General features: G+C 52.3%; 216 protein-coding genes, 1 tRNA gene, 1 pseudogene and 1 riboswitch (2 of these 219 cut by a window edge). Of the genes and pseudogenes, 89 read left to right on the top strand and 129 right to left on the bottom strand.

Annotated features, from left to right (window positions below):
* Window positions 1-2,243: the 5' portion of an aminopeptidase N gene (gene pepN, locus OGY37_RS14640; RefSeq protein ID WP_286621098.1), read on the bottom strand. 370 nt of this gene lie to the left of the window's left edge; only the first 2,243 of its 2,613 coding nucleotides appear in the window; it begins with the start codon at window positions 2,241-2,243; the stop codon falls past the left edge of the window.
* 426 nt (window positions 2,244-2,669) lie between these two features.
* Between pepN and OGY37_RS14635 the strand changes: the two genes are divergently transcribed.
* Window positions 2,670-2,909, top strand: coding sequence for a DinI family protein (locus OGY37_RS14635; protein ID WP_000497460.1), 240 nt, complete (start codon window positions 2,670-2,672; stop codon window positions 2,907-2,909).
* A gap of 85 nt (window positions 2,910-2,994) precedes the next feature.
* Here OGY37_RS14635 and OGY37_RS14630 read toward each other — a convergent pair whose 3' ends face one another.
* The 36 genes and pseudogenes from OGY37_RS14630 to OGY37_RS23415 form a co-directional block, all read right to left on the bottom strand.
* Window positions 2,995-3,405 (bottom strand): hemerythrin domain-containing protein, encoded by a 411-nt coding sequence (locus tag OGY37_RS14630; RefSeq protein WP_071701222.1) that lies wholly within the window; start codon window positions 3,403-3,405, stop codon window positions 2,995-2,997.
* 191 nt (window positions 3,406-3,596) lie between these two features.
* Complete coding sequence (locus OGY37_RS14625; RefSeq protein ID WP_286621096.1) at window positions 3,597-3,932, bottom strand: hypothetical protein; 336 nt, start codon at window positions 3,930-3,932, stop codon at window positions 3,597-3,599.
* Window positions 3,932-4,171 (bottom strand): annotated as a pseudogene (locus tag OGY37_RS14620) (hypothetical protein). Before OGY37_RS14620 ends, OGY37_RS14625 begins: the two are co-directional and overlap by 1 nt.
* A 91-nt stretch (window positions 4,172-4,262) precedes the next feature.
* Complete coding sequence (locus OGY37_RS14615; protein WP_502873541.1) at window positions 4,263-4,556, bottom strand: hypothetical protein; 294 nt, start codon at window positions 4,554-4,556, stop codon at window positions 4,263-4,265.
* Window positions 4,549-7,050 carry a tail fiber domain-containing protein gene (locus OGY37_RS14610; RefSeq protein ID WP_286621094.1) on the bottom strand — a complete coding sequence of 834 codons (2,502 nt, stop codon included), beginning with the start codon at window positions 7,048-7,050 and terminating at the stop codon, window positions 4,549-4,551. Before OGY37_RS14610 ends, OGY37_RS14615 begins: the two co-directional genes overlap by 8 nt.
* Before the next feature lie 57 nt (window positions 7,051-7,107).
* On the bottom strand, window positions 7,108-10,191 hold the full coding sequence (locus tag OGY37_RS14605; RefSeq protein ID WP_286621092.1) for a host specificity factor TipJ family phage tail protein: 3,084 nt from the start codon (window positions 10,189-10,191) through the stop codon (window positions 7,108-7,110).
* The gene (locus tag OGY37_RS14600) at window positions 10,188-10,568 is read right to left on the bottom strand and encodes a nitrite transporter (RefSeq protein WP_286621090.1); all 381 of its coding nucleotides are present in this window, start codon (window positions 10,566-10,568) and stop codon (window positions 10,188-10,190) included. Before OGY37_RS14600 ends, OGY37_RS14605 begins: the two co-directional genes overlap by 4 nt.
* 9 nt (window positions 10,569-10,577) lie before the next feature.
* The gene (locus tag OGY37_RS14595) at window positions 10,578-11,066 is read right to left on the bottom strand and encodes a DUF1833 family protein (protein WP_220419282.1); all 489 of its coding nucleotides are present in this window, start codon (window positions 11,064-11,066) and stop codon (window positions 10,578-10,580) included.
* Window positions 11,063-11,533 carry a hypothetical protein gene (locus tag OGY37_RS14590; protein ID WP_286621085.1) on the bottom strand — a complete coding sequence of 157 codons (471 nt, stop codon included), beginning with the start codon at window positions 11,531-11,533 and terminating at the stop codon, window positions 11,063-11,065. Before OGY37_RS14590 ends, OGY37_RS14595 begins: the two co-directional genes overlap by 4 nt.
* Window positions 11,533-14,814: a phage tail tape measure protein gene (locus tag OGY37_RS14585; RefSeq protein WP_286621083.1), complete on the bottom strand. Its 3,282-nt coding sequence runs from the start codon at window positions 14,812-14,814 to the stop codon at window positions 11,533-11,535. Before OGY37_RS14585 ends, OGY37_RS14590 begins: the two co-directional genes overlap by 1 nt.
* A 59-nt stretch (window positions 14,815-14,873) precedes the next feature.
* Window positions 14,874-15,476 (bottom strand): hypothetical protein, encoded by a 603-nt coding sequence (locus OGY37_RS14580; protein WP_286621081.1) that lies wholly within the window; start codon window positions 15,474-15,476, stop codon window positions 14,874-14,876.
* A gap of 55 nt (window positions 15,477-15,531) precedes the next feature.
* Entirely contained in the window at window positions 15,532-15,810 is a 279-nt protein-coding gene (locus OGY37_RS14575) for a phage tail assembly protein T (protein ID WP_286621079.1), read from the bottom strand.
* A 23-nt stretch (window positions 15,811-15,833) separates the two neighbouring features.
* Complete coding sequence (locus OGY37_RS14570; RefSeq protein ID WP_286621077.1) at window positions 15,834-16,199, bottom strand: phage tail assembly chaperone; 366 nt, start codon at window positions 16,197-16,199, stop codon at window positions 15,834-15,836.
* A gap of 32 nt (window positions 16,200-16,231) precedes the next feature.
* Window positions 16,232-16,945: a phage tail tube protein gene (locus OGY37_RS14565; protein WP_286621075.1), complete on the bottom strand. Its 714-nt coding sequence runs from the start codon at window positions 16,943-16,945 to the stop codon at window positions 16,232-16,234.
* Between the two features lie 61 nt (window positions 16,946-17,006).
* A complete protein-coding gene (locus OGY37_RS14560) occupies window positions 17,007-17,354 on the bottom strand; it encodes a hypothetical protein (protein WP_195319647.1) in 348 nt (115 codons plus the stop codon).
* A complete protein-coding gene (locus OGY37_RS14555; RefSeq protein ID WP_286621073.1) occupies window positions 17,351-17,797 on the bottom strand; it encodes an HK97-gp10 family putative phage morphogenesis protein in 447 nt (148 codons plus the stop codon). Before OGY37_RS14555 ends, OGY37_RS14560 begins: the two co-directional genes overlap by 4 nt.
* Window positions 17,794-18,132, bottom strand: coding sequence for a phage head closure protein (locus tag OGY37_RS14550; RefSeq protein WP_195319645.1), 339 nt, complete (start codon window positions 18,130-18,132; stop codon window positions 17,794-17,796). Before OGY37_RS14550 ends, OGY37_RS14555 begins: the two co-directional genes overlap by 4 nt.
* 8 nt (window positions 18,133-18,140) lie before the next feature.
* Window positions 18,141-18,461 (bottom strand): head-tail connector protein, encoded by a 321-nt coding sequence (locus tag OGY37_RS14545; protein WP_195319644.1) that lies wholly within the window; start codon window positions 18,459-18,461, stop codon window positions 18,141-18,143.
* Between the two features lie 81 nt (window positions 18,462-18,542).
* On the bottom strand, window positions 18,543-19,769 hold the full coding sequence (locus OGY37_RS14540; protein ID WP_286621069.1) for a phage major capsid protein: 1,227 nt from the start codon (window positions 19,767-19,769) through the stop codon (window positions 18,543-18,545).
* A 9-nt stretch (window positions 19,770-19,778) separates the two neighbouring features.
* Window positions 19,779-20,378 (bottom strand): HK97 family phage prohead protease, encoded by a 600-nt coding sequence (locus tag OGY37_RS14535; RefSeq protein ID WP_286621067.1) that lies wholly within the window; start codon window positions 20,376-20,378, stop codon window positions 19,779-19,781.
* Entirely contained in the window at window positions 20,371-21,597 is a 1,227-nt protein-coding gene (locus tag OGY37_RS14530; RefSeq protein ID WP_286621065.1) for a phage portal protein, read from the bottom strand. The genes OGY37_RS14535 and OGY37_RS14530 overlap by 8 nt, the downstream gene beginning before the upstream one ends.
* Window positions 21,587-21,748 (bottom strand): hypothetical protein, encoded by a 162-nt coding sequence (locus OGY37_RS14525; protein WP_286621062.1) that lies wholly within the window; start codon window positions 21,746-21,748, stop codon window positions 21,587-21,589. The genes OGY37_RS14530 and OGY37_RS14525 overlap by 11 nt, the downstream gene beginning before the upstream one ends.
* A complete protein-coding gene (locus OGY37_RS14520; RefSeq protein WP_286621060.1) occupies window positions 21,745-23,478 on the bottom strand; it encodes a terminase large subunit in 1,734 nt (577 codons plus the stop codon). Before OGY37_RS14520 ends, OGY37_RS14525 begins: the two co-directional genes overlap by 4 nt.
* Window positions 23,475-23,969, bottom strand: coding sequence for a phage terminase small subunit P27 family (locus OGY37_RS14515; protein ID WP_139157095.1), 495 nt, complete (start codon window positions 23,967-23,969; stop codon window positions 23,475-23,477). Before OGY37_RS14515 ends, OGY37_RS14520 begins: the two co-directional genes overlap by 4 nt.
* A 126-nt stretch (window positions 23,970-24,095) precedes the next feature.
* Complete coding sequence (locus OGY37_RS14510; RefSeq protein ID WP_286621058.1) at window positions 24,096-24,446, bottom strand: HNH endonuclease; 351 nt, start codon at window positions 24,444-24,446, stop codon at window positions 24,096-24,098.
* A gap of 61 nt (window positions 24,447-24,507) precedes the next feature.
* On the bottom strand, window positions 24,508-25,071 hold the full coding sequence (locus OGY37_RS14505; RefSeq protein ID WP_228553192.1) for a hypothetical protein: 564 nt from the start codon (window positions 25,069-25,071) through the stop codon (window positions 24,508-24,510).
* Complete coding sequence (locus tag OGY37_RS14500) at window positions 25,068-25,556, bottom strand: TIGR02594 family protein (protein ID WP_048240885.1); 489 nt, start codon at window positions 25,554-25,556, stop codon at window positions 25,068-25,070. Before OGY37_RS14500 ends, OGY37_RS14505 begins: the two co-directional genes overlap by 4 nt.
* The gene (locus OGY37_RS14495; protein ID WP_094542926.1) at window positions 25,540-25,872 is read right to left on the bottom strand and encodes a phage holin, lambda family; all 333 of its coding nucleotides are present in this window, start codon (window positions 25,870-25,872) and stop codon (window positions 25,540-25,542) included. Before OGY37_RS14495 ends, OGY37_RS14500 begins: the two co-directional genes overlap by 17 nt.
* 157 nt (window positions 25,873-26,029) lie before the next feature.
* Window positions 26,030-26,602 (bottom strand): hypothetical protein, encoded by a 573-nt coding sequence (locus OGY37_RS14490; RefSeq protein WP_048236548.1) that lies wholly within the window; start codon window positions 26,600-26,602, stop codon window positions 26,030-26,032.
* A 12-nt stretch (window positions 26,603-26,614) separates the two neighbouring features.
* Complete coding sequence (locus OGY37_RS14485) at window positions 26,615-27,535, bottom strand: hypothetical protein (RefSeq protein ID WP_275222593.1); 921 nt, start codon at window positions 27,533-27,535, stop codon at window positions 26,615-26,617.
* 210 nt (window positions 27,536-27,745) lie between these two features.
* Window positions 27,746-28,528: an antitermination protein gene (locus tag OGY37_RS14480; protein ID WP_286621056.1), complete on the bottom strand. Its 783-nt coding sequence runs from the start codon at window positions 28,526-28,528 to the stop codon at window positions 27,746-27,748.
* A complete protein-coding gene (locus OGY37_RS14475) occupies window positions 28,525-28,848 on the bottom strand; it encodes a hypothetical protein (RefSeq protein ID WP_286621055.1) in 324 nt (107 codons plus the stop codon). The genes OGY37_RS14480 and OGY37_RS14475 overlap by 4 nt, the downstream gene beginning before the upstream one ends.
* Before the next feature lie 2 nt (window positions 28,849-28,850).
* On the bottom strand, window positions 28,851-30,722 hold the full coding sequence (locus OGY37_RS14470) for a toprim domain-containing protein (RefSeq protein ID WP_071684501.1): 1,872 nt from the start codon (window positions 30,720-30,722) through the stop codon (window positions 28,851-28,853).
* 106 nt (window positions 30,723-30,828) lie between these two features.
* A complete protein-coding gene (locus tag OGY37_RS14465) occupies window positions 30,829-31,752 on the bottom strand; it encodes a helix-turn-helix domain-containing protein (RefSeq protein WP_080100504.1) in 924 nt (307 codons plus the stop codon).
* Window positions 31,749-31,946, bottom strand: a complete 198-nt coding sequence (locus OGY37_RS14460) for a DUF4222 domain-containing protein (RefSeq protein WP_286621053.1) — start codon at window positions 31,944-31,946, stop codon at window positions 31,749-31,751. The genes OGY37_RS14465 and OGY37_RS14460 overlap by 4 nt, the downstream gene beginning before the upstream one ends.
* Window position 31,947: 1 nt before the next feature.
* Window positions 31,948-32,166 (bottom strand): transcriptional regulator, encoded by a 219-nt coding sequence (locus OGY37_RS23415; protein WP_032948000.1) that lies wholly within the window; start codon window positions 32,164-32,166, stop codon window positions 31,948-31,950.
* Window positions 32,167-32,280: 114 nt separating this feature from the next.
* Here OGY37_RS23415 and OGY37_RS14455 point away from each other — a divergent pair, with 114 nt between their 5' ends.
* The 18 genes from OGY37_RS14455 to aspC all read left to right on the top strand — a co-directional run bounded on the left by OGY37_RS14455 (window position 32,281) and on the right by aspC (window position 44,871).
* The gene (locus OGY37_RS14455; protein WP_016150506.1) at window positions 32,281-32,988 is read left to right on the top strand and encodes an XRE family transcriptional regulator; all 708 of its coding nucleotides are present in this window, start codon (window positions 32,281-32,283) and stop codon (window positions 32,986-32,988) included.
* A gap of 280 nt (window positions 32,989-33,268) precedes the next feature.
* Window positions 33,269-33,472, top strand: coding sequence for a hypothetical protein (locus OGY37_RS14450; protein WP_016150507.1), 204 nt, complete (start codon window positions 33,269-33,271; stop codon window positions 33,470-33,472).
* A complete protein-coding gene (locus OGY37_RS14445; protein ID WP_286621051.1) occupies window positions 33,469-33,660 on the top strand; it encodes a hypothetical protein in 192 nt (63 codons plus the stop codon). The genes OGY37_RS14450 and OGY37_RS14445 overlap by 4 nt, the downstream gene beginning before the upstream one ends.
* The gene (locus OGY37_RS14440; protein WP_181636713.1) at window positions 33,657-34,082 is read left to right on the top strand and encodes a hypothetical protein; all 426 of its coding nucleotides are present in this window, start codon (window positions 33,657-33,659) and stop codon (window positions 34,080-34,082) included. The genes OGY37_RS14445 and OGY37_RS14440 overlap by 4 nt, the downstream gene beginning before the upstream one ends.
* Window positions 34,083-34,143: 61 nt before the next feature.
* A complete protein-coding gene (locus OGY37_RS14435; RefSeq protein WP_286621048.1) occupies window positions 34,144-34,413 on the top strand; it encodes a hypothetical protein in 270 nt (89 codons plus the stop codon).
* Between the two features lie 118 nt (window positions 34,414-34,531).
* Window positions 34,532-34,888, top strand: coding sequence for a hypothetical protein (locus OGY37_RS14430; protein WP_115642640.1), 357 nt, complete (start codon window positions 34,532-34,534; stop codon window positions 34,886-34,888).
* Window positions 34,888-35,121: a hypothetical protein gene (locus tag OGY37_RS14425; RefSeq protein WP_286621046.1), complete on the top strand. Its 234-nt coding sequence runs from the start codon at window positions 34,888-34,890 to the stop codon at window positions 35,119-35,121. Before OGY37_RS14430 ends, OGY37_RS14425 begins: the two co-directional genes overlap by 1 nt.
* The gene (locus OGY37_RS14420) at window positions 35,111-35,617 is read left to right on the top strand and encodes a hypothetical protein (RefSeq protein WP_286594218.1); all 507 of its coding nucleotides are present in this window, start codon (window positions 35,111-35,113) and stop codon (window positions 35,615-35,617) included. The genes OGY37_RS14425 and OGY37_RS14420 overlap by 11 nt, the downstream gene beginning before the upstream one ends.
* A 12-nt stretch (window positions 35,618-35,629) precedes the next feature.
* Window positions 35,630-36,487: an ORF6N domain-containing protein gene (locus OGY37_RS14415; protein WP_177712324.1), complete on the top strand. Its 858-nt coding sequence runs from the start codon at window positions 35,630-35,632 to the stop codon at window positions 36,485-36,487.
* Window positions 36,480-36,902, top strand: a complete 423-nt coding sequence (locus OGY37_RS14410) for a hypothetical protein (protein WP_177712326.1) — start codon at window positions 36,480-36,482, stop codon at window positions 36,900-36,902. Before OGY37_RS14415 ends, OGY37_RS14410 begins: the two co-directional genes overlap by 8 nt.
* Entirely contained in the window at window positions 36,899-37,123 is a 225-nt protein-coding gene (locus OGY37_RS14405) for a hypothetical protein (RefSeq protein ID WP_032103970.1), read from the top strand. Before OGY37_RS14410 ends, OGY37_RS14405 begins: the two co-directional genes overlap by 4 nt.
* Entirely contained in the window at window positions 37,120-37,266 is a 147-nt protein-coding gene (locus tag OGY37_RS14400; protein WP_086523924.1) for a hypothetical protein, read from the top strand. Before OGY37_RS14405 ends, OGY37_RS14400 begins: the two co-directional genes overlap by 4 nt.
* A 7-nt stretch (window positions 37,267-37,273) precedes the next feature.
* Window positions 37,274-37,522 carry an excisionase family protein gene (locus OGY37_RS14395; RefSeq protein ID WP_015570952.1) on the top strand — a complete coding sequence of 83 codons (249 nt, stop codon included), beginning with the start codon at window positions 37,274-37,276 and terminating at the stop codon, window positions 37,520-37,522.
* Between the two features lie 44 nt (window positions 37,523-37,566).
* Complete coding sequence (locus OGY37_RS14390) at window positions 37,567-38,859, top strand: tyrosine-type recombinase/integrase (RefSeq protein ID WP_032665345.1); 1,293 nt, start codon at window positions 37,567-37,569, stop codon at window positions 38,857-38,859.
* A gap of 194 nt (window positions 38,860-39,053) precedes the next feature.
* Window positions 39,054-40,256 (top strand): nicotinate phosphoribosyltransferase, encoded by a 1,203-nt coding sequence (gene pncB, locus OGY37_RS14385; RefSeq protein WP_003836860.1) that lies wholly within the window; start codon window positions 39,054-39,056, stop codon window positions 40,254-40,256.
* A gap of 166 nt (window positions 40,257-40,422) precedes the next feature.
* Window positions 40,423-41,823: an asparagine--tRNA ligase gene (gene asnS / locus OGY37_RS14380; protein ID WP_020996514.1), complete on the top strand. Its 1,401-nt coding sequence runs from the start codon at window positions 40,423-40,425 to the stop codon at window positions 41,821-41,823.
* Window positions 41,824-42,423: 600 nt separating this feature from the next.
* Window positions 42,424-43,497, top strand: a complete 1,074-nt coding sequence (ompF, locus tag OGY37_RS14375) for a porin OmpF (RefSeq protein ID WP_148362166.1) — start codon at window positions 42,424-42,426, stop codon at window positions 43,495-43,497.
* 183 nt (window positions 43,498-43,680) lie between these two features.
* Complete coding sequence (gene aspC, locus OGY37_RS14370) at window positions 43,681-44,871, top strand: aspartate transaminase (protein WP_003831950.1); 1,191 nt, start codon at window positions 43,681-43,683, stop codon at window positions 44,869-44,871.
* 53 nt (window positions 44,872-44,924) lie between these two features.
* Here aspC and OGY37_RS14365 read toward each other — a convergent pair whose 3' ends face one another.
* The 7 genes from OGY37_RS14365 to cmoM all read right to left on the bottom strand — a co-directional run bounded on the left by OGY37_RS14365 (window position 44,925) and on the right by cmoM (window position 55,609).
* Window positions 44,925-45,572 (bottom strand): MBL fold metallo-hydrolase, encoded by a 648-nt coding sequence (locus OGY37_RS14365; RefSeq protein WP_063940614.1) that lies wholly within the window; start codon window positions 45,570-45,572, stop codon window positions 44,925-44,927.
* A gap of 28 nt (window positions 45,573-45,600) precedes the next feature.
* Complete coding sequence (gene mepK, locus OGY37_RS14360; RefSeq protein ID WP_003831948.1) at window positions 45,601-46,149, bottom strand: peptidoglycan L,D-endopeptidase MepK; 549 nt, start codon at window positions 46,147-46,149, stop codon at window positions 45,601-45,603.
* Window positions 46,150-46,326: 177 nt separating this feature from the next.
* Window positions 46,327-48,078 (bottom strand): L,D-transpeptidase, encoded by a 1,752-nt coding sequence (ldtD, locus tag OGY37_RS14355; RefSeq protein ID WP_063940615.1) that lies wholly within the window; start codon window positions 48,076-48,078, stop codon window positions 46,327-46,329.
* A 267-nt stretch (window positions 48,079-48,345) separates the two neighbouring features.
* The gene (gene mukB, locus OGY37_RS14350) at window positions 48,346-52,806 is read right to left on the bottom strand and encodes a chromosome partition protein MukB (protein WP_003831942.1); all 4,461 of its coding nucleotides are present in this window, start codon (window positions 52,804-52,806) and stop codon (window positions 48,346-48,348) included.
* The gene (gene mukE / locus OGY37_RS14345) at window positions 52,806-53,510 is read right to left on the bottom strand and encodes a chromosome partition protein MukE (protein ID WP_003035809.1); all 705 of its coding nucleotides are present in this window, start codon (window positions 53,508-53,510) and stop codon (window positions 52,806-52,808) included. Before mukE ends, mukB begins: the two co-directional genes overlap by 1 nt.
* On the bottom strand, window positions 53,491-54,813 hold the full coding sequence (mukF, locus tag OGY37_RS14340) for a chromosome partition protein MukF (protein WP_003831939.1): 1,323 nt from the start codon (window positions 54,811-54,813) through the stop codon (window positions 53,491-53,493). Before mukF ends, mukE begins: the two co-directional genes overlap by 20 nt.
* Window positions 54,806-55,609: a tRNA uridine 5-oxyacetic acid(34) methyltransferase CmoM gene (cmoM, locus tag OGY37_RS14335; RefSeq protein ID WP_003035803.1), complete on the bottom strand. Its 804-nt coding sequence runs from the start codon at window positions 55,607-55,609 to the stop codon at window positions 54,806-54,808. Before cmoM ends, mukF begins: the two co-directional genes overlap by 8 nt.
* A gap of 135 nt (window positions 55,610-55,744) precedes the next feature.
* Between cmoM and elyC the strand changes: the two genes are divergently transcribed.
* The gene (gene elyC / locus OGY37_RS14330) at window positions 55,745-56,509 is read left to right on the top strand and encodes an envelope biogenesis factor ElyC (RefSeq protein WP_063940617.1); all 765 of its coding nucleotides are present in this window, start codon (window positions 55,745-55,747) and stop codon (window positions 56,507-56,509) included.
* A gap of 93 nt (window positions 56,510-56,602) precedes the next feature.
* Here the strand turns inward: elyC and OGY37_RS14325 are convergent, their stop codons facing one another.
* The 13 genes from OGY37_RS14325 to OGY37_RS14265 form a co-directional block, all read right to left on the bottom strand.
* Complete coding sequence (locus OGY37_RS14325) at window positions 56,603-57,496, bottom strand: YcbJ family phosphotransferase (protein WP_003831934.1); 894 nt, start codon at window positions 57,494-57,496, stop codon at window positions 56,603-56,605.
* 165 nt (window positions 57,497-57,661) lie between these two features.
* Window positions 57,662-58,408, bottom strand: a complete 747-nt coding sequence (gene kdsB, locus OGY37_RS14320) for a 3-deoxy-manno-octulosonate cytidylyltransferase (protein ID WP_003831932.1) — start codon at window positions 58,406-58,408, stop codon at window positions 57,662-57,664.
* Entirely contained in the window at window positions 58,405-58,587 is a 183-nt protein-coding gene (ycaR, locus tag OGY37_RS14315; protein ID WP_003035793.1) for a protein YcaR, read from the bottom strand. Before ycaR ends, kdsB begins: the two co-directional genes overlap by 4 nt.
* 51 nt (window positions 58,588-58,638) lie before the next feature.
* Complete coding sequence (locus tag OGY37_RS14310; RefSeq protein ID WP_126318669.1) at window positions 58,639-59,871, bottom strand: winged helix-turn-helix domain-containing protein; 1,233 nt, start codon at window positions 59,869-59,871, stop codon at window positions 58,639-58,641.
* Between the two features lie 41 nt (window positions 59,872-59,912).
* On the bottom strand, window positions 59,913-60,890 hold the full coding sequence (gene lpxK / locus OGY37_RS14305; RefSeq protein ID WP_191221639.1) for a tetraacyldisaccharide 4'-kinase: 978 nt from the start codon (window positions 60,888-60,890) through the stop codon (window positions 59,913-59,915).
* On the bottom strand, window positions 60,887-62,635 hold the full coding sequence (msbA, locus tag OGY37_RS14300; RefSeq protein ID WP_003831926.1) for a lipid A ABC transporter ATP-binding protein/permease MsbA: 1,749 nt from the start codon (window positions 62,633-62,635) through the stop codon (window positions 60,887-60,889). Before msbA ends, lpxK begins: the two co-directional genes overlap by 4 nt.
* 36 nt (window positions 62,636-62,671) lie before the next feature.
* Window positions 62,672-64,936, bottom strand: a complete 2,265-nt coding sequence (locus OGY37_RS14295; protein ID WP_191235636.1) for a ComEC family protein — start codon at window positions 64,934-64,936, stop codon at window positions 62,672-62,674.
* 206 nt (window positions 64,937-65,142) lie between these two features.
* Window positions 65,143-65,427: an integration host factor subunit beta gene (gene ihfB, locus OGY37_RS14290; RefSeq protein ID WP_003035780.1), complete on the bottom strand. Its 285-nt coding sequence runs from the start codon at window positions 65,425-65,427 to the stop codon at window positions 65,143-65,145.
* A 159-nt stretch (window positions 65,428-65,586) separates the two neighbouring features.
* Window positions 65,587-67,260, bottom strand: coding sequence for a 30S ribosomal protein S1 (gene rpsA / locus OGY37_RS14285; protein ID WP_003035776.1), 1,674 nt, complete (start codon window positions 67,258-67,260; stop codon window positions 65,587-65,589).
* A gap of 113 nt (window positions 67,261-67,373) precedes the next feature.
* Window positions 67,374-68,057 carry a (d)CMP kinase gene (gene cmk, locus OGY37_RS14280; protein ID WP_003831921.1) on the bottom strand — a complete coding sequence of 228 codons (684 nt, stop codon included), beginning with the start codon at window positions 68,055-68,057 and terminating at the stop codon, window positions 67,374-67,376.
* Window positions 68,058-68,228: 171 nt separating this feature from the next.
* Window positions 68,229-69,512 carry a 3-phosphoshikimate 1-carboxyvinyltransferase gene (aroA, locus tag OGY37_RS14275; protein WP_126318672.1) on the bottom strand — a complete coding sequence of 428 codons (1,284 nt, stop codon included), beginning with the start codon at window positions 69,510-69,512 and terminating at the stop codon, window positions 68,229-68,231.
* A gap of 69 nt (window positions 69,513-69,581) precedes the next feature.
* Complete coding sequence (serC, locus tag OGY37_RS14270; RefSeq protein ID WP_032942886.1) at window positions 69,582-70,670, bottom strand: 3-phosphoserine/phosphohydroxythreonine transaminase; 1,089 nt, start codon at window positions 70,668-70,670, stop codon at window positions 69,582-69,584.
* A 212-nt stretch (window positions 70,671-70,882) separates the two neighbouring features.
* Window positions 70,883-71,575, bottom strand: coding sequence for a DUF421 domain-containing protein (locus tag OGY37_RS14265; RefSeq protein ID WP_003831913.1), 693 nt, complete (start codon window positions 71,573-71,575; stop codon window positions 70,883-70,885).
* A 136-nt stretch (window positions 71,576-71,711) separates the two neighbouring features.
* On the opposite strand from OGY37_RS14265, the gene ycaO reads away from it, so the two are divergent.
* From ycaO to pflA, 4 genes are all read left to right on the top strand, one after another.
* Complete coding sequence (gene ycaO / locus OGY37_RS14260) at window positions 71,712-73,472, top strand: 30S ribosomal protein S12 methylthiotransferase accessory factor YcaO (RefSeq protein WP_270422847.1); 1,761 nt, start codon at window positions 71,712-71,714, stop codon at window positions 73,470-73,472.
* Between the two features lie 404 nt (window positions 73,473-73,876).
* Window positions 73,877-74,734 (top strand): formate transporter FocA, encoded by an 858-nt coding sequence (gene focA / locus OGY37_RS14255; protein ID WP_003831909.1) that lies wholly within the window; start codon window positions 73,877-73,879, stop codon window positions 74,732-74,734.
* A 59-nt stretch (window positions 74,735-74,793) separates the two neighbouring features.
* Complete coding sequence (pflB, locus tag OGY37_RS14250; protein WP_003035753.1) at window positions 74,794-77,076, top strand: formate C-acetyltransferase; 2,283 nt, start codon at window positions 74,794-74,796, stop codon at window positions 77,074-77,076.
* Window positions 77,077-77,386: 310 nt separating this feature from the next.
* On the top strand, window positions 77,387-78,127 hold the full coding sequence (gene pflA, locus OGY37_RS14245) for a pyruvate formate lyase 1-activating protein (protein ID WP_003035751.1): 741 nt from the start codon (window positions 77,387-77,389) through the stop codon (window positions 78,125-78,127).
* Window positions 78,128-78,245: 118 nt separating this feature from the next.
* On the opposite strand, the gene OGY37_RS14240 is transcribed toward pflA, so the two are convergent.
* A complete protein-coding gene (locus OGY37_RS14240; protein ID WP_003035749.1) occupies window positions 78,246-79,667 on the bottom strand; it encodes an amino acid permease in 1,422 nt (473 codons plus the stop codon).
* Between the two features lie 213 nt (window positions 79,668-79,880).
* Window positions 79,881-81,029, bottom strand: coding sequence for an MFS transporter (locus OGY37_RS14235; RefSeq protein ID WP_003831907.1), 1,149 nt, complete (start codon window positions 81,027-81,029; stop codon window positions 79,881-79,883).
* 385 nt (window positions 81,030-81,414) lie between these two features.
* Between OGY37_RS14235 and ycaC the strand changes: the two genes are divergently transcribed.
* Window positions 81,415-82,041: an isochorismate family cysteine hydrolase YcaC gene (gene ycaC / locus OGY37_RS14230; protein ID WP_257661536.1), complete on the top strand. Its 627-nt coding sequence runs from the start codon at window positions 81,415-81,417 to the stop codon at window positions 82,039-82,041.
* Between the two features lie 110 nt (window positions 82,042-82,151).
* Here the strand turns inward: ycaC and OGY37_RS14225 are convergent, their stop codons facing one another.
* The 8 genes from OGY37_RS14225 to lrp all read right to left on the bottom strand — a co-directional run bounded on the left by OGY37_RS14225 (window position 82,152) and on the right by lrp (window position 94,439).
* Entirely contained in the window at window positions 82,152-83,015 is an 864-nt protein-coding gene (locus OGY37_RS14225; RefSeq protein WP_003831906.1) for a dimethyl sulfoxide reductase anchor subunit family protein, read from the bottom strand.
* A 1-nt stretch (window position 83,016) separates the two neighbouring features.
* Window positions 83,017-83,634, bottom strand: coding sequence for a dimethylsulfoxide reductase iron-sulfur subunit DmsB (gene dmsB, locus OGY37_RS14220; RefSeq protein ID WP_003831905.1), 618 nt, complete (start codon window positions 83,632-83,634; stop codon window positions 83,017-83,019).
* A 10-nt stretch (window positions 83,635-83,644) separates the two neighbouring features.
* Window positions 83,645-86,089, bottom strand: coding sequence for a dimethylsulfoxide reductase subunit A (gene dmsA, locus OGY37_RS14215; protein ID WP_149281410.1), 2,445 nt, complete (start codon window positions 86,087-86,089; stop codon window positions 83,645-83,647).
* Window positions 86,090-86,325: 236 nt separating this feature from the next.
* The gene (gene serS, locus OGY37_RS14210; RefSeq protein WP_003831902.1) at window positions 86,326-87,618 is read right to left on the bottom strand and encodes a serine--tRNA ligase; all 1,293 of its coding nucleotides are present in this window, start codon (window positions 87,616-87,618) and stop codon (window positions 86,326-86,328) included.
* Window positions 87,619-87,710: 92 nt separating this feature from the next.
* Window positions 87,711-89,054 carry a replication-associated recombination protein RarA gene (gene rarA / locus OGY37_RS14205; protein WP_063940625.1) on the bottom strand — a complete coding sequence of 448 codons (1,344 nt, stop codon included), beginning with the start codon at window positions 89,052-89,054 and terminating at the stop codon, window positions 87,711-87,713.
* A 10-nt stretch (window positions 89,055-89,064) separates the two neighbouring features.
* Window positions 89,065-89,676, bottom strand: a complete 612-nt coding sequence (lolA, locus tag OGY37_RS14200) for an outer membrane lipoprotein periplasmic chaperone LolA (protein WP_003831898.1) — start codon at window positions 89,674-89,676, stop codon at window positions 89,065-89,067.
* A 111-nt stretch (window positions 89,677-89,787) separates the two neighbouring features.
* Entirely contained in the window at window positions 89,788-93,810 is a 4,023-nt protein-coding gene (gene ftsK, locus OGY37_RS14195; RefSeq protein WP_286621042.1) for a DNA translocase FtsK, read from the bottom strand.
* A gap of 134 nt (window positions 93,811-93,944) precedes the next feature.
* A complete protein-coding gene (lrp, locus tag OGY37_RS14190) occupies window positions 93,945-94,439 on the bottom strand; it encodes a leucine-responsive transcriptional regulator Lrp (protein WP_002439523.1) in 495 nt (164 codons plus the stop codon).
* Between the two features lie 547 nt (window positions 94,440-94,986).
* Here lrp and trxB point away from each other — a divergent pair.
* From trxB to infA, 5 genes are all read left to right on the top strand, one after another.
* Window positions 94,987-95,955, top strand: coding sequence for a thioredoxin-disulfide reductase (gene trxB / locus OGY37_RS14185; protein WP_003831889.1), 969 nt, complete (start codon window positions 94,987-94,989; stop codon window positions 95,953-95,955).
* A 114-nt stretch (window positions 95,956-96,069) separates the two neighbouring features.
* Window positions 96,070-97,836 (top strand): heme ABC transporter permease/ATP-binding protein CydD, encoded by a 1,767-nt coding sequence (cydD, locus tag OGY37_RS14180; protein WP_003831887.1) that lies wholly within the window; start codon window positions 96,070-96,072, stop codon window positions 97,834-97,836.
* Complete coding sequence (gene cydC / locus OGY37_RS14175) at window positions 97,837-99,558, top strand: heme ABC transporter ATP-binding protein/permease CydC (RefSeq protein WP_126318686.1); 1,722 nt, start codon at window positions 97,837-97,839, stop codon at window positions 99,556-99,558.
* A gap of 44 nt (window positions 99,559-99,602) precedes the next feature.
* Window positions 99,603-100,307 carry a leucyl/phenylalanyl-tRNA--protein transferase gene (aat, locus tag OGY37_RS14170; protein WP_286621040.1) on the top strand — a complete coding sequence of 235 codons (705 nt, stop codon included), beginning with the start codon at window positions 99,603-99,605 and terminating at the stop codon, window positions 100,305-100,307.
* 285 nt (window positions 100,308-100,592) lie between these two features.
* Window positions 100,593-100,811, top strand: a complete 219-nt coding sequence (infA, locus tag OGY37_RS14160) for a translation initiation factor IF-1 (protein WP_002211347.1) — start codon at window positions 100,593-100,595, stop codon at window positions 100,809-100,811.
* A gap of 79 nt (window positions 100,812-100,890) precedes the next feature.
* Here the strand turns inward: infA and OGY37_RS14155 are convergent, their stop codons facing one another.
* The gene (locus OGY37_RS14155) at window positions 100,891-101,802 is read right to left on the bottom strand and encodes a LysR family transcriptional regulator (RefSeq protein ID WP_003831675.1); all 912 of its coding nucleotides are present in this window, start codon (window positions 101,800-101,802) and stop codon (window positions 100,891-100,893) included.
* 108 nt (window positions 101,803-101,910) lie between these two features.
* Here OGY37_RS14155 and OGY37_RS14150 point away from each other — a divergent pair, with 108 nt between their 5' ends.
* The 3 genes from OGY37_RS14150 to OGY37_RS14140 all read left to right on the top strand — a co-directional run bounded on the left by OGY37_RS14150 (window position 101,911) and on the right by OGY37_RS14140 (window position 103,702).
* Window positions 101,911-102,771 (top strand): pirin family protein, encoded by an 861-nt coding sequence (locus OGY37_RS14150; protein WP_003831674.1) that lies wholly within the window; start codon window positions 101,911-101,913, stop codon window positions 102,769-102,771.
* Window positions 102,772-102,787: 16 nt separating this feature from the next.
* Window positions 102,788-103,465 (top strand): isochorismatase family protein, encoded by a 678-nt coding sequence (locus OGY37_RS14145; protein WP_032939929.1) that lies wholly within the window; start codon window positions 102,788-102,790, stop codon window positions 103,463-103,465.
* Between the two features lie 149 nt (window positions 103,466-103,614).
* Window positions 103,615-103,702, top strand: a tRNA-Ser gene (locus OGY37_RS14140).
* Window positions 103,703-103,852: 150 nt separating this feature from the next.
* On the opposite strand, the gene rlmC is transcribed toward OGY37_RS14140, so the two are convergent.
* From rlmC to OGY37_RS14090, 10 genes are all read right to left on the bottom strand, one after another.
* On the bottom strand, window positions 103,853-104,980 hold the full coding sequence (gene rlmC / locus OGY37_RS14135; protein WP_148362181.1) for a 23S rRNA (uracil(747)-C(5))-methyltransferase RlmC: 1,128 nt from the start codon (window positions 104,978-104,980) through the stop codon (window positions 103,853-103,855).
* 41 nt (window positions 104,981-105,021) lie between these two features.
* Entirely contained in the window at window positions 105,022-105,510 is a 489-nt protein-coding gene (locus OGY37_RS14130) for a YbjO family protein (protein ID WP_148362182.1), read from the bottom strand.
* Between the two features lie 59 nt (window positions 105,511-105,569).
* Entirely contained in the window at window positions 105,570-106,415 is an 846-nt protein-coding gene (gene potI / locus OGY37_RS14125) for a putrescine ABC transporter permease PotI (protein ID WP_286621038.1), read from the bottom strand.
* On the bottom strand, window positions 106,412-107,365 hold the full coding sequence (gene potH, locus OGY37_RS14120; protein ID WP_103848614.1) for a putrescine ABC transporter permease PotH: 954 nt from the start codon (window positions 107,363-107,365) through the stop codon (window positions 106,412-106,414). Before potH ends, potI begins: the two co-directional genes overlap by 4 nt.
* Before the next feature lie 9 nt (window positions 107,366-107,374).
* Window positions 107,375-108,508, bottom strand: coding sequence for a putrescine ABC transporter ATP-binding subunit PotG (potG, locus tag OGY37_RS14115; protein WP_003831665.1), 1,134 nt, complete (start codon window positions 108,506-108,508; stop codon window positions 107,375-107,377).
* A 138-nt stretch (window positions 108,509-108,646) separates the two neighbouring features.
* Window positions 108,647-109,759 (bottom strand): spermidine/putrescine ABC transporter substrate-binding protein PotF, encoded by a 1,113-nt coding sequence (potF, locus tag OGY37_RS14110; protein ID WP_003831664.1) that lies wholly within the window; start codon window positions 109,757-109,759, stop codon window positions 108,647-108,649.
* A gap of 433 nt (window positions 109,760-110,192) precedes the next feature.
* The gene (locus OGY37_RS14105; protein ID WP_003831662.1) at window positions 110,193-110,669 is read right to left on the bottom strand and encodes a type III secretion system chaperone family protein; all 477 of its coding nucleotides are present in this window, start codon (window positions 110,667-110,669) and stop codon (window positions 110,193-110,195) included.
* Window positions 110,670-110,759: 90 nt separating this feature from the next.
* Window positions 110,760-111,662 carry a 30S ribosomal protein S6--L-glutamate ligase gene (rimK, locus tag OGY37_RS14100; RefSeq protein WP_003831660.1) on the bottom strand — a complete coding sequence of 301 codons (903 nt, stop codon included), beginning with the start codon at window positions 111,660-111,662 and terminating at the stop codon, window positions 110,760-110,762.
* Window positions 111,663-111,721: 59 nt separating this feature from the next.
* Window positions 111,722-112,444, bottom strand: coding sequence for a nitroreductase NfsA (gene nfsA, locus OGY37_RS14095; protein ID WP_048235739.1), 723 nt, complete (start codon window positions 112,442-112,444; stop codon window positions 111,722-111,724).
* Complete coding sequence (locus OGY37_RS14090; RefSeq protein ID WP_003831656.1) at window positions 112,428-112,718, bottom strand: DUF1418 family protein; 291 nt, start codon at window positions 112,716-112,718, stop codon at window positions 112,428-112,430. Before OGY37_RS14090 ends, nfsA begins: the two co-directional genes overlap by 17 nt.
* Before the next feature lie 172 nt (window positions 112,719-112,890).
* Here OGY37_RS14090 and OGY37_RS14085 point away from each other — a divergent pair, with 172 nt between their 5' ends.
* Complete coding sequence (locus OGY37_RS14085) at window positions 112,891-113,154, top strand: GrxA family glutaredoxin (RefSeq protein ID WP_003035358.1); 264 nt, start codon at window positions 112,891-112,893, stop codon at window positions 113,152-113,154.
* Window positions 113,155-113,188: 34 nt separating this feature from the next.
* Here the strand turns inward: OGY37_RS14085 and OGY37_RS14080 are convergent, their stop codons facing one another.
* Window positions 113,189-113,569 carry an inner membrane protein YbjM gene (locus OGY37_RS14080; protein WP_003035356.1) on the bottom strand — a complete coding sequence of 127 codons (381 nt, stop codon included), beginning with the start codon at window positions 113,567-113,569 and terminating at the stop codon, window positions 113,189-113,191.
* 269 nt (window positions 113,570-113,838) lie between these two features.
* On the opposite strand from OGY37_RS14080, the gene OGY37_RS14075 reads away from it, so the two are divergent.
* Window positions 113,839-115,524: an aspartate:alanine antiporter gene (locus OGY37_RS14075; RefSeq protein WP_003831652.1), complete on the top strand. Its 1,686-nt coding sequence runs from the start codon at window positions 113,839-113,841 to the stop codon at window positions 115,522-115,524.
* A gap of 271 nt (window positions 115,525-115,795) precedes the next feature.
* Window positions 115,796-116,593: an SDR family NAD(P)-dependent oxidoreductase gene (locus OGY37_RS14070; protein WP_286621036.1), complete on the top strand. Its 798-nt coding sequence runs from the start codon at window positions 115,796-115,798 to the stop codon at window positions 116,591-116,593.
* On the opposite strand, the gene OGY37_RS14065 is transcribed toward OGY37_RS14070, so the two are convergent.
* Window positions 116,580-117,140: a TetR/AcrR family transcriptional regulator gene (locus OGY37_RS14065; protein WP_126318696.1), complete on the bottom strand. Its 561-nt coding sequence runs from the start codon at window positions 117,138-117,140 to the stop codon at window positions 116,580-116,582. The genes OGY37_RS14070 and OGY37_RS14065 overlap by 14 nt on opposite strands.
* Before the next feature lie 85 nt (window positions 117,141-117,225).
* Here OGY37_RS14065 and OGY37_RS14060 point away from each other — a divergent pair, with 85 nt between their 5' ends.
* From OGY37_RS14060 to OGY37_RS14050, 3 genes are all read left to right on the top strand, one after another.
* Window positions 117,226-118,434: an MFS transporter gene (locus tag OGY37_RS14060; protein ID WP_286621034.1), complete on the top strand. Its 1,209-nt coding sequence runs from the start codon at window positions 117,226-117,228 to the stop codon at window positions 118,432-118,434.
* Window positions 118,434-119,249 carry a Cof-type HAD-IIB family hydrolase gene (locus OGY37_RS14055; RefSeq protein WP_003831644.1) on the top strand — a complete coding sequence of 272 codons (816 nt, stop codon included), beginning with the start codon at window positions 118,434-118,436 and terminating at the stop codon, window positions 119,247-119,249. The genes OGY37_RS14060 and OGY37_RS14055 overlap by 1 nt, the downstream gene beginning before the upstream one ends.
* A gap of 107 nt (window positions 119,250-119,356) precedes the next feature.
* The gene (locus OGY37_RS14050; protein ID WP_003831642.1) at window positions 119,357-119,638 is read left to right on the top strand and encodes a hypothetical protein; all 282 of its coding nucleotides are present in this window, start codon (window positions 119,357-119,359) and stop codon (window positions 119,636-119,638) included.
* A gap of 217 nt (window positions 119,639-119,855) precedes the next feature.
* On the opposite strand, the gene OGY37_RS14045 is transcribed toward OGY37_RS14050, so the two are convergent.
* Window positions 119,856-121,088 carry an MFS transporter gene (locus OGY37_RS14045; protein ID WP_008784235.1) on the bottom strand — a complete coding sequence of 411 codons (1,233 nt, stop codon included), beginning with the start codon at window positions 121,086-121,088 and terminating at the stop codon, window positions 119,856-119,858.
* Window positions 121,089-121,386: 298 nt separating this feature from the next.
* Between OGY37_RS14045 and ybjG the strand changes: the two genes are divergently transcribed.
* Both ybjG and deoR read left to right on the top strand, forming a co-directional pair.
* Entirely contained in the window at window positions 121,387-121,995 is a 609-nt protein-coding gene (gene ybjG, locus OGY37_RS14040; RefSeq protein ID WP_003831635.1) for an undecaprenyl-diphosphate phosphatase, read from the top strand.
* 64 nt (window positions 121,996-122,059) lie between these two features.
* Entirely contained in the window at window positions 122,060-122,818 is a 759-nt protein-coding gene (gene deoR / locus OGY37_RS14035) for a DNA-binding transcriptional repressor DeoR (RefSeq protein ID WP_003831632.1), read from the top strand.
* A gap of 45 nt (window positions 122,819-122,863) precedes the next feature.
* Here the strand turns inward: deoR and dacC are convergent, their stop codons facing one another.
* Entirely contained in the window at window positions 122,864-124,066 is a 1,203-nt protein-coding gene (dacC, locus tag OGY37_RS14030; protein ID WP_003831630.1) for a serine-type D-Ala-D-Ala carboxypeptidase, read from the bottom strand.
* Window positions 124,067-124,394: 328 nt separating this feature from the next.
* Between dacC and OGY37_RS14025 the strand changes: the two genes are divergently transcribed.
* Window positions 124,395-125,021 (top strand): glutathione S-transferase family protein, encoded by a 627-nt coding sequence (locus OGY37_RS14025; protein ID WP_003831628.1) that lies wholly within the window; start codon window positions 124,395-124,397, stop codon window positions 125,019-125,021.
* 5 nt (window positions 125,022-125,026) lie between these two features.
* On the opposite strand, the gene OGY37_RS14020 is transcribed toward OGY37_RS14025, so the two are convergent.
* Entirely contained in the window at window positions 125,027-126,124 is a 1,098-nt protein-coding gene (locus tag OGY37_RS14020; RefSeq protein ID WP_286621032.1) for a PQQ-dependent sugar dehydrogenase, read from the bottom strand.
* Window positions 126,125-126,226: 102 nt separating this feature from the next.
* Complete coding sequence (gene bssR, locus OGY37_RS14015; RefSeq protein ID WP_008784229.1) at window positions 126,227-126,610, bottom strand: biofilm formation regulator BssR; 384 nt, start codon at window positions 126,608-126,610, stop codon at window positions 126,227-126,229.
* A 220-nt stretch (window positions 126,611-126,830) separates the two neighbouring features.
* Here bssR and OGY37_RS14010 point away from each other — a divergent pair, with 220 nt between their 5' ends.
* Window positions 126,831-127,754, top strand: coding sequence for a LysR family transcriptional regulator (locus OGY37_RS14010; protein WP_063940643.1), 924 nt, complete (start codon window positions 126,831-126,833; stop codon window positions 127,752-127,754).
* A 35-nt stretch (window positions 127,755-127,789) separates the two neighbouring features.
* Here the strand turns inward: OGY37_RS14010 and glgP are convergent, their stop codons facing one another.
* Window positions 127,790-130,240, bottom strand: a complete 2,451-nt coding sequence (gene glgP / locus OGY37_RS14005; RefSeq protein WP_126318708.1) for a glycogen phosphorylase — start codon at window positions 130,238-130,240, stop codon at window positions 127,790-127,792.
* Window positions 130,241-130,708: 468 nt separating this feature from the next.
* Between glgP and rimO the strand changes: the two genes are divergently transcribed.
* Window positions 130,709-132,016, top strand: coding sequence for a 30S ribosomal protein S12 methylthiotransferase RimO (gene rimO / locus OGY37_RS14000; protein ID WP_003831616.1), 1,308 nt, complete (start codon window positions 130,709-130,711; stop codon window positions 132,014-132,016).
* A 71-nt stretch (window positions 132,017-132,087) separates the two neighbouring features.
* On the opposite strand, the gene gsiD is transcribed toward rimO, so the two are convergent.
* From gsiD to OGY37_RS13970, 6 genes are all read right to left on the bottom strand, one after another.
* Window positions 132,088-132,999: a glutathione ABC transporter permease GsiD gene (gene gsiD, locus OGY37_RS13995; RefSeq protein ID WP_003831612.1), complete on the bottom strand. Its 912-nt coding sequence runs from the start codon at window positions 132,997-132,999 to the stop codon at window positions 132,088-132,090.
* Between the two features lie 2 nt (window positions 133,000-133,001).
* Window positions 133,002-133,922, bottom strand: a complete 921-nt coding sequence (gene gsiC / locus OGY37_RS13990; protein ID WP_048235754.1) for a glutathione ABC transporter permease GsiC — start codon at window positions 133,920-133,922, stop codon at window positions 133,002-133,004.
* Window positions 133,923-133,968: 46 nt separating this feature from the next.
* Entirely contained in the window at window positions 133,969-135,507 is a 1,539-nt protein-coding gene (gsiB, locus tag OGY37_RS13985) for a glutathione ABC transporter substrate-binding protein GsiB (RefSeq protein ID WP_126318710.1), read from the bottom strand.
* Between the two features lie 28 nt (window positions 135,508-135,535).
* On the bottom strand, window positions 135,536-137,407 hold the full coding sequence (gsiA, locus tag OGY37_RS13980; RefSeq protein WP_286546902.1) for a glutathione ABC transporter ATP-binding protein GsiA: 1,872 nt from the start codon (window positions 137,405-137,407) through the stop codon (window positions 135,536-135,538).
* On the bottom strand, window positions 137,394-138,359 hold the full coding sequence (iaaA, locus tag OGY37_RS13975; RefSeq protein ID WP_003836974.1) for a beta-aspartyl-peptidase: 966 nt from the start codon (window positions 138,357-138,359) through the stop codon (window positions 137,394-137,396). Before iaaA ends, gsiA begins: the two co-directional genes overlap by 14 nt.
* Window positions 138,360-138,550: 191 nt before the next feature.
* Complete coding sequence (locus OGY37_RS13970; RefSeq protein ID WP_286614754.1) at window positions 138,551-139,339, bottom strand: aminoglycoside adenylyltransferase family protein; 789 nt, start codon at window positions 139,337-139,339, stop codon at window positions 138,551-138,553.
* Between the two features lie 174 nt (window positions 139,340-139,513).
* On the opposite strand from OGY37_RS13970, the gene moeA reads away from it, so the two are divergent.
* Window positions 139,514-140,749, top strand: coding sequence for a molybdopterin molybdotransferase MoeA (gene moeA, locus OGY37_RS13965; protein ID WP_008784221.1), 1,236 nt, complete (start codon window positions 139,514-139,516; stop codon window positions 140,747-140,749).
* Entirely contained in the window at window positions 140,749-141,498 is a 750-nt protein-coding gene (gene moeB / locus OGY37_RS13960; RefSeq protein ID WP_003831603.1) for a molybdopterin-synthase adenylyltransferase MoeB, read from the top strand. The genes moeA and moeB overlap by 1 nt, the downstream gene beginning before the upstream one ends.
* Before the next feature lie 86 nt (window positions 141,499-141,584).
* Here moeB and fsa read toward each other — a convergent pair whose 3' ends face one another.
* Complete coding sequence (fsa, locus tag OGY37_RS13955; protein ID WP_191235644.1) at window positions 141,585-142,247, bottom strand: fructose-6-phosphate aldolase; 663 nt, start codon at window positions 142,245-142,247, stop codon at window positions 141,585-141,587.
* A 132-nt stretch (window positions 142,248-142,379) separates the two neighbouring features.
* Between fsa and OGY37_RS13950 the strand changes: the two genes are divergently transcribed.
* The 4 genes from OGY37_RS13950 (at window position 142,380) to OGY37_RS13935 (ending at window position 148,172) form a co-directional block, all read left to right on the top strand.
* Entirely contained in the window at window positions 142,380-143,279 is a 900-nt protein-coding gene (locus OGY37_RS13950) for a glycyl-radical enzyme activating protein (protein WP_126318715.1), read from the top strand.
* A 5-nt stretch (window positions 143,280-143,284) separates the two neighbouring features.
* Window positions 143,285-145,717 (top strand): glycyl radical protein, encoded by a 2,433-nt coding sequence (locus OGY37_RS13945; RefSeq protein WP_286621029.1) that lies wholly within the window; start codon window positions 143,285-143,287, stop codon window positions 145,715-145,717.
* Between the two features lie 224 nt (window positions 145,718-145,941).
* On the top strand, window positions 145,942-146,757 hold the full coding sequence (locus OGY37_RS13940) for a Cof-type HAD-IIB family hydrolase (RefSeq protein ID WP_126318719.1): 816 nt from the start codon (window positions 145,942-145,944) through the stop codon (window positions 146,755-146,757).
* A gap of 152 nt (window positions 146,758-146,909) precedes the next feature.
* Window positions 146,910-148,172: a DUF1479 domain-containing protein gene (locus OGY37_RS13935; RefSeq protein ID WP_286621027.1), complete on the top strand. Its 1,263-nt coding sequence runs from the start codon at window positions 146,910-146,912 to the stop codon at window positions 148,170-148,172.
* Window positions 148,173-148,250: 78 nt separating this feature from the next.
* Here OGY37_RS13935 and OGY37_RS13930 read toward each other — a convergent pair whose 3' ends face one another.
* Complete coding sequence (locus OGY37_RS13930) at window positions 148,251-149,843, bottom strand: ABC-F family ATPase (protein WP_032934551.1); 1,593 nt, start codon at window positions 149,841-149,843, stop codon at window positions 148,251-148,253.
* Window positions 149,844-150,071: 228 nt separating this feature from the next.
* Here OGY37_RS13930 and ldtB point away from each other — a divergent pair, with 228 nt between their 5' ends.
* Complete coding sequence (ldtB, locus tag OGY37_RS13925; RefSeq protein WP_063940654.1) at window positions 150,072-150,992, top strand: L,D-transpeptidase; 921 nt, start codon at window positions 150,072-150,074, stop codon at window positions 150,990-150,992.
* A gap of 94 nt (window positions 150,993-151,086) precedes the next feature.
* Here the strand turns inward: ldtB and OGY37_RS13920 are convergent, their stop codons facing one another.
* Together OGY37_RS13920 and mntR are read right to left on the bottom strand one after the other, a co-directional pair.
* Window positions 151,087-152,196 carry an anion transporter gene (locus OGY37_RS13920; protein ID WP_003831588.1) on the bottom strand — a complete coding sequence of 370 codons (1,110 nt, stop codon included), beginning with the start codon at window positions 152,194-152,196 and terminating at the stop codon, window positions 151,087-151,089.
* Window positions 152,193-152,666 (bottom strand): manganese-binding transcriptional regulator MntR, encoded by a 474-nt coding sequence (gene mntR, locus OGY37_RS13915; protein ID WP_003831586.1) that lies wholly within the window; start codon window positions 152,664-152,666, stop codon window positions 152,193-152,195. The genes OGY37_RS13920 and mntR overlap by 4 nt, the downstream gene beginning before the upstream one ends.
* A gap of 186 nt (window positions 152,667-152,852) precedes the next feature.
* Here mntR and mntS point away from each other — a divergent pair, with 186 nt between their 5' ends.
* On the top strand, window positions 152,853-152,981 hold the full coding sequence (mntS, locus tag OGY37_RS13910; RefSeq protein ID WP_003831584.1) for a manganase accumulation protein MntS: 129 nt from the start codon (window positions 152,853-152,855) through the stop codon (window positions 152,979-152,981).
* 276 nt (window positions 152,982-153,257) lie between these two features.
* Window positions 153,258-154,838 carry a phosphoethanolamine transferase gene (locus OGY37_RS13905; RefSeq protein WP_126318725.1) on the top strand — a complete coding sequence of 527 codons (1,581 nt, stop codon included), beginning with the start codon at window positions 153,258-153,260 and terminating at the stop codon, window positions 154,836-154,838.
* A 120-nt stretch (window positions 154,839-154,958) separates the two neighbouring features.
* Here OGY37_RS13905 and ompX read toward each other — a convergent pair whose 3' ends face one another.
* Window positions 154,959-155,474, bottom strand: a complete 516-nt coding sequence (gene ompX / locus OGY37_RS13900) for an outer membrane protein OmpX (protein WP_003831579.1) — start codon at window positions 155,472-155,474, stop codon at window positions 154,959-154,961.
* Window positions 155,475-155,885: 411 nt separating this feature from the next.
* Between ompX and rhtA the strand changes: the two genes are divergently transcribed.
* The 6 genes from rhtA (at window position 155,886) to ybiO (ending at window position 162,564) form a co-directional block, all read left to right on the top strand.
* Entirely contained in the window at window positions 155,886-156,773 is an 888-nt protein-coding gene (gene rhtA / locus OGY37_RS13895; protein ID WP_148362222.1) for a threonine/homoserine exporter RhtA, read from the top strand.
* Between the two features lie 303 nt (window positions 156,774-157,076).
* A complete protein-coding gene (dps, locus tag OGY37_RS13890) occupies window positions 157,077-157,580 on the top strand; it encodes a DNA starvation/stationary phase protection protein Dps (protein ID WP_003035253.1) in 504 nt (167 codons plus the stop codon).
* A 365-nt stretch (window positions 157,581-157,945) separates the two neighbouring features.
* On the top strand, window positions 157,946-158,692 hold the full coding sequence (glnH, locus tag OGY37_RS13885; protein WP_003035251.1) for a glutamine ABC transporter substrate-binding protein GlnH: 747 nt from the start codon (window positions 157,946-157,948) through the stop codon (window positions 158,690-158,692).
* A gap of 137 nt (window positions 158,693-158,829) precedes the next feature.
* A complete protein-coding gene (gene glnP / locus OGY37_RS13880; protein WP_003035248.1) occupies window positions 158,830-159,489 on the top strand; it encodes a glutamine ABC transporter permease GlnP in 660 nt (219 codons plus the stop codon).
* A complete protein-coding gene (glnQ, locus tag OGY37_RS13875) occupies window positions 159,486-160,208 on the top strand; it encodes a glutamine ABC transporter ATP-binding protein GlnQ (protein ID WP_003035246.1) in 723 nt (240 codons plus the stop codon). The genes glnP and glnQ overlap by 4 nt, the downstream gene beginning before the upstream one ends.
* A 118-nt stretch (window positions 160,209-160,326) precedes the next feature.
* On the top strand, window positions 160,327-162,564 hold the full coding sequence (gene ybiO, locus OGY37_RS13870) for a mechanosensitive channel protein (protein WP_149384170.1): 2,238 nt from the start codon (window positions 160,327-160,329) through the stop codon (window positions 162,562-162,564).
* On the opposite strand, the gene rlmF is transcribed toward ybiO, so the two are convergent.
* Window positions 162,561-163,487 (bottom strand): 23S rRNA (adenine(1618)-N(6))-methyltransferase RlmF, encoded by a 927-nt coding sequence (gene rlmF / locus OGY37_RS13865; protein ID WP_063940657.1) that lies wholly within the window; start codon window positions 163,485-163,487, stop codon window positions 162,561-162,563. The two genes, ybiO and rlmF, sit on opposite strands and share 4 nt — an antisense overlap.
* Before the next feature lie 210 nt (window positions 163,488-163,697).
* On the opposite strand from rlmF, the gene mcbA reads away from it, so the two are divergent.
* The 5 genes from mcbA to ybiJ all read left to right on the top strand — a co-directional run bounded on the left by mcbA (window position 163,698) and on the right by ybiJ (window position 168,160).
* A complete protein-coding gene (gene mcbA, locus OGY37_RS13860; RefSeq protein WP_003831565.1) occupies window positions 163,698-163,958 on the top strand; it encodes a DUF1471 family periplasmic protein McbA in 261 nt (86 codons plus the stop codon).
* Between the two features lie 292 nt (window positions 163,959-164,250).
* Window positions 164,251-166,536 carry a catecholate siderophore receptor Fiu gene (locus tag OGY37_RS13855; RefSeq protein WP_148362224.1) on the top strand — a complete coding sequence of 762 codons (2,286 nt, stop codon included), beginning with the start codon at window positions 164,251-164,253 and terminating at the stop codon, window positions 166,534-166,536.
* 43 nt (window positions 166,537-166,579) lie between these two features.
* Window positions 166,580-167,257 (top strand): PKHD-type hydroxylase YbiX, encoded by a 678-nt coding sequence (ybiX, locus tag OGY37_RS13850; RefSeq protein WP_148362225.1) that lies wholly within the window; start codon window positions 166,580-166,582, stop codon window positions 167,255-167,257.
* A 75-nt stretch (window positions 167,258-167,332) separates the two neighbouring features.
* Entirely contained in the window at window positions 167,333-167,599 is a 267-nt protein-coding gene (locus OGY37_RS13845) for a DksA/TraR family C4-type zinc finger protein (RefSeq protein WP_003831562.1), read from the top strand.
* A gap of 300 nt (window positions 167,600-167,899) precedes the next feature.
* The gene (gene ybiJ, locus OGY37_RS13840) at window positions 167,900-168,160 is read left to right on the top strand and encodes a DUF1471 family protein YbiJ (protein ID WP_003831561.1); all 261 of its coding nucleotides are present in this window, start codon (window positions 167,900-167,902) and stop codon (window positions 168,158-168,160) included.
* Window positions 168,161-168,257: 97 nt separating this feature from the next.
* Here the strand turns inward: ybiJ and OGY37_RS13835 are convergent, their stop codons facing one another.
* From OGY37_RS13835 to OGY37_RS13815, 5 genes are all read right to left on the bottom strand, one after another.
* Entirely contained in the window at window positions 168,258-169,343 is a 1,086-nt protein-coding gene (locus OGY37_RS13835) for a malate/lactate/ureidoglycolate dehydrogenase (protein WP_003831560.1), read from the bottom strand.
* A gap of 161 nt (window positions 169,344-169,504) precedes the next feature.
* A complete protein-coding gene (gene ybiB, locus OGY37_RS13830) occupies window positions 169,505-170,473 on the bottom strand; it encodes a DNA-binding protein YbiB (RefSeq protein ID WP_286621024.1) in 969 nt (322 codons plus the stop codon).
* A 29-nt stretch (window positions 170,474-170,502) separates the two neighbouring features.
* Window positions 170,503-172,653 carry an ATP-dependent DNA helicase DinG gene (dinG, locus tag OGY37_RS13825; RefSeq protein WP_286621022.1) on the bottom strand — a complete coding sequence of 717 codons (2,151 nt, stop codon included), beginning with the start codon at window positions 172,651-172,653 and terminating at the stop codon, window positions 170,503-170,505.
* A 177-nt stretch (window positions 172,654-172,830) separates the two neighbouring features.
* A complete protein-coding gene (locus OGY37_RS13820; protein ID WP_003831557.1) occupies window positions 172,831-174,252 on the bottom strand; it encodes a DASS family sodium-coupled anion symporter in 1,422 nt (473 codons plus the stop codon).
* A 33-nt stretch (window positions 174,253-174,285) separates the two neighbouring features.
* Window positions 174,286-175,638, bottom strand: coding sequence for a class-II fumarase/aspartase family protein (locus tag OGY37_RS13815; protein WP_003831555.1), 1,353 nt, complete (start codon window positions 175,636-175,638; stop codon window positions 174,286-174,288).
* Between the two features lie 202 nt (window positions 175,639-175,840).
* Here OGY37_RS13815 and OGY37_RS13810 point away from each other — a divergent pair, with 202 nt between their 5' ends.
* Window positions 175,841-176,575 (top strand): GntR family transcriptional regulator, encoded by a 735-nt coding sequence (locus OGY37_RS13810; protein WP_003831553.1) that lies wholly within the window; start codon window positions 175,841-175,843, stop codon window positions 176,573-176,575.
* A 68-nt stretch (window positions 176,576-176,643) separates the two neighbouring features.
* Here the strand turns inward: OGY37_RS13810 and rhlE are convergent, their stop codons facing one another.
* Entirely contained in the window at window positions 176,644-177,990 is a 1,347-nt protein-coding gene (gene rhlE / locus OGY37_RS13805; protein ID WP_003831551.1) for an ATP-dependent RNA helicase RhlE, read from the bottom strand.
* Window positions 177,991-178,211: 221 nt separating this feature from the next.
* Between rhlE and cecR the strand changes: the two genes are divergently transcribed.
* From cecR to OGY37_RS13780, 5 genes are all read left to right on the top strand, one after another.
* On the top strand, window positions 178,212-178,889 hold the full coding sequence (cecR, locus tag OGY37_RS13800) for a transcriptional regulator CecR (protein WP_003831550.1): 678 nt from the start codon (window positions 178,212-178,214) through the stop codon (window positions 178,887-178,889).
* Complete coding sequence (hlyD, locus tag OGY37_RS13795; RefSeq protein WP_003831548.1) at window positions 178,886-179,881, top strand: secretion protein HlyD; 996 nt, start codon at window positions 178,886-178,888, stop codon at window positions 179,879-179,881. The genes cecR and hlyD overlap by 4 nt, the downstream gene beginning before the upstream one ends.
* Window positions 179,874-181,610 carry an ATP-binding cassette domain-containing protein gene (locus OGY37_RS13790; RefSeq protein WP_003831546.1) on the top strand — a complete coding sequence of 579 codons (1,737 nt, stop codon included), beginning with the start codon at window positions 179,874-179,876 and terminating at the stop codon, window positions 181,608-181,610. The genes hlyD and OGY37_RS13790 overlap by 8 nt, the downstream gene beginning before the upstream one ends.
* A complete protein-coding gene (locus OGY37_RS13785) occupies window positions 181,603-182,736 on the top strand; it encodes an ABC transporter permease (protein ID WP_003831545.1) in 1,134 nt (377 codons plus the stop codon). The genes OGY37_RS13790 and OGY37_RS13785 overlap by 8 nt, the downstream gene beginning before the upstream one ends.
* Before the next feature lie 115 nt (window positions 182,737-182,851).
* On the top strand, window positions 182,852-183,958 hold the full coding sequence (locus OGY37_RS13780) for an ABC transporter permease (RefSeq protein WP_003831543.1): 1,107 nt from the start codon (window positions 182,852-182,854) through the stop codon (window positions 183,956-183,958).
* On the opposite strand, the gene OGY37_RS13775 is transcribed toward OGY37_RS13780, so the two are convergent.
* Entirely contained in the window at window positions 183,920-184,330 is a 411-nt protein-coding gene (locus OGY37_RS13775; RefSeq protein WP_003831542.1) for a YbhQ family protein, read from the bottom strand. The genes OGY37_RS13780 and OGY37_RS13775 overlap by 39 nt on opposite strands.
* A 131-nt stretch (window positions 184,331-184,461) precedes the next feature.
* Here OGY37_RS13775 and OGY37_RS13770 point away from each other — a divergent pair, with 131 nt between their 5' ends.
* From OGY37_RS13770 to OGY37_RS13760, 3 genes are read left to right on the top strand one after another with little or no spacing between them, the layout of a single operon-like run.
* A complete protein-coding gene (locus tag OGY37_RS13770) occupies window positions 184,462-185,223 on the top strand; it encodes an endonuclease/exonuclease/phosphatase family protein (protein ID WP_126318751.1) in 762 nt (253 codons plus the stop codon).
* Window positions 185,220-186,461 (top strand): cardiolipin synthase ClsB, encoded by a 1,242-nt coding sequence (gene clsB, locus OGY37_RS13765; RefSeq protein ID WP_003831540.1) that lies wholly within the window; start codon window positions 185,220-185,222, stop codon window positions 186,459-186,461. Before OGY37_RS13770 ends, clsB begins: the two co-directional genes overlap by 4 nt.
* Window positions 186,461-187,423 carry a lysylphosphatidylglycerol synthase domain-containing protein gene (locus OGY37_RS13760; RefSeq protein ID WP_126318755.1) on the top strand — a complete coding sequence of 321 codons (963 nt, stop codon included), beginning with the start codon at window positions 186,461-186,463 and terminating at the stop codon, window positions 187,421-187,423. The genes clsB and OGY37_RS13760 overlap by 1 nt, the downstream gene beginning before the upstream one ends.
* Window positions 187,424-187,509: 86 nt before the next feature.
* Here the strand turns inward: OGY37_RS13760 and OGY37_RS13755 are convergent, their stop codons facing one another.
* From OGY37_RS13755 to moaA, 6 genes are all read right to left on the bottom strand, one after another.
* Window positions 187,510-188,214, bottom strand: a complete 705-nt coding sequence (locus OGY37_RS13755; RefSeq protein ID WP_003831536.1) for a Bax inhibitor-1/YccA family protein — start codon at window positions 188,212-188,214, stop codon at window positions 187,510-187,512.
* Window positions 188,215-188,255: 41 nt separating this feature from the next.
* The gene (moaE, locus tag OGY37_RS13750) at window positions 188,256-188,708 is read right to left on the bottom strand and encodes a molybdopterin synthase catalytic subunit MoaE (RefSeq protein WP_126318757.1); all 453 of its coding nucleotides are present in this window, start codon (window positions 188,706-188,708) and stop codon (window positions 188,256-188,258) included.
* Between the two features lies 1 nt (window position 188,709).
* Window positions 188,710-188,955 carry a molybdopterin synthase sulfur carrier subunit gene (gene moaD / locus OGY37_RS13745; RefSeq protein WP_003831530.1) on the bottom strand — a complete coding sequence of 82 codons (246 nt, stop codon included), beginning with the start codon at window positions 188,953-188,955 and terminating at the stop codon, window positions 188,710-188,712.
* Window positions 188,948-189,433, bottom strand: a complete 486-nt coding sequence (gene moaC / locus OGY37_RS13740; RefSeq protein ID WP_286621020.1) for a cyclic pyranopterin monophosphate synthase MoaC — start codon at window positions 189,431-189,433, stop codon at window positions 188,948-188,950. Before moaC ends, moaD begins: the two co-directional genes overlap by 8 nt.
* Window positions 189,434-189,435: 2 nt before the next feature.
* Window positions 189,436-189,948, bottom strand: a complete 513-nt coding sequence (gene moaB, locus OGY37_RS13735) for a molybdenum cofactor biosynthesis protein B (protein ID WP_003035187.1) — start codon at window positions 189,946-189,948, stop codon at window positions 189,436-189,438.
* Between the two features lie 19 nt (window positions 189,949-189,967).
* Window positions 189,968-190,957 carry a GTP 3',8-cyclase MoaA gene (gene moaA / locus OGY37_RS13730; protein WP_032934386.1) on the bottom strand — a complete coding sequence of 330 codons (990 nt, stop codon included), beginning with the start codon at window positions 190,955-190,957 and terminating at the stop codon, window positions 189,968-189,970.
* Window positions 190,945-191,090: riboswitch (molybdenum cofactor riboswitch) on the bottom strand. It overlaps the preceding gene by 13 nt.
* Window positions 191,091-191,419: 329 nt before the next feature.
* Here moaA and yvcK point away from each other — a divergent pair.
* Window positions 191,420-192,328, top strand: coding sequence for a uridine diphosphate-N-acetylglucosamine-binding protein YvcK (yvcK, locus tag OGY37_RS13725; protein WP_003831525.1), 909 nt, complete (start codon window positions 191,420-191,422; stop codon window positions 192,326-192,328).
* Window positions 192,329-192,484: 156 nt separating this feature from the next.
* On the opposite strand, the gene uvrB is transcribed toward yvcK, so the two are convergent.
* On the bottom strand, window positions 192,485-194,506 hold the full coding sequence (uvrB, locus tag OGY37_RS13720; protein ID WP_008784186.1) for an excinuclease ABC subunit UvrB: 2,022 nt from the start codon (window positions 194,504-194,506) through the stop codon (window positions 192,485-192,487).
* Window positions 194,507-195,274: 768 nt separating this feature from the next.
* Here uvrB and OGY37_RS13715 point away from each other — a divergent pair.
* Window positions 195,275-195,997: an ATP-binding cassette domain-containing protein gene (locus tag OGY37_RS13715; protein ID WP_286621018.1), complete on the top strand. Its 723-nt coding sequence runs from the start codon at window positions 195,275-195,277 to the stop codon at window positions 195,995-195,997.
* Here OGY37_RS13715 and bioD read toward each other — a convergent pair.
* Genes bioD through bioB form a run of 4 tightly spaced genes read right to left on the bottom strand, consistent with a single transcriptional unit; the run spans window position 195,963 to window position 199,587 of the window.
* Window positions 195,963-196,661: a dethiobiotin synthase gene (gene bioD / locus OGY37_RS13710; protein WP_063940666.1), complete on the bottom strand. Its 699-nt coding sequence runs from the start codon at window positions 196,659-196,661 to the stop codon at window positions 195,963-195,965. The genes OGY37_RS13715 and bioD overlap by 35 nt on opposite strands.
* Window positions 196,654-197,409 (bottom strand): malonyl-ACP O-methyltransferase BioC, encoded by a 756-nt coding sequence (gene bioC / locus OGY37_RS13705; RefSeq protein ID WP_284968923.1) that lies wholly within the window; start codon window positions 197,407-197,409, stop codon window positions 196,654-196,656. The genes bioD and bioC overlap by 8 nt, the downstream gene beginning before the upstream one ends.
* The gene (gene bioF / locus OGY37_RS13700; protein WP_003831517.1) at window positions 197,393-198,550 is read right to left on the bottom strand and encodes an 8-amino-7-oxononanoate synthase; all 1,158 of its coding nucleotides are present in this window, start codon (window positions 198,548-198,550) and stop codon (window positions 197,393-197,395) included. The genes bioC and bioF overlap by 17 nt, the downstream gene beginning before the upstream one ends.
* Window positions 198,547-199,587, bottom strand: coding sequence for a biotin synthase BioB (gene bioB, locus OGY37_RS13695; RefSeq protein ID WP_123268302.1), 1,041 nt, complete (start codon window positions 199,585-199,587; stop codon window positions 198,547-198,549). The genes bioF and bioB overlap by 4 nt, the downstream gene beginning before the upstream one ends.
* A gap of 76 nt (window positions 199,588-199,663) precedes the next feature.
* Here bioB and bioA point away from each other — a divergent pair, with 76 nt between their 5' ends.
* The gene (gene bioA / locus OGY37_RS13690) at window positions 199,664-200,953 is read left to right on the top strand and encodes an adenosylmethionine--8-amino-7-oxononanoate transaminase (RefSeq protein WP_286621015.1); all 1,290 of its coding nucleotides are present in this window, start codon (window positions 199,664-199,666) and stop codon (window positions 200,951-200,953) included.
* Between the two features lie 57 nt (window positions 200,954-201,010).
* Entirely contained in the window at window positions 201,011-201,487 is a 477-nt protein-coding gene (locus OGY37_RS13685) for a kinase inhibitor (RefSeq protein WP_048214637.1), read from the top strand.
* 95 nt (window positions 201,488-201,582) lie between these two features.
* Here OGY37_RS13685 and hutH read toward each other — a convergent pair whose 3' ends face one another.
* The 5 genes from hutH to hutI form a co-directional block, all read right to left on the bottom strand.
* Window positions 201,583-203,103, bottom strand: coding sequence for a histidine ammonia-lyase (hutH, locus tag OGY37_RS13680; protein WP_286621013.1), 1,521 nt, complete (start codon window positions 203,101-203,103; stop codon window positions 201,583-201,585).
* A gap of 1 nt (window position 203,104) precedes the next feature.
* Complete coding sequence (gene hutU, locus OGY37_RS13675; protein ID WP_133086076.1) at window positions 203,105-204,790, bottom strand: urocanate hydratase; 1,686 nt, start codon at window positions 204,788-204,790, stop codon at window positions 203,105-203,107.
* A gap of 136 nt (window positions 204,791-204,926) precedes the next feature.
* A complete protein-coding gene (locus OGY37_RS13670; protein ID WP_181509070.1) occupies window positions 204,927-205,646 on the bottom strand; it encodes a histidine utilization repressor in 720 nt (239 codons plus the stop codon).
* Window positions 205,647-205,733: 87 nt separating this feature from the next.
* Window positions 205,734-206,675 (bottom strand): formimidoylglutamase, encoded by a 942-nt coding sequence (gene hutG / locus OGY37_RS13665; protein ID WP_286621008.1) that lies wholly within the window; start codon window positions 206,673-206,675, stop codon window positions 205,734-205,736.
* Window positions 206,672-207,895, bottom strand: a complete 1,224-nt coding sequence (gene hutI / locus OGY37_RS13660; protein WP_286621006.1) for an imidazolonepropionase — start codon at window positions 207,893-207,895, stop codon at window positions 206,672-206,674. The genes hutG and hutI overlap by 4 nt, the downstream gene beginning before the upstream one ends.
* A 224-nt stretch (window positions 207,896-208,119) precedes the next feature.
* Between hutI and OGY37_RS13655 the strand changes: the two genes are divergently transcribed.
* The gene (locus tag OGY37_RS13655) at window positions 208,120-209,403 is read left to right on the top strand and encodes a putative acyl-CoA thioester hydrolase (RefSeq protein WP_286621004.1); all 1,284 of its coding nucleotides are present in this window, start codon (window positions 208,120-208,122) and stop codon (window positions 209,401-209,403) included.
* A gap of 95 nt (window positions 209,404-209,498) precedes the next feature.
* On the opposite strand, the gene OGY37_RS13650 is transcribed toward OGY37_RS13655, so the two are convergent.
* From OGY37_RS13650 to OGY37_RS13640, 3 genes are all read right to left on the bottom strand, one after another.
* Complete coding sequence (locus OGY37_RS13650; protein ID WP_286621002.1) at window positions 209,499-211,763, bottom strand: hydratase; 2,265 nt, start codon at window positions 211,761-211,763, stop codon at window positions 209,499-209,501.
* Between the two features lie 69 nt (window positions 211,764-211,832).
* Window positions 211,833-213,266, bottom strand: coding sequence for an anion permease (locus OGY37_RS13645; RefSeq protein ID WP_149384153.1), 1,434 nt, complete (start codon window positions 213,264-213,266; stop codon window positions 211,833-211,835).
* Between the two features lie 80 nt (window positions 213,267-213,346).
* Window positions 213,347-214,399 carry a 4-oxalomesaconate tautomerase gene (locus tag OGY37_RS13640; RefSeq protein ID WP_286621129.1) on the bottom strand — a complete coding sequence of 351 codons (1,053 nt, stop codon included), beginning with the start codon at window positions 214,397-214,399 and terminating at the stop codon, window positions 213,347-213,349.
* A gap of 181 nt (window positions 214,400-214,580) precedes the next feature.
* Here OGY37_RS13640 and OGY37_RS13635 point away from each other — a divergent pair, with 181 nt between their 5' ends.
* Window positions 214,581-215,531 (top strand): LysR family transcriptional regulator, encoded by a 951-nt coding sequence (locus tag OGY37_RS13635; RefSeq protein ID WP_286620999.1) that lies wholly within the window; start codon window positions 214,581-214,583, stop codon window positions 215,529-215,531.
* A 56-nt stretch (window positions 215,532-215,587) separates the two neighbouring features.
* On the opposite strand, the gene pgl is transcribed toward OGY37_RS13635, so the two are convergent.
* Window positions 215,588-216,583, bottom strand: coding sequence for a 6-phosphogluconolactonase (pgl, locus tag OGY37_RS13630; RefSeq protein ID WP_149281370.1), 996 nt, complete (start codon window positions 216,581-216,583; stop codon window positions 215,588-215,590).
* Between the two features lie 165 nt (window positions 216,584-216,748).
* Between pgl and OGY37_RS13625 the strand changes: the two genes are divergently transcribed.
* Window positions 216,749-217,567 (top strand): pyridoxal phosphatase, encoded by an 819-nt coding sequence (locus tag OGY37_RS13625; protein ID WP_286553582.1) that lies wholly within the window; start codon window positions 216,749-216,751, stop codon window positions 217,565-217,567.
* On the opposite strand, the gene modC is transcribed toward OGY37_RS13625, so the two are convergent.
* The 4 genes from modC to OGY37_RS13605 form a co-directional block, all read right to left on the bottom strand.
* Window positions 217,568-218,626, bottom strand: a complete 1,059-nt coding sequence (gene modC, locus OGY37_RS13620) for a molybdenum ABC transporter ATP-binding protein ModC (RefSeq protein ID WP_003831474.1) — start codon at window positions 218,624-218,626, stop codon at window positions 217,568-217,570.
* Window positions 218,627-218,628: 2 nt separating this feature from the next.
* Entirely contained in the window at window positions 218,629-219,318 is a 690-nt protein-coding gene (gene modB, locus OGY37_RS13615) for a molybdate ABC transporter permease subunit (protein WP_008784169.1), read from the bottom strand.
* The gene (gene modA / locus OGY37_RS13610) at window positions 219,318-220,091 is read right to left on the bottom strand and encodes a molybdate ABC transporter substrate-binding protein (protein ID WP_286620997.1); all 774 of its coding nucleotides are present in this window, start codon (window positions 220,089-220,091) and stop codon (window positions 219,318-219,320) included. The genes modB and modA overlap by 1 nt, the downstream gene beginning before the upstream one ends.
* A gap of 184 nt (window positions 220,092-220,275) precedes the next feature.
* On the bottom strand, window positions 220,276-220,425 hold the full coding sequence (locus OGY37_RS13605) for an AcrZ family multidrug efflux pump-associated protein (RefSeq protein ID WP_003023026.1): 150 nt from the start codon (window positions 220,423-220,425) through the stop codon (window positions 220,276-220,278).
* A gap of 129 nt (window positions 220,426-220,554) precedes the next feature.
* On the opposite strand from OGY37_RS13605, the gene modE reads away from it, so the two are divergent.
* The 7 genes from modE (at window position 220,555) to gpmA (ending at window position 228,344) form a co-directional block, all read left to right on the top strand.
* Complete coding sequence (modE, locus tag OGY37_RS13600; protein ID WP_003831465.1) at window positions 220,555-221,343, top strand: molybdenum-dependent transcriptional regulator; 789 nt, start codon at window positions 220,555-220,557, stop codon at window positions 221,341-221,343.
* A gap of 67 nt (window positions 221,344-221,410) precedes the next feature.
* Window positions 221,411-222,883: a molybdate ABC transporter ATP-binding protein ModF gene (gene modF, locus OGY37_RS13595; protein ID WP_148362245.1), complete on the top strand. Its 1,473-nt coding sequence runs from the start codon at window positions 221,411-221,413 to the stop codon at window positions 222,881-222,883.
* Window positions 222,884-223,100: 217 nt separating this feature from the next.
* Window positions 223,101-224,117 (top strand): UDP-glucose 4-epimerase GalE, encoded by a 1,017-nt coding sequence (gene galE / locus OGY37_RS13590; protein ID WP_286620995.1) that lies wholly within the window; start codon window positions 223,101-223,103, stop codon window positions 224,115-224,117.
* Between the two features lie 9 nt (window positions 224,118-224,126).
* Window positions 224,127-225,173: a galactose-1-phosphate uridylyltransferase gene (gene galT / locus OGY37_RS13585; protein WP_286620993.1), complete on the top strand. Its 1,047-nt coding sequence runs from the start codon at window positions 224,127-224,129 to the stop codon at window positions 225,171-225,173.
* Window positions 225,174-225,176: 3 nt separating this feature from the next.
* Window positions 225,177-226,325: a galactokinase gene (gene galK, locus OGY37_RS13580; protein WP_126318789.1), complete on the top strand. Its 1,149-nt coding sequence runs from the start codon at window positions 225,177-225,179 to the stop codon at window positions 226,323-226,325.
* Window positions 226,319-227,359: a galactose-1-epimerase gene (galM, locus tag OGY37_RS13575; protein WP_126318791.1), complete on the top strand. Its 1,041-nt coding sequence runs from the start codon at window positions 226,319-226,321 to the stop codon at window positions 227,357-227,359. Before galK ends, galM begins: the two co-directional genes overlap by 7 nt.
* A 232-nt stretch (window positions 227,360-227,591) precedes the next feature.
* Window positions 227,592-228,344, top strand: coding sequence for a 2,3-diphosphoglycerate-dependent phosphoglycerate mutase (gene gpmA / locus OGY37_RS13570; protein WP_003022999.1), 753 nt, complete (start codon window positions 227,592-227,594; stop codon window positions 228,342-228,344).
* Window positions 228,345-228,452: 108 nt separating this feature from the next.
* Here gpmA and aroG read toward each other — a convergent pair whose 3' ends face one another.
* A complete protein-coding gene (aroG, locus tag OGY37_RS13565; protein WP_003831449.1) occupies window positions 228,453-229,505 on the bottom strand; it encodes a 3-deoxy-7-phosphoheptulonate synthase AroG in 1,053 nt (350 codons plus the stop codon).
* Between the two features lie 317 nt (window positions 229,506-229,822).
* On the opposite strand from aroG, the gene OGY37_RS13560 reads away from it, so the two are divergent.
* Together OGY37_RS13560 and zitB are read left to right on the top strand one after the other, a co-directional pair.
* On the top strand, window positions 229,823-230,197 hold the full coding sequence (locus OGY37_RS13560; protein ID WP_003022994.1) for a YbgS-like family protein: 375 nt from the start codon (window positions 229,823-229,825) through the stop codon (window positions 230,195-230,197).
* 113 nt (window positions 230,198-230,310) lie between these two features.
* A protein-coding gene (gene zitB, locus OGY37_RS13555; protein WP_063940679.1) for a CDF family zinc transporter ZitB crosses the window boundary here: on the top strand, window positions 230,311-230,686 show its 5' portion. Its footprint extends 566 nt past the window's final position; the window shows 376 of its 942 coding nt (coding positions 1-376); the start codon lies at window positions 230,311-230,313; its stop codon lies off the right edge, out of view.

The raw sequence follows: 230,686 nt of genomic DNA, 5'->3' as shown, positions 1-230,686 counted from the left end.
TTGTCCATCACCAGACCGTCATGATGCCACTTATCATCATACTCTTGCATTAGCGCGTCGCGACATGGCAGCTGCGCCGCTACTGCCGCGGATAGCGCCGCCAGCGCATCGGTCATATTGTTCGCTTCACGATACTGCTTGCTTACCAGCGTGTCAGCCAGATGGGTTTCGCCAAAGGCCAGGAAACGCAGGCAGGCGTTACGCAGCGTACGCTTGCCAATATCGGCATGCTCAACGCGGTACTCATCAAGATGATTAGCGTTATAGATGGCGAGGAATTCATCTGCCAGTTCGGCGGCCAGCGTGCGGGTTAATGCTTCGCGTACTTCGGTTATCGCCACCGGATCGATGATGTCGAACAGTTCAGCTATTTCATTTACTGAAGGCAGCGTCAGGATCTCTGCCGCCAGCGCCGGATCGATTTTCTCATCCAGTAAAATTGCGCGGAATGCATCAGCCACGTGTACCGGCAGCGACAGCGGTTGTCCCTGCTGATGACGGGCAACGTTAAGCTTAATATAGGTCGCCAGCAGGCTTTGCGCCGCGTCCCAACGAGAGAAATCGTTACGCGCATGACGCATCAGGAAGGTCAGCTGCTGATCGCTCCATTTGTATTCCAGTTTTACCGGCGCGGAGAATTCGCACAGCAGCGCCGGAACCGGCTGGAAGTAGACGTTATCAAAGACAAACGTCTGCTCTGCCTGGGTGACGTTGAGTACAGAATTCACCGGGTGCCCGCCTTTTTGTAGCGGGATCACTTTCCCTTCGTTGTCATACAACTCGAGGGCGAAAGGAATATGCAGCGGCTGTTTTTCGGCCTGATCCGGCGTGGCCGGCGTGCGCTGGCTGATCGTCAGCGTGTACTGCTCAGTTGACGGATTGTAGTCATCACGCACGGTCAGAATCGGCGTACCGGACTGACTGTACCAGCGGCGGAAATGGGAGAGATCAACGTTAGAAGCATCTTCCATCGCCTGCACGAAATCATCACAGGTTGCAGCACTGCCGTCATGACGCTCAAAGTACAGTTGCATCCCTTTCTGGAAGTTAGCCTCACCGAGCAGGGTGTGGATCATACGAATCACTTCAGCGCCCTTTTCATACACGGTCAGGGTATAGAAGTTGTTCATTTCAATGACCATATCCGGACGGATAGGATGTGCCATCGGGCTGGCATCTTCAGCAAACTGCAGACCACGCATGGTGCGCACATTGCTGATGCGGTTTACCGCGCGTGAGCCGAGATCGGAACTGAACTCTTGATCGCGGAACACGGTTAAGCCTTCTTTCAGGCTCAACTGGAACCAGTCACGGCAGGTCACACGGTTGCCGGTCCAGTTGTGAAAATACTCATGACCGATAACGCGCTCAATATCGAGGTAGTCTTTGTCGGTGGCGGTATCGGTACGTGCCAGCACATATTTGGAGTTAAAGATGTTCAGACCTTTATTCTCCATCGCGCCCATATTGAAGAAATCCACGGCGACAATCATATAGATGTCGAGGTCATACTCGAGGCCAAAGCGCTCTTCATCCCATTTCATGGAGTTTTTCAGCGAGGTCATCGCCCACGGCGCGCGATCCAGATTACCGCGATCGACGTAAAGTTCCAGCGCCACTTCACGCCCGGAACGGGTAGTAAAAGTGTCGCGCAGGACGTCAAAATCACCGGCCACCAGCGCAAACAAATAGCACGGTTTCGGGAACGGATCCTGCCACTGTACCCAGTGACGACCATTTTCCAGTTCGCCCTGCGCCACACGGTTACCGTTGGAGAGCAGGAACGGATATTGGGTTTTATCGGCGATAATTTTGGTGGTAAAACGCGCCAGGACATCAGGCCTGTCGAGATACCAGGTAATATGGCGGAAACCTTCCGCTTCACACTGGGTGCACAGCGCGTCGCCAGACTTGTACAGCCCTTCCAGCGCGGTATTGGCCGCCGGGCTAATTTCATTCACGATACGCAGCGTAAAACGTTCCGGCAACTGACTAATGACCAGAGCGCCCTCTTCTTCTTTATACTCTGTCCACGGCTCGTCGTTCACGTGGATCGACACCAGGGTCAGATCTTCGCCATTCAGGCGCAGGGGCACATCGGACGCGCCATGACGGACAGCCTGGCTCACTGCGGTGACCACGGTTTTTTCAGCATCCAGGTCAAAGGTCAAGTCAATATCAGTAATCTGGTAATCCGGCGCACGATAGTCGTGACGGTATTTGGCTTGTGGCTGTTGTGTCATAAAAAAACCTTTAGCATCTTTAATAGAGTCTCGGCTTCAGTCTATTCCTGTTGCGTAAATCGCGCTACGCAGAATGTTCATCTTTTCAGGCACAAACACCCTTTTTGCTACATTTTCATAATATGAACTCATAATTTTTAATATCGATAAAGATCGTCCAGGAGCGCATGAAACAAGGGATGAGCGAGATCGAGATAAAGCTTGATTAACGAACTTTAACGAACTTCACAGACCACTTTTGCCCCATCCATGCCCCACACATAATTTTAGTCAACGCCAGCCCCCATCAGCCCTGCAGGGCAAATCGATAACAAACACGCCAGCAGCATGTTCCCCAAAATTTAAAAACAAGTGGTTCATGCCTTGACAGACAAAACCGCCAAAGCAAAAATACTGTATATCTAAACAGTAATTAGTGGAGCACGTATGTTCGTAGAACTGGTTTATGACAAGCGTAATGTTGAAGGATTAACAGGTGCCAGAGAAATAATTCTGAATGAGTTAACAAAGCGAGTGCACCGGATCTTTCCGGATGCAGAAGTGAAGGTTAAGCCGATGCAGGCGAACGGCTTAAACAGCGATGCCAGCAAAAGCGATCGGGAGAAGCTGAACCGCATGCTGGAGGAAATGTTTGAAGAATCCGATATGTGGTTAGTTTCGGAGTAGTGCCAGCTTTTACCAAGTCCTTTTCATACCTTTCTGGATACGGGAAACCAAATTCCCGTATTGGATGAACCATTGCCGCCCTTTTTTAAAGCTGCTCTACCAGCGGATAAAAATTATTATCCTCGCGCTGCATTCGTTCATGCACCTTGCGCAACACTACATTCGCGTCGCGGCGAAATGCCTCGTCACAATTGATAAGCTTATTTGCCGTATTCCAGCGACGGGAAAACTTTTCATACTCGGCAACAATATCAGCCATCTCGCGCTGAAAATTTACGCCCATTGTTTTTAGCTTTTGATCGTTCACCTTTTCCAGATAAGGATATAAAAACTGATCTTCGGCAGAAAGGTGTACTTTAATCACAGAACTCATACTGATAACGGTTTGAGCGATTTCTTGCGCATGAGCCGTCACACCCGCCCGGCTAAGCTCCCTGAGGCGGCTAATTTTATGGATAATCTCGGCATGCTGGATCTTCATTTTATCAATATTCACTGGGGAATCCCTTAATGAGCTTTGCAATTTATAACATATATATTAAATGCATCTTTAAAAATAAGCAATCTGAGTTGTTTTTATTAAATTTTATAAATTTACGTTATGTAAATACATAATAAACAAAATTTGAATGCAAATATAAAGAGATCTATTGCCAATCTTCGGAATTTTTCTATCGGACATATGTCTCAAAACTGCGCCAATGCCGCCTCAAGAGATATCGCAGCATCAGTGCTGTTGATAAAGTGCGTTACCCGCCTCATAACCTCAGCCTCTTCAGCTGCATCACCTTCTATCGCTTCGCCATCATCCGTGATTAATGCCCTTCCCCTGAGTTTCGCAAATTGTGTTCGACCGCCGGACAAGATCAATAGCACCTGCCCCTGCACTAACCGGGTGACCGGTTCGATAACGGCAAACCCGCAAGACGTTTCGAGGATGCGGCTGTCTATGCCGATCCCGCAGATACGTTCCGGTGTTAACCGCTGCTCTACGTAGTCGCCTGCCGGTGAAGGAAAGCCCATTACAGAACCCTCCACATGTTGCGGAGCATCCACAACCTGTTCTCGCTGTCATCAGGCGTCTTGTCGACGAAGCACTCCTGGTATCGCTGGATCCAGTCGTTGGCGTCGGCCTGGCTGAAATGCCAATGGACCTTTGCCAGTTAACGGATGAAGTCGTCAGTGCGTAACCACTGATAACCCTTGGGGTTTTGCTGTATTGCAGCGACAAATGCGGCGTGAATGTCGTGACGGCGGGGCATGATCTGCACTCCCTTTACTGTTTTTATATACAGTAGTTTCAAAGGGGATGCAGATCAATGCGGCGGCACCTATCAATGCCGCCACCAGGAGTTAAAGGGTGGATACGAAATAAACGACAGCGCACGCCAGCACCGGTACAAACCAGTCGAGCAGGCTGGGCAGGTTCCATGCGCGCCAGGAGAATCCGCCCCACCACGGCATATTGGCGCGCTTCCCTGCGCCGAACTGCGCGATCCAGCGGTACTCCGCCTGGGTGTGCTCGCGGGCGATAAACCACATGCAGCCTATCGCACCGCCAGCACCCCACGCTCCTGATAACAGGCCGATGACACATTGCACGGCAACAGCGACAGCTGCATGTGCCAGCGGAGAAAGGTCAAGCATGATTAGCACCTTCCAGCGCTTCGATGCGTGATGCTAGATCCGCGTATTTCACTAACAGGCGCCTGTAGTTTCGCCGCTGCAATGCCGCTTCAAGAGCAAGAGCCTCTTCGTAGCGAATTCCCCACTTATCCCCGGCCTTTACCTCTGGCGATACCATGACCTTTGTTTGTATTGATGAATATTCACCACTGTCTATCTCTTCCTGAGTAAGATCCCGATACTGTGCAGGAGAATCTTCCCACCGGTCATAGCAAATGAGTCCGTATTCGAAGCCGTTCAAACCGTGTCGTTCAAACGCCTCATGCACTCGTTGAGCGATTACACCGAAGTGCCATCGGGCACCGTCTTCTCCCTTTTCTTCTACTCTGTCGAGATACTTAAACTGGACGAAATCAACCTCGGCCCAGGCGTCGAGAATTGCATCTGAGTGAGGCATTTCCATCTTATTTGCATCTGACGTAACGTGGCCATCAAGTACGCCGCGAGCAAGCATCAGCGGCTCGGTTTTATGACGCTCATCGGATGTTACAGTAAATGCAGTCTGAGTAAATCCACCAGACCAAGCGTGGGATGACAAGCCTAGAGTGACTGTGTTTGGTGTGGCCGGCCTGAGGACATTGCTGATAATGTTTTCAGCAGCTAGTGAATGGAATGTATTTCCGTTAAAACGACACGTCCCCCGACCCGAAGTCTCTGTGCCGCCTGAGTATTCCCAACGACAATCGTATGCCGCTCCAAGCCCGCCGGTCTTGGCCTGATGCAGGAACGTAGTTGTTCTATAAGAGTCACCAAAGGAAACGTTTTTTGGAAACTGTGTATACCCAGTCGCGCCATCTTTTGACGAGTGGTAAGCGCCACACATAGTGTTTGAGCCTTCATCCAGCAGGTATCTGGCTGTGGATGTTCCGGGTGCATATTCCTTACCACTTAGGATGGAGTTATAGAATGCTCCTGAGACTATGTGGTGCATTGTGCCAATCTGATAACCATAGTTACCGGAGCACACGTTATTAATACCGGCTAAAACGATACCTTTGTCACCAAGAGCCACGTAATCGACATTGTTCTGGTTACATTGTATTCGGTTATCTCGGATGATATTGTTAGAACCCCCCATATAAATGTAGGTGCAAGGTAGTCCACCCGATGCCTCTGTCCCTGGGGGCGTATTCTTCAGGAAGAAGTTGTCTCCGACTATGTTATGCCCTCCACCTGTGATGTAAACGCCGTACTTGGTTGGATTAATATGACAGTTCAGGATAACATGATGGTTGGCTATTGCTGAATCCGAGATGTAACCTGTCTCACATGCAACAATATCATTTCCGTCTACCTTAACACCTTCTGATTGTCCAGTTACACGAATTCCTATTTTCAGGAAATTTAAGTTACAACCGTTAATAACGTTCAGGAATGTAGTATTGGAGATATCCAGACCAATCGGATTGCCAGGGAAGCCGTTGTTGGCGTTTTTTGATGCTGCGCGAATATAAACGTCACTGACAGTGCAGCTATCCAGTTCGTTTCCTTTTACTGCGGTACCCCATTCCAGTGTGTAACCTGCGGCCTGGCCGGGCCACCGGTTGCTGGGTACGTCACGGTAAATATCTGCACCAGCAAAACAGCAGCTCTCGAACAGGACAGCGCGTGGCTTATTAGTTGTTGAGTAACGGGTAATGTTAATCGCTGTTCTGGTGCTTTGTACCGTGGTTAGGAAACTGATATCTTTGAAGAAAACCTGATCGTTAGCGTCCACGGTGGCACTATTCGCCAGGTTGTACTCAAATCCATCACAATCAAAGAAATACATGCGGCTTTGAAAGCTGGTAACACCAAACCATGAAATGCAGTGATCAGAGACCAATTTGGAGGTTATTTTAAAGTTACCTTTTGGTAATTTAAATGTCTTCCTGCCTGATGCAATGGCGCTCAAAAATGCAGCCGTATCATCATCCCCAGACTGAGTGGTAGGGTTAAAGTTACCTTTTGCCCCCCAGCCCCGTATATCCCCCTCATCACGCCAGCGAGCCAGCTGCAGTTCCGGGTACTTTTCAGCTCCATCAGGATCAGATATCTGCTGCCTTAATGCGCCATCTCCTACACTGACAAAGTGTGCGGAATCGTTCGCCCACGATGCCGAATCGTTGCCTGTCGTAGTGAAGGGGATATTGGTTGCAGCAGTCAGTTTCCAGAGTTCGTTCTGGTAGCGAATTAGCTGGTTATATTCATCAATGGTCAGCGGGCCAGATGTATACTCACCAATAACCTCATAGCCAGAGCTCTGGATGAAATTATCGAAACGCTGCTTCTGACTTAGCAACTGTGCGGAAAACGCCTGCTCCATCCCCCAGTAGCTTTTCCTGCTTCTGCCGAACCGGTCAGTCCAGATCGCTCGGGTAATGTCGTTCAGCGCGTAATCAAGGTTCTGGGAGTTATCGAAAAGGTCCTTCGGATCCATCGACCCTGGTGGGTTATTCGTGGCGTATGTGGTCATGCTCGCTCCGGGCATAAAAAAACCCGCCGAAGCGGGTCAGATAATTTTGATTTGCTGTTAAGCGGCGTCGCCGGGATAGGTGGCGTCGTCGTAGGCGTACTTCCTTGGGTGGTACTGGATGGCTGTTACCTGACTGATCCCGTCATTTCCCGGAGATATCTCCCCTACCAGTGCGTCATATGGCACACGAACTGATGAGCAGAACAGCAGACGCGGCGGCTCAATGTACGGGTCGTTCATCGCCCACAATTCCGGCTCCAGCGCGGCGCTGTAAGGCACCGAAATGGTGAAGTCGTCAATGCGTGTCGGCACAACCATTGCCGATGCCAGACCGTCCTGGTGACGGATAATCACTCGTGGGTTTTCAAACGACCAGTCCGGTGCCTCACTGAGTGTCATGGTGATTTTGCTGCTGTCATACGTCATATCGGTAATCAGGCAACTCAGCGTCTGGCTACCGGGGATGTCGTCGGCCAGCACAATGCGATCCATGAACTCGTAGCAGAGCGCATCCATTTCCGTTGAGGTGGTGTGCTGCAGGCGCTGCAGTTGGTAGCCCAGCAGCCGGCGCATGCCGATGCGGTAGGCGCGGTCCTCATTAAGAACGCCGTCCAGTTTGTAATCCTCCACCTTCACTGGCGTCGGATTCCCGGGCAACCGGCACTGAACAGTTTCTTCCGCCCATGTCGTACCGTTGATATAGGTGACATCGACCCCGTCGTAATCATCCTGACTCGGTGCCTTAAACGCGGTCTGCAGATCCTCGGTGGTTTCCTGTGGGGTGATCATGCCGACCCAGGGTTTAATCCCCTCCCTGCCGGCAGACGCCAGCCCGTCAGACAGCAGGAAATATCCCATCCCCGCGTTGGTGATTTTCTGCAGCACCTCGAGCGCTGATTTGCTCTCGCCGCTCGCCCAGTCGAACTTCTCTCCGCGGGGCGTCCAGTAGGTTTGTTCCAGCGCGTCAATTGCCGCCGTGTCAATCTGGCTGGCCGTGAACCCCAGCGATTCAAGCACGTGGTAAAGTGCCCCGCTGATGCTCCGCGCCGTTCTGCCACCGCTGTAAATCCGGGTAGGTGTGACGCTAATCCGGCGATCGGACATGGCCGCCAGGCGGTTCCCTGTCCGCACGGTCAGCGCCATGGTGGTGACGCCGTCGTACTTCGTGGGGCGCTTGCTCAGCCTGGAGCGCAGCGCCTGCCAGAACACCTGGTCGCGTGTGCTGCCACCCTTAACCGGTTCGGTTCGGCGCATCCGTATCTCGTACTGCCCGGGAGAGACGCTGTAGCGATGCGTAAACCCGATCTGGTTCTCGGTACTGCGTGAATAAAACGGGGACTGCTGCTGCCAGGTGGTGGTGCCAACCTTGCGATACTGGATCACCAGGCGTACCGGCATTGAGCGCTTATTCCCCTGGTCTGTATAACGCACCAGGCCGCTCTGGAAGTTGATGTTCACCTCGAATGCGTCCAGGGTTTCACCGTCAGGGCAGGCAAGGAACGGGCCTACCCATTCGTAATCGTCGCTGACCCCCGTCACGGTCGCATCCAACAGCGTGCGCTCAGTGAATCCAGGCCACGATGGATCCGGCGTGGTGATGGTCTCACCGCCCGGCCCAATGGTGACTGTAAGCCGCTCAACTGTGACCGTCTGGCTGTCCACATCGGTGATCCGGAACTGATTACCAGCCAACCCCAGAGAGAAGCGCTGAATACCATCCGGCAGTCCGGTGAATGGCGTACCAGTGGCGCTGTTATATGCCAGGGTGATGTGCGCCCTGACCTCAGCCGTGCCGCCCGTAGATTTCACGCCAGCCGTATTGACCGGAGCATCACCGAACACAGCAACTGGCAACGGGCTGTTGGTGATGGATCCGCCAGCAAACGGGCTGCTGGTCTCACCGATTTCAAGCCGCCCACTATTATCGCGCGCGACCAGGCCGGAACCGGAGAGCTGTGAGGTGATCGAGGAAATCAGGCCCGACATGGTGACGTAGTTGGTCACCAGCGATACCGGGTAAGTAGTGCCCTGCCAGCTGATGCTGAATGTCACAGGCGTGCTGCTGAAATCGTAAGTCGTCGGCGCGGCGTTAGCGGTGATGCTGGCGGCGCTGCCACCCACCCCTGGTACTGGCGGGATGCCAGGGGCGTAACTGGCGATCACCAGGTCGTAGTCGTTGCCGTTATAGTTCAGGGATACCGGCAACCCTACCGAGGGGGCCAGTTCCTCCACCCCGCCATAAATCACGCTGTAACCGCCAGAGGACACGACCGTGTAAGAGTTTGGCGCCAGCACGGTGATGACCGTTCCGACAGTCCACGACGGCGGGATCTCCTCATCGCCAGACGACGATACGTCAACCAGCGTGATGGAGTTCCCGGACACGACCAGCGCATCAGCGATAATACTGACCGTCTCCGGTCCGCTTGAGCCCAGGTCCAGCCCGGCGGTACCGGAGCCGGTATTGCCGACCTCTGGTGAGTTGAACCAGTTTTCAGTGCGCGTGTCGCCGGAAACCGTGGCGCCAGGCGGATAGAGGGTGTAGCGCACGTCGGTACCGAACGCGGAGATTGGCGTATTGCCAATCCGGATATCGGACTGGTTAATCACCATGTCACCGACGCCCACGCACAGGAACATGCTGGTTTCCATGCTGGTCTCGTTGACGAACCGACTTACCGGCTGCACGACGTAATCAGGCCAGACGCGATATTTGCCGAAGATTTCCCGGATGGGATCACCCAGTTTTGCCGCGTTGGCTTTGGCCGGGTTGAGGTCAATCTGGTCACCGCTGGCCGCCTGGGCACCTCCGCCGCCTGCCTGAGACATTGTGCTCATCATGTAGATGCTGTACGCAGCAGAGGCGACGGCTACGCTGACGGCAACCCAGATCGCGATTTCTGCGCCGGTACCGTACGGCACCGGATACATCCTGACGTCGGTTTCACGTTTGATGACGCACAGTGGCCACTCTGAAGACGGAACGGGAACGTCGTCGATTTCAACCGCAACCGGGTGCTGCTGATCCGGTGCCCAGTCCTTCACGTTCTGCGCAAACCAGGCGCTGAGGGGCATCGTTTCGTGTTCGTGCGTTTCCAGCGGTTCGCCTGGCAAGCGGGAGGGGTAGATTCGAATCGTCACTGGTAATACTCCACGCGGACAAAGCGGCGCGCAAACCGCGACAGCGGCAGAAAGGTTACGTTAGTGCGGGGATTGCACTCTGCGGCGTGCAGCTGGCCGTCAATCTCAACCACGATGGCGACGTGCGTTACCACGGAGCCGGAATAACAAGCGACACCCGCGCCCGGGGCCGGGTCACAACGCGACAGGCCAGTCATCAACCCGCGCGCCTCCCGGTCAAGGCCGTTATCATCCTTCGTGACTCCGGCGAAATCCGGCCACGGCGCCAGGCCAAGATCTCGCCTAATTTCATTGACGATGCCAAAGCAGTCCAGCGCGGGATAAGCGCGCCCGCCCTTCTGCCACTCGACAGAACGGTATTTATCAGGATTGAACATGATGATTGCCTATTGCAGATAACGTAGTCCGGGGAATAGTGGAAGCGTATAGCGAAATCTGGGCCACGCCGTATCGAGGATGTTCATGTAACCGGCGGTGATTTGCACTTCCGTTGCGGTCCATGATCCCTCTTTCACCGCCAGGGTGAATGGCGGAGAGGCAGGTGCCGACAAGTCGTTGGAAATATAACGTCGAAAGGTCAAAGAGGCATTACTGAGGTTGTCAAGTGCATTCCGGATTGCAGTCGATACTACGCCGTCGATATTGCTGATGGCGAATTTGAGATCCTGAGTTCCATCGGAATTGCGTGCCGGCAGCGCTACATCAATGGCAGAGCCGGTGAAAGTGGCCTGCGCTCCGGTTTCAAGGGTAACAGTAATATCATCCCATCCGCGGGTCAGCCAGTAGCTCTGGCCGCCAACGTTAATCTGCAGGGTATCAAGTATGACCTCTTCGCCAGAGGAGGCATAAAGTCGGTTCAGCACAGAACTGGTCATGCTTCTGGCCACTCCTCATTTAACGCAAAATCGATTATGTCAGATCCGGCAACCAAGTCAGGGAAGAATCCCCAACCAGGCGGTAGCAAAGGACGCTCCCACAATTCAAGCTGCGCGCTGTAGCGCCAGTATTTAGGCGAAACTAACGTCGGGCCTTCATAGATATCAGTGAATCGACATTTGTAGGTTTGCTGGCAGCCAAGCGGCGTTTGCAACTTCATCAAAAACCATGCGGCACCATCGGTTAGCACGTCTCGGTACCAAGATTCAAATAGCTGCGCTTGGTTATGTTTTGGAAAAATCCAGTTCACAGTCGCTATCGTTGGCGTTGAAGTGTATTTCCTACGCTGTCGCGCGCGGCCTGCCGTTGCTTGTGTACGCTGTAGCGGGCTTACAGGTTTAAACCCATATCCGTCCTGTAGTGGCATCGGCAGGTAACCATGTGGATATGAGGCCAAATCAGACATTATCCTTGCCTCCTGTTCGGGTAGACGGACTTCAGGGCCCGACCGAAATCATTGTCGGGTTTAACTACTTGGGCTGCCATTTCTTTACGGATCGATATAACCAGCTGGCGATTTCGCTGGTCGATGGCTGCCAGCGTTGCGTCGTCAGGTTTGCCCGTGAAAGAGTTTTGAATACTGATGGTGCCACCAGCAGAAGCCTGCCGGGACTGCTGCACCCTTTCGAGGGTTGCATCGAGCTTGGCCGAGGTGCTGGCAGTAACTACTCGCTCCCCTTTTTGCAGCAACCAGGTTCCAGTTTCCGGCACCCGGTCAATCCCATCATGAGCCATGCCAGCGAGCGATTGCCCGGCGATCATCGCTACTGATGCGTAGCCGACAGCGCGGATTGCTGTGGCCGCCGGTATCCCCATAATCAGGCCGCCTTCCGCCATAGCTTTCGTTGCCGCAAGTTCGGTGTTGATAACGGCCTGCGCCATAGCGGCCGCCTTGCTGGCGATGAATAGCGTTTTATAGGCGATACTGCCTTCCTGTCCGATGCTCTGCAGCAGCTGCGCTGACTGACCCGCGAGATCAGAGAACATGGCCAGGCTGGCAGATGTGTATCCCGCCTGAATGCTCTCTAATTGTGAAGCATTCGTCTTATTGATTTCAGCGACACGGTCTGCATAGGTTTGCTCGTTGATTTCTTTCTCATCGAGCAATTTTTTCTGCATTTCCAATTGAGTGTCATACCATTTTGCCAGTTCCTTCTGCGCATCAGCGACGCGTATAAGTTCGCCGCTGGCACCGCCGACAGAAGAATCGATACCGCCAAACTTTGGGGCTTCCTGAACTGAAGCTTTCGAGATGCGCTCCATGGTCTTACGATATTCTTCAGTCGCTGGCGCCGCCTCCCGCAGCAACTTTATACGTTCCCGGGTGGTATTTAGCAGCGCCTCCTCTGGTTTCAGCAGATCTTCATTCAGGGATTTCAGGCGCTCAACCGCGTTGAGATGATCAAGCGCAGCGGAGTTACGCAATAGTTCTGCCTTTTGGCTTTCAGTTAAAGCGGCTAACTCCCCTCGGGTAACCTGATATTTGGTTTTGGCGAGATCGGTGCTTTGCCCGGAAAGAGCGATCTGCTCCTGCTGCTGGCTAATGAGACGCTTGTAAGTTTCCTCCAGCTTCTCCGACGCCTTTTGCTCTTCGGATTTTGGCGTCTTTTTCTCTGGCTTGCTGGCTTCGTTATTGCGCCAGGCCTCCAGACTTGTGCCTATATAATTCTGGCGCGCCGTCTGAAACTCCGGGGAAGAAGTTAGGCCAAGCGCATCGGCTGAAAACCCGAGTCTCGCTCGCTCGCGCGCTTCGCCTTTTAACTTAGATAGCACCAGATCCTGCCGAGCCTTCTCCAATGCATCGGACTGCTTGTCGGTTACTTCCGCCTGCGGCAAACGCATCGGTGAGTTAGCCAGGCCCTGACGCGCTACCAGCAGGCTATTACCTAGACCCAGAAGGCGGTTAAATTCAGTATGCTGGCCATTCATCATCAGCAGCGACTGATAGGCTGCATTCTGTTCTGCGGCCTGCTGGCGAATTAATGCGACCCTGCGGTTCTCCAGCCCCTCCAGTACATTTTGAATATCCTGGGATTTGGCCTGCATTTGCGATAAACGCTCTTGCTCAACCGCCAGAGCCGCGGTGGCATTTTCTAACCCCCGTGTAGCCGTTTCTACAGAAGTTAAGTGGTTGATCATGAAGCCACCGCTGGTTGTCGGCCCAGGGTTGGCTAGCACGTACTGATAACCAGCAATTTCTTCTTTAAGACGCTTTACCTTCGATGACTGAACATCCACTAACCGGTTTTGCTCATCAAGAGCCTGCCGGGTTTTAGCCTGATTGTCCGTGGTTTCAGAAAGGCTGAGGTTTTTTGTGCTGGAGCGAACCTCTTCGATAGTGGAGGCGTATTCCTGCGCGGATCGCCGAGCCTGCTCCTGATTTTGGTACATGGTGTACCATGCACCAGCGCCAAGCATGACCAGACCGGGCACTCCACCGATCAGCCCCAGCGCGCCCCCCATCAGTCGAGACCCAACGGCCGTCACGTTATTCAAAGCTCCTTGGGCGGCCGTCCTGGCGGCAATATTACGCCCCAAAGATTGCTGGGCCGCTGAAAGACGCTTTTCCGCTGCAGCTTGAGCATCGGTGCCGCGCGCAGCAGCCACAGCCTGTTGTGCGCGATAGACCGCGGCACGAGCACGTGCTGTAGAAATCTGCGTGCCGCGTACCTGGGCTTCGGCCAAAGCCACTTCGCTTTTTGCCGCGTTCAACACTCCAGCTGTCGCTGACGCGGTACCGGATACTATGCCGCCAAGGTATCTCGCCAGACCAACGGCAACCAGAGCCCCAGCCGCCGATGCGACAGAATCAATATTTTCAGCCAATGAGTCGAGCCCGCCGGCAAGAGAACTGGTCGCACCGCTCGCCTGGTTGGCACCACCGATCCAGGCCATGAAGGCGTTTTCCACACGCTGCGCGGAAGCCGCGACAGTAGCGCCCATTTGGGCACCTTCAGCTCGGACTTTGGATAGCTGACCGAGCAAAGCAGGCATAACAGTGTTTGCCGTAAGCTGTCCGGCCTCCGCCATTGCGCGCAACTGCCCGACGTTAACGCCAAGGCCATCAGCCAGCGCCTGGGCGAACCGCCCGCCGTTCTCCATGATGGAGTTGAACTCATCCCCGCGCAGCACACCTGACGCCATAGACTGGCCAAACTGGGTGATCACCGCCGAGGCCTCGCTCGCACCAGCACCAGAAAGCCGGAGTGTAGTGGCTACCAGCTCCGTAACCTTTGCGGTATCGGAGGCTGTGTAACCCAGTTGCTTAAGCGACGATGACATGCGTGAGAACATGTTGGTGTTTGCCTCAACACTCGTTCCCGTGCGCTGGCTAATATCCATCAGCACACGCTGGTTCTGAGTGAATTCTTCGGCGCTGCCCGAGGCAAGTTTCAGGCGGCTATTAAGCTGTGTCCAGGTATCGGCATAGTTGATCAGCTGTTGGGTTGCGAACGCACCAGCAAAAGCCCCACCCAGACCCATCGCTGCAGATTTTGTTTCATTGAGCTGGGCTGATACTTCTGCCAGCGCACGACGGGTATCTCTCGAAGCTGACGCGGCCTGTCGCCCGCCATTTTGCATGGTTTTGTAGTAATCAGCCCCCACGCGCGAGGCGCGCGCAATCTCCGACTGGAATGACTGAGAGTTAGCAGAGATTTTAATTATTAGCTCACGCAGGGTTGCCATGGGGCCCTCCAATAAAAAAGCCACCTAATGAGGTGGCTTGATTTGCTATGTTGAGTAATTTATTTGATGCACTCGGAGATAGAGCTAACAATATTATCCAATGACATAATTGCTTGATATGGCCCCGCCCCCTCCCAAGTGCCTATATCAAAGAATCCTGTGTTGGGAAAATCCCCTGTTTCAGTTTGTGCCTGCTGGATATTGCTGAATGTCAAATCAATCTGCTCTGATCGAGGTATTGCATCAAGAGTAAATCGAACAACTCTTTTTATTTGAACAATTCCTGAATCGAATGAGTAGGAAGTATTTCCTTGAACAATAATAGCGCCAGCATCACCTACAGATTCAACAACACCACCGCCATTAACAACTGTCTTGCTACCAATATTGTAATAATTACCTGTATATGCGCCAACAAAACTTTTGGATGCATCAGATAAAATTACATCTCGATTAGATACATTTCGAAGAACACATATTTTTATTTTATCCATTGAGGCTTTATTGGTGCTTATTTTAGTGGTGTATTCCTTCAAAAATTCACGTTGCCCATTGTGTTGAGTTTTTAAACCAGTGACGCTGTTTAGCTTAGCATCTCTTTGCTGACCCGCAGAGCAGCCCGCCAAAAACAAAACGGCTATGATACATATGCACTTTTTCATTTAAAAATCCCTATCAATAAAAATGCAATAATAATTGGAGCGTGAATTATTGTCACTAAGTAGCGCTTAGAAGTGCCTTTTCCAAAGCCTCAAATGGATCTTGTTTGTCATTTTCGTCCACCGAGACTGACCACTGGATGACCGCTTCGTCTATCGGAACTTTAACGCCCTGCGCCCCGTAGATTGCTGATACAAGCTGAGCGTTGTGAATGTCGCCCCGGACATCCCCGACCGGGCTGATACGATCGTATTCAGCCCACATCAGTAATTCACTGGGAGTCATGGTCTGGCGCAACTCCGCCAGGGTGCGCCCCATTCGCAGAGCCAGCGCCATCAGAAACTTCATGCCCGGCGTTGCTACTTTTTTTTGGCGTCGTCACTGCTGGCTATCAGATCCAGAGCCTGCTTCAGCAGTCGGGAATGCACCGGACCGTAAACACCCTGCACCTCTTCAGCATCCTCAGGTGAAAAAACAGGATCCTTATTCTCGTCACAGACCACATCGATAAAGAGCGTTACGTCGGCGCGCAGGTTGCGCATGGCCCTTTCAGAAACAGAAAGCTCCTCGTCGCCATCTTTAACGATCTCCTGCCAGCGCAGCCAGGCCTCGGCTGATGGTTCGCGCAAGATCACTTTAGCGCCGCCCCACTCTTTAACAGTTTCAGGTTTATTACGGAAACCTGCCATCCTGGCCAGCGCCAGTTCGCGAATGTTTTGACCCATGTAATTTATCGCCGGTTTACCCGGCGCTCCGGTTAACTAATTTCGACGTCACAAGCAGTGGAGACAATGGTTGCACCCACCGCATCAGTTACGATTACCTGCCGACGGCCACTTTCGCTTGCTGCGGCATTATTAAAACCAATAGTTGTTGTGGTATTACCCAACCCGGAATGCGATCCATTTTTGTACCAGTCATACTTGTACGGCGGCACACCACCGGTTACCACTACGCCAATAGAAAAGTTGTCACCGACCGTGGCGGTTTCTGTTGCTGGGAGATCGGTGGTGAATGCAAGGGCAACTGCCGGCGGCGCGGTAATGCGGGTCGGCTTGCCTTTCAGGCGTAGCGCGAACGTAGCGGCGACAACACCGTTTGTACCTGTAGACCAGGTGTGCTGGCGAACTTCGGCAAAAAACTGGAAACCAATACCGGAAGGAAAAGTGATGCGGAAACCATAGACGGTGTCATTGTCGTAGGCGTCACGCAACGCTGCTTGTCCAGGGTTTTCTTTGAAGTTCCCTGACAGAGACATCTCGGAAGCTGCCGCCAGTCCATTGATGTTCTCCTGCTCATCAGAGCAAAGGGTTGTAACATCAATATCTTGTTTCTGCCCTGCCGTGAACTGCGCCTCCTTAAGCGTGCAGTTGAGCGGGAGGAATGTTGCGGCATCTACCGTAGTGGGGGTGGCAGGTAACGAAGTGATCTCAATCTTCGTGCCCTGCGATTTCTCGAACTGAGAGCTCATTGGCTGTCTCCTGAAAATAAGAAACCCGCCGTAGCGGGTGATTGTAAAGCTGTGGGGGGGATCACCAGGTTATGCTGGCCTCAAACGTGGAGCGATAAAGCCGGGAGTCCGGTTCGTAATCCTGGTATTTACGGATCTCGGTGATGCCGAGAGGCGTAAGCGCGTCAATGGCGAGGCGGCGGAGTTCCCGCGCGTCGTCCACAGTTAACGCATAAACATCGATCTGAATGGTGGTCATTGACTCTGCGGCGCCACAGAACACATCAGCAGAATTTTCCTGCGGCAGTGAGAAGACCAGCCAGGGAGGTGAGATCGAGACATTTCCATCCGGCGATAAAGGTGCGACGTACGGGTAAACCTGTCCGCCAGCCAGGCCGGAGAGCGGAAGATAAATATCTGCTTCAGTCATTTGCTCAGCACCTTATCGATCGCCTGATTCATGCGCTGAACCGCAGCTGCGTACGCTTCATCTTCCCGGGCATCATAAGCGGGCCGGACGAATGGATGAGGTGCCAGTTTGGACGTGCCAAGCTCCACAAAGCGCCAGTAAAAAGCGTTGCGTGGGTTGGACGCCTTCATTGTGTTGTCACTGCCACCCGTGCGAGGGTTAACGCCTCTGATATGAACGCCAGAAGTAATCTCGCCATTTCGACCGCGTTGAGTTATCACCACCACATTTCGCCGAAGTTTCCCGGTATCCACCGGAGCCCGGTCAATAACCTCCTCACGCAATATGCCAGCGCCAGCCCGGGTGGCATCACGCAGCACTTTGTTGTTCTCAGCTCTGCTCAGCCGGGTAAGGTCGCGAGCGATGTCCTCAAGCCCCGAGAAGTCCAGATTCAGATCGATCACTTTTCAGTACCTCTCTTGCAAAGAATTTCCAGGCGAGCGCCCTTCCTGTCAGGGATTGGCTGGCCAACAACGTTAAGCAGCGCGCCGGCAAGCGGTCCCGTTAGTATCTTCAACCGTGAAGCTGCTGATATGTCCTTGCGAAAACGCATCCATACCCTGACTGTTGCCTCAGGCGATTCCGCGCCGGAGGAAAGCTGTTCGCGGCCACTGACCGCGAGAACTTCACCCCACACCGTTTCACCATCAGACCATTGCTCGACGGGCTGGCCGGAGGGGGACCTGGTGGTGACATAATTTTGAATGGTGACCCGGTGCCGTAGCCTACCTGCCTGCATATCACCTCCTACAGTGCAATGAACCGGTAAGGCTCAAGAAGGGATTCAAAACCAAAGGGGAGAGCCGATACGATGTTGCCGATGTTCACCGGCTCCCTGTTTTCATACCAGTGTCCGACCAGCAGCATCAGCGCCAGCTTGACGTCATCTTTGATAACCAGCCCATCCGGATCGTTTGCAGGAAGCACGTCATCATAGAGCTGGCGATTTGTATAGCTCTCCGCCTTACGACGCGCCGCACCGATGTAGATCTCCAGAAGCTGTTTATCCCCCGGGTCATCACCATCGATTCGGCACTGCACTTTGCACTCGTCAATCGTTAGCGCCATGGCCTTTCTCCAGCCCGCAACCATCAGATTGCGGGCATAAAAAAACCGCTTACGCGGCATCCGTTATCGCAGTGCTATGGATTACGGCGTAGCTGGTTTGCCCTGCAGTGCCTTGATGGCGGCAGTATCTTCCAGCACGCAGTCGAAGCGGTGGAATGCCAGGAACGCCGTCTGATCGTATTCGGCGTAACGCTCAACCAGGCGCTTCAGGGTCATATAGGAAACGCGGCGAACGATGAAGCGGTTAAAATCCCCCAGGAAAATGAATTTCTTACTGGCTGCTGCCGCATCAATTGCCTGATCGATCACATACGGAATACCCAGAACGGTCGCCGGGGAACCGCCAACAACATCAGGCAGCCACAGCGGGCGTTTCTGATCATCAACCATCTCTTCAATTACCTGAAGCGTACCGTCATTAAACGCCCAGCGGAATTTAGGTCCGCCGCGATATGCCGGATCAATGGCATGCTTCAGGCTGTTCATTTCCTGCCAGGTGAATGTTGCCGCTGCTGCCGCAGAGACGGTCCCGGTTACTGAAGCCGCCAGACCCTTTGGCTGCAGCGGTGTGCCAGCTCCCGTGCCCTGCACCAGATATTTAGCCTCGCCGCGGCCAATACGCTGTGCGATACGCCCTGCCAGGTAGGCCTCGATATCAACGCCGCTGTCCTGCAGCAGTTCGTTGGAGACGCGGATGATTTTGGATGACAGCTTTTTGGCACCCAGGATCGCCGTGCCGAACGTCACATCACCTTCACTGGCCGCAGAGTTTTCTGCGAGCAGTTCGCCTTCTTCAGAGGTACCGTCGGAAGTGGACCAGGTAATATCCTGACCGTTCGAGGTATTGAGAATCTGTGCAACGCTCGCGATCCCGCCGTAAGCCTTCATCGCATCGATGATGGTGTTACGCATCTGGGTGGGTACGGTATAGCCGCCCTTATCGTCAGGGGTAGTGCCCTGAGCGCGAAGCTCTTTAACGGCCTGTCGCTCTTCGGCAGTCAGCTCACCGAAGCCGTGGCGCAGAAGGCGATCAAATGCTGCGGCGCGGCGCTCATCTGCCTGCTTCTCCGGGTTAATCTGGCGCTGACGCTGCTCCGGCTCCTGCTCGTCAACGTAGCTCTGATCGTGACGGCGCAGCTCTTCTTCGCGGCCGATTTGTTCGTCGAGCGCATCCAGCTCGTGTTTTGCTTTATTCCACTGAGTGCGCTGCTCCTCAGTCCAGGTGGTGTTTTCAGGGATCCCCTCATGCAGCGCACGCATTTCACGGGCGATGGTGTTACGTTTCTGCTTCAGTTCATGCAATTTCATGGTTTTTCCTTACGCGTTAAGAAGAGTCAGCATGCGCTCGCGCGCCGTTCGTTGATTAATGGCTTGCGCCAGCGCGCCGCTGTCGCGCGCCTCCTGCCAGGCTTTCATGGAGCGAACTCCGGAATCGGCATCCTGATAGGCCGGGTAGGTCACCGGGCTTACATCAAAGAGCCGGGAAAAGCGGTTAATCTCGCGAATGACGATACCCTCATCGTCCTGATACCAGTGCTCGCCATCGTGGGCGATCCTGAATGCGAAAGACGACTGAGTGATATCGCCGCGCATCATCGGCGCCAGCACCAGATCACGAATAGTCTGGGTGTCAGGGGCCGCGATATCGTAACGAAGCCCTTTATCATCGACGCTCACGCTTAACGTACCGGAAGCGCTGCGGCCAAGGATAAAGTTCGGGTCATGGTTAAACAGCCCGCGTATATCGTCGCCCAGCACGCCATCGAAAGCGCCAGGCTTAATAATCTCGCGGAATCCCCAGAGGGGTTCGGAGCGGCTGTTAAACACCGATCCGTAACCGATAATGCGCGTGGGCTGTTCCCCCAGCTGTTCGGCACGGACCTCACCGCTGTAACAGCGAGTCTCGCGATCACTCATCGGTTTTTTCCTTTTCGGTTTTGGTGGTTTTGAAATCGTCCGCCGGGTTGGCGGCGTTGACGCTGACGAGCATTTCGTCCAGGCCATCGACCGGGTTCATATCCTCGAAAGCGCGGGCTTCATTGCGGCTCATCCAGCCGTCAGTGATCGCGAAGTGATAGAACTGCGCGCGTTCCTGCGGGGTGCCGCGTAACAGGCCAGTAAGGTTAAACCGGACGTAATACCCTGCGGCCAGCTCGGCGCGGGTAAACAGGCGGCGGTTAAGCTCCTGCTCCCAGTTCGTCACCCAGGGCATCATCGAGTAGCGGACAAACTGAATGGCCTGCTGCGTGATGTTGCTGAAGGTGGCTTTTTCCAGGTCGTTGATCATATGCGCCGGCACGTTAAAGATCCCGGCAATCATCGAGCGGTTGAGCTTTGACATGTCAATGATCTGCGCGTCAATCGGCGACACAGTCAGCGCCTTGTAATCCAGATCCGCAGGCAAGAGCATCGTTTTATTTTCCTGGCTGCGTAACGCCTGCGACGCCTTCTGCCACTGTTCTTTAAGCCAGCCCCAGCTGTCTCTGTTGAGTGCGCTTTTAACGGACACAATCCCGGCCGGGCGGGCATTTCCGCTGAAGAAGCTTTCCGTATACTTCTGCCCACTCATGCCCATGCCGATTGTTTCGGCGTGCTGCATCACCGGACTGAGTCCCATTTTCTGGTTATTCCCCAGCGCCCGGATGTGGATCATGTCGTCGGGGCTGATGGCGAAAGCGCCCTCTTCGTTGTAGAGCCCATAGGTGTAACGCCCGCCGGTATTAATTAGGGTCGTTTCCCACGGCATGCAGCAATCCAGAGATGTCACTTCACCTCGGCGGCTGCGCTTAACCCAGGTGTACCCATTGCCCCAGCCGAGGATGTGACGTTGCTTCAGTTCGCGCCACTTATAGCTGGTCTGCCAGGTGTTCGGCTCATCGTGAACCAGATAGAACGCCGGGTGATCCCGCGCGGGCTCAACCTTGCCGTTGTGCTTTCGCATGACATGCAGCGGCATCTGGGCGAGATTTGATGACAGGACGTATATGCAGGCATACACCGCCGCCAGCTTCATCGCCGTTTCAGGGCTTACGTACACATCCGCCCCGAATAGCCCCTCCATATCAACTGCATCACCGGTTATTGGCGTGCCGGGATTTTCGAGCGATTCACTTCTGAACAGAGAATCAAGCAGCACGCTTCCCCCTTCTGGCCATAACCAGTCCTGCCACCAGCAGGAGTCCGCCGGAGAACATCAGTGCCGGAGCCAACCCGAACTGCAGGTAAAATCCGGACGTGAGCAGGCCGTAACCGACCAGCCCGATTACATCGGTGATAAGTGATTTCATAGAATTAAGAACTCTTCGTCTGAATCGAGAGATGAAAGGAAATCACCAGGCTCTTTGAGCATTGCCCGCCCGATCGCCATAATCAGCGCAACCGCGCCGTCGATTTTGTTTTCATTCTGCTCTTTGATGGGTTTAACCACATCGTCGTTACCAGGCAGATACTTCCCGACGACGTTACTGATACACCAACTCATGATCGGGTTGCCGTCGTGATGAAAGCGGCCCGACTCAATGGCGGCTTCCAGCTCCTTCATCGGGTCAGACATGTTGGTGTAGTTCTGGACAATCGTGATGGGGTTAAGCCCTTCATCAGCCAAATCATGCGAAAGGCCAGTTGCGCCGAACGGGTCAATAGGTGACTCGCTAACCGGGTTAAGTTTGTTCGCAGCCTTGGCCTCTTCAAGGATGTAGCGGTAATCCACCTCAGCACCATCGGTAACGGTTAGTAGCCCCATCTCAACCCATTTCTGAAAACGTTCGGCAGTCCGGCGATCCTCGTTCTTTTCGACGCTATAAACCGTGTCATACGGCACCCAGAACCGCGGCGCCACGGAGTAATAATGTGTTTTCCCGTCAATCTCCCGGCTAAACAACCGCGGCATGCTGTTCATATCCAGTTTGCGCGCCAGGTCAAACGCCAGTATGCAGGGCTGGCCCTCGAACTGCTCCAGCGTCAGCGTCTTGTCTTCGCAGTTCTGCCAGGACACCAGGTTAAAGAACGCGGCCCGGGCAGCGACCCAGATATTGAGGTGTTTCGTTTTGAACACGCCCGCCTGGCGGGCATTGTTGATAGCGCGCTGTTGCTGGCTCAACAGGTAGTCGCGGTAGACCGATACCCCCATATTCGGGTTAGCCTTCTCCAGCACCTTCGGGTCGGTCCAGTCGTCACCTTCATCGACCGTATAAACCACGCCGAACAGCTCCTCGTTAGGCACCGAGCCATTCAGCATTTCAATCACTTCACGGCGTTTGTCGTAGCAAGGCCCCTCGATGTTGTAGCCCGCTGTGGTGATCGCCCACATCAGCGGCTGCCGGCGGGCACCCATGCCCGTCAGCATCGTGGTGTAGAGCGCATCAGTCGGGTGTTCATGATATTCGTCGACGATCGCGCAGTGTGGCGAGGCACCGTCGCCGGGATTGCCGATCAGTGGTTCGAAACGGGAGCCGTCTTCCGGCCGGTTCATGTTTGAAGCATTAACCTCGATGCCGAACGCCTCCACCAGCAGCGGAGTGCGTTTGCACATCAGGCGAGCAGGCCGGAATACTTCCCACGCCTGCTTTTCTGTCGTGGCGCCAGAGTAGACCTCGGCACCGAACTCGTTATCACAGGTGAAGCAGTAGAGCGCCACGCCGGCAGAGATCGCCGACTTGCCATTCTTGCGGGGGATCTCGGTATAAACCTCCCGGAAACGTCGAAGCCTTGTACCCTTCTGCACCCAGCCAAAGGCACAGCAGATGATAAAGAGTTGCCAGGGCTCCAGGGTGATCGGCATCCGCTTGAATGCCCACTCCCCTTTAGTGTGCGGCAGCAGCTGGATAAACTTCGCGGCCTTCTCCGCAATGTCTTTGTCAAAACGGTACCGGAATTTACGGCTTTTCTCCTGAGCCATATCGTCGATATGGCGCTGGCAGGCCTGAATGACATACTGGCACGCCGGGATCTTCCCGCGCACAACGTTGCGGGCATACTGATTCGCGGCGTTAACGTTGGGATACGACTTCCGGCTCATGAGCTGATCATCTTCAGGAAAGGGTTGGAGGTTTTCTTCTGGCCGGCGAGCCCGACCAGACGCTGGCGACTGCTGGGGTCGAGGCCCAGCATTGAACCGGTAGAGCTCATCTCCGATTCCTGCTCTTTCTTCGCGGTCAGCTCAGGGTTCTTAATCTTGCCGCCCATTGCGCCCGTTATGGACAGACCTTCCACAGCGATATTCTTTACCGCCCGGCGCCAGAACTCATAAGCGACACACCAGCGCTCGAGCACGGCGAGATCGGTAACGCAGATCAGGCCCTGGCCGCATAACTCTTTTGTGGTCAGTTCCCACATGATTGCCGCGAGCGGCAGATTCTCTTCTTCAAACCAGTCCGGCGGCGCCACGCCCTTGATGGGGGTGAACACCGGCTCTTCTTTATTCAGGGCTCGCTTACCGGGGTTCCCGGCCAGCTCCTTGCGCGCCGTTGGCTTTGGGCGGCGCCCGGAACGCCCCGCCGTTCCAGCCATAAGCGACACTCCTGGTTAAATTTGATTTTTCGCGGGTATAAAAAAACGAGGAGGCGGGCAGTCCGGAAGGCGCGCGGTCGCAGAGATTAGACCACCCCCTACCCCGACAGATGATGACATAAATTCTCATTTGAGCCGCTCACGCGCTGTCTTCGCTGCGTGACACGACCAACAGAGGCTTTCAAGGTTGCTGTCTTCATCAGTGCCGCCGTGGGCCTTCGCTTTGATGTGGTCCACGCAGGATGCCTGCTTCACGACTCCCTGCCGAAGATGGTTCTGACACAGCCCTTTGTCGCGCTTAAGTATCCGCTCCCGTATGACTTCCCACTTTGTTCCGTATCCACGCTGCTGCCGTGATTGACCTGGCTTATAGGACTTCCAGCCTTCACCTTTGTGATTTTCACAGTAGCCAGACGGGTCTGTTGTGGTGTTCCGACAGCCGCGAACGCGACAAGCCTTCGGTATGCGCGGTGGCATATTCACTCCCCAAAAAACGCATAGCATTATCGCAGGCACTCAGTGAATGCCTGCTGTAATGCTATTGCCGTTCCTGTTCGATCCGGCGTATTCCTGCCAGTTGGTTATTCGCTTTTTCAATAGCAGCCAGCAACGGCTTAATCCATAGAACAGCCTGGCAATATGTCAGGGTGCTGGCGGTAGTGGCGTTATCACTGGCTGCGTCAGCGCTCCCGGAATCGGTGTGCATTGCCCCGGTACGTAAACGGTTCGCGTAGTCGAGCAACCCACCAGCGACATCAGCAGGAACAGGCAGGTCACAAGTTTTTTCACGTCGAAGAATCTCCCGGTATTCGATGACAGTCTTTTCGGTACCTGCATCGATCAACGAATTAAGGCGGCTGGCATTCTCAGCCACCTGATTGAAGCGGTTGAAGTTGAAAGCCTGCACCGCGATAACCCGTCCCTGTAGCGCGTTATCATGCTCCAGAACTCGCTTATCGCTTTGCGCTGTGCTCAGGTCAGCCTGGCTGTTTGCCAGCAGAACACCGAGAATAGCGACAGCGCCAACGACAATAACCACCGCGATAATTACCAGCCACCAGCGCCATGACGTTTTCAGTGATGCCAGTAGAGCTTCAATCATGATTCTTTCACCGAACTGGTGCCATTCATCAACGGTAACATGCGGCTATCCCTCGGCTCGTTAACCGGCCAACGATAACCCGTCACGCGGGAACGTGAGAATGCACGAATATTGATAGCGTCGGACTGATTACCACCGAGGACCATCAGGTCACCATTCTGGTGCTGCCCGACCACAAATCCGACATGGCCGCCGCCGTCGCGACTGAATACCACCACACATCCATAGGCTGGCTCGCGAAGTTCGACGCCCCAGTTGAGATAGGATTTTGCAGACTCGAAACGGGTGGATTTGATTCCGACGCGCTCAAGCATCGACCCGACGTAAGCGGCACACCAGGGCGTTTCATCATCTTTAATTCCACCTCGTTTAATGTCCTTCCAGAACTGGAGGATTAACGGATTGTGTCGCGGGCCTTTAATTTCCATCTGCCCCATGTATTTACGGGCTTCCACCAGCCAGCGCGGTTCATTGCTGATTGTCATCGTTCACTCCTGCCCGTTTTTTAAGTGCGCTGATAGCGATTTCGCGCAGCTTGTCTACGCCAACGAATCCAATCACACCACCGACGAACGGTGATATCGATACCGGAAGGCCAACCACATCAAGCGCGCTGGTGATGCATAAAGAAAGGGCGCCACAAAGGACGCCCTCAAGCCATTTATTTTTTCGTGTTGCACCGTCATATATCAGACGACCATAGGCAATGAGTCCGGCCATTGACGCCCCCAGAATCTGGGGCCACGCATTTTTGAGTCCGGTCAAAACCGCAGCCCAGAATTCAGGGTTCTTGTCATTCATTTTCATAGCCTCACCTCGCATAGTTAGCGGGTGCTGTTTGTAGTAAGGGAGCAGGCTTCACGGGCTGGATTTATCAACAAAGCACGTAGCGGATGATTCCCGTGAGCCTGAAATAAAAAAGGCCGCCCGAAGGCAGCCTCAAAATATTTAGATTTTTTTACAGCGATGATTGGTGGAACCGAACTGCAAGGAAGTAAAGTCCCAGCAAAGTAGTTGTTATGATATTCATTAAGATGAATATATAAACGCCAACAAACACCGTTTTAAGCCACAAGATTGCATCAGGAGACCAGAATGTGAGCAGCCACAAATGGAAAGGCTTCCCAATCAGAATAGAAATCATCCCCAAGCAAAATAACATAAAGCTCACAAGAGCTAGATAACCAAAAAGGTAACAAACAAAGCGCCTGCGCGTCAGTTCGACAGTAAGCTTTTGCCCTCGGAATTTCTCTACTAGAGTCGGAGGTACGCCCGCCATTACTTCGTCGATCGAAGAGCTAGAAAAAGTAGAAACCGCAGCCAGTGCTGCGATATAAAAACCAATCAAGACTTGAAGTAATCCATTAACCTGAAGCAGGAGTCCATTAGTCTCGATTAAAGAGATTTTGCTAGCATGGAAATAATAAACAATAGTGACGATAAGAGACACTGCAGCTGGTATTTTGTAATCATACCAGTCCTTTTCCTCATGCTTGATGCGGAGATAACTCAGCGGCGAAAAAAGTTTCATATGAAACTCCCGTTAGAGCAACCCTATCATTTTCGTTTCAAGCTGCAGATGTACTGTGCTTTCACATTGGTTGATGAGGTTACCTAATATTACCCTCTCACTTTTAGTGAACAGTTTTGTGGCAGCATCTTCGTTACGGTCAAGATCCAAACTGGCTTGCTTGCCATCTTTTGAGTAACTAATTGAAACCTTGGTATATCCAGACTGCTGCCCTTTCTTTCTTAAAATCTCTAACAACCTTTCTTTATCTTTCAATGGCGGCTGTCTAATGATTTTATACCTTACGGACCTTTCTGAAAGCTCAGTGTACGCCGTTTGGTCCAATCCACCTTTTCTTCTTGTGCTCACAAGCTTAACGTTATGAAGTTTTGCACCTTTTAGGGCATCCATAAGCGTCTGAGAACCATGGGAGAAGATATCAAGTTTTGGTCTATGTTGACACATGGCCTTTGTTGCTGGATTTTTAAACTCACACCCTACGAATGCTTCTCGCAGCATTGCGTTCAAAAAAGGCTCGAGAACCGACTTGCTTATTCCCGGAACAGATTCAACGAGTGTTTTGTAATGATCTGCTGTGTGCGGTACAACTTCAGTAGAAATCACAATATGACAAGAAACTGCGATACCTTCCCCTGCAAGCTTAGGCTCTACCCGTAGATTTCCTGTAGTAAGCTCACCAAAAACGGGATCCGAGCCGTTCTTATCGCTCAGTTGAATAAGCAACGTGGCTTGTGGCCCCCCGACTGCATATTTCATTTCTGAAATTCTGACCGCTCTAGAACCATTGTTGTAAAGCTTAACAGCATTGCCTGCATTCACCAGCAGGTTAAGCTTTGTAAGAATATCAGCGATCGGAATGCTTGGCGCTGCTGGATGTGTAGGACTCAAAGCAAAATCAAAAAAAGAAACCCAACGCTCGTTGTTAGAAAGCACAATGCCACCACTTAAATTTTGTTCACGAACATACAGTAACTTAGCAGCGAAAAAAATAAAGTGATCACAAATAAAAAACCCGCAACGTGGCGGGCTTTTCGAGGTTAATTATCTACAGGCGTTATACTCCATAATCAGAAGCATACAGGACAGTTTTATGCAAAGTCAACATTAACGTGCAAAAAAATGTCGCTATTTGCTCCGATCATATTAATAAGTTGTTGCCTTCTCGAATTCTACAGCTGCGTGACGCTCCCCCTGCCGCAGTGTATCCACCAGCATTTCATAGAAGGGTTTCCAGTTGCGTGACCATGAGGATTGATGGAGGTCAGGGAGACGCTTCAGAATGGCACGGTGTACCGTCGCCGAGGAGATAGCAGAAAATCCATTACCAGAGCATCGCTCACAGGTTTTAAACACCGGTGCGCCTCGCTCGCTAGTGGCTTTGCGGTCGAGTACCTCGCCCTTTCCACCGCAACGGCAGCGTGCTTTTATTTCGCCTTTTCCATCGCAAACAATACAGAGCCGTTTCACAAGTTCGCGTTTAATGTCAGTGGCGACAATTTCATCACCATCATGATTGAATAATCCAGGGTACTTAACCACGTCCTCATACTGAGAAATAAGACCACTACCGTTGCAGGTGTGACACATCACGCTGGTCACCGCCGAACGGGAATACTCTGCAAAGGCAAACTGCGCCAGCACCTGCATACACCATCCAAGCTCACCCCCTGCGGCCTTTCTGACATTCTTTTGTGCTGATTTCATCGCATAACGCGCCAGCGCCTGAACTGCGAGCTGTTCATCCGTTTTGCTGATTCCCGCTTTACCGAAGAACGCTGCCAGGCCGAACCGCGCACGGCTGCTGGTGGTACCAATAGCAGCCATTACATCTGTACCGGTGAGACGATCCGGCGAAGTTCCTTTCACGTCGTCGCTGATGTGCATTCCCTGAGGACTGAAATGTTTAAGTGCCGCTTCCAGTTTCATGCTTTCCCCTCAACGTCCACATTGCCCAAAAAATCAGGATCGCCGCCTAACCTAGCTACCTCATTTTTAAGAATGATATTTTCTAGTATCAGCGCCCCGATCTCGCTGTTAAGGTGCGACACCTTATCCTTCATCGCAAAATAATCATCGGGGTTAATCAGCTCCTGAAGCTGACTTTTGGCAAACATGAACCGTTCAAATAAATCCGTATCAACCCCACCGAAATACTCAATGCCATCGTCTTCTTCTTCCTGCTGGCGAACCTGCGATTTCAGGTGCTGATAGTTTTCAATGGCTTCTTTTAAAATTTCGTTTGTCATGCTCAGTACCTCGTAACGTTGCCTGCTTCCCATTCAAGATCCACCTCGCTCTGAGGCTTACCGACCAGATAGTTAAATGGTTGTTTTTCTCCTTCCAGAAACTGGTGTGAACGGGTATCAAAATTTGCGCCAATATCACCAACCCACCCCTCACCTTCGCGTTGTTTGAGCAGGCGAATCATTGAAGCTGGCATCTGGAGCGCTGCCTGCTCATCCTTATCCAGGCTTTCGTATCCCATTTTTTCAGCCTTACGTTGTGCCAGTTCGCGGGGAATGTTGCGCCAGACGGACATAACGTTATCAGGCATATCGGTTAATGCGCCGGTGCCTTTGACGTCCATTTTCCCGGTCGGTGCCGCTTCGTTTGTTTTGCGGGCGTGCGTCACCAGAAGGACGTGACAGTTATGTTCGTTTTTGAAGTCACACAGGGTGTCGATAAATTCTTTCTGTCCGCCGTAGTCCTCCTCATCGAGCCCGCATTTCGCCAGGTTGTCGATAACGAACAGATCGATTCCATACCGACGCCGGGCATAGGCGAAGATTTCCAGCAGACGGCCAGCTTTCGCGGTGCCGGTGAGTTTGAACACCCACAGACGATCGGAGAACCATTCGTTCGTCATAACGATTTCTTCGCGTTTCGGTGATGCGGTACAGATAGTCTGCCGCGTCAGGCGGGCCAACATTTTCCCTGGCTTCAGTTCCAGAGAGGCGATGCACGTCCGAATCCCCTGATTCATAGCAGCAACTGCGATATGGCCAACCAGTTCGGTCTTGCCGTGACCATTCACGCCATTTACCAGCGTCAGTTCTCCGGCGCGAAATTTGAAATTGTAATTCAGCGAGGTCCATGGGCTGGTGAACAAGCCAACATCGCGATGCTCAAACGCTTCAATGGTTTCCTGAAGTAAATCACCTGCCGAGCACAGTTCATCTGGATCGAAAAATTTAGCGCGTTCCATATGCTCTAGGATGGACTCACTGTCCATGCCGCTCATCAGGCAATCGTTGATATCCTTGTGCGGGAGTTCAACTAGGCGGCAGCGATGCTCGCCAAGTCGTCTGGCAATTTCCTTTGCAGCTTCACGGCCGACATCGTCGTTATCCAGGCAAAGCCAGATCTCCTGAAAGCGATCCAGATTGTGGTACTCATATTCAATCCACTGCTGTTTGGCACCCTTGCCGCCGCCAAAGGGAACAGAAAGCGCGTCGTAACCAAGCTGCGTGAAAGTCATACAGTCAATCTCGCCTTCGCACAGAACAACCAGACGCGTGGATTTGTCCAGGGCCTGCCAACCAAAGAGACATGGCTCGCAATCCGCCTCAGCCATAATTATCTTTTTGCCGTTTGGTCTTTCAGTACCTATGCGTTTTACTTGCAGCAGTTCGCCATTCCGGATGTACGGGAATGCCACGGCGGGTACTTCTCGATTTTCTTCGTGATACCAGACCACCGCATCAGACACACGGAACAGATCCGCCGTCTCGCGGGTGATTCCTCGCGTAGCCAGGTAGTCGTAACAATTGCTCGCTTTTTTGACGCCCTTCTTCGTCGGCCTGGAGAATGTTTTTTTCTTTGCCTCGAAATGGTGATCGTCGTCTTTCAGGCCGAGAAATTCTTTTGCCTCACGCATCGCATCATGCAACTGGCAGTTGCGCACCAGTACCCACAAATCCAGAAGATCACCACTATCACCGCTGGCGAAGTCTGCCCACGTTTTTTTGCCACCAATGTTAATTTTGAGGCTCTTTCCGGCGTCACCGTTGGTATTACCAACACACCACTCTTTGCCTTCCAGATGACCTTTTGGCAGCAGGTACTTTGCAACCCTTTCGGCGTTGTCCCATAATTTTTCTGAAAGTTCGGCGGGCGTCATGCTCACTCACTCCGTAAATCAAATTTAACAAAACACCATGTCACGAATTCCTCGCTCAGAACGCCGTGGTTATAACCTGCAATCAGCACGCTCTTGAGGAATGGTTTCATTGGCGATACCCACCGCGCTTCATGCGCTCGATAGCGGCCTGGTTGATAAATACCTCCGCTGTTCCATCTCCAGATGGTGTGCACCATGACCCAGCTGGCGGTTGACTTGCGGTCAGCGTTTCGTTTTCAGCTAGTGACATTGCGGGCTTGTTGGGCACACGATCCGGGAACAATCCCTGCCAGCCTCCAGCAATTGAGCGTCGGATCACTTCATCGGCATTCTGATGGCCTGCAAGCTGCTTAGCCTGGTATGCGCAGGTTGTTTCCGTCAGCGGTTGACGCTTCTCCCGGCGAAATTTAATCCAGTCCAGCCAGATTTCAGCGCTGACGTTTTCAGGTTTTAGCCATGCAGGGTCGAAAGAAGATTTTTTCTGGCGCTTTGCGCGCACTTCTTGTGGTTCATGATCTTTTACTTGTGGATCATGTTTTAAACCTTGTGGATCATGTCCCCCAGAATCTGACGGGTCAAAATGGTTGTTTTTGCCAGAATCTGACGGGTCAAGTGCACTTGAGTCACTCATTTCTGACGCGTCAAAATCTGACTTGTCAGAATCCGATACGTCAGAATCTGACGGGTCAAAATGGTTGTTTTTGCGTCGTTCCAGACGAAGAGCAGATCTCTCCCGAAGTGCAATTTCTTCAAGTTTTTCGACATTCAGAAAGTACATATTTGATGTATTGCGGTTACCATTCCGGCGATTCTCACGTCGAAGCCATTTCTCTGATTCAAGTTCAGCAATGGCTGTTCGTATGGTGCTCTCCCCCGCGCCAAGTTGGCGGGCAATGGTTTTTATGCCAGGATAGCTTTTCCCATCATCACTGGAATAATCAGCCAGGCGTACCATAACCATTAGCCGCGTCCCCTTGACACCAGAAACAGCGCAGGCATCCCAGACATAGCCCTGTAGTTTGCTGCTCATGATGTTAACCTCTTGAAATACTGTTGAAACTTCCAGACCGGTTGCATGCACTCATGCGGGTATCCGGGCCGAGTGAAATAAACCTGCTGCTTTTCCCGGTTCCATCCGGTGACATGCACAACAACACCTCGCGGATCGCGATAATCGATATCGAGTGACTTAATCGGATCTTGTGATGTTTTCGCGTGTGACATGTCACACCTCTGAGGAGGGATGTGGGAATAATTTAGGTTTATCCGGCCTTAACTCATACGCTGGGATTCCAGTCAAAGCTGAAACATCAGGCACATGATCCACCCCAACAACACCAACCTTCCTCCAGCGAGAAACGGATGGCTGCTTAACACCTATCGCGCGGGCTAAAGCATTAACCCCGCCAGCAGCGTCAATAGCTCTCTCAATTGCTGATTTCATTTTCTTTACCCACTCCATATGATTGCTATCGATTGATAATAGCAATTGCTATTGGAATGAGCAATAGACTTGTTTATCATGCGAGACTAGAATGCAATAGCGGAGGCTATAAAAATGCAAGAGAGTAAACTTAAGACACTGGCTGACAGACTTAATTACGCAATGAATGAGATGGGCATGAGCCAAGGGCAATTAGCCAAAGCAGCAGATATGGCTCAGCCAACCATATGGCGCATAACATCTGGCAATGCCAGAGGAACAACAAAAATCGTTGAAATAGCGAATGCTTTAGGTGTTCGCTCGGAGTGGTTGTCAAACGGGACTGGTCCAATGAGAGTTGATGCCAAACGAGCAACCTCCGAAATTACCAACAAAACAGACCCAAACATCTTCAGAGTTGACGTACTAGACCTCACGGTTAGTGCAGGCCCAGGAATAATTAACAGCGAATTCGTGGAGGTGTTGCGCTCCGTGGAATACTCAGTTGAAGATGCACGTCAAATGTTTAACGGACGAAAACAGGAACAGATACGCATCATCAACGTTCGCGGCGATAGCATGTCCGGAACAATTGAGCCTGGTGATCTGCTTTTCGTCGATATCAGCGTTCAACACTTTGACGGCGACGGTATTTACGCATTCATATACGACGATACGTCGCACGTTAAGCGTTTGCAGAAGATGAAAGACAAGCTCTTGGTTATCTCTGACAACCATACCTATCGACCATGGGACCCAATCGAGAAAGAAGAGATGAACAAAATATTCATATTCGGAAAGGTGATCGGCAGCATGCCACAGACGTACAGAAAGCATGGTTAAACCAGGGAAAAGACAATGACACTCCCAGCAACAGAAAGTGAATAGAGTCCAACCCGGCCGCCGTGCCGGGTTTTTATTTACCTCACTCGCTACCTATTCAGCTCCCCATAATTTCACAACGTTGGACGCTATCCGCAATTCAACAAATGCCAATACCTGTTTTTTATTTTTGATATCAATCACATAAAAAATAATAGCAATACATATAGCAATACCTATTGCAATAAGTAATAGCAAGTTCTATCATTCACCCATCAAGTTAACGTAGAGGTGATAGGAAATGACAGAAGCGATAAAAACATTTAAGGGGCTATCCACTCGCCCACGCGATGCTTTCAAGAATATGTCCTTAATCATTGAAGCTGCTAGTTTGTTATCTGCAACTAACGATGACAAGTATCGTGAAATCAGCGACACCCTCCTTGCATTTGTTTGTAATTATGCAAATGAGGCCCACCAGAACGAATCTGAGAAACGCCAATGAAAACCTTCAAAGGGCTCACTCTAGAGCCGGAAACCGCTTTTCGTCAGATAGCCGCGATGATTGAAACTGGATTAATTATTTCGGTTATCGATATAGAAGAAAAATCGGATCTTGGTGATTATATTTTTTACTTAGCAAAGCAATACGCTGAGGCTGCTCATGATTACGCAATGGAGAATAGAAAATGAAAACTCCCATCGAAATACTCGAAAGTGTCGCAGCTGATATTGTGGAAAACACCTCGTTACTTGAGGTTATTTATCGTAACTACGAGCTTCAGCCAGAAGCCGATAACGCAATTGCATGCCTGATTCGTTCGATGCAGAAAACGCTGGACGGTGTTAATGAATACGTCACTATGCTGCCCACGGAAAGCATTACCCGGAACGCTTGCGCCAATAATTCATCCGCAGAGGCAAGTAAGAGATTAACATCTGGCGTGCTTAACAACTGGGCTACAGAAGCCGGAAACTGCAAAATGGCGGTTTGTAATGCGATGGACTGCATTCCGCAGGAATTATCTGCAATAGGAACTCTGACTATCGTTTTTGAAAAGCTCGACGAGCTACAAGAAGTAATCAGCAAGAAAGCTGAAAAAATAAACTCGTAATTAACAAATAAATAATCAACGCCTTAATCGGTGGGACATCACTCACCCTGAGGAAATGCAAATGAATATTATCGTCAGAAATGAAGTCGTGAATAACAAAGCCCATCCAGCCAATCAGGATGACGACATTCTTTACATAAACAAAGCCCACAAAACAGCAGAGTGTGCCAATAAATATGCACATGAACTCCGTGCTGAATTTACCCAGTTGCTTATGCCAGCAATCACACGCACTGATGTGAAGGTAGCGGGAAGATTCACCTCATTACTTAATGAGCTTTGCTTCATGACAAAAATGACGATGGAGAACACCTCAAAGGGGGGGCAATAATGACGTTTCTGAAAGATAAAGCAGCACACAAGACAGCAAAACTTTTCGCCTCTTATGGAAATAGTTATCTGCATATTGCAAACCTTTTTCTGCGCAAGGCTTACGGGCGGTAGTGACAATGAAAAACAACACCATTGAAATTTATCGCCGCCGCATTGCTATTGCGACATTAAACCGAATGAAGCGCAAGACAGGAGGTTATTGTCTCTCCGTAAATATGCCCGATGACAATATTCAGGTTATCGAGATTAACGAAGAATCAATGCTGAAACTTTTGCTGCGCTTCGAAAAACAGGCTCGGACTGAATTCAACACAGAAGCGGAAACATTTCTTCGCCAGACGTATATGAAAAGCGTCGATATCAATGGACACACCGAATATCTGACCGAAACCGGAAAGATGATTGTTGACGAGATTTTTGTGGAGTTAATTAAACACGCGAAAGAGAAATACGTATGTGGAGGAATTAACTGATGGCCTCACAACAAACAATTATGCACGGAATGCAGATCCCCCCCCCAGTCCTCAACGTCGATCTGCATGTGCTTCCGGATTTCACCGGGCGCGTTGTTCTTTACATCGAAAAAGGTCGTGTCACATGCGACCGCCGACTGCTCGATGACGAGCACATTTGCTCACTGGACACTTTTATCGAAATGGCCCGCGAAGTTGGGCTGCGCATTGAGGAGATATCGAATGACTGTTAGCAAAAATGACAACGTAAAGCAGCTAGTTGCCAGACTGAAAGAAATACAGGAGCAGTCCGGTACGCACATCCCCGCGTGGATGCTCGATGAAAATCGTTACGGCAAAGGTAGGCTGACAACTGAAGAGCAGCATGAATGGGCTGAAACCGTTTGTCACTCCATGCGCGGAACTGTCGCCCTTACCTACCTGATTGAATGTGAAAAACGCTGGGGCCTCCGTGACGGTGAGTATCAGTTTAAAACCGGTGAGTTTGTTTTCGGCTTAACGCGGGAGCTTATCGAAAACCTGCTGGTTGAACACGTTGAAGGCGCACTGATCGAGCAAAAACCACAGGAAAGATATCTGTCTGTATTCCAGTTCTACTACGCCAACGATCAGCGCCTGAAAGAAGACGGTCATTCGTGGTTTGCAGGTTTTTTAGACGACATATTTGTGGATCTCGCAGCGCGGTTATGTGCTGGCGAAAATCTGTCAGTGAAACCAGTTTTGCATTAAGGAGTAGCGAAGATGGTAACGAAAACTGAATTAGCGCCGGTATCGGCTCGTGACTTACAGATTATCGAGTATCGCGGACAGCGCGTCGTAACCACGGAGCAACTGGCCGACGGGTATGGTACAGACGTGAACAATATCACGGTCAACTATCACCGCAACCAAGGCCGATTCACTGAGGGTAAGCATTACTTTGACGTCCATGGTGAAGAGCTTCGCAAAATGAAGAACTGGGTATCTTTAAGTAATGCAGTTGGTAAGCGAGCCCGTAACCTGCGTCTTTGGACCGAACGCGGCGCAGCAAACCACGCGAAGATGTTGGAAACTGATCAGGCATGGGGATACCACGAAGACCTGGTGGAATTTTACTTCACACAGCGTGACGCAATTGCCCTGCCGGTCAGCCGTAAAGAGCTGGCGCTGATGGTGATTGAGGCCGAAGAACGCGCCGAAGCTGCTGCACTGGAAAATAAAACCCTCAGCGCCACCGTAGAAAGCCTGGAGAAGCACTTCACCAAAGGCATGACGATCCCTGCCTTCTGTAAGGGTCTGAACGGTGTCAACGTCAGCAAAATGTCTTGGTGGGCCTATGAGCGCAACTGGCTCTACAACGCCCAGCGGGATCCGGAGAAAAACCCAAAGTGGCGGGTGGCATCCTATGCCCGCGACAAATACCTGACCGAAGATGAAACGCAAATCACCCCGCACGGATCAGACGAATTTACCCGGTTTACGCCCGTGCTTCTGGAAAATGGCTGTCACCGCCTGTACCAACTGTACATGAAAGGTGAGTTGCCAATGAAAAAGACCTGGAATGGCGAGTACAGTCACGATAAAGCGATTTATACGCCGGAGGGCCGGGGAAATGAATAAGCAATTCTGGTATCCCGCGGGATCATTACAGATAGCCCACCAGCAGGCTCTGACATGGGTTTGCGACGCATATCTGTTTTATCTGGTCAGCCTGCATCGCCGACCGGTTTATCGCCACCAGTACGGTGATATTTCTCTTAATCAGCCAGCATTGCATGGATTCATCGATTCGTATTTGGAAGACAAAGGCTGGGATATGGAAAAACGCCGGGCCCATTACATCAACATTCTGGACCTCATTAAATATATGCACCGCAGTAATTCGGACTTCATCGACTGGGGGACTGTACCAACACTAACCCCAAGGGGAATCCGATGGATGAATGCCTGTTTCTCAAGACTTGGGGAAATGGTGAACAGTTATGGGGGATGGGAAAACTACACAAAAGAAACTGCGGGAGATTCAATTTCATGAAAATCCAATACCAGGACTATGGCGCTGTAGCAAATATCGTTATCTCCAGCACCGTATTCGAGTACCGGAAGCATAACAGGGTAGTTGAAAACACTCTGTTTCTGGTGCCAGCCGTAGTGAGTTCACGGCACGGAACTTTCATCCTGAAAACGGTTATTTCAGGTAAAAGCCGTGATGCATTACGCGCTTACAGAACTGCAATCAGGGAGGCGGCACGATGAATACAGCGTTTGAAATATGGGTTCGTATGCGATACGGAAATCGTTACGACCTGACACGGGATATTCAGGGGCTTTATTGCCGGGAAGTGGTTAAGCGGATGTTTGAAGTGTGGTGCCACTGCCGTGGCCTGGATGTAGTGTGAGGTGATTATGAGCAACGTTGTTCTTCTGGTACCGAATGACTGGGTTAGCGAAAAGGTTCTGATTGCGGTTACCGGGCTCAAGCCCGGAACCATCACCCGCGCCAGAAAAGAATCCTGGATGCTCGGCCGCGAGTACCTGCACATTTCACCAGATGGCAATCCCAAGCCTTCGAGCGAATGCATGTACAACAGGAAAGCCGTTGATCAGTGGATCGAGGCGCAGAAAAAAAATCAACCAGGTGCGAAGACAGCATGAAAAGCAGTACACTCGTCCACGCTCCTGGACGTCAGGAGGGATCAATGGCTAATGCATCATACCCGACAGGCGTCGAAAACCATGGCGGTTCGCTCCGCATCTGGTTTCTATATAAAGGTAAACGTGTCAGGGAAAACCTCGGTGTCCCTGACACTGCAAAAAATCGCAAGATAGCTGGTGAGCTGCGTTCTTCGGTTTGTTTTGCGATAAGAATGGGGAATTTTAACTATGCAGAAAAATTCCCAAACTCACCGAACCTTGCCCGGTTCGGTCAGGATAGAAAGGAAGTTACTGTGCTGGAGCTTACCGAAAGATGGTCGGAGCTGAAGAGAATGGAGATCAGCTCTAATACCATGAGTAGGTACGAGTCCATCATAAAAAATATGCTTCCGCGCATCGGCGAAAATAAAATGGTTTCTGCGGTGACCACTGAAGATTTGCTGTATGTCAGAAAGGAGTTGCTGACGGGTTTCCATGTAATGAAGAAGGATCACCGGACACAGGTAAAAGGCCGGAAATCGTCCACGGTGAATAATTACATGATGCTGATGGCCGAGATCTTCCAGTTTGCAGCTGATAACGGCTACGCAAAGGAAAACCCGTTTAGCGGAATTAACCGTCTCAGGAAGGCAAAAGACGAACCAGATCCACTCACGACAGACGAGTTCATCAGGTTCATTCAGGCATGCGGACACCAGCAGATGCGAAACCTCTGGACTGTTGCCGTCTATACCGGAATGAGGCATGGGGAATTATGTGGTCTTGCATGGGAAGATATCGATCTCACTGCGGGCACCATTACGGTTAAGCGTAACCTGACCCAAACGTATGAGTTCACCCTGCCAAAAACCGAGGCGGGCACTGACAGGGTGATTTATCTCATACAACCAGCTATTGATGCCCTGAGGAATCAGGCCCAGTTGACACGCCTTGGCCGGCAGTTTGAGGTTGAAGTGAAGCTGCGGGAGTACGGACAATCTGTCATTCAACCCTGCACTTTCGTGTTCAGCCCTCAATGCGTCAAACGTGGACCTCGCACAGGATATCACTACGCGGTTAATTCGATTAATAAAATTTGGGCCCCGATAATCAAGCGAGCCGGTATTCGTTACCGCAACGCGTATCAGTCACGACATACCTATGCGTGCTGGTCATTATCAGCTGGTGCTAACCCAAACTTTATAGCAACTCAGATGGGGCATACCGATGCACAGATGGTTTACAAGGTGTATGGAAAGTGGATGTCAGAGAAGAGCGCCGATCAGGTTTCTCTGCTCAACCAGACGCTTTCACGCTTTGCCCCATCACTGCCCCAAAGCATGGTAATAGCGCAGTAGAAAACCTGAAATTCAAGTGGTTAGCAGTCGTATCGCTACATTTTCATAACACGTGGCACGAATTGCCCTCGACCAGAAAGAGAGCTTATGGTGTGATCGGGGTTCAATAAATCGCTAAACAGGGTATACTCCAGCGGTTTTCTTAGTTGTTTATTGTACTAAACGCTCCCGTGAGAGGATGCTACTGCGCACCTATGACACAATTCGCTTCTCCTGTTCTGCACTCGCTGCTGGATACAGACGCTTATAAGTTGCATATGCAGCAAGCCGTTTTTCACCACTACTACGATGTACAAGTAGCGGCTGAATTTCGTTGCCGTGGCGATGACCTGCTCGGTATTTATGCCGATTCTATTCGTGAGCAGGTGAATGCTATGCAGCACCTGCGACTGCAGGAGGATGAGTACCAGTGGCTCTCCGGCCTGCCTTTCTTTAAAGCTGATTACCTTACCTGGTTACGTGATTTCCGCTATAACCCGGAACAGGTTTGCGTCACCAATGATAACGGCAAGCTAAACATCCGCTTAACCGGTCCGTGGCGTGAAGTGATCATGTGGGAAGTCCCGCTGTTAGCGGTGATTAGCGAACTGGTACACCGTTACCGTTCACCTGAATCAGGCGTCCCGCAGGCACTCGATGAGCTGGAAAGCAAACTAGTAGAATTCTCTGCTTTAACGAAAGATGTCGATATGTCCCGCTTCCATTTGATGGATTTCGGTACGCGTCGTCGTTTTTCGCGCGAAGTACAGCAGGCTATCGTTAAACGCCTGCAGCAAGAGCCCTGGTTTGTTGGCACCAGTAACTACGATCTGGCCCGCCGCCTGTCATTAACCCCAATGGGTACGCAGGCGCATGAGTGGTTCCAGGCTCATCAGCAAATCAGTCCAGAACTTGCCACCAGCCAGCGCGTAGCCCTGGCAGCCTGGTTAAATGAATACCCTGATCAACTCGGCATTGCATTAACCGATTGCATCACCATGGACGCATTTTTACGCGACTTTGGCGTTGAGTTTGCTACCCGCTATCAGGGTCTACGCCATGACTCAGGCGATCCGGTGGAATGGGGTGAAAAAGCCATCGCCCATTATGAAAAACTGGGGATTGATCCGCTGAGCAAAACGCTGGTCTTCTCAGATAATCTCGATCTGAAAAAAGCGATTGAACTCTACCGCCACTTCTCTTCCCGCGTACAGTTGAGTTTTGGTATTGGGACACGGCTAACATGCGACATTCCGCAGGTTAAGCCACTCAATATTGTGATCAAGCTGGTGGAATGTAACGGCAAACCGGTGGCGAAGTTATCTGACAGCCCGGGTAAAACCATCTGCCACGATAAAGCATTTGTTCGTGCACTGCGCAAAGCCTTCGATCTCCCGCATATCAAAAAAGCCAGTTAAGCCTTCCAGGGAGCCATTTTGGCTCCCTTTTTCGCGTTTATTTCCGAAATCTTTCACTCCAGCTACGAATTCTGCTTGTCTGATTGCAGATGCCAGGTAACATAGGTATCCCCCCATTACGGGTGGACATGTGTTTATATATCCGACTATTAACAGAGAGAATATTATGAGCGTTGTGCCTGTAGCCGACGTACTCCAGGGCCGCGTAGCCGTTGACAGCGAAGTCACCGTGCGCGGATGGGTGCGTACCCGCCGAGATTCAAAAGCTGGCATCTCCTTCCTCGCCGTTTATGACGGTTCCTGCTTTGATCCTGTACAGGCCGTCATCAATAATTCTCTGCCCAATTACAATCAGGACGTACTGCGCCTGACGACGGGTTGTTCAGTTATCGTAACGGGTAAAGTCGTTGCGTCTCCTGGACAAGGACAGAGCTTTGAAATTCAGGCCACTGAGGTTGAAGTAACGGGCTGGGTTGAAGATCCTGACACTTACCCAATGGCAGCTAAGCGTCACAGCATTGAGTATCTGCGTGAAGTGGCGCACATGCGTCCGCGTACCAACATGATTGGTGCGGTAGCGCGTGTACGTCATACGCTGGCGCAGGCTCTGCATCGTTTCTTCCACGAGCAGGGTTTCTTTTGGGTATCGACTCCGTTGATCACCGCTTCCGATACGGAAGGTGCCGGTGAAATGTTCCGTGTTTCTACGCTGGATCTGGAAAACCTGCCGCGTAACGATCAGGGTAAAGTCGATTTCGACAAAGACTTCTTTGGTAAAGAGGCCTTCCTGACCGTTTCCGGTCAGCTGAACGGTGAAACCTACGCCTGCGCCCTGTCTAAAATTTATACTTTTGGCCCGACGTTCCGTGCAGAAAACTCTAACACCAGTCGTCACCTGGCAGAGTTCTGGATGCTGGAACCAGAAGTGGCTTTTGCTGACCTGAACGATGTTGCAGGCCTGGCTGAAGCGATGCTGAAGTACGCGTTTAAAGCCGTACTCGCAGAGCGTGCGGATGATATGAAATTCTTCGCTGAACGTGTCGACAAGGACGCGATTTCACGCCTGGAACGTTTCATTGACGCTGACTTCGCGCAGGTGGATTACACCGACGCGGTAAGCATTCTGGAAAAATGCGGTAAACAGTTCGAAAACCCAGTTTACTGGGGTGTGGATCTGTCTTCTGAGCATGAACGTTACCTTGCTGAAGAGCACTTTAAAGCGCCGGTGGTAGTGAAAAACTACCCGAAAGATATCAAAGCGTTTTATATGCGCCTTAACGAAGACGGTAAAACCGTTGCTGCAATGGACGTACTGGCCCCGGGAATCGGTGAAATCATCGGTGGTTCTCAGCGTGAAGAGCGCCTGGACGTGCTGGATGCCCGTATGCTGGAAATGGGTCTGAACAAAGAGGATTACTGGTGGTATCGCGACCTGCGTCGCTACGGTACCGTTCCGCATTCCGGCTTCGGATTGGGCTTCGAGCGTCTGATCGCTTACGTCACCGGCGTACAGAACGTCCGTGATGTTATTCCGTTCCCGCGTACTCCACGTAACGCCACCTTCTAAACGTGCGTTATTGTTTTGAAGGCCAGCATTGCTGGCCTTTTTTATACCCTTTTCGTGTTATCTGGATACCCATCTCACGTTAAACACAACCTTTCAATCTCCCCCACCTGTTACGTAATATTTCATCGCAATACATTTGCACAAAAAATAATCAGTAATTTTATTGTGGATTAGCATTTTCTGATTAAATAGTACATTTTTCAGCCTCTCGCACAGCACTCCAGACGTCCAAAAATCGCTACCTGTAAAATACGAACTTTCCGGCATAACGGAGAAAAAATGACCTTAGCAAAATTAAACATAAGAAAATCATATAAATAGAAATAAAAACGAGAATTTTAAGCGCAGGAGCATCCGAAGTTTGACGCTGTTCACAAAGTTGCACAAAAATAACATTTTGTTACACATTTTTTCTTTTTGAAACTAAATCTTTATATTTGTAGCACTTTGACGGTAGCGAAACGGTAGTTTGAATGGAAAGATGCCTGTCAGACACATAAAGACACCAAACTCTCATCAATAGTTCCGTAAATTTTGATTGACGGAATTTATTGGCGGCAGTGGCAGGTGTCATATAAAAACCGATGAGGGTAATAAATAATGATGAAGCGCAATATTCTGGCAGTGGTTATCCCTGCTCTGCTGGTAGCCGGGGCAGCTAACGCTGCAGAAGTTTATAACAAAGATGGCAACAAAGTAGACGTATACGGTAAAGCCGTTGGTCTGCATTATTTTTCCAAGCACAACGGTGATAACGCCTACGCTGCTAACGGCGATCAGACATATGCCCGTCTTGGTTTCAAAGGGGAAACTCAGATTAACGACCAACTGACCGGTTACGGCCAGTGGGAATACCAGTTCAGCGGCAATAACTCCGAAGGCGGTAGTGACGCTCAGAACGGTAACAAAACTCGTCTGGCATTTGCCGGCCTGAAATTCGGCGACGCGGGCTCCTTCGACTACGGTCGTAACTACGGCGTCGTATACGATGCACTGGGTTACACCGATATGCTGCCAGAATTCGGTGGTGATACCGCTGCTTCTGACCAGTTCTTCTCCCAGCGTAACGGCGGTCTCGCAACCTACCGTAACTCTAACTTCTTCGGCATGGTTGAAGGCCTGAACTTCGCCGTTCAGTACCTGGGCAAAAATGAGCGTGATGACGCGCGTCGCTCTAACGGTGATGGTGTTGGCGGCTCAGTAAGCTACGAAATGGATGGCTTCGGTATCGTGGGTGCTTACGGCGCAGCTGACCGTACCAACGCGCAAGAAACGCTGACCTACGGTCGCGGTGCAAAAGCTGAGCAGTGGGCTGCTGGTGTGAAATACGATGCGAACAACATCTACCTGGCGGCGAACTACAGCGAAACCCGTAACGCAACCCGTATCTCTAACGGTTACGCTAACAAAACTGAAGACGTACTGTTGGTTGCTCAGTACCAGTTCGACTTCGGCCTGCGTCCGTCCCTCGCCTATACCAAATCTAAAGGTAAGGACATCGAAGGAATCGGCGACGTAGATCTGGTGAACTACTTCGAAGTGGGTGCGACTTACTACTTCAACAAAAACATGTCCACCTATGTTGATTACATCATCAACCAGATCGATTCTGACAACAAACTGGGCGTAGGCTCTGACGACACCGTTGCAGTGGGTATCGTTTACCAGTTCTAATAGCAGACCTCTTTGTTAAATGCCTAAAAAACAGGACTTCGGTCCTGTTTTTTTATATCTGCTAGCGGATTCTTGCGTCTTAAAAAAACACCTCAGCTTTTCGTCAGTAACGGTTGGCATTTTGTAAATCTACCGTTAACCTGATAGCGGACTTCCCTTCTGTAATCACTATGGAACCTCGTCATGTTTGAGAACATTACTGCCGCTCCTGCCGACCCCATTTTGGGTCTGGCTGATTTGTTTCGTGCCGATGACCGCCCTGGAAAAATAAACCTGGGGATCGGTGTATATAAAGATGAGACAGGCAAAACGCCGGTACTGACCAGCGTTAAAAAAGCCGAGCAATATATACTGGAAAATGAAACCACCAAAAATTACCTTGGCATTGACGGTATTCCAGAGTTTGGTCGCTGCACTCAGGAATTACTGTTTGGTAAAGAAAGTTCGCTGATCAACGATAAGCGTGCACGTACCGCACAAACCCCTGGCGGCACTGGTGCACTGCGTGTGGCAGCTGATTTCCTGGCAAAAAATACGTCGGCTAAACGCGTATGGGTGAGCAATCCAAGCTGGCCGAACCATAAGAGCGTCTTTAACTCTGCAGGCCTGGAAGTTTGTGAATACAACTATTACGATGCAGCAAACCACTCGTTAGATTTTGATGCGCTGCTGGCAAGCCTCAGTGAAGCGCAGGCTGGCGACGTGGTGCTATTCCACGGTTGCTGCCATAACCCTACCGGTATCGATCCTACGCTGGAACAGTGGCAAACGCTGGCTCAGATGTCTGTCGAAAAAGGTTGGTTACCGCTGTTTGACTTCGCATACCAGGGCTTTGCCCGTGGCCTGGAAGAAGATGCAGAAGGTCTGCGCGCATTTGCGGCTCTGCACAAAGAGCTGATCGTTGCCAGCTCCTACTCCAAGAACTTTGGACTGTACAATGAGCGTGTAGGCGCCTGTACGCTGGTTGCTGCGGATGCTGAAACCGTTGACCGTGCGTTCAGCCAGATGAAATCAGCCATTCGCGCTAACTATTCCAACCCACCAGCACACGGTGCATCCGTAGTGGCCACGATTCTGAGCAACGACGCGCTGCGTGCCATCTGGGAACAGGAACTGACTGATATGCGCCAGCGCATTCAGCGCATGCGTTTACTGTTTGTGAATACGTTGCAAGAGAAAGGTGCAAACCGCGATTTCAGCTTTATCATCAAACAGAACGGCATGTTCTCGTTTAGCGGCCTGACCAAAGAGCAGGTTCTGCGTCTGCGTGAAGAGTTTGGTGTCTACGCTGTCGCTTCCGGACGCGTAAACGTGGCAGGAATGACGCCAGACAACATGGCGCCACTGTGCGAAGCGATTGTCGCAGTACTGTAATCTATCGCGCACAAAAAAGGCCGCAATAGCGGCCTTTTTATTTATTAAACGAATTACCAGACAGGCATTTCATCTTGCAGGAACGGGTTATGTAAGCGTTCATTACCCAGCGTAGAGAGTGGGCCGTGACCCGGAATAAACGTTACGTCATCGCCTAACGGCAATAGTTTACGTTTAATCGAATCGATTAGTTGGCTGTGATCACCGCGCGGGAAATCGCTGCGCCCTACGCCACCTTTGAAAATCACGTCACCAGAAATCAGTAACTTTGATTGCTCATCAAAGAAGACCACATGTCCCGGTGTATGACCCGGACAATGCAGAACCTGTAACGTCACGTTGCCAACGCTTATCCGGTCACCTTCATTCAACCAGCGATCGGGCGTCAGCGGCTCACAATCTCCCAGGCCAAACATGCGGCTCTGAGCAGGGAGTCCCTGTAACCAGAACTCATCTTCTTTATCCGGACCAATAACCGGTACACCATAATGTTGTGCCAGTTCAGCCGCCGCTCCAACATGGTCAAGATGACCGTGAGTAAGCAGGATCTGCATTAGCGTCAGACCGCTGGCATCCACTTCCTGTTTGATTTTCTCGGCATCGCCGCCGGGATCGACCAGCGCGGCCAGACGAGTCTGCTCACACCAGATTAGCGAGCAGTTCTGGGCGAATGCAGTGACCGGAATAATACGATAGTTCATACAGCTCCTGTTTCATTAAGCTTATGGATCACCAGTGCCGTGCAGGGCCGGTGTCAATATGCACAAAGTTACTGCTGGGGTAGTATCCTACACCACCTGCGCGCATAGATAACGCAGCTTTGCGAATATTACTTAATGCGATGCCTTCAATATGGAAATCCATGGCCTGACCTTTAGTGTGGTAGCTTTTCTTGGCCACACCGCGGCTACGTGCACGGAGTTCATTATTGGTATCGATAGAGCGATAGCCTGAAATCAGCTGTACGGGTTTACGCGTGCCCAGCAGGCCCTGCAGACGGAAGAGTTGATCAAACAGTCCCGGGTCAATGGATTTCACTTTATTGGCCCGAAAATCACGGAAAAAGTGGTTAAGTTTTGCTAATTCGTCCTGAATATAGCCCCTGCCATCAAAAAACTCTGCTTTTATTGACTCACCGGTATGCAGGTTATTCAGAGTCAATATACGCGGACGTGGGGTAGAGAGTGTTGCAAACGCAGGCGTAGGCAAGATGGCAGCGCCGAGGGCAATACCACCAAGCGCCAGCAGTTTGCGGCGATTAGCGTCAAATTTGTCCATGGTATTAAGGTCTACAAGGTCAATGTTATCGTATGTATGCTCTAGCGCACGCGGGAAACCTTATCTGGCTAAGTAGTCCACGTCAAGGCTCCCAACCCCAGGGAATACGGGGCTCACAGCCATTTTGCCCCGTTTCCAGCATAACTTACGACAATCATTTTCCTCGAACTGCTTCATTTATCTGATTAATTGCTCGGCTTTTGACACAATTTGTGCGCTGGATCGCGCTGTCAGATCGTAATTGTAAATATCTGTACGATACTGCGTGCGCCCATCAGGGCCGACAAATGCGGTCAGATAGTAGAGGTTGACCGGAATATTCTGACGAATATTCACATACCGCGTATCCCCTTGCTTCAGGGCATCCGAGATGCGTGAATCATTCCAACCCGCATCCTGTAGCAGCATATTCGCCAGCTCAGATGCCTTGTTCACACGCACGCATCCGGAGCTTAACGCCCGCGTATCTTTCTGGAACAGATTATGGTTCGGCGTATCGTGCAGATAAATAGCGTCCGAACTCGGCATATTGAATTTATAGCGTCCGAGCGAGTTACGTGCACCCGGAGCCTGCTGAAAGCGGAATGGCAGATTGGACGCTGTGATGGTCGCCCAGTCAACCTGCCACGGATCTATCGTCTCTTTACTGTTCCAGCCGCGCATTACGGTATAGCCGTGACGTTCAAGATATCCCGGATCATTCCATAACTTAGGCAGAATATCTTTACGTGCCAGCGTCGGCGGAACGTTCCACGGTGGGTTAACGACCACGTTATTCAGCGCACTGCTCATCATCGGCGTTTTACGATCGGGACGCCCGACAATAACTCGCGAGGCCAGCACCTGATTGCCATTCTGATAATAAACCAGCGAATAGGCAGGAATGTTCACCATGATACCGGTAGACAACTCACTCGGCAGCAGGCGCAAGCGCTGAATATTTAACGCTAGCACGCCCGCACGCTGAGCAGGCGTCACGTTCAGCCAGTCACGTGTGGCTGGGCCAATCGCGCCATCTGCGCCAAGTCCCTGCCACGTCTGAAAACGCTTTACCGCATCAACCAATTCACGATCGTAGGTACCACGCCCTTCTTTGCCAGACGTACTGACGGCAGGCTCCAGCATCCCGGTTCGACGCAAAATTTCACGCAGCGCGGGGATGTCATTACTCCACTCCCCCGGACGCAGCGTTGCTGTACTGGTGAGTTGCGGCCAGGGACGTGAATCGCCCACCAGCTTGAGCAGTGATTCATGCATGGCTGCATACTGCGGATGTTGAGGCGAAAGGCTGGCCACAAATGAAGTCAGTTGACCGTTATCCAGTGCGACCTGCCACTGGTTGATGACGGAAATCGGCGGCGTCGTTAGCGCATAGGGCTTATCGCTGTAAAGCCAGCGATTACCTTTGACAGGGATGTTAGCGATAAAGTGCAAATACCCCATCATCGCATCAGAGAGCACGATGTCTCTCGCCTGACCGGTTACTGCCGGGTCAGTCAGAAGTGCAACCCAGGTAGTGAACTGCGGCTGAAAGCCGGCAATTGCGATCTCGGCTAACTGTTGCTGAAATGCCTTTACCGCATCACGATTTTCCCACATCGGCTTCATTTCGCGTGCGGCATACAGCAGTTCCAACTGGCTCATGTAAACCGGCGTATAACCTGCTGGCAGTTGAGAGTGTATTTCGGCGCGGGCTTTATCGACAGACACGCCTTCTGGCAGCGGTTGAATACCCGCCATGATAGCCGTCGCAGAAGATTGAACCTGCGGCTGCGATAACGCTGTTGGCTGTTCACTGACGGTCGCAGAGCTATCGCCAGGGATCATTTCAGGCTCATCGGCCTGCGCATTGAACAGTGGAGCGAATGTTACGGCCAGGCACAAACTGATTGCCGACAGCCGACGACCACACATTTTATTAAGCAACATCCCTTGCCCCCTGTTTTCTTTATCATACTCTGAATAGCCAGGCCGTCTGTATTCCCCTTTATTTTGACGAGGGTCGGACCTGTAAAACGCCAATACAAACTGAAGTATGACGAGCAAGCCTGTGACGCGTTAGGCTCACCTTTAGTATATAAACATCAAAAACTTTTTGCCTAACCTAATGTAAAGAAGTCTAAAGAAATTACACCAGGCATGAAGTCTTTTCGGAAAAAGATAAGGCGGCCATGTAGCCGCCTTTTTACTTATTACTTAGCTTGCCTGCGAGGAGGCATCTTCAGTCCCCGGCAGCGGTTCCGGTAACTGAGGCGCAAATCCGCGCAGCCCCACCACGTGAACGTGTTCAGTGTTCTGGAAGACTTTACGCACCAGTTTGTAGGTGGTGCCTTTCTCTGGGCTGATGTTTTCCGGCGCAGCGATAATCAGCTGCATCTGCAAACGCTCACACAGCTCAAACAAGGTCGCAATAGAACGCGCATCGAGTCGTGCAGCTTCATCAAGGAACAGCAGGCGGCAAGGAGAGATATCTTTCCCGCGCAATCTGCGGCCTTCATCTTCCCAGCTTTGCACCACCATCACCAGAATAGACATCCCGGTCCCGATCGCTTCCCCCGTTGACAACGCACCAGACTCAGCACGCAGCCAGCCGTCAGAGCCACGGTTAACCTCAACTTCCATTTCCAGATAGTTACGATAATCCAGCAGCTCTTCACCAATGGTTTGCGGCGTGCGTTGCCCCATGTCTATCTGCGGATTCAGACGCTGATACAGCTTCGCCAGCGCTTCTGAGAAGGTCAGGCGATTGCTGTTAAACAGATCCTGATGCTGTTCATGCTGCTCTGAAAGTACGTCCAGCAAGGTAGCATGTGTTTCACGCACATTGACGTTCAGGCGAACGCTGTTGACCTGGCCAAACGACACGCTTTGCAGCCCCTGGTTCAGCATGCGAATACGGTTCTGTTCACGCTGAATAGTCTTACGAATAATGTTCGCCACGCTGCGTGAGCTGATCGCCAGCTTCTGTTCGCGTGAGGTTAACTCTTCCGTCAGACGGCTCAGCTCGATCTCCATCTGTTCAATGGCTTCAACCGGATCGTCGGTACGAATAATATCCTGGCGAATACGTTCGCGCAGATGCTGGTAAACCGCGACGAAGAACTGAATTTTACGCTCTGGACGTTTTGGATCTTCAGACAGACGCAACACATCGCGCAGGTGCTCGTTATCTGCAACCGCCAGACGTAGCGCACCGAGCGCCTTATCCGACATCGAACGCAGTTCGTCACCGGAAAGATAGGCCAACTCGCGACGGTGCAGACGACGTTCCACACCGTTATCTTTCACCATCCGCATGACTGCACACCAGCCGGCTTTAGCGGTGACTACTTGCTCGCGCATTTCATGATAATCACGTTCCAGCTTGCGCAGTCTGCGGGTCAGGTTTTCCATCTCCGCTTCGCAGAAGGTCAGCGCTTTCTCAAGTTGGTTGCGGCGTGCACGGTTGTTGCTGAGCTGCGCATGCAGTTCGTCACGACGGATACGCGCGCGCTCTTCGGCACCGCTGTCCGCACGAACGCCGATATCCTGCAGTTCACGTTGTAAATCGTTAAGCAGCTCTTTTTTGGTGTCATAAGAGCTTTTTAGCGATGCCATCACCTGGTTGTACTGGCTTAACTGTGCGGCGTGGCTGCGCAGCGCTTCACGAGCGCGGGTACGTTCGGCTTCCGCCTGTTCCAGGCGTTCACGCAATTTTTCGTTCAGATCGCTATTGCCGCTCAGCATTTCGGCTGAGTCGGAATAACTAAAGTGCGCCCGACGCTGTACGACTTCGGTCAGCGCAAAAGCCTGCTGACGCGCATCGCGCTGCATCTGCTGGGAATACGCATAGTCTTCCTTCAGCTGTTCAAACTGCTCAGGGTCATTTTGCAGAACCGAAACGATAGGTTCCAGTTTCGCCAACTGATTGCCATGTTGCTGTACAAAACGCGCGGCTTCCTGAGCTTCATCCAGACGCTCGCGAATTTCGTCAACGCGATCGGCCAGCGTATCATCTGCCAGCAGATTCAAGCGCGGCAGCAGGCGGTTCAGCGCAGAGACGCCCTCTTTCGCCTGTTCAAACTGCATACGGCTTTGCTGGTTATCATTTTCATGATTGGTCAGCGCACGTTCCAGTTCAACGCGACGGCTATTCAGCTGGCGAATTTCCGCTTCTGGATCGGCTTCAAACGCCACCGACAGATGGCTGCCGATAAAGCGACTGAACGCCTGATGCAGACGTTGGGTTTTCTGGACGTCAAAGGAGAGCGTGGCGAAACGTTCAGACAGCCCTTCACGCTCGGCATGCAGGGTTTCGATACGACTTTCACGTGCTGCACGCCCAAAAATAGGCACCGTCGGGAAGCGAGAATAACGCCACTGACGCTCGGCAGTTTTCACCACCACCGCATTTTCCAGTTCATCAACGCTGAAGACGCTGTCATCAAACGACTGCGGATCCCCTTCGATGAAATAGAGATCTTCCGGGCAATCCGTCAGCCCTTCAAGCTGTTCGGTAATCAGCGACAGATCCGGTACCACGATGGCATGGCGCGAAGGACCGTACAGCGCAGAGAAGTACGGTGCATCTTCAAGGCTAACGTCATCATAAATTTCTGACAGCAGCACGCCGCCAAAGCGCTCCGCTAGCGCGTTCAGACGCTGATCTTCCGCCCCGCCCGGCTGACTTAAACGTTCAATCTCTTCATCAACCGCATTTTTACGTGCACCGACTTCATCACGCTCAACAATGGCCTCACGCTCGCGCTCCAGCAATTGTTGCAGATACTCGGTCACATCCTGGCTGGAGGTAAACTCTTCCCCACACTGCTCGCTAAGCTGGTTCAGGCTATTTTGCGCAGCCAGCCAGACGGGTGCCCGTTTCATCAAATGCTGAATACGGGATTGTAGCTGTTCCTGCTCCTGACGCAGCGTCATACGCTGTTCGCTGGCAGACGAGACGCTGTCCGACAAGGCGGCGATGCGCGCTTCCAGCTCCTGGTGCAGTGCTTCCAGCTCCTCGATATCGAACTGTTTACCCTGTCGCTTGCAGAATTCGGCCAGCAGACGCTCGGCGTCCTGCTGTTCGCGCAGACGCTGCTCCAGTTCGCTCAGTCGCATACGCAACGGCTGAACCTGTTCTGCCAGGTGGCGCTGTTCCACGCCTTCGCGCAGCAGTTCACGCGCCACGCTCCAGGCTTCACCGCGCGCCAGCGGGCCGTTGATAGCCGCCACCAGCTGATAAGCCTGTTCGAACTGGCTATGCGCGGTTTGCGCCACGCTCATTTTTTGTTCTAGCGTCAGCAGCTTTTCAGTGGCTTCCTGCTCTTTGGCCTGGAAAGTCTCCAGCCATTCGGCGGCGCTGTCGGCTGTCAGATCCGGTAGGTGGCAGAGCTCTTTCGCCCGATTTAGGGCCTGGATCGCCTGAGTATACTGGATGGCTCGCGTCTGCTGGACGTCCAGCGCTTGCTGGTAATCGGCAAGCTGGCTTTTCAGCTCATCCACTTCCAGCTCAGCGGCTTCCGCACGGGCTTCGTTTTCATCCTGGCGGTCAACGGCTTCCGCGACCACCTCGTTTTGTTCTTCCAGACGGACCTGCAGTTCTTCGAGATCCGCCTCGTAGCGTTCAATTTTTTCCTGCTGACGCAGCGCGGTTTGCACCAGATTCAGGTGATCGCTCGCGGCCTGGTAATCAGCTTCCAGATCGCCTTCCGCACCGTTGTGCTCACCCAATTCACGTGCCATATCCACGTGTTTGTACTGCTCTGCCGCCAGCTGCTTGCGCGAGGTATACAGTTCACGACGATATTCCAGTGCTTTATCCAGATGGATACGGCGTTCGTTGGCGTGGCGCATATAATCCGCGGCCACATAGTTGGTCGCTTCGCTGATTAAATGCTTAAACAGGTCGCGGTCAGACTGGGTTACGCGAATCGCTTCCAGCGTCATACGGTTTTCACGCAGCGCGGCTTCCATATCCTGGAACGCTTTACGTACGCCGCTGTTTTCCGGCAGCAGGTAGTCACGAAGTGAACGGGTAATGGCGCTGGAGATCCCGCCGTACAGCGAGGCTTCAATCAGACGGTAGAATTTACTACGATCGGACGCGGAGCGCAGACGACGGGCAATGATGCCCAGATCGAACATCAACGAGTGATAATCGGTTATTGAGTTGAACTGCTTAAACTGCACGCCTTCCATCTCATCAAGCTTCTCTTTCAGCTCAGGTAGAGACAGTACGCGCGCCTGGCGTTCGTTCAGCGTTTCCGTCACCAGTTGGGTTGGCTGTACCGACATCGGCAGCCCCTGAATGGCAAACGGTTTGATATCCACTTTGCGATCGCGACCAGCAACCTGTTGCAGACGCACACCCACGACCACGCGCTGATGACGCGAGTTGAGGACGTCGAGCATTGAATAACAAACCCCTGCTTTCAGCTTACCGTGCAGGCCTTTATCACGTGAACCGCTGGTTGCACCGGCTTCGGTGGTGTTACGGAAATGCAGCAGGGTTAAGTCCGGAATGAGCGCCGTAACAAATGCCGCCATGGTGGTGGATTTACCCGCACCGTTACCACCGGACAGCGTGGTGACCAGCTCATCGAGATCAAACGTACGGGCAAAAAAACCATTCCAGTTAATCAGCGTAAGTGAGCGAAATTTACCGCGTTCAATCATTATTCTTCTTCTCCACTGTCCGGCTGATTCTCTTCGGGCTCATCGTTAAGCTGCAGACGGTTCTCGACCGCCATCGCTTCACCATCACGAATTAAGCGACGCTGTGCTTCACGCGGATCGTCGCCGCTACGCACATCCGCGCCAAAGCGGAAGACAGATTCCGTAATACGGAATTTGCTGCTGTCGTGGCCCAGAAACCACACCATGCCTAAGCGGCGCAAGCGGTTGAGCGAAGAACGCACTTTTTCCTGTAGCTTCTGGCGGTCAACGTCAGAACCGGTTGAACGGTTGTTCACCAGCTTCAGAAGTTTCGCTTCATCAGCCAGCGTTAGCAGCTCGTCGTACAGCTCTTGCTGGGTAAAAATCCCTTCGTTCGCCAGGCGTTCCGGACTGAGATAGAGATAGCAAAGAATTTTACCCACCATCATGTCCAGTTCAGACAGGACCGAACGCGGAATGAGCGTCGTTGAACGCGGACGAAGGTAGAAGAACCCTTCCGGCGCACGGATCAATTCCACGTTATAGCGGCTGTAAAACTCTTCAAAATATTCCTGAAAATCCATCAGGAAGGCATGATTATCCAGTTCATCCAGACCGATATGGCGGCCCGAACGTAAGGCGCTATCCAGCGCCGGAAATAACGGATTCGCCAGCGCCTGCGCCAGCTTTACCGGCATCACTTGTTCAATATTTGTCAATGACATGCGCCTGTACCTTGGCTCCGTAATCATTAATCGGCTGCCATTTGGCTGGCAGTCCGGTGAAGTCTGCTTGCGCTACGCCAAGGCGTACCGCCTGATCGATAACAATACGCGCGACGTCGAAATGACGCGCACGTGGGTATTGCGCCAGATACTCGCGCACTACCAAACCGAGATCCAGTGGTGTTTGTCTGGATTTGTAGATAGCCAGCTGTTCTTCGATGATCGCCGCCAGCTGCTCACGGATCTCGTTAAATTCTTCATATTCCAGATCTTCCGGAAGTTCACCGGTGACCTCTTCATCACGCAGCACCATCTCCTCGTCACGCATATCCAGCAGACGATCGGCGTTGGCATAGGTCAGCGCCCATGGGTCGTCAAAGTAGGTCTGCACGGACTGACGCAGACGCTGGGCGAAGACGCGGTTTTTATCCATATCGATCGCGGTACGGATAAATTTATGAACGTGACGATCGTAGCCGATCCACAAGTCAATGGACTGCTGGCCCCAGCTAATAATGCGGTCGAGCTTGCTTTGTAAATCAAACACCAGCCGATCGACAAAATGCAAATCGTCATGCGTCATCGTGGCGTCCTGGATGCGTAACAGGTTAGCCTGCAGCTTATCCCCTGCCGCTTCCAGCGTATCTTGCAGCTCACGCAGCGTACCAGATGTTTCTGACAGCAGCATTTCACAGCTGGAAATCGCCGCCCGCCAGTCTTTGTTTAGCAACTGTGCGATGTCGTCTTTTACCTGCTGCTGCTGTTCATCCATTATGCGCTGGGTCAGATCGATACTGTCGAAAATCTCCGCCACCGAGTATTTCAATGGCGCATAGACGTTGCGATGCCAGTGGAACTCATCACCACCTTCCGCTGCCGCATCCGCCGCGCGCTTCAGTTCGCCTGCCACAATTGACAGCTGCATAGAAAGACGCAGCGTAGAGAATTCGCGCTGACGAATATAGTAATCTGTGATACCAATCCCGAGCGGCGTTAAACGGTAAATGGCGTTGCCTTCAGCCTGCTCGCTGGTAAAGCGGTTCAGCAGACGTTGACGCACCATATCGTTGATCGCGTTGTTGGCGCGGACGCCGATGGTTTCGCTGGTTTGCTCAAACGCATCACTAACATGGCGGAACGCATCCACCAGTTCACCTTCACTCATCTCACCGTCAAGTCGCTCACCGTTCAATGTGGCGACCGCCAGCAGGAACGAAAGTCTGTCTACCGGCAGAGAGATGGAGAAGTCATTTTTTCTGGCCCAGGCAACCAGTTCGGGGACTGTCTGGGAAAATTCACTCATAGGTTATCCTTGCATCTGCGGCTCGGGCCGGACGTTTAATCGCGGTGACATGAATATAGCGCCCAAGGCTGATATACGGTTCCTGGCGGCAATAACGTGTTTCTATTTCTGTTAAAGCATCAAAACAGTCATGCTGTTTTTGTTTATCACGCAGATAATCATGAAACACCCTCACGCCCGTTTTTCCGGTTATCTCCCAGCCAATCTCCTCCAGCCAGCCATAGACCTGCTGAGGGTCGCGCGGAAAATCGGGAGACAACGTGCGCCGTTTCTTTTTATACATTCCCTGCTGTACATAGCCGAAATTACCGACCAACACATTACGCATCAACAGACCGTTTGCATTGTAGAACATCAGCGATAAAGCACCGCCCGGGCGTAACATCGACCACAATGTTTTTAAGACGGCTTGCGGATCGGCCACCCATTCCAGCACAGCATGAAACAATATCAGATCAACCTGAGAATCCAAATGCTGTGGGATGTCCTGAGCGGCACAATGTATAAAATGCATGTTGTCGCTCACACCTTGCTCTTCTGCCGCCCGTTGCGCTCGCGCCACCATCTCAGCAGAAAGATCGCACAAGGTGACGTGATGGCCCCGCTGCGCCATCAGAATGGCTGTCTGCCCTTCTCCGCCACCCGCATCAAGCACACGCAAAGTTTGGCCCGCATAGTCGGCAAGAAGTTTGTCCAGATCCTGCCAGAGGATCGTCTGACGAAGCTGACCTTTGGTGGTGCCGTAAATGTTACGGGAAAACTTCTCTGCAATGTCATCAAAATTGCGATCCCGCATCGGGCTCTCCACATGCTGGCTTTAGGGTGACTAAGTAAAACCGCTATTTTGTCACACCCACGCCGAGAATGAACCTTCCTGGTGTAATATCCCTGCTGATCCCCTGCTGTATGGTTAAAAAAGGAACCAAAAAGGATGCTTTTTACGCTGAAGAAAGTGATTGGCGGTATGATGCTGCCACTTCCGCTAATGCTCATTATCATGGGTATAGGCCTGGCGCTGCTCTGGTTTAGCCGCTTTCAAAAAACAGGGAAAATGTGCATTAGCCTGAGTTGGCTGGCACTGTTACTTCTAAGCTTGCAGCCCGTCGCCGACAGTCTGCTGAAACCGATTGAGGATAGCTATCCAACCTGGCAGGATACACAAAAAGTGGAATACATTGTGGTGCTGGGCGGAGGGTATACCTGGAATCCTCAGTGGGCGCCAAGTTCAAACCTGATCAGCAACAGTCTTCCGCGTCTGAATGAAGGTATTCGCCTTTGGCGTGCTAACCCGGGATCGAAGCTTATCTTTACCGGTGCTGCGGCAAAGAGCAATAACGTCAGTACTGCAGAAGCGGGCGCCCGCGTAGCACAGTCACTGGGTGTGCCGCCCGGTGATATCATCACGCTGGATAAACCCAAAGACACCGAAGAAGAAGCCGCAGCGGTGAAGCAGGCCATCGGCAGCGCGCCGTTCCTGCTGGTGACCTCCGCATCGCACTTACCACGAGCAATGATTTTCTTCCAACAGGCCGGACTACATCCGTTGCCCGCACCAGCCAACCAGTTAGCGATTGACTCACCGCTTAATCCGTGGGAGCGCGCGATCCCCTCTCCCGTCTGGTTGATGCATAGCGATCGTGTTGGTTACGAAACGTTGGGGCGAATCTGGCAGTGGCTAAAGGGATCGGAACATTGACAGTAATGTTGCCTGATGGCGACACTAACGCGTCTTATCAGGCCTACGTGTTCAGCGCAGAATTGTAGGCCGGATAAGGCGTTCACATGTTCATCAGGCGAGCCACGGCAGCAGTGATTTCGTGGCCAGGTCAAAGTTAGATCGATTAAAACGTCCGGTGTTGACCAGTTGCGCCACCTCATCCCATAACACATACAGCCAGCGCCGCCAGATGAAGGACTCAGCCACTGGCGCGCGTTGCAGGTATTGCCAAAGCAGGCTTTCCGCCAGCGCGTTATCCATTAAACGGAACAATTCATACTCTCTGGGTGCCCACAGCATCAAACCCGGTCCGACCATCGCCAGAAGCTGATCGCTACGGGCGTCTTTGAGCATGCTACGTAAACTAAAATTACCGTGGATTAGCACGCAGTTATCATTGAATCCTTCAAATAAAGCGGGCAAACACTCACGGGTGCGAAACAGGATCCGCTTATCCTGCATCGTCAGCCCGGTATTGTTGAACTGATTTAACGTGGTCCACAACACTTCAACACGTTGGCGATACCAGGATGGCCAGATATTCTCTTGCGTGTTATCCACCATTCCCACACAGCCACGGCTATCCTGTCGATGCCATGACAGCAGACCTTCTACGATCTGATCTTTTAAATGTTCCCAGCGTTCGGGCGTTCGGGCTGGCGCTTCCACCGGCACGCCACGTAAACGCTCAAGCAGTAACACATCAGGACCGGGATGCTCTTCGTGGGTTAAGACCCCGTAAATGACGGGCATACGCACCGTACCGCTGCGCGCCAACATGGAGGTTTTCCAAGCCAGCTGCTGCGCCATACCTGGCGTGGTGAAACTTCTCGCCATCAGCGGCATCGGATTTCCCTGGCTGTCGTACAGTGACCACAGGGCCGTATCCACTTTTTCATTCACGCATTCTATGCGACTGAGTTTTTCGCCCAGCAGGTGGCTGAGTTCGGCACGCAACTGTTCCATTTCAGATTGCCCTCATAAATGCTACTGCTTTCATAATGAGCGTCGTGCAGACAGATGTCACCCGGATGAGATCAATTGATGAAAAGAAAAGTGGAGGGAAAGCGCAACGATACGACACTCCTCCCAAAAATACGCCTCAATATGGGGGGAGTGCCGTGAGAAAAACTAATGCATTTCGGCGCGAACGCGCTCAAGATCTTCGGCAGTGTCTACGCCGGTACCCGGGACTTCTTTTGCGACGGCAACGTGAATTTTTTCGCCGTACCACAGCACTCGCAGCTGCTCCAGCATTTCGATATGCTCAAGCGGGCTTGGCTGCCAGTTAACATAGCGGCGAATAAAACCAGCGCGATAGCCGTAAATGCCCAGATGGCGCAGGAAGGTGTCCCCCACCGTTTCCAGACTTTTGGCGAAACGATCGCGATCCCATGGGATGGTCGCGCGTGAAAAATAGAGAGCATATCCTTCTGCGTCCAACACGACTTTTACCGCATTCGGATTAAATGCCTCTTCGGCACTGTGAATCGGAGCCGCAAGAGTCGCCATACCGACCTGACGTTGCGCCAGATTCTCAGCCACCTGGCGAATAATGACCGCCGGAATCATCGGCTCATCACCCTGTACGTTCACAATAACGGTATCATCGCTAAAACCACATTTCTCGACGACTTCCGCCAGGCGCTCCGTACCAGACTGGTGATCGGCGCGAGTCATGCACACTTCGCCACCCACCGCTTCTACCGCGCGAGCGACATCCTCGTGATCGGTGGCAACGATGATACGTTCAGCGCCAGATTCACGCGCACGCTCCAGTACATGCACGATCATCGGCTTGCCGTTGATATCCAACAGCGGCTTACCCGGCAGACGTGTGGACGCATAACGCGCAGGAATAATGACCACAAAACTCATGATTTACTCTCATCAGCAGTCAGAACGCGGGCTTCGGTTTCCAGTAACACGGGAATGCCATCACGCAGTGGGAAAGCAAGGTTATCCAGTTTACAAATCAGTTCCTGTTTTTCCTGGTTAAACCAGAGTTTGCCATTGCATACCGGGCAGGCAATGATTTCAAGCAGACGATGATCCATAGTTCCTCCAGATGGACCGGATTGTGAATCCGTAAATATTAACATAATCGCTTAAAGGGCTGGGTCTATTTCCCAACCATGGCGTGCATCAGCAAATAAACCTTCAGGATAACGTCCCAGCGTCACGCGTGTTGCCTGTTGCCAGCGGGCAAAATCGTCAATCGCCTGAAACAATCCTTTTTGCAACGTTACTCCAGGCTTAACCCCATCCTGTAACCACAGCGAAATAACGTCCAGCACACCCGTTTTACGGTGCATTTTGGCATCCATCCTCCCAACCAACTGTCCACGATGCAGCAACGGCAAGACAAAATAACCATACTGACGTTTCGGTGCTGGCGTATAACACTCCAGCCGGTAGCTAAAATCGAATAGCTGCTCTGCCCGTTTACGATCCCAGACCACCGGATCAAAAGGTGATAATACTGCACTGTGGGTCGCCGTTAATTTGCCTGCCAGCGCCTGTTCAAGCAGCGGCTGAAGGTGGCTATGCAGCCACAAGGCTCCTAGCCCCTCAACGTCGACAGGAATAATCTGCCGCTGTTCCGCCCGTTCGTTGCACCAGTTTTTTAGCGCTGGGCGCTTCAGGCGGTAGTAGTCTGCCAGCCATTGTTCGCGGAAAATCCCCAGACTGCGGGCACTGTTATCCAGCATGACACTTTCAGCATCTTCCTGCGAAAGTGGGTCGCGTTCATCGTCCCAGTGCGGCATGACGCGATGGGTTAGATCATACACTCGCTGGAAATTACGCCGTTCAACGACCATCACTTTCCCGGCAGTGAACAACCCTTCAAGATGACGCTTCTGCGGTTTCCATTCCCACCAGCCGCTGGTCCCTTTGCGTGGATGCTCAAAATCAGCTGAGCGTACCGGCCCATTATGCTGGATGTGCTGGAGCAGTTGCTCAATCTCATGCGCATGTTCTTTCATCCACGCCACTTTATATTTCCAGCCCATATTCTCCGGGGCCAGCATGCGGTGACGTATCAGCATAAAATCGCTGCGCGGCAAAAAACAGGCCTCGTGCGCCCAGTATTCCATCAGTTCGCCCTGCTGTAACGAGTCGTCCAGCCATTGGGGGGAATAATCGCCTAAACGACTAAACAGCACCAGGTAAGGGCTGCGCGCCACAATATTGATGGTGTCGATTTGCAGTAACGACATGCGCGAAATGGTCGCGAGAATATCTGCCGGGGTTGCCCGGCGGCGTGTTTTTTTCAGCAGACCTTGAGCAGCAAGGTGAAGATGACGGGCATCCATCAGAGAAAGGCGCGGCAACGACATTTATGGCCTCATAAATGATTCGCTGCCGCAGCGTGAATCAGTTAGCGAGTCAGCGAGATTAAGCTATTCAGCAATACATCAGGCCGATCGCCTGACAAATGTGCATCAACAGGTAAATACCACCAGTTTTCATCGGCAAATGCCCGGCACTTAACCGCATCTTTTTCCGTCATTACCAGCGTTTGCCCGGCGTCTACAAACGCACTGACGTCACTGTAGGTCAGAGACTGATGGTCTGCCAGCGCTATAGTTTTTTGCACGCTGGCACCACATGCTTTCAGCGTGGCAAAAAAACGCGGTGGATGACCAATGCCCGCCATGGCGACAATATTGGACAATTGCGCCACATCACGGCGTTCACCGGTACGTAAATTAACGGCCAGCCCCGGTTCAAGTCGCATAGGGATTTCCCCTGGCTGCGCAACGCCACCGTTAACAATAGTCGCATCCACCGATTTAAGGCGACCTGCACGTTCCCGCATTGGACCAGCGGGAAGCCACCAACCGTTGCCAAACCGACGTTCGCCGTCAATGACCACGATTTCAACATCTCGCGCCAGACGATAGTGCTGTAGTCCATCGTCCGTCACAATAATCTGCACATCGTGTTGGGCCAAAATGGCTTTTACCGCATCCGATCTTACCGGGGATACCGCTACCGGCACGCCGGTACGTTGGGCGATCAGCACAGGTTCATCGCCCGCTTCTGCGGTAGTAGTATCAGCGGTTAGCAACAGCGGGTAAGCAGTCGCTTTCCCACCATAACCACGCGACACCACACCCACGCGGATCCCGCGTTGTCGCAGTTGTTCAACCAACCAAATCACCACCGGCGTTTTACCGTTTCCGCCCGCGGTAAGGTTTCCGACCACCACAACCGGGACTGGCGCGCGCCATGCGCGTTTAAGCCCCAACTTGTAGCATAAGCGGATCGCGCCACTCACCAGGCCATACAGCCAGGAGAGTGGAAGTAACAATCGCCACAGCGGCGATTCACCAGACCAGATACGTGCGATCATTGACCAAATTGCATTTTGTGTAATTGTGCATACACCCCGCGCTGCTCAATCAGCTCGCTATGGGTCCCGCGTTCGACAATCAGACCATCCTCCACCACGATGATTTCGTCGGCTTGTTCAATGGTTGAAAGACGGTGAGCAATGACCAGAGAAGTACGGTTTTTCTGTAGCTCATCCAGCGCAGACTGAATCGCGCGTTCAGATTCAGTATCAAGAGCCGATGTTGCTTCATCAAGGATCAGTATTGGGCTGTCACGCAACAAGGCACGGGCAATAGCGATACGCTGACGTTGTCCGCCGGAAAGCAGGACGCCGTTTTCACCAATCACCGTATCCAGGCCATTGTCCATCTTGTTGATGAAATCCATAGCGTAGGCCATCTGTGCCGCTTTTTCGATCTGCTCACGGCTGTACATATCGGTACGCGCGTAGGCGATATTGTTGGCAACCGTATCGTTAAACAAGTGCACATTCTGCGAAACCAACGCAACCTGATCGCGCAGTGATGCCAGGGTATATTCGCGCAGATCGTGTCCGTCCATCAGAATCTGCCCTTCATCAACATCGTAGAAGCGCGTAATCAGGCTGGCGAGAGTGGATTTCCCTGAGCCCGAACGGCCAACCAGAGCAACGGTTTTACCCGCTGGAATATTCAGGTTGATGTTACGCAGAGCCGGTACTTCACGTCCCGGATAAGTGAAAGTCACGTTGCGGAACTCGAGATCGCCGGTAGCACGATCGATCACACGTTTACCTTCATCTTTCTCCTGTTCGCTATCCAGAATCGTAAATAAGGTCTGGCATGCCGCCATACCGCGCTGGAACTGCGCGTTGACGTTGGTCAGAGATTTCAACGGACGCATTAATGCGATCATTGAGGAGAAGACAACCGTAATTGTACCTGCTGTCAGGTTTTCCATTACGCTTGGGAAGCTGGCCGCATACAACACGAAGGCCAGTGCCAAAGACGCAATCAGCTGGATGATAGGGTCGGAGATAGAAGAAGCAGAAACCATCTTCATGCCCTGCAAACGCATCTTGTTGCTGACATTATCAAAGCGCTTGGTTTCAACTTCCTGACCACCAAAAATCAGAACTTCTTTATGGCCTTTCAGCATCTGCTCCGCACTGGTCGTAACCTGCCCCATAGTGTTTTGCATGTTTTTACTGATGCTACGAAAGCGCTTGGAAACCACACGGATTGCCACTGACACAATTGGCGCCAGTACAATCAGGATCAGCGACAGCTGCCAGCTGTAATAGAACATCATGATAAACAGGCCAATGATTGAGGCCCCTTCACGTACCACGGTGATCAGCGCGCCGGAAGACGATGACGCAACCTGTTCTGAATCATAGGTAATACGTGATAACAATGTCCCTGTAGACTGTTTATCAAAAAAGGAGACGGGCATGCCCATCATATGACCAAACAGGCGGCGGCGCATGGTCATGACCACTTTGCCTGACACCCATGAGATACAGTAGCTGGAGACATAGCTGGTTAAGCCACGAACTATCATCAGCCCAATGACCACCAGCGGCATCCACAGCAGCACCGAGCGATCCGTTTTACCAAAACCATCATCCAGTAATGGTTTAAGGAGCGATAACATGAAGGTATCGCTGGCCGCGTTAAGGACTAACGCTATACCCGCCACGATCAGACCCGATTTAAAAGGCGCTATGGTTGGCCATAGTCGGCGAAACGTCTGCCACGTAGAGAGATCTTTATCGTTATGCATTCAAAAAACCAGCATTTGTTAGAATAGCCGCATATTCTACCCGTTATCCTCCGACACGCCAAACCACTGATGATACCAACGAGGTAAAATCTGATCCCGCATGCTGCGTATGCGCCAGTTTTTTTGATAAAAATCCAGCGTAATCTGTCCCTGATGGGGGGTATCCAGCCATTGATAATTTTGTTGCCGATAACGTTGCTTCACTTTCCAGGACGGCAGACGCCAGGCGTTGTAACGGGATGCAGAGGCGAGTGCGACCTGCCCGTCAACCCGCTGAATGAGTGCCAGTGATGATGAAGTATTGCTGCCATGATGTGGAACCTGCATCACCGTCGACTGAAGGTGCTGCCAATAGTGACTTAGCATTTTTTGTTCAGCAGGAGATTCGATATCGCCGGTCAGCAGAATACTCTGATATCCGTCATCGACCTTAACCACACAGGAGTGGTTATTCCCCTGGTCTGTATTTCCACGCACAGGCCAGTGCGCACTGAAGGTTAACCCTTGCCATTGCCAATGCTCTCCGCGAAAACACGGGAGATGACCTTTCCAGCTCAGCGGACTTCTTACCCATAGCGACGGCCAGGCTTGTTGTAAGGAGTGCAACCCGCCGCGGTGATCCATGTGCTCATGGCTTAAAATAATTCCTTCTGGCTCCAGATTATGCCAACGCAACCAGGGAATAATCAGATGTTGTGCGCTATCGCCTTCAGGCCATGCCAGACCGGTATCGTAAAGCAGCGCTTTCCCATTTCGCGCAATCACCATCGCCAGCCCCTGCCCGACATCCAGCATATGCACTTGCCACACATCAGTACGCGGTGCACGCCAAAGCGGCCCACTCAGCAAAAGGAGCACAGAGAAACAGACCACCGGTAGCGTACGCAAGATTTTTAGTCGCCATGCGATAATCATCATTCCGGGTAAAAATGCGAGCCATTGCCAGCGTGCATCAATATTGATCCACCCTTCAGGCAGACTTCTGAGCCCCCAAAATAGCAGCGCCAGAGAACGATCCGCCAGATACCACAGGCTTGATTCAACCATCACCGTCCCGGCTAAATGCATGATCATGCCTGCTAATATCAAGGGTACGGAAACAAACGTGACCAAAGGGACGGCAAACAAATTAGCCAGAAACGAGGTCAGACTAAAACCGTGAAACATTGCGATTTGCACGGGAAGAAGCAGAAGCGTAATACCCAATTGCAGATGAGTCAGCGCCAGAAATTGACGTCCAGCACGCGACAGCGGCCAGTCCGGGAGCGGTACCCATTGGTACCAGAACAGCAGTGCCGCAACGGCGGATGCAGACAACCATAGGCTTTGCGAAAGAACGGCAACCGGATCCACCACCAGAATGGCTGCCAGACAGCAGATCCAGACCGACCATCCACTCCACTGCCTGCCGCTAAGTCTTAGCGCCCCCCAGACTAGCAGCGCAACAACCGTTCGTAATGCAGGGGGTTGCAGCCCCGTCAGCCAGGCATAAAATGTGGCGCAGACAATCCCACCCACTAATGGAACCTGCCAGTAAATCCATCTGGCAGGCATAAAAAATTGTCCCGCACGAATTATTCCGGCAGCCAGAAGTGCAGCAAACGCAATATGCAGCCCGGAGATAGCCATCAAATGAGCCGTGCCGGTATCACGCATAATCGTTTTCACCTCTTGTGACACGGACAAGCGCTCCCCCATTCCCAGACCCAGTATGACCTGCTGCCAGGGATAGTCACCGAGTGCCGTTTTAAGCGAGGCGAGATACCGCGAACGCAAACTGCATTGTGGTGTGATAACCGAAGCCTGCAAGAATCGTCCCGTCAGCGGTTGATGCTGCGCCAATGCGTAACGCTGGCTATCAAATCCGCCTTCGTTTAATTGACCGTGTACAGCGCGGACTTTCAACGTCATCGCCCATGTCTGACCCGCACAAACATCACCGGGTAAATACTGCCCGTACAAGACGATTCCTTGCGCAGGAAAGATTCGTTTCCCCTGAAGGTGAGTGATCTGGCCGTAGTGCGTTGTCATATTGTCAGTTCCGGTTATCCGCACAATGGCTTGCTGGGTTTTCGCAGGCAGCGTATTACCTGCCCACATAGCCTCTTCCGCGGCCAGGATTCCCCAAAGAAAAAACAGCAGGGTTAGTCCGGCGGAACGCATATATTTGTAGGGGAGAAAACAGAGCAGACATGCCAGACAAAATACAATGCCGATACACAACATGCCTGGCAGCATGGGTAATAGCATGAGCGGGAGGATACCGAGTAATGCGCAGGTACTCACCGTTGTTATTTTCATCAATCACCTCCCTGTTACAGGGAGTGTGCAGTACTCTTCGACGGTTGTCTGGCATCAATTTATCGTTATACGGCCTGAGTTCCGCAGACATTTAGTGATGGTTGTAACGTACAAATTAACTGGGATGAGGATTCCAGGATAGGTGGACAGAAATGAAAAAAGCACCCATTTGGGTGCTTTTCTCGGCGTTAAGTCTCGCTAAAAACTTAACCGTAAATATTGGCGCGATCGCGCAATTCTTTACCTGGTTTAAAGTGCGGAACGTATTTCCCTTCCAGATCCACTTTATCGCCGGTCTTCGGATTACGTCCGGTACGTGGTGCGCGGTAATGCAAAGAGAAGCTGCCGAAACCGCGGATTTCAATACGCTCGCCCTGCGCAAGAGTCGAGGCCATATGTTCCAGCATCTCTTTAACTGCATCTTCAACCGCTTTCGCGGGAATATGAGGTTGCTGGGTTGCAAGTCTTTCAATCAATTCTGACTTGGTCATGATTCCTCCGGTTCCTTAAAGGCATAATTAGCTGCTGCATTGATTAAGGGCGGCCGTAGCCGCCCTTTGTCATTGATTACAGGACGAATCCTGTAATCTGTCAAGCTACTCGTCACCCTTTGTGCCGTTAACAGCACAAAGGATTTAGAGCACTCGATATTACTCGCCTTTAGCTGCTTTGAAAGCTTCAGCCATTGCGTTGTTAGAGAAGTTAGCATCTTCCTGTTTGTTAACAGTTGCGATTGCATCTTTCTCATCAGCTTCGTCTTTAGCACGAACAGACAGGCTGATTGCACGGTTCTTACGATCAACGCCGGTGAATTTAGCTTCAACGTCGTCGCCTACGCTCAGAACCAGAGTTGCATCTTCAACGCGGTCACGTGAAGCTTCAGAAGCGCGCAGGTAACCTTCAACGCCGTCAGCCAGTTCTACGGTTGCGCCTTTAGCGTCAACTGCAGTGACTTTACCGTTTACGATTGCGCCTTTCTTGTTCAGTGCAACCCAGTTGTTGAACGGATCTTCTGCGAGCTGTTTAACGCCCAGAGAGATACGCTCACGCTCTGCGTCAACCTGCAGAACAACTGCTGCGATTTCGTCGCCTTTTTTGTATTCACGAACTGCTTCTTCGCCTGCAACGTTCCAGGAGATGTCAGACAGGTGAACCAGGCCGTCGATGCCGCCGTCCAGGCCGATGAAGATACCGAAGTCAGTGATAGACTTGATTTTACCTTCAACACGGTCGCCCTTGTTGTGGGTTTCCGCGAACTGCTGCCATGGGTTGTTTTTGCACTGCTTCAGACCCAGGGAGATACGACGACGTTCTTCGTCGATATCCAGAACCATAACTTCCACTACATCGCCAACGTTAACAACTTTGGACGGGTGGATGTTTTTGTTGGTCCAATCCATTTCGGAAACGTGAACCAGGCCTTCAACGCCTTCTTCGATTTCAACGAAGCAGCCGTAGTCGGTCAGGTTGGTCACGCGACCAGTCAGTTTGGTACCTTCCGGATAACGCTTAGCGATAGCTACCCATGGATCTTCGCCCAGCTGTTTCAGGCCCAGAGATACACGAGTACGCTCGCGGTCGAACTTCAGCACTTTAACAGTGATTTCGTCGCCAACGTTTACGATTTCGCTCGGATGCTTAACGCGTTTCCATGCCATGTCAGTGATGTGCAGCAGGCCGTCAACGCCACCCAGATCAACGAATGCACCGTAGTCAGTGAGGTTCTTAACGATACCTTTAACTTCCATGCCTTCCTGCAGGTTTTCCAGCAGCTGATCGCGTTCTGCGCTGTTTTCGGATTCGATAACGGCACGACGGGAAACAACAACGTTGTTACGCTTCTGATCCAGCTTGATTACTTTGAATTCAAGCTCTTTGCCTTCCAGGTGCAGCGTGTCGCGGACCGGACGAACGTCTACCAGGGAACCCGGCAGGAACGCGCGAATACCATTCAGCTCAACAGTGAAGCCACCCTTGACTTTGCCATTGATAACACCAGTAACGGTTGCAGCTTCTTCGTAAGCTTTTTCCAGCGTGATCCAAGCTTCGTGACGTTTAGCTTTTTCACGGGACAGCAGGGTTTCACCGAAGCCGTCTTCTACTGCATCCAGAGCAACGTCAACTTCGTCACCAACCTGGATTTCCAGCTCGCCCTGGGCGTTTTTGAACTGCTCTGCCGGAATGGCGGACTCAGATTTCAGACCAGCGTCAACCAGTACTACGTCTTTGTCGATAGCAACAACAACACCACGAACGATGGAACCCGGACGGGTTTCGATTTCTTTTAAGGATTCTTCAAACAGTTGAGCAAAAGATTCAGTCATGTTTAATCTTCAGGTTTCATATTTAACGTCCACCTGGCTCCATGCCGGATGGGGTTGTTTAACATACCCGCTGTCAATCCATTGCAACGGGGGTACTGCAAATTCGGTCGCACTTAAGCGAGAGCCAGTTTTTGGCGCGCGTATTGTAACGCTTTTTCAATCACTTGCTCAATGCTTAATCGGGTTGAATCCAAAACTAAAGCATCAGCAGCGGGAACCAGCGGCGCTACAGCACGATTACGATCGCGATAATCGCGTTCTTCGATCTCGGCCAAAAGGCGTTCAAAGTTAACACTAAAGCCCTTCTCCTGCAACTGTAGCATACGTCTATGCGCACGTTCTTGCGAGGAGGCGTCCAGAAAAATTTTCACCGGCGCATCCGGGAACACCACGGTGCCCATATCACGTCCATCAGCAATCAGACCAGGGGATTCGCGAAATGCGCGTTGACGACGTAATAACGCTTCACGCACGCGGGGAAACGCCGCGACCTGAGAGGCGGCATTCGCTACTTCCTGAGTACGTATTTCACCGCTGACATCTTCACCTTCAAGAATGACTTCCAGGTTGCCGTCTGTTGAGATAAAACGCACATCAAGGTGTGAGGCAAGCGGTACCAGAGCATCTTCAGATGTGACATCAACATGGTGATGTAACGCTGCGAGCGCCAGTACGCGGTAGATCGCGCCTGAATCTAACAGATGCCACTGCAATGCTTCCGCCATTGCCTTGCACAAGGTGCCTTTACCTGCACCACTTGGGCCATCAATGGTAATAACCGGGGCAATTGCCGTCATCTTTTTCTCCTTAAAAGGGCGTACATTAACGTGAACGCCGCGCATTATACGCGCCAACGCCAACGATCGTTATCTTTGTGTGAAAAATGCAGAATCATTGAAGCTGAGTGTAGAATAAATAGGCAACCGGAGATGTCAGAATGTGCCGCACCCGAAAGTGCGGCAATAAAATCAGGCAGATGTACTAATACGAGCCAGCTGTTCGAAATAATCCGGGAAGGTTTTGGCGGTACATTTTGGGTCAAGAATGGTCACCGGCGTGTCAGACAGCGCCACCAGCGAGAAACACATCGCCATGCGGTGATCGTTGTAGGTCGCGATGTCCGCAAATTGCAATGTTGCAGGCGGGGTGATGCGGATAAAGTCATGCCCCTCTTCCACTTCCGCGCCCACTTTGCGTAACTCCGTCGCCATCGCGAACAGGCGATCGGTCTCTTTGACACGCCAGTTATAGATGTTACGTAAAGTCGTGGTGCCTTTCGCAAACAGCGCCGCCGTTGCAATGGTCATCGCCGCGTCAGGAATATGGTTCATATCCATATCCACTGCGTTCAACTCGCCGTGAGTACAGGCAATAAAATCGTCGCCCCATGTAATGGTCGCACCCATTTTTTCCAGTACATCGGCAAAACGAATATCACCCTGCATGCTGTTGCGGCCAATCCCGGTAACTTTTACTGTACCGCCTTTAATAGCACCCGCCGCGAGGAAATAGGAAGCGGAAGAAGCATCGCCTTCAACCAGGTATGCACCCGGTGACTGATACTGCTGCTGCCCCTTCACAACAAAGCGCTGGTAGTTTTGATTTTCAATTTCAACACCAAACGTTTTCATCAGGTTCAGTGTGATATCAATGTAGGGTTTGGATACCAGGTCACCTTTAATTGCGATCGTCGTATCCTGCGGCGCCAGCGGCGCAGTCATCAGCAGCGCAGTGAGGAACTGGCTGGAAACGCTACCGTCTACCTCAACCTGGCCTCCGGTAAAGCCACCGCGCAGACGTAAAGGTGGGTAGTTTTCCTGCTCCAGATAGTCAATTTGGGCTCCGCCCTGGCGCAGCGCATCAACCAGATGGCCGATCGGGCGCTCTTTCATGCGCGGTTCGCCCGTCAGCACGATGTCATTGCTACCCAGACATAGCGCTGCAGCCAGCGGGCGCATTGCGGTTCCGGCATTGCCAAGGAACAGCTCAACTGCACCTTCTGCGTGCAACGCACCGCCATTGCCAATAATCTCGCAGCGGGTGCGATCGGCAGAAAGGGTATAGCTAATCCCTAACGCATTCAGAGCATTGAGCATATGGCGAACATCATCGCTGTCCAGCAGATTGGTCAGGACAGTGGTGCCATTGGCTAATGCAGCCAGCAGCAAAGCGCGGTTAGAAACACTTTTGGATCCAGGCAGATTGATGGTGCCATCCACCCGCGCAATGGGTTGTAACGTCAGGGATTCCATGAAACTCGACTCTCAAAAACAGACATAAAAACCCCACAGACGAGCTGTGGGGATGAAAAGTACAGCAGATTAGCCGCGGCGGCGTTCGAAATCGACCATGAAATCGGTCAGTGCTTTAACACCTTCAAGCGGCATGGCATTGTAGATGGACGCACGCATACCGCCGACTACACGATGCCCTTTCAGCGCGTGCAGGCCCGCAGCAAAAGACTCTTCCAGGAACAGTTTATCCAATGCGCTGTCAGCCAGCTGGAACGGTACGTTCATGCGTGAACGGTTGGATTTCGCCACATCGTTACGGTAGAAATCGCTGTTATCGATTACGCCGTAGAGCAATTCCGCTTTTTGCTGGTTAATTTTATCCATCGCATTAACACCGCCCTGCTTTTTCAGCCATTTAAAGACCAGGCCAGACAGATACCAGGCAAAGGTTGGCGGCGTATTGAACATGGAATCGTTGTCATTCAGCACGGTATAGTCGAGGATTGACGGGCATGAGACATGAGCTTTACCCAGCAAATCTTCACGGACGATGACAATCGTCAGGCCGGCCGGGCCGATATTTTTCTGTGCCCCAGCATAAATTACGCCATAACGGCTAACGTCAAGCGGTGCGGAAAGAATGGTAGAGGACAGATCCGCCGTGACCACAACGTTGCTGGCAAAATTCGGCGTTTCATCGATCGCAATGCCATCGATGGTTTCGTTCGGGCAATAGTGCAGGTATGCCGCGTTATCAGAAAGTTGCCATTCACTCATCGGCTTAACAGCACGCAGGCCGTCCACGGTGACTTTGGCATCAATAACGTTTGGCGTGCAGTATTTTTTCGCTTCTTTAATTGCGCTGGCGGCCCAATAACCGGCATCGACGTAATCCGCGGTGGTTTTATCGCCCAGAATATTTAACGGGATACCCGCGAATTGCCCACGACCACCACCATGGCAGAACAACACTTTATAGTTGGAGGGGATGCTGAGAAGATCGCGAAAATCCTGCTCCGCTTCCTCTGCGACCTGGATGAACTCTTTGCCACGGTGGCTAATTTCCATCACTGACGTGCCAAGACCGTTCCAGTCACAAAGATCCTGTTGAGCCAGTTTAAGTACTTCTGCCGGTAACATTGCCGGACCTGAACTAAAATTGAAGACCTGAGCCATTTCCCCTCACCACGTTGTGTTGTTGTCCAATCAACATCCTGTCATTGACGATAATCCGGTGACAGACATTGGTATAAGTTATTCCTGTGGATATCGGTTTTATCATTCAGTGACACGCGCCGCAATGGGTAAAACTGGCAAGGGTAAAAATGTGTCATCGGTCACACAACAGAATCTATCGGATTGACGGGTAAAAACCGAGATTTTTGCTGTCAGGTAACCCGTTTTGCCCGACTGGCCTTCGACCATTCTGGATTTGCACAGCGCGGACATAATTGATGATCTCCGGCGCTCATTTGCACCACTTCGCTGCAACGTATGCAGGCATAGTCCCCTGCTTCAGGTATTACTTTAAATCGTTGCGTACAACGTTTAGGCAGAATACTGAGCCCCGGCTTTACGTCTTCATCAGCAAAGAAGTAGACGCTGATTTGCCCATTCGTCTCCAGAATAGCCAGTTTCACTTGTCCCAATTGCTCCACGCCGTTCAAACGCAGTTCCATAAAGAATTCAAATTCCGTCATATTGGCGCTATTGAGCTTTGACCATGCCAGCTCGCCGTCTTCAATGATCACGACGGGTTTGCCCTCCAGCAGGTCCTCCATTTTTTCACTATGTGCCATTAGCCACATTACCAGCCGATACAGCACAGCAAGAGTAATAAAGACCACCAGCACCGGCAGCATCGGAACATCGTCATAAAACGCCACGTCTCCCGCGGCGGAACCCAGCGTAAGGATGATAAGGACTTCAAAAAGCGACATCTGGCGTACGCCACGACGTCCGGTGATTTTTAAAAACAGAAAAACCAATATAAAGGTGTAAAGGCTGCGTAGCGCAACTTCCCCCAGAAAATCCATGGGCACCTTATCAAGCGCCATACGGTGTAAATCGAAAGCTTTCATTAATATGCTCTAAACGTGATTGGCTGTAAGAAAGCATAGCCAATGCTTTTATTTACGCATGGGCTCCGGCGACGATAGCGCCGTTCATTGAAAACCCGTATCATTGCGCGCTTTCCGTACGACAAAAGTGATTTTCATGACGCAAACATTTATCCCTGGCAAAGATGCCGCTCTGGAAGACTCCATCGCTCGCTTCCAGCAAAAATTGCTCGACCTCGGTTTTCAAATTGAAGAAGCTTCGTGGCTGAATCCCGTCCCTAACGTCTGGTCTGTACATATTCGCGACAAAGAATGCGCGCTGTGCTTCACCAACGGTAAAGGCGCGACAAAAAAAGCGGCGCTGGCTTCTGCGCTGGGTGAATACTTTGAGCGTCTGTCGACTAACTACTTCTTTGCAGATTTCTGGCTGGGCGAAACTATCGCCAATGGCCCGTTCGTGCATTATCCGAACGAAAAATGGTTCCCGCTGACTGAAGAAGACGATGTTCCAGAAGGTTTACTGGATGCGCGTCTGCGTGCGTTTTACGATCCAGATAACGAACTGACCGGCAGCATGCTTATCGATCTACAGTCTGGTAATGAAGAACGTGGCGTCTGCGGCCTGCCGTTTACCCGCCAATCTGATAACCAGACCGTCTACATTCCGATGAATATTATCGGCAACCTGTATGTTTCTAACGGCATGTCTGCGGGTAACACACCTAACGAAGCTCGCGTTCAGGGCCTGTCTGAAGTCTTTGAGCGCCATGTGAAGAACCGTATTATCGCCGAAAGCATCAGCCTGCCGGAAATCCCGGCCGAGGTGATGGCGCGCTATCCGGCAGTGGTGGAGTCCATCGCCACACTGGAAGCGGAAGGTTTCCCAATTTTTGCCTACGATGGCTCGCTGGGCGGCAAGTATCCGGTGATTTGCGTTGTCCTGTTCAACCCGGCCAACGGTACCTGCTTTGCCTCCTTCGGCGCACACCCGGATTTCGGCGTTGCGCTGGAGCGTACCGTGACTGAACTGCTGCAGGGCCGTGGTCTGAAGGATCTTGATGTCTTCACCCCACCGACCTTCGACGATGAGGAAGTGGCAGAACATACCAACCTTGAAACTCACTTCATCGATTCCAGCGGTCTGATCTCCTGGGATCTGTTCAAGCAGGATGCCGACTATCCGTTCGTTGACTGGAATTTCTCTGGCACCACGGAAGAAGAGTTCGCCACCCTGATGGCCATCTTCAATGCTGAAGATAAAGAAGTGTATATCGCTGACTATGAGCACCTGGGCGTTTACGCGTGCCGCATTATTGTTCCGGGAATGTCTGACATCTATCCGGCAGAAGATCTGTGGTTAGCCAACAACGCTATGGGCACCCATCTGCGTGACACCATTCTCTCGCTGCCAGGCTGTGAGTGGGATAAAGAAGACTACCTCAATCTGATTGAACAGTTGGATGAAGAAGGTTTTGACGACTTCACCCGCGTGCGCGAGCTGCTCGGTCTGGCGACCGGTGCGGATAACGGTTGGTACACCCTGCGTATTGGCGAGCTTAAAGTGATGCTGGCGCTGGCCGGTGGCGATCTGGAGCAAGCCCTGGTGTGGACCGAATGGACGATGGAATTTAACGCCTCCGTCTTTAGCGCGGAACGTGCAAACTACTATCGCTGCCTGCAAACATTGTTGCTGCTGTCTCAGGAAGAAGACCGTCAGCCGCTGCAGTATCTGAACGCATTCGTCCGCATGTACGGCGCTGAGGCGGTTGAAGCGGCAAGTGCGGCACTGAGTGGTGAAGCGCCGTTTTATGGACTTCAGCCAGTAGACAGCGATCTGCACGCATTCCCGGCACATCAGTCTCTGCTGAAAGCCTATGAGAAATTGCAACGCGCGAAAGCGGCACACTGGTCAAAATAGTGACAAACAACCTGCCTCGAGTAGGCTAAATGTATTGTCTGAGCTATATTACGGGGCGCTTAAAGCGCCCCGTTTTTTATTTTGGTCAAACCAAAAAATAAATGTAAAGGCAAGGTTAAATATTAGTAGTTGATATTAAAAAATTTAGCTTATTAATGTGGTTTTTTATCTCAATTACTCCATTTTAATTAACCGTCCCATAGGAGGCTGAAAGAAAAAATTCAACTCACTTTATAATTTTTAAAATTTATTTTTATATGGATAATCAACATGTTACACCGTAATCGCATAAAAACCATGCGTCTTACGGGCCTATAAGCCAGGCGAGATATGATCTATATCAAATTCTCATCTATAATGCTTTGTTAGTATCTCGTCGCCGACTTAATAAAGAGAGAGTTAGTGTGAAAGCTGACAACCCTTTTGATCTTATTCTACCTGCTGCAATGGCCAAAGTTGCCGAAGAAGCAGGCGTCTATAAAGCAACGAAACATCCGCTTAAGACGTTCTATCTGGCAATTACTGCCGGTGTATTCATTTCAATTGCCTTTGTTTTCTATATCACCGCCACAACCGGCACTGGTACTATGCCTTTCGGCATGGCGAAATTAGTAGGTGGTATCTGCTTTTCCCTGGGGCTGATCCTTTGTGTTGTCTGCGGTGCAGACCTCTTCACTTCAACCGTACTGATCGTCGTTGCTAAAGCCAGTGGTCGTATTACCTGGGGTCAGTTAGCGAAAAACTGGCTTAACGTTTATGTCGGCAACCTGATTGGCGCCCTGATCTTTGTGTTACTCATGTGGCTTTCTGGCGAGTATATGACCGCCAACGGCGCATGGGGGCTCAACGTTCTGCAAACAGCCGACCACAAAGTGCACCATACTTTTGTTGAGGCAGTGAGCCTTGGTATCTTGGCTAACCTGATGGTGTGTCTGGCCGTATGGATGAGCTACTCGGGCCGCAGCCTGATGGACAAAGCGTTTATCATGGTATTACCGGTCGCAATGTTTGTTGCCAGCGGTTTTGAGCACAGTATCGCAAACATGTTTATGATCCCTATGGGTATTGTAATACGCGATTTCGCCACCCCGGAATTCTGGACCGCAGTTGGGTCTTCTCCGGAGAATTTTTCTCACCTGACCGTGATGAATTTCATCACCGATAACCTGATTCCGGTTACGATCGGTAACATTATCGGCGGCGGTTTGTTGGTCGGGTTGACATACTGGGTCATTTATCTGCGTGGTAACGATCATCATTAATCTGTTGATGCCCATTACACGCAGTAAATAAAAAATCCACTTAAGAAGGTAGGTGTTACATGTCCGAGCTTAATGAAAAGTTAGCCACAGCCTGGGAAGGTTTTACCAAAGGTGATTGGCAGAATGAAGTAAACGTACGTGACTTCATTCAGAAAAACTACACTCCGTATGAGGGTGACGAGTCCTTCCTGGCTGGCGCAACTGATGCGACCACTGCACTGTGGGACAGCGTGATGGAAGGCGTTAAACAGGAAAACCGCACTCACGCGCCTGTTGACTTTGACACCTCCGTTGCTTCTACCATCACTTCTCACGACGCTGGCTACATCAACAAAGCGCTCGAGAAGATTGTTGGTCTGCAGACTGAAGCTCCGCTGAAACGTGCGATCATTCCGTTTGGCGGCATCAAAATGGTTGAAGGTTCCTGCAAAGCGTACAATCGCGAACTGGACCCGATGCTGAAAAAAATCTTCACCGAATACCGCAAAACCCACAACCAGGGCGTATTCGATGTTTACACCAAAGACATTCTGAACTGCCGTAAATCCGGTGTTCTGACTGGTCTGCCAGATGCGTATGGCCGTGGCCGTATCATCGGTGACTACCGTCGCGTTGCGCTGTACGGTATCGACTACCTGATGAAAGACAAATACGCTCAGTTCGTCTCTCTGCAGTCCGATCTGGAAAACGGCGTAAACCTGGAAGCAACTATCCGTCTGCGTGAAGAAATCGCTGAACAGCACCGCGCTCTGGGTCAGATCAAAGAAATGGCTGCTAAATATGGCTGCGATATCTCTGGTCCGGCTACCAACGCTCAGGAAGCTATCCAGTGGACTTACTTCGGCTACCTGGCCGCAGTTAAATCTCAGAACGGTGCAGCAATGTCCTTCGGTCGCGTATCCACCTTCCTGGATGCTTACATCGAACGTGACCTGAAAGCAGGCAAAATCACCGAGCAAGACGCACAGGAAATGATCGACCACCTGGTCATGAAACTGCGTATGGTTCGCTTCCTGCGTACTCCTGAATATGATGAACTGTTCTCCGGTGACCCGATTTGGGCAACTGAATCAATCGGTGGTATGGGCGTTGATGGCCGTACTCTGGTTACCAAAAACAGCTTCCGCTTCCTGAACACCCTGTACACCATGGGTCCTTCTCCGGAGCCGAACATCACTGTTCTGTGGTCTGAAAAACTGCCTCTGAACTTCAAGAAATTCGCCGCTAAAGTGTCCATCGACACCTCTTCTCTGCAGTACGAGAACGATGACCTGATGCGTCCGGACTTCAACAACGACGACTACGCTATCGCTTGCTGCGTAAGCCCGATGGTTGTTGGTAAACAAATGCAGTTCTTCGGTGCGCGTGCAAACCTGGCGAAAACCATGCTGTACGCAATCAACGGTGGCGTTGATGAAAAACTGAAAATGCAGGTTGGTCCTAAATCTGAACCGATCAAAGGCGACGTTCTGAACTTCGACGAAGTTATGGACCGCATGGATCACTTCATGGATTGGCTGGCTAAACAGTACGTCACCGCGCTGAACGTTATCCACTACATGCACGACAAGTACAGCTACGAAGCCTCTCTGATGGCGCTGCACGACCGTGACGTTATCCGCACCATGGCATGTGGTATCGCTGGTCTGTCCGTTGCTGCTGACTCCCTGTCTGCAATCAAATATGCGAAAGTTAAACCGATTCGTGACGAAGACGGTCTGGCTATCGACTTCGAAATCGAAGGCGAATACCCGCAGTTTGGTAACAACGACTCTCGCGTTGATGACATGGCGGTTGACCTGGTAGAACGTTTCATGAAGAAAATTCAGAAACTGACTACTTATCGTAACGCTATCCCGACTCAGTCTGTTCTGACCATCACCTCTAACGTGGTTTATGGTAAGAAAACTGGTAATACCCCAGATGGTCGTCGTGCTGGCGCGCCGTTCGGACCGGGTGCTAACCCAATGCACGGTCGTGACCAGAAAGGTGCTGTTGCCTCTCTGACCTCCGTTGCTAAACTGCCGTTTGCTTACGCTAAAGATGGTATTTCTTACACCTTCTCTATCGTTCCGAACGCTCTGGGTAAAGACGACGAAGTTCGTAAGACCAACCTGGCTGGTCTGATGGATGGTTACTTCCATCACGAAGCGTCCATCGAAGGTGGTCAGCACCTGAACGTGAACGTCATGAACCGCGAAATGCTGCTGGATGCGATGGAACATCCGGAAAAATATCCGCAGCTGACCATCCGTGTTTCTGGCTACGCAGTACGTTTTAACTCCCTGACTAAAGAACAGCAGCAGGACGTTATTACTCGTACCTTCACTCAGACCATGTAATTGGTTTTGACTGAAATCGTACTTTAAAAAGCGTACAATAAAGGCTCCACGTAAGTGGGGCCTTTTTAATAGCCTGCTTTGTCAGCTATCTATACTTATATACTCGATGGATTTCGAGGTGCATTGAGGCAGCAACGGAGTGAATCCCCTGGAGCGTACAGAAGTACGTGGCTGGGGTGAGCGAAGGAAGCTAACAAAGATGCAGCTTGAAAGACGAAAAGAATGGATAACAGCCAAAACAGACTCGACACAGTTAATAACTGTGCACTAACACTGGCCCCGGATGGGCCACACCTGGAGAAACACCGCAATGTCAGTTATTGGTCGCATTCACTCCTTTGAATCCTGTGGCACTGTTGATGGCCCGGGCATCCGCTTTATTACCTTCTTTCAGGGCTGCCTGATGCGCTGCCTGTATTGCCATAACCGTGACACGTGGGATACACACGGCGGTAAAGAAGTCACCGTCGACGAATTAATGAAAGAGGTGGTGACCTATCGCCACTTTATGAACGCATCCGGCGGCGGCGTGACGGCGTCTGGCGGCGAAGCTATCCTGCAAGCTGAATTCGTACGTGACTGGTTCCGCGCTTGTAAAAAAGAAGGTATTCATACCTGTCTGGATACCAACGGTTTTGTTCGCCGCTACGATCCGGTGATCGATGAGTTGCTGGAAGTCACCGACCTGGTCATGCTCGATCTCAAACAGATGAACGATGAAATCCATCAGAATCTGGTCGGCGTATCTAACCATCGCACGCTGGAGTTCGCGCGTTACCTGTCAAACAAAGACATCAAAGTGTGGATCCGCTATGTTGTCGTACCTGGCTGGTCTGATGACGATGACTCCGCACACCGCCTCGGCGAATTTACCCGCGATATGGGTAACGTTGAAAAAATCGAGCTGCTGCCTTACCACGAGCTGGGCAAACACAAATGGGTGGCAATGGGCGAAGAGTACAAACTGGATGGCGTCAAACCACCGAAGAAAGAGACCATGGAGCGCGTGAAGGGCATTCTCGAGCAATATGGACATAAAGTGATGTATTGAGTTTTAGCCACCACGAAACGGCTGCCCTGAACGGCAGCCGTTTTGCTATATAAGCGACAATATTTGAGTCGAAGGCGCGGTTAACAGGAGAAAGCGACGCTATCTCCTGCCCTCGTCTTTAGCGCCCTCTTCTCGCCAGTAGCGGGAAAATCAATCCCAGTCCAACCAGCACAAATGGCGTCACGATATTCAGCGTGAGCTGGAATGTCCACTCAGGGGTAAAGGCTTCCATTTTCGGGAAGATCCCGGTCAGACAGGCAAATGCGGTAAAGGCAAAGCACCAGATCCCCACGGTCATCGCAAGCGAGCGGTTGCGAATAAAGACATATTCCGATTTATATTTTTGCGCCAGGCGAATAACGGCAATGAACGCCACAAATACCCATAAATAACGCAATGGCATCACGACAGAGTTAAGATTCAATAGCCATTTATACAGGTTGTTCATGTCGCCAATTCCCAGTGTTGGCAACATAATCAGAATCGCTACCAGCACCAGCGTCAGAATATAACCATTGACCGGCGTACCGGAAGCGTTGGTTTTACACAGGCTCTCGGGAATATATTTACGATCAGCATCACCCAGAAGAACTTTAAGCGGTGCATCAATAGAAAATACCAATGCCGCAATCTGTCCCAGCGTATTGGCAATCGCGTAAATAACCATCAGCGAATTACCCATACCATAATACTCACCCAATTTCTGGAAGGCGTAATATTGACCATTCGTCATCAGGTCATCTGGAATATGCCGGGAGTCAAACATCATTCCCATAGCCAGCGACCCGAGAATCGCGCATACCGCTACCATAACAGCCAGAACGAGCATCCCTTTTGGAAATTCTTTGCCCGGATTACGTGTCTGATTAACGTATGGCGAAATTTTCTCCGCACCGCCCACGGCAAAGACCAGCATGGAGATCGTAGTAATGTAGGTAAAATCGATGTGCGGGATAAACGATTCCCAGGTGATATTGGTTGTCGCTATTTGCACATCCGTAATTGCAGGCGCGGTTACCGCCATCACGACATACAAAATGGACATCACAAACATCGCGATGCCAGCAACTGACCCAACAATTTTCAGTGACTTCATGCCACGGGACGCAACCCACATGAAAAAGACAAACAGCGCCAGCGTCAGTCCTTGCAACGCCACGACGGTGTACTCTTTAATCAACGAACCATCGCCCTTCAGCGCCCATCCCAGCGCAATCAGAATAGCCTGCGGTTTTTGCGCCAGATAAGGTATATGCACAACCCAATAGGTCCAGGCAGCAAGATAGGCCAACCCTGGCCCCATGGTATGTTTAATCCAGGTACTGACGCCGCCTTTACCCTCTTTAAAGGTTGAGCCAAGCTGCCCGACGATCAACGCATAAGGAATAAAATAGAGCGCGAAAATAAATATCCAGGAGGAGACAACAACCAATCCCTGATTAGCATAGTTGTTGACGACGTTACCAAAACCCCAGACGGTAATAAATGACATCAATGCAATGTTGTACCATCGCAATTGTTTTTCCTGCACACCAGCCATACGCAATCCTTTGTGGAAGCTTTTTGATTATCAATATATGAGGCGTGGGATTATGCGCGGTAAAATGAGCGAGCGGAAACGGCAGGATGTAAAACTATAACCTTCTGCACACTTTATTTTCAGGACAGACGTGTGCAATTAAATAATGCAGGTTCCCATAAAGTATACATAAACAGTATGTATGGGAACCTGTTCATATTCTGTTAAATCAGGTCAAATGTGCGCAATAGAATTAGGCGTATGGCCCGTCTTACGCAACAGCATCAGTAAATAAATAAACGATACGCTGGCGATCATGATAAACAGCAAGCTATCTGAATAATTCTGCATCAGCATCGCAGTAAATGAAGGTCCCAGCAGGCTGCCCACGGTATAGCTCAATAACAATGCCTGATTCATGGCGACCAGCTGATGATGTTCCACCTTTTCACAGGCCCAGGCCATCGCGACCGGGTAGAGGGTAAAGCCTGCCGCACCCAACATAAACAACGCGGGCGCCATCGCCGCCTGGTTCAGCATGGCGATACTCCCGACGATCACCACGAAGACCTGGACGCGTAAAACCAGCAGACGTCCCAGCTTGTCCGCCAGACGGCCAATCGGCCATTGACCCAGAATACCGGCACTTACCAGGACCGCCATCCAGAAACCAATGCTGGCGTTGCTCACCCCCTGATGGTTGAGATACAGCGGCATCAGGCCATACAAAGACCCCAGCACGATCCCGGAAATAATGCAGCCATTAACGCCCAAGCGCGCCTGACGCAACCTCAGCATGGAGACAATAGGCGTAGACTGCTGTTCATCGCCCTGCTGATTAGCAATGCGCGTAAAGAGCAGTGGCAAAACACCCGCCAGGATAGTACCCGTCACCCACGGCAGGACGTTCATCAATTCTGTTGATACTTTACTAACCAGCAGTTGGCCTAAAAACGTTCCCACATAATAAATCATCATATAGGCGGCAAGTAACCGTCCGCGATTACGTGACGTCCCGCTGCACATCAGCGCGCTTTCCACGACCACCCAGATCATGGCGCAGCCAACACCGGCGATAAAACGCCATGTCATCCAGCTCCAGAATCCCACCATAATCCCCAGCCCGACACAGCCCGCGGCGAAAATAAGCGAGGCGATGTAATAGCTGCGATTAAAACCAAGGTGTTTTATTAAATAACCTGTCAGCAACGTCCCTACCAGATTACCGGTAAAGTAAGACGAGCTCACCACGCCTACCTGCCAGGTGGGCAGATTTTCATGGGCGAGCCAAAGCGGGACGAGCGTGTTTAACACGGCGATCGCCAGGGTCAACAGAAGTAGCCCGCACAGCAATAGCATGACGGGACGGGTATACGTGGACATGAATAAAAACCGTGAGGAAGTTCAAATTTCATGCGCATCATGCCACTGCTAAAAACATTGTCAATCGGCGGAATCAGAGGGCTGAGGCGCTTTCTGGTCGTTCGATTTGCATTACTGATTCTTAATGTGAATAGATAAAAAATACAAAAACACATCTGCTTGTTTTTATTGATCTAAAACAAAAATCTCGCGTTACGTTCAGTCGAAAAATTTCATGGACTCCCCTTACTTTTATTTCTTACTAAACTCTATGCGGGATGCTGAGCTGCATTGTCTTCAAAATAGAACAGTGAGTTCCTATTTATCTATCTAATCCAAATATCGTTCTTTTCGTAGACTTAAACTCATCAAATTTCCCCCACTGATACTGAACAGGAGAAATACCATGACTAAACCTTACGTAAGACTTGATAAAGACAATGCGGCAGTACTGCTGGTCGACCATCAGGCTGGCCTGCTCTCTCTGGTTCGGGATATCGATCCCGATAAATTTAAAAACAACGTGCTTGCGCTCGGTGACTTAGCAAAATACTTCAACCTCCCAACCATTCTGACAACCAGTTTTGAGACAGGACCAAACGGACCGCTGGTACCGGAACTGAAAGCTCAATTTCCCGATGCGCCCTACATTGCTCGCCCAGGAAACATTAACGCATGGGATAACGAAGATTTCGTGAAAGCAGTAAAAGCGACCGGCAAAAAGCAGCTGATTATCGCTGGTGTCGTGACGGAAGTTTGCGTCGCTTTCCCAGCGCTCTCGGCTATTGAAGAAGGTTTTGACGTCTTTGTTGTCACCGATGCTTCAGGCACGTTTAATGAAATTACCCGCAATTCAGCATGGGATCGGATGTCTCAAGCAGGCGCTCAATTGATGACATGGTTCGGAGTAGCATGCGAACTGCACCGCGACTGGCGCAACGATATCGAAGGTCTGGCGACGTTGTTCTCTAATCACATTCCGGATTATCGCAATCTGATGACCAGCTATGACACGTTAACTAAGCAGAAGTAAAGACTGGGGCAAAACCCTAGCCTGACATGTAGCCGGATAGCGCGCAGCTTTAAGGCCTACGGATATTGTAGGCTTGATAAAGCACGAGCCGCCATCCGGCATATTATGGATTAACTCGCCACCGCCATACCGACGGTCATATGCAGCCCGTAGAACACGCCACGACCAATCAGCTCGCCGACTAACAGCAGAATAAACGCGACAGAAAGCAACGGAACGGCAGGCTGGTAACCCTTCACTTGCGGTACTATCCAGCAGCATAGCGCTAAGGCCAGTGCCACAATCCGCCACGCCATCAGCGAACCGTAATCCGGAACCAGCGCAGAGGCCTGTTGAATCGAACTGTGGATTGTCGCCAGTTCAGTCCCCTGCATTACCGACATGATGGCGCTCACGACCAGAGCAAGCACTGATATAGCCGGCAGCAGACGCATCGCCCAACCATCCACGCCAGCAATTCTCAGTAACAGATATCCCAGCAGCGGACCGCCCATAAACATCGTCAGGAAGAAGCCCAGCGGTGTCCAGACGCTGTACCAGGTCGGTACGGTATCGATGGTGTTATACACGCGCACCATCATCCAGACAAAAACCACACCCAGCACCATGGTGACAACTAACCACAGATTGCGTAATGCGGGCGACATTTTCTTCAACATAGCCAGCAGCCAGCCGATACCGCCAACGGCAAAGAAGAGTGAGCCGCTGGCAATTTCGTTACTCAACGCAGATGACCCAACGCGATTGAGTGAGTTAAAGGCGCGCATCGGTGAGCCCAAATGGAGCATGGAAGCAATAAATCCAATGCCCATTAATACCCACAGCCCAAACATGCAGGTAATTACGCGTTGCTGCGATTCTGGGCGTAAGCCCCCTTTCATCAACGCCAGCGCCAGAACGATAAAACCGCCAACCACACACTGCCCGAAGACCGTGAAGATCATCAGCGGCCATTCATGCCATCCACTTCCCATCTTACACCTCCTTCGGATTAGCCAGATAACCTGTGGTATCGCCGGTCGGGCGGCTATTGGCGTTAGGTTTGATAACAATGCTCGGTTTGGTAAAGTGCGCGCCCGGCAATGGCGCAACCGCAGCCAAAGTACCGTGTTTTTTGCGCAGTTCATCAATTGGGCCAAAATCCAGCGCACGCAGTGGACAGGACTCGACGCAAATAGGTTTCTTACCTTCAGCGACGCGCTCATGGCAACCATCGCATTTGGTCATATGTCCTTTGTCAGCATTATACTGTGGTGCGCCGTAAGGACAGGCCATGTGGCAATAGCGACAGCCGATGCACACATCTTCATCGACAACGACAAAGCCATCTTCACGTTTGTGCATCGCACCGCTCGGACACACTTTGGTACAGGCCGGGTCTTCACAGTGGTTACACGCAATGGAGAGGTAATAGGCAAAGACGTTCTGATGCCAGACGCCGTTGTCTTCCTGCCAGTCACCGCCCGCGTACTCATAAATGCGGCGAAAGCTGACTTCAGGGGTTAAATTTTTGAAATCTTTGCACGCCAGTTCGCAGGTTTTGCAACCGGTGCAACGGCTGGAATCAATAAAAAATCCATACTGGGTTGTCATCGGTTACTCCTTACACCTTTTCAACCTGAACAAGGTTCGTGTGTGATGGGTTCCCCTTCGCGAGAGGAGACGGACGCTGGGTCGTCAGGACGTTAATACAACCGCCCTGGTCCACGCGTTTTGCGTCCGGGTCATACCACGCCCCTTCGCCCAATGCCACCACGCCAGGCATCATACGCGGCGTTACTTTCGCCTCGATGTGCACTTCACCACGATCGTTAAAGATGCGCACCTTGTCGCCGTTGTTAATGCCGCGTCGCTGTGCATCCATCGGGTTGATCCACATTTCCTGACGGCAGGATGCTTTCAGAACATCCACGTTGCCATAGGTCGAGTGGACGCGAGACTTATAGTGGAAGCCGGTCAACTGCAGAGGGAATTTCTCCACCAACGGATCGTTTAAGCTCTCAAAGCCTGGGGTATAAATCGGCAGTGGATCAATCACATCACCTTCCGGCAGTTCCCAGGTTGACGCGATCTCGGCAAGCTGCTGCGAATAAATTTCGATCTTACCTGACGGCGTGGTCAGCGGATTGGCGTTAGGATCCTCACGGAACGCCTTGTAGGCCACGTGATGTCCCTGTGGGTCGCGCTGTTTAAAGATCCCCTGCTTGCGGAATTCTTCAAACGTTGGCAGTTCAGGAATGGCTTTTCGCGACTGCTCGTACAGATGACGCATCCACTCTTCCTGAGTACGACCTTCTGTAAACTGCTGCTCAACACCAAGGCGTTTCGCCAGCTCACTGGTCATCTGGTAGATAGTCTTGCATTCGAAGCGTGGTTTGATCGCCTGATCGGTGAAAATCACATACGACATATTTCCGCAGGAGGCATCCAGTGCGAAGTCCATCTGCTCCGAAGCGGTGCAGTCCGGCAGCAAAATATCCGCGTATTTCGCCGAGGAGGTCATATGACAGTCGATGACAACGATCATCTCGCACTTCTTATCATCCTGTAGGATTTCATGTGTGCGGTTGATATCAGAGTGCTGGTTAATCAGACAGTTACCGGCATAGTTCCAGATCATCTTAATCGGAACATCGAGTTTATCTTTACCACGAACACCGTCACGCAGCGCCGTCATCTCCGGACCTCGCTCAATGGCGTCCGTCCACATAAACATAGAGATGCTGGTTTCGACTGGATTTTCCAGCGTAGGCATACGTTCAAACGGCAAACTGTATGAGCCCTCACGCGCCCCACTGTTGCCGCCGTTAATCCCAACGTTACCGGTAAGGATTGCCAGCATAGAAATGGCACGGGTCGCTATTTCACCGTTAGCATGGCGCTGCGGTCCCCACCCCTGACTGATATATGCCGGTTTAGCGCTACCGATTTCACGGGCCAGTTTGACGATTCGTTCAGCAGGAATACCGGTAATTTGCGCTGCCCATTCCGGGGTCTTGGCGATACCGTCTTTGCCCTGCCCAAGAATATACGCCTTATAGTGACCGTTTTTCGGTGCGTCGGCCGGTAAGGTTTTCTCGTCGTAACCCACGCAGTATTTATCAAGGAACGGTTGATCAACCATGTTTTCGGTGATCAGCACATACGCCAGACCATTCACCAATGCCGCATCGGTACCTGGGCGGATCGGGATCCACTCATCTTCACGACCCGCGCCGGTATCCGTGTAGCGAGGATCGATAATGATCATGCGGGCATTGGATTTCTGTCGCGCCTGTTCAAGGTAATAGGTTACCCCACCCCCGCTCATACGGGTTTCACCTGGGTTATTCCCGAACAGAACCACCAGCTTGCTGTTTTCAATGTCGGACGGGCTGTTACCGTCTGCCCAGCCGCCGTAGGTGTAGTTCAACCCGGCAGCGATTTGCGCTGAAGAGTAGTCACCGTAGTGGTTCAGGTAGCCGCCACAGCAGTTCATCAGACGTGCTACCAGCGTTTTGCCTGGCGGCCAGGAGCGTGTCAGGGTGCCGCCCAGCGTACCTGTGCCGTAGTTCAGGTAGATAGACTCGTTGCCGTAGTCTTTGATAAGACGCTGCATATTGCTGGCAATGATGTCGTAGGCTTCATCCCAGCTGATGCGCTCAAATTTCCCTTCACCACGTTTACCGACGCGTTTCATCGGGTATTTCAGACGGTCGGGATTATAAACGCGACGACGCATGGAGCGACCACGCAGACAGGCGCGTACCTGGTGCAAGCCGTCATAGTTGTCATCACCGGTGTTGTCGGTTTCAACATACTTTATTTCACCGTCTACCACGTGCATACGCAGAGGACAGCGGCTACCACAGTTCACCGTACACGCGCTCCATATGACTTTCTCATTGGCCTGTGTCGGATTAAGGGCTTCTGCAGCATTTGCAATACGGGTAAATGGCAGGGTAAACGCGCTACTGGCCGCCGCCAGTCCGCCTATCGCCGTCGTTTTCACCAAACCTCGGCGACTAACCTCAGCTGCCAGCATGGCATCGGGGATCTTAGTTTTCATAGTGGCTCACTCTGCTGCTCACAATAAACAAAAGAGAAATACTCGTTATGTAGATTTTTATATAGCGTATATGTCGATATACAGACTGGTAGATACCGAATTTGCGAAAAGACAGAGATAAATACTGACTTTCATTCGAAGGCAGTATTACTCCTATGGAGGTAGGCGTTATTGTCCGACGTCAAACGGGCATAAAAAAAGCGCCCTAAGGCGCTTTTTTAGCAAAGAAAGGTAGCTTAGCCGATAAATTCCAGGCCATTCATGTACGGGCGTAACACTTCCGGAACCTGAATACGGCCATCAGCCTGCTGATAGTTTTCCATCACCGCAACCAGCGTACGTCCAACCGCCAGACCGGAACCGTTCAGCGTATGTACTAAACGGGTCTTTTTGTCGGATTTGCTGCGGCAACGCGCCTGCATACGGCGAGCCTGGAAATCCCACACGTTGGAGCAAGAGGAGATTTCGCGATAGGTGTTCTGCGCCGGGATCCACACTTCCAGATCGTACGTTTTGCATGCGCCGAAGCCCATGTCGCCTGTGCACAGGATGATCTTACGGTACGGCAGGCCCAGCAGCTGAAGAACCTTCTCGGCATGGCCGGTCATCTCTTCCAGCGCGTCCATAGAGTCTTCCGGGCGAACGATCTGCACCATTTCAACTTTATCGAACTGGTGCATACGGATCAGACCACGGGTATCACGACCGTAAGAACCTGCTTCAGAACGGAAGCACGGCGTATGCGCGGTCATTTTGATCGGCAGCGCATCTTCGTCAATGATTTCGTCGCGAACCAGGTTGGTCAGCGGAACTTCTGCCGTTGGGATCAGCGCATAGTTGCTGCTGTCAGCTTCTTCATCCAGCGGACGGGTGTGGAACAGATCGCCAGCAAATTTCGGCAGTTGCCCTGTTCCGTACAACGTGTCATGGTTAACCAGATACGGAACGTAGTTTTCGCTGTAACCATGCTGCTCGGTATGCAGATCCAGCATGAACTGAGACAGCGCACGGTGCATGCGCGCGATCTGCCCTTTCATCACGACGAAACGAGAGCCGGTCAGCTTAACCGCAGCGGCAAAATCAAGACCCGTGTGCATTTCACCCAAGGTAACGTGATCGCGCACTTCGAAATCAAACTCACGCGGAGTACCCCAACGGCTGACTTCAACGTTGTCATTTTCATCTTTACCCACCGGAACGTCGTCCGCTGGCAGGTTAGGAATGGTCAGCGCAATGTCGCGGATCTCGGCCTGTAAGGTATCAAGTTCAGCTTTCGCGGCATCCAGCTCTTCGCCCAGTTTGTTCACTTCCAGACGTAAAGACTCGATATCTTCCCCGCGCGCTTTTGCCTGGCCGATGGATTTCGATCGAGAGTTACGCTCTGCCTGCAGGTTTTCAGTTTGTACCTGCAGAACTTTACGACGCTCTTCAAGAGCACGCAGCTTATCTACATCCAGCTTAAAGCCCCGGCTTGCCAGTTTTTCTGCGACTGCGTCTGGCTCATTACGCAGCAGATTGGGATCGAGCATGCTTATCCTGTGCTTATCGAATTAAAATAGGAGAAAGTGACCACAGCCTGCGGTCACAGGGATACAGGGACAACATTACCGCAACGATAACACTAACGGTAGCGTTTTATAGGGCTATTTTGATCCTGTCCGGCGAGCCAGGCGAGCTTTTCGCCAATCTTGCCTTCAAGACCTCTGTTTGTGGGGTGATAATAGCGCGTTTGTGCCATTTCCTGCGGGAAGTACTCTTCTCCGGCGGCATAGGCATTTGGTTCATCATGGGCGTAACGATACTCCTGACCATAGCCCATTTCTTTCATCAGCTTAGTTGGCGCATTGCGCAGATGGACCGGCACGTCGTAATCCGGACGTTCGCGGGCATCAGCCAGCGCGGCTTTGAAGGCGGTGTAAACCGCATTACTTTTCGGCGCGCAGGCCAGATAAACAATCGCCTGAGCAATCGCTCGTTCACCTTCCGCGGGTCCCACTCGGGTAAAGCAGTCCCATGCGGAAATTGCCACCTGCATGGCGCGAGGATCGGCATTGCCCACATCTTCAGAGGCAATTGCCAGACAGCGACGAGCAACATACAGCGGATCACCACCTGCACTAATGATGCGCGCATACCAATAAAGTGCCGCATCCGGGGCGCTGCCGCGAACCGATTTGTGTAATGCGGAGATGAGATCGTAAAAGCGATCGCCTTTATTATCGAAACGCGCGCTGCGTTCACCGGCAATTTCAGTGAGCAACTTGGCCTTCAATACGCGCTTGCCAGAATCATCAACTTCGGCCATATCGGCCATCATTTCCAGCGTATTCAGCGCTCGCCGCGCGTCGCCATTCACCAGTTCAGCAATCGCCCGACGCGTCTCTGGAGGCAGTACGATATCCTGGGCGCCGTAACCCCGCGCTTTGTCTGACATCGCCTGGTCCAGCACCTGTTCAATATCGTCGGTGGTTAACGATTTCAGTAAGTAAACGCGCGCACGCGACAGCAGCGCCGAGTTCAGCTCAAACGAGGGGTTTTCAGTGGTTGCGCCAATAAACGTGATGGTACCGTCTTCAATATGCGGTAAAAACGCATCCTGTTGGCTTTTATTAAAACGGTGAACTTCATCCACAAACAGGATCGTACGCCGGCCCGCGTTACGATTCTGACGCGCACGCTCAATCGCTTCACGAATTTCTTTTACACCAGAGGTAACTGCCGAAATTCGTTCAACATCGGCGTTAGCGTAACGGGCAATAACTTCGGCAAGCGTGGTTTTCCCCGTCCCCGGAGGACCCCATAAAATCATAGAGTGCAGGTGCCCGGCCTCGATGGCGCGCGGCAAGGGTTTACCCGCAGCCAGCAGATGCTGCTGGCCGATGTACTGCGCTAAATTTTCTGGCCGCATACGCGCGGCCAGTGGCTGAAAGGTATTATCAGAAAAGTCGAGCGACAGATTGCTCACTCACACGCCTCTACTTACGTTGATCGTCAACCGTTACACCTTGCGGCGGGGTAAAGGTGAATTTCGAAGGTTCAATCGCACCATTCTGCTGAGATTTCAGCTGATAGCTGCTGCGCTGATCGTCTTGCTCAACGGCGCTAAACTGGTGGATCGTCCCGTCCCGCCCAACATTGATAGTAAACTGCTTCAGGTTACCGCTGCTGGTTTTTGGCGTCAGCACGAAATCGTCGCCGTTTTGCTTAATGTTGTACTGCTGCCAGTCGCTGGCCTGGTTACGCGCAATCAGCATAAACGGCGTGTTACCCGTGGCGTCTTTCAACCAGGTCGCAGTCGCCTGCTCAACAAACGGGTTAAAGAACCACAGCGTTTTACCATCGGAAACCAGGATGCTCTCGTCAGGCTGCGTCATATGCCAGTTAAACAGATTAGGGCGTTTAACCCATAAGTCGCCCTGACCTTCCTGCACCGCCGCGCCGCTACCGTCCGTGACCTTCTGAGTAAAGCTGGCATGGAAGCTACTGACTTTATCCAGACGGCTTTTCAGGTCGCTGGCAGCGTCAGCCCAGACGCTGCTCACCACAAAGCTAGACAGTAATGCACAGGTGATTGCGATTCTTTTCATCGTTATTCCTCAAAATACGTCACTCCCAACGGGGAGATCCCTCTGCTATCCATTTCAGGCCAAAAATCAGCATGAGGAAAGTAGAAAATACTGAATTACTTAACTTTGCAATCATTCGAAGGGCGGCGGAGCCAGCACTTCACGATTACCATTATGCCCTTGTTCGCTGACTATTCCCTGCGCTTCCATCTGTTCGATGATGCGCGCCGCTCGGTTGTAACCGATACGGAACTGACGCTGGACGCCGGAGATTGAGGCTTTGCGTTTCTGAGTAACAAAGTTCACCGCCTGATCGAACAGCGGATCCAGTTCTTCGCCACCATCAAAGCCGCCACCGCCGCCTTCGCTTTCGCTGTCAGAGGTAATGCCATCAACGTATTGTGGACGGCCGCGCGCTTTCCAGTCCTGCACCACCGCGTGAACTTCTTCATCGCGTACAAAGGCGCCGTGTACACGTACAGGGATCGTCGAGTTTGGTGCAGAATAAAGCATGTCACCCATACCCAACAGCGATTCCGCGCCGCCCTGGTCAAGGATGGTACGCGAGTCAATTTTACTGGACACTGTAAAGGCGATACGCGTCGGGATGTTCGCTTTAATCAGACCGGTGATAACGTCAACTGATGGTCGCTGGGTTGCCAGCACCAGATGGATCCCCGCCGCACGCGCTTTTTGCGCCAGACGAGCGATCAGTTCTTCCACCTTTTTGCCAACGGTCATCATCAGGTCAGCGAATTCATCCACCAACACCACGATATACGGCAGTTTTTCCAGCACCGGATGCTGAACATCCATGCTGTCGCCCGGCTTCCAGTATGGGTCCGGAATCGGACGTCCCATACGGGCGGCTTCAGCAATCTTATCGTTATAACCGGCAAGGTTACGCACGCCAAGCGCCGACATCAGTTTGTAGCGACGTTCCATTTCATTGACGCTCCAACGCAAGGCATTGGCGGCATCTTTCATGTCGGTCACAACTTCAGTCAGCAGATGTGGAATACCTTCATAAACAGAAAGTTCCAGCATTTTCGGATCAATCATGATAAAGCGAACGTCTTCCGGCTGCGCTTTGTACAGCATGCTGAGGATCATGGCGTTCACCCCAACAGACTTACCGGAACCGGTTGTCCCTGCCACCAGCAGGTGCGGCATTTTAGCCAGATCGGCCACCACCGGTTCGCCTGCAATATCTTTGCCCAGCACCACAGTCAGCGGAGATGAGTTATCACGGAATTTAGCGTTATCCAGCACTTCACGCAGATAAACGGTTTGACGTTTTTTGTTCGGTAACTCCAGTCCGACATACGGTTTGCCTGGAATAACCTCGACCACACGTACCGCCGCGGTCGACAATGAACGCGCCAGATCTCGTGACAGGTTAGAAATACGCGCCGCTTTAACCCCTGGAGCCAGATTAAGCTCAAAGCGGGTAATCACCGGGCCAGGAGAGTAGTTCACCACATCGGCTTTAATGCGGAAATCCGCCAGACGCGCTTCCACCAGACGTGCCATTTGTTCTAGTGCGAACGTATCTATCGGCTCAACTTCGCTCGGCGGCGGCGTGAGCAGATCTAACGATGGCAGCGGCGTGCTTGGACGGTGCGCCGGACGACTATCCCCATTACGCATCAGCAGCGGATGGATCAGACTATCCTGCGGCGGTGTAACAGGCTGCGCTGGTTGCTGATAATGCTGCTGTGGTGCAACTGGCTGTGCCGGTTGCTGATAATGCTGCTGTGGTGCAACTGGCTGTGCCGGTTGCTGATAGTGCTGCTGTGGTGCAACTGGCTGTGCCGGTTGCTGATAGTGCTGCTGCGGTGCAACTGGCTGCGCTGGCTGCTGATAATGCTGCTGCGGCGCAACTGGTTCCTGGTACTGCGGCGCGGGCTCCGGCATTATGCCAGGCGTAAACAGCGGCTCATGCGGACCCTCATCCACTAGCGTTTTCATTGGCGAAAATTCAAAGTCATTGAGGGAGAACGGATTCGCTCCGGCAGGCTGTTCACCGGAATAACGCTGCTGCTGAGAAGAAGCAAACTGGCGAGCAAGCTCCGCTTCTGCGGCTGAATCTTCGTCATCAGTCTGGTGGGTATCGTCCTGATACTCTTCGCCATAACGATGCTGCTGCGACTGAGCGAACTGACGTGCCAGCTCGTCCTGCTGCATTGCATCCATTTCATCGTCACTGTACGCATCTGTATCAAGCTGCTCTTCGCGCGCTTTCTCTTCAGCCATACGCTGTGACGGCAGTTTTATGCCATATGACGCCAGCTCACGACGAGTAGGCACGCGCACACGATTCGGCCGCGGCAACTGCGGGCCAATGCCCTCTTTCACCTGCGGACGCGGCGTACCACTGCCTGCAAGGCTAAAGACAGGAGCTGCGGCAGCGGCACCTGCCCCTAACGCGGCGCTTTTTACGCCAGCGGCCAGCGGTGCAACGGCAGCAACAGACTCAACGGGTGGTATGGATGTAGTCGTCGGCATTGATGGCGTAGACGGCTTAACACGCTCAGGCTCCTGAGCAGGTTCTGGAATCGGCTGATACCATGCGGCCAGTTGCTCACGCTCACGCGCACGTTTCTCTTCGACTTCTTCAAAGTAATAAAGCGGCGGACGAGTCGGTTTAACTTCTTCAACCACGGGCTCAGGTTCCACCACCGGCGGTTGTTCAACCACAGGCTGCTGGAACGGGTTGCTCTGTTGAAAAGTTGGATCCTGCTGATAAACAGGTTGCTGCACAGGCTCCGGCTGATAAGCAGGCTGCTGGAATACGGCGTTCTGTTGAGAGGTCGGATCCTGTTGATAGACAGGTTGCAGCACGGGCTCCGGCTGATAAACAGGTTCCGGCTGCGGCGCGACAGGCTGCGTATAAACAGGTTCAACGGGCTGCTGTGCGTAATATTGCGGCTGCGGACTCTGCTCCACAACCGGCTGTTGCCATGGCTCATACGGCTGCTGCACCGGAGGTTGCGCGTACTGGGCTGGCTGCGGATAACCTTCAGGCGCTGGTGCAATCGCGGCATCACCGGTTTGCGGGCCAGGCACGGGTTGCCAGGCCACAGTTGGGACCGGTTGCTCCATAACAGTGTTGGTCACGGGAGACGTTTGCAGCAACGGATCAACCGGTGCGCTCCAGGCCTGAGCGGCCGTTGTAGCTGCAGCTGCTGCAGCTACAGGCTCGGTCACCGAGTGGCCGTTAAGGAGCGGATCAAGTTCGTCATATTCAGGCAGCGTCGCGCGATTACCGGAAAACAGCACATCATTAGGATCGGCAACCACGCCACGGGCGCTGTATTCAATTTCGTCTTCATCATCCATGCGTTTGCCGGAGAACAGCGCCGCATCGGTATGACGACCAAGCGGGTTGGTAAATTTCTCAGCCAGACGTTTACGGCGCGCTAACGCACCGCGCAGGATACGAGCTCGGCGCGATTCATGGGGTTTGCCATCAGCGGCGTCGACAGACTCTTCTTCGTCTTCATATTCTTCGTCATCGACCCAGGTATCGTCGCGGCGGGTACGATTGCTGGCAAACGTCAGGATATTGAGTAACCAGCCGCCCAGTTTTTCCGCAATGCTCACCCATGACCAACCGGTGAACAGCGTTAATCCCGCAGCCCAAATGCACAACAACGTCAGCGTGCCGCCGCTGCTGTGCAGCAATGGTTGTAGCGTGGTGCTGAGCAGACTGCCGATCACGCCGCCAGAGGCGAAATACCAGATGTCATCGGCGTTAATTGCGGCCAGCCCGCAGGAAGTGAGAATCAGCGCCAGAACGCCAATAATGCGCAGCGAGACGGCAAAATAATCGACGTATTCGTCGCTGGCCTGATGTCGCCAGGCAAACCAGCAGCCACCGACAATGATGACGGGGATAGTGTAGGCCATGACGCCAAAAATAAAGAACAGCGTGTCCGCCAGCCATGCTCCAGGTATTCCGCCCAGATTATGGATAGGCTCATGCCACGCGGTTTGCGACCAACTGGGATCCGAAGGGTTAAAGCTGAGTAAGGCAGCCATCAACCAGACGGCAAAAAGGGCAATAAGGATCAGTAGCGCTTCCAGAAGTCGGCGCCCGCTGCTTAACTTCGTCAATGTGACGTCTTTGTCTTCGGTGTATTCCTGGCTCAAAAACGGCTCTCCAGGTTTCGGGCTTTTCCTGCCCGATGCTAAAACGGACAACAGCACCGGGTTGCCCCGGCACTGTTGCTGTATGGATTAACAGGAGTGTAATCAAACTGCGTCGATTTTGCACCTGTTCCGTGTTAGCGCGTCTTAATTACCAGACGATTGCTCTGTTTGACTTCTTCCATTACTACATAAGTACGTGTGTCATTCACGCCAGGCAGACGCAGCAGGGTTTCCCCCAACAGCTTACGGTATGCTGACATATCCGGTACGCGTGTTTTCAGCAAATAGTCGAAATCACCGGAAACCAAATGACACTCTTGAATTTCTTCAAGTTTTTGTACTGCAGAGTTAAATTGTTCAAACACATCCGGGGCGCCACGATTCAGAGTAATCTCAACAAAAACCAGAAGTGATGCATCCAGATAATGCGGGTTTAACAGCGCTGTATAGCCCTGAATAAAACCCTGTCTTTCCAACCGACGCACACGCTCAAGGCAGGGCGTTGGTGAAAGTCCCACACGTTTAGAAAGCTCGACGTTAGAAATACGCCCATCCTTTTGCAGCTCATTAAGAATGTTACGATCGATACGGTCGAGATCTTTGCCAGGGCGCTTCTTACTATCTACCATTATTATTGTCTCTCTGTATTCCTTCCCTACTCCTGCCTGACTCTACCAACATCACTGTTCAGAGTCGCTACCCATCAAGATAAACCGCAACCCAGAGGGATTTTCGGTTCGCAATGTCTGGGTTTATGGTGAGAAGACCGTTGCCTGTCGGCGGCTATCGACATCACGAATGGCATCTGTCCACACCATGCGTAGATTTCGCTAACACGGTAAACATGGTATCTACATGCATGATTATGCAGCACATACATGACACAGTTTTTTTCTTCCTTGAATGTTTTCGCAAAACAGCAGGGGATTGTCAAAGCAAAACATCGATTTTTAGTACAACATGCCAGTTATTCATTCGCAGTGATGGAAAATCGTCATTTTATCACCTTATAACTGACCGATTTTAAGTAGAAATCGTTATAGTATTACGACTAATTCTGCCGTTCATCGGTTCCCGCTATTACACATATTGTTAACAAAATCGCCATACTCTTTTTTTACGCCTGTAAATTCCCTACAATCCTGCTCATTGCCTGCTAACAACTATGGGGATCTCATGGGCGCAACCAAACACAGTAAACTTCTTATTCTGGGCTCTGGCCCTGCGGGGTATACCGCTGCGGTCTACGCTGCACGCGCGAACCTGCAACCGGTACTGATTACCGGTATGGAAAAAGGTGGTCAGTTGACCACAACAACAGAAGTGGAGAACTGGCCTGGCGATCCGCACGATCTCACAGGCCCATTGCTGATGGAACGCATGCACGAACATGCGACCAAATTTGAAACTGAAATTATTTTTGATCATATCAGCAAAGTTGATCTGCAAAACCGCCCTTTCCGTCTGACCGGCGACAGCGGTGAATACACCTGTGACGCACTGATCATCGCCACCGGTGCGTCAGCACGCTACCTGGGTCTGCCTTCAGAAGAAGCCTTCAAAGGCCGTGGCGTTTCCGCCTGCGCGACCTGCGACGGTTTCTTCTACCGTAATCAAAAAGTTGCGGTGATCGGCGGCGGCAACACTGCTGTTGAAGAAGCGCTGTACCTGGCGAATATCGCATCTGAAGTGCATTTGATTCACCGTCGCGACAGCTTCCGCGCCGAGAAAATCCTGATCAAGCGTTTGATGGATAAAGTCGAAAACGGCAACATCGTGCTGCATACCCACCGCACACTGGAAGAAGTGACCGGCGATCAAATGGGCGTAACCGGACTGCGCCTGCGCGATACGCAAAACACTGACAACGTCGAGTCACTTGACGTTGCAGGGCTGTTTGTCGCTATCGGTCACAGCCCGAATACCGCCATTTTCGACGGTCAGCTTGAACTGGAAAATGGCTACATCAAAGTTCAGTCCGGTATTCATGGTAACGCCACCCAAACCAGCATTCCGGGTGTATTCGCCGCCGGTGACGTGATGGACCATATTTATCGCCAGGCGATCACTTCAGCAGGCACCGGTTGCATGGCTGCGCTTGACGCAGAGCGTTATCTCGACGGTCTGGCAGACGCTTGCAAATAAGTTTTACAAATCAGTAACAAAAGTAAAAAAGGCGACTATAAGTCGCCTTTATTTTTGCCTCGTTGTAACATTGTCCTGCCCAAAAATTCCAATAACTCACCTGCTAAGCGTGCAATGAATAAAACCCGTCAAAAAGAGCTGACCCGCTGGTTAAAACAGCAAAGTGTAATTTCCCAACGATGGCTGAACATTTCACGCCTGTTGGGGTTCGTGAGCGGCCTGTTAATTGTCGCTCAGGCCTGGCTCATGGCCCGAATTCTCGACCATATGATCATGGACAATATCCCCAGAGAGGCGCTTCTGCTCCCTTTCATTGTGCTGGTATTGATTTTCATCCTGCGAGCATGGGTCGTCTGGTTACGCGAACGCGTCGGGTTTCATGCTGGCCAACATATCCGCTTTGAGATTCGCCGCCAGGTGCTTGACCGTCTGCAACAAGCAGGTCCCGCCTGGATACAAGGCAAACCAGCCGGGAGCTGGGCTACGCTAATCCTGGAACAGATTGATGACATGCATGATTACTATGCACGTTATCTGCCGCAAATGGCGCTGGCCGTATGCGTCCCCTTATTGATTGTGGCAGCGGTATTCCCGTCAAACTGGGTAGCCGCCCTTATTCTGCTTGGAACTGCCCCGCTGATCCCGTTGTTTATGGCGATGGTTGGTATGGGTGCAGCCGACGCTAACCGCCGCAATTTTCAGGCTCTTGCTCGCCTCAGTGGCCATTTTCTCGATCGCCTGCGGGGTATGGAGACGCTAAGAATCTTTGGTCGCGGTGAAGCTGAAACAGAAAGCATCCGCGCAGCGTCACAAGATTTCCGCCAGCGCACCATGGAAGTCCTGCGCCTGGCGTTTCTGTCATCCGGTGTCCTTGAGTTCTTTACCTCCCTGTCCATCGCACTGGTCGCGGTTTACTTCGGTTTCTCCTACCTCGGTGAACTCGATTTTGGTCACTACGGGACAGGCGTCACATTGGCTGCTGGCTTCCTCGCGCTCATTCTGGCGCCGGAATTTTTCCAGCCCCTGCGCGATCTGGGCACGTTTTATCACGCCAAAGCGCAAGCCGTTGGTGCCGCGGATAGTCTGAAAACCTTCATGGAAACCCCGCTTGCACATCCTGAGCGTGGCGATATTGAGCTGACAACAAAAGACGCAGTTTCAATTGAAGCAGAAGATCTGGTCATCACCTCGCCGGAAGGTAAAGTGCTTGCAGGTCCGCTCAACTTTACCCTGCCAGCGGGCCAACGCGCGGTGCTGGTTGGCCGCAGCGGTTCCGGCAAAAGTTCGTTGCTCAATGTCCTGTCCGGTTTTCTCTCTTATCAGGGTTCGCTGCGGATTAACGGCTTTGAGCTGCGCGACCTGTCGCCTGATTGCTGGCGCAAACAGCTGTCCTGGGTTGGACAAAATCCGCAGCTCCCTGCCGCCACGTTACGCGATAACGTGCTGCTCGCTCGCCCCGATGCCAGCGAAGAACAGCTGCAGGCCGCACTCGACAGCGCCTGGGTCAGTGAGTTTTTACCACTTCTGCCACAGGGTGTGGATACACCAGTAGGCGATCAGGCTGCTCGACTTTCTGTCGGACAAGCGCAGCGCGTTGCCGTGGCTCGCGCCTTACTCAATCCATGTCAGTTGTTGCTGCTTGACGAGCCCGCCGCCAGCCTTGATGCACACAGCGAACAACGCGTGATGCAGGCGTTGAAAGCAGCGTCACGCCGCCAGACCACGCTGATGGTGACACACCAACTTGAAGATCTTGCCGACTGGGACGTTATCTGGGTGATGCAGGACGGACAGATCGTTGAACAAGGCACTTATGCCGAACTTAGCGCAGCCAACGGGGCGTTTGCGACATTACTGGCTCATCGTCAGGAGGACATCTAAATGCGCGCTTTGCTACCTTATCTGACGCTGTATAAACGTCACAAATGGATGTTAACCCTGGGGATCGTTCTGGCGATCGTCACACTGCTGGCAAGTATTGGTTTGCTGACGCTTTCCGGCTGGTTCCTGTCGGCTTCTGCTGTGGTGGGTGTCACCGGAATTTACAGTTTTAACTATATGCTCCCTGCTGCCGGGGTACGCGGTGCGGCAATCACCCGAACCGCGGGCCGCTATTTCGAGCGGCTGGTCAGCCACGATGCGACGTTCCGCGTGCTGCAACATTTGCGTATTTATACCTTCAGCAAACTGCTGCCGCTCTCCCCTGCTGGCCTGTCCCGTTATGGACAAGGTGAATTGCTTAACCGCGTAGTGGCAGATGTCGACACGCTCGATCATCTCTATTTGCGCGTGCTCTCCCCGCTTGTGGGCGCTTTTGTCGTCATCATGGTGGTCACGCTGGGGCTAAGCGTTCTCGATTTCACGCTGGCAATCACTCTCGGCGGTATTATGCTGCTGACCTTATTTATCCTGCCCCCACTCTTTTATCAGGCAGGTAAAAGCACCGGGCAAAGCTTGACGCATTTACGTGGGCAGTATCGTCAGCAGTTAACATCCTGGCTGCAGGGCCAGGCTGAACTGACCATCTTTGGCGCCAGTGAACGTTACCGCGCCCAAATGGAAGCCACCGAGTTGCAGTGGCATGAAGCCCAACGACGTCAGTCTGAATTAACGGCGCTATCACAGGCGGTCATGCTGTTAGTCGGCGCACTGGCAGTGGTTGTGATGTTATGGATGGCCTCCGGCGGCGTGGGTGGCAATACCCAGCCTGGCGCGCTGATCGCGCTGTTTGTCTTCTGTGCGCTGGCCGCGTTTGAAGCATTAGCACCCGTCACCGGCGCGTTTCAGCATCTCGGACAGGTTATTGCCTCTGCGCTACGCATCACCGAACTGACCGAACAGCAGCCAGAAGTCACCTTCCCGGATGCCAGTTCTCCAGTTTCTGAGCAGGTCACTCTCACGCTACGCGATGTTTCATTCAGCTATCCGGGGCAAGCACAAAAAGCGCTCGACACCCTTTCGCTGCAGGCTCAGCCCGGTGAACACATTGCGATTCTCGGTCGCACCGGCTGCGGTAAGTCAACGTTACTACAATTGCTGACCCGCGCATGGGATCCGCAGCACGGCGAAATTCTGATTAATGAGCAGCCGATTTCAGCCCTCAGTGAAGCCATGCTGCGCCAGAGCATCAGCGTCGTGCCACAGCGCGTGCACCTGTTCAGCGCGACGCTGCGTGATAACCTGCTGCTGGCAGCACCGCACGCCAGTGATGACACATTATCCGCAATGCTGTGCCGCGTCGGTCTGGACAAACTGCTAGAGGGTGATGGACTCAATGCCTGGTTAGGCGAAGGCGGTCGTCAGCTTTCTGGCGGCGAACTCCGTCGTCTGGCTATCGCCCGCGCCTTATTGCACGATGCCCCACTGATGCTGCTGGATGAACCGACCGAAGGGCTTGATGCCACAACAGAAAGCCAAATGCTTGAATTAATTGGCGATGTCATGCGCGATAAAACCGTACTGATGGTGACACATCGTCTGCGCGGCTTGTCACGTTTTGATCAAATAATAGTGATGGACAACGGACACATTATTGAGCAAGGTAATCACGCAGATTTGTTAGCCCGGCAGGGGCGTTATTACCAGTTTAAGCAACGTCTGTAAGCTATTATTGAACGATCAAACTCGCGTAGTGGAGTTTCGCTGTCATGCGCCTGGTGCAATTGTCCCGCCATTCTATAGCCTTCCCTTCACCGGAAGGCGCTTTACGCGAGCCTAACGGTTTGTTGGCGCTTGGCGGCGATCTCAGTCCAGCCCGGCTGTTAATGGCCTACCAGCGCGGAATTTTCCCGTGGTTTTCACCTGGCGACCCCATTCTTTGGTGGTCGCCCGATCCACGCGCCATTCTTTGGCCCGAGAAATTTCATCTCAGCCGCAGCATGAAACGTTTTCATAAAAACTCGCCTTATCGCGTGACGCTCAATTACGCGTTCGGTCAGGTGATTGAAGGCTGCGCGAACAACCGGGAAGAAGGCACCTGGATAACGCATGATGTAGTCGACGCCTACCATCGCCTGCACGAGCTGGGCCATGCGCACTCCATTGAAGTATGGCGAAAAAATGAGTTAGTGGGCGGTATGTATGGTGTGGCGCAAGGCACGTTGTTTTGTGGCGAATCGATGTTCAGCCGTCAGGAAAATGCGTCCAAAACCGCACTGCTTGTTTTTTGCGCTGAATTTATCCGTCAGGGCGGAAAATTAATCGACTGCCAGGTATTAAATAGCCACACAGCTTCGCTGGGGGCGGTCGAAACACCGCGTCGGGAGTACCTTGAACACCTGAGCAGACTGCGCCAGCAGCGGCTACCGAGCCATTTCTGGGTTCCCAGGACGTTATTTTCGCCTCAGGGGTGAATGTTTTCGGCACATTTTTTGTCGGGGTGTTATAATTGTCGCGCAGAGTTGGTTTAGCCCATTACCCCGCCGCCGTTAAGGAACAGTTCGCGTCAGGCAACGCCTATCGTTTATCTCCTCGTTCCCTTACACGTTGCGCTTTAAGTGCGGCTTTGCCGTGTGTGGTTAGAGTAATGCGCCAAACCCGATTTGCTGTGTTTTAAACGCACAAATCTTTACTTATTAAAAGAACTTCGGCATTATCTTGCCGGTTCAAATTACGGTAGTGATACCCCAGAGGATTAGATGGCCAAAGAAGACAATATTGAAATGCAGGGTACCGTTCTCGATACGTTACCTAATACCATGTTCCGCGTAGAGTTAGAAAACGGTCACGTGGTTACTGCACACATCTCCGGTAAAATGCGTAAAAACTATATCCGCATCCTGACGGGCGACAAAGTGACTGTTGAGCTGACCCCGTACGACCTGAGCAAAGGCCGCATTGTCTTCCGTAGTCGCTGATTGTTTTTAACGCCCGAATGGCGTCCAGATAATAAAAGGTCGGTTTAACCGGCCTTTTTTGTGGGCCAAGGTCAGGTATTTAATCCTCAATCATCCGCGCATATTCTTCCGTTAAGAAATCCACTAATGTGCGTACTGACGGCAATAATCCCCTGCGTGATGGAAAGACTGCGTGAATTATTTCTCGCTTCGGTTCCCAGCCGTCGAGCAATGCCACCAGTTCACCCGCAGCTACTTGATCTTTTACCATCAGCTGTGGAAGTTGAACTACCCCCACACCGGCAACTGCGGCTTCACGTAACGCCAGCATATCGGTGGTGATCATACGCGGCGTGAAATGCACCTCCGCACGTGCGCCCTGCGGCCCGAATAACTCCCAACGATGCACATGTTTACCTGTCGCCAGACTCAGGCCCGGCCAACGCGTCAGCTCCGCCGGAGAATGTAGCGTTCCCATTTGCTCGATTAACTGCGGGCTGGCATACAAACGATGCCCCCTGTCCGCCAGCACACGCATCACCAGGTCGCTATCCTCAAATGGTCGGGGCCTGACGCGAATCGCCACGTCCAAGCCCTCTCCAACAACGTCCACGCGGCGGTTAGTAGCCTCCAGTTGCACTGATACGTCAGGATAACGCGCCATAAAACGGGCAAGCATCGGCCCGATATGCACATGCAGCAGCGTGACCGGACACGTCAACTTCACCACGCCACGCGGTTCAACCTGTAACGCGGCAATCGCATCCTGCGCTGCCTGCGCTTCCACCAGCATCGCCTTACAGTGTTCGTAAAAGGTTTGCCCAACTTCCGTCACGTTAAACTGGCGGGTGGTTCGCTGAATCAGTCGAACTCCCAGCGTCTCTTCCAGTTGCGCTATCCGTCGGCTTAGTTTTGATTTCGGTTCATCAAGCGCCCGACCCGCCGCCGCGAATCCCCCTTCCTCTACAACATGCACAAACCATGCAAAATCATTGAGATCTGGCTTCGTCATCTAATTGTCCTATTTATGAGACAGTGAGGACTATTTTAGCTACTACTCAGCTCGCTGTCATGAATATAAGCTTATTCACATCAAGATAACGCCACAGAGGAGACACATATGAAACAAGTAACAGGCGTCTACACCGCACCTCGCCCGCACTGGGTTGGCGATGGATTTCCGGTTCGCTCGATGTTTTCTTACCAGTCTCATGCTGAACAGCTAAGTCCGTTCCTGCTGCTGGATTACGCCGGTCCACATACGTTTACGCCGGGTAACGAAAAACGCGGCGTAGGCGAACACCCTCACCGTGGTTTTGAGACGGTGACCATCGTGTACAGCGGCGAAGTTGAACACCGTGATTCAACCGGTCGCGGCGGCATTATCGGCCCCGGCGACGTGCAGTGGATGACCGCAGGAGCAGGAATATTACACGAAGAGTTCCATTCACCTGAATTTACCCGTCAGGGTGGCGAATTGGAAATGGTACAGCTGTGGGTCAATCTGCCAGCAAAAGACAAAATGGCCGTTCCGGGTTACCAGGGCATCAGCAGCGATGTGATCCCCACTGTCGCCCTGCCTGATGAAGCAGGGAGCGTTCGTGTGATTGCGGGCAGCTATCAGGATACAAAAGGCCCGGCACATACCTTCTCGCCGCTGAACGTCTGGGATATGCGTTTGCAACGTAATCATCAGCTCACGTTGTCCCAGCCGGAAGGATGGAGCACTGCCCTGGTGGTATTGAAAGGGAATATCACCGTAAACGGCACTACGTCTGCCAGCGAAGCACAACTGGTGGTGCTGAGCCAGCAGGGGAAAACGCTGCATATTGAAGCCTCCAGCGACGCCAGCGTGCTGCTGCTTTCTGGAGAACCGTTGAACGAGCCGATTGTAGGTTACGGTCCGTTTGTAATGAACACGAAACAAGAAATCGCTGAAGCCGTACGCGATTTTAACTCCGGCCGCTTTGGCCAAATCTGAATCGAAGGAGAAGAATATGTCCAGTCCTGCAAACTTTAATGGTTCACGTCCAGTCATCGATGTGAATGATTCCGTCATGCTGCTTATCGATCATCAGAGCGGGCTGTTCCAGACCGTCGGCGACATGCCAATGCCAGAACTGCGTGCGCGTGCCGCCGCGCTGGCTAAAATGGCGACTCTGGCGAAGATGCCGGTGATTACCACGGCATCCGTACCGCAGGGACCTAACGGCCCGCTGATCCCTGAGATCCACGCCAATGCGCCGCATGCCCAATACGTGGCGCGTAAAGGCGAAATCAACGCCTGGGATAACGAAGATTTCGTGAAAGCGGTCAAAGCAACTGGTCGTAAAACGCTGATTATCGCCGGTACGATTACCAGCGTGTGCATGGCTTTCCCGGCTATCAGCGCGGTTGCGGAAGGCTATAAGGTTTTCGCTGTGATCGACGCTTCCGGTACTTACAGCAAAATGGCGCAGGAAATCACCCTGGCTCGAGTTGTTCAGGCTGGCGTTGTGCCGATGGATACCGCCGCCGTCGCTTCTGAAATTCAGGGCACATGGAACCGTGAAGACGCCGCCGAATGGGCTGAAGTGTATACCAAAGTCTTCCCGGCTTATCAGTTGCTGATCGAAAGCTACAGCAAAGCTCAGGAAGTCGTGACCAACGGCGAAAAACTGGACTCTCAGCGCTAATCCAATCCTCTGCGCCTGCCTGGGCGGAGGAATATGTATAATGCGTAACCAAACGAGAGTTAACACGTAAATTCTGCTTGACCGTTTTAGCGCAACTCCCTATAGTAGCGCCCCGTTGCCCCCCAAGCGGTCAGGCAGCAATACAATATGGTGAGGTGTCCGAGTGGCTGAAGGAGCACGCCTGGAAAGTGTGTATACGGCAACGTATCCGGGGTTCGAATCCCCGCCTCACCGCCATATTTTAAGAAGAGCTCGTACGAAAGTACGGGCTTTTTTTTCGCATGTTGCATTTGCCGGATGCGGCGCAAGCACCTTATCCGGCCTACATTGCTACAGCCCTGAATATCTCCGTAGGCCTGATAAGCGAAGCGCCATCAGGCATGGCAGTTATTGTCGGCTGAGCAGCGTTAACACTTCATAGTGCGAGGTGTGTGGGAACATATCGAAAAGTTGGACGCGTTCAATGCGATACCCGGGCAACTCACAAATATCCTTCGCCATGGTTTGCGCATTACAGCTGGAATAAATGATAAAACGCGGTGCCATGCGGGAGAGAAAATCGCACAGCGGCTTTCCAATCCCGCGACGCGGCGGGTTCACCAGCACCAGGTCAGGTACTTCGCCCTGAGCGGTAGCAAACTGGGTTGAATCCAGCGCCTGAAAATGCAGATTCTGCAATCCAAGCTCCTGCGCTGACTGCTTCGCGCAGGTAATCGCTTCTGGCGCGATTTCAATCCCCGTCAGTTTCATCTGCGGTGTGGCGCAGTGCAGACCAAAGCCCCCGACGCCGCAAAACAGATCCCACATATGATTAACCGGAAGCTGACGCACCCAGTCGCGCGCCGTGGCATATAACTGCCCCGCCACCACCGGGTTGGTCTGGAAGAAGCTCTGCGGGCGGATCCACAACGGCACATCGTTAAAGCGTTCCGCCAGCGCCTGTTGTTCCGTCAGGAAGATTTCTGTCTCCCCTTCCATAATCGCCATATGCACCGGCTGAATATTGGCAGTAATTACTTTTAACTGTGGGAGTTGTGCCTGCAACCAGGGTAGCGCCGCGCGCAGTTGTGCCAGTTTTGCGTCAGAACGCAGGACAAAACGCAGCATCATACCGCCGTCGTACCGGCTTTCCGTTAACAGCAGATATTTCAGTTCCCCGCGTTTGCGCGCCACGTTATAGGGCGTCAGCCCCGCCCGAGCGATAAACGGCTTAAGCGCGGAAAATACAGGCGCAAAAGACTCAGGATAGAGCGGACAGTCGCACAAATCCTCAGGCGTACCGTCACGATGCAGCATCCCCAGCAGCGGTTTTTCCACGCTGCCGCTGACCACCATTTTGGCTTTATTACGAAACGCGCTTTCCGGACCACTGATCGGCGCGCACCATTCTCCGACCGGATGCTCGGCCAGCAGATTCTGTAGATCGGCTGTTTTAGCGAAGAGTTGATCGGCGACAGGCTGTGTTATCCACTGACAGGAGCGGCAGCGCTCGGCGTCATATAGTGCGCACTGCATACAAAAACCTATAAATTAACAGGGGGCCAATATTATACACGTTATTGCAAACGGAAGAACCGCCTGCTGGACGCAGGAACAAACAGTAACAGCAATACCAACATATCCGGCAGTTTTTGCATTACCAGCGTATGCAGGATTTCGCGTCTGGACTCCCCCGCAATACTGAACAGTTCCGGATATCCGTAGCCCAGCGAAGCCGCCCACAGATAGACGCTGGCGATAATCTGGGTCAACAGATAGATCCAGCGTGCCCAGTTCCGTCCTTTTACCAGCGAAAATGCGCAGTAAATTTCGATAAATAGCAGCACCAGGCTGCCCAGAAACACCAGCGTCAAATTCCAGGTCTGCACACTGCGATGAATAAACTCACTGGTTCCACGAAACCCAAGCGTATTAAAAATCATCAACAGATCGAGACAGCGGATCATGATAATAGCCAGCGCCGCCACCTGCACCAAAGCAGGGACGTTTAAGCGAGCATGTGATGAGGATGATTTCTTAAAAAATCCCAACGCGTCGTCTTCCATGAAAACGGCGCAACCACCACAGCTGCGCCGTATAGACAGGTTGGCAGATTTTAGTTTTTTCAGCCGCGTCTTGCACGTTGGATATCGCGGATCCGTTGTTTTTCTGTTCGCGCCATCAGATACCACGCGATAAATCCGATAATTCCTACCACACCAAGGATCAGCGCCGCCAGCGCGTTGATCTCCGGGTTCACCCCCATACGTACGCTGGAGAACACCAGCATCGGCAACGTTGTGGCGCCAGGACCAGAGACAAAGCTGGCAATAACCAAATCATCGAGTGACAGCGTGAAGGCTAATAGCCAACCGGAGATCACCGCAGGCATAATCATCGGCAGCGTGATGACGAAAAAGACCTTCAGCGGCGTGGCGCCAAGATCCATCGCCGCTTCCTCAATGGAATGATCCAGTTCGCGCAAACGTGAAGAAATCACCACCGCTACATACGCCGTACAGAAGGTGACGTGCGCCAGCCAGATGGTCAGCATACCGCGATCCGCCGGCCAGCCGATGGCGTGAGCCAACGCTACAAACAGCAGCAGCAGCGACAAACCGGTAATGACATCCGGCATAACCAGCGGCGCGGTGATCATAAAGGCGAAACCATTCGAACCACGAAAACGACCAAAACGCACCATAACCACGGCCGCTATAGTGCCGAGGATTGCCGCCATCGTCGCAGCACCCGCGGCAATCGTTAAGCTCATGCCGACAGCGCTAATCATCGCGCTATCGTGAAAAAGCTCGCCATACCAACGTGTTGACCACCCCGCCCAGACCGTCACCAGCTTGGAACTGTTAAACGAATAGATAACCAACATCAGCATCGGTGCGTACAGGAAGGTAAAGCCCACTACCAGGATAAAAATACGCCACGGCGAGCGAACGACCGGTAAGTTATTCATCCGTGTTCCCCCACGCTTTTTTGCTGATATTTGTGGAACCACATGATCGGCACAATCAGTAACAGCAGCATAATAATGGCGACAGCAGAAGCCACCGGCCAGTCGCGGTTATTGAAAAACTCCTGCCAAAGCACACGGCCAATCATGATGCTGTCCGGGCCGCCCAGCAACTCAGGGATCACAAACTCGCCAACAGCCGGAATAAACACCAGCATTGACCCGGCGATAATCCCGCCCTTGGTCAACGGTACAATCACACTAAAGAAGGTCTTCAGCGGTCGGGCACCTAAATCCAGTGCCGCTTCCACCAGCGAGTAATCGATACGGGTCAGCGCGGTATAAATCGGCAGCACCATAAAGGGCAAATAGGCGTAAACAATACCGATGTAGACCGCCAGATTGGTGTGCAAAATCGTCAACGGTTGGTCGATGACGCCCAGCCACATCAGGAAGTTGTTCAGCACGCCGTTGTTTTTCAGGATCCCCATCCAGGCATATACGCGAATTAAAAACGAGGTCCAGGACGGCAGGATCACCAGCAACAGCAGAATATTGCGCGTCGAGGGCTTGCTGTGCGCGACGGCCCATGCCAGCGGGTATCCCAACAGCAGGCAACAGATTGTCGAAATTCCCGCCACCTGTAACGATTGCAGATAGGCATCGAAATAGAGCGGATCGTCCGTTAACTGCAGGAAGTTGCCTAAGTTGAGCGTGATGGATAACTGATCGTCAGCCCATGAAACGAGGTCGGTATAGGGTGGAATAGCGCGCGCCATTTCAGCCAAACTGATTTTGAAGACGATCAGAAAAGGCAGCAGAAACAGGAGCAGCAGCCACACATACGGCAGCGCGATCACCAGCTTGCGCCCGTGCTTCATTTGCAGCCGCGACATAAACAGCGTGAATCGCCCTGCTTTATCCACGCGTGCCGGAGGTTCAAGTGTACTCATCTTCGCTCCTTAAACCGTCAACACCACACAGCTGTCCGCATCCCAACATAAACGGACTTCGTCACCCCAGGTTGGTAATCCCTTGCGATAACGATGCTCATTTTGTAGCTGGGCGCTCAACATCTGGCCGCTTTTCAAACGTACGTGGTACACCGACAAATCGCCCAAATAGGCAATGTGTACCACTTCGCCTACCGCGAAGTTATAACCCTCTGGCGGAGGGGCTTCGCAGAGCATGATTTTCTCCGGGCGCAGCGCAACGTATACCGGGACGTTATCGACAACAGAAGCATCGGCGTCCACTTTCAGCGGATGCACCAGACCAGGAGACTCAATCACCAGACCATCTTCCTGGCGTTCTTTTAGCAGTCCCTCAAAAACGTTTACCGAACCGATAAACTCTGCGCTGTAACGCGTAGTCGGATGCTCATAGATCTCTTCCGGCTCGCCAATCTGGACAAATTTGCCACGGTTCATGATCGCAATACGGCCCGCCATCGTCATGGCTTCTTCCTGATCGTGTGTCACCATCACGCAGGTCACGCCGACGCGTTCAAGGATATCCACCACTTCCAGTTGCATGCGGTCTCGGAGTTTTTTATCCAGCGCCCCCATTGGCTCATCCAGCAGCAGCAGTTTTGGACGTTTTGCCAGGCTGCGCGCCAATGCCACGCGCTGACGCTGGCCGCCAGAAAGCTGATGTGGCTTGCGTTTGGCGAACTCCTGCATATGCACGAGTCCCAGCATCTCATTCACCCGACTGGCGATTTCAGCCTTCGGCAGTTTGTCCTGCTTGAGGCCAAAGGCAATGTTCTGCTCCACCGTCATGTGCGGAAACAGGGCATAGGACTGAAACATCATATTAATCGGACGCAGATAAGGCGGGACATGCGCTAAATCGACGCCATCAAGCATGATTTGCCCGGTAGTCGGCAGTTCAAATCCCGCTAACATGCGCAGCAGAGTCGATTTGCCACAGCCGGAAGCGCCGAGCAATGCAAATATTTCACCTTTGTAGATAGTAAGATTGACGTCATCAACGGCGTGCTGACCGTCAAATGACTTGGTCAGATTGCGAATTTCAAGCAGCGGGGTCAGCGCCTTGCGGATTTTCGCTTGTGGGCGTGGGGTTGCATCATTCACTCAGGTGCTCTCCGGCATAAAACAAAGAAACGGTGCAAATAACGCACCATAACGGTGCGTATTGCCGGGTTATATGTGTCCGGGCTCAACACTGCCCGGCAGGCACAAATCCTGCCGGGTCATGTCCCAAACATCGGTTTATTTCCCGCTTTTTACCTTCGTCCATGCGCGGGTACGTACACGATCGATCTTCGGATCCTGTACTTTCAGTGTGAACAGCTTGGCGCGAACATCCGCAGGCGGGTAGATACCCGGGTTGTCACGAACCTCAGGGCTGACCAGAGCCGTCGCTTCTTTGTTGGCATTGGCATAAAACACGTGGTCGGAGATATGCGCAATCACATCAGGGCGCAGCAGGTAATTGAGGAACTGATAGGCTTCATCTTTGTTTTTCGCATCGGCAGGCATCGCGAATACGTCAAAGAACGCCATTGCACCTTCTTTAGGAATTGAGAAGGAGATATTGACGCCATTTTTCGCTTCTTTCGCACGGTTTGCCGCCTGCCATACGTCCCCTGCCCAGCCAATCGCGACGCAGGTATCACCGTTTGCCAGGTCGTTAATATATTGCGAGGAGTGGAAGTAGCGAATATTTGGACGCAGCTTCAACAGCAGATCGGTTGCTGGCCCGGTGTAATCATCCGCTTTGGTACTGTTTGGGTCTTTACCCAAATAGTTCAGCACCGTGGCAAATACCTCTTCTGGCGCATCGAGGAAAGAGACGCCGCAGCTTTTGAGTTTTTCCAGATTTTCCGGTTTGAGGATCAAATCCCAGCTGTTAACCGGCGCATCCGGCCCAAGCACCGCTTTGACTTTATCCACGTTATAGCCAATACCGGTCGTAGCCCACATATACGGCATCGCGAACTTGTTGTCCGGATCGTGTTTACCCACCAGCTTCAGCAGTTCAGGATCAAGATTTTTCCAGCCCGGCAATTTGCTCTTATCCAGCGGCTGGAATACGCCCGCAGTCAGTTGACGCTCAAGGAAGCTGGCAGAAGGAACGACAAGGTCAAAGCCGGTACTGCCAGCCATGAGCTTACCTTCCAGCACTTCATTGGAATCAAATACGTCATAGATAACTTTAATTCCGGTCTCTTTTTCAAAATTAGCCACCGTATCCGGGGCAATATAATCAGACCAGTTATAAATATGCAGCGTTTTTTGTTCAGCAGCGAGCGTGCCGGCAGAGATGGCCATCAGAGCACCCGCAACCAGGCCTGATAACCATTTTTTATTTAAGGCGGTCATAATCTCTTTCCTTCTGAAAGTTCGTTAACAAACGAACAAAAATGTCACACTCTAATGATATGCAAGAAACGTGCATATTCTTTCATGCAGCACCGATGAAAAGAGAGACCTCTCCTCATGCCGCTGTTGCTCGCTGGCATCCGCCTATGCATTCAACACACATTGTGGCCACAGGTCAGGTCACAAGGGGCTGTTTAAATGATGACGTTGGTAAGCTTCGCAAGAATAACTTTAGCCAGGAATTGTGGATATAGCCCAGATTAAAAAACGTCTTTTATCAATTTTTTATGCAGGAATTGTCTATGACATAAAGCGGAAGGCGCTGAATCGAGGTGAATAATTCTTTAATGAAAGGTTAAACACAGAATAAAAACGGGCAATACGCAACCGCTCTGGCAGCGGCTGCGCAATATATGTCCAGATTCAGGAAGAATTAATGGAGGAAATGAATTTCAGCGGTGCTGTTTTGCGCATCTTCTTCAGCATTAAATAACAGCTGATGCGCACCGGCTTCAAGGATCACCATCGATATCTGCTCTTCGCTCTGGCGAACAAAACATTCAAACTGCTCAAACGTCACGCCCGGCGTAACGGATAAAGACTGGCAAACCACCAGTTTTGGCAGATTATCATCCTGCATATCCAGAAAAGCTTTCACCGTCAGTGAACTGGCATTTATCGCGGACAAATCGGCTGCCAGTGGCAGCAGTGCAGAAGGTCTGACTTCCGCCATCGCGGAAAACAGAATGACGTTATCGACCAAATCAACTTTTGCATCAAAGATGCCGTCAAAATTCTGCATGTGCGGCAAATGCAGCGCCTGACAGGTATCGCATTCAAAAAAACTCATGCCCAGGTCGTCGAGCCATTGACGCAACGTATCCAGAGTGGGAACGACCAGTGATGTCATAATAATGTGCGACCTCTATTGATGAAAAAAATACCGGCACAGCTTACGCAAAAAGAGCGTGTCATACCACGATCGCAATCGATATTGCGCTTAGCCGCCGATTTTAAGACAAAATTCAGGAGTAGCATGGCGCTCGATCCACTGGATCATTTTCGCGGCAATGTCTATCCCGGTAGTTTTCTCTACGCCTTCCAGCCCCGGAGACGCGTTGACCTCCATGACCAGTGGCCCTCGATCAGCGCGCAGAATATCAACGCCTGCAACGTCCAGGCCCATAGTCCGGGCGGCTTTGAGCGCAATTTCTCTTTCGCGCGGCGTGATACTCGCAATAGTCGCCACACCACCGCGATGGAGATTAGAACGAAAATCGCCCTCTTTAGCCCGTCGTTCAATGGCGGCCACTACTTCATCGCCCACCACGAAACAGCGAATATCGCGCCCCTTCGCTTCTTTGATATATTCCTGAACCAGAATATGGGCATTCACCCCACGAAACGCATCTACCACACTTTCTGCAGCCTGCCGCGTTTCCGCCAGCACCACGCCAATGCCCTGGGTGCCTTCAACCAGTTTCACCACCAACGGCGCACCGCCAACCATGTCAATCATGTCGCTGGTATCGTCCGGAGAGTGAGCAATTCCGGTGATGGGTAAATCAATTCCCTGACGCGCCAGCAGCTGTAGAGAACGCAGCTTATCGCGCGCTCGCGTAATCGCTACCGATTCATTCAACGGATAGCTACCCAGCATCTCAAACTGGCGCAGCGCCGCCGTCCCATAAAAGGTAATCGCGGAACCAATCCGCGGGATCACCGCATCGAAATGAGGAAGCTGACGGCCCTTGTAATGAATAGAGGATGCCGCTGGGCTGATGTTCATATAGCAAGAAAGGGGATCGATAACTTCAACCAGGTGACCGCGCTGCATCGCCGCTTCACGCAGGCGTTTACAAGAATAGAGCGTTCCGTCCCGGGACAAAATGGCAATTTTCACCCTGCACCTCTCTGAATGACCTGGTAAAAGCTGGCGTATCATACACTGGGTTAAAATCTTTAGCGCGTGGCCCATCCCTGTTTATGCAAATATTCCAGGATAAAGGGGCGACTTTCTTTAATGATGGTACGGCGAATATGATCGCTCCAGGTGTCGCGGCGGGTATTGCTGCCTCGGGTCAGATAGTACTGCGCGAGCTGCTCATCATATTGCGCCAACACATCGCTGTTGAGTGGCTGATATTGATTTTCGTGCACCACAAGCGACGCGGGCAGCCGCGGCTTGATATCCGGGTTATCCGCAGGCCAGCCGAGGCACAAACCAAAGAGCGGAAGAACATGTTGCGGAAGCTTCAGCAGTTCGGTGACCGGCTCAATATTGTTACGCAGGCCACCAATAAACACGCCGCCAAGTCCCAGCGACTCTGCCGCCGTCAACGCATTTTGCGCCATCATTGCGGTATCAACCACACCCAGCAGCAGCTGTTCCGCCAGCCCAAGTTGCGCGTCAGGGCAAATCTGCAAATGACGATTAAAATCAGCGCAAAACACCCAGAACTCAGCGGCCTGTGCCACATGCTTTTGGCCGCCAGATAAGGTAGCCAGCGATTCGCGCAGAGATTTATCCGTTATGCGAATGATCGTCGTGCACTGTAGAAAACTGGAGCTTGACGTTCCCTGAGCGGCGGCAATAATCGCCTCACGCTGTGCATCCGAAATGGCATCATCAGTAAAATGGCGAATGGAACGGTGGCTGCGGAGTAAATCAATGGTTGGAGTCATCTCTTTTGTCTCTGTCTGAATCAGTTGAATCACCGGGTGTGCGAGACATCAGTTGCGGTGCCAGCAGTTGAGCAACACGCCACATCAACGCCACCGCAGCAGGGAGCATCAGCAGTACGCCCAGAAATATCATCACCACGCAGGCTAACGGGCTGTTAAGCGGTGCGGGCAAGGTGAGGTAATCGTTAAGCGATAGCAGTGCCAGCGATAACAAAACCATCCCAATTATTTCCAGCATCAATACGCTTTTGGGTAATACACCAATTGTGCGCATACGCGGCCTCCCGGCGAAATGGCTTCCATTATAAAACGTTCCGGCTTGCCGTGTTTAACAGATATAGCTTGAGGATATCAAAGCAACAGGCTGAACCTGCTTTCCATCCGTCACAAATCGCGGCATCATAACCAGTATTGCCATCCGGCCTGATAAGTTCGAGGAGAAAGAGATGTTTGCCGTTATTTTTGGTCGCCCAGGGTGCCCGTATTGCGTGCGCGCAAAAGAATTAGCAGAAAAATTAAGCAGTGAGCATGACGATTTTAACTTCCGCTACATTGATATCCATGCTGAAGGAATTACCAAAGCAGATCTGGAAAAGACGGTAGGTAAGCCAGTTGAAACCGTTCCGCAGATTTTTGTCGATCAAAAACACATCGGCGGCTGCACGGATTTTGAAGCTTGGGCAAAAGAGAACATGAATCTGTTCGCCTGATAGCGGTTTCTACGCCCTCACCTTGAGGGCGTCATCAGTTCTTTTTCCGCCGTTGATGTTGATTGAATAAGCTACTGATAAATAAAAAACATAATGCGCCAAGCGCGCACCAAAACACCGCACTAAACAACCACGCCAGCTCTTGCCACAATGAACGCGTCGGCATAAAAACGAACCGCATCAGTAACAGGCAGCACGGCGCCGCCAACATTGCACCAAGCAGGGGTTTGAGCACTTCCCGACGATGGGAAAAAAAGCTTGCTGCAGCACCAGGTAAGATAAAAAACAACAATCCGACCTCAGGATGCCCTGCCGCTCTGAATGCCCCTTTCACGTTCAGCGTTAATGAAAGACACACCACAATAAAGAGCACAAAGCAGCAGACCGCACTCGCCCAACTTTGCTTATGTTTCAATCGTTCCTCCTGACACATTCTCTATCGAACACTCTTTTCGCCCGCAGGCGTCCAGTCAGATAAAGTAACTCGGCATTCCATGCCAAAAACACACCCACACGATTCTTATAGCCGTTGATACGTAATGAGATTAAACTAACCGCATATATTGTTATGCTGCATTATTCGGGGCTGTGTACGATGCTATCGCCCCTTAATTTCTGGCAAAAACATTAGCGTAAATTGCCATTTCTTTCAATAGCTTACTAGTAAACAAGAAGTTAGTCTCCGTGAATATAAACGTCGCAGATTTGTTAAATGGGAATTACATCCTGTTATTATTTGTGGTCCTGGCTCTGGGCCTGTGTCTGGGCAAATTACGTCTGGGTTCAGTCCAACTCGGTAATTCCATTGGCGTTTTAGTGGTCTCCCTATTATTAGGTCAGCAGCACTTTAGTATTAACACCGATGCATTAAATCTCGGCTTTATGCTGTTTATTTTTTGCGTCGGCGTCGAAGCCGGTCCCAACTTTTTTTCGATTTTTTTTCGCGATGGGAAAAATTATCTAATGCTTGCCCTGGTGATGGTCGGTAGCGCAATGCTGATCGCGCTGGGGCTGGGTAAGCTATTTGGCTGGGATATCGGCCTGACGGCGGGCATGCTGGCTGGCTCGATGACCTCAACGCCGGTGCTGGTCGGCGCGGGTGATACCTTGCGCCATTCAGGAATGACAGGGACACAACTTTCAAGCGCTCTCGATAACCTGAGCCTGGGTTACGCCCTCACCTATTTGATTGGTCTGGTCAGCCTGATTGTTGGTGCTCGCTATTTGCCGAAACTGCAGCATCAGGATCTGCAAACCAGCGCCCAACAAATCGCGCGTGAACGAGGTCTGGATACCGACGCTAATCGTAAAGTGTACCTCCCGGTGATCCGCGCCTATCGCGTTGGCCCTGAGCTGGTGGCATGGGCCGATGGTAAAAATCTGCGCGAACTGGGTATTTATCGCCAGACCGGTTGTTACATTGAACGCATCCGTCGCAACGGCATTCTGGCCAACCCGGATGGCGACGCGGTGTTGCAAATGGGCGATGAGATAGCCCTGGTGGGTTATCCGGACGCCCATGCCCGCCTCGATCCCAGCTTCCGTAATGGGAAAGAGGTGTTCGATCGCGATCTGCTCGATATGCGCATCGTCACTGAAGAAATTGTGGTGAAAAACCACAATGCCGTTGGTCGTCGCCTGGCCCAGTTGAAACTGACCGACCACGGTTGTTTCCTGAACCGCGTGATCCGCAGCCAGATTGAAATGCCTATCGATGACAACGTCGTGCTCAATAAAGGCGACGTGTTGCAGGTCAGCGGTGATGCTCGTCGCGTGAAAACCATTGCCGATCGTATCGGCTTCATTTCAATTCACAGTCAGGTGACCGATCTGCTTGCCTTCTGCGCCTTCTTTATCATCGGTCTGATGATCGGGATGATCACATTCCAGTTCAGTAATTTCAGCTTCGGCATCGGGAATGCGGCTGGACTGCTGTTTGCTGGGATCATGCTGGGCTTCCTGCGAGCCAACCACCCCACATTTGGCTATATCCCACAGGGTGCGCTGAATATGGTGAAAGAGTTTGGCCTGATGGTATTCATGGCAGGCGTCGGTTTAAGCGCAGGCAGCGGCATTGGTAATGGCCTGGGTGCCGTCGGTGGTCAAATGTTGATTGCCGGCCTAGTGGTCAGCCTGGTTCCAGTTGTCATCTGTTTCTTGTTTGGTGCTTACGTATTACGCATGAACCGCGCCCTGCTGTTTGGTGCCATGATGGGCGCACGTACCTGTGCTCCGGCAATGGAAATCATCAGCGACACCGCACGCAGCAACATCCCTGCGTTAGGTTATGCAGGGACCTACGCGATTGCCAACGTTCTGCTGACATTAGCGGGGACACTCATCGTCATCGTATGGCCTGGTCTTGGTTAGCACTGAAATTTTCCCTTAATTGAAAAATTTTTTGCAGGTAAGCAGAACTTTTCTTCAAGGCGTCAGTCATAACTATTGCCACTGCTTTTCTTTGATGTCCCCAATTTGTGGAGCCCATCAACCCCGCCGTTTTGGTTCAAGGTTGATGGGTTTTTTGTTACCTGAAATTTGCGTTCATCGCCTTCCACCTCTGAAACTCCTCCCAAATTTGCAGCATGCCGGTTATGGCACATACTTTAAAACGGTGCTTTATCGGGGATGGGGGTTAGTCATGTTGCTTGCTGGCAAAGTCGCAGTAATTTTTGGTGGTAGCGGGGCTATTGGTAGTGCGGTTGCGCAGGCCATGGCGCGCGAAGGAGCCCATGTGTGTCTGGGTGCTCGCAGCCAGGAAAAACTTGATCGGACGGCCAGTGTTATCCGAACGACAGGTGGTACAGTCGAAACCTTTATCACCGATGTACTCGACGAGCACAACGCATCGAAGGAAGTTACCCGCCTTGCGCAGCAAACTGGTGGAATAGATGTGGTGGTTAACGCAACGGGATTTATGCACGAACAGGGCAAACACCTTGACGCATTATCCCTCCCTGAGTTTATGAGCGGTATCACCCCTTTCCTCTCGGCGCAGTTCAATATCGCAAAATCTGTAACGCCGCACATGGGCGGCAATCGAGCGGGCGTTATTCTCAGCGTTGTTGCCCCCGCGGCCACGATGGCGATGCCTGGTCATCTGGGTCATATTGTCGGCTGTGCAGGAACAGAGGCTTTTATTAAAGCGCTCGCCAGCGAGGTAGGACCGGCAAATATCCGGGTCATTGGGGTGCGCTCGCATGCGATTGTGGATGCTGTAGCGGCTGGCTCCTATACCGGAGAAATTTTCACCGCTAAAGCACAGTCAATGGGTTTAACCGTCGATCAATGGTTAGAGGGCGCGGCGCAAAGTACCATGCTCGCGCGTCTGCCTACGCTTGCACAAATCGCTGAGGTCATGACCTTTCTCTCTTCAGATCATGCCAGCGCCATGACCGCGACGGTGGTGAATATTACCGGAGGCGCTACGCACAGCTGACTGTCGCGGGTATCCCTGCGATACGCTCCACCATCAGCAAGATATCTTCTCGCTGCAGCGGTTTTTTGTCCGTTACAAAATGCAGCGTCATTCCTTCAATAAACGCATCCAGCGCCCGCGCCGTAACCGGGTCAAACCACTGCTCCAGCGTTTGTTGGCTGCGTAGCATCCAGTTCTGCATCACCGTTTTCAATGCTGGCTTACGGCTGGCAAAAGCATACAGCTGATACATGAGCTCCATATTATCAGGCGTTGTAACCTGAGAGCCGTAAATCATATCGGTAATGGCATGGCAAGCCTGCGACGAATCCTTAACATCGGCAAAAAAGTCCTGATACTGCAGCATCATCCTGTCAGTAAAACGGCCAAATGCCTCCATCAAAAGCTCATCAATTCCCGAAAAGTAATAGGTCATAGAACCCAGTGGCACCTCGGCAATCATAGCGATTTTACGGTGTGTAACCCCATGAATACCATGGGCTATTACTGCATCCAGAGTCGCCTGAACTATTTTTTCCCGCCGCTGCGGATCGTTTGCACGTCGCACTGCATTTCCTCTTCTTGCATTTGTGTACAAATGTACACAACCTTGCTAATGTTGTCTCCTTCCCTCTTTTCTTTGGCTCGAATTCATGACTGGCATCTCATCACGCAAAGCCTTAAGACGTCGCACCTGGGCGCTGTTCACGTTCTTCTTTTTACCAGGATTATTAATGGCCTCCTGGGCAACGCGTACCCCTGCCATCAGAGATATTCTCTCCATCTCCACTGCCGAAATGGGCGCGGTGTTGTTTGGGCTCTCTATTGGTTCGATGAGTGGCATACTTTGTTCGGCCTGGCTGGTGAAACGATTTGGCACGCGTAAGGTGATCCGCACCACCATGTCTTGTGCCGTTCTCGGAATGGCGATCCTCAGCGTAGCGCTCTGGCTGCATTCCGCATGGCTTTTCGCGTTTGGCCTGGGCGTATTTGGCGCCAGCTTTGGCGCGGCAGAAGTTGCCATCAACGTCGAAGGTGCGGCAGTTGAGCGCGAAATGAACAAAACCGTGCTGCCGATGATGCACGGTTTTTACAGCCTGGGAACGTTGGCAGGGGCTGGAGTTGGAATGATGCTTACCGCCTTCAGCGTCCCGGCTACCGCGCATATTCTTTTGGCTGCAATGGTTGCTATCACACCTATTTTCATCGCCATCAAAGCTATTCCTGACGGCACGGGCAAAAATGCCGCTGACGGTTCTCACTCCGGTGAAAAAGGCCTGCCTTTTTATCGTGATATCCAGCTATTGCTGATCGGCGTTGTAGTGCTGGCGATGGCATTTGCTGAAGGTTCCGCCAACGACTGGCTTCCACTGTTAATGGTGGACGGACATGGATTTAGCCCGACATCAGGCTCGCTGATTTATGCCGGTTTTACGCTGGGTATGACCGTTGGGCGATTTACCGGTGGCTGGTTCATCGACCGTTACAGCCGCGTTGCGGTGGTGCGCGCCAGTGCACTGATGGGCGCTCTCGGGATTAGCCTGATTATTTTTGTCGACAGCTCTTGGGTGGCTGGTGTGTCCGTTATTCTGTGGGGACTCGGCGCATCGCTCGGCTTCCCGCTGACCATTTCAGCTGCCAGCGACACCGGTCCCGATGCCCCAACCCGCGTCAGCGTTGTGGCGACCACCGGTTACCTGGCGTTCCTTGTTGGACCGCCGCTGCTGGGCTATCTGGGTGAACACTATGGCCTGCGCAGCGCTATGTTAGTGGTGCTGGCGCTGGTGCTTGTCGCCGCCGTCGTCGCGAAAACGGTAGCGAAACCGGATCTCAAAAATACTACGGTGATGGAGAACAGCTAATGAGTATCAAATTAATTGCAGTCGACATGGACGGCACATTTTTAAGCGACCAAAAAACCTATAACCGTGAGCGCTTTATGGCGCAATACCGCCAGATGAAAGAACAAGGAATCCGCTTTGTGGTCGCCAGCGGCAACCAATATTATCAGTTGATTTCCTTTTTCCCCGAACTGGCCAATGAGATCTCATTTGTCGCCGAAAACGGTGGTTGGGTGGTCAGTGAAGGAGAAGATGTCTTTAACGGCGAACTGGCTAAAGACGATTTCCATGCCATCGTAGAGCATCTGCTGACCCGCGCCGATATCGACATTATTGCCTGTGGTAAAAACAGCGCCTATACATTGAAACAGTACAGCGATGAGCATAAGAACGTTTCCGCCATGTATTATCATCGTCTTGAATTTGTAGATAATTTTGACAACCTCAGCGACGTTTTCTTCAAGTTCGGGCTGAATATTTCCGACGACCGAATTCCACAGGTACAGGCCGATCTCCACGAGGCGATTGGCGATATTATGGTACCGGTTCATACCGGCTACGGCAGCATCGACTTAATAATTCCCGGCGTGCATAAGGCTAACGGTCTGCGCCTGCTGCAACAACGCTGGAATATTAACGACAATGAAGTTGTTGTGTTTGGCGATGGCGGAAATGATATTGAGATGCTGCGTCAGGCAGGATTTAGTTTTGCAATGGCCAACGCCCATGAGCCGGTGATCGAGGCGGCAAAATATCGCGCAGGCTCGAACAACGAAGAGGGCGTTCTGGATATTATCGACCGCGTGTTAAAGAATGAAGCACCGTTTACGCATTAACGGCTCAGCACAGACGGCAACAAAATGATGGCATGATCTATTCATAATCCGCCTCAAATTAACCCGCTGGATTATTACTTCCAGTGAATATTTCAGGCGAGCGGATCATGAAGAAAAGTGTACTGATGGCGACATTGTTGCTGGGCTTTGCGGGGACAACATTTGCACAAAGCGTTACCGTTGATGTCCCCAGCGGTTATAAAGTGGTGGTAGTACCCTCTTCCGTCAGCGTGCCCCAGGCGGTCAGCGTAACGACCGCACCACAAACGGTATATGTTGCTCCAGCGCCTGCTCCGGCCCCTGTCTATCGCGCACATCCTTATGCGCGACATGTGGCAAGCGTCGGTGAAGGGATGGTTATCGAACATCAGATTGACGACCACCACTAAGTTGTCGCCAGGCCCGGACAACCGTAATACTGGTCAGTTAAGATCTTTGGTGAGCGGTAGGCCGGATAAGGCGTTTACGCCGCCATCCGGCAATTTGCTACAGGCCGCCGGATGGCGCTTCGCTTATCCGGCCTACAGCGTGATTCTCTTATCAACATAATGATGAATTTATCGGCGTCATTATGCTCATATGCGCTGGATTGCGGAAATCCGGTCCTTAACCTTCCCGGGAATTCCCTACCCGTTTATCTTTCAGGAAGATAACCATCAGAATCAGCCACAGTACGCCGCTTGCCAGATTGAACAAGCTGAACAAGCCGTTCCCTCCCAGCAGATACGCGTGTTTACTCAGCTCAATACCAACGGTAAAAATCAGCATCTGCAGCATACCCATTGCGGCAGAAACGGTACCCTTACTCATTTCGCTGGCAAACAGCGTCAGGCGCACCAGCCCCGCATTCGCCACGCCAATGCCAAACGCATAGATACTCAAACCCGCCGTCATCCATAGATATGCATGGGATGACACCACCGTGGCCGCAGCGGCAATAATCAGGCCAACGGCGATTGGCCAGCCGCCCATGATAATTAGCGAACGCACGGTTTTTCGCGAAGTCAGACGCGCCAGCACCAGGTTACCGGCAATCAACGCGCCAAAAATCGGCACCTGCAACAGACCATATTCGTAGCTGCTGAGATGTTCACCACTGATGATAATAATCGGGGACTGCGCAATCCACGCCAGTAACGGCAGGCTGACAAAACCCAACGCCAGTGCGCCTGCAACGAAGCGCACGTTCCTCAGCACCAGCTTATAATCCTTGCCCAACTCTTTAATGGACAGCTTTTCACCAAGCCGGGTTGCCGTTTCCGGCATCGCGCGTTGCAGACCAAAAAAGGAGATGGCCGCCAGAGCAGCAAACAGGATAAACATCCCTTCCCACGGCAGAACATGTACCCAGGCTGCGCCTACCAACGGACCCAGCAGTGGCGCAATCAGCGCCACGTTTGCCATCAGCGCGGTAATTTTTATGCAGACCGCTTCTTCAAAAGATTCCTGAATGGCGGCGTAACCCACCGCACCAATAAAGCACAGGCTTATCCCCTGCAAAAAACGCAGGAAGGTAAATTGCTCAATATTCTGTGCAAGCAGGGTTGCAAGGCAGGTAACGATGAACCAGATCACGCCGGTTAACATTACCGGACGACGACCAATACGGTCCGACAGCGGTCCTAACAACCACTGCAAAAACATGCCGCCTGCCAGATAGGCGGTCATAGACGTAGGTACCCAATCTAATCCGGCGTTATATTGCGCCACCACCGCCAACATTCCGGGCTGGATCATATCGTTGCCAATATAAGTGGAGAATTCGTAAAGCACCAGACAGAGCGGGAAAAGTAATGCCTGACGCCCCAAACGGACGCCTGAAGATAAACGGTTCTGCATGCAATCTCTTAACTATAGAAAAATCGCGCAAAGTGTAATAAATGCGCCGTACTGGTGATAGTGAATTATGTGATTTGAAAGCAAAATGCGCACATTTTTACACTCATTTGCTCAAGAACATTTTGCTTTAAGGTTAATTTAAGTTGAGACCGCTATCATGCTCAATAAGCCTCATAAATTGTCTTAAAAATCGTCATTTAACAGGCAAATAAGACAAGACCGCTTTTTATCCCGTGAAAGCAATTTTATGCTCTTCCCCCTATGGGCCTTTTTAACGATTACACTGAGTCTGGACGTTATGCTGGAAAATCTGAACAATTCTCTTTTTTACTTGATCAATGCAACACCCGACTCTGCGCAATGGGCAATTTCGCTCGCCATTTTCATTGCCAAAGATCTGATCAGCATTGTGCCGCTGTTAGCCGTTGTGCTCTGGCTTTGGGGACCTCGTGGTCAGGTTACGCTCCAGCGCCAGTTGGTCATCAAAATGGCCATTGCGTTAGTAGTCGGTCTGACGATTTCCTGGCTGATGGGGCATCTTTTCCCCCACGATCGTCCGTTCGTTAACCACATCGGCTATAACTTCCTGCACCATGCGGCAGATGACTCTTTCCCGAGCGACCACGGTACGGTTATCTTTACCTTTGCTCTGGCCTTTCTGTTCTGGCATCGCTTGTGGACGGGTGCTCTGCTGATGGTTGTCGCCGTGGCGATTGCCTGGTCACGTGTTTACCTTGGCGTTCACTGGCCGCTGGATATGCTGGGCGGATTACTGGCCGGGTTGATCGGTTGCCTGAGCGCCCAGATGATCTGGCAACGGTTCGGCACAACCTTGTACCTCGGCTTGCAGACGTGCTATCGCACCTGCTTCGCCCTCCCCATCCGTAAAGGTTGGGTACGTGACTAACCCACGGTAAAAAGAGTAGTATTAAGCGCGAAACTGAGCACTTACTCTATTCTCCAGGGGAACTATGGAAACTCGACGCGACGAGCGTATTGGTCAATTACTGCAGGCGCTGAAACGCAGCGATAAATTACACCTCAAAGAAGCCGCGACGTTGCTGGGCGTATCTGAGATGACCATTCGTCGCGACCTGAATAATCATGATGCTCCCGTCGTGCTGCTCGGGGGCTATATTGTTCTGGAACCCCGCAGCGCTAACCACTATTTAATCAGCGATCAAAAATCCCGTCTGGTTGATGAAAAGCGTCGCGCTGCCCAGCAGGCGGCGAGTCTCGTGCAGGCGCATCAGACCATCTTTTTCGATTGCGGTACGACCACGCCGTGGATCATTGAAGCGATCGACAATGAACTGCCCTTCACCGCAATCTGCTACTCGTTGAATACGTTTCTGGTACTGCAGGAAAAACCGCAGTGCCGCGTCATTCTGTGTGGTGGCGAATTCCATGCCAGTAACGCGATTTTTAAACCGCTCGATTTCCAGGAAACGCTGAACAACCTCTGTCCGGATATCGCCTTTTATTCCGCGGCAGGCGTTCATATTGAGAAAGGCGCGACCTGTTTTAATCTGGAAGAACTGCCGGTGAAGCACTGGGCAATGTCGATGGCGCAGCATCACGTTTTGGTGGTCGATCACAGCAAGTTTGGTAAGGTGCGACCTGCAAGGATGGGGGAATTAAAACGCTTTGATACCATCATCAGTGATAACCGCCCTGACGATGCGTTTGTTGAGTACGCTAAAGCGCAACGTATCACGCTGAAGTACTAACAGATACTGCCGGACGGCGATTGCGCCATCCGGCAATAGATAAGATTAAGAGAACCAACCACCAAACCACTGGTGGAATTTCATCATCACAAAGTCCCACATGCGGCTAAAGAAACCACCCTCTTCCACATCTTCCATCACCATCAACGGACGCTGCTCAATGGATTTTCCGTTCAACTGGAAGTCGATAGTGCCCACAACCTGACCTTTCTTCAGCGGTGCTGTTAGCTGTGGTTCAGTCAGGGTAAAGCTGGCCTTCAGGTTTTTGAGCTGGCCACGCGGGATGGTCACAGACCCCCCTTCTCCGGCGCCCAAATTCACTTCACTCTTATCGCCAAACCAGACGCGCTGGGTCACGAAAGTCGCATCCGGCTTGATCGGCGTAACGGTTTCAAAGAAGCGGAAGCCCCAGGTCAGCAGCTTTTCTGACTCATTAAAACGAATGCGGTCGGTTTTTGCTCCCAGCACCACGGAGATCAGGCGCATATCGCCCTGGGTCGCGGAGGCCACCAGGTTGTATCCCGCCCCGGCAGTGGTCCCGGTTTTCATACCGTCCACGTTCAGGTTAGTACTCCACAGCAGACGGTTGCGGTTCGGTTGACGTATTTTATTGAAGGTAAATTCTTTCTCTTTGTGAATAGCGTACTCTTCCGGCACATCGTGGATTAACGCCTTCCCGAGCAACGCCATATCACGTGCGGTACTGAACTGTCCTGCCGCATCCAGGCCGTGTACCGTCTGGAAAGTCGTGTTAGTCAGCCCCAGTTTTTTCGCATAGCCGTTCATCAGACCAATAAAGGATTCCTGGCTGCCAGCAACGTAATCAGCGAGTGCAATACAGGCATCGTTACCTGACTGAATGATAACGCCTTTATTCAGATCGGACACCGCAACCTGATCGCCGGGCTTGAGGAACATGACCGACGAACCGCGCAGGGCTGGATTACCGGTCGCCCAGGCGTCTTTGCCCACGGTGACCATGTCGTTGAGGTTAATTTTTCCGGCCTTCAGCGCCTGCCCAACCACATAGCTGGTCATGATTTTGGTCAGACTGGCAGGATCCAGTTTCTCATCAGCATTACCTTCCGCCAGCACCTTACCACTGGCGTAATCCATCAGAATCCACGCGCGCGCGTCCACGCTCGGCGGGGCCGTCGGTTGCTCCGCCGCCTGTACGGTCGGCACCAAAAGGATTAAGAGTGCAGAACCTGCAGCAAAGCTGCGAAGTGAAGAGAAGTATTGCGTCATAAATGCCACCCGAGTATCCATTCCAAAAAACCACGTCATACCACACCGTGTTTACACAAAACCGGCCAAGCGACCTCGACCAACCCATGCAGAAAAAGTCTGATGGATGACGTGTAAAATAAGTGCGGTGAGTAATAACGCACTAACGAGCTTAAAGAAACCGTAAGTTGGTAAAGTTTTTAAAGTTTATGCAATAACGCCGCGCTGCGCTGCTCCTGGCACGATTTTTTTAGACTTTGTTGCGTAAATATTAGGTTTACCCCACCATGTGAGCTAGTCAGATGGCATCTGCAGCCATAAAGCTGCTCAATTAATTTGCGGGGTTACTATGATTACACTGTGGGGTCGCAATAACTCGACCAACGTAAAAAAAGTATTGTGGACGCTCGAGGAACTGGAACTGCCGTATAACCAAATTCTGGCGGGCGGGCAGCATGGCGGTAACCGCGATGCCGACTATCTGGCACTGAACCCGAACGGACTGGTCCCGCTACTACGCGATGATGAAACGGACGTTGTTCTGTGGGAATCCAATACCATTGTCCGCTATCTGGCCGCTCAGTACGGACAAAAACGTTTGTGGATTGACGCCCCGGCCGCGCGCGCTGTCGGTGAAAAATGGATGGACTGGGCAAATCAGACGCTAAGCCCTGCGCATCGGGTTATCTTATTTGGTTTGGTCAGAACACCTGCCGATCAGCGCGATATGGCGGCCATTGAGGCAAGTAAGCAAGTTTGCGATAACCTGTTTGCCATTCTGGATAACGCGCTGGCAGACCAGCCATGGTTCTCCGGGGCTGAATTTGGCACCGCGGATATCGCTGTGGCACCGTTCATCTATAACCTGTTCAACGTTGGCCTGAGCTGGACCCCGCGCCCGCATCTGGAACGCTGGTATCAACAACTGACCGAGCGCCCGGCGTTTCAAAAAATCGTGATGATCCCGGTCAGCTAACCAAATCAGGGACTCACTTTCAGTAATTCCCCGTCGGACTCGTCGGTTAGCACGTACAAATAACCGTCTGGTCCGACGCGCACATCACGGATCCGCTGCCCCCTTTCCTGCAACAGACGACCATCCTCAGTCACCGTATTCCCTTTAACGCTCAGCACGATCACTTCTTTATCTTTCAACGCGCCGATGAACAACTTTTGCCGCCACTGCGGGAAGGTACCGCTATTGTAAAAAGCCATTCCACTAACCGCCGGCGACTTTTCCCAGTAAAAGATGGGTTGTTCCGTGCCAGCAACAATTTGACCTTTTGCTTCGGGAATTTTCAAACCACTGTAGTTAACCCCCCAGGTCGCGATAGGCCAGCCGTAGTTTTTCCCTTTCTCGGGGATATTAATCTCATCGCCTCCGCGTGGACCATGCTCATTGAGCCACAGCACATCACTCCACGGATTCATCGCCATCCCCTGCGGGTTGCGGATGCCATACGACCAAATCTCTGCCCGCGCTCCCGCCTTGTTCACAAACGGATTATCCGGCGGAATTTTGCCCTCGTCGGTCAGTCTGACTAATTTACCCTGCAATTTATCCAGGTCCTGGGCGGTAGCACGTTGATTATTCTCTCCCAGGCCAATAAACAGATAACCGTTACCATCAAATACCAGACGTCCACCAAAATGGTTCCCGGTGGAAAGCTTTGGCTGTTGGCGAAAAACGGTCTGAAATCCTTGCAGATGTTTGAGATCGTCACTCAATCGCCCGTAGCCTACCGCGGTGCCCGCTTTGCCTTCGCGGTCGGCTTCAGCGAAGCTTAGCCATACCCGGCGAGATTGTACAAAATCCGGTGCTAACGCCACATCAAGCAGTCCTCCCTGACCATTCGCCCAGACTTTTGGTACGCCGGTCAGCGGGTCGGAAAGCCCTTTATCAGGCTGCCAGAGTCGAAGTTGCCCACCTTTGAGCGTAATGAGCATACCGCGATTATCGGGTAAAAAAGCCAGTGACCATGGGTGATCGAGTTTAGTTTGCAGCACTTCTACCTTTACCGCAGCGGCATAAGCTGAAAGTAACGCGAATGAGGCAGCACAGAGAAAGAGTCGACGCATAACACCTCCTTAATGGCTCTGCATAAAGCGTAGCCAGCAAGGGGAATTATCCCGCTACATTTACATAATCTTGACGAAAAGGGGGAGCGCCCTCCCCCTGATTCAGACGTGTTCCAGCGTTGGGTAAGATTGCAAACTCTGGATACTCAGCGTCAGCGTTGTCAGGCAGTTTTCAAGTTTCTCTGCGTTAACGGCGATAAACGTTGGACAATCGTGATGTCCACTCATAAGACAAACAGCGGCGGCGGCTAACGCCCCTTCAGCACGATGAAGGGCATTCCACTCTTCCTGATCAAGATGCATACCGTGAAGCTGTGATTGCTCGTGCAATTCGCGATTCAGTGCAAAAAAAACATCACGCAGGCGATCGCTCTCGCTAACTGACATGTAGCCTTTCGCTTTTCTCAACTGCAGATAAGCGGCAAGTTCGATACGGGCGTTTATCAATTTGTTGAGAAGATCGGTTCTCAGTCTGTCAACAACCATACTTTGTTCCTCCTCTTTCCAACTATGGTGCAACTTAATAGTATGGTTGTTTTTTGAACAAATAGATGTCCTACATCAATAAAGCCCAATTGATTAACATAATTTACAATGTTACAACTTCATTCTGTACGCTGATCGAAGGCGCCCAGTGTCTGACTCGCCTGACTTTTTTTGCTATACCTGATGTGGTTACTGCCATGGTGTTGATGATGAGGGGTCTATGTCGAAAGCAAATGATGCAGAAAAAATACGCACACTATCAAAAATAGATCTCAATCTGCTGACCATTTTCTGTTTGATCTATAGCGTGGGTAGCATTTCCAGAGTTGCTGACATGCTGAACATATCACCTTCCGCCGTCAGCCAGTCATTAAGAAAACTGCGCGAAATGATGGGTGATAATCTTTTTGTCCGTAGCGGGAATGCACTGTTACCGACGGTCTATTCTGATGAACTGTATGATAATACAATCCCAATTATCGATAAGCTGTCAACGCTGATGCCGCTTTCCACGCCTGCCGCCAAGAAAAGGTTAACGCTTTATACGGAATCTTTTATTTCCCCTATCGTTATTCCAGATGTCACCGCCAGAATAATCGAGACTGACGCCGATATCAGCCTCCTGCACCTTACCGCCGACCTGAATGAACAGAGTATTATTGAACTGCTGAATATGCGTCAGGCAGATGTCGTTTTTTCTACCTTTTCTGTAGAGTCAGCAAGTCTTTCATGCCAGAAAATATGCGATATGCGCCTGGTGCTGGCGGCCTCGCAGAATAATTCTTTATATGGTAACACCATCAGTGAAGCGCAATTCAGAAATGCTAACCTGGTCGGTTACAATACTAAGAATGAGAAAATCATTTATCATCGCAGTATTGTGGATAAAAAATTCAGAACCGGAGAACGCTGCCTGCTTACCTCATCGTTTACGGCGATTCTGACGATTGTGTCCAATACCCATTGTTTAGGGGTGATCCCGGAAAAGGTATTTGAAACACACGCTCAGCTGTATGGACTAAAAAAAATAAACACTCCGTTTCCCTTGCCACAATTTAGCGTGTTTGCCTCATCGCGCAAAGAAAGCAATACCCACAAAATCCTCTCACCTATTCTGGCTGATTTGCAAACAGCCTCCCTGTGATGAAAACCAGAGAGGCTGAGCGTTAGAAAAACTGATTACACGCGAATTTTTGCTATGCGCCAGATATGGTCGGCATATTCCTGAACCGTTCTGTCCGACGAGAAATACCCCATGTTAGCAATATTGTGCATGGTTTTTGTCGTCCACTCCCGGGGAGTACGATACAACTCGTCCACCGAATCCTGGCAATCTACATAGCTGCGATAATCGGCCAACACCTGATAGTAGTCGCCGAAGTTAATCAATGAATCCAACACCTCTCTATAACGCCCTGGCTCCTGCGGACTGAACACCCCCGTACCGATTTGCGTCAGCACCTGATGAAGTTCCTCATCCTTTTCAAAGATGTGCCTCGGGTCATAGCCATCACGTCGCAGAGTTTCAACCTGATTCGCCGTATTGCCAAAGATAAAGATGTTATCTTCCCCAACGTATTCGCGCATTTCGATATTCGCACCGTCAAGCGTACCGATAGTCAGCGCACCATTCATACCGAATTTCATATTACTGGTCCCGGAGGCTTCCGTCCCGGCCAGGGAAATTTGCTCTGACAGATCGGCTGCCGGAATAATTAGCTGAGCAAGACTGACGCTGTAATCCGGAATAAATACTACTTTCAGTTTGCCGCCAATCTGCGGATCGTTATTGACTAACTGCGCCACATCGTTAATCAAGCGAATAATTTGTTTTGCCATGTGATAAGAGGAGGCTGCTTTTCCGGCAAAGATATTCACTCGCGGTACCCAGTTGGCATCCGGCGCGGCTTTGATCCGGTTATAACGTGTAATAACGTGGAGCACATTCATGAGTTGCCGCTTGTACTCGTGGATGCGTTTCACCTGCACATCAAACAGCGCATCAGGATTCACCACCACGCCGTAGTGAGTGGCAATATGGTGCGCCAGCCGCTGCTTATTTTCACGTTTCGCACGATGCACAGCCTCATTCACCGACGGATAATCTATAAACTGCTTCAGCTCGCCCAACTGCATTAATTTAGTCCGCCAGCTGTCACCGATATTTTCGTCCAGCACTTTGGCAAGCGGTGGATTCGCCAGCGCCAGCCAACGACGCGCAGTCACACCATTGGTTACGTTGGTGAAACGCAGGGGAAAAATATTCGCAAAATCTGCAAACAGTGATTCGGTCATCAGTTTTGAATGCAATGCCGACACGCCGTTAACCTTATGACTGACAACTACTGCCAGCCAGGCCATACGAACGACGCGACCATTGGATTCATCAATTAACGACACACGTTTCAGTAGATCGCTGTCATTACGATAACGTTCCTGTAAGGTCTTCAGAAAACGATCGTTAATCTCAAAAATAATCTGCAAATGGCGCGGCAAAATTCGACTTAGCATTTCTACTGGCCAGGTCTCCAGCGCCTCACTCATCAACGTATGGTTGGTATAAGAAAAAATCTGACAGGTCACGTCAAACGCGTTATCCCAACTAAACTGATGATGATCAATCAATAAACGCATCAACTCAGGGATCGCCAGTACCGGATGCGTATCATTAAGGTGAATCGCAATTTTATCGGCCAGATTGTCGTATGTTTTGTGCAACTGATAATGACGACTCAGAATATCCTGAATCGTCGCCGAGGCCAAGAAATAGGCCTGGCGTAAACGCAATTCACGCCCCGCATCGGTGGAATCATCCGGGTACAAAACCCGCGAGATACGATCGAAGTGGTATTTGTTTTCCACTTCAGTAGCAAAGTCGGCCTGCTGATTCAGTTTGCCCGCATTAACTTCGCTATTCACCTGCACGTTCCACAAGCGTAACGTATTAGTCGTGTCCGTCGCATAACCTGGAATAATTTGATCATGCGCCACGGCCAGAATATCCTCAGTTTCAAGCCAGCGGGTTTTATTCCCCTCCTGTTGAACACGCCCGCCAAAACGTACTTTATAATGCGTATTATGACGTTTGAACTCCCAGGGATTACCGTATTCCAGCCAATAATCCAGCGACTCTTTTTGTACACCGTTAACGATATTTTGTTTGAACATACCGTAGTTATAACGAATACCGTATCCACATCCCGGCAACCCAAGCGTCGCCAGTGAATCAAGGAAGCAGGCCGCCAGACGACCGAGACCACCATTACCTAACCCGGGATCGTTTTCTTCATCAATCAGTTCTTCCAGTTCAAGCCCCATTGCCTCCAGCGCGCTTCTGACTTCGTCATAAATACCTAAAGAGAGCAATGCATTGGATAGCGTACGACCAATTAAAAATTCCATCGACAGATAATATACCTGGCGCGCATCCTGAGAGAATTGCGCCCGATTAGAACGGTGCCAGCACTCGACCATCCGATCGCGTACCGCATATAACGTCGCATTAAGCCACTCCCGTTTCGTGGCGATTGCGGGATCTTTGCCAATAGTGAATAAAAGTTTATTAGCAATATCATCTCTAAGTTTATCAACATCAGAGTCCGTGGCGACCGGAAGTGGCGAAATATACATATTAACGTTACCTTTCAAATTTTGTAGGATGGTAATAGACAGGTGAATTATTTAAAGTTTGGGTACGTGAGCGTTAGATTTTTGTCGAATATTTTCATGACTGGCGATGAACGTTAATTCTGTCATTAATACACGCCAACTTAAGCCTGTGGCAAGTGAGATATAATATAAACTCACACCATTAGCATAAAGAGTTTTAGCCATTTCAAGTTTCGACTTCAAAACAATATCTTTCAAATTAAACCTCATTAGTAACGCTCGACGAGATAAAATTTACGATAATGAGTGTCTATAGCCAAGAAGCGGCACTTAAAGCCGGAATTAGACTCACTAAACACCTTTCACTGACCGATCTACTCTTTATAGGTATCGCTCTTTATTCTCTCCGTCTTATGCTGATCAGATATAGATGTACCGTGAAGGCATCTGTATAATCCCCCGATTACGAGCAATGTACAGTATAAGAAAATGGCAAAAATTGGTTTTATATCACTAGGTTGTCCGAAAAACCTCGTCGATTCTGAGCGCATCCTGACCGAACTTCGTACCGAAGGCTATGATGTTGTGCCAAGCTACGACGACGCGGATATGGTTATCGTTAATACCTGCGGCTTTATCGACAGTGCGGTTCAGGAGTCCCTGGAAGCAATTGGCGAAGCGCTGAATGAGAACGGTAAGGTGATTGTCACCGGCTGTCTGGGCGCGAAAGTCGATCAGATCCGTGAAGTCCACCCGAAGGTACTGGAAATCACCGGGCCGCATAGCTATGAACAGGTTCTGGAGCACGTTCACCACTATGTGCCAAAACCAAAACACAACCCGTTCCAGAGCCTGGTTCCTGAGCAGGGCGTTAAGCTGACTCCTCGCCATTACGCCTATCTGAAGATTTCCGAGGGCTGTAACCACCGCTGCACGTTCTGCATTATTCCATCCATGCGCGGCGATCTGGTGAGCCGTCCGATTGGCGACGTCCTCAGCGAAGCCAAGCGTCTGGTCGATGCGGGCGTGAAAGAGATTCTGGTAATCTCTCAGGATACCTCTGCTTACGGTGTAGATGTGAAGCATCGTACCGGTTTCCATAACGGCGAGCCGGTCAAAACCAGCATGGTTGATCTGTGCGAACAGTTATCAAAACTGGGGATCTGGACGCGCCTCCATTACGTCTACCCTTACCCGCACGTTGATGATGTGATCCCGCTGATGGCGGAAGGCAAAATCCTGCCGTATCTGGACATCCCGTTACAGCATGCCAGCCCGCGTATTCTTAAACTGATGAAACGCCCGGGCTCCGTGGACAGACAGCTGGCGCGCATCAAGCAGTGGCGTGAAATCTGCCCTGAACTGACGCTGCGCTCCACCTTCATTGTTGGTTTCCCGGGTGAAACGGAAGAAGACTTCCAGATGTTGCTCGACTTCCTGAAGGAAGCGCGTCTGGATCGCGTGGGCTGCTTTAAATACAGCCCGGTAGAAGGCGCTGGCGCTAATGACCTGCCGGATCAAATCCCGGAAGAGGTGAAAGAAGAACGCTGGAACCGCTTTATGCAATTGCAGCAGCAGATCTCTGCTGAACGTTTGCAGGAGAAAGTGGGCCGCGAGATTCTGGTTATCGTTGATGAAGTTGACGAAGAAGGCGCAATTGGTCGTAGCATGGCTGATGCTCCAGAAATCGACGGCGCGGTATACCTGAATGGTGAAACCAAGGTGAAACCTGGCGATATCATCCGCGTGAAGGTCGAAAACGCAGATGAATACGATCTGTGGGGCACCCGCGTTTAATTAGCGTAACCCAACGTAGGCCGGATAAGGCATTTATGCCGCATCCGGCAATGCCTTATCCGGCCTACGGTTTACCCTTTAATTTTCGGGTCCAGCGCGTCGCGCAGACCATCTCCCAGTAAGTTAAACGCCAGCACCGTCAGGAATATCGCTACCGCCGGGAAAATCGCCACGTGCGGCGCGATCACCATATCAGCGCGCGCTTCATTAAGCATTGCCCCCCACTCCGGCGTCGGCGGCTGTGCGCCTAATCCCAGGAATGACAAGCTCGCGGCAGAGATAATCGACGTACCAATTCGCATGGTAAAGAAGACCACGATCGATGAGACCGTTCCAGGCAGAATATGGTTGAAGATGATGGTCGCATCGCTGGCACCAATACTGCGCGCAGACTCAATAAACGTCTGTTGCTTCAGCACCAGCGTATTCCCGCGCACCAGGCGCGCGAAGGCTGGAATGGAGAAAATGGCCACGGCAATGATCACATTAGCAATTCCGCTGCCCAGCACGGCGACCACGGCTATCGCCAGCAATATCCCCGGAAAGGCGAACAGCACATCGCAGATTCGCATGATCAGTCGATCCCACCAGCCTTCGTAGTATCCCGCCAGCAGCCCCAGTACCGTACCAATCGCCGCGCCAATAAACACGGCAAAGACTCCTGCCGCCAGCGAGATTTGCGCGCCAACCAGCACGCGGCTAAAAATATCCCGTCCCAGTGAGTCAACGCCAAACCAATGCAGCATCGACGGCCCATCATTCAAACGGTCATAATCGAAGTAATTCTCGGCATCAAATGGCGTCAGCCAGCGGGCAAAAATCGCCACCATGATCAGGAGCAATACAAACAGCCCAGCGACCATCGCCATGTGCTGTCGACGGAACCGACGCCAGAACTCATGCCACGGTGTGCGTATCTGCTCTGGCTTAACAAGGGGCATCGCATTTAAAATCGCCTGTCGGCGCCAGTTAAAAAATCGCATCCTTACTTGTACCTGATAGCCGGATTAATGGCAGCGTAGAGCACATCCACCACTAAGTTAATAAGAATAAATTCCAGAGAAAACAACAGTACCTCGGCCTGAATCACCGGGTAGTCGCGCATTTCGACGGAGTCCACCAACAGTCGCCCAAGCCCTGGCCAGTTGAACACCTTCTCAACCACGATTGATCCACCAAGCAAAAAGCCAAACTGTAGTCCCATCATGGTGACCACCGGGATCATCGCATTACGCAGACCATGTTTTAACACCACCCAGGTTTCACTCACCCCTTTAGCGCGCGCGGTACGCATATAATCTTCGCTGAGCACATCAACAAACGAGGCGCGAGTAAATCGGGCTAACACCGCAGCCACCGCCGCGCCCAGCGTAATAGACGGGAGGATATAGTGCATCCAGGTGTCAGCGCCAACGGTGGGTAACCAACCGAGCTCAACGGAGAATATCTGCATCAGCAGCATGCCAAGCGCAAACGCCGGGAACGAGATCCCGGTGACCGCCAGCGTCATGCTTAATCTGTCCGGCCAACGATTTCGCCATACGGCAGCAATGATCCCCGCCGTCATACCAAACAATACCGCCCACGCCATACTGGCAATAGTCAGCCATAGTGATGGCATAAAACGACTGGCTATCTCTTCAGAAACCGGGCGACGAGAAACCATCGACGTGCCAAAATCGCCCTGCAACACGTTGGTCATGTAATGCCAGAACTGAACATGCAGCGGCTGGTCCAGACCCAGCTGCTTACGCACCAATTCAATCACCTCGGCGTCAGCTTCCGGTCCGGCAATCAGCCGGGCCGGATCGCCGGGTAGCAGATGAACAAATAAAAATACCAGCACCGCAACAATCAACAGAGTTGGAATCAACCCCAGCAGGCGCTTGAAAACATAGTTAAGCATCACGCTCCCTTCGCCGGCCCCTGGGCTGCGGGGCCGAATGAATAGCTTATTTTAAATCCGCATCATCAAAGCTAAATCCGGTATCCGGCATGATCCAGAATCCGGTCAACCTGGTGCTGTGCGCCGAAATCAGTTTTTCCACTACCAGCGGGATCCACGGCGACTCTTTCCAGATAATATCCTGCGCGTCTTTGTACAGCTTCGCTTTCTGCGCCGGATCGTTAGTTTGCAACGCTGCCGATAAATCACTGTCCACCTGCTTATTGCTGTAGAACGCCGTGTTAAACAGAGTTGGCGGCCAGTTTTGTGATGCAAACAGCGGTGACAGCGCCCAGTCAGCTTCACCCGTAGACGCCGACCAGCCGGTGTAGAACATCCGTACCCCGCTCTCTTTCTGCGCTTTCCCTTCCACTTCCGCGGCGCGCTGACCAGCATCCATCGCTGTAACCTGAGCCTTAATGCCCACCTGCGCCAGCTGCTGCTGGGTAAATTGCAGCACTTTCTGCGCGGTACTGTGGTTATGCGAAGACCATAGCGTAGTGGTAAAACCGTTCGGATAACCTGCTTCTTTCAGCAGTTCGCGCGCTTTCGCCGGGTCGTAGGGCCACGGCGTATAGCTTTGCGCATAGGCTATCGACGGGGGGAGAACGCCGGTTGCCGGCGTCGCGTAACCAGCAAAAGCCACTTTCACCAGCGCCTGGCGGTTGATGGCATAGTTCAGCGCTTCACGCACTTTTGGGTTGTCGAACGGTTTTTGCGTGACGTTCATGCTGATATAACGCTGCATAATAGACGGACTGGCCACCAGTTCCAGGTTTTTGTTCTTCGCCAGTAACGCCGCCTGCTCGTAAGGGATTGGGAAGGCAAACTGCGCTTCCCCAGTTTGTAGCATGGCTGCACGCGTGTTGTTGTCGGTCACCGGACGCCAGGTAATCGTATCCAGCTTTGGCAGCCCTTGCTGCCAGTAGCCCGCGAACTTCTTAACCTTCACAAAATCCGTCTGATTCCAGGTATCAAGCTGGTACGGCCCGGTCCCCACAGGATGGAAACCGATCTCCTTACCGTATTTCTCCAGCGCGGCGGGAGAAATCATCACCGTTGCCGGGTGCGCCAGAATATTGATAAAGGCAGAGAACGGCTGTTTCAGCGTAATCTTCACCGTCGACGGATCGACGACTTCGGTTTTATCGATATTCTTATACAGGTTGTAACGTTTCAGATGGTTTTCCGGGTTACTGGCCCGATCGAGGTTAGCTTTAACCGCATCGGCGTTGAAGTCGGTGCCATCCTGAAACTTCACCCCCTGACGCAGCTTAAGGGTATAGGTCAGCCCATCATCAGAAACCGTATAACTCTCCGCGAGCACATTTTTCAGTTTCATCTCTTTATCAAGGCCAAACAACCCCTGATAAAACGACTTCGCTACCGCCTGCGACAACGTGTCATTCGCGTCATAGGGGTCGAGCGTCGTGAAATTGGATCCCACCGCCACCACCACATCTTTGGCGGCCCAGCCAGGCGATGCGGCCAGTGCAGAGACCACTCCCACAGCAACCAGCCATTTTCGAGCAACAATTTTTGTCATGTTATTCTCCTTAAACCCTGCCTGCCTGTTATAAACGCGAAAGCGCATTTTCTGGTTGCCCACGCGCAACATAATGCCCCGGACCAACTAACTGGAGCGAAACGGGGGAAATCTCTTCGCCACGTTTGCGAATATTGCTGGGGATATCGTCCGACAACAGCACGCGCTGGGGACGGTGATGGGATGGATCGGCGACCGGAACTGCCGCCATCAGCTTGCGAGTGTACGGATGTTGCGGATTTTCAAACACCGCCCGCCGGGTGCCTATCTCAACGATCTGCCCCAGATACATCACCGCCACACGGTGACTGATCCGTTCCACTACCGCCATATCGTGGGAAATAAACAGATATGCGATACCCAATTCTCGCTGCAGGTCGAGCATCAGGTTGATGATTTGCCCACGAATTGAAACATCCAGCGCCGAGACAGATTCATCGGCAATAATCACTTTGGGATTGAGCGCCAATGCCCGTGCAATACAGATACGCTGACGCTGACCGCCGGAAAACTCATGCGGATAGCGCCAGGCATGCTCAGGTAGCAAGCCTACACGTTCCAACAACCATGCAACCCGTTTTGACCCCGCATCGCCCTGCAATAATCCATGTACCCGTAGCGGCTCCAGAATGGAATATCCCACAGTCTGGCGCGGATCGAGCGAGGCATACGGATCCTGGAAGATAAACTGAATATCCCGACGCAGCGGCTGCAACTTGCTGGCAGCAAGGGTATCAATACGCTGTCCGTTGAAAATGATTTCCCCACGCTGAGACTCAACCAGGCGCAGCAGCGCCCGCCCGGTGGTGGATTTCCCGCAGCCCGACTCCCCCACCAGTGAGAGCGTTTCTCCCGGCCACAGGTCAAAGCTGACGTTTTCCACTGCATGCACCTCGCGAGTCACGCGATTTAGAATGCCGCTGCGTAGAGGAAAACGCGTCACCAAATTACGTACCCGCAGAATAGGCTCGCCTTCAACCACGGTGTCCTGCTCGGTCTGCGGTTCTACATGACTGGGATCGTGCAATGAAATGAGCGGGAAACGGCGCGGAAGCTCATGCCCGTTCATCGCCCCAAGCTGCGGCACGGCTGCCAACAGCGCTTTGGTATAGGGATGCTGGGGAGCGTGAAAAATTTGTTCAACGCTGCCGGTTTCTACCGCCTCGCCCTGATACATCACCAGCACGCGGTCAGCAATATCCGCCACAACGCCCATATCGTGGGTAATGAAGATCACTCCCATCGACATATCCTGCTGCAACACTTTTATCAGTTGCAGGATCTGCGCCTGAATGGTGACATCCAGCGCGGTCGTCGGCTCATCGGCAATTAAAACCGCAGGGCGACACGACAGTGCCATGGCGATCATCACCCGCTGGCGCATACCGCCGGAAAGCTGGTGTGGATATCGCGATAAAATCGCCTTCGCCTCGGGGATACGCACCTGATCGAGCATTCGCTTCGCTTCTACCATCGCCTCTTCATGGCTGGCGCCCTGGTGCAAGCGTATAGACTCTGCAATCTGCTCGCCCACGGTAAACACCGGATTGAGCGATGTCATAGGCTCCTGGAAGATCATCGCGATATCCGCACCGCGCACGTGACGCATTTGTGATGCGCTCTGTTCACCCAGCTCAATAACCTGTCGGTTACGGCGTCGTAGCAGCATTTCATCGCAGCTGACTTCGCCGCCTGCCTGTTCAATCAGACGCATCAGCGACAAGGCTGTTACCGATTTTCCTGAACCGGATTCGCCCACGATCGCCAGCGTTTCGCCACGCTTCAGGCGAAATGACAGATTGCGCACCGCACTGACGCGCTGCTGCTCCTGTTCAAAGGCAATATTCAGATTGTTGACTGCCAGCACGTCGCTGGCATCAAGCTCATCACTGTGTGGCAACGCTATCTCCTTTTTCCCGATAAATACCGGTGGTTGGCGTATCGCCTGCGTATCCCCAGGCGCGGTACATGCCTTCGCTATTAAACGGCAAGGCGACATTGCCCTCATGATCGATAGCAATTAAACCGCCGCTGCCACCGAGCGCCGGTAATTTTTCCATTACTACGCGTTCACACGCCTCCGATAAACTCAGACCGCCATAGTCCATCAACGCCGCAATGTCATAGGCCGCCAGCGCACGAATAAAGACTTCCCCGGTTCCGGTGCAGGAGACTGCCACACTTGCGTTATTGGCATAACAGCCTGCGCCGACCAACGGACTGTCACCCACCCGCCCCGGTAATTTGTTGGTCATTCCACCGGTCGATGTTGCGGCCGCCAGATTGCCAAACATATCTAACGCGACCGCCCCCACGGTACCCATTTTGTTGTTTTCATCCAGCGGGCTCGCGCTATGGTCCAGCACCGTTTCACCCGCTGTTCGCGCCGCCAGCAGTTGAGCATAGCGTTCTGGCGTAGAGAAAATATCCGCTGATACGCGTTCCATACCCTGCGCAATGGCAAAGTTCTCAGCCCCTTCACCTATCATCATGACGTGTGGGCTATGTTCCATTACCAGGCGCGCCGCGAGAATCGGATTGCGTAAATGGCTGACTCCGGCAACGGCTCCCGCATTAAGCGTGTTACCGTCCATCACGCAGGCATCCAGTTCATGGGTTTCATCACGGGTATATACCGCGCCAATTCCGGCATTAAACAACGGACACTCTTCCAGTAAGCGCACGGCTTCGGTCACCACATCCAGTGCGCTACGACCGTCCTCTAGCATCCGCTGGCCGGTTTCAACGATATCCGACAGCGCCTGAATATAACGCAACTCTTGCTCCTGACTCAGCTGCGAACGGGTGATAGCCCCTGCGCCGCCGTGAATTGCAATGACTGCTTTACCCATTTTTTTCGTCCATTAGGTGGCAGGTACCGGGGTTATAAATATCAGAATTTCTGTGACTTATTGATTCGATTTTTGAATATAGAAAGATGCAGACGTCATGTAAAGGTAAAGGCCCGTACCTCACGCCCCATCCCATCAGGTTATTTAAATGAGTTAAACAGAAAGTGTATCTTCCAACATCGTTGAATATATTATTCAAGCCGATCGGCAATCTGTTTTTTTGCATAAAACACAAAGCGTTCAACAGACGGCATAGACGCAGTCCAGTTCTTTTTGGTTAACCCCAGGTATTCCGCACGTGCAGCTTGCAGCGTATCCGCATACTCATCGGGTAATTGCGGTATAAGCCAGGAGGCGGCTTCATCTTTAGCGACAATATTGCCCGTAACTACGCTGTACCAAATACGCGCCAGAGTAAGGATGATATTTCGCTCGTCACCTTCTAAATCGCCCGGTTTCTGCCACATATCAAGGATATGCCGTAATGTTTGCACGACATCGCTAAAAGGGATGACGTTGAATAACGTCTCAGCGGGTTCACCGAACAACGCTACGCTGGCGCGCCGGGCCTGGGTCAGCAGGATGGAAAGATCAGGATCCACCTGCGCCGGTTCATACACGCCAGCGCAGATATCATCACGCAACCATTCGCCAAACTGCATCTCTCTCGCCGGAGGGAATCGCCACGGCACAAGTTGTGAATAGACCACGATGGTCACTTCCAGCGCCCGATAGTTATCAACGCTGCCAGGCGGTGCTGATATTTCCAGAAAACCCTGCATCAGATCTTTTCTTTGCCGGGTATTCAGTGGCTGCCTAATGGTAACCAGTAAATCGATATCGCTTTGGGGCTTTAAGCCACCTTCAACAGCAGAGCCATACAAATGAACAGCAACCAGGTCGCCCTCGATAATCCGCGCAATCAGTGCACTGGCGGCATTCACCTGTTGTCGAATTGAATTCGGGATAATCGCAGCCATTTAGCCTCCTGGAAAAAAGCAGAAATAATGAGTCTATACTGCATTTTTCCTGTAGCGCTATTCTCTGGCAGAAAACCTGTCTCAGATCGGATCCTAAGCCTGAGGTAGCATACTGTCCGCGTCCATTTTCTGACATAATGAGCAGATTCGATTTTGCCCCGCAGGAGTCTTCTCATGGAATTTACCGCCGGACTGATGCCGCTTGAAACGGCTCTCTCTCAGATGCTTTCGCGTATTACCCCACTCACCGCCGTCGAAACGCTGCCGCTGGTTCAATGCTTTGGCCGCATTCTGGCCACCGACGTCATCTCCCCGATTGATGTGCCGGGATTCGATAACTCGGCAATGGATGGCTATGCGGTGCGATTAGCCGATTTACAATCAGACCAGCCTCTTGCGGTGGCTGGCAAAGCCTTTGCTGGTCAACCATTCCACGGCGAGTGGCCTGCGGGAACCTGCATCCGCATTATGACCGGTGCCCCGGTGCCTGCCGGTTGTGAAGCGGTGGTGATGCAGGAGCAAACGGAACAAACTGACGACGGTGTGCGTTTTACCGCCGAGGTCCGCAGCGGACAAAATATTCGTCTGCGCGGTGAAGATATCGCAAACGGCGCGGTGGTATTCCCCACCGGAACTCGTCTGACAACCGCCGAGCTTCCGGTTCTGGCCTCACTCGGCATTGCCGAAGTACCGGTCGTTCGCAAAGTTCGCGTGGCGTTGTTCTCCACCGGTGATGAGCTGCAACTGCCGGGTCAACCGCTGGGCGACGGGCAGATTTATGACACAAACCGTCTGACCGTTCACCTGATGCTGCAGCAGTTGGGCTGCGAAGTGATCAACTTAGGAATTATTCGCGACGATCCCAACGCGCTGCGAGCCGCATTTATCGAAGCCGACAGCCAGGCCGACGTCGTCATCAGCTCTGGCGGCGTTTCGGTAGGCGAAGCGGATTACACCAAAACCATTCTGGAAGAGCTGGGAGAAATTGCCTTCTGGAAGCTTGCCATCAAACCGGGTAAACCGTTCGCGTTTGGTAAACTGAGCAACAGCTGGTTTTGCGGCCTGCCGGGTAACCCGGTGTCTGCGGCCCTCACCTTTTATCAGCTGGTGCAACCGCTGCTGGCGAAACTCAGCGGAAACACCGCCTGTGGGTTACCTCCGCGCCAGCGCGTGCGCACCGCCTCACGCCTGAAGAAAACGCCAGGGCGTCTGGATTTTCAACGTGGTGTATTGCAGCGTACTGCGGAAGGCGAACTGGAAGTCACCACCACCGGACACCAGGGCTCGCATATTTTTAGCTCCTTTAGCCAGGGCAACTGCTTTATCGTGCTGGAGCGCGATCGCGGTAACGTTGAGGCCGGAGAATGGGTTGAGGTCGAGCCGTTTAACGCACTGTTTGGAGGCCTGTAATGGCAGAACTCAGCGACCAGGAGATGATGCGCTATAACCGGCAAATCATTCTGCGCGGCTTCGATTTCGAAGGTCAGGAAGCGCTCAAAGATGCGCGGGTACTGGTCGTTGGTCTGGGGGGGCTGGGATGCGCAGCAACCCAGTACCTTGCGGGCGCTGGCGTCGGGCATTTAACCCTGCTCGACTTTGACACGGTCTCAGTGTCAAACCTCCAACGCCAGACGCTGCACAGCGATGCGACCGTTGGACAGCCCAAAGTGCTCTCCGCCCGCGACGCACTGGCGCGGATTAACCCTTACATCGCCATTACGCCAGTGAATGCGCTGCTGGAAGAAAACCAGATTCACGCGCTGATCGCCGAGCACGATTTGGTGCTGGACTGTACGGATAACGTCAGCATCCGCAATCAGCTGAATGCCGGATGCTTCGCCGCCAGGGTTCCGTTGGTTTCTGGGGCGGCAATTCGCATGGAAGGACAAATTACCGTCTTTACGTATCAGGAAGGAGAGCCATGCTACCGTTGCCTGAGTCGTCTGTTCGGTGAAAACGCCCTGACCTGCGTCGAGGCAGGAGTGATGGCCCCGCTGATCGGCGTGATTGGCTCGTTACAGGCGATGGAGGCCATTAAGTTGCTGGCAAACTATGGTAAACCGGCGTCTGGAAAAATCGTCATGTACGACGCCATGACCTGCCAGTTTCGCGAAATGAAGCTAATGCGCAACCCGGGGTGTGAGGTTTGCGGGCAGTAAAAAAGTCGGGTGGCGGCTTCGCCTTACCCGACCTACAACGGCTCCAACGTAGGCCGGGTAAGCGTTAGCGCCATCCGGTAACAGCATCAGATCGACGTGCGTCCAAATGCGCTCTGCCAGTCATGCTCAAACTTCGCGACGGCAGCATCAACTGCCGGAGAGCTAATCATCTGCTGAGCAACATCCAGCGGTAGCGTGATGGACTCGCAGCCCGCCAGCAGACAATCCAGCGCCTGACGCGGCGTTTTAAAACTGGCTGCCAGTACTTTGGCGTGCGGGGCATGCATTTTCAGTAACGTCTGCAGGTCGGTCACCGTCTGGATGCCATCCCCTCCTTGCGCATCCACGCGGTTAACGTATGGCGCAACGTATTCCGCACCCGCCAGAGCAGCCAATAACCCTTGAGCTGCACCGTATACCGCAGTACCCAACGTCGGGATCCCTTCTTCTTTCAGCAATTTTATAGCCGCCAGACCTTCTGCTGTCACCGGCACTTTGACCACAATATTAGAAATGATTGCCCGCAGCTTACGCGCATCGCTGACCATCCCTTCGGCGGTGGTCGCCATCACCTGAGCAAACAGACGGCCTTGTCCTCCCATCGCTTCCTGCAGTTGCGGCAGTAGTACTTCCAGCGTCTGATTCCCTGCCGCCACAATGCTCGGGTTAGTGGTCACCCCTGCCAGCGGGAAAATGCGTGCCAGAGCCTTTACCGCATCAACATCAGACGTATCTAAATAGAGTTCCATAACCTTTCCTCAAACGAATAATTAGCATGAATAAAAGGTAGCACGGCGAAACCTCACGGTTAGTTGACGCATGTCAATATAACTTTCATTCGAAAGTAATTTAATCTTTATACGAAAGAAATGAGGCCGCTTATGATTTTCAATATCCAGCGCTATTCCACACATGATGGTCCCGGTATTCGTACCGTGGTGTTCCTTAAGGGATGCTCCCTGGGCTGTCGGTGGTGCCAGAATCCGGAAAGCCGCGCCCGCACGCAGGACCTGCTTTATGACGCGCGTTTGTGCCTCGACGGTTGCGATCTCTGTGCTCAGGCGGCACCCGCGGTGATTGAACGGGCGCTGGGCGGATTACTGATTCATCGCGAAAAACTGACCGATGACGCTCTCACTGCGCTGACCGACTGCTGTCCAACTCAGGCGTTAACCGTCTGTGGAGAGATAAAAAGCGTGGACGATATCATGGCGACCGTATTGCGAGATAAACCGTTTTACGACCGCAGTGGCGGAGGCCTCACCCTGTCCGGCGGTGAACCGTTTATGCAGCCAGAGCTGGCAGCGGCTTTGCTCAAAGCCAGCCACGACGCAGGCATTCATACCGCGGTGGAAACCTGTCTGCATGTCCCGTGGAAGTATATTGAACCGTCACTGTCTTACATCGATCTGTTCCTGGCTGATTTAAAACATGTAGCCGATGCGCCGTTTAAACAGTGGACCGATGGCAGCGCCTCTCGCGTACTGGAAAATCTAAAAAAACTGGCCGCCGCCGGTAAAAAAATGATTATCCGCGTGCCGCTGATTCAGGGATTCAACGCAGACGAAGCCGCTATTCAGGCCATTACCGATTTTGCCGCCGATGAGCTTCACGTCGGTGAGATCCATTTCTTGCCCTACCACACCCTGGGCATCAACAAATACCACTTACTCAGTCAACCCTACAACGCACCGGATAAACCGCTTGATGCGCCAGCACTGCTCGAATTTGCCCAGCAGTACGCCAGCCTTAAAGGTTTAACCGCGACCCTACGAGGATAATCGCCATGACCACTCTGAAACTGGACACACTCAGCGACCGTATCAAAGCGCATAAAACGGCCCTGATCCACATCGTGAAACCACCGGTTTGTACCGAGCGCGCCCAGCACTATACCGAGATGTATCAGCAACACCTGGATAAGCCTATCCCGGTACGTCGCGCACTGGCACTAGCCCATCATCTGGCGGAACGCACCATCTGGATCAAACATGACGAACTGATCATTGGTAACCAGGCAAGCGAAGTGCGTGCCGCGCCTATTTTCCCGGAATACACCGTCTCCTGGATTGAAAAAGAGATCGACGACCTCGCCGACAGACCGGGTGCAGGATTTGCGGTAAGCGAAGAGAACAAACGTGTATTGCATGAGGTGTGCCCATGGTGGCGTGGTCAAACCGTGCAGGATCGCTGCTACGGGATGTTCACTGATGAGCAGAAAGGGCTGCTGGAAACCGGCATTATCAAAGCCGAAGGTAACATGACCTCCGGCGACGCGCACCTGGCGGTAAACTTCCCGCTGCTGCTGGAAAAAGGTCTCGACGGCCTGCGTCACAAAGTCGATGAACGTCGCTCCCGCATCAATCTGACATGTCTGGAAGACCTCCATGGCGATCAGTTCCTGAAAGCGATAGATATCGTGCTGGAGGCCGTCAGCCTGCACATTGAGCGCTTTGCCGCGCTGGCACGTAAAATGGCATCCACAGAAACTCGCGCCAGTCGTCGAGATGAACTGCTGACCATGGCGGAAAACTGTGATGTTATCGCCCATGAGCCGCCAAAAACATTCTGGCAGGCGCTGCAGCTGTGCTATTTCATCCAGTTGATCCTGCAAATTGAATCTAACGGTCACTCGGTGTCGTTTGGTCGTATGGATCAATACCTCTACCCATTCTATCGTCGCGACGTCGAACTGAACCAGAGCCTTGATCGTGAGCACGCTATTGAACTGTTGCACAGCTGCTGGTTAAAACTGCTGGAAGTGAACAAAATCCGTTCCGGCTCCCATTCGAAAGCCTCGGCGGGCAGTCCGCTGTATCAGAACGTGACCATTGGTGGTCAAAACCTGGTCAACGGTCAGCCGATGGATGCCGTCAACCCGCTCTCCTACGCCATTCTGGAGTCCTGCGGCCGCCTGCGTTCTACGCAGCCAAACCTGAGCGTGCGTTATCACGCGGGGATGAGTAATGACTTCCTCGATGCCTGCGTGCAGGTGATCCGCTGCGGCTTCGGGATGCCCGCCTTTAACAACGATGAAATCGTCATACCGGAATTCATTAAGCTGGGCATTGAACCGCAGGACGCCTATGACTATGCGGCTATTGGATGTATCGAAACTGCTGTTGGCGGGAAATGGGGCTATCGTTGCACCGGCATGAGCTTTATTAACTTTGCCCGCGTGATGCTGGCGGCACTGGAAGGTGGGCGCGATGCCACCAGTGGCAAAGTCTTTCTGCCACAGGAAAAAGCGCTCTCAGCCGGTAACTTCAACAATTTCGACGAAGTGATGGACGCCTGGGATACACAGATCCGCTACTACACGCGTAAATCCATCGAAATTAAGTATGTCGTCGATACCATGCTGGAAGAGAACGTGCACGATATTCTGTGCTCCGCGCTGGTAGACGACTGCATTGAGCGGGCGAAAAGCATTAAGCAAGGCGGCGCGAAGTATGACTGGGTATCGGGTTTGCAGGTGGGTATTGCCAACCTCGGTAACAGCCTGGCTGCAGTGAAGAAACTGGTCTTTGAACAGGGCGCTATCGGTCAACAACAGCTGGCCGCCGCGCTGGCCGATGATTTTGACGGTCTGACCCATGAGCAGTTACGCCAACGACTGATCAACGGCGCGCCGAAATACGGTAACGATGACGATAGCGTTGATACGCTGCTGGCCCGCGCTTATCAGACCTATATCGATGAACTGAAACAGTATCATAATCCGCGTTACGGACGTGGCCCGGTTGGCGGCAATTACTACGCCGGGACCTCGTCTATTTCTGCAAACGTGCCTTTTGGCGCAGCAACGATGGCAACGCCGGATGGCCGTAAAGCACACACTCCACTGGCAGAAGGCGCCAGTCCGGCTTCCGGTACTGACCATCTCGGCCCAACGGCGGTAATTGGTTCGGTGGGTAAACTGCCGACCGGTTCGATTCTTGGCGGCGTGCTGTTAAATCAGAAGCTCAACCCGGCCACGCTGGAAAATGAATCCGATAAGCAAAAGCTGATGATCCTGCTGCGCACCTTCTTCGAAGAGCACAAAGGCTGGCATATTCAGTACAACATTGTCTCCCGTGAAACGCTGCTGGAAGCCAAAAAACACCCGGATCAATATCGTGACCTGGTGGTCCGTGTAGCAGGTTATTCCGCCTTCTTTACTGCGCTTTCTCCGGATGCGCAAGACGACATCATCGCGCGTACTGAACATATGCTGTAAACAATATTGTCGGCCGGATGAGATTCCGCACCACCATCCGGCACGCTACCCTCCCCATTCCCGGATGCGCTGACGCTTATCCGGCCTACAACGATTCTCCCCGTAGCCGGGTAAGGCGAAGCTACCACCCGGCTTTTTACTTTCATTCGAAATTAAATTTGTGCTACAGGTCACATTGTTATTAGAATGTTTCTGGTTGCAGTAATCGCCAGGAGCCTATCTTTATGACCATCAAAGTTATCGTCACCGATATGGACGGAACTTTTCTCGACGACGCCAAGAAATACGATCGTGCACGTTTTATGGCGCAGTATCAGGAACTGAAAAAACGAAATATTGAATTTGTCGTGGCCAGCGGCAACCAGTATTACCAGCTGATCTCCTTTTTCCCGGAGCTCAAAGAGGAAATTTCCTTTGTCGCCGAGAACGGGGCGTTAGTTTTTGAACATGGCAAACAGCTATTTCACGGCGAGCTAACCCGCCACGAGTCCCGTATTGTCATTGGTGAACTGCTAAAAGATAAGCAGCTCAACTTTGTGGCTTGTGGGCTGCAAAGCGCTTACGTTAGCGAAAATGCGCCGGAGTCCTTTGTCGCATTGATGTCAAAACACTACCATCGCCTGAAACCTGTAAAAGATTATCAGGATATCGACGATGTGCTGTTCAAGTTCTCGCTAAATTTACCGGACCAACAAATCCCATTGGTTATCGATCACCTGCATGCTGCGCTGGACGGCATCATGAAGCCCGTCACCAGCGGCTTCGGGTTTATCGATCTGATCATTCCGGGCTTACATAAAGCCAACGGGATCAGCCGCCTGCTTAAACGCTGGAACCTGTCACCGCAAAACGTAGTCGCCATTGGCGATAGCGGCAACGACGCGGAAATGCTGAAAATGGCGCACTACTCTTTCGCCATGGCCAACGCGGCAGAGAGTATTAAAGCGATTGCTCGCTATCAGACCGACGACAACAACCATCAGGGCGCGCTGAACGTAATTCAGGCAGTGCTGGATAACACCTCCCCTTTTAACGTCTAATCCTGCCAACCGGGGTATCCCTCATCCCGGTTTTCACTCTTTTTCCATTTTGCTCACTCCATCAAGTTTTAAACTTGCGTTAACTAAATTTTAACTTATATTATCATCTGTAAGTTATTTTTGTTTCGAATGAAAGTTAATGCGAGGTGGATATGGCTTTTACTTTTACCAGCGACACGCTGCCCGCCGATCACAAAGCGGCAATCCGGCAGATGAAACGGCAACTGCGGGCACAGCTTGGGGATGTTCAGTTGATCTTCAATCAGTTGAGCGACGCTATCGCCGCCCGCGTGGCAGAAATCAACGCCCTCAAAGCACAGGGAGCCCCGGTGTGGCCAGTGATATCTTATGCAAATATCAAAGCTGGCCACGTAAATGCAGAGCAGCGTGAAGAAATTAAGCGTCGCGGATGCGCGGTTATTAAAGGTCATTTCCCTCGCGAACAGGCTCTCGGCTGGGACAGCTCAATGCTGGACTATCTGGACCGCAACCACTTTGACGACGTCTATAAAGGACCAGGCGATAATTTCTTCGGTACCCTGAGCGCATCACGACCTGAAATCTACCCCATCTACTGGTCCCAGGCGCAGATGCAGGCCCGCCAGAGTGAAGAAATGGCCAATGCACAGTCGTTTCTCAATCGTTTGTGGACCTTTACAAGCGAAGGTAAACAATGGTTTAACCCGGATGTCAGCGTTATTTACCCTGACCGCATTCGCCGTCGACCGCCGGGAACCACGTCCAAAGGGCTGGGCGCGCATACGGATTCCGGCGCGCTGGAACGCTGGCTTCTTCCGGCATATCAGCAGGTCTTTGCTCATGTATTCAATGGCAAGCTGGAAGATTACGATCCGTGGCAGGCGGCGCATCGCACCGAGGTAGAAGAGTACACGGTGGATAACACCACCAAATGTTCGGTATTCCGTACCTTCCAGGGCTGGACTGCACTGTCCGATATGCTGCCAGGTCAGGGATTGTTGCATGTGGTCCCGATCCCTGAAGCGATGGCGTATGTACTGTTACGCCCATTGCTTGACGATGTGCCAGAAGATGAACTTTGCGGCGTCGCGCCCGGCCGGGTGCTGCCGATTTCCACGCAATGGCATCCGCTGCTGATTGAAGCGCTAACCAGCATTCCACAACTGGACGCCGGAGACTCCGTCTGGTGGCATTGTGATGTGATTCACTCCGTCGCACCGGTGGAAAATCAGCAGGGTTGGGGTAACGTGATGTACATTCCTGCCGCACCGATGTGCGAAAAGAATCTGGCCTACGCCCACAAAGTGAAGGTCGCGCTGGAAAAGGGTGCGTCGCCGGGTGATTTTCCACGGGAGGATTATGAAACTAACTGGGAAGGACGCTTCACGCTGGAGGATTTGAATATACACGGTAAACGCGCGCTGGGGATTGTTTAATTTTATATACCCTTATCCCTAAGTATCCCGTGTTACAGGTGCAACCATCACACCTGTAACACGAGAACGACGGGATAATTATTCGACGCCTTTGCTACGCAGGTAATCTTCGTAGTTACCGGTGAAGTCAATTACACGTTCTGGCGTAATTTCAATCACGCGGGTTGCCAGCGAACTGACGAACTCACGGTCGTGAGAAACGAAGATCAGCGTGCCCTGGTACATTTCCAGCGCCATGTTCAGCGACTCGATAGATTCCATATCCAGGTGGTTGGTCGGTTCATCCATAACCAGGATATTCGGTTTCTGCATCATCAGTTTACCGAACAGCATGCGTCCTTTTTCACCACCGGAGAGCACTTTCGCAGGTTTCTTGATATCGTCCTGGCTGAACAGCAGACGGCCAAGGAAGCTACGTACTACCTGCTCATCATCGCCTTCTTGTTTCCACTGGCTCATCCATTCGAAAACAGTCAGATCGTTTTCGAACTCGTATTCATGATCCTGCGCGTAGTAACCGACCTGGGCGTTTTCAGACCACTTAACGGTACCGTTGTCCGGCTGCAAGTCGCCAACCAACGTTTTCAGCATAGTGGATTTACCCACGCCGTTGGCACCAATGATGGCAACCTTCTCCCCTACTTCCAGCAGCAGGTTGAAGTTTTTAAACAGCGGGCCTTCATCAAAACCTTTCGCCAGCGCTTCCACTTCCAGCGCGTTACGGAACAGTTTCTTATCCTGTTCGAAGCGGATAAACGGGTTCTGACGGCTGGACGCTTTCACTTCGTCGAGCTTAATCTTATCAATCTGACGCGCACGAGAAGTCGCCTGTCGAGATTTAGACGCGTTGGCGCTAAAGCGGCTGACGAAGGATTGCAGATCGGCAATCTGTGCTTTCTTCTTGGCGTTATCGGCCAGCAGACGTTCACGCGCCTGGGTTGCCGCCGTCATGTATTCGTCGTAATTACCCGGATAAACACGCAGTTCGCCGTAGTCCAGATCCGCCATGTGCGTACAGACCATGTTCAGGAAGTGACGGTCGTGCGAAATGATGATCATGGTGCTGTCACGCTCGTTCAGCGTCTGCTCCAGCCAGCGAATGGTGTCGATATCCAGGTTGTTCGTTGGTTCGTCGAGCAGCAGAATGTCCGGGTTAGAGAACAGCGCCTGCGCCAGAAGCACACGCAGCTTCCAGCCGGGCGCGACTTCGCTCATCGGGCCGTAATGCTGTTCTACCGGAATGCCTACGCCCAGCAGCAGTTCACCCGCACGCGCTTCCGCAGAGTAGCCGTCCATTTCGCCATACTGAACTTCGAGGTCAGCCACTTTATAGCCGTCTTCTTCGCTCATCTCGGCCAGGCCGTAGATACGATCGCGCTCCTGCTTCACTTCCCACAGTTCAGCATGACCCATAATAACGGTGTCAAGCACGGTGAACTCTTCAAAGGCGAACTGATCCTGACGCAGCTTACCGATGCGCTCGTTCGGATCGAGTGAAACGTTACCCAGCGTCGGTTCGAGGTCGCCGCCGAGAATTTTCATAAAGGTGGATTTACCGCTACCGTTCGCGCCAATCAGGCCGTAACGATTGCCGCCGCCAAACTTGACGGAAATATTTTCAAACAGCGGCTTACTGCCGAACTGCATAGTGACGTTGCTGGAAACTAACACAGGCGTATCCTGAAAGAGAAAGAAATATGTGACAAACCGCTTATTATGCCATAAGTCTGCAATAAGATCGCGCCGTTCATGCTGCACAGATAAAGTGAAAGCAAAAGGAAAAAAATGTGATTTAGTACACATCCGAATTCCTTGTTGCTCAGAATGCACATATAATGCGTGCCCAACACTACATAAATCTCAACCCACTAGCCTGCTTGGCTTCAGAATCTCGCAAAAATGAATATGAAATTGACAACGCTTTTCGCGGCGGCGCTCGCGGTAGTTGGTTTTTGTAACACTGCTTCAGCCGTCACGTACCCGCTGCCTACCGATGGTAGTCGTTTAATTGGCCAAAACCAGGTTATCACCATTCCTGAAGGCAACACCCAGCCGCTGGAATACTATGCGGCAGAGTACCAGATGGGTCTGTCTAACATGCTGGAAGCCAACCCGGGCGTGGATACCTTCCTGCCGAAAGGCGGCACCGTGCTGAACATTCCTCAGCAGTTGATCCTGCCGGATACTGTGCATGAAGGTATTGTTATCAACAGCGCTGAAATGCGTCTGTACTACTACCCGAAAGGCACCAACACCGTAATTGTTCTGCCGATCGGTATCGGCCAGCTGGGCAAAGACACGCCAATCAACTGGACCACCAAAGTAGAACGTAAAAAAGCGGGCCCAACCTGGACGCCAACGGCGAAAATGCATGCGGAATACCGCGCTGCAGGCGAGCCGCTGCCAGCCGTTGTTCCGGCGGGTCCGGATAACCCGATGGGTCTGTACGCGCTGTATATCGGTCGCCTGTATGCTATCCACGGCACCAATGCTAACTTCGGCGTAGGCTTACGCGTCAGCCACGGTTGCGTGCGTCTGCGTAACGACGACATCAAATTCCTGTTTGAAAATGTGCCAGTCGGCACCCGCGTACAGTTTATCGATGAGCCGGTAAAAGCCACTACCGAACCAGACGGCAGCCGTTACATCGAAGTACATAACCCACTGTCTACGACTGAAGCACAGTTCGAAGGCGGAGAAATCGTACCGATTACCCTGACCAAGAGCATTACCAGCATCACCGGCCAGTCTGACGTCGATCAGGCCGTCGTTGAGCAGGCGGTACAGAACCGTTCAGGTATGCCGGTTCGTCTGAACTAATCTGCTATATATGCCCGATAGCGCTACGCTTATCGGGCCTACCAACGCAGTAGGCCGGATTAGGCGCCAGCTGCCATCCGGCACACCACATCAATTACATCAACAGCAGCAAACCATACCCCACCAGCGCCGCCCATATCAGCATCGGTACCGAATACCAATGAAAACGCCACCAGATCCGTCGGTCGTTTGCCATCCGTAACGCAATGAGATTCGCCAGCGATCCCGGCAACAGCCCAAAGCCGCCCACATTAACCGCCCAGGCCAGCAGCAGCGTCGGCGGGACATAGTTCAGCAGCAAAATCGTACTGGGCACATTACTGATAAACTGCGACAAGCCAATAGCCGTTAACCAAAGTCCCGGTGCTGAGAGCGTGCCAATCTGGTGGGTAATCCCCTGCAAGGCCGGGAGCTGCGTCAGCAAATGCACATCAATGAACATCGCCATAAACACTAACAGCAACGTCCAGTCCACGCTGAGGATCACGCGACGCGCCAGCACCATGAACCCTGCCGCCACAATCGCCAGCCCCCACAGCTCTTGCTTTAACTCCAGCGCCGCAAGGAAGACGATATACAGCGCCAGACAGCTCCATACCAGGCGTGGTTGCCAGTCAGGTGCGCGCGTACCGGTATGATAGTGCAACGCTTTAGGCGGGAAACTGAACCAGCACAGCACCACCAGCGTCAGCATCATGGCCCCCGCAAGCGGCGCCATTTGCCAGGTAAACGCGGTAAACGATAAGCCTGAGCGTCCCCACATCAGAATGTTTTGTGGATTGCCTATTGGCGTGAGCAACGATCCGGCATTTACCGCCAGCGCCTCAAAGATAATCAGGCGATTCACCGGAATGGCACATAATTTTTTCAGCGTGATGGTTAGCGGAACAACAATAAACAATGCAACGTCGTTGGTCAGAAACGTCGACAACAACGCCGCCGCCAGCACCATAAATATCGCCAGCTGGCGCTCTGTTTTGAAGCGGCGGGTCATCTTGCGCCCTAACACATCGAAATAACCGCTTAGCTCTACGCCTTTGGTCAGTAACATCAGGCCGCTAAGCGTGATAATCGTGTGCCAGTCAATCGCCCCTGGCCAGGACCGGGGCGTAAATGGCGTGAACAGACTCAGTACAACCCCAACGATGATTAACAGCTGGAAAAAACGATCGCGCTGTAAGGCACGTAATAAAGGAAAACTCATTCAGAGCCAGTTCCTTGCTGTTGCGTAAACCGGCTAAAAGCCTCCAGCGTTTCCTTACTGACGTGATGCTCCATCCCCTCCGCGTCGCGACGGGCAATTTCCGGGCTGATGCCTAACATCAACAGGAAATTTTCCACAATCTGATGACGTTCCCGGCTCTCCTGGGCTAGTCGTTCACCTTCTGCGGTTAAAAACACCCCACGCCACGGAATCATTTCAATCAATCCGACTGAAGCAAGGCGCTTAAGCATTTTAGCAACCGTCGGCTGAGAAACCCCAAGTCGCGCTGCCATATCCACCTGGCGCGCTTCACCCACCTCAATAATGAGATCGGAAATCAGCTCTACGTAGTCATCAATCAGTTCGCGGCGATGCGCCTCCCGGACCTGACGAAATCCTTCAACGTGTTCTTCGACATTCACCAATTGCGTCACTTTTTTTGTTGTTGGCATACCTGCGCGACGACTCATTCTGCTTCCTCGTTACTGTGACGCGTTAACGGCATCTGATTAGAGAGCGCTCATTGTAAACCAGAGTTGCGTGGGCACAAAAAATTAACGTTTTAGCAATAGCTATATAATATAGCCTGTGCTATATCTGTATATAATAAAGACATCCCTCAAGGACTGATGGGATCGTGAAGTCAGGAGGTTTACATGAATGAATTTAAGAGGTGTATACGCGTGTTTAGCCACTCTCCCTTTAAAGTACGGTTGATGCTGATCTCTATGCTGTGTGACATGATTAACAGCAAACCAGAGCAGGATAAACCTTCAGAAAAATAATGCGGCGTCGCGGTACGCCGCTTCATTTTCCTACCGTCATCCGGGTACGGTGGTGGTTTTCGTCTCAATAACCCTTCTTTTTGTCAGTTTTGCCACGTCCCTCGCAAAACAATTTCTTTGTAGTAGTTGACCTTCTCTTGCGCACACTCTATCTTTTCGCAGCCCTGCGTATATTGCGGCTCGCGGATGCGGACCCTATCCCTCTTCTCGCTCTCTCAGGCAGGCAATGACCCTTAGCGCCAGGGTAAGCACATGGCGTTTTTGTAACAGTGGCATATGAATTTAACCCTCAAAGATTCAATCATTGCTCGTAGCCGGGCAATTAGTCCGTGGACTGGCCTCTATTTCTTACAGTCTCTGCTGATCAACCTTGCACTGGGCTATCCACTTAGCCTGCTCTATAGCGTTGCTTTCACCTGTATATTGATGCTGCTGTGGCGTAGCGCGCCGCGCGCGCAGAAAGCACTGATTGGCATTTGCTCACTCGTTGCGGCAATGTATTTTCCGTTCGGCCAGGCTTACGGCTCACCGAACTTCAATACCTTACTGGCGCTGCACTCAACCAATATGGAAGAGTCAACCGAGATCCTGACCATCTTCCCCTGGTACAGTTATCTGGTTGGAGTGTTTATTTTTGCCCTTGGCGTTATCGCCGTACGCCGTAAAAAAGATGTGCAGCAGCGCAGCTGGAATAAGTTCGACAGCATTTGTTTGCTGTTTAGCGTTGTCGCATTCTTTGTTACCCCGGTACAAAACCTGGCCTGGGGCGGCGTGTTCAAGCTGAAAGATACTGGCTATCCGGTTTTCCGTTTCGCCAAGGACGTTATCGTCAATAACAACGAAGTGCTCGACGAACAAGAGCGTATGGCGAAACTGTCGAGCGTAAAAGACAGCTGGACGGTAACCGCCGTTAAACCGAAGTATCACACCTACGTCGTGGTGATCGGTGAAAGCGCCCGCCGCGATGCGTTAGGCGCGTTTGGCGGTCACTGGGATAACACCCCGTTTGCCAGCTCCGTTAACGGCTATATCTTCGCGGATTACATTGCTGCCAGCGGTTCAACGCAAAAATCGCTCGGCTTAACGCTTAATCGGGTAGTGGATAATAAACCCCAGTTCCAGGATAACTTTGTCACCCTGGCTAACCGTGCGGGCTTCCAGACATGGTGGTTTTCCAATCAGGGACAGATTGGTGAATACGATACGGCCATCGCCAGCATTGCGAAGCGCGCTGATGAGGTTCAGTTCCTCAAAAGCGGTGACTTCGAAGCGGATAAAAACACCCGTGACGAAGCGCTGTTGAAGATGACTGCCCAGGTGCTGGCAACCGAGCGCACTCAGCCACAGCTCATCGTGCTGCATTTAATGGGCTCGCATCCGCAGGCCTGTGACCGAACACAGGGTAAATACGAGACTTTCGTCCAGTCAAAAGAGACATCTTGTTATCTGTACACCATGACGCAGACGGATGACCTGCTTCGCCAGCTTTACGAGCAGTTACGTAACAGCGGTAATAGCTTCTCGATGGTCTATTTCTCCGATCATGGCCTCGCGTTTAAAGAGCGGGGAAAAGAGGTGCAGTACCTGGCGCATGACGATCAGTTCCAGCAGAATTTCCAGGTGCCTTTCATGGTGCTTTCGAGCGATGATAAAGCGCATCGGGTGATTAAAGCCCGTCGCTCCGCCAATGATTTCCTCAGTTTTTTCTCGCAGTGGACAGGGATCAGCGCAAAGGAAATCACCAACAGCTACCGCTTTATCTCAGAGAAAAAAGCCGGGCCGGTGTACATCACCAACTTCAAACTGCAGAAGGTGGACTACAACCATCTGGGTACCGATATTTTCTCAACCAAATAATACGCTTGTAGGCCGTATAAGACGCACTGTGTCTTATCCGGCCTACAACGAACTTCCTTCCAGGATTACAGACAAAAAAAATCCGCCCCAAGAGGCGGATTTTTCATATCACCGAAGTGATTAGAAGCGGTAACCCACGCCAGCAATCCAGGTGCCAACGTCAACGCTACGAATACGGCTCTGCTCGTAGGAGAAGTCCAGAGCAACGTTTTCGATCGGGTTGAACTGCAGGCCCGCACCATAAGAGAAACCGTAGTCGCTGGTGCTGTGGTTGTAAGTCGAAGATTCTACGTTCTGGAATTTACCGTAACCAACACCCACAACGCCGTAGATGCTTGCCCAGTCGTTCAGACGGTAAGCCGGACCAGCAGTGATGCCGTAGTATTGGGTTTTGTTGTAGTCGCCAGAAGCATCGGTACGATCTTTTTCAGTGTAAGTGAAGGAACCGATAACACCCAGCGGGTTGTTGTCCTGCTCGTAGCGATACTTCAGGTTGAAACCGTTCATTTTGTTCGCTGCGCCCTGAGCATCGCTCTGAGCGTAACCACCGGTAACGGTAGAAGTAGCAGCTACAGCAGTACCTGCGGAGAAAGCCAGAACAGCGGCCAGTGCTGAAAGACATGCAATTTTTTTCATAACCACCTCAAATGTGCTTCAAGTAAATCTTAAGTTTTAAATATACCAAAAATTGATGGGAAACTCTTTGCGATTCGCGATGTCTAACGGGGTCTTTCATGTAACAGAACATTTCAAAAACCCGCTATCTCTTTCAATTAACATCACTTTTTCAATTGAAAATACCATTATTGCGCGCACAATATGGCACATTCATCCAGAACATTCCTAATCACACAGATTATTAATCCATCGTTTTCATGCCATTGTACGGAACTGAGCAATTTTTTTTTCAACGAATACTCAACCAGTTGAGCGTAATTCCATTACACTCGCTGTTTTACTTTTCTATACATAAAATCATCTGCGTCGTAACAATGCTGAAGCGTGGCACAGATGGAAATGTGTAATCATCATTTGACAGGAGAAAGGATGCCGGGGTTGTCACGTAAAGCGCCAGTCTGGTTGCCTATTTTGGTTTTGCTTATTGCTATGTCCTCCATTCAAAGCGGAGCATCACTGGCAAAATCGTTGTTCCCACTCGTCGGTGCGCCAGGCGTTACCGCGCTGCGCCTTGCGCTGGGTACGCTCATTCTTATCACTTTCTTTAAGCCCTGGCGTTTACGATTCGCCAAAGAACAACGCCTGCCGCTACTGTTTTATGGCCTGTCTCTGGGCGGGATGAACTACCTTTTCTACCTGTCAATCCAAACCGTCCCACTGGGAATCGCCGTGGCGCTGGAATTTACCGGCCCGCTCGCGGTAGCGCTGTTTTCATCCCGACGCCCGGTGGATTTCATTTGGGTTGCGTTGGCAGTGCTCGGGCTTTGGTTCCTGCTGCCTCTGGGTCAGGACGTTTCTCACGTAGATTTAACGGGTGCTGCACTGGCGCTGGGGGCTGGTGCCTGCTGGGCCATCTATATTCTTACCGGGCAGCGAGCCGGCGCGGAACACGGTCCTGCGACCGTCGCGGTAGGGTCATTTATTGCAGCACTGGTATTTGTACCAATCGGCGCACTCCAGGCCGGAGATGCCCTGTGGCACTGGTCCATTCTGCCGTTAGGTCTGGCCATTGCAGTCCTCTCTACTGCGCTTCCCTATTCACTGGAGATGATTGCGTTGACGCGCCTGCCTACGCGTACTTTCGGTACATTGATGAGCATGGAACCCGCGCTGGCCGCGATTTCCGGAATGATCTTCCTCGGTGAAACGCTGACGCTTATCCAGACGCTCGCTCTGGGCGCTATTATTGTCGCATCAATGGGCTCTACGCTCACTATTCGTAAAGAGCCACAAATAAAACAAGTCGACGTGAATTAACCACGTAATATTCTGCATGGTTTGCATAATCATGCAGAATATCCAATTGTAAATCTGCGTGATAATAATTCTAATAAATATAATTTTCTCATCCACATATTTCATTTAATCTTAAAATTAACATAAAAATAACACCACGCAAGTAACAAAACACTCATTGCATTGATTTTATTTGATATTTTATATTTACCCTCGTCTTCGCTATTAAAGTGATAGGCAACACCGGAAACAAAAATCCAAATTTAGCGCTATACTTAATTCCGTTGAAGAGTTGGGACATAAATATCAAGAGGATATGAAAATATGAGTACCGCGAAACTGGTAAAAACAAAAGCATCCGCCCTCCTTTATACCCGCAACGATGTGTCTGATAGCGAAAAGAAAGCGACCGTAGAACTGCTGAATCAGCAAGTAATCCAATTCATTGACCTGTCATTGATCACCAAACAGGCTCACTGGAACATGCGCGGTGCAAACTTCATTGCAGTACATGAAATGCTGGATGGCTTCCGTACAGCTTTGACCGATCACCTCGACACCATGGCTGAACGCGCCGTACAGTTGGGCGGTGTGGCACTGGGCACAACTCAGGTTATTAATAGCAAAACGCCTCTGAAAAGTTACCCGCTGGATATCCATAGCGTACAGGACCACTTAAAAGAGCTGGCCGAACGTTATGCCGTAGTTGCAAACAGCGTACGTAAAGCTATCAGCGAAGCAAAAGACGAAGATACCGCGGATATCTTTACCGCAGCTTCTCGCGACCTCGATAAATTCCTGTGGTTTATCGAAGCCAACATTGAGTAACAGCAGACATAAGAATTACCTATATAACCCTCGCTCCGGCGGGGGTTTTGCACATCTATGGTGCATAACATTGATCATTCGTCACTCCAAAGTAAATTATTTGTAATAATCACCTCACACAATCGTTAACGAAAGATTGTTTTATCAACAATTTTTACGCTAAATAGTCATACCGTTTGCACCGTGACTGGTTCGCACCAAATGAGTGCCCCAAAACAGTGCAGATTACTCACTTTGCCCTACTTATTGTGCAACAAAACGAGACACCCTCTTGTTAAAACAATGAGTTGCAAAATTGGCACGATTTTTTCATTAAGCCATTTGTTCTCGCAGGGGATCGCCCCGTGGATATAAAAGGAAATCCTATGAAGTCTGTATTAAAAGTTTCACTGGCTGCACTTACCCTGGCTTTTGCGGTGTCCTCCCATGCCGCAGACAAGAAACTGGTTGTCGCAACCGACACCGCGTTTGTACCGTTTGAATTCAAACAGGGTGACAAATACGTTGGTTTTGATGTGGATCTGTGGGCTGCCGTGGCCAAAGAACTGAAACTGGATTATGAACTGAAACCAATGGATTTCAGCGGCATCATCCCGGCTCTGCAAACCAAAAATATCGACCTGGCACTGGCAGGTATCACCATCACCGATGAGCGTAAAAAAGCGATCGACTTCTCCGACGGCTACTACAAAAGCGGTCTGTTAGTGATGGTGAAAGCGAATAACAACGACGTCAAAAGCGTAAAAGATCTGGATGGTAAAGTCGTTGCGGTTAAGAGTGGCACCGGTTCCGTTGATTACGCGAAAGCGAATATCAAAACCAAAGACCTGCGTCAGTTCCCGAACATCGATAACGCATATATGGAACTGGGCACCAACCGCGCAGACGCTGTACTGCACGACACACCAAACATTCTTTACTTCATCAAAACAGCTGGCAATGGTCAGTTCAAAGCTGTAGGCGAATCGCTGGAAGCCCAGCAGTACGGTATCGCCTTCCCGAAAGGCAGCGACGACCTGCGTGAGAAAGTGAACGGCGCACTGAAAACGCTGAAAGAGAACGGTACTTACAACGAAATCTACAAAAAATGGTTCGGTACTGAACCTAAATAATAACCGGCAGCGTTGCCCGGTAGCGTGATGCTTACCGGGCCTACGCCTGGATTTTTGAGACCTGTAGGCCGGATAAGCACAGCACATCCGGCAAAACGGGCATTTGAATATTTACACCACGGTAACAGGAACGACATATGCAGTTTGACTGGAGTGCCATCTGGCCCGCCATCCCGCTTTTGATTGAAGGCGCCAAAATGACCCTGTGGATCTCGGTCCTCGGTCTGGCTGGCGGTCTGATAATCGGACTTGCAGCAGGGTTTGCGCGCACTTTCGGCGGTTGGATCGCCAACCACGTAGCGCTGGTGTTTATCGAAGTCATTCGCGGTACGCCAATCGTTGTGCAGGTAATGTTTATTTACTTCGCTCTGCCAATGGCATTTAACGATTTACGCATTGACCCCTTTAGCGCCGCCGTTGTCACCATCATGATCAACTCCGGGGCCTATATTGCGGAAATCACCCGCGGTGCGGTGCTCTCAATCCATAAAGGGTTCAGCGAAGCCGGTTTGGCGCTTGGACTTTCACGCACAGAGACTATCCGCCACGTTATTTTACCTCTCGCACTGCGTCGTATGCTGCCGCCGCTGGGCAACCAGTGGATCATCAGCATTAAAGATACCTCGCTGTTTATTGTCATTGGCGTCGCTGAACTGACCCGTCAGGGCCAGGAAATCATTGCCGGTAACTTCCGCGCACTGGAAATCTGGAGCGCCGTTGCGGTGTTCTATCTGATCATTACGCTGGTGCTGAGCTTCATTCTGCGTCGTCTGGAAAGAAGGATGAAAATCCTGTGATTGAATTTAAAAACGTTTCTAAGCACTTTGGTCCAACCCAGGTGCTGCACAATATTGACCTAAACATTCAGCAGGGTGAAGTCGTGGTGATTATCGGGCCGTCAGGATCCGGTAAATCTACCCTGCTGCGCTGCATTAACAAGCTGGAAGAGATAACCTCCGGCGATCTGATCGTCGACGGTCTGAAAGTAAACGATCCGAAGGTAGACGAGCGCTTAATCCGTCAGGAAGCCGGAATGGTATTTCAGCAGTTTTACCTGTTCCCACATCTGACGGCGCTGGAAAACGTCATGTTTGGACCGCAGCGCGTACGCGGGGCGAATAAAGAACAGGCCGAGAAACTGGCGAAAGAGCTGCTGGCAAAAGTGGGTCTGGCCGAACGTGCACATCACTACCCTTCTGAACTGTCCGGCGGTCAACAACAGCGTGTGGCTATCGCCCGTGCGCTGGCGGTAAAACCGAAAATGATGCTGTTTGATGAGCCAACCTCAGCACTCGACCCGGAACTGCGCCATGAAGTTCTGAAAGTTATGCAGGACCTGGCGGAAGAAGGGATGACCATGGTGATTGTGACCCACGAAATTGGCTTTGCCGAAAAAGTGGCTTCACGCCTGATTTTCATTGATAAGGGACGAATTGCCGAAGACGGTAATCCGCAGGCCCTGATTGAAAATCCACCCAGCCAACGCTTACAGGAATTCTTGCAGCACGTATCCTGATAGCTCTGCCTCCCTTCTCCCGAAGGGAGGTTTTTCACCAGAATCCTCTCATTTCATTTCTCCCCCGCCCTGACATCTATACTTATCCTTTTGAATTTATTTTCTCATGGGAGGAGTCATGCGCTGGATCCTGTTCATCTTTGTTTGTCTGTTGAGTCTTCCGGCCCAGGCAGTGACGATACCTGGCGTCACCACGCCAACGTCAACCAACGCACAAACCGCCCCGGCAAAGGAGCCAGATGTTGAACAGAAGAAAGCGGCTTACGGCGCACTGGCTGATGTGCTGGAAAATGACACCTCGCGGAAGGAACTGATCGATCAATTACGCAAAGTGGCAACTGCGCCCCCTGCTGAGCCGGTGCCAACCATTGTCCCACCCACGTTAACGGAAGAAAAAACGGTACTGGAAAACGTCACGGATGTCACCCGGCACTACGGTGAGGCGCTCTCCAGCCGCTTTGCCCAGCTTTATCGCAATATTACCGATGCACCGCACAAGACCTTTAACTCGCAAACGTTCACCAATGCCCTGACTCATTTTTTAATGCTGGCGGCGTCAGTGTTCGGGTTTTACTGGCTGATCCGCCTGTGCGCGCTGCCTCTGTATCGCAAAATGGGGCAATGGGCACGGCGGAAAAACCGCGAACGCAGCAACTGGCTGCAGCTTCCGGCGATGATCGTTGGCGCATTCATTATTGATTTGCTTCTGCTGGCGCTGACATTGTTTGTCGGGCAGATACTGAGCGACAGAATGAATGCCGGCAGTCGCACCATCGCCTTTCAGCAAAGCCTGTTTCTCAATGCCTTTGCCCTGATTGAGTTCTTCAAAGCCATTTTGCGTCTGATATTTTGCCCAACGGTGGCTGAACTACGCCCGTTTAACATTCAGGATGCAGGTGCGCGCTACTGGAATCGGCGTTTGAGTTCATTAAGCAGTTTGATTGGTTACGGGCTTATAGTTGCCGTTCCCATTATCTCCAATCAGGTCAATGTGCAGGTCGGCGCGATGGCCAACGTCATCATCATGCTGTGTATCACGCTATGGGCGCTGTACCTGATTTTCAGAAACAAGAAAGAGATAACGCTGCATTTACAGAATCTGGCAGAAAGATCGTTAGCTTTTTTCAGCCTGTTTATCCGTGCCTTTGCGTTGGTATGGCACTGGCTGGCCAGCGCCTACTTCATTGTGCTGTTTTTCTTTTCGCTGTTTGATCCGGGCAACAGCCTGAAATTCATGATGGGCGCTACGCTGCGCAGCCTGGTAATCATTGGAATTGCCGCCTTTGTTTCCGGCATGTTTTCCCGCTGGATAGCCAAAACTATTACCCTTTCGCCACACACCCAGCGCAGCTATCCGGAATTACAAAAACGACTGAATGGCTGGCTGTCGACGGCGTTAAGCGTGGCCAGGATCCTGACGGTGTGCGTTGCGGTGATGCTGCTATTGAATGCCTGGGGATTGTTCGACTTCTGGAACTGGCTGCATTACGGCGCAGGAGAAAAAACGGTGGATATTCTGATCCGTATCGCGCTGATTTTATTCTTCTCCGCCATCGGCTGGACGATCCTTGCCAGCCTGATTGAAAATCGTCTGGCTTCCGATATTCACGGACGCCCGCTACCCAGCGCTCGTACCCGAACCCTGTTGACGCTGTTTCGCAACGCGCTGGCGGTGATCATCAGCACGATCACCATCATGATTGTGCTGTCGGAAATTGGCGTTAATATCGCCCCATTGCTGGCCGGGGCCGGGGCGCTGGGGTTGGCTATCTCTTTCGGCTCGCAAACGCTGGTAAAAGATATTATTACCGGGATTTTTATTCAGTTTGAAAATGGCATGAACACCGGCGACCTGGTGACCATCGGTCCACTCACCGGTACGGTTGAACGAATGTCCATTCGTTCTGTGGGCGTGCGTCAGGACACCGGAGCGTACCATATCATTCCCTGGTCATCGATTACGACCTTCGCCAACTTTGTGCGTGGAATTGGATCGGTCGTCGCCAATTACGACGTAGACCGCCATGAGGATGCGGATAAAGCGAATCAGGCGTTGAAAGACGCAGTTGCTGCGGTGATGGAAAAAGATGATATTCGCGGGCTGATTATCGGCGAGCCGTCGTTTGCCGGGATTGTAGGATTAACCAATACGGCATTCACGCTACGGGTCTCGTTTACCACCTTACCGCTGAAGCAGTGGACGGTACGTTTTGCGCTCGACAGCCAGGTGAAGAAATACTTCGATCTGGCCAACATACGCGCCCCGGTACAGACGTATCAAGTGTTACCTGCACCAGGGAATGGTCCTGCGTCGGCGGCAAGCGAACCGCTACCGCCAACCGAGCCAACGCTTTAGCGTTTACGCGCCATAAAACGACGACGCTGATCGTTATCCATAAAGGTCCAGGCAATAAAGCGACTCTGCTTTTGCCCCTGGGCCATCTCTTTCTTGACCACTTTCACCGCGCCCGCATCCGTTAATGCGTGGTACAGCGGAGGCAAGTTCTCGCCGCGAGAAACCAGTGTAGTAAACCACATCACCTGGCGACCAAAGGCCTGGCTTTCAGCAATCATTTTCTTGATGAACGCCACTTCACCGCCTTCACACCACAACTCCTGCTGCTGTCCGCCAAAGTTCAGCGCATCGTCTTTGTCCTGTCCCAGATTACGGCGTTTGCGCTCGCTTCCGGCACGGGCTGAGGCCGCAGAATCATGGAATGGCGGGTTACATAATGTGGCTTCATACTGCTCATTTTTGTGAATGATGCCGTTGAAGATTGCCGTTGCATCTTTCTGGCGACGCAGACGAATAGCACGGGTTAATCCCGGATTGGCATTGACGATCGCCTGAGCGCTGTTAAACGCTTCGCTACTGGTTTCACTACCCGTGAATCGCCAGCCATATTCATGCACGCCGATCAGTGGATAAATACAGTTTGCCCCAACTCCCACGTCCAGCACGCTCGCATTTGCCGGAATGGTTCCGCTGGTTTCACTCAACAGATCGGCCAAATGGTGTATGTAGTCAGCACGACCAGGCACCGGCGGACACAAAAAACCATCTGGAATATCCCAGTTTTTCACCGCATAAAAATGCGCCAGTAGTGCTTTATTGAGCGCCTTTACTGCCTGCGGATTCGCGAAATCAACACTCTGCTCGCCGCCGGGCGTGAGGGTGAGAAATTGCGTCAGCTCGGGCGTAACCTGGCATAAAGTCGCAAGATCATAACGGCCATTGTGGCGGTTGCGTGGGTGTAATCCCGGTTTCAGGGCGGACATAGCATTCTCCTTTTAACAGCGGCGTAAGATACCCGCATAACGCCACGCGGTAAACACACACAACAAGGAAATTTGATTTTTTACACCTGTTTGACGCTTTGCGAATTGTTCAAAAAACAGGCAGCTCATCACCAATTTTTTGCGGTAAATGTCATCCGCTGACGACCTAAACTTATCAGGCACACCTGTTGTTTTTCAGAGGATATCACCATGAAGAAATGCCTCACATTACTTGCTGCTACCGTACTTTCCGGCATGACATTTGCCTCCTTTGCTGCACAGCCATACACCAGCCCAGCTACCGGTCAGCTACAAGCTTCCGGCACAGTATCCGCTACCGGCGCCTCTAACCTGAGCGACCTCGAAGACAAGCTGGCAGAGAAAGCGAAAGAGCAAGGGGCAAAAGGCTTTGTCGTTGATTCTGCGGGCGGCAAAAATCAGATGTACGGTACCGCAACCATCTATAAGTAACCCCCCATCTCAGCCCAACTGCATTCACCCCGAATGCAGTTTTCTGCGTGCGGTTCACTTCATTGCAGCTCAATTTGTAATCAATATGTTGGCATTTTGAATCCAATGTAAATAAATGTATTTATTTTTGAATTAATGAATGCTAAAACGTCGCACTGATTAGTAATGCTTATCAAAATCATTATCAATTACATATTCATTTCCGCGAGGCCTGCAGGGTATAACATCCATAGAGATGTCCCTTCGCGCGAGTGAAACCGTCCACTCAAACAATAATAAGTCACTCATTAACATGGATAAAAATCACAACTTGCCGTCCAGTAGCTTTCACTCACTGACTTTTTTTGCCGGTCTGTGCATTGGCCTGTCCCCTATAGCTCAGGCTGTCGCTGCGGACGACCAGGATAAAAAACAAGAAGACACTCTGGTCGTTGAAGCGGCCAAACCTTCGCTGTACGCCCCGACACAGTCTGCCGACCCTAAATTCTCCCGTCCGGTGGCGGATACAACCCGCACCATGACGGTGATTTCTGAGCAGGTGATTAAGGATCAAGGCGCAACAAATCTGACCGACGCGCTGAAAAACGTCCCGGGCGTTGGCGCATTTTTCGCCGGTGAGAATGGTAACTCCAGCACCGGAGACGCGGTTTACATGCGTGGTGCGGATACCTCGAACAGTATTTATATCGACGGTATCCGTGATATTGGCAGCGTCACGCGCGACACCTTCAATACCGAACAGGTGGAAGTAATCAAAGGTCCTTCCGGTACCGACTATGGACGTAGCGCACCGACTGGCTCTATCAATATGATCAGCAAACAGCCACGCACCGACTCAGGAATCGATGCATCGGCCAGCGTCGGTAGCGCCTGGTTCCGCCGTGGTACGCTGGACATTAACCAGGTCATCGGCGAGACCACCGCCGCACGTTTAAACCTGATGGGCGAAAAAACGCATGATGCCGGTCGCGATAATGTTAAGAATGAACGTTACGGTGTGGCCCCCTCTCTCGCTTTTGGCTTAGGGACTGAGAACCGACTGTACCTGAACTATCTACATGTCACCCAGCACAACACGCCGGATGGCGGCATCCCTACCATTGGCCTGCCGGGATATTCCGCACCTTCTGCGGGGACTTCTGCACTGAATCATTCAGGCAAAGTGGATACGCATAATTTCTACGGTACCAACTCGGATTATGACGATTCGACAACCGATACCGCGACGATGCGTTTTGAACATGACCTGAACGACAGCACCACTATTCGCAACACCACCCGCTGGTCGCGCATTAAACAGGATTATCTGATGACGGCGGTGATGGGCGGCGCGTCTAACATCACCCAACCCACCAGCAGCGTCGACAGCTGGACCTGGTCACGCCTGGCAAATACCAAGGATGTCAGCAATAAGATCTTGACCAACCAGACCAACCTGACCTCAACGTTCTACACGGGATCCATCGGTCACGACATCAGCACCGGTGTGGAGCTGACGCGCGAAACACAAACCAACTATGGCGTGGCGCCGATCACCCCACCACCGGTGAATATCTATCACCCCGACAGCAATGTGAATATCGGCGGATTGTCTCGTAACGGCGCCAACGCTAACGGGCAAACAGACACCTTCGGTGTATACGCTTTTGATACGCTACAAATTACCCGTGAATTCGAGCTGAACGGTGGTATTCGCCTCGACAATTACCGCACAGAATATGACAGCGCGACCGCTTGCGGCGCTTCCGGTCGCGGCGCAGTCGCGTGCCCGACAGGCGTGGCTAAAGGTTCCCCGATCACCACTGTGGATACTGCCAAATCAGGCAATCTGGTGAACTGGAAAGCTGGCGCGCTGTATCACCTGACCGATAACGGTAACGTGTACATCAACTATGCCGTTTCTCAGCAACCGCCGGGCGGCAGCAACTTTGCTCTTGCTCAGGGCGGCAGCGGTAACAGTGCGAATCGTACCGATTTCAAACCGCAGAAAGCGAAAACCAGCGAGATCGGCACCAAATGGGAGGTGCTGGATAAGCGCCTGCTGTTAACCGCTGCGATTTTCCGCACGGATATTGAGAATGAAGTTGAGCAGAACGACGACGGTACCTATTCCCAGTACGGAGAGAAACGCGTTGAAGGCTACGAGCTCTCGGTAGCAGGCAACATCACCCCCGCATGGCAGATTATTGGGGGTTACACCCAGCAACGCGCGACCATCCACAGCGGTAAAAACGTTGCTCAGGATGGCTCCTCTTCCCTGCCATATACACCGGAACATGCGTTCACGCTGTGGAACCAGTATCAGGCTACCGATGATATCTCCGTTGGCGCAGGCGCTCGCTACGTGGGTAGTATGCATCGCGGTTCCGACGGTGCAGTGGGTACGCCATCCTACACTGAAGGTTACTGGGTCGCTGACGCCAAACTGGGCTATCGCGTGAATCACAATCTCGATTTCCAGCTAAACGTCTATAACCTGTTCGACACCGATTATGTATCCTCCATAAACAAGAGTGGATACCGTTATCATCCGGGCGAGCCAAGAACTTTCCTGCTCACCGCCAATATGCATTTCTAATCCATCGCGTGGGGCGTAAGCCCCACTTTCAGGAGAAATACTGATGATGTACCACATTCCCGGCGTTCTGTCGGCGCAGGATGTAGCCTGGTTTCGTGAACAACTGGACGCTGCCGACTGGGTTGATGGCCGCACAACCACCGGCGCTCAGGGGGCGCAGGTAAAAAACAACCAGCAGGTGAATACGCAAAGTGAACGCTACGGCGTTTTACAACAGGCGGTACAGACTGCGGTAAATAACAGCGCGCTTTTCTTCGCCGCAGCACTACCGAAAACGCTCTCCACACCGCTGTTTAATCGCTACCAGGACAACGAGACCTACGGTTTTCACGTTGACGGTGCGGTGCGTAGCCATCCGCAAAACGGCTGGATGCGCACGGACCTTTCCGCAACTTTATTCCTGAGTAACCCGAATGATTATGAAGGAGGAGAACTGCTGGTCAATGATACTTACGGCCAGCATGCGGTGAAGCTTCCGGCAGGCGATCTGGTGCTTTACCCTTCCAGCAGCCTACATTGCGTCACGCCAGTGACCCATGGCGTTCGTGTAGCGTCTTTTATGTGGATACAGTCGATGGTCCGTGACGACAAAAATCGCGCCATGCTTTTTGAACTGGATAAAAACATTCAATCCCTGAAAGCTCGCCATGGGGAGAGCAGCGAGATCCTGTCATTACTCAATCTCTACCATAACCTGCTGCGTGAATGGTCTGAAATCTGATACTGCTGGCGCGTGGTCGTTTTTCAGCCATCACCTTCGCTATACTTAGTCTGTAGACATCAGCAGGAGGTACACATGGCATCCGGATGGGCAAATGACGACGCGGTTAACGAACAGATCAACAATACTATTGAAGATGCTGTTGCCCGCGCTCGCGGTGAGTTACCGACGGGGGAAAGTCTGTATGAATGCGAAGAATGCGGCAATCCTATCCCTCAGGCCAGACGTGAGGCCGTGCCAGGGGTACGCTTGTGCATCGCCTGCCAACAGGATAAAGATTCACATAACTCAGCATTTTCAGGATATAATCGCAGAGGTTCGAAAGACAGCCAGCTACGTTGACTTATCTTTACTAAAAGTTTCAGCGCATACGATTTCCTTTACGAGCACGATTTTTTGCACCCTGTGTAGCAAAATGTGCCGTTGTCGCCTTCTCTGTAAAGCGCAATGACAAGAACTGTAAATCCCTTACTCGAATTTATTAATATTCAATAAGTTATTTGTCATTCAATTTATTTGATTGATGTGGTCAATTCTATTCGATTTTCTCTCACCAAAAAAAACGTGATACTTATCACATCGACGGAACAACGTCTTCTTAAAGAACACTGACTAACAGAACAACCCTGCGAGAGATTAATCATGAAAAATATCAAATTTGCTGTTGCTGCTATCGCCCTGTCTACCCTGTCATTTGGCGTTTTCGCTGCCGAGCCGGTTTCCTCTACTCAGGCGCAAAACATGAACAAAATTGGTGTGGTATCTGCTGACGGCGCTACTACGCTGGACGGCCTGGAAGCCAAACTGGCTGAGAAAGCGAATGCAGCTGGCGCAACTGGCTACAGCATCACTTCCGCTATCGGCAAAGACAAAATGAGCGGCACCGCGGTTATCTATAAATAACCGAAAGATTACCTGTACGACCCAATGCTCCAACCCTCATTGACCCTGTTTGTTACCCTTTGTTTGCCCGTCCGCCACTGGACGGGCTTTTTTTTGCCTATTTTTCCAGCCGTTGACAGAATTCCTGCAACACGGTGTCTGGCATCCCAATTTGCAGTGCCGCCTCACAAATCGCTTGCCAGCTTCCGGCATCCAGCGGAATACCGTGTTCCAGCCGTTCCTCGCGAGTATTCACTTCCCACTCCCCAGGCAACAGGATCGGGGCATCTTCAGCATGCGGGGACGCTTTCACCCACTCAGCAAATGCCGCGACCTGGTTGTCGCAGTCCGGCGCGCCGAACAGTTGTGGATTCATAATGATGGTGGTCATACAGTTAATGATGGCGTCCGCGCTGGTCTGCAGGCTCTCTTCATGTGTGGTTTTACCGCCAGAAAGCGCACCGCCCATAATTTCGCACATCGCCGCCAGCGCATACCCCTTGTGCTCGGCAAAGGTCAGCAACGACCCCAGCGGAGAAACCTGCATTACCGCAGGATCGGTAGTGGGCACACCCGCCACATCAATCAGGCATCCTGGAGCCACCGGCTCGCCCTTATGCCATGCCACACGGGTTTTGCCAAACGCGATGGCGCTGGTTGCATAGTCCAGCAACAGTGGGAAGGTATTTTTACGCGGGAATACGACGCAGAAGGGATTGGTGCCAAAACGGCTATCGCGGCCATGAAACGGTGCGACCATCGGGATCCCCACCACATTCACAAAATGCACCGAGACAAAACCTGCTGCCGCACATTGCTCCGCCCAGTAGCCAATACGGCCGATATGGTGCGAATTATGTAATGCCACAGCGGCGATTCCGTACTGACGCGCCTTTTCGATTCCAAGCGTGATTGCCTCGTGCGCCGCCACCTGACCAAACGCACAGTCGCCGTCAAGCGTAATCACCGCCCCTGCATCTTTTACCACTTTGGCATGACGGTTGATCTGCAGATGCCCCTGCGAGAATGAGCGAATATAGCTTGGGATCATACCGATGCCATGGGAGTCGTGACCGGCGAGATTAGAGGCTATCAGATGGTCGGCCACCAGCCGCGCCTCCTGATCATTGCTTCCCATCTGATGAAAAACGGCCTGGATAAAGGCGTGCAGCGTTGGCACATGGAAGCGATGTCCACTGTTCATTGTTATCTCCTTTGTGTCGCGTGTTTGTTGTGTTTCTTATTTTTCAACAAACTATGCTGCGCCACGGTGCGCTGGAGGTCAATAAACGTGCAGAAATTTCACATTGCCGAAAAGAGAGAACCGACAGGCCAGGCAACAGGCCCGTCGGGATAACAAATGGTTTAGAAACTTTGCTCGACGCGGGCAAGTCCTTCAGCCAGTGAGGAAGACTCACCGGTTGCCACCAGGCAACAGGCCATCTGGATTTTCAACGATGCCGGAACAGGCTCGCTGCCAGCCAGACAACGCTCAATCCAGCGCGCGGTGGTTTCCGGGTCTTTTGCTACCGGTAGCGGTACCGGCTCGTCAGGCATCTCGCTCTGTCGGTCTTGTAGCACTCGCACACCGGATGAATCGATCAGGCTTATCTGCGGGCAGCGCTGCGGGTTGGCATACACTTCGCCCTCGGTACCATGCATCAACAGGCCGCGCCCACCGATATCGCCGAAGAACTTCGCCACGCGCGAAACGTATTCCGGGTGGGACACGCTGGAAAGACGCAGCGCGGCATCTTCAGCAAACGGCGTGGCTAATTTAGCCAGCGTGTGCGCACTGTTACGCACACCCATGCGCCAGCGCATCGCCAGCTGTTTCTCCAGCGGAGGGCACAGCGCGCTCACCGGAATAAACACCGGCTCATGACCATCCAGCTTTGCCTGCGCCTGCCCGGCATGCAGCGTTGGCGTAATTCCCATCAGTTCGAAAATGGTTTCAGTCAGCACGCGGGTCGGATCCTCGCTGACGCCGTGCACCACCACCGGGAAGCCAAGTTTATGCAATAAAATCGCCAGCAGCGGAGTCAAATTCGCCTGCTTGCGCGCACCATTGTAGCTGGGAATGACAATCGGCATGGGTTTGGCTACCGGCGGAGTCAGGCGAATGGTGTGGTTTTGCATCGCTTCGTAAAAGCCCAGCATCTCCGCTTCACCTTCGCCCTTGATACGTAGCGCAATCAGTACCCCGCCCATCTCGAGGTCAGGTACGTCGCCGTTCATCATATGGGTATACAGTCCGCGAGCGGTATCCTTGTCCAGGTCACGCGCGTGATTTTTTCCTCGCCCAATCTCTTTAATGATTTTGCGGTAATCCATCGATAACTCCTTGCCTGTTGCTCGCATCGTTAACGCCGACGGCGGCGCGTGGGTTTCGCTTTTTCTTTTGGTTTTACTATAACGTCTGGCACAGCAGGTTGCTCTATCGGAAATATGGGTAACGCGTTCAGTAAACGCTTGCCATAGCTTTTGGTCAATAAACGCTTGTCATAAATAACCACTTCTCCCCAGCAGCCATGGCTACGGATGAGTCGCCCAACCTGCTGGATCAAATTGAACGACGCCGCAGGCAGGCTCTGCACCTCGAAGGGGTAGCGGTTCAGGCTTTTCAACCACTCGCACTCGGTGATCACCACCGGACTGTCGATAGGCGGAAAAGCAATTTTGTGAATATGCACCTGAGTCAGCAGATCGCCTTTCAAGTCCAGACCTTCAGCAAAAGATTGCAGCCCAACCAGCACACTGCGCTCTCCGTTGGTCACCCGTTTGCGGTGCAACTCCACCAGACGGTAGCGCGGCTGATCGCCCTGCACCAACAACAGCAGGCGCAAATCGGTAACATGCTCAAGAAAACGCTGCATCGCCCGACCGCTGGCAAAAAGTACCAGCATGCCCTGATGCTTTTTACTCTCCAGCTGTTCACGAAAATAGGCGGCCATTTCCGCGATATGCTGCTCTTCGTTATCAATTAACGGTTCGTAGCGCATTTGCGGAATGACGATTTTGCCCTGTTCAACGTGATTAAACGGTGAATCCAGCGCGACAAACCGGTCCCCTGCTTTTTCCTTCAGACCGCTCATCTCCTGCAAACGCGAGAAGCTGTTGAGCGAGCGCAGCGTTGCGGAAGTGACAATAATATGCGGGACGCTACGCCACAGCAGTCGTTCGAGCTGATCGCTCACACGAATCCCCACGCAGTGGAACCAGACGTGGATCTGCCCGTCACGCACCTCGCGCGTCGCCCATTTACTTACCGGTGCGCCTGACGACTGCGCGAGCGATGCCAGCCGCCACAGTTTGCTTTGCGCCTCAAACATGCCAAGCGCCCGGTTCATCTGCAAAATAACCCGATGCAGACGCACGATATCGTGAGTGCCTGTTTTTTCGCTGAGATCGTTGAGGAACAGTTCCGCCAGACCGCGCAGCATTTCTGTTAGCTTTGCCAGACGCTGACAAATCTCCATCACTTCCGTAGGCAATTCGCCCATCGCGAAGCGGTGTTCCGCCTCCTGGGTAGCGGGCATATACAGATTAAGAATGTTATTGAGCGATGAAATCAGCTCATACAGCTCCTCACAGTGACCGTTCAGACGCTCGGCATTTGCCAGTGGCGGCGTGGTCTTCGGGCGAAACTGCTCCAGGCAGGTAGCCACTAATTTGCAAAATAGATCCAACTGCAGTCGATACCAGGGAGCGCTGATTTCTGCGCTCATCTCCAGCGCATCGCGCGCGACATCCGGCAAATGGTGGCCTTCATCAAGTACCAGCAGTAGATTTTTCGGCTCCGGCAAAACGGCTTCGCTTTCCATGGCCGCCATTACCAGCGCATGATTAGCCACGACCACTTCAGCTTCCTGAATCTCCCGGCGGGCGACAAAAAAAGGGCATTCACGATAGTAGTGACAGTTGCGATTCAGACAGCTGGCTTTATCGGTGCTCAGACGCTGCCAGAGTCCGTCGTCGATAGCGATATCGGTGTGATCGCGCAGCCCGTCCCACTTGTAGCTGTCGAGATCGCCTTTTAGCCTGGCACAGCGCTTTTGTTCTTCCTGGTTGTTGGGCGTCAGGTCATCGTCGAGAAAAGCCAGCAGATCCTGCTGATTGGGTTCAGTGCTGGCCAGCGCCGCTAAGTTACGCGGGCAGACATAGCGTCCGCGACCAAACGCAGCGGTAAAACGCAGGTCGGGGATAATTTTGCGCAGCAGCGGTAAATCTTTGCTGTAGATCTGGTCCTGCAAAGCGACGTTGGCGGTACTGACCACCAGCGTTTTTTGTTCTTCACGCGCGATGGCAATACCGGGAATCAGATACGACAGGGTTTTCCCCACCCCAGTCGGTGCTTCAATCGCCAGATGTCGCCCTTCTTCCCCGGAGAGCGTTTTCGCGACGTCAGCAATCATCTGCCGCTGCGGCGCACGGGGGATAAAGTCGGGGATCTGTTCCTGAAGCGCCTTGTACCAGGCGGCGATTTGCGCTTTTAGCGCAGCCGTAAGTGCCATGAGAAAACCTGAAATACTGTATAAACAGCCACTATTGTGGCACATTTCAGGTGTTGGATGTACCTTTTTCCCCCATTCTGGAAAGCGCTTCGCAGCTCTGGCTTAAATTACCGGATGGCGGCTTACACCTTATCCGGCCTACAGTCAGGTACATTGCAGGCCGAATAAACGTGTCGGTTAATAGTATCCCAGCAGCTTCCACCACAGCATGCCCACTGCAAAAATGATAATCACATTTGCCGTTACCACACAGAGGTTAATTTTGTAAAAACGCGGTCGTTCAAAATAGCCCTGGGCAAAATAAATAGGACCAGGTCCGCCACCATACTCGGTATTCCCCCACATCAGATTACTAAAGATACCGAAGCAAATAGCAACCATCATCGGCGGTGCACCCGCAGCGATCGCCGTGGCCGCGAAAGGAGCATACAGCGCAGCTACGTGCCCGGTAGCCGTAGCAAAGAGATAGTGGACGTAAATGTAAAGGATCCCCAGCACAATAAAGGACTCAATCGCACCAAACCCTTGAATACCGCTGCCTAACTTTATTGTCATCCATTTAATAAAACCCAGATCGGCAAGTCCGGTCGCAAGGCTAATAATGACGCTAAACCAGATAACCGTATCCCAGGCTGCATGGTCATTAAGCAAACTTTTCCAGCTAACAGCACCCGAAGCAAACAGATAAGCAGCCAGCCCCAGCCCGACAGATGTGGCAGACAATCCAGTAATCAAACTGGTGCCCCAGCCAACCAGCGCCAGCACAAAACCAAACGCGACCTTTTTCTCGTTGCTGCTCATCGAACCGAGCTCACCGAGCGCCTGCTTACCCATCGCTTTTGCCTCTGGCGTACGCTTAAGCTCAGGATCCAATAATTTATAGACCAGTAGCGGCATCAGACAGAAACAAACCATCGCAGGGACTACTGCGGAAATAAACCATCCGCCCCAGGTTATCTCCATACCCAATGACGATTTCGCCAGGCTCGCTACCAGCGGATTCGCCGCCATCCCGGTGAGAAATATCGCCCCGGTAATCGGCGTAAACTGGAAGCACACCATGGTTAAGAAATCGCCAATACGTTTGCCCGTTACCCCTGGAGCGGAGCCCAACACATCATTGATGGAACGCGTGATGGGAAAAATTATGCCCCCGGACCGCGCAGTTACTGACGGCATTGCCGGGGCCATAATCAGATCGGAAACCCCCAGTGAGTAAGCGATACCCAGGCTGCTGCCGCCAAAGAGCGATAACATTTTATACGCGATACGTTTCCCCAGTCCTGACGTCACAAACCCCAGAGACAAGACGTAGGCACAGAAAATGAGCCATACCGTACCGGACGCAAACCCTGACAGCGCCTTTGCCTCTGGCAACGTTTTGGTGAAAATAACCACGCAAAGTGCAATCAACATCACCGCCCCCGAAGGGAGCGGCTGGGTAAGAATGGCGGCAATGGTCGCGGCAAATATCGCGAACATATGCCAGGCCTGAGGCGTCAGACCATCAGGAACAGGATAAAACCAAATGATCGCGCCTATCGCCAGCGGTATCAGGAACGACAGAATGGATTTTCCCGTGACAGAATTCGTTGACATAAAAATATCCTTATTCCGTTAGCCCGAGAGCATTCATTTCCGCGACATGTATCTTGCTAATACCTGATCCACCATCGCCGGTGCCATTCCAAGGTAATTTGCCGGGTCGGTCAGTTTTTCAATCAACTGTGGGTCCAGTCGTTCAGAGACAGATGGCATCGCATTCAGCACATCAGCCAATCGTCCACCTTGTTCGTTGACGATACGACAGGCGTCATACACCACGTCATGTGCATCCTGACGACCAATATACGGAGCCAACCCCATCATGACCGCTTCAGCCACAATCAATCCGTTAGTCATGCCGAGGTTACGTTTCATCGCCTCTTCATCGACCACCAGCCCCGCCAGCATAAAGTTGGCCTGATGCAATGCCCCCGCGCTGAGAACGAAACTTTCCGGGATAGCAATCCATTCGGCATGCCACGGCCCGGTTGCACGCTCCAGATCTTGCACCATCGCATCAAGCATCAACCCGGCCTGTTGGCGAACGCCTTTGGCACAGGCCAGCATCAGCTCGCTGGAAATAGGGTTGCGTTTCTGCGGCATGGTACTGCTGGCGCCACGCCCTTTAACAAACGGCTCATACAGTTCGCCAAACTCGTTTGCTGCCAGCAGCATTACGTCGTAGGCAATCTTGCCCAGCGACCCGGTAATCACCGCTAACAGGTTCACCGCTTCGGCAAAACCATCACGCGCGACGTGCCAGGTGGATGTTGGGACATTTAGCCCAAGCTCTTCCATCATCGCTTTTTGTACCGCGAGGCCTTTATCCCCCAGTGATGCCAGCGTACCGGCTGCCCCCGCAAATTCGCCGACCAATACACGAGGACGCGCCTGGGTAAGACGTTCCGCGTGGCGTTCAAACATATCCAGCCAGATGGCAGTTTTGTAGCCAAAGGTCACGGGCAAAGCCTGTTGTAAATGGGTTCGCCCGGCCATCGGCGTATCACGGTAGCGGCGTGAAAGATCGGCCAGCGTGGCGCGGAGTTTGTCCATATCGGACTCAATGAGCGCAAAAGCATCACGAATTTGCAGAACCACTGCGGTGTCCATAATGTCCTGAGTGGTGGCCCCCCAGTGCACATAACCTCCGGACTCGCCTGCCTGTTTAGAAATCTGGTGCACCAGCGGTAGGATCGGATAACCCACAATTTCGGTTTCATGGCGCAATAAATCAAAATCGAGCGTGTCAGCATTACATTTTTCTGCGATTTCCTGCGCCGCAGCCTCGGGTATCACACCGCAGCGTGCCTGGGCTTTGGCTAATGCCACTTCCACTTCCACGTATTTGCGTACCAGCTCGCGATCGTCAAACACCGCGCGCATCGCCGGTGTGCCGAAAGAATCCCTGAACAGAACAGAATCAAGTACATTCGAAGCCATAAATCCCCCTGGAAAATCTGATAATGATAAGATGCGTGTTTACGGCAGTTTGTTGGATATTCAAATGCCGCCACAATGTCCAGACATAAATAAATGTCCGTACATTTGAATGTACGGACATTTATAGTATTCATAAGAAATGTAGGGAATAGTCCGTACAAATTTTCGTGATAAAGATCACTAATATTTTGATGAAACTGCGATGAAAGAATCTCTGTACAAGCGAATAGCACGTGAACTGGCGCAGCAAATTGCGGTGGGAACTTTTGCCCCCGGTTCGCTGTTTCCTACGGAAATGGAACTGTGCGAAACATGGCAGGTCAGCCGCCACACCATGCGTGAGGCGTTAAGGGAATTAACAGAGCAAGGTCTGATATCACGGCGTAAAGGCGCGGGAACCCGCGTTTGCGAACCTAAGGCTAACGGCGTCAATCACCCGCTATCGCATCTTGAGGATCTGTTGCTGCTGGCCAAAAACAATCTGCGCGTCATCAAGAAAATCGATGAGATTGTGGCGGACATAGAGTTGTCCCAGATGATTGGCTGCCCGCCCGGTTCCCGTTGGCTGCACATTGCCAGCACTCGCGAAGATGCGCAAAACCCCGACGCGCCAATCTGCTGGACGGACAGTTATGCCAGCACGGATTACGCCAAGCTGCGCACGTACATCCGCGACGATCCACACTCGTTAATCAGCGATTTGATCGAAACGCATTACGGTATTAAAAGCCATGAGGTGCATCAGACCATTACGGCTGTCGGCGTGCCCAAAAAGGTGGCAAAGATTCTCAATGTAGCACCTGATTCGCCAGCGATGAGAATCGTGCGTCGTTATCTGGACAGGGACGGGAAAGTATTTGAGACGACGATTTCGATTCACCCGGCAGGACGATATACCTGCTCAATCGTGCTGAAATCGCAAAGTTCGGGGGAGTGATTGACCTATCCGGTCTACACAGTGTGTAGGCCGGATAGCGTGTTTATACTGCCATACAGCAAGGTGAATTACTGTGCTGCAGACGGTTTGCGCGGACGGCGCGGTGGACGAGGCTTATCGCCTGCCGGTTTGCCTTCTCCGCTACGCGGTTTCGCTTTTGGCGCACCGCCATCCTGACGACGCGGCTGCTGGCCACGCCCTGCTCCGCCCTGCCCACGACCACCGCCGCCGCCACGCTGCTGGCGACCGTTCTGGATCGGCTCAGCTTTAATGGACGGATCTGGCTCGTAGCCTGGTGTTGCAATACGCGGGATCTCTTTTTTCAGCAACTTCTCGATATCACGCAACAGCTTGTGTTCATCGACGCACACCAGAGACAACGCTTCGCCGGTAGCGGCCGCACGACCGGTACGACCAATGCGGTGCACGTAGTCTTCCGGGACGTTTGGCAGCTCGTAGTTCACCACGTGCGGTAACTCTTCAATGTCCAGACCACGTGCGGCAATATCGGTCGCTACCAGCACGCGAATATCACCGGATTTAAAATCAGCCAGCGCACGCGTACGCGCACCCTGAGATTTATTACCGTGGATAGCCGCACTGCGGATGCCGTCTTTATTCAGCTGCTCTGCCAGATGGTTCGCGCCATGTTTGGTACGGGTAAACACCAGCACCTGCTGCCAGTTGCCCTGACCAATCATCTGCGACAGCAGTTCACGTTTACGTTTTTTATCAACGAAATGAACGTGCTGAGTAACCTGCTCTGACGCGGTATTACGACGCGCCACTTCAATTTCCAGCGGGTTGTGCAGCAGTTTTTCGGCCAGCGATTTAATGTCATCAGAGAACGTTGCCGAGAACAGCAGGTTCTGACGTTTTGCCGGCAGTTTTGCCAGAACGCGACGAATATCGTGAATAAAGCCCATATCCAGCATGCGGTCAGCTTCATCCAGTACCAGGATCTCAACCTGATCCAGTTTCACCGCATTCTGGTGTTCCAGATCGAGCAAACGACCCGGAGTGGCGATCAGCACATCTACGCCGCCACGCAGCTTCATCATCTGCGGGTTAATACTGACGCCACCGAAGACCACCAGCGAGCGAATATTCAGATACTTACTGTAATCACGGACGTTTTCGCCAATCTGGGCCGCCAGTTCGCGGGTTGGCGTGAGGATCAGCGCACGAACCGGACGACGGCTTTTACCATGCGGCTGATTGGTGATCAGGTGCTGCAACAGCGGCAAGGTAAATCCTGCCGTTTTCCCCGTACCGGTCTGGGCGCTGGCCATCAGATCGCGGCCTTCCAGCACGGCAGGAATAGCCTGCTGCTGAATAGGGGTAGGTTCACGGTAACCCTGCTCGGCAACGGCACGTAAAATTTCAGGGTTTAAACCAAGGGAATCAAAAGACATAACAACTCCGAACCGCCCTGACCGTTACCGGTGTCGTTTTCAGGGAGATACATACAATAGAGATGACAAAAACCACAATGTCATGAAGGGGCGGAGTGTAGCAGTTTTTGTGATGTGCCGCATAAATTATCCCTTCACTGGAAAATAACGCTCCGGACTGGACAAGGCTACACATCAGTCATAATCTTAATCAATCGATTGATTAAGATCAGAGTCGTGCCATGAATACACCCACCATGACAACCAAAGGTGAACAGGCGAAGAACCAGCTCATTGCCGCCGCATTGGCGCAATTCGGCGAGTATGGTCTGCACGCCACGACGCGCGATATAGCTGCACAGGCCGGGCAAAACATTGCGGCTATCACCTACTATTTTGGCTCAAAAGAGGATTTATATCTCGCCTGCGCCCAGTGGATTGCGGATTTTATCGGTGCACAGTTTCGCCCGCACGCTGAAGAGGCCGAGCGTTTATTCGCCCAACCAGAGCCGGACCGTGGCGCGATGCGCGAACTGATCCTGCGCGCCTGCAAAAATATGATCATGCTGTTAACTCAGGACGACACCGTTAACCTGAGCAAATTTATCTCGCGTGAACAGCTTTCCCCCACCGCGGCTTATCAACTGGTGCACGACCAGGTTATCAATCCGCTGCATACACATCTGACGCGCCTGATTGCCGCCTATACGGGCGGCGATGCCAATGATACCCAAATGATTCTGCACACCCACGCCATTCTCGGCGAGGTGCTGGCTTTTCGTCTGGGGAAAGAAACCATTCTGTTGCGTACGGGCTGGTCACAATTTGATGAGGATAAAACCGCGCTGATTGACCAAACGATCACCTGTCACATCGATCTTATTCTGCAAGGTTTAACGCAAAGGAGTCTGGAGTCATGAAAAAACCTGTCGTTCTCGGGCTGGTTATCGCGGCCCTCGTTGCCGTGATTGCCGGTGGAACGTGGTGGTATCAAAGTCGGCAAGATAATGGTTTAACACTGTACGGCAATGTCGATATCCGTAGCGTCAACCTGAGTTTTCGCGTCGGCGGCAGGCTGGCCTCGCTGGCGGTTGACGAAGGCGATGCCATTACCGCCGGTCAGGTGCTGGGTGAACTGGACCGCGCACCGTATGAAAACGCATTGATGCAGGCAAAAGCCAACGTTGCCGCCGCACAGGCACAATACGATCTGATGCTGGCAGGGTATCGCGAAGAAGAGATCGCGCAAACCGCGGCAGCAGTCAAACAGGCGCAGGCCGCCTATGATTACGCGCAGAACTTTTACAATCGGCAGGTCGGATTGTGGAAAAGCCGCACCATTTCTGCCAACGATCTGGAAAACGCCCGTTCATCTCGCGATCAGGCGTTAGCTTCGCTTAAATCCGCACAGGATAAACTCACGCAATATCGCAGCGGTAATCGTGTGCAGGACATTGAGCAGGCGAAAGCCACGCTCGAACAAGCTCAGGCCGAGCTGGCACAGGCAGAGCTTAATTTGCATGACACCACGCTGACCTCGCCGTCTGACGGCACGCTTCTCACCCGTGCGGTTGAACCCGGCAGCATGCTGAACGAAGGGGGCACAGTACTGACGCTGTCGCTCACGCGTCCGGTTTGGGTTCGTGCTTACGTTGACGAACGAAATCTGAGCCAGGCGCAGCCAGGACGTGAGATCCTGCTCTATACCGATGGCCGACCGGACAAACCGTATCACGGCAAAATCGGCTTCGTTTCTCCTACCGCCGAATTTACCCCGAAAACGGTCGAGACTCCTGACCTGCGTACCGACCTGGTTTATCGCCTGCGAATTGTCGTCACCGACGCGGACGATTCGCTGCGCCAGGGAATGCCGGTAACAATTAAGTTTGGCGATGAGGCACGGCATGAATGACGCCGTCATTACGCTCAAAGGGCTGACGAAAAACTTTGCCGGAATGGAAAAACCGGCCGTCGCCCCGCTCGACTGTACCGTTCATGCGGGCTACGTGACCGGGCTTGTCGGGCCGGACGGCGCGGGCAAAACTACGTTGATGCGAATGCTGGCTGGATTATTAAAACCTGATGCCGGAAGTGCTGCGGTGATTGGTTTTGACCCCATCAAAGACGACAGCGCGCTGCATGCGGTGCTGGGCTATATGCCGCAGAAATTTGGTCTGTACGAAGATTTAACCGTCATGGAGAACCTCAATCTCTATGCCGACTTACGCAGCGTCACCGGTGAAGCGCGAGAAAAAACCTTTGCCCGACTACTGGAGTTTACCTCGTTAGGGCCGTTTACCGGGCGACTGGCGGGCAAGCTTTCTGGCGGCATGAAGCAGAAGCTCGGGCTTGCCTGTACGCTGGTTGGCGAACCCAAAGTGTTGCTGCTGGATGAGCCAGGCGTGGGTGTCGACCCTATTTCCCGTCGCGAACTGTGGCAAATGGTCCACGAACTGGCCGGGGACGGCATGCTGATCCTCTGGAGTACGTCGTATCTGGATGAAGCAGAGCAATGCCGTGATGTGCTGCTGATGAACGAAGGTGAACTGTTATACCAGGGCGATCCTACTCAGCTTACGCAAACCATGGCAGGTCGCAGCTTCCTGATGAGCAGTCCACAGGAAAACAACCGCCGACTGCTGCAACGCGCGTTAAAACTGCCGCTGGTCAGCGACGGAATGATTCAGGGGAAATCCGTCCGTTTAATCCTGAAAAAAGAGGCTACTGCTCAGCAGATCCAAAACGCTGACGGCATGCCGGAGATAACCATCAACGAAACAGCCCCCCGCTTCGAAGATGCCTTTATCGATTTACTCGGCGGAGCCGGAACATCGGAGTCCCCGCTGGGCGCTATCCTGCATACCGTGGAAGGCACGCCTGGTGAAACGGTGATCGAAGCCAAAGCGTTGACCAAGAAATTTGGCGATTTTGCCGCTACCGACCACGTAGACTTTGCCGTGCAGCGCGGCGAGATTTTTGGTCTGTTAGGCCCTAATGGCGCTGGCAAATCCACCACCTTTAAAATGATGTGCGGCCTGCTGGTCCCCACTTCCGGCAAAGCGCTGGTGCTGGATATGGACCTGAAAGTCAGCTCCGGCAAAGCGCGTCAGCATCTGGGCTATATGGCGCAGAAATTCTCCCTGTACGGTAACCTGACGGTTGAACAGAATCTGCGCTTTTTCTCCGGCGTCTACGGCCTGCGCGGTCGGGCGCAGAAAGAGAAAATCGATCGTATGAGCGAGGCATTTGGCCTGAAGAGTATCGCTTCCCACGCCACCGACGAACTGCCGCTGGGATTTAAGCAGCGTCTGGCGCTGGCCTGCTCGCTGATGCATGAACCCGACATTCTGTTCCTTGATGAACCCACTTCCGGGGTCGATCCCCTCACCCGTCGTGAGTTCTGGTTGCATATCAACAGCATGGTGGAAAAAGGCGTCACGGTGATGGTGACCACCCACTTTATGGATGAGGCGGAATACTGCGATCGCATCGGGCTGGTGTATCGCGGCAAACTGATTGCCAGCGGTACACCGGACGACCTGAAGGCTCAGGCTGCCGACAGCGACACGCCGGACCCGACCATGGAACAGGCGTTCATCACGCTAATCAATGACTGGGATAAGGAGCATACGCATGAGTAACTCCGCTCTCTCCTGGCGTCGCGTCCGCGCGCTGTGCGTGAAAGAGACGCGCCAGATCGTCCGCGATCCCAGCAGTTGGCTGATTGCGGTGGTGATCCCGCTGCTGCTGCTGTTTATCTTCGGCTACGGGATCAACCTCGACTCCAGCAAGCTGCGGGTAGGGATTTTGCTCGAACAGCAGAGCGAAGAGGCGCTGGATTTTACCCATACCATGACCGGTTCGCCGTATATTGACGCCACCATCAGCGATAATCGCCAGGAACTGATTGAGAAAATGCAGGCCGGGCGCATTCGCGGGCTGGTGGTGATCCCGGTGGATTTTGCCCAGCAGATGGCACGACCCAATGACGTGGCACCGATCCAGGTGATCACCGACGGCAGCGAACCCAATACCGCCAACTTTGTGCAGGGTTATGTCGAAGGCATCTGGCAAATCTGGCAGCAACAGCGGGCAGAAGATCGTGGGGAATCGTTCAAACCATTGATCGACGTGCAGACCCGTTACTGGTTTAACCCGGCGGCCATCAGCCAGCACTTTATTATTCCCGGGGCGGTCACCATCATCATGACGGTCATTGGCGCCATCCTCACCTCATTAGTGGTGGCGCGCGAATGGGAGCGCGGCACCATGGAAGCGCTGCTGTCTACCGAAGTCACCCGCGTCGAGCTACTGCTGTGCAAACTGATCCCGTATTACTTTCTGGGCATGCTGGCGATGCTGCTGTGTATGCTGGTGTCGGTGTTTATTCTTGGCGTGCCCTACCGCGGCTCGTTGCTGATCCTGTTTTTCATTACCAGCCTGTTTCTGCTCAGCACGCTGGGTATGGGGTTGCTTATTTCCACCATCACCCGCAACCAGTTTAACGCCGCGCAGGTCGCGCTGAACGCCGCCTTCCTGCCCTCTATTATGCTGTCGGGTTTTATCTTCCAGATAGACAGCATGCCCGCGATTATCCGGGCGGTAACCTACATTATTCCGGCGCGTTATTTCGTCAGCACCCTGCAAAGCCTGTTCCTGGCGGGAAATATTCCGGTGGTGCTGATTATCAACGTGCTGTTTTTAATCGCTTCGGCGGTGATGTTTATTGGCCTGACGTGGCTTAAAACCAAACGTCGGCTGGATTAAATATGTGTATGGATAATTGTAGCCGTAGGCCGGATAAGGCGTTCACGTCGCCATCCGGCATTATGCCTGATGCGCTTTGCTTATCAGGCCTACAAACTGGACTGAGAGGACGGGCATGTTTCATCGCTTATGGACATTAATTCGCAAAGAGCTGCAATCGCTATTACGCGAACCGCAGACGCGAGCCATTCTGATTTTACCGGTGCTGATTCAGGTTATCCTGTTCCCGTTCGCGGCAACGCTGGAAGTCACCAACGCCACAATTGCTATCTATAACGAAGACAACGGTAAACATTCGGTTGAGCTTACCCAGCGCTTCGCTCGCGCCAGCGCTTTTACGCATGTTCTGCTGCTGAAAAGCCCGCAGGAGATCCAGCCCACCATCGACACGCAAAAAGCCCTGCTGCTGGTGCGTTTCCCGGCTAACTTTTCGCGTAATCTGGATACCTTCCAGCAGGCACCCATGCAGATTATCCTCGACGGGCGCAACTCAAACAGCGCGCAAATTGCCGCGAATTACCTGCAGCAAATCGTTAAGGAGTATCAGCAGGAGCTGATGGACGGCAAGCCGAAACCGAACAACAGCGAGCTGGTAGTGCGTAACTGGTATAACCCGAATCTGGATTACAAATGGTTTGTGGTTCCGTCGCTGATCGCCATGATCACCACCATCGGCGTAATGATCGTCACCTCGCTGTCGGTTGCCCGCGAGCGTGAGCAAGGCACACTGGATCAACTGCTGGTTTCCCCGCTGACCACCTGGCAGATTTTCATCGGTAAAGCGGTGCCCGCGCTCATTGTGGCTACTTTTCAGGCCACCATCGTGCTGGCGATTGGTATCTGGGCTTATCACATTCCGTTTGCCGGTTCACTGGGGCTGTTCTATTTCACGATGGTGATTTACGGGCTGTCGCTGGTCGGCTTTGGTCTGCTGATTTCGTCACTGTGCGCCACCCAGCAGCAGGCGTTTATCGGCGTGTTTGTGTTTATGATGCCGGCGATTTTACTCTCGGGCTACGTCTCACCGGTCGAAAACATGCCGGTCTGGTTGCAGAATCTGACGTGGATAAACCCGATCCGCCATTTTACGGACATCACGAAACAAATTTACCTGAAAGATGCGAGTCTGAAGATTGTCTGGGGAAGCTTGTGGCCGCTGTTGGTGATAGCGGCCACGACCGGCTCAGCGGCGTATGCGATGTTTAGACGCAAGGTGATGTAGCTTTTTGTCTTTCGCCAGCAGCGAGACCACGGCGGGTCCGGCAAGGATTACCAGCCCCGCCAGTGCCAGCAAGACGTTGTTTTGCAGCACACGCGACAGCAGCCACAGCACGATCATTGCGGCACCGAAATACCACGTCGTGGTCAACTCTTCCAGCACATCAGCCACGTCGCGCCAGCGCTGTTCGTGGTGACGTTGCAATGCCAGCATCAATAAAACCGTAACGCCGTACACGACGCACAATCCCAGGCCAACATGCACCAGTCTGCCGCTCATCCAGCCCATTACCAGCAACGCCACTACCAGTAAATGCAACACTATCTGCCAGCAACTTAGACCCGTTGCGACACGAACACGTTGTTGCCACCTCATGGCTATTCTCCTGAAGGATTTTCGACTAATTGTTCAGAGTACCGGACTTTACGGAAAATTCCGCAACACCGCATCTTTTTGTGACGACGACTACACTATTTTATTTAGGAAGTGACGCCATCGGGAGGCTCATGAGCGGATCGGGAGTTCAATTTTCATTCAATGTGCTCACCATTAATACTCACAAAGGGTTCACCGCCTTCAACCGGCGTTTTATTTTGCCTGAGCTACGGGAGGCCGTCAGAACGGTTGGTGCAGACATTGTATGTCTGCAGGAAGTCATGGGCGCACACGAAGCGCATTCGCTGCACATTGATAACTGGCCGGATACCAGCCATTACGAATTTCTGGCGGACACCATGTGGAGCGACTTCGCCTACGGGCGTAACGCCGTGTACCCGCAGGGACATCATGGTAATGCGGTGCTGTCGCGGTATCCCATTGAGCATTATGAAAATCGTGATGTGTCAGTCGGCGCGAGTGAAAAGCGCGGAGTCCTTTACTGCCGAATCGTACCGCCAATGCTCTCCCACCCCATCCATGTGATGTGTGTACATCTCGGCCTGCGTGAAGCTCACCGCCAGACCCAGCTCTCTATGCTGGCAGACTGGGTTAACGCCCTACCCAACGCGGAGCCCGTAGTGATTGCCGGAGATTTTAATGACTGGCGGCAAACGGCCAATCGTCCGTTGAAAGCCAAAGCTGGCCTTGACGAGATTTTTACCCGCGCCCACGGCCGCCCGGCGCGAACCTTTCCGGTGCAGTTTCCCCTGCTGCGCCTGGACAGGATCTATGTGAAAAACGCGAATGCCAGTACCCCAACGACGCTGGCGCTGCGTCACTGGCGACATTTGTCCGATCATGCCCCCCTGAGTGCGGAGATTCATTTATGAAATATGGCTGGCGTGAAGGCAATCAAATTCAACTGCTGGAAAATGGCGATCAATTCTACCCCGCCGTCTTTGACGCCATTGAGCAGGCAGAGCAAAAAATTATCCTTGAGACCTTTATCTGGTTTGAAGATGCGGTCGGAAAACGGCTGCATGCCGCGTTGCTCGAAGCCGCCCGGCGAGGTATCAAAGCAGAGGTGCTGCTGGATGGCTACGGCTCGCCGGATCTGAGCGACAGTTTTGTTGAAGAGCTGACCGTAGCCGGCATTGTTTTCCGCTACTACGATCCGCGCCCGCGCCTGTTCGGTATGCGCACCAATCTCTTTCGCCGTATGCATCGAAAAATAGTGGTCATTGATGACCGTGTTGCCTTTGTCGGCGGCATCAATTACTCCGCTGAACATATGTCTGATTACGGCCCGGAGGCCAAACAGGATTACGCCGTGCGCGTTGAAGGTCCAGTCGTAGCCGACATCCTAAGATTCGTGCTGGAAAACTTGCCCGGACAGAGCGCCGTACGACGCTGGTGGCGACGTCATCACCGGGCAATCGACAATCATCGCCCTGGCGAAGCGCAGGCGCTGTTTGTCTGGCGCGATAACGAAGAGCATCGCGATGATATTGAACGCCACTATCTGAAAATGCTGACCCAGGCCCGGCGGGAAGTGATTATCGCCAATGCCTATTTCTTTCCAGGATATCGCCTGCTGCATGCCCTGCGTAAAGCGGCACGACGCGGCGTTCGGGTAAAACTCATCGTGCAAGGTGAACCGGATATGCCGATTGTGAAAGTGGGCGCCCGCCTGCTGTACAACTATCTGGTTAAAGGTGGCGTCCATGTCTATGAATACCGCCGTAAACCTCTGCATGGCAAAGTGGCGCTGATGGACGATCACTGGGCGACGGTGGGATCCAGCAATCTTGATCCGCTGAGCCTGTCGCTGAATCTGGAAGCGAATCTGATTATTCATGACCGCACGTTTAACCAGACCCTGCGCGACAACCTGAACCCTATTATTGCGCAGGACTGCAAGCGGGTTGATGAATCCATGCTGCCAAAACGCACCTGGTGGAACCTGACTAAAAGCGTGTTGGCCTTCCACTTTTTACGCCACTTCCCGGCGCTGGTCGGCTGGCTTCCGGCGCATACCCCGCATCTGGCCGAGATAGAGCCGCCCGCGCAGCCCGCTCTGGAAACTCAGGACCGTATACAAACCGAGGATGCAGGAGGGAAAACCTGATGGCAAAAAATCACCGACGCTGGCGGTTAGCGAAAAAGATCCTCACATGGTTATTTTTTATTGCGGTGATCGTGCTGCTGGTTGTTTATGCCAGCAAAGTCAACTGGCAGGAAGTGTGGACGGTAATTCGCGATTACAACCGGATCGCCCTGCTCAGCGCTGTAGGGTTGGTGATCGTCAGTTATTTACTTTACGGCTGTTATGATCTGCTCGGGCGCTACTACTGCGGTCACAAACTGGCAAAACGCCAGGTCATGCTGGTGTCGTTTATTTGTTACGCCTTCAACCTGACGTTAAGCACCTGGGTGGGTGGTATTGGGATGCGTTATCGACTCTACTCGCGTCTCGGGTTGCCGGGGGGCACAATAACGCGGATTTTTTCGCTGAGCATAACCACTAACTGGCTGGGCTATATTCTGCTGGGCGGTTTTATTTTTACCTTCGGCGTCGTCGAACTGCCCGCACACTGGTATATCGATGAAGGCACATTGCGCATTTTAGGCATAGCGCTGCTGATGATTATTGTTGTTTATCTGTGGTTTTGCGCTTTCGCTAAACATCGTCACATCACCATCAAGGGCCAAAAGCTGGTGCTACCCTCGTGGAAATTTGCCCTCGCGCAAATGGCGATATCCGGGGCTAACTGGATGGTAATGGGGGCGATTATCTGGTTGTTGCTGGGCCAGAACATCAACTATTTCTTCGTGCTGGGCGTGCTGCTGGTAAGCAGTATTGCCGGGGTGATTGTGCATATTCCGGCGGGGATCGGCGTGCTGGAGGCAGTGTTTATGGCGCTGCTGGCAGGAGAGAATACGTCTCAGGGCACGATCATTGCTGCCCTGCTCGCGTATCGCGTGCTCTACTATTTTATTCCGCTACTGCTGGCGCTGATGTGTTATTTGCTGTTGGAGAGTCGGGCGAAAAAGCTACGGGCAAAGAACGAGAAGGCGATGGCGAAATGATGGTGCATATAGTGCCGGATGCGGCCTACCGCCTGGTATCAAAAGTAGGCCGGATAAGGCGTTAAGCCGCATCCGGCAACAGACAATTAACGACGATTGCCGAAAATACGCAGCAGCATCAGGAACAGGTTGATGAAGTCCAGATACAGCGTTAAAGCCCCAAGAATTGCGTATTTACGCAGATTGGAGCTGTCTCGCAGGTCAATCTGCTCACCGATATTTTTCAGCTTCTGCGTGTCATAGGCGGTCAGACCGACAAACACAATCACCCCGATATAGGTCACCGCCCACATCAGCGCTTCGCTCTTCAGCCAGAAGTTAACCAGCGAGGCCAGCACAATACCGATCAGCGCCATGAACAGCATATTGCCGAAGCCGCTCAGATCGCGCTTGGTGGTGTAGCCATATAAGCTCATGATCCCGAACATCCCACCAGTGACCACGAAGGTGCTGGCGATAGACGAGTAGGTATAGACGATAAAAATGCTTGATAGCGTCAACCCGGTTAATGCCGAATAGAGCATAAACAGCGTGGTCGCCATACCCGCGCTCAGCCTTTGCACCATGCCGGACAGGACAAACACCAGCGCCAGTTGAGCGATGATCAGGCCAAAGAAGGTGATTTTGCTGGAGAAGACAAACATCATCACCGCGGGCGTATTTGCCGCATACCAGGCGATAAACGCAGTCAGCAACAGTCCGCAGGTCATCCAGCCGTACACCTGCGCCATATACGTTTGCAGACCGGAACGGGCCTGTACAATAGAATCGGATCGTGGGAATCGGTCCATGACAATCTCCTGAATCAGTATGAGCCTACAACAATTGTACTCTACCAGCGTTTTGCTGCTAGCTTATCGCTGTCGCGGGCATCAACCCAGCGCTCACCTTCCGGCGTAGCCTCGCGTTTCCAGAACGGCGCGCGGGTTTTCAGGTAATCCATAATGAACTGCCCGGCATCAAATGCGCTGCTGCGATGCGCACTGGTCACGCCAACAAACACGATTTCGTCACCCGGCCACAGTTCGCCAATGCGATGAATCACCGTCACCCGACCCAGTGGCCAGCGCGAACGCGCTTCGTCGACAATCTCCGCCAGCGCTTTTTCGGTCATTCCCGGATAGTGTTCCAGCGTTAACGCCTGCACGCTGTCACCGAGATTGTGATTGCGCACTTTACCGGTGAAAGTGACGACCGCGCCGTCTTCATCGCGCTCTGCCAGCCAGGGATACTCATCCCCGACGCTGAACGGCGCGTGGCCAACAACAATTCGCGTTTCAGCCATCTTAGCCTCCGGTTACCGGCGGGAAGAAAGCGACTTCATCACCCGCGTTAAGAGGATGGTCAAAACTTACCAGCGTCTGATTCACCGCCGCCAGCAGTTTGCCGTCTTCCAGCGCCAGCGCCCAGCGATCGCTTTGCGCCGCCAGATGCTTGCGCAGTGCTTCTACCGTTGCAAACTCGGCGGCAACTTCTAACGCATCGGTGTTCACCAGTTCCCGTACCTGAGCAAAGAAAAGAACCTTAATCATGCGCATCCACCTTAAAATCACCCGATTTGCCGCCGCTTTTTGCCAGCAGACGCACCGGACCAATCACCATATCCTTTTGCACCGCTTTGCACATATCGTAGATGGTCAATGCCGCCACGGAGGCTGCCGTTAACGCTTCCATTTCAACGCCGGTTTTACCGGTCAGGCGACACAGCGTTTCAATACGTACGCGATTGTGCTCCGGCTCGGCGTGCAAATTGACTTCGACCTTGCTCAGCATCAGTGGGTGACACAGCGGGATAAGATCCCTGGTGCGTTTGGCTGCCTGAATACCGGCAATACGCGCTGTGGCGAAAACGTCACCTTTATGGTGGCTGCCGTCGATGATCATCGCCAGCGTTTCGCTATGCATGGTTACGAATGCTTCTGCACGCGCCTCGCGTACGGTTTCCGCTTTGGCGGAGACATCCACCATATGCGCTTCGCCAGCGGCGTTAATATGAGTCAGTTGCGACATACTTATTTCTTCAAATGTGGGTGGAAATTACACGGACGCGTACGGGCATCAAGCTGCGGCGCAATGATATTTTCCCATGCGGTACGACACGCTTTCGTCGAACCCGGCATGGCAAAAATCAGCGTTTTATTGGCCACCCCGGCAATCGCCCGGGATTGCAGCGTCGCGGTGCCAATCTCTTCAAACGACAGCATACGGAAGACTTCGCCAAACCCTTCAACTTCTCTGTCGAACAGCGGTTGCAGCGCTTCCGGTGCCTGGTCCCCTTCGGTTAAGCCAGTGCCACCGGTAATGAGCACCACCTGTACATCGTCACTGGCAATCCAGGCAGAAACCTGGGCGCGGATGGCGTAGCGGTTCTCTTTGACAATCGCCTTATCGACAATCTGATGACCCGCTTCTTGCGCCGAGTCACGCAGATAATGGCCGGAGGTGTCATCTTCTTCGCCGCGACGGTTGGAAACAGTAAGAATAGCAATGCGTGTCGGGATAAATTCAGCGCTTACCTGACTCATGAAAAACTCCTTTTAGCGATCAGCCGCCAATGTAAGATAAGTTTTGCGTAATACCGGTATTGTTCTGATGCAGGAAATGGGTCTGCTTTTTCTCCAGCAGCGCGGCTGAAATACGTTCTTCCAGCGCCGGTTGCTGAGCATCGTCTTCCAGCAAATCACGCAGGCTTACGCCACCTTCACCAAATAAACACAGATGAAGCTTGCCGACAGAGGAAACGCGCAGACGATTACAGGTGGCGCAGAAGTCTTTCTCATAAGGCATGATCAGACCAATTTCGCCAACATAATCAGGATGACAGAATACCTGAGCCGGGCCGTCGCTACGCTGTCGGATCTGGTGGATCCAGCCGCGACGCAGCAGCTCATCGCGCAGTACCTGTCCGGAAATATGGTGTTTACGGAAGAGAGAGCTGCCCTCGCCCGTTTCCATCAGTTCAATAAAACGCAGTTGGATTGGTCGAGGTTGGATCCACGCCAGGAAGGTGTCCAGTTGATGATGGTTTACGTCGCGCATCAGCACGGTGTTGACTTTCACTTTTTCAAAACCGGCATCAAAGGCGGCATCAATGCCTGCCATCACCTGCTGAAACTTGTCCTGTCCGGTAATGGCGTGAAACTGACGGGCATCGAGGCTGTCGACGCTGACGTTGAGCGCGGTCAGTCCGGCATCGCGCCAGGCGGCGGCATCGCGCGCCAGACGATAACCATTGGTGGTTACCGCAATCTGGCGGATGGCGTCGTTTTCGCGCACGGCGGCGATGATGTCAGTGAAGTCGCGACGCAGTGAAGGTTCGCCCCCCGTCAGACGCACTTTTTCCGTTCCCAGACTGGCGAACGCACGCGTGACGCGGCGAATTTCATCAACGGTCAAAAAGCCGTTATTGGTGACCCCGCCGGGCTTATAGCCATCCGGCAGGCAGTAGGTGCAACGAAAGTTACACACATCGGTAATCGACAAACGTAAGTAGTAAAACTTACGTGCGAAAGCATCGGTAAGTTGAGAGCCCATGTACACCTTTCCAAATACGGGAGACGTAGTCATTTCTTCCTGCGCCCTGGTGACAAACTTTTTCAAGTCTTGTCACGGCCAAAGCACCGTATCATTTGACCCAGGTGCAGAGGCTAGAGTGTTTATACTCATCATACTTCGAGTTGCAGATGCGTTGGCTTTCGACAACTCAAATTATTAAAAGTACTTTGTGGTTATGCCGATACTAGCGTGTAAATGACGCTTTTGCCATGTACACTTTCGCTATATAAATACATACATAACGACATGATCGTGCAATTTCGCTACAGAATAAGCAAAAACCACAGTCTTGCATTGATATACATCATCTTGCCATCAGGTGGGTGTCGTCAGAAAGGAGTAGATCGCAGAAAAAAATTACGGCAGATGCCGACTGGATAATTGCCGAAAACACGCTATTTACGTTACTGTAGCGCCGATCAATTGATATCAGGAAAATATATGCGCACTCGCACGCTGGCAGATCTGGACCGCGTTGTCGCTCTCGGCGGAGGGCATGGATTAGGACGCGTTCTCTCCTCTCTTTCCCCATTAGGTTCCCGCCTGACGGGTATCGTCACCACCACCGATAACGGCGGGTCGACAGGTCGTATTCGTCGCTCTGAAGGAGGGATAGCCTGGGGAGACATGCGTAACTGTCTGAACCAGTTAATTACCCAACCCAGCGTTGCATCCGCCATGTTTGAGTATCGTTTTGGCGGTAATGGCGAACTTTCCGGGCATAACCTCGGAAATCTGATGTTAAAGGCGCTCGACCACCTCAGCGTGCGGCCTCTGGAAGCCATCAATTTAATTCGTAGCCTGCTGAAAGTTGACGCACATTTAATTCCGATGTCGGAGCTGCCGGTGGATCTGATGGCCATTGATGACCAGGGACATGAAGTTTATGGCGAAGTGAATATCGATCAGCTCACCGTCCCGCCTCAGGAACTGATGCTGTCGCCAAAAGTCCCGACTACGCGTGAGGCCGTTGAGGCTATCGCTGAAGCGGATTTGATTTTGATAGGCCCTGGCAGTTTTTACACCAGCCTGATGCCGATTCTGTTACTCGATGAAATGTCACAGGCATTACGTCGCACACCGGCTCCGATGGTCTATATAGGCAATCTTGGGCGCGAATTAAGCCTGCCAGCAGCCAGCCTGACGCTTAGCGATAAGCTGGCCATTATTGAACAGTACGTCGGGAAGAAAGTGATTGATGCGGTGGTTGTGGGGCCGAAAGTGGATGCTTCCGCTGTTACCGACCGCGTTGTGATCCAGGAAGTGCTGGAAGCCAGCGATATTCCCTACCGCCATGACCGCCAGCTATTACATAGTGCGCTGGAGAAAGCAGTGCAGGCGCTGGGCTGAACGGATTTGCCTGATGCGCTGCGCTTATCAGGCCTACAAAACGATTTGCTCCGGCATCCGGCATCAAACAATGCCTGATGCGCTGCGCTTATCAGGCCTACAAAGGCGATCTACCCCGTAGGTCGGATAAGGGTTTACCCCGCATCCGACACCGCCTTACGATGCCGCAATAAACAACTCGCGCAGCTGATGCAACTGGTCACGGATTGTCGCGGCCTCTTCAAACTCGAGATTCTGTGCGTGCTGCATCATCTGCCCTTCCAGCTCGTGAATCTTCTGCTGCAGCGCTTTTGGCGTCATATCCAGTTCGACAACCTCAGACTTCGCGCCTGCGCGTGACTTCCCTTTGCCTTTCGCTTTGGTCTTCGCAATATTCTGACCCAACGCCAGAATATCGACCACTTTCTTGTTCAGGCCCTGCGGCGTAATACCGTGCTCTTCGTTGTAGAGCTGCTGTTTCTCACGACGACGTTCGGTTTCACCAATCGCTTTGGCCATTGAGGCGGTAATTTTATCACCGTAAAGAATCGCCTTACCGTTGATATTACGCGCCGCACGACCGATGGTCTGGATAAGCGAACGTTCAGAACGCAGGAACCCTTCTTTGTCTGCGTCCAGAATCGCCACCAGGGAGACCTCAGGCATGTCCAGGCCTTCACGTAACAGGTTGATACCCACCAGCACGTCAAACTCGCCCAGACGCAGGTCACGAATGATTTCCATACGTTCCACGGTATCGATGTCAGAGTGCAGATAACGCACCCGCTCGCCGTGTTCTTCGAGGTATTCTGTGAGGTCTTCCGCCATCCGTTTGGTGAGCGTGGTGACCAGCACACGTTCGTTAATCGCCGCACGGGTGCGGATTTCAGACAGCAGGTCGTCAACCTGCGTCGCCACCGGACGCACCTCAATAACCGGATCCAGCAGCCCGGTCGGTCGTACCACCTGATCGACCACATCATCACCGGATTTCTCCAGCTCATAGTTGCCCGGCGTCGCCGAAACGTAGATGGTTTGCGGGGCCAGCGCTTCAAACTCTTCAAATTTAAGCGGACGGTTATCCAGCGCCGACGGCAGACGGAATCCGTATTCGACCAGGGTTTCTTTACGCGCCCGGTCACCGCGATACATGCCGCCAATTTGCGGGATAGTCACGTGGGATTCATCCACAACCAGCAGGCCATCGGCAGGCAAGTAATCAAACAGCGTCGGCGGCGGCTCGCCCGGACCACGCCCGGACAGATAGCGGGAATAGTTTTCAATCCCCGAGCAGTAACCCAGCTCGTTCATCATTTCCAGATCGAACTGGGTACGCTGACTTAAGCGCTGTTCTTCCAGAAGTTTGTTATTTGCCAACAGGACTTTTCGCCGCTCTGCAAGCTCAACCTTAATTTCTTCCATCGCCTGTACAATACGTTCGCGCGGCGTCACGTAGTGCGTTTTAGGGTAGATGGTAAAGCGCGAAATAGTGGATTCGACCTGCCCGGTAAGCGGGTCAAACAGCGACAAACGTTCGACCTCTTCATCAAACAGTTCCACGCGCAACGCAATGTCGTCAGATTCTGCCGGGAATATGTCGATCACTTCACCGCGCACGCGGAAGGTCCCGCGCTGGAATGCCTGATCGTTGCGGGTATATTGCAGCTCCGCCAGACGACGCAGGATCGCGCGCTGGTCGATAATCATCCCCACCGTCAGGTGCAGCATCATTTTCAGGTACAGATCCGGGTCACCCAGACCATAAATCGCGGAAACCGACGCCACGACAACGACATCCCGTCGCTCAAGCAACGCTTTGGTCGCTGACAGTCGCATCTGCTCAATGTGTTCGTTAACCGAGGCATCCTTCTCGATGAAGGTGTCAGAACTTGGCACGTAGGCTTCCGGCTGATAATAGTCGTAGTAGGAGACGAAATATTCCACCGCGTTATCCGGGAAAAACTCTTTCATCTCACCGTACAACTGTGCGGCAAGCGTCTTATTGGGGGCCAGCACCATGGTAGGTCGCTGTAAGTCCGCAATCACGTTCGCGATGGTGAATGTTTTCCCCGACCCCGTCACCCCCAGCAGCGTCTGATGCGCCAGTCCATCCTCCAGACCTTCTTCCAGGCGACGAATCGCCTCAGGCTGATCGCCAGAGGGTTTAAAAGCGGAATTTAGTTTGAACGGTTTACTCATGAGCAGCTACCTGAAGCAATGGGCGGGCAGGTGTGTAATTTTACTCGCAGCCGTATATTTTGCCAGTAAAATATACTGGATGGAAAAACAGTAACGCGCCAGAATATTTCTGTTACCCCAGCAAAATGGCCGTGACTACAGGCTAAAATTTGTCCGCAGGCAAGATAAAACACCAGCAAAAATGTGTTATCCCCAAACCAATGACTTTTTTAACATTTGTCAAGCTACCCGATGAAAGTTTTGTGGCAACACATGACACTTCTGCGACAGCCATTGCATTTATCTAACACACTGTAATTTAATGACTATTATCTCAAGCCGTCTTTCGCATCAATTTAGTCGCAGGCCGCGTCTTCTCTCGCTTACCTTGTGTTTTCTAACTCTAATACACAAGGTTATCCACAGGAATAGTGGATAACTGCCTCCAGCCCGTATGGACTGTAGCCTGGCAAAAACGTCCTGATGCTCTTTTCTGGTGGGATAAAAAAAAATTATCGCTATTTTTTGATATTTATCAGCTAACGAAGCGACCTGGAATGGCCGAGATCTTGCTCGCATTTTCATCATTTTCCTGCCTGCACCATCACAACGCCACCAGGCACTGACAATGTGCACACTGCGCCGCTCATCCACAACAAGCCAGATACCGCAACCCCCTCAATACGCTATTCTGCTGTATTTTCCCCTCATTCCGCTTCTGGCAAGAGATTTGCAGTTTTCTCCCGACCATCAGCCCGCGAGGCGGATATCATCATGAGGGAGAAATCTATGTTGAGTCTTCGTGCAGTGAATCACTATTACGGTAATCAACACTCGCTTTGGGATGTCGATCTCGACCTGTTGCCCGGCAAATGTACCGCCGTGCTGGGTCTTCCAGGGATGGGAAAAACCACGCTGGCCAATTGCATCATCGGCAATTTACCGATTGAGAGCGGAACCATGTTCTGGCATCAGGCTGGCGCACCACCTTGCGATCTGCTTCAGATTCCGGCGGCAAAGCGCATTGCGCTGGGTATTAACTGTGTATCACAGGAACGGCGAATTTTTTCGCAGCTGACGGTAGAGGAAAATCTGCACATTGCGCGCCAGGCGGTTGAGAAAAGCGAAACGATGAACAGCAGCGATATTTACCGCCTGTTTCCACAGCTGTTTGTACTGCGTCAGGCCAAAGGGGTGGCATTGTCGGAGGAAAATCAGCACCAGCTTGCACTCGCCAGTGCGTTAGTCACTCGCCCGCGCCTGCTGATTCTCGATGAGCCGACGCGAGGAAGTGGCCAGGCGTATATCCACAAACTGGGGAATCTGATAGTGAGGCTAAGCCAGGAGCTTGGCATCGCCATTATGCTCGCGGAGCAGAGCCTGCCGTTTATTCGTCGGGTCGCTGACTGCTATTGCTTGTTACATCGTGGACGCAACGTGGCTCAAGGGCAAATAACACAATTCAGCGACCCGCTAATCAACGACTGGTGGATGCCAGAGACAAAACGCTAAGATCGATATAACGACCTGTCGCTGCTCGTTCCGGCTCTTCTGCCAGCCAGGGAATTTCCCCCAGTAGCGGAGCCGCAAGCGCACGCTTTAGTGTCGCCATATATTCAGCATGACGCTTACCGGGTGGCTGCACATCATTGGCAACCCATCCGGCGAGCGTCAGCCCGGCCTGCTGCACCGCCTGGGCGGTCAAAATGGCATGATTGATACAGCCGAGCTTAACGCCAACCACCAGAATCACCGGCAGTTGTTCCGCTTTTACCCAGTCAGAAAAACTCAGCGTTGGCGAAAGTGGCGTAAACCATCCGCCTGCGCCTTCCACCAATACCCAGTCAGCCTGTTCTTCAAGCAAGCGTAAACCCGCAGACATCACTGAGGCCTGAATGGGGCGCCCTTCGTCAGCACTGATGATATGCGGTGAGGTAGGTTCGGCGAAGGTATACGGATTGATGGCCGCATAATCCACTGCCACAACGCTGTTGCGCTGTAGAGCCAGCGCATCGCTGTTTCGCAGACCTTCAGCCGTCATTTCACTGCCTGACGCCACCGGCTTATAGCCGACCGTTCGCAACCCCAGCTGTCCCGCCGCCTGAAGCAACGCACAGCTGGCGATAGTTTTACCTACTTCGGTGTCCGTCCCGGTGACAAAATAGGTGTTAGTCACGTTGAATCACTCCCAAAAAAAGATGATAGGTCAGCGGATATTTCCCCTGCTGACAGGGCCAGGCGAGCTGTAGCTGACGCAGCTGCGAGCGGGTCAGCACACGCTGTTCGCGTCCGTCGTGCAAATGCGTCGCGCCAATACCCTTCAGCGAGCGCATGGCGCTCAGCGCATCGTCAAACCACAGCGTGACGGCATGAGACTGGTATTCAACGTCCCAGCCGCACAGCGCGTTTTCCAGTTGCTCCACCGGCAAAAAACGGTTGGCGTGCTCCCGATCATCAACTGCTCGCCACGCCTGACGAAGTTCAGGCATCGACCCTTGCGCCAGGGTACTAAACGCCACCGTCCCGCCAGGACGCACCACCCGATATAGCTCGCGTAACGCGCCGCGCAGGTCGTTGCACCACTGCACGGCCAGATTGCTCCAGGCCAGGTCGAAAGTGGCAGCGGCCTGCGGAATGGCTTCGATATCCGCCAGCAGATAGTGATGGGCAACATCGTGACGCTGCGCTTCGGTCAGCATTTGTGCCGACAGATCCAGCGCACAGACCTCGCTCCCCTGCTCCCGCCAGTAGCGACTCATACGCCCAGGCCCACAGCCCGCGTCCAAAACCCGTGAGAACGCCCGGCCATCGAGTCGTGCCAGTAACGCATCGGCGCTCTGACGCTGAAGCTCCGCATGTTGCTCATAGTGCGTGGCCGCGCGACCAAACGCAGCGGCAATCGCCTGCTTATTGACCTGCACCATGCAGCACCTCCAGTAAGTTGTCGATATCCTGGACTTCATGCGCCTGGGTCAGCGTAATCCGCAGCCTGGCCGTCCCAACCGGCACCGTCGGTGGACGAATCGCCGTCACCCAGCATCCCTGTTGCCGTAACGTCTGTGCCAGTTGCAAGGCTTTATGATTGTCGCCAACGATCAGCGGTTGAATAGCGCTGTCTGAATGCGCCAGCGTCAAATCCGTGGTATTCAGCCCTGCGCGAAAACGCTGGATCAGCATCGCCAGCTTTTCTCTGCGCTCATCGCCTTCGCTGCTGCGGATCACCGCCAGCGCGGCGCGCAAGGCCTGAGCCTGGGCTGGCGGCATGCTGGTGCTGTAGATCAGATGACGGGCAAACTGCAGCAGATAATCGGCCACGCTATCAGAACACAGGATCGCCGCACCGCTGACGCCGAACCCTTTGCCAAATGTCACCACCAACAGCTCAGGTTTCACCTGCTGTCGAGAGCACGAACCACGTCCTTCCTCACCGCTTACGCCAATCCCATGCGCATCATCCACCAGCAGCCACGCGCCCTGCCGTTTCGCCACCACGTGGATTTCTGCCAGCGGCGCGCTGTCGCCATCCATGCTGAACACGCCTTCAGTGACCACCAGCTGCTGCCCCGGACAGGGGGCTGTCAGCAGACGATCCAGATGTTGCGAGTCGTTATGGGTAAAGCGACGTAACACGGCAGGGCTAAGACTGGCAGCCTCCAGCAGCGAGGCATGGCTGAGCCTGTCGGCAACAATCTTGTCATCTTTTCCCATCAGTGCGGCAATGACCGCCTGATTGGCGGCAAAACCAGAGATGAACAACAGCGCCCGGGAATAGCCGAGCCACTGCGCCAGCTCTTCTTCCAGCGCCTGATGAGCAACGGAATAACCGCTGACATGGCCCGAGCCGCCGCTGCCGACGCCAAAACGCTCAGCGCCCTGCTGCCACGCGCAGATAATCTGCGGATGGTGGCTTAAGCCGAGGTAGTCATTGCTGGAGAAATTCAGATACTGGCGACCGTCGGCCTGCAGCCAGCGCCCGGCTCCCTGCGTCACTGCATAGCGCTGACGCAGGGCATCAGCACGACGACGCGCTGTTAGCGCATCGTCAATTTTTTGCTGCCAGGTCATACGGTTGCCGCGTTGTAGTAATCGTCGGTATCCGGGGTACGCAGCGCCTGCTCCAGACGTTGTTGCTGTTCGTTATCGCCCGCCAGTACCGCCGTTTGCTGCGGGTTAAGACCCAGCTTGCGAAATAACAGCAAATCTTTATCTTCGTTCGGGTTCGGGGTGGTCAGCAGTTTGCAGCCGTAGAAAATCGAGTTGGCCCCGGCCATAAAGCACATCGCCTGGGTTTGTTCGTTCATCTGCTCGCGCCCGGCAGAAAGACGCACGTATGAGGTCGGCATCATGATACGCGCCACGGCGATAGTACGAATAAAATCAAAAGCATCTACGTCGTCGTTATCGGCAAGCGGCGTGCCCTTCACTTTCACCAGCATGTTGATCGGCACGCTTTCCGGCGGCGTCGGCAGATTCGCTAATTGCAGCAGCAGACCCGCGCGGTCGGTCACCGTTTCGCCCAGCCCAACAATCCCGCCGGAGCAAACTTTAATGCCCGCCTCGCGCACTTTATCCAGCGTGTCCAGGCGCTCCTGGTACGAACGAGTGGTGATGATATTGCCGTAAAATTCCGGCGAGGTGTCGAGGTTGTGGTTGTAGTAGTCCAGACCCGCATTGGCGAGGCGCTTGGCCTGAGATTCGTCCAGCGTGCCCAGCGTCATACAGGCTTCCAGCCCCAGTTCTTTTACGCCCTGCACCATTTGTTCCAGGTAAGGCATATCGCGCTCATGCGGGTTTTTCCACGCCGCGCCCATGCAAAACCGCGTTGAGCCGGCCTGCTTCGCCTTACGTGCCGAGTCCAGTACCTGTTCAACCTCCATCAACCGTTCTGTTTCCAGACCGGTTTTATAGCGGGAGCTCTGCGGGCAGTATTTGCAATCTTCCGGGCAAGCACCGGTCTTAATCGACAGCAGCGTACTAACCTGTACCTGCTGCGGATCGAAATGCTGACGATGAACCTGCTGCGCTTCAAACAGCAGATCCAACAGCGGTTTTTCAAATAATTCGGTGACTTGCGACATTGTCCAGCGAGAAGAATGAGCCATATTGGTATACGTTTCGTTGTTAGTTTGGTGTAGACTCGTAAACCTAAATCTTTTTAATTTGGTTTACAAGTCGATTATGACAACGGACGATCTTGCGTTTGACCAACGCCATATCTGGCACCCATACACCTCCATGACCTCCCCGTTGCCGGTTTATCCGGTGGCGCGTGCCGAAGGTTGCGAACTGATCTTAGCCAGCGGTGAGAAGCTGATTGACGGCATGTCATCCTGGTGGGCGGTAATCCACGGTTACAATCACCCGCAACTGAACGCCGCGATGAAAACGCAGATTGATACCATGTCGCATGTGATGTTTGGCGGCATTACCCATGCCCCGGCCATTGCGTTGTGCCGCCAGTTGGTGGCGATGACCCCAGAGGCGCTGGAGTGCGTTTTTCTCGCGGATTCAGGGTCGGTCGCCGTAGAAGTCGCAATGAAAATGGCGCTGCAATACTGGCAAGCTAAAGGTGAATCCCGCCAGCGTTTCCTGACATTTCGTAACGGTTATCACGGTGATACCTTCGGCGCGATGTCGGTCTGCGATCCCGACAACTCAATGCACAGTCTGTGGAAGGGGTACCTGCCGGAGAACCTGTTTGCCCCAGCCCCACAAAGCCGCATGGGCGGCGAGTGGGACGAACTGGATATGGTGCCTTTTGCCCGTCTGATGGCCGCGCATCGCCACGAAATTGCGGCGGTGATCCTTGAGCCAATCGTACAGGGCGCTGGCGGTATGCGCATGTATCATCCCGAATGGTTAAAACGCATCCGTAAGATGTGCGACCGTGAAGGGATCCTGCTGATTGCCGATGAAATCGCCACCGGATTTGGTCGTACAGGCAAGCTGTTTGCCTGCGAACACGCCGACATAACCCCGGACATTTTGTGCCTGGGCAAAGCGTTAACCGGCGGAACGATGACCCTTTCTGCAACCCTGACCACCCGCCAGGTTGCAGAAACCATCAGCAACGGTGAAGCCGGATGCTTCATGCACGGCCCAACCTTTATGGGCAATCCGCTGGCCTGCGCCGTCGCCTCCGCCAGCCTGTCGTTAATCGAAACCGGCGAGTGGCGCGCGCAGGTAGCGGCCATTGAAGCGCAACTGCGGGCAGAACTCGCCCCGGCGGCGGACTCCAGTTGGGTCGCGGACGTACGCGTGCTCGGCGCCATTGGCGTAATCGAAACCACGCATCCGGTGAATATGGCAGCGTTACAGAAGTTCTTTGTCGAACAGGGCGTGTGGATAAGACCGTTTGGCAAGCTCATCTACCTGATGCCGCCGTACATCATTCAGCCCGATCAGTTGCGTCGCCTGACGCAGGCCGTGAACGAGGCTGTGCGCAATGCAACATTTTTTAGCGATTAATCAGCGGTAAGCTCTACGGTTTCTGGCTACACTTTTTGGCTAACAAGAGGAGTCAGCATGAAACTAATCAGTAACGATCTGCGCGATGGCGATAAGCTTGGGCATCGCCACGTCTTTAACGGCATGGGGTATGACGGGGATAATATTTCCCCACATCTGGCGTGGGATGACGTACCCGCAGGAACCAAAAGCTTTGTCGTGACCTGCTTTGATCCTGATGCGCCAACCGGCTCCGGCTGGTGGCATTGGGTGGTGGTAAATCTGCCGGCTGATACCCGCGTACTCCCACAAGGATTCGGCTCCGGGCTGGTTGCACAACCGGATGGGGTGATTCAGACCCGTACAGATTTTGGTAAAGCGGGTTATGGTGGCGCTGCGCCGCCGAAGGGGGAAACCCACCGCTATATCTTTACGGTTCACGCGCTGGATGTGGAGCGTATTGATGTCGATGAAGGTGCCAGCGGCGCGATGGTTGGATTTAACGTCCATTTCCACTCGCTCGCCAGCGCCTCGATTACCGCGATGTTTAGTTAAGCTGTGTTGTGCCGGATGTCGGCTTAGCCTCATCCGGCCTACAAAGCAGACCGTAGGCCTGATAAGACGCGTCAGCGTCGCCATCAGGCAATTTTCTACAGAAATTCAGGCAACAATTTCAGCAACGTTCCTTGTGCTAACAGCTCGGTCGCGCACTCAATATCCGGGGCAAAAAAGCGATCCTGCGTGTAATGAGCAACCTGCTCGCGTAAAGCCTGGCGCGCCTGCTCCAGCAGCGGACTGGAGGTTAACCCTTCACGCAGGTCAATCCCCTGACACGCCGCCAGCCACTCCACGGCAATCACGCCGCGCGTATTCGCCGCCATCTCCCACAGTCTGCGCCCCGCCGCCGGAGCCATAGACACGTGATCTTCCTGGTTAGCGGAGGTCGGCAAGCTGTCCACGCTGTGCGGATGCGCCAGCGCTTTGTTCTCGCTCGCCAGCGCGGCGGCGGTCACCTGGGCAATCATAAAGCCGGAGTTAACCCCACCGTTTTTCACCAGGAACGGCGGCAACTGCGACATATGTTTGTCCATCATCAGCGCAATGCGCCGCTCTGATAACGAGCCAATTTCCGCAATCGCCAGCGCCAGGTTATCTGCCGCCATCGCCACCGGTTCAGCATGGAAATTACCACCGGAGATCACATCGCCCTCTTCGGCAAACACCAGCGGGTTGTCGGAAACCGCGTTGGCCTCAACCAGCAGAACATCCATCACCTGGCGCATTTGTGTCAGACATGCCCCCATCACCTGTGGCTGACAGCGCAGAGAATACGGGTCCTGTACTTTTTCACAGTTATGATGCGACTGGGAAAGCGCGCTGGTGTCGGTCAACACATGGCGATAAAGTGCTGCGGCATCAATCTGTCCACGCTGCCCTCGCGCCGCATGAATACGCGCGTCAAATGGACGACGGGAACCCAGCACGGCTTCGGTGGTCAGCGCCCCGCACACCGTCGCAGACGCAAACAGTTCCTGAGCTTCAATTAACCCGCGCAGTGCAAAGGCGGTCGACGCCTGAGTACCGTTGAGCAGCGCCAGTCCTTCTTTCGCCTCCAGCGTGATCGGCTCCAGCCCAGCCTTTTTCAGCGCTTCAGTCGCCGGGAGCCATTCCCCCTGCCAGCGCGCTTTACCTTCGCCCAGTAGCGTCAAAGACATATGCGCCAGCGGCGCCAGGTCACCCGATGCGCCTACCGATCCTTTCGCCGGGATCAGCGGATACACCTCGGCATTCACCAGCGCAATCAGCGCTTCAATCACGCTCAAACGAATGCCGGAAAAACCGCGCGCCAGGCTGTTGATTTTCAGCACCATAATCAGGCGAACCATCGCATCGTCCAGCGCCTCACCAACGCCTGCCGCATGGGAAAGCACCAGCGAACGCTGTAAATTCTGTAAATCTTCCGTGGCGATACGGGTCTGGGCCAGCAGGCCAAAGCCGGTATTAATGCCATACGCTGTACGGCCTTCAGCGACAATATTATTGACGCAAGCGACGCTGGCGTTGATAGCATCTATCGCCCCGGCATCCAGACTCAGTTTGACCGGCTGCTGCCAGATTTCACGTAGCTGGGTAAAACTCAGATGGCCCGGCGTGAGTGTCATGGTGTTCATATCAGCGTTTCTCCTGCGTCGCAGCAACCATCGGCAAATTCAGCCCTTCTTCGACGGCGCACTCCACCGCAATGTCATACCCGGCATCAGCGTGACGCATCACCCCGGTCGCCGGATCGTTATGTAAAACCCGGGCGATGCGCGCCGCGGCTTCATCGGTACCATCGCAAACAATGACCATCCCGGCATGCTGAGAGAAGCCCATGCCGACCCCGCCGCCGTGATGCAGCGACACCCAGGTCGCACCGCTGGCGGTGTTAAGCAGCGCGTTCAGCAGCGGCCAGTCGGATACGGCGTCTGAACCGTCGCGCATAGCTTCGGTTTCCCGGTTCGGGCTGGCAACAGAACCGGAGTCCAGATGGTCACGGCCAATAACAATCGGCGCGGATACTTCACCGCTGCGCACCATTTCATTAAACGCCAGCCCCAGTTTCTGACGCCACTCCAGGCCGACCCAGCAGATACGCGCTGGTAAGCCCTGGAAGTTAATCCGCTCACGCGCCATATCCAGCCAGTGATGAAGGTGCTTATCATCAGCCACGATCTCTTTCACTTTGGCATCTGTCTTATAAATATCCTGCGGATCGCCGGAAAGCGCCACCCAACGGAATGGCCCTATGCCGCGACAGAACAGGGGGCGAATATATGCAGGTACGAAGCCGGGGAAATCAAAGGCGTTTTCCACGCCCATCTCTTTGGCCATCTGGCGAATGTTGTTGCCGTAATCAAACGTCGGCACGCCCATTTTGCTAAACGCCAGCATCGCCTCAACGTGCGTTGCCATCGAACGTTTCGCCGCCTGCACCGTGCCCTGCGGATCGGACACCGCTTTTTCCTGATACTCTTCCCAGCTCCAGCCGGACGGCAGATAACCATGCAGCGGATCGTGGGCGCTGGTCTGGTCGGTGACCATATCCGGGCGCACACCGCGCTTCACCAGTTCCGGTACCACATCAGCGGCGTTAGCACACAGTGCAATGGAGACCGCTTTACCCTCGCGGGTGTATTTGTCGATACGCGCCAGCGCATCGTCAAGCGATGTTGCCTGCTCGTCGACGTAACGGGTACGCAGACGGAAATCAATTCGGCTTTGTTGGCATTCAATGTTCAGCGAACACGCACCCGCAAGCGTAGCGGCTAACGGTTGCGCCCCGCCCATGCCGCCCAGCCCGGCGGTCAGCACCCAACGTCCGCTCAGGTTACCCTGATAATGCTGGCGCCCTGCCTCAACGAAGGTTTCATAAGTCCCCTGCACGATGCCCTGGCTGCCGATGTAGATCCAGCTCCCGGCGGTCATCTGGCCGTACATCGCCAGCCCTTTGGCGTCCAGTTCGTTGAAGTGTTCCCAGGTCGCCCAGTGCGGGACCAGGTTGGAGTTGGCAATCAACACGCGCGGTGCGTTGTCGTGAGTTTTGAATACGCCTACCGGTTTTCCGGACTGGACCAGCAGAGTCTCATCGGTCTCCAGTTTGGTCAGCGCATTGACGATGGCGTCATAACATTCCCAGTCCCGCGCGGCGCGGCCAATCCCGCCGTAAACCACCAGCTCATGCGGATTTTCCGCCACATCGGGATCCAGATTATTCATTAACATGCGCAGCGGCGCTTCGGTCAGCCAGCTTTTGGCCGTTAAGGTGGTGCCGCGTGGGGCACGAATATCCTGCTGACGATATTTGCTATGGGACATGACAGAAAACTCCTCGCGAACGTCGGATAGATAAGTAACATATACTTGTCTATACAAGCTGCCGCAAGGGTCATTTTAACAATTAAGATACATTTTTATTATATTGCGTCAGCAATCACGGTTTTCATGTCCTGTATCAGGACATAAACCGTCCTTGCAGGCGATAGCGAGAACCCGGGAACAGCAAACGGGCATGAGAGACAATGGATGACGCAGACCAGGTTTTACGGCGGATCAGCAGGCAGGGATCGTGTTCTTTGATATTCAGCAGCGCGCACTCTTCAGCGCTGGCACGTACCGCTTCAACAATATGCTCACCTTCCGTTAAAGGGGCTATCAGCGACAGGTAAGCGTGCGGCGTGGTCTGGCTGTAATCCTGCGCCAGATACTCCGGCACAATTTCGGCATTCACGCAGCGATCTTCAATCTGCACCGGCAAATCGTTCTCGTAGTGCACCATGACAGAGTGAAAAATGGAGGTGCCTTCTTTGACGTTTAACACCAAAGCCTGCTGCGCGTTTGCCAGGGTTCTTTCCAGCGTCAGCACTTCGCACCGGTGCTGATGCTGACGGGCGTTGATTTCATCCGCAATGCTGCGGATTTCAAACAGCGCGGACTGGCCTTTTGGCTCGGCGACAAACGTCCCCACGCCCTGCAAACGCACCAGTAAACCTTCATCCGTTAACTCACGCAGCGCCCGGTTGATGGTCATGCGGCTGAAACCATACTGCGCCACCAGCTCTGCCTCAGACGGAATGCGATCGTGAGGTTGCCAGATACCGCTGGCAATCTTTTCGCTGATCTCCTGTTTGACCTTTTCGTAAAAAGGAGCCGGAGCAGAACGGGATGGGAGCATGCGTGAGCCTTCCTTAAGCTGAGAATGTGAGTGGGTACAGTTTACAGGCATTACCCGAACCTGATAAGCGCAACGCCATCAGGTATGTCAGTGCCACCAGTGGGCGATTTGCCAGCCTAATCGCGCCGCAACCCGCGCCGCCCTGCCATCATCGTCAAAGCGTGGATTAAATTCAACCATATCCACCGCCTGTAGTTTACCGCTACGACACAGAGGCTCAATCAGTCTCAGCAGCGTCGCCAACGGTACGCCAAGCGCGGCGGGGGCCGACACGCCGGGCATTTCCCACACCGGCAGCACGTCGAGGTCGATTGTCAGATAGATGACATCCAGATTGGCAATGAACTGCGCTAACTGCGCTTGCGCCGTATCACAATGCAGATCCTCCACCACGGTCGCACCGAGCCGTTGCGCTTCATCCCAAAGTGCCTGGGTGTTTGCCGCCCGACTGACGCCGATACAGGCATAGTGAAATTCGCGCTGCTGTTCACCGCACAGCTGCGCCAGCTGGCGAAACGGTGTCCCGGATGTGGCCTGCTCCGCATGGCGCAAATCGAGATGCGCATCGAAGTTGACTATCCCCACTTTCGCCTGCGGGAACGCGTCCAGTACGCCTGCGCCGTGCGCAAAGGCGGTTTCGTGTCCTCCGCCCAAAACAAAGGTACGCATATTCTCCTGCTGACAGCGCTGAACCGCATCGCGTAGCGCCTGCTGCGCGCCCTCAAGATCGGGAGCCTGTGCCACAATATTTCCCAGATCCACCAGCCGATGATGCCCATCATGACTGGCTAAATTCGCCAGCGCCTTGCGTAGCACATCGGGCGCTCCGGCGGCTCCCGTGCGCCCCTGATTACGTTTAACGCCTTCGTCGCAGGCAAATCCGAGCAACGCTATCTGCTCGCGGTACATCTCTGGGCTAAACGTCGGGCTCAGGGTGATAGTCTGAAACAGGCGCAGCGCATTCGGCGATTCGGCCCGGTCATCACGTCCCTGCCACAGCGCAGGTGAAGCTGGTTGCCAGTTAGTCATGCTATTTGTCCTTTGAATACGCGTTGGTAGAGCGGGTTGCGCCCGGGTTCATACAGGATCTCGACCGGGAGGGTTGCATCCCACACCACAAAATCGGCCACAAATCCGGCCTTCAGTTGGCCATGAGTGGCATGACGCCCCAGTGCCCGAGCCGCATGACGGGTTACACCCGCCCATGCTTCTTCCGGCGTCAGGCCAAACTGGACACAAGCCATATTCATTGCCCAGTGCAGGCTGATAAACGGACTGGTACCGGGGTTAAAATCTGTCGCTACCGCCATCGGTACCTGATATTGACGCAGCAATGCTACCGGTGGGCGCTGCTGCTCTTTGAGGAAATAGAATGCGCCGGGCAGCAGCACGCCGACCGTACCGCTTTGGCTCATCGCCGCCACGCCCGCTTCATCAAGGTATTCAATATGATCGGCAGATAGCCCGTGGTAGCGGCTTACCAACTGTGCGCCGCCAAGCAATGACAGTTGTTCGACATGGCCTTTAATCGGGATGCCCAGCGCCTGCGCAGCCTGAAACACCCGCTCACTCTGCGCCAACGAAAAACCAACGCTTTCACAGAACAGATCGACGGTCTCAAAAAGCCCTTGTTCCCACAGTTGCGGCAAAATGGTTTCGCACACCAGCGTAATATAGCCGTCAGGATCATCACGGAATTCCGCTGGAGTCGCATGCGCGGCCAACAGCGTCGGGCTGATTTCAACGATATTCTCTGCCGCCAGCGCTGCCACCACGCGCAATATTTTCTCTTCTGTCGGCAAATCCAGGCCGTAGCCGGATTTTATTTCCAGCAGCGTAACACCTTCTTTGATCAGCTGTGCCATCCGCTGATGGGCTACCTGTAAGAGTTGTTCATCCGTGACGCTGCGGGTCGCCGACACGGTGGCATTGATCCCCCCACCCTGAGCGCTTATCTGCTGGTAGGAGACACCATTTAGCCGCTGTTCCCATTCACCTGCGCGGTTTCCGCCAAAGACCAGATGCGTATGGCAATCAATCAGGCCAGGCGTAATCAGCCTGCCCTGCATATCAAAAGTATTGTCATGTGTGAGATATAACGATGATTCCGGGACGATATCGCGAATCTTGCCCTGGCGGACGATCAGCGCGTGACCATCCACCAGCCCATATGGGGTACCACGTTCAGGATCCATAGTCGCCAGACGAACATTGCGCCAGATAACATCATCAGGGAAGAATTGCTGCATTCGACTCACCACTTGTCATAGGTTGTATAGACATTTATTTTTGATTATAGGGATGTTGTCAACCTGAAGAACCATAATTGTTATCTATTTGTGATATAAGGACTCTCCGCGCCAGACATTGCTGCGATAAAAAACAACTTTTTACCTTTTCGCCTTCCCGTTTCGCTCAACTTAGTATAAAAAAGCAGGCTTCAATGGATAACTTTCAAAGCCCGGAGCAACCTGTGAACATATCATCAGTTTCCCGTCTGGCGCTGGCAATGGCTTTTGGCGTGACGCTGACCGCCTGTAGCTCTACGCCGCCCGATCAAATTCCTTCCGATCAGACCGCGCCTGGAACCTCTTCGCGCCCGATCCTGTCGGCCAATGAAGCGAAAAACTTCGTTGCTGCGCACTATTTTTCCGCGCTGACGCCAAACACCGCGCCATGGAGCCCTTCTTCAATTTCTCTGCCTGCGCAACCTGATTTCGTCGTTGGCCCGGCAGGGACTCAGGGCGTAACCCATACCAGCATTCAGGCTGCGGTTGATGCGGCAATCATCAAACGTACTAACAAACGTCAGTACATCGCGATTATGCCAGGCGAGTATCAGGGCACGGTATATATCCCGGCAGCAACGGGTAGCCTGACGCTGTACGGTATGGGCGAAAAACCGCTGGATGTAAAAATTGGCCAGGCCATTGACGGTGACATGAGCACCGCGGACTGGCGTCGTACGGTGAACCCAGGCGGTAAATATATGCCGGGTAAACCTGCGTGGTATATGTTTGATAATTGCCAGAACAAACGTGGCACAAATATTGGTGTGATGTGTTCTGCCGTCGTCTGGTCGCAAAACAACGGTCTGCAATTGCAGAACCTGACCATCGAAAACAACCTGGGTGACAGCGTTGATGCGGGCAACCACCCGGCCGTTGCACTGCGTACCGATGGCGATAAAGTGCAGATCAACAAGGTCAATATTCTGGGTCGTCAGAATACGTTCTTTGTAACCAACAGCGGCGTACAAAACCGTCTGGAAAACGATCGTCAGCCGCGCACGCTGGTTACCAACAGCTACATTGAAGGCGATGTGGATATCGTTTCTGGTCGCGGTGCCGTGGTGTTCGAGAATACCGATTTCCGCGTAGTGAGTTCCCGTACCCAGCAGGAAGGTTACGTGTTCGCACCAGCTACCCTGTCAAACATCTACTACGGTTTCCTGGCGATTAATAGCCGCTTCACGGCAAGTGGCGATGGCGTGGCGCAGTTAGGCCGCTCGCTGGATGTCGATTCCAACACTAACGGTCAGGTCGTGATTCGTGACAGCGTGATTAACGAAGGCTTTAACATGGCAAAACCATGGGCTGACAGCGTTATCGCAAAACGCCCGTTTGCCGGTAATACCGGTGCGGAAGATGACAAAGGTGAAATCCAGCGTAACCTGAACGACACCAACTTCAACCGTATGTGGGAATACAATAACCGCGGTATCGGTAGCAAAGTGGTTGCTGAACCTAAGCAGTAATCGTCATTCTCTGATGTAAGCCCGGCAGATTCATGCTCTGCCGGGCAATGTGCGGGATGGCGGCGAAAATCGCCCTCTCCGGCTTACAATTAGCGTTACACCAAACGCGACTTATTAAAGTTAATCAAACTCCCTGCCTTAATAATTTCACGCTCTTCTGCGGTCAGGCTTTCCATATACAGACTAATTTCACTCACCGCACCATCATCGTGAAGCACATACGCTTTGATTTCTTTACTGCACTCATCTAATGCGCGGCGAATACCGGGAATATAGATATAGTCACCCACTTCAAAAGAAGGTTGCTCTGCCATCTGGAGCGGTAACATACCCCAGTTGATCACATTGGAGCGGTAACGCTTGGTGGCATATTCCTGGGCGATATTTGCCAGTCCGCCAATCACTCGCTGACAGCTTGCCGCCTGCTCGCGCGCCGAGCCGTCGCCAGGTTTGACGGCGTAAATCATGCTACCAATCCCAGTTGCCAACGGTTGCACATTTTCCTGACCAACAATCTGTTGGATGCGTTCGAAAACTGACGCCAGTTCGCTGACATCGCCCCTCTCCACGCGCCGTTTTTCCAGCTCCGACGTCGCTTTACTTCTTCCCACATACCCAGGATCTCGTCGTGACAGCGTAAATTCCGCCAGTCCTAATGGATTAGAGCGATACGACGAGGTTTCACCGGACGGAATAAGCTCATCGGTTGTGGTCACGTCATCAAGGATCTTCGAGGCCACTTTCAGCAGAATATTTTCCGTTAATGCGCCCAGTTCCGGCCAGTCTTTAATGTTCGGGCCGTAAATGAGCGGCTGCTGCGTGGCCCCTTTCACGAACCCCTGGTATACGCGACTCTTATAAGGCGCAGGATTAAACGCATAGTCTGGGACCGTATCCCAGCAGTCCAACGCCGTCGCGGCAGTGAGGAATCCTCCGTTGGCTGCCGTAGCCGCAATTGATCGCGCATCCATCAGCGCAACGGCTGACATTTGGCCATTGCCCGGCTTCGAGCCTTCACGGTTAGGGAAGTTGCGCGTGGTATGGCGGATGCTAAGACCATTGTTGATAGGCGTATCGCCCGCGCCAAAGCATGGACCGCAGAATGCGGTTCTGATGACGGCCCCCGCTCCCAGTAAATCTGTAACGACACCTTTCTGCGCTAAATCCATAAACACCGGCTGTGACGAGGGGTAGACAGCCAGCGAGAAAGCATCATTACCGCAGGATTGACCACGTAATGCCTGCGCCGCAGCAATCACGTTTTCATAGTTGCCGCCCGAGCATCCGGCAATGATCCCCTGCTGTACTTTTAAGCGGCCATTTTCTACCTTGTCCAACAACGAGAGGCTGGCTTTACCCTGCGCGATACGTGCAGACTCAACTTCAATCTCCCGGAGAATATCCGTCAGATTCTCATTGAGTGTATCAATCTCATAGACATTACTTGGATGGAATGGCAGCGCAATCATCGGCTTAATCGCACTCAAATCAACATGAATACAACCATCGTACCAGGCCATCGGCTGCGGACTGAGCTGGCGATAGTCTTGTTCGCGACCGTGTAATGCCAGCCAACTGCGAGTTTCGTCATCCGTTTGCCAGACGGAGCTCAGACAGGTGGTTTCGGTGGTCATCACATCAACGCTGTTACGAAAATCAGTTGAGAGATGGCGAATACCAGGGCCGACAAACTCCATGACCTTATTTTTGACGTAGCCATTTTTAAATACCGCGCCAATGATCGCTAACGCCACATCCTGTGGACCAACACCTGCCGCGGGTTTCCCGGTCAGATAAACGGCAACAACGTCAGGATAATCAATGTCCCAGGTGTCGTTTAACAGCTGTTTGACCAGCTCACCGCCCCCTTCTCCTACCGCCATCGTGCCTAATGCGCCATAACGAGTATGGCTGTCTGAACCAAGGATCATTTTGCCGCCGCCCGCCATCATTTCACGCATGTATTGATGGATAACAGCAATATGTGGCGGCACAAAGATTCCGCCGTAACGCTGTGCCGCAGACAGACCAAACATATGATCGTCACCGTTAATAGTTCCCCCTACAGCACATAATGAGTTATGGCAGTTAGTCAGAACATACGGCAGCGGAAAACGTTCCATGCCAGAGGCTTTTGCAGTCTGAATAATACCGACAAAAGTAATATCGTGTGAGGCTAAGGAATCAAACTTAATTTTAAGCTTATTCATATCACTGGACGTATTATGCGCGGCGAGAATCGACCACGCGATGGTTCCCTTTTTTGCGTCCTCTTTGCAGATATGCCCAGGCAAAGAATCCTCAGCGACAATTTCATTATTACCGGAGAGATAAATTCCTTTTTCATACAACGTAATCATTTGATACTCCGTAGTCCTGTGCTTACATCAGCGCACAGCCAATAAAAAGTTTTAAACATGGTTTATGAATTACAGCATGTTCCAGTCAATCAACATGCTCCACCACCACACGCCGAGAGTGATATGGACAATAAAGGTCAGTAAGGTCAGCATGCCCCCCACCAGCCACCACGATTTAATATCGTTGTAGCCGACGCCAAAAATAACCGGACCCGCGGCACCGCCATAATGGGTGACCATTCCGCCATAAGAGTTAGAGAAGAGTAATGCCAGCGCGGTTAACATCAGTGGTGCGCCGGAGACATTCGCCAGCATGGCAAATACCGGCATCATTGCCACAATATATGCACTGCCTGAGGCAAAGAAATATCGAACGATAATGCTCAGGAACAAAATAACGAAGAACGCCACATTGCCGTGATTACCAAAGTCGAGATTATTTTTGAACAGTTCGGCTAACCAGTCGAAGAATTTCACTTTCGATAATAGTGAACTTAACCCGATAATACCGCCGTACCAGATTAATGTATTCCAGCCGCCCTTATTTTTAACGACATCATCCCACGTTACTACGCCAAATAAAAGCATCGTACCCATGACGACAATCGCTACCGTTGATTCATCAACGCTGAGGCTTTTACTGAAGATCCATCCCAATAATGCGAGAACGAAAATGCCCAGCAGCATTTTTTCGCGCCCTTTCATTGGTCCTAAATCCTGAAGGCCAGCTTTAGCGATGGTTTTGTTATCAACCTTTTTAATTTCAGGTGGATACATAAAATAGATAACGAGCGGCGTCGCCAACAGCATGACCAGTCCTGGCAGACCTGCAGCAAGCGCCCATCCGCCCCAACTCAACTGCAAGTGACAGATATCGTTGATCATCTTCAACGCCAGAATGTTTCCCGCCATCGCGGTAAAAAACATATAGCTGGTTGTTTTAGTGACCATATAGACCGACATCATCAGGTAGTGACCGACACGGCGCGGGCTCTTATCCGGTTCAGAACCCAGCGCCACCGCCACACTATTGATGATGGGTAATACGATTCCTCCCGCTCGCGCGGTATTTGACGGTGTTGCCGGAGCTAATACCAGATCAAGGAATACGGTCACATAGCCAAGGCCAAGCGTGGTGTTACCAATTTTGCCGATCAGAATATAAGCAATGCGCTTACCCAGCCCCGTCGTCACAAAAGCAGCACTTAACGTAAACGCGGAGAAAACCAGCCATGTCGTACCGGAAGCATAACCGCTCAGTACGCTGCTGGTCTTCAGTACGCCATGGCCTAAATTTCCGACAACCACCATAGAGGCGGCAACGGCAATCAATAACACCACCGGTTCAGGAAACGGTTTAATCACCAGTCCGACAATGGCCGCAAGATAAATACCAAACAGCACCCACGCTAGTTCACTTAATCCCGCAGGGGCAGGAATCAAACCAATAATACAGGGGATCGCTAATATTAAAATTAGCTTCCATAATGATTTAACGTTCATTTATTAATCCTGAATAATCTGTACAGGCAATACAGTATTTTTCGTTTTTCTGCGATCGCAGAGAAATGAGGCCAATGCTGTCAGGGAAGGAAAACATCACCAGCGAATATTTTTCTGGCGGTACGAATAACCGAAGCTCTGATAGTTTCAGGTTCATCCCCTTTATTGGTTAAATGAATATCAAGAGTGCCTCCAGGATGTTCGATAGTGATATTCCCGTAATGCGCACCCACCGTTACCTGACGCGAAACAGTACCGTTAATGACACAGCTGCTGGCGATAGCTATCGCCCCAGTAATCGCCAGCGCTTTATGGCAAGAGTGCGGCATAAAATAACGAACATTAATTTCGCCGTCGTGTTGAGGTGCAGAGATGAGAATCGGTTTTGGGAGAACCTTATTGCTGACATCACCCAGCCCCATAGCTTCACCGGCCTGTAAACGAATAGACTCAATGCGCGACAATAATTCGTTGTCTGCATCCAGTTCTTCCGCTGATTCATAGCCCGTTTTCCCAAGGTATTCGGCAGGAATAATTACGACAGGTGTCGCCATATCCATACAGGTCACCGGAACTGAGTTGATATAATCGATGTGTTGGCCCGTCGGAAAAATATGCCCGGTTTTAGAACCTGCGGCATTAAGAAACGTCAACGCAATAGGGGCCGATGTTCCCGGGACGCCGTCAATTCTTGCCGTTCCTTCATACTCAACAACACCATGCGGCGTCTGTATATCAGCTTCGATAAACGTGTTGGTGTTCACATTGCGAATGCGTACGCGGGTGGTCGGCGTAGAAGCAGCAATCAACCCCTTTTCAATAGCAAACGCACCAACGGCGGAAAGCATATTGCCACAGTTGGGTGTGGTATCGACCCGTTGCTCATGTACCAGTACCTGAGCAAATAAATAATCGATATCAGCGTTGGGGTCGTTTGAAAGACTAATAATCGCGACTTTACTGGTTAACGGATTGCCACCGCCAATGCCATCTATTTCCAACGCATTGCCAGAACCCATAACCCCAATCAATATTTCATCACGCAATTTTTCTTCTTCTGGCAGGTCTTGAGCTAATAAAAACGCGCCTCTGGACGTTCCTCCGCGCATCATAACGCAAGGTATTTTTTTCATGACAATGCTCTCTTCAATATTATTTCCACTATGTACATGGTTGCATGTCATGATTAGGGTGACTAATGACTTCATTTTCGTGATTAGTGATTTATTTTTATTAATTAAAAGTGATGAATTGCAGATACACTGAACACTTTCATCTTAGACAGGGTCTTCCCCGATTGAGTCCGGAGTCAAAATGAAACACGAGTTATCGAGCATGAAGGCGTTTGTCACACTGGCAGAGTCCGATTCTTTTAACAATGCCGCCAAGTTACTTAATATTACGCAACCTGCATTAACTCGCAGGATTAAAAAGATGGAAGAGTATTTACACACTCAACTCTTTGAAAGAACAACTCGCAAAGTGACATTAACAAAAGCGGGGAAAATGCTTTTACCTGAAGCCAAAGAATTAATTAGGGCATTAGATGAAACTATTTTTAATATTAGCGATGTGAATGTTCATCATCATGGCATAGTGACACTGTCCTGTATTCCTACCGCGGTTTTCTATTTCTTGCCGTTGGCAATAGGAAAATTTAATGAGCGGTATCCCAATATCAAAGTGCGAATTATTGAACAAGGGACGAATAATTGTATGGAATCCGTACTTTGCAATGAGGCTGATTTTGGAATAAACATGAACAACATCACAAATTCCTCTATCGAGTTCACTCCACTGGTTAATGAACCGTTTGTTCTGGCTTGTCGACGCGATCATCCGCTCGCTAATAAGCAGTTGGTTGAGTGGCAAGAATTGCTGAATTACAAACTGATAGGCGTTCGTTCCTCAAGCGGTAACCGATTGCTGATTGAACAACATTTGGCTGATAAAACATGGAAGTTGAACTGGTTTTACGAGGTCCGTCATCTGTCTACTTCGCTGGGTCTGGTTGAAGCTGGACTGGGTGTTTCCGCATTACCAGGGTTAGCAATGCCGCAAACGCCGCATCCAACGCTGATAGGGATCCCACTGGTTGAGCCTGTGATTAGACGCACGCTGGGAGTTATTCGGCGTAAAGACGCTATCCTCTCACCTCCCGCTGAACGCTTTTTCTCTCTTCTGCTTAATTTATGGGCAGATGATACAGATAGCCTTTGGACATCTGTGGCTAAGTGTCAGGAAAACATGTCGTTTGCTAAATAAGCAAAAAAAATCCGCAATCTTCACAAGATTGCGGATCGCTTGTAACGCCTGGCGTTTTAGTACGCGTTAACCACCACCCACATCGGGCCTTGTCCTACCGCGTAACGACCTTTCTCCATCAGCAACCCTTGTTCGCCAGCAATCTCGTACACCGCGATATGGTGCGATTTTTGTCCGGCTGCAATCAGGTATTTACCTCTGTTATCGATATTAAAACCGCGCGGCTGAGTTTCGGTAGGCTGGAAACCTTCTTTGGTCAGCACGCTGCCATCTTCAGACACGCTAAAGACCGTAATCAGGCTGGCGGTGCGATCACAGGCATACAGATGACGCCCGTCCGGTGTAATGTGAATATCTGCTGCCCAACGGGTATCAGCGAAATCAGCAGGCATCATATCCAGCGTCTGCACACACTCAATCTTACCGTACGGATCTTTCAGCTCCCAGACATCAACAGAGCTGTTCAGCTCATTCACGCAGTAGGCATATTGCTTATTCGGATGGAACGCCATATGACGTGGGCCCGCGCCTTCAACGGTAGTTACTTCAGCCGGTTCCTGCGCGACCAGATGGCCATCATCGCTTACGTCAAACAGGCAGATACGATCCTGTTTCAACGCCGGAACCCACAGGGTCCGGTTATCCGGAGAGATGTTGGCTGAGTGGCAGCCATCCAGACCTTCAACCACGTCAACCAGTTCCACCGGCAGGCCATCTTCCAGACGCGTGACGCTCACGCTACCCGCGTTATAAGAGCCAACGAACACGAAACGTCCCTGATGGTCGGTAGAAATATGCGTCGGGCTCCCCGGCAGCGCAGACTCTGCTGCAAAGGTCAGCGCACCGTCATCAGGCGCAATACGATAAGCCAACACGCGAAACTCCGGGCGCACGCCAACATAGAGGTAACGCTTATCCGGGCTGACGACCATCGGCTGTACCTGACCCGGTACATCAACCACCTGCGTCAACGTCAGAGAACCATCGTGATTCAGGCTCCAGACGTGGATTTGCTGACTTTCAGGGCTGGCGGTATAAACGGTTTGCTTCATGAATACTCCTTTGCTTTTTGGCAGGTGGCTGCAATTGCCTGACACACGCCTAAGGTAGACGCTTTTAACGGTGAATGCTTAATTAAGGCTCAGAATTTTGTCCGGCTCCCGTCTCGGTGTACCATTCCAGCAGACAAAATTCTCAACCTTAATCTGGAAAAAACTATGACCGCACGCGTGATTGCCCTGGATTTAGACGGTACCCTGCTGACCCCGAAAAAAACCTTGCTGCCATCCTCTCTCGAAGCGCTCTCGCGCGCCAGAGAAGCAGGCTACCAACTTATCATTGTCACAGGTCGTCATCACGTTGCTATTCATCCTTTTTATCAGGCACTGACGCTGGATACACCTGCAATTTGCTGTAACGGTACCTACTTGTATGATTATCAGGCAAAAAAGGTACTGGAATCCGATCCCCTTCCAGTAGATCAGGCATTACAGCTGATCGAAATGCTGGATGAACATCAGATCCACGGGCTGATGTATGTGGATGAGGCCATGCTGTATGAGCGCCCGACCGGGCATGTGGTGCGTACCGCTAACTGGGCACAAACTCTGCCGCCGGAACAGCGCCCGACCTTCACTCAGGTACCTTCGCTGGCGCAGGCCGCACATGACGTCAACGCCGTCTGGAAATTTGCCCTGACCGACGAAGATATTCCGAAACTGCAGCAGTTTGGCCAGTACGTTGAGCAACAGCTGGGGCTGGAGTGTGAATGGTCCTGGCACGATCAGGTCGACATTGCCCGTAAAGGCAACAGCAAAGGACGACGCCTTACCCAGTGGATTGAAGCACAGGGAGGGTCAATGGAAAACGTGATTGCCTTTGGCGATAACTTTAACGATATCAGCATGCTGGAAGCCGCAGGTACCGGCGTGGCGATGGGCAACGCGGATGACGCGGTCAAAGCCCGCGCCAACATCGTGATTGGTGACAACACCACAGACAGCATCGCTAAATTTATCTACTCCCACCTGCTGTAATCAGGCGGTAATCGATACGCTCTTAATTTGCGCGTACAGCCACAGGCCAGGTTTGATACCCAGTTCATCCCTGGCCCATGGGCTGATCCTTGCCCACAGCGTCTTACCGCCCACCTCAAGCTGAACTTCCACCTGACCGTTATCGTCATAGCATTGCGCGACTTTTGCCCGCAGCACATTACGAATACTGGTCTGCTGGGGTGGTTGGAGCACCAGTGAAACATCAGATGCCTGAATACGAATACGCAGCGCGGTTTGCAGCGGTTGCTCCAGCTTATTGACCCACAGATGCTGATCGCCAAGCGCCAGCGCGGTCATCGCATAGTGTGGATGATGTTCCAGCACGCTGACTTTCAGAATACTGCTTTGCTGTTCCTTAGGCAGCCAGGGGTGCATCACGCTGCTACCCCAGACATCTTCCAGCGAACCAAACGCTTTGACCTGCCCGTTCTCCAGCACCATCACTTTGTCTGCCAGGTGCAAAATCTCATCAAGCGAGTGGCTGACATACAGCATCGGAATATTGATTTCACGTGCAAGGCGTTGCAGGTAAGGCAGCAGTTCGCGTTTACGCGGTATATCCAGCGAGGCTAACGGCTCATCAAGCAACAATAACTCAGGCGCGGTCAGCAGCGCCCGACCGATGGCGACACGCTGCTTTTCACCGCCAGAAAGCCCACCTGGCAAACGGTCAAGCAGCGGCTCAATGCCCAACAGCGCCACCAGCTTATCAAACTGTCCGGCCATGCTTTTCGCCATTCCGTAACGCAGGTTGCCGCGCACTTTATAGTGCGGGAACAGACGCGCGTCCTGGAAAACATAGCCCACCCGGCGTTTTTCCGGCGTTAAGCAGATACCGTTCTCAACGTCGTTTAAGACGCGACCGTTGAGCACGATGCGTCCGGACTGCGGCTGCGTCAGACCGCTGATGGCGTTAATCAGTGAGGTTTTGCCCGCACCGGAAACGCCGAAAATAGCGGTAATACCACTGGCTGGCAGCGTTTCGTTGAGCGTCAGGCAATGCGTCCCCAGCGTCTGGGAGAAATTGAGTTCCAGCATAATTATCGCCCCGTCCGCTCACGGCTAATACGCGCCAGCCATTCAGAAATCAGCAGTGAAATCAGCGCTAACACAATAGAAATAATACATAACCTCGCCGCCGCGCTTTCGCCGCCGGGAGTTTGGATCAGGGTATACATCGCCGAAGGAATGGTGCGGGTTTCGCCAGGAATATTGGAGACAAAAGTAATAGTTGCGCCGAATTCCCCGAGGGAACGCGCGAACGCCAGCACCGTACCGACAATAATGCCGGGCAGCATCAACGGTAGCGTAATGGTCATGAATACGCGCCAGCGTCCGGCTCCCAGCGTGCGGGCCGCCTGCTCCAGCTTGACGTCAACACCTTCCAGCGCCAGACGAATTGCCCGTACCATCAGAGGAAAAGACATCACCGCCGCGGCCAGTACCGCACCGCGCCAGCTAAAGGCAAAAGTAATGCCAAACCAGTCGTACAGCCATTCACCAATGAATCCGCGCCGCCCCATGGCGACCAACAGCAGATAGCCCACCACGACCGGCGGCAGTACCAGCGGCAAATGCAGAACGCTGTCGAGCAGCGCTTTGCCCGGGAACTTGCATCGCACAAGCAGCCAGGCAAAGAAGATCCCAAACGGCAGGCTAAACAAGACGGCCAGGGAAGAAACTTTCAGGCTCAGTATGACGGCCTGCCATTCAGGATCGGTCAGTATCATTACTTGGTCGTAAATCCATAACGTTTAAAGATTTCAGCAGCCTGCGGTCCTTTCAGGTAATCATAGAACGCGCTAACCGTTGCGTTTTTGTGCCCATCAACAATCGCGATAGGGTATTCCACTTTTTTGTGCGAATCTTCCGGGAAAGTCGCAACAACTTTTACGCCCTTGCTGCCGACAGCATCGGAACCATAGACGATCCCCAGCGGTGCTTCGTTACGCTCTACCAGCGCCAGCGCACCGCGCACGTCTTCAGCAGGAGCCAGTTTCGGGGCCAGGGTATCCCATGCACCCAGTTTTTGCAGCGCTTCTTTGGCATAAATGCCCGCCGGAACATGTTCCGGATCGCCAACAGCCAGGCGTCCGCCGTTCAACAGACTGGTCCAGTTGGTTTTGCTGTCGATAGTGAAATCTTTCTGCGCGCTGGCTTTCGGCGCCACCACCACCAGGCTGTTACCCAACAGCGTTTCACGCGTTGCGGTATCAATCGACTTCTTGTCTACCGCGTAGTCCATCCATTTCTGATCGGCAGAAATAAACAGATCGGCCGGTGCGCCTGCTTCAATCTGACGCGCCAGTGTGGAAGAAGAAGCAAAAGAGGAGACAACATCAACGTTCTTCTCTTTTTTATATTGCGTTGCAATGTCCTGCATCGCGTTGGTCAGCGAAGCAGCTGCAAAAACGGTAATCTTTCCTTCATCCGCCAGCGCATGTCCGGCAACGGTAAGAGAAAGTGTTGCCCCTGCAAACAAGCGTAACCATGTACGTGCCATCTGTAACTCCTTTGCGTTTCGTTATGTAGGCGCAAATATAGCGAGTAAATCAGGATTTTCCCAGTGGTTATTGATACCAATTAGAGGTTACACAAAGAAAATATCGGCAGGGAAAGCAAGATCTTGAGAAAACGAGTTGGCAGGCAAAAAATATAAACGCCCGACTGAGCGGGCGTTTGGGGAATCAATGATTCTGTCTGGACTGGTCTTTCTGACCGATACCGGAGAAAATGTTAAACACTTCACCCAGTCCGTAAATCAGACCCAGAATGATGGCCATTACCACAGGTACCATGATTACGGCGAATACCAGACTTTTCAATAACTCTAACATGGTCAACTCCAGATATAGTCCTTAGTTGTATTCTAACCACATAACACAGAAAAGCACTCCCCTTTTGTGCGGTTGGCTTTGCGCGCGCGCGGTTTTCCGTCACAATACCCCTTTTGCCAGGAGCTTGTGATGCAGGCCGAAATCCTTCTTACGCTGAAACTTCAGCAAAAACTGTTTGCCGATCCCCGTCGCATTTCTCTGCTTAAACACATTGCGCTTTCCGGCTCCATCAGTCAGGGCGCAAAGGATGCAGGTATCAGTTATAAAAGCGCCTGGGATGCGATTAACGAAATGAACCAGCTCAGTGAGCAAACGCTGGTTGAGCGCGCCACTGGCGGCAAAGGCGGCGGCGGCGCGGTGTTAACGCGCTATGGCCAACGCTTAATCCAGCTGTATGATTTATTAGCGCAAATCCAACAGAAAGCCTTCGATGTTTTGAGCGATGACGATGCCCTGCCACTCAATAGCCTGCTGGCGGCGATCTCTCGCTTTTCGCTGCAAACCAGCGCCCGTAACCAGTGGTTTGGCACCATTACCGCCCGCGACCACGATCAGGTCCAACAGCATGTCGACGTCCTGCTGGCGGATGGCGAAACGCGCCTGAAAGTGGCAATCACTGCGCAAAGCGGCGAGCGTCTCGGGCTTGAAGAAGGCAAAGAAGTCCTGATTCTGTTGAAAGCGCCGTGGGTGGGAATCACTCAGGACGACGCCATTGCCCAGGCCGCCGATAACCAGTTGCAGGGTACAATTAGCCATATCGAACGCGGAGCTGAGCAGTGTGAAGTGTTGATGACCTTGCCAGACGGCCAGACGCTGTGCGCGACGTTGCCGATAGAGCAGACCCACACATTAACGGAAGGCGCTAACGTCACAGCATATTTTAATGCGGACAGAGTGATTATCGCCACACTGTGCTGAGTTAATTGACATCAGCCTGAAGAACACGTATCCCTGTTATTCATCGCTGCAAATAATGGGATACAAAATGTCATCATTGCAAATTTCGCAAGGCACGTTTCGTCTTAGCGACACAAAAACGCTCCAGTTAGATGCGTTGACGTTAAACGCAGGTGATAGCTGGGCGTTTGTTGGCTCTAACGGCAGTGGGAAATCTGCGCTGGCCCGCGCGCTGGCGGGCGAGTTGCCGCTCCTGAAAGGCGAACGCCGCTGCCAGTTCACACGTATTACCCGACTCTCCTTTGAGCAGCTCCAAAAGCTGGTCAGCGACGAGTGGCAGCGAAACAACACCGATCTTCTTAGTCCCGGTGAAGACGACACCGGGCGCACCACCGCAGAAATCATTCAGGATGAGGTTCACAACCCCGCCCGCTGCGCTACGCTGGCGCAGCAGTTTGGCATTTCTGCTCTGCTCAACAGGCGTTTCAAATACCTTTCCACCGGTGAAACCCGCAAAACTCTGCTCTGCCAGGCATTAATGTCCACGCCAGATTTGCTGATCCTTGATGAACCCTTTGACGGGCTGGACGTCGCGTCCCGCCGCCAGTTAGCAGATTTGCTCGCTGAGTTGCACCAGGCCGGTTTAACGCTGGTGCTGGTGCTAAACCGCTTTGATGAAATTCCCGAGTTCGTGCAGTTTGCCGGCGTGCTTGCCGATTGCACGCTGACGGAAACCGGCGCAAAAACAGACCTTCTGCAACAGGCATTAATCGCTCAGCTTGCCCATAGCGAACGGCTGGAAGGCATCCAGTTACCCGAACCGGATGAGCCTTCGGTGCGCCACACGTTGTCAGATAACGAGCCGCGCATTGTGCTTAACGACGGCACCGTCTCGTATAACGATCGCCCTATCCTGCATCATCTGAGTTGGCGGGTAAATCCGGGGGAACACTGGCAAATCATCGGCCCCAACGGTGCGGGGAAATCAACCCTGCTCAGTTTAATCACCGGCGATCATCCCCAGGGATATAGCAACGACCTGACCCTGTTTGGCCGCCGCCGGGGCAGCGGTGAAACTATCTGGGATATCAAAAAACACATTGGCTATGTCAGCAGCAGCCTGCATCTGGATTACCGGGTAAGTACAACAGTTCGCAACGTTATTCTCTCCGGTTATTTCGATTCAATCGGCATTTATCAGGCCGTCTCCGACAGGCAGCACAAGCTGGTGCAACAGTGGCTGGATATTCTGGGCATCGATAAACGTACCGCGGATGCGCCATTTCATAGTCTTTCCTGGGGGCAGCAGCGGCTGGCATTGATTGTTCGTGCACTGGTGAAACATCCTACGTTGCTGATCCTTGATGAACCGTTGCAAGGATTAGATCCGCTCAACCGTCAACTGATCCGTCGGTTTGTGGATGTCCTGATCGGTGAAGGTGAAACTCAGCTTTTGTTCGTCTCTCACCACGCCGAAGATGCCCCGGGCTGCATTACCCATCGGCTAGAGTTTGTACCCGAGGGTGATATCTACGCCTATCGACAAACCTCTCTGCGTTAATTTTCATGTCAGGGCGTTTATCACGCCCTTTTTTCTGCTTTTTTTTCAGACAAGTGCTGAAATAACAACCTAACATAATGATTTATAATAAAGTAACTGGCAGCATCGAGTGAAAACACCGGAGTGTAAACGATTCCACTAATTTATTCCGTGTCACACTTTTCGCATCTTTGTTATGCTATGGTTATTGCATACCATAGGCTTAACGGAGCGAATTATGAGAGTATTGGTTACAGGTGGTAGCGGTTACATTGGAAGCCACACTTGCGTGCAGTTGCTGAAAAACGGTCACGAAGTGGTGATCCTGGACAATCTCTGCAACAGCAAGCGCAGCGTACTGCCCGTCATTGAGCGTTTAGGCGACAAGCATCCGACCTTCGTGGAAGGAGACATCCGTAACGAAGCGCTGATAACCGAAATTCTGCACGATCATGCCATTGATACGGTCATCCATTTTGCCGGTTTAAAAGCCGTTGGAGAATCCGTTGCCAAGCCGCTGGAGTACTATGACAACAACGTCAACGGCACTCTGCGTCTGGTGAATGCAATGCGCGCTGCTAACGTGAAAAACTTCATTTTCAGCTCCTCCGCGACCGTCTATGGCGATCAGCCGCAAATTCCTTACGTTGAAAGCTTCCCCACCGGCACGCCGCAGAGTCCGTACGGCAAAAGCAAGCTGATGGTGGAACAAATCCTGACCGATCTGCAAAAAGCCCAGCCCGACTGGAGTATTGCCCTGCTGCGCTACTTTAACCCGGTTGGTGCTCATCCATCGGGAGATATGGGGGAAGATCCGCAAGGTATTCCAAACAACCTGATGCCTTACATCGCGCAGGTAGCCGTTGGCCGCCGCGAGTCTCTTGCCATATTTGGCAATGACTACCCTACTGAAGATGGCACCGGCGTACGCGACTATATCCACGTGATGGATCTCGCCGACGGCCACGTTGCCGCCATGGAAAAATTGGCAGGCAAACAGGGTGTGCATATTTATAACCTCGGTGCAGGCATCGGCAGCAGCGTGCTGGACGTGGTCAACGCCTTCAGCAAAGCCTGTGGTAAACCGGTTAATTACCATTTCGCCCCGCGCCGTGATGGCGATCTTCCTGCCTACTGGGCTGATGCCAGCAAAGCCGATCGCGAGCTCAACTGGCGCGTGACCCGCACACTGGATGAAATGGCACAAGATACCTGGCACTGGCAGTCACGCCACCCGCAGGGATATTCGGATTAAGGACCAATCATGACGCAATTCAATCCTGTCGATCATCCACATCGCCGTTTTAACCCGCTCACCGGGCAGTGGATCCTCGTCTCACCGCATCGCGCCAAACGCCCGTGGCAAGGGGCGCAGGAAACTCCGTCTAAGCAGGTACTGCCTGCACATGACCCGGACTGCTTCCTGTGCGCTAGCAATACGCGAGTTACCGGCGACAAAAACCCGGATTACACCGGGACCTATGTCTTTACCAATGACTTTGCGGCGCTGATGTCCGATACCCCGGACGCACCGGACAGTCACGATCCGTTGATGCGCTGCCAGAGCGCACGCGGTACCAGCCGTGTGATTTGCTTCTCACCCGATCACAGCAAAACGTTGCCGGAACTCAGCGTCCCTGCACTGACAGAAATCGTAAAAACGTGGCAGGAACAGACCGAAGACTTAGGGAAAACCTACCCTTGGGTGCAGGTATTTGAGAATAAAGGCGCAGCGATGGGGTGCTCGAACCCGCACCCACACGGACAAATTTGGGCCAACAGCTTTTTGCCTAACGAAGCCGAACGTGAAGATCGCCTGCAGAAAGCGTACTTCGCCGAACAAGGCGCGCCGATGCTCGTTGATTACGTCCAGCGAGAACTGGCGGATGGCAGCCGTACGGTCGTTGAAACCGAGCACTGGCTGGCGGTTGTACCTTACTGGGCCGCGTGGCCGTTCGAAACGCTGCTGCTGCCGAAAGCGCATGTGCTGCGTATTACCGATTTGACCGACGAACAGCGTGCTGACCTGGCGCTGGCGTTGAAAAAACTGACCAGTCGTTATGACAACCTGTTCCAGTGCTCATTCCCCTATTCCATGGGCTGGCACGGCGCACCGTTCAACGGTGAAGAAAACCAACACTGGCAGTTGCATGCACACTTTTATCCGCCGCTGCTGCGTTCCGCGACCGTGCGTAAATTTATGGTCGGATACGAAATGCTGGCAGAAACCCAGCGCGACCTGACGGCCGAACAAGCAGCTGAACGACTGCGTGCGGTCAGCGACATCCATTTTCGCGAATCCGGAGTTTAAATAATGAGTCTGAAAGAAAAAACACAATCTCTGTTTGCTGAAACATTTGGCTACCCTGCCACCCATACTATTCAGGCACCGGGTCGTGTGAACCTGATCGGTGAACATACCGATTATAACGACGGCTTCGTTCTGCCCTGCGCTATCGACTATCAAACCGTTATCAGCTGTGCGGCACGCGACGATCGAAAAGTCCGTGTGATCGCCGCTGATTACGAGAATCAGGTTGATGAGTTCTCGCTTGATGCGCCGATTATCGCTCATGACAGCCAACAGTGGTCAAACTACGTGCGTGGCGTAGTGAAACATCTGCAAAAGCGCAATAACGCCTTTGGCGGTGCTGATCTGGTGATCAGCGGTAATGTCCCGCAGGGTGCGGGCTTAAGTTCTTCTGCCTCGCTGGAAGTCGCTGTTGGTACGGTATTCCAGCAGCTCTATCATCTGCCGCTCGACGGCGCGCAAATTGCCCTGAATGGTCAGGAAGCTGAAAACCAGTTTGTCGGCTGTAACTGCGGCATTATGGATCAGTTGATCTCGGCACTTGGTAAGAAAGATCATGCGCTACTGATCGACTGCCGAACGCTGGGCACCAAAGCCGTTTCCATGCCTGAGGGCGTCGCGGTGGTGATCATCAACAGTAACTTTAAACGCACATTGGTCGGTAGCGAATACAACACCCGTCGCGAACAGTGTGAAACCGGCGCGCGCTTCTTCCAACAGCCAGCGCTGCGTGATGTCAGCCTTGAAGCGTTTAACGCCGTCGCCCACGAGCTGGATCCGATTGTCGCCAAACGCGTTCGCCACGTGATCACGGAAAATGCGCGTACCGTTGAAGCCGCGCAGGCGCTGGAAAAAGGCGACCTGCTGCGTATGGGTCAATTGATGGAGGAATCTCACGCCTCCATGCGCGATGACTTTGAAATTACCGTGCCGCAAATTGATACGCTGGTAGAGATTGTCAAAGCGACCATTGGCGATAAAGGCGGTGTCCGTATGACCGGTGGCGGCTTCGGCGGCTGCATCGTGGCGCTGATCCCGCAAGATTTGGTTCCTGCCGTACAGCAGGCCGTCGCGGAACAATACGAAGCGAAAACCGGTATCAAAGAAACATTCTACGTCTGCAAACCTTCACAAGGAGCAGGACAATGTTAAACGAAATCCCGGTGCAGGCTCCGGACGGTCAGCCGTTTCGCCTGCTCACCCTGCGCAATGACGCAGGGATGGTCGTCACACTCATGGACTGGGGCGCGACACTGCTCTCTGCACGTATTCCGCTTAGCGATGGCAGCGTGCGCGAAGCATTGCTCGGGTGCGCCAGTCCGGAACAATACCCGGAGCAGGCTGCATTTCTGGGGGCTTCGATTGGTCGCTACGCCAACCGTATCGCCAACAGCCGCTATACCTTTGCCGGCGAAACCGTTGAATTAATACCAAGTCAGGGTGAAAACCAGCTGCATGGCGGGCCAGACGGTTTCGACAAACGTCGCTGGCAGATAGTCAATCAGAATGACCGTCAGGTGCTGTTCGCCTTAACATCTGACGATGGCGACCAGGGTTTCCCTGGCCATCTATGCGCCACCGCGCAGTATCGCCTGACTGACGATAATCGTATTTCGATAACCTACCGCGCCACGGTCGATAAGCCCTGTCCGGTGAATCTGACGAATCACGTTTATTTTAACCTCGATGGTGACAAAACAGATGTGCGCCAGCATAAGCTGCAAATTATGGCAGACGAGTACTTGCCGGTTGATGAAATGGGCATCCCGCATGACGGGCTGAAATCCGTCGCTGGTAGCAGTTTCGATTTCCGCACGCCTAAAATCATCAGCAGTGAATTTCTTGCCGATGACGATCAGCGCAAGGTAAAAGGTTACGATCACGCCTTCCTGCTTCAGGCACAGGGCAATGCGCGTACGCCGGTCGCTCGACTGTGGTCCCAGGATGAAAAACTGCAGATGGTGGTATACACCTCCGCCCCGGCATTGCAGTTTTACTCCGGCAACTTCCTCGGCGGTACACCATCTCGCGGACCAGACGCCTACGAAGACTGGCAAGGTCTGGCGCTGGAAAGTGAGTTTCTCCCGGACAGCCCAAATCATCCTGAGTGGCAGCAGCCGGACTGCTTCCTGCGTCCGGGCGAAGAATATGCCAGCGTGACGGAATATCAGTTTATTCCAGTCTGATCCTTTCCCCTCACAGGCCCGATGACGTAACGTAGCGGGCCTGTTATTTGTTTATCACAGTAGAACCGCTCAAATCCCCACCACTCAAAGACAAAATCGCAACCTTGAATTCACAAGAACCTTACACTGTGGCGCTATTTTCGCTATGGTTATGCGTAAGCATTGCCGCTGACGCTTTACGGCAATATAATGAGAATTATTATCATTCAATATGATTTATAGGAGTGAGTGTATGGCTGTAACTAAGCTGGTTCTGGTACGTCACGGTGAAAGTCAGTGGAACAACGAAAACCGTTTTACCGGTTGGTATGACGTTGATCTGTCAGAGAAAGGCGTGGGCGAAGCAAAAGCGGCAGGTAAACTGCTGAAAGAAGAAGGCTACAGCTTCGATTTTGCTTATACCTCTGTGCTGAAACGTGCCATCCACACCCTGTGGAACGTACTGGACGAACTGGATCAGGCCTGGCTGCCGGTTGAAAAATCCTGGAAACTGAACGAACGTCATTACGGCGCGCTGCAGGGTCTGAACAAAGCTGAAACCGCTGAAAAATACGGTGACGAGCAGGTTAAGCAATGGCGTCGCGGCTTTGCGGTAACACCACCGGAGCTGACCAAAGATGACGAGCGTTATCCAGGTCACGATCCGCGTTATGCGAAGTTGACCGACAAAGAGTTACCGGTTACCGAAAGCCTGGCGCTGACCATCGATCGCGTTATCCCCTACTGGAACGAAACCATTCTGCCACGTATGAAAAGTGGTGAGCGCGTAATTATCGCCGCTCACGGTAACTCTCTGCGTGCGCTGGTTAAATACCTGGATAACATGGGCGAAGATGAGATCCTTGAACTGAACATCCCGACCGGCGTACCGCTGGTATATGAGTTCGACGAAAACTTCAAACCAATCAAACACTACTATCTGGGTAACGCTGACGAGATCGCAGCAAAAGCGGCAGCCGTTGCGAACCAGGGTAAAGCGAAGTAATTTTCATCCCGGGTCAAACGAAAAAAGCGTGGAATGCTCCACGCTTTTTTATTGCCGGATGACGGCGTTGCCTTATCCGGCCTACCGAGCGTAGCCCGGATGAATTTTTTAACCGCGTCGCGCTTTTACTGCATCCGCCAGCTGGCGCAACACCGCATCGGTATCTTCCCAGCCAATGCAGGCGTCAGTGATACTTTTACCGTAGGTCAGCGGCTCACCGCTATCCGGGTTCTGATTACCTTCTACCAGATGGCTTTCGATCATCACGCCAATAATTGCTTTTTCGCCCCCAGCAACTTGTCCGCAAACATCTTTCGCGACATCCATCTGCTTTTTGAACTGCTTGCTGGAGTTGGCATGGCTAAAGTCGATCATCACCTGCGCTGAAAGCCCTGCTTTGATCAGACCTTCTTTCACGTCGGCAACGTGCTGAGCGCTGTAGTTCGGCTCTTTGCCGCCGCGCAAAATAATATGGCAATCGCCATTACCACTGGTATTCACGATCGCCGAATGGCCCCATTTGGTCACAGACAGGAAGCAGTGCGGCGCTCCTGCAGCGTTAATCGCATCAATCGCTACTTTTATCGTGCCATCAGTACCGTTTTTAAAGCCAACCGGGCAGGACAGACCAGACGCCAACTCACGGTGCACCTGAGATTCAGTGGTACGTGCCCCAATCGCGCCCCAGCTCATCAGATCGGCGAGGTATTGCGGGGTGATCATATCGAGGAATTCACCCGCAGCAGGCAATCCGCTGTCATTGATATCCAGCAGCAGTTTACGCGCAATGCGCAACCCATCGTTGATCTGGAAGCTGTTGTCCATGTGCGGATCGTTGATAAGCCCTTTCCAGCCGACGGTGGTTCGCGGTTTTTCAAAATAGACGCGCATAACGATTTCAAGCTCGCCTTTTAACTCTTCACGCAGCGCCAGCAGGCGAGCGGCATACTCTTTGGCTGCTGCCGGATCATGAATTGAGCACGGCCCAATCACTACCAGCAGGCGATCGTCACTCCCTTTCAGGATTTTATGGATCGCTTTACGGGCATGAGCCACCGTGTTTGCGGCATTTTCAGTAGCGGGGAATTTTTCCAACAATGCGACTGGCGGTAATAACTCGTTGATCTCTTTAATGCGTAAATCGTCGTTCTGATAATTCATGATTATTCCAGCGTTGCCATACTTATATAAATGAATGCAATCCCTCCAATCTATATCTTCAGTCATAAAGTGTAAACGGGGTTTTACACTTTGGACGGATTAATCCTGGAATTGGCCAAAAAAACGCAATAAAGTAGCGAAAAACGAGATCCAACCTACAATTTATAACTGTAACAGCTTTAATTTTCATAAACTTCAAGATTCTATGCTGGGTTTAATTTCTCTGGCAAAACTATTAACCACATATTGATGATGTAACTGGCACATGCACTGTTGGAAGACGTTATCCGACATATCGACCATAACAGGAGCATATTATGCATATGACAAAGCTGGCTTCACTCTTTCTTACCGCTACACTCAGCCTCGCCAGCGGCGCGGCGCTGGCAGCTGAAACCAACACGCAGTCCAATAACGGCCAGGCAAATTCCTCGGCGGATGCCGGTCAGGTCGCCCCAGACGCACGCGAAAACGTGGCACCAAATAATGTCGACAACAGTAACGTGAATTCGGGTGGCACAATGCTGCACCCGAACGGTTCATCAATGAACCATGAAGGGATGACCAAAGACGAGATGCACAAAAACACCATGTGTAAGGACGGTCGCTGCCCTGATGTGAATAAGAAGGTTGAGACCGGAAACGGCATTAACAATGATGCTGAGACAAAAACTGATGGCACTACGCAGTAACGCTGAAAATAAAGCTAATAATGGGAGAGCAATAGCTCTCCTTTTTAATTTTATCATCCCAAAAACGGTATGATGGCATACAGTAAAGATGAGAATAACAAAGGGATGGCATAATGGCGCACTCGCATACTCATACTTCTTCTGAGCAACCCAAGGACAATAATGCCCGCCGCTTGATGTTTGCATTCTGCATTACAGCCGGATTTATGTTGGTTGAAGTGGTGGGTGGATTACTTTCAGGTTCACTGGCCTTGTTGGCCGATGCCGGGCATATGCTCACTGATGCCGCAGCGCTCCTTTTTGCGCTGCTGGCCGTCCGGTTTTCCCAGCGCCCGCCCACAATACGACACACCTTCGGCTGGCTGAGGCTCACGACACTGGCCGCGTTTGTTAATGCCATCGCATTGGTCGTGATCACCATTTTAATCGTCTGGGAAGCCATTGAGCGTTTCCATACGCCCCGCCCCGTGGCTGGCGGCATGATGATGG

Origin of the sequence: Citrobacter sp. Cpo030 (assembly GCF_030333005.1) — a bacterium.
Classification (GTDB): domain Bacteria; phylum Pseudomonadota; class Gammaproteobacteria; order Enterobacterales; family Enterobacteriaceae; genus Citrobacter; species Citrobacter portucalensis.
The sequence above is the reverse complement of the archived record's forward strand: the minus strand, read 5'-3'. Positions and strand labels throughout refer to the sequence as shown.

What these genes read in the sequence shown, in the direction of transcription:
- ldtD (WP_063940615.1), bottom strand. Translation starts at nt 48,078, where the DNA reads ATGTTGCTTAATAAAATGTGTGGTCGTCGGCTGTCGGCAATCAGTTTG.
- moaC (WP_286621020.1), bottom strand. Translation starts at nt 189,433, where the DNA reads ATGTCGCAACTGACTCATATTAACGCCGCTGGCGAAGCGCATATGGTG.
- OGY37_RS14235 (WP_003831907.1), bottom strand. Translation starts at nt 81,029, where the DNA reads ATGTCCACGTATACCCGTCCCGTCATGCTATTGCTGTGCGGGCTACTT.
- rhtA (WP_148362222.1), top strand. Translation starts at nt 155,886, where the DNA reads ATGCCGGGGTTGTCACGTAAAGCGCCAGTCTGGTTGCCTATTTTGGTT.
- modA (WP_286620997.1), bottom strand. Translation starts at nt 220,091, where the DNA reads ATGGCACGTACATGGTTACGCTTGTTTGCAGGGGCAACACTTTCTCTT.
- OGY37_RS14090 (WP_003831656.1), bottom strand. Translation starts at nt 112,718, where the DNA reads ATGCGCACAATTGGTGTATTACCCAAAAGCGTATTGATGCTGGAAATA.
- cmk (WP_003831921.1), bottom strand. Translation starts at nt 68,057, where the DNA reads ATGACGGCAATTGCCCCGGTTATTACCATTGATGGCCCAAGTGGTGCA.
- rimO (WP_003831616.1), top strand. Translation starts at nt 130,709, where the DNA reads ATGGCAAAAATTGGTTTTATATCACTAGGTTGTCCGAAAAACCTCGTC.
- hutI (WP_286621006.1), bottom strand. Translation starts at nt 207,895, where the DNA reads ATGCAGCAATTCTTCCCTGATGATGTTATCTGGCGCAATGTTCGTCTG.
- glnH (WP_003035251.1), top strand. Translation starts at nt 157,946, where the DNA reads ATGAAGTCTGTATTAAAAGTTTCACTGGCTGCACTTACCCTGGCTTTT.
- uvrB (WP_008784186.1), bottom strand. Translation starts at nt 194,506, where the DNA reads ATGAGTAAACCGTTCAAACTAAATTCCGCTTTTAAACCCTCTGGCGAT.
- galM (WP_126318791.1), top strand. Translation starts at nt 226,319, where the DNA reads ATGTTAAACGAAATCCCGGTGCAGGCTCCGGACGGTCAGCCGTTTCGC.
- OGY37_RS13790 (WP_003831546.1), top strand. Translation starts at nt 179,874, where the DNA reads ATGAATGACGCCGTCATTACGCTCAAAGGGCTGACGAAAAACTTTGCC.
- kdsB (WP_003831932.1), bottom strand. Translation starts at nt 58,408, where the DNA reads ATGAGTTTTGTGGTCATTATTCCTGCGCGTTATGCGTCCACACGTCTG.
- fsa (WP_191235644.1), bottom strand. Translation starts at nt 142,247, where the DNA reads ATGGAACTCTATTTAGATACGTCTGATGTTGATGCGGTAAAGGCTCTG.
- moeB (WP_003831603.1), top strand. Translation starts at nt 140,749, where the DNA reads ATGGCAGAACTCAGCGACCAGGAGATGATGCGCTATAACCGGCAAATC.
- hlyD (WP_003831548.1), top strand. Translation starts at nt 178,886, where the DNA reads ATGAAAAAACCTGTCGTTCTCGGGCTGGTTATCGCGGCCCTCGTTGCC.
- bioA (WP_286621015.1), top strand. Translation starts at nt 199,664, where the DNA reads ATGACAACGGACGATCTTGCGTTTGACCAACGCCATATCTGGCACCCA.
- mntS (WP_003831584.1), top strand. Translation starts at nt 152,853, where the DNA reads ATGAATGAATTTAAGAGGTGTATACGCGTGTTTAGCCACTCTCCCTTT.
- aat (WP_286621040.1), top strand. Translation starts at nt 99,603, where the DNA reads ATGCGCCTGGTGCAATTGTCCCGCCATTCTATAGCCTTCCCTTCACCG.
- OGY37_RS13905 (WP_126318725.1), top strand. Translation starts at nt 153,258, where the DNA reads ATGAATTTAACCCTCAAAGATTCAATCATTGCTCGTAGCCGGGCAATT.
- OGY37_RS14580 (WP_286621081.1), bottom strand. Translation starts at nt 15,476, where the DNA reads ATGAAAAAGTGCATATGTATCATAGCCGTTTTGTTTTTGGCGGGCTGC.
- ybiB (WP_286621024.1), bottom strand. Translation starts at nt 170,473, where the DNA reads ATGGATTACCGCAAAATCATTAAAGAGATTGGGCGAGGAAAAAATCAC.
- OGY37_RS14025 (WP_003831628.1), top strand. Translation starts at nt 124,395, where the DNA reads ATGATTACACTGTGGGGTCGCAATAACTCGACCAACGTAAAAAAAGTA.
- dps (WP_003035253.1), top strand. Translation starts at nt 157,077, where the DNA reads ATGAGTACCGCGAAACTGGTAAAAACAAAAGCATCCGCCCTCCTTTAT.
- OGY37_RS14020 (WP_286621032.1), bottom strand. Translation starts at nt 126,124, where the DNA reads ATGCGTCGACTCTTTCTCTGTGCTGCCTCATTCGCGTTACTTTCAGCT.
- OGY37_RS23415 (WP_032948000.1), bottom strand. Translation starts at nt 32,166, where the DNA reads ATGAAATCAGCAATTGAGAGAGCTATTGACGCTGCTGGCGGGGTTAAT.
- OGY37_RS14545 (WP_195319644.1), bottom strand. Translation starts at nt 18,461, where the DNA reads ATGGCGCTAACGATTGACGAGTGCAAAGTGCAGTGCCGAATCGATGGT.
- OGY37_RS13635 (WP_286620999.1), top strand. Translation starts at nt 214,581, where the DNA reads ATGAAACACGAGTTATCGAGCATGAAGGCGTTTGTCACACTGGCAGAG.
- OGY37_RS14435 (WP_286621048.1), top strand. Translation starts at nt 34,144, where the DNA reads ATGAATATTATCGTCAGAAATGAAGTCGTGAATAACAAAGCCCATCCA.
- iaaA (WP_003836974.1), bottom strand. Translation starts at nt 138,359, where the DNA reads ATGGGTAAAGCAGTCATTGCAATTCACGGCGGCGCAGGGGCTATCACC.
- cydD (WP_003831887.1), top strand. Translation starts at nt 96,070, where the DNA reads ATGAATAAAACCCGTCAAAAAGAGCTGACCCGCTGGTTAAAACAGCAA.
- OGY37_RS13685 (WP_048214637.1), top strand. Translation starts at nt 201,011, where the DNA reads ATGAAACTAATCAGTAACGATCTGCGCGATGGCGATAAGCTTGGGCAT.
- rpsA (WP_003035776.1), bottom strand. Translation starts at nt 67,260, where the DNA reads ATGACTGAATCTTTTGCTCAACTGTTTGAAGAATCCTTAAAAGAAATC.
- OGY37_RS14495 (WP_094542926.1), bottom strand. Translation starts at nt 25,872, where the DNA reads ATGAATGACAAGAACCCTGAATTCTGGGCTGCGGTTTTGACCGGACTC.
- rlmF (WP_063940657.1), bottom strand. Translation starts at nt 163,487, where the DNA reads ATGTCCGCCCTGAAACCGGGATTACACCCACGCAACCGCCACAATGGC.
- gsiB (WP_126318710.1), bottom strand. Translation starts at nt 135,507, where the DNA reads ATGACAAAAATTGTTGCTCGAAAATGGCTGGTTGCTGTGGGAGTGGTC.
- potI (WP_286621038.1), bottom strand. Translation starts at nt 106,415, where the DNA reads ATGAATAACTTACCGGTCGTTCGCTCGCCGTGGCGTATTTTTATCCTG.
- hutU (WP_133086076.1), bottom strand. Translation starts at nt 204,790, where the DNA reads ATGTCCCATAGCAAATATCGTCAGCAGGATATTCGTGCCCCACGCGGC.
- asnS (WP_020996514.1), top strand. Translation starts at nt 40,423, where the DNA reads ATGAGCGTTGTGCCTGTAGCCGACGTACTCCAGGGCCGCGTAGCCGTT.
- OGY37_RS13605 (WP_003023026.1), bottom strand. Translation starts at nt 220,425, where the DNA reads ATGTTAGAGTTATTGAAAAGTCTGGTATTCGCCGTAATCATGGTACCT.
- moaB (WP_003035187.1), bottom strand. Translation starts at nt 189,948, where the DNA reads ATGAGTCAGGTAAGCGCTGAATTTATCCCGACACGCATTGCTATTCTT.
- OGY37_RS14155 (WP_003831675.1), bottom strand. Translation starts at nt 101,802, where the DNA reads ATGACGAAGCCAGATCTCAATGATTTTGCATGGTTTGTGCATGTTGTA.
- OGY37_RS14515 (WP_139157095.1), bottom strand. Translation starts at nt 23,969, where the DNA reads ATGGCTGGAACGGCGGGGCGTTCCGGGCGCCGCCCAAAGCCAACGGCG.
- OGY37_RS14010 (WP_063940643.1), top strand. Translation starts at nt 126,831, where the DNA reads ATGTCGAAAGCAAATGATGCAGAAAAAATACGCACACTATCAAAAATA.
- OGY37_RS14225 (WP_003831906.1), bottom strand. Translation starts at nt 83,015, where the DNA reads ATGGGAAGTGGATGGCATGAATGGCCGCTGATGATCTTCACGGTCTTC.
- infA (WP_002211347.1), top strand. Translation starts at nt 100,593, where the DNA reads ATGGCCAAAGAAGACAATATTGAAATGCAGGGTACCGTTCTCGATACG.
- ybiO (WP_149384170.1), top strand. Translation starts at nt 160,327, where the DNA reads ATGCGCTGGATCCTGTTCATCTTTGTTTGTCTGTTGAGTCTTCCGGCC.
- OGY37_RS13770 (WP_126318751.1), top strand. Translation starts at nt 184,462, where the DNA reads ATGAGCGGATCGGGAGTTCAATTTTCATTCAATGTGCTCACCATTAAT.
- OGY37_RS14365 (WP_063940614.1), bottom strand. Translation starts at nt 45,572, where the DNA reads ATGAACTATCGTATTATTCCGGTCACTGCATTCGCCCAGAACTGCTCG.
- OGY37_RS13940 (WP_126318719.1), top strand. Translation starts at nt 145,942, where the DNA reads ATGACCATCAAAGTTATCGTCACCGATATGGACGGAACTTTTCTCGAC.
- OGY37_RS14070 (WP_286621036.1), top strand. Translation starts at nt 115,796, where the DNA reads ATGTTGCTTGCTGGCAAAGTCGCAGTAATTTTTGGTGGTAGCGGGGCT.
- mcbA (WP_003831565.1), top strand. Translation starts at nt 163,698, where the DNA reads ATGAAGAAATGCCTCACATTACTTGCTGCTACCGTACTTTCCGGCATG.
- OGY37_RS14550 (WP_195319645.1), bottom strand. Translation starts at nt 18,132, where the DNA reads ATGCAGGCAGGTAGGCTACGGCACCGGGTCACCATTCAAAATTATGTC.
- OGY37_RS14635 (WP_000497460.1), top strand. Translation starts at nt 2,670, where the DNA reads ATGTTCGTAGAACTGGTTTATGACAAGCGTAATGTTGAAGGATTAACA.
- OGY37_RS14510 (WP_286621058.1), bottom strand. Translation starts at nt 24,446, where the DNA reads ATGCCACCGCGCATACCGAAGGCTTGTCGCGTTCGCGGCTGTCGGAAC.
- OGY37_RS14460 (WP_286621053.1), bottom strand. Translation starts at nt 31,946, where the DNA reads ATGTCACACGCGAAAACATCACAAGATCCGATTAAGTCACTCGATATC.
- OGY37_RS13775 (WP_003831542.1), bottom strand. Translation starts at nt 184,330, where the DNA reads ATGAGGTGGCAACAACGTGTTCGTGTCGCAACGGGTCTAAGTTGCTGG.
- potF (WP_003831664.1), bottom strand. Translation starts at nt 109,759, where the DNA reads ATGACCGCCTTAAATAAAAAATGGTTATCAGGCCTGGTTGCGGGTGCT.
- elyC (WP_063940617.1), top strand. Translation starts at nt 55,745, where the DNA reads ATGCTTTTTACGCTGAAGAAAGTGATTGGCGGTATGATGCTGCCACTT.
- galE (WP_286620995.1), top strand. Translation starts at nt 223,101, where the DNA reads ATGAGAGTATTGGTTACAGGTGGTAGCGGTTACATTGGAAGCCACACT.
- OGY37_RS13650 (WP_286621002.1), bottom strand. Translation starts at nt 211,763, where the DNA reads ATGATTACGTTGTATGAAAAAGGAATTTATCTCTCCGGTAATAATGAA.
- OGY37_RS14490 (WP_048236548.1), bottom strand. Translation starts at nt 26,602, where the DNA reads ATGAAACTTTTTTCGCCGCTGAGTTATCTCCGCATCAAGCATGAGGAA.
- hutH (WP_286621013.1), bottom strand. Translation starts at nt 203,103, where the DNA reads ATGAACACCATGACACTCACGCCGGGCCATCTGAGTTTTACCCAGCTA.
- OGY37_RS14500 (WP_048240885.1), bottom strand. Translation starts at nt 25,556, where the DNA reads ATGACAATCAGCAATGAACCGCGCTGGCTGGTGGAAGCCCGTAAATAC.
- potH (WP_103848614.1), bottom strand. Translation starts at nt 107,365, where the DNA reads ATGAGTACACTTGAACCTCCGGCACGCGTGGATAAAGCAGGGCGATTC.
- OGY37_RS14525 (WP_286621062.1), bottom strand. Translation starts at nt 21,748, where the DNA reads ATGAAATCACTTATCACCGATGTAATCGGGCTGGTCGGTTACGGCCTG.
- OGY37_RS13945 (WP_286621029.1), top strand. Translation starts at nt 143,285, where the DNA reads ATGACCACTCTGAAACTGGACACACTCAGCGACCGTATCAAAGCGCAT.
- OGY37_RS14405 (WP_032103970.1), top strand. Translation starts at nt 36,899, where the DNA reads ATGAAAATCCAATACCAGGACTATGGCGCTGTAGCAAATATCGTTATC.
- lolA (WP_003831898.1), bottom strand. Translation starts at nt 89,676, where the DNA reads ATGAAAAGAATCGCAATCACCTGTGCATTACTGTCTAGCTTTGTGGTG.
- OGY37_RS14325 (WP_003831934.1), bottom strand. Translation starts at nt 57,496, where the DNA reads ATGGAACAGTTGCGTGCCGAACTCAGCCACCTGCTGGGCGAAAAACTC.
- moeA (WP_008784221.1), top strand. Translation starts at nt 139,514, where the DNA reads ATGGAATTTACCGCCGGACTGATGCCGCTTGAAACGGCTCTCTCTCAG.
- cydC (WP_126318686.1), top strand. Translation starts at nt 97,837, where the DNA reads ATGCGCGCTTTGCTACCTTATCTGACGCTGTATAAACGTCACAAATGG.
- OGY37_RS14050 (WP_003831642.1), top strand. Translation starts at nt 119,357, where the DNA reads ATGAAGAAAAGTGTACTGATGGCGACATTGTTGCTGGGCTTTGCGGGG.
- OGY37_RS14615 (WP_502873541.1), bottom strand. Translation starts at nt 4,556, where the DNA reads ATGCTTGACCTTTCTCCGCTGGCACATGCAGCTGTCGCTGTTGCCGTG.
- OGY37_RS14565 (WP_286621075.1), bottom strand. Translation starts at nt 16,945, where the DNA reads ATGAGCTCTCAGTTCGAGAAATCGCAGGGCACGAAGATTGAGATCACT.
- OGY37_RS14145 (WP_032939929.1), top strand. Translation starts at nt 102,788, where the DNA reads ATGTCCAGTCCTGCAAACTTTAATGGTTCACGTCCAGTCATCGATGTG.
- OGY37_RS14130 (WP_148362182.1), bottom strand. Translation starts at nt 105,510, where the DNA reads ATGGAAGACGACGCGTTGGGATTTTTTAAGAAATCATCCTCATCACAT.
- glnP (WP_003035248.1), top strand. Translation starts at nt 158,830, where the DNA reads ATGCAGTTTGACTGGAGTGCCATCTGGCCCGCCATCCCGCTTTTGATT.
- mukF (WP_003831939.1), bottom strand. Translation starts at nt 54,813, where the DNA reads ATGAGTGAATTTTCCCAGACAGTCCCCGAACTGGTTGCCTGGGCCAGA.
- OGY37_RS14150 (WP_003831674.1), top strand. Translation starts at nt 101,911, where the DNA reads ATGAAACAAGTAACAGGCGTCTACACCGCACCTCGCCCGCACTGGGTT.
- OGY37_RS14060 (WP_286621034.1), top strand. Translation starts at nt 117,226, where the DNA reads ATGACTGGCATCTCATCACGCAAAGCCTTAAGACGTCGCACCTGGGCG.
- OGY37_RS14085 (WP_003035358.1), top strand. Translation starts at nt 112,891, where the DNA reads ATGTTTGCCGTTATTTTTGGTCGCCCAGGGTGCCCGTATTGCGTGCGC.
- msbA (WP_003831926.1), bottom strand. Translation starts at nt 62,635, where the DNA reads ATGCATAACGATAAAGATCTCTCTACGTGGCAGACGTTTCGCCGACTA.
- dacC (WP_003831630.1), bottom strand. Translation starts at nt 124,066, where the DNA reads ATGACGCAATACTTCTCTTCACTTCGCAGCTTTGCTGCAGGTTCTGCA.
- gsiD (WP_003831612.1), bottom strand. Translation starts at nt 132,999, where the DNA reads ATGCGATTTTTTAACTGGCGCCGACAGGCGATTTTAAATGCGATGCCC.
- gpmA (WP_003022999.1), top strand. Translation starts at nt 227,592, where the DNA reads ATGGCTGTAACTAAGCTGGTTCTGGTACGTCACGGTGAAAGTCAGTGG.
- dmsB (WP_003831905.1), bottom strand. Translation starts at nt 83,634, where the DNA reads ATGACAACCCAGTATGGATTTTTTATTGATTCCAGCCGTTGCACCGGT.
- aroG (WP_003831449.1), bottom strand. Translation starts at nt 229,505, where the DNA reads ATGAATTATCAGAACGACGATTTACGCATTAAAGAGATCAACGAGTTA.
- ycaC (WP_257661536.1), top strand. Translation starts at nt 81,415, where the DNA reads ATGACTAAACCTTACGTAAGACTTGATAAAGACAATGCGGCAGTACTG.
- cecR (WP_003831550.1), top strand. Translation starts at nt 178,212, where the DNA reads ATGAATACACCCACCATGACAACCAAAGGTGAACAGGCGAAGAACCAG.
- mukE (WP_003035809.1), bottom strand. Translation starts at nt 53,510, where the DNA reads ATGTCATTGACAAATATTGAACAAGTGATGCCGGTAAAGCTGGCGCAG.
- modE (WP_003831465.1), top strand. Translation starts at nt 220,555, where the DNA reads ATGCAGGCCGAAATCCTTCTTACGCTGAAACTTCAGCAAAAACTGTTT.
- OGY37_RS14560 (WP_195319647.1), bottom strand. Translation starts at nt 17,354, where the DNA reads ATGACTGAAGCAGATATTTATCTTCCGCTCTCCGGCCTGGCTGGCGGA.
- deoR (WP_003831632.1), top strand. Translation starts at nt 122,060, where the DNA reads ATGGAAACTCGACGCGACGAGCGTATTGGTCAATTACTGCAGGCGCTG.
- OGY37_RS14445 (WP_286621051.1), top strand. Translation starts at nt 33,469, where the DNA reads ATGAAAACCTTCAAAGGGCTCACTCTAGAGCCGGAAACCGCTTTTCGT.
- pgl (WP_149281370.1), bottom strand. Translation starts at nt 216,583, where the DNA reads ATGAAGCAAACCGTTTATACCGCCAGCCCTGAAAGTCAGCAAATCCAC.
- gsiC (WP_048235754.1), bottom strand. Translation starts at nt 133,922, where the DNA reads ATGCTTAACTATGTTTTCAAGCGCCTGCTGGGGTTGATTCCAACTCTG.
- rhlE (WP_003831551.1), bottom strand. Translation starts at nt 177,990, where the DNA reads ATGTCTTTTGATTCCCTTGGTTTAAACCCTGAAATTTTACGTGCCGTT.
- OGY37_RS13970 (WP_286614754.1), bottom strand. Translation starts at nt 139,339, where the DNA reads ATGGCTGCGATTATCCCGAATTCAATTCGACAACAGGTGAATGCCGCC.
- OGY37_RS13815 (WP_003831555.1), bottom strand. Translation starts at nt 175,638, where the DNA reads ATGGCTTCGAATGTACTTGATTCTGTTCTGTTCAGGGATTCTTTCGGC.
- OGY37_RS14575 (WP_286621079.1), bottom strand. Translation starts at nt 15,810, where the DNA reads ATGGCGCTGGCTCTGCGAATGGGGCGCACCCTGGCGGAGTTGCGCCAG.
- OGY37_RS14590 (WP_286621085.1), bottom strand. Translation starts at nt 11,533, where the DNA reads ATGTCTGATTTGGCCTCATATCCACATGGTTACCTGCCGATGCCACTA.
- OGY37_RS14310 (WP_126318669.1), bottom strand. Translation starts at nt 59,871, where the DNA reads ATGTCGTTGCCGCGCCTTTCTCTGATGGATGCCCGTCATCTTCACCTT.
- OGY37_RS13845 (WP_003831562.1), top strand. Translation starts at nt 167,333, where the DNA reads ATGGCATCCGGATGGGCAAATGACGACGCGGTTAACGAACAGATCAAC.
- OGY37_RS13715 (WP_286621018.1), top strand. Translation starts at nt 195,275, where the DNA reads ATGTTGAGTCTTCGTGCAGTGAATCACTATTACGGTAATCAACACTCG.
- OGY37_RS14045 (WP_008784235.1), bottom strand. Translation starts at nt 121,088, where the DNA reads ATGCAGAACCGTTTATCTTCAGGCGTCCGTTTGGGGCGTCAGGCATTA.
- OGY37_RS14480 (WP_286621056.1), bottom strand. Translation starts at nt 28,528, where the DNA reads ATGAAACTGGAAGCGGCACTTAAACATTTCAGTCCTCAGGGAATGCAC.
- OGY37_RS14400 (WP_086523924.1), top strand. Translation starts at nt 37,120, where the DNA reads ATGAATACAGCGTTTGAAATATGGGTTCGTATGCGATACGGAAATCGT.
- OGY37_RS13810 (WP_003831553.1), top strand. Translation starts at nt 175,841, where the DNA reads ATGAAAGAATCTCTGTACAAGCGAATAGCACGTGAACTGGCGCAGCAA.
- OGY37_RS13625 (WP_286553582.1), top strand. Translation starts at nt 216,749, where the DNA reads ATGACCGCACGCGTGATTGCCCTGGATTTAGACGGTACCCTGCTGACC.
- lpxK (WP_191221639.1), bottom strand. Translation starts at nt 60,890, where the DNA reads ATGATCGCACGTATCTGGTCTGGTGAATCGCCGCTGTGGCGATTGTTA.
- bioB (WP_123268302.1), bottom strand. Translation starts at nt 199,587, where the DNA reads ATGGCTCATTCTTCTCGCTGGACAATGTCGCAAGTCACCGAATTATTT.
- aroA (WP_126318672.1), bottom strand. Translation starts at nt 69,512, where the DNA reads ATGGAATCCCTGACGTTACAACCCATTGCGCGGGTGGATGGCACCATC.
- mntR (WP_003831586.1), bottom strand. Translation starts at nt 152,666, where the DNA reads ATGAGTCGTCGCGCAGGTATGCCAACAACAAAAAAAGTGACGCAATTG.
- mepK (WP_003831948.1), bottom strand. Translation starts at nt 46,149, where the DNA reads ATGGACAAATTTGACGCTAATCGCCGCAAACTGCTGGCGCTTGGTGGT.
- OGY37_RS14595 (WP_220419282.1), bottom strand. Translation starts at nt 11,066, where the DNA reads ATGACCAGTTCTGTGCTGAACCGACTTTATGCCTCCTCTGGCGAAGAG.
- OGY37_RS13640 (WP_286621129.1), bottom strand. Translation starts at nt 214,399, where the DNA reads ATGAAAAAAATACCTTGCGTTATGATGCGCGGAGGAACGTCCAGAGGC.
- lrp (WP_002439523.1), bottom strand. Translation starts at nt 94,439, where the DNA reads ATGGTAGATAGTAAGAAGCGCCCTGGCAAAGATCTCGACCGTATCGAT.
- OGY37_RS14420 (WP_286594218.1), top strand. Translation starts at nt 35,111, where the DNA reads ATGACTGTTAGCAAAAATGACAACGTAAAGCAGCTAGTTGCCAGACTG.
- OGY37_RS14540 (WP_286621069.1), bottom strand. Translation starts at nt 19,769, where the DNA reads ATGAAATTGCATGAACTGAAGCAGAAACGTAACACCATCGCCCGTGAA.
- dmsA (WP_149281410.1), bottom strand. Translation starts at nt 86,089, where the DNA reads ATGAAAACTAAGATCCCCGATGCCATGCTGGCAGCTGAGGTTAGTCGC.
- trxB (WP_003831889.1), top strand. Translation starts at nt 94,987, where the DNA reads ATGGGCGCAACCAAACACAGTAAACTTCTTATTCTGGGCTCTGGCCCT.
- OGY37_RS13950 (WP_126318715.1), top strand. Translation starts at nt 142,380, where the DNA reads ATGATTTTCAATATCCAGCGCTATTCCACACATGATGGTCCCGGTATT.
- OGY37_RS14470 (WP_071684501.1), bottom strand. Translation starts at nt 30,722, where the DNA reads ATGACGCCCGCCGAACTTTCAGAAAAATTATGGGACAACGCCGAAAGG.
- glgP (WP_126318708.1), bottom strand. Translation starts at nt 130,240, where the DNA reads ATGTATATTTCGCCACTTCCGGTCGCCACGGACTCTGATGTTGATAAA.
- OGY37_RS14520 (WP_286621060.1), bottom strand. Translation starts at nt 23,478, where the DNA reads ATGAGCCGGAAGTCGTATCCCAACGTTAACGCCGCGAATCAGTATGCC.
- hutG (WP_286621008.1), bottom strand. Translation starts at nt 206,675, where the DNA reads ATGACTAACTGGCAACCAGCTTCACCTGCGCTGTGGCAGGGACGTGAT.
- galT (WP_286620993.1), top strand. Translation starts at nt 224,127, where the DNA reads ATGACGCAATTCAATCCTGTCGATCATCCACATCGCCGTTTTAACCCG.
- OGY37_RS14265 (WP_003831913.1), bottom strand. Translation starts at nt 71,575, where the DNA reads ATGAAAGCTTTCGATTTACACCGTATGGCGCTTGATAAGGTGCCCATG.
- nfsA (WP_048235739.1), bottom strand. Translation starts at nt 112,444, where the DNA reads ATGACTCCAACCATTGATTTACTCCGCAGCCACCGTTCCATTCGCCAT.
- OGY37_RS14610 (WP_286621094.1), bottom strand. Translation starts at nt 7,050, where the DNA reads ATGACCACATACGCCACGAATAACCCACCAGGGTCGATGGATCCGAAG.
- galK (WP_126318789.1), top strand. Translation starts at nt 225,177, where the DNA reads ATGAGTCTGAAAGAAAAAACACAATCTCTGTTTGCTGAAACATTTGGC.
- cmoM (WP_003035803.1), bottom strand. Translation starts at nt 55,609, where the DNA reads ATGCGGGATCGCAATTTTGATGACATTGCAGAGAAGTTTTCCCGTAAC.
- OGY37_RS13855 (WP_148362224.1), top strand. Translation starts at nt 164,251, where the DNA reads ATGGATAAAAATCACAACTTGCCGTCCAGTAGCTTTCACTCACTGACT.
- modF (WP_148362245.1), top strand. Translation starts at nt 221,411, where the DNA reads ATGTCATCATTGCAAATTTCGCAAGGCACGTTTCGTCTTAGCGACACA.
- OGY37_RS14450 (WP_016150507.1), top strand. Translation starts at nt 33,269, where the DNA reads ATGACAGAAGCGATAAAAACATTTAAGGGGCTATCCACTCGCCCACGC.
- OGY37_RS13785 (WP_003831545.1), top strand. Translation starts at nt 181,603, where the DNA reads ATGAGTAACTCCGCTCTCTCCTGGCGTCGCGTCCGCGCGCTGTGCGTG.
- OGY37_RS14600 (WP_286621090.1), bottom strand. Translation starts at nt 10,568, where the DNA reads ATGTTCAATCCTGATAAATACCGTTCTGTCGAGTGGCAGAAGGGCGGG.
- moaD (WP_003831530.1), bottom strand. Translation starts at nt 188,955, where the DNA reads ATGATTAAGGTTCTTTTCTTTGCTCAGGTACGGGAACTGGTGAACACC.
- ompX (WP_003831579.1), bottom strand. Translation starts at nt 155,474, where the DNA reads ATGAAAAAAATTGCATGTCTTTCAGCACTGGCCGCTGTTCTGGCTTTC.
- OGY37_RS14475 (WP_286621055.1), bottom strand. Translation starts at nt 28,848, where the DNA reads ATGACAAACGAAATTTTAAAAGAAGCCATTGAAAACTATCAGCACCTG.
- OGY37_RS14570 (WP_286621077.1), bottom strand. Translation starts at nt 16,199, where the DNA reads ATGGGTCAAAACATTCGCGAACTGGCGCTGGCCAGGATGGCAGGTTTC.
- OGY37_RS14105 (WP_003831662.1), bottom strand. Translation starts at nt 110,669, where the DNA reads ATGACATCACTGGTCGTTCCCACTCTGGATACGTTGCGTCAATGGCTC.
- OGY37_RS13835 (WP_003831560.1), bottom strand. Translation starts at nt 169,343, where the DNA reads ATGAACAGTGGACATCGCTTCCATGTGCCAACGCTGCACGCCTTTATC.
- OGY37_RS14425 (WP_286621046.1), top strand. Translation starts at nt 34,888, where the DNA reads ATGGCCTCACAACAAACAATTATGCACGGAATGCAGATCCCCCCCCCA.
- OGY37_RS14390 (WP_032665345.1), top strand. Translation starts at nt 37,567, where the DNA reads ATGGCTAATGCATCATACCCGACAGGCGTCGAAAACCATGGCGGTTCG.
- ybjG (WP_003831635.1), top strand. Translation starts at nt 121,387, where the DNA reads ATGCTGGAAAATCTGAACAATTCTCTTTTTTACTTGATCAATGCAACA.
- bioC (WP_284968923.1), bottom strand. Translation starts at nt 197,409, where the DNA reads ATGGTGCAGGTCAATAAGCAGGCGATTGCCGCTGCGTTTGGTCGCGCG.
- ybiJ (WP_003831561.1), top strand. Translation starts at nt 167,900, where the DNA reads ATGAAAAATATCAAATTTGCTGTTGCTGCTATCGCCCTGTCTACCCTG.
- OGY37_RS13560 (WP_003022994.1), top strand. Translation starts at nt 229,823, where the DNA reads ATGCATATGACAAAGCTGGCTTCACTCTTTCTTACCGCTACACTCAGC.
- OGY37_RS14295 (WP_191235636.1), bottom strand. Translation starts at nt 64,936, where the DNA reads ATGAAAATAACAACGGTGAGTACCTGCGCATTACTCGGTATCCTCCCG.
- ycaO (WP_270422847.1), top strand. Translation starts at nt 71,712, where the DNA reads ATGACGCAAACATTTATCCCTGGCAAAGATGCCGCTCTGGAAGACTCC.
- moaA (WP_032934386.1), bottom strand. Translation starts at nt 190,957, where the DNA reads ATGGGCTCTCAACTTACCGATGCTTTCGCACGTAAGTTTTACTACTTA.
- OGY37_RS13920 (WP_003831588.1), bottom strand. Translation starts at nt 152,196, where the DNA reads ATGAGTTTTCCTTTATTACGTGCCTTACAGCGCGATCGTTTTTTCCAG.
- OGY37_RS13820 (WP_003831557.1), bottom strand. Translation starts at nt 174,252, where the DNA reads ATGTCAACGAATTCTGTCACGGGAAAATCCATTCTGTCGTTCCTGATA.
- bssR (WP_008784229.1), bottom strand. Translation starts at nt 126,610, where the DNA reads ATGGTTGTTGACAGACTGAGAACCGATCTTCTCAACAAATTGATAAAC.
- serS (WP_003831902.1), bottom strand. Translation starts at nt 87,618, where the DNA reads ATGCTCGATCCCAATCTGCTGCGTAATGAGCCAGACGCAGTCGCAGAA.
- OGY37_RS14410 (WP_177712326.1), top strand. Translation starts at nt 36,480, where the DNA reads ATGAATAAGCAATTCTGGTATCCCGCGGGATCATTACAGATAGCCCAC.
- yvcK (WP_003831525.1), top strand. Translation starts at nt 191,420, where the DNA reads ATGCGCACTCGCACGCTGGCAGATCTGGACCGCGTTGTCGCTCTCGGC.
- OGY37_RS13645 (WP_149384153.1), bottom strand. Translation starts at nt 213,266, where the DNA reads ATGAACGTTAAATCATTATGGAAGCTAATTTTAATATTAGCGATCCCC.
- OGY37_RS14455 (WP_016150506.1), top strand. Translation starts at nt 32,281, where the DNA reads ATGCAAGAGAGTAAACTTAAGACACTGGCTGACAGACTTAATTACGCA.
- OGY37_RS13755 (WP_003831536.1), bottom strand. Translation starts at nt 188,214, where the DNA reads ATGGACCGATTCCCACGATCCGATTCTATTGTACAGGCCCGTTCCGGT.
- rlmC (WP_148362181.1), bottom strand. Translation starts at nt 104,980, where the DNA reads ATGCAGTGCGCACTATATGACGCCGAGCGCTGCCGCTCCTGTCAGTGG.
- OGY37_RS13935 (WP_286621027.1), top strand. Translation starts at nt 146,910, where the DNA reads ATGGCTTTTACTTTTACCAGCGACACGCTGCCCGCCGATCACAAAGCG.
- OGY37_RS14430 (WP_115642640.1), top strand. Translation starts at nt 34,532, where the DNA reads ATGAAAAACAACACCATTGAAATTTATCGCCGCCGCATTGCTATTGCG.
- OGY37_RS14055 (WP_003831644.1), top strand. Translation starts at nt 118,434, where the DNA reads ATGAGTATCAAATTAATTGCAGTCGACATGGACGGCACATTTTTAAGC.
- aspC (WP_003831950.1), top strand. Translation starts at nt 43,681, where the DNA reads ATGTTTGAGAACATTACTGCCGCTCCTGCCGACCCCATTTTGGGTCTG.
- OGY37_RS14440 (WP_181636713.1), top strand. Translation starts at nt 33,657, where the DNA reads ATGAAAACTCCCATCGAAATACTCGAAAGTGTCGCAGCTGATATTGTG.
- mukB (WP_003831942.1), bottom strand. Translation starts at nt 52,806, where the DNA reads ATGATTGAACGCGGTAAATTTCGCTCACTTACGCTGATTAACTGGAAT.
- moaE (WP_126318757.1), bottom strand. Translation starts at nt 188,708, where the DNA reads ATGGCTGAAACGCGAATTGTTGTTGGCCACGCGCCGTTCAGCGTCGGG.
- OGY37_RS14240 (WP_003035749.1), bottom strand. Translation starts at nt 79,667, where the DNA reads ATGGCTGGTGTGCAGGAAAAACAATTGCGATGGTACAACATTGCATTG.
- pflA (WP_003035751.1), top strand. Translation starts at nt 77,387, where the DNA reads ATGTCAGTTATTGGTCGCATTCACTCCTTTGAATCCTGTGGCACTGTT.
- bioF (WP_003831517.1), bottom strand. Translation starts at nt 198,550, where the DNA reads ATGACCTGGCAGCAAAAAATTGACGATGCGCTAACAGCGCGTCGTCGT.
- ybiX (WP_148362225.1), top strand. Translation starts at nt 166,580, where the DNA reads ATGATGTACCACATTCCCGGCGTTCTGTCGGCGCAGGATGTAGCCTGG.
- modB (WP_008784169.1), bottom strand. Translation starts at nt 219,318, where the DNA reads ATGATACTGACCGATCCTGAATGGCAGGCCGTCATACTGAGCCTGAAA.
- ldtB (WP_063940654.1), top strand. Translation starts at nt 150,072, where the DNA reads ATGAATATGAAATTGACAACGCTTTTCGCGGCGGCGCTCGCGGTAGTT.
- OGY37_RS14505 (WP_228553192.1), bottom strand. Translation starts at nt 25,071, where the DNA reads ATGATTGAAGCTCTACTGGCATCACTGAAAACGTCATGGCGCTGGTGG.
- OGY37_RS13780 (WP_003831543.1), top strand. Translation starts at nt 182,852, where the DNA reads ATGTTTCATCGCTTATGGACATTAATTCGCAAAGAGCTGCAATCGCTA.
- OGY37_RS14465 (WP_080100504.1), bottom strand. Translation starts at nt 31,752, where the DNA reads ATGAGCAGCAAACTACAGGGCTATGTCTGGGATGCCTGCGCTGTTTCT.
- OGY37_RS14585 (WP_286621083.1), bottom strand. Translation starts at nt 14,814, where the DNA reads ATGGCAACCCTGCGTGAGCTAATAATTAAAATCTCTGCTAACTCTCAG.
- clsB (WP_003831540.1), top strand. Translation starts at nt 185,220, where the DNA reads ATGAAATATGGCTGGCGTGAAGGCAATCAAATTCAACTGCTGGAAAAT.
- OGY37_RS14395 (WP_015570952.1), top strand. Translation starts at nt 37,274, where the DNA reads ATGAGCAACGTTGTTCTTCTGGTACCGAATGACTGGGTTAGCGAAAAG.
- serC (WP_032942886.1), bottom strand. Translation starts at nt 70,670, where the DNA reads ATGGCTCAGGTCTTCAATTTTAGTTCAGGTCCGGCAATGTTACCGGCA.
- OGY37_RS14625 (WP_286621096.1), bottom strand. Translation starts at nt 3,932, where the DNA reads ATGGGCTTTCCTTCACCGGCAGGCGACTACGTAGAGCAGCGGTTAACA.
- ompF (WP_148362166.1), top strand. Translation starts at nt 42,424, where the DNA reads ATGATGAAGCGCAATATTCTGGCAGTGGTTATCCCTGCTCTGCTGGTA.
- ycaR (WP_003035793.1), bottom strand. Translation starts at nt 58,587, where the DNA reads ATGGATCATCGTCTGCTTGAAATCATTGCCTGCCCGGTATGCAATGGC.
- pncB (WP_003836860.1), top strand. Translation starts at nt 39,054, where the DNA reads ATGACACAATTCGCTTCTCCTGTTCTGCACTCGCTGCTGGATACAGAC.
- OGY37_RS14535 (WP_286621067.1), bottom strand. Translation starts at nt 20,378, where the DNA reads ATGAGTGATCGCGAGACTCGCTGTTACAGCGGTGAGGTCCGTGCCGAA.
- dinG (WP_286621022.1), bottom strand. Translation starts at nt 172,653, where the DNA reads ATGGCACTTACGGCTGCGCTAAAAGCGCAAATCGCCGCCTGGTACAAG.
- pflB (WP_003035753.1), top strand. Translation starts at nt 74,794, where the DNA reads ATGTCCGAGCTTAATGAAAAGTTAGCCACAGCCTGGGAAGGTTTTACC.
- OGY37_RS14415 (WP_177712324.1), top strand. Translation starts at nt 35,630, where the DNA reads ATGGTAACGAAAACTGAATTAGCGCCGGTATCGGCTCGTGACTTACAG.
- ihfB (WP_003035780.1), bottom strand. Translation starts at nt 65,427, where the DNA reads ATGACCAAGTCAGAATTGATTGAAAGACTTGCAACCCAGCAACCTCAT.
- OGY37_RS13670 (WP_181509070.1), bottom strand. Translation starts at nt 205,646, where the DNA reads ATGCTCCCATCCCGTTCTGCTCCGGCTCCTTTTTACGAAAAGGTCAAA.
- modC (WP_003831474.1), bottom strand. Translation starts at nt 218,626, where the DNA reads ATGCTGGAACTCAATTTCTCCCAGACGCTGGGGACGCATTGCCTGACG.
- OGY37_RS13760 (WP_126318755.1), top strand. Translation starts at nt 186,461, where the DNA reads ATGGCAAAAAATCACCGACGCTGGCGGTTAGCGAAAAAGATCCTCACA.